At 71.7% G+C, this 194,483-nt stretch carries 173 protein-coding genes, 1 tRNA gene, 1 rRNA gene and 2 riboswitches (1 of these 177 running past the window's edge); of the genes, 34 read left to right on the plus strand and 141 right to left on the minus strand.

Annotated elements, in window-relative coordinates; genetic code table 11:
- The 4 genes from AB4Z14_RS01350 to AB4Z14_RS01365 all read left to right on the plus strand — a co-directional run.
- Positions 1-224, plus strand: partial view of a COX15/CtaA family protein gene (locus AB4Z14_RS01350; RefSeq protein ID WP_442273738.1) — the final stretch only. 706 nt of this gene lie to the left of the window's left edge; only the last 224 of its 930 coding nucleotides appear in the window; the start codon falls outside the window, past its left edge; it ends in the stop codon at positions 222-224.
- A 76-nt stretch (positions 225-300) separates the two neighbouring features.
- Complete coding sequence (locus AB4Z14_RS01355; protein ID WP_056826987.1) at positions 301-1,011, plus strand: response regulator transcription factor; 711 nt, start codon at positions 301-303, stop codon at positions 1,009-1,011.
- A complete protein-coding gene (locus AB4Z14_RS01360) occupies positions 1,008-2,048 on the plus strand; it encodes a sensor histidine kinase (RefSeq protein WP_442273582.1) in 1,041 nt (346 codons plus the stop codon). The genes AB4Z14_RS01355 and AB4Z14_RS01360 overlap by 4 nt, the downstream gene beginning before the upstream one ends.
- Positions 2,049-2,057: 9 nt before the next feature.
- Positions 2,058-3,071, plus strand: a complete 1,014-nt coding sequence (locus tag AB4Z14_RS01365) for an NUDIX hydrolase (RefSeq protein ID WP_442273583.1) — start codon at positions 2,058-2,060, stop codon at positions 3,069-3,071.
- A gap of 40 nt (positions 3,072-3,111) precedes the next feature.
- On the opposite strand, the gene AB4Z14_RS01370 is transcribed toward AB4Z14_RS01365, so the two are convergent.
- Positions 3,112-4,086: a heme o synthase gene (locus tag AB4Z14_RS01370; protein WP_442273584.1), complete on the minus strand. Its 975-nt coding sequence runs from the start codon at positions 4,084-4,086 to the stop codon at positions 3,112-3,114.
- Positions 4,087-4,275: 189 nt separating this feature from the next.
- Here AB4Z14_RS01370 and tkt point away from each other — a divergent pair, with 189 nt between their 5' ends.
- Genes tkt through pgl form a run of 6 tightly spaced genes read left to right on the plus strand, consistent with a single transcriptional unit; the run spans position 4,276 to position 13,087 of the window.
- The gene (gene tkt, locus AB4Z14_RS01375) at positions 4,276-6,639 is read left to right on the plus strand and encodes a transketolase (RefSeq protein WP_442273585.1); all 2,364 of its coding nucleotides are present in this window, start codon (positions 4,276-4,278) and stop codon (positions 6,637-6,639) included.
- Between the two features lie 5 nt (positions 6,640-6,644).
- Positions 6,645-7,757, plus strand: coding sequence for a transaldolase (tal, locus tag AB4Z14_RS01380; RefSeq protein ID WP_442273586.1), 1,113 nt, complete (start codon positions 6,645-6,647; stop codon positions 7,755-7,757).
- Positions 7,754-9,394 (plus strand): glucose-6-phosphate isomerase, encoded by a 1,641-nt coding sequence (locus AB4Z14_RS01385; protein ID WP_442273587.1) that lies wholly within the window; start codon positions 7,754-7,756, stop codon positions 9,392-9,394. Before tal ends, AB4Z14_RS01385 begins: the two co-directional genes overlap by 4 nt.
- Positions 9,391-10,932: a glucose-6-phosphate dehydrogenase gene (zwf, locus tag AB4Z14_RS01390; RefSeq protein WP_442273588.1), complete on the plus strand. Its 1,542-nt coding sequence runs from the start codon at positions 9,391-9,393 to the stop codon at positions 10,930-10,932. Before AB4Z14_RS01385 ends, zwf begins: the two co-directional genes overlap by 4 nt.
- Positions 10,929-12,356 carry a glucose-6-phosphate dehydrogenase assembly protein OpcA gene (gene opcA / locus AB4Z14_RS01395; RefSeq protein WP_442273589.1) on the plus strand — a complete coding sequence of 476 codons (1,428 nt, stop codon included), beginning with the start codon at positions 10,929-10,931 and terminating at the stop codon, positions 12,354-12,356. The genes zwf and opcA overlap by 4 nt, the downstream gene beginning before the upstream one ends.
- Positions 12,353-13,087 (plus strand): 6-phosphogluconolactonase, encoded by a 735-nt coding sequence (gene pgl / locus AB4Z14_RS01400; RefSeq protein WP_442273590.1) that lies wholly within the window; start codon positions 12,353-12,355, stop codon positions 13,085-13,087. The genes opcA and pgl overlap by 4 nt, the downstream gene beginning before the upstream one ends.
- A gap of 146 nt (positions 13,088-13,233) precedes the next feature.
- Here the strand turns inward: pgl and AB4Z14_RS01405 are convergent, their stop codons facing one another.
- The 11 genes from AB4Z14_RS01405 to uvrA form a co-directional block, all read right to left on the minus strand.
- The gene (locus AB4Z14_RS01405) at positions 13,234-13,584 is read right to left on the minus strand and encodes an RNA polymerase-binding protein RbpA (RefSeq protein WP_081633871.1); all 351 of its coding nucleotides are present in this window, start codon (positions 13,582-13,584) and stop codon (positions 13,234-13,236) included.
- Positions 13,585-13,596: 12 nt separating this feature from the next.
- Positions 13,597-13,842 (minus strand): preprotein translocase subunit SecG, encoded by a 246-nt coding sequence (gene secG / locus AB4Z14_RS01410; RefSeq protein ID WP_020144105.1) that lies wholly within the window; start codon positions 13,840-13,842, stop codon positions 13,597-13,599.
- A 146-nt stretch (positions 13,843-13,988) separates the two neighbouring features.
- Positions 13,989-14,801: a triose-phosphate isomerase gene (gene tpiA / locus AB4Z14_RS01415; protein ID WP_442273591.1), complete on the minus strand. Its 813-nt coding sequence runs from the start codon at positions 14,799-14,801 to the stop codon at positions 13,989-13,991.
- Positions 14,801-16,009, minus strand: coding sequence for a phosphoglycerate kinase (locus tag AB4Z14_RS01420; RefSeq protein WP_442273592.1), 1,209 nt, complete (start codon positions 16,007-16,009; stop codon positions 14,801-14,803). Before AB4Z14_RS01420 ends, tpiA begins: the two co-directional genes overlap by 1 nt.
- A 104-nt stretch (positions 16,010-16,113) precedes the next feature.
- Positions 16,114-17,118, minus strand: a complete 1,005-nt coding sequence (gene gap / locus AB4Z14_RS01425) for a type I glyceraldehyde-3-phosphate dehydrogenase (RefSeq protein WP_056776721.1) — start codon at positions 17,116-17,118, stop codon at positions 16,114-16,116.
- A 201-nt stretch (positions 17,119-17,319) separates the two neighbouring features.
- The gene (whiA, locus tag AB4Z14_RS01430) at positions 17,320-18,300 is read right to left on the minus strand and encodes a DNA-binding protein WhiA (RefSeq protein ID WP_028785583.1); all 981 of its coding nucleotides are present in this window, start codon (positions 18,298-18,300) and stop codon (positions 17,320-17,322) included.
- Positions 18,301-18,378: 78 nt separating this feature from the next.
- Positions 18,379-19,365 (minus strand): gluconeogenesis factor YvcK family protein, encoded by a 987-nt coding sequence (locus tag AB4Z14_RS01435; protein ID WP_442273593.1) that lies wholly within the window; start codon positions 19,363-19,365, stop codon positions 18,379-18,381.
- Entirely contained in the window at positions 19,362-20,279 is a 918-nt protein-coding gene (gene rapZ, locus AB4Z14_RS01440) for an RNase adapter RapZ (protein ID WP_056776719.1), read from the minus strand. The genes AB4Z14_RS01435 and rapZ overlap by 4 nt, the downstream gene beginning before the upstream one ends.
- Complete coding sequence (uvrC, locus tag AB4Z14_RS01445) at positions 20,276-22,327, minus strand: excinuclease ABC subunit UvrC (RefSeq protein WP_442273594.1); 2,052 nt, start codon at positions 22,325-22,327, stop codon at positions 20,276-20,278. The genes rapZ and uvrC overlap by 4 nt, the downstream gene beginning before the upstream one ends.
- 163 nt (positions 22,328-22,490) lie before the next feature.
- Positions 22,491-23,054, minus strand: coding sequence for a Rieske (2Fe-2S) protein (locus tag AB4Z14_RS01450; RefSeq protein ID WP_442273595.1), 564 nt, complete (start codon positions 23,052-23,054; stop codon positions 22,491-22,493).
- The gene (gene uvrA, locus AB4Z14_RS01455) at positions 23,051-26,218 is read right to left on the minus strand and encodes an excinuclease ABC subunit UvrA (RefSeq protein ID WP_442273596.1); all 3,168 of its coding nucleotides are present in this window, start codon (positions 26,216-26,218) and stop codon (positions 23,051-23,053) included. Before uvrA ends, AB4Z14_RS01450 begins: the two co-directional genes overlap by 4 nt.
- 127 nt (positions 26,219-26,345) lie before the next feature.
- Between uvrA and AB4Z14_RS01460 the strand changes: the two genes are divergently transcribed.
- From AB4Z14_RS01460 to AB4Z14_RS01470, 3 genes are read left to right on the plus strand one after another with little or no spacing between them, the layout of a single operon-like run.
- A complete protein-coding gene (locus AB4Z14_RS01460; protein WP_442273597.1) occupies positions 26,346-28,196 on the plus strand; it encodes a glycoside hydrolase family 15 protein in 1,851 nt (616 codons plus the stop codon).
- The gene (locus AB4Z14_RS01465) at positions 28,193-28,894 is read left to right on the plus strand and encodes a maleylpyruvate isomerase family mycothiol-dependent enzyme (RefSeq protein ID WP_442273598.1); all 702 of its coding nucleotides are present in this window, start codon (positions 28,193-28,195) and stop codon (positions 28,892-28,894) included. The genes AB4Z14_RS01460 and AB4Z14_RS01465 overlap by 4 nt, the downstream gene beginning before the upstream one ends.
- 2 nt (positions 28,895-28,896) lie before the next feature.
- The gene (locus tag AB4Z14_RS01470; RefSeq protein ID WP_442273599.1) at positions 28,897-29,583 is read left to right on the plus strand and encodes an MBL fold metallo-hydrolase; all 687 of its coding nucleotides are present in this window, start codon (positions 28,897-28,899) and stop codon (positions 29,581-29,583) included.
- 85 nt (positions 29,584-29,668) lie between these two features.
- Here the strand turns inward: AB4Z14_RS01470 and AB4Z14_RS01475 are convergent, their stop codons facing one another.
- From AB4Z14_RS01475 to AB4Z14_RS01485, 3 genes are all read right to left on the minus strand, one after another.
- A complete protein-coding gene (locus tag AB4Z14_RS01475; RefSeq protein WP_442273600.1) occupies positions 29,669-31,072 on the minus strand; it encodes an ATP-binding protein in 1,404 nt (467 codons plus the stop codon).
- Between the two features lie 19 nt (positions 31,073-31,091).
- Positions 31,092-32,750, minus strand: coding sequence for an FAD-dependent oxidoreductase (locus tag AB4Z14_RS01480; RefSeq protein WP_442273601.1), 1,659 nt, complete (start codon positions 32,748-32,750; stop codon positions 31,092-31,094).
- 177 nt (positions 32,751-32,927) lie between these two features.
- Positions 32,928-33,245: a hypothetical protein gene (locus AB4Z14_RS01485; RefSeq protein ID WP_442273602.1), complete on the minus strand. Its 318-nt coding sequence runs from the start codon at positions 33,243-33,245 to the stop codon at positions 32,928-32,930.
- A 138-nt stretch (positions 33,246-33,383) separates the two neighbouring features.
- On the opposite strand from AB4Z14_RS01485, the gene AB4Z14_RS01490 reads away from it, so the two are divergent.
- From AB4Z14_RS01490 to AB4Z14_RS01510, 5 genes are read left to right on the plus strand one after another with little or no spacing between them, the layout of a single operon-like run.
- Positions 33,384-34,562, plus strand: a complete 1,179-nt coding sequence (locus tag AB4Z14_RS01490) for a C39 family peptidase (RefSeq protein WP_442273603.1) — start codon at positions 33,384-33,386, stop codon at positions 34,560-34,562.
- The gene (locus tag AB4Z14_RS01495) at positions 34,562-35,125 is read left to right on the plus strand and encodes a hypothetical protein (protein ID WP_442273604.1); all 564 of its coding nucleotides are present in this window, start codon (positions 34,562-34,564) and stop codon (positions 35,123-35,125) included. Before AB4Z14_RS01490 ends, AB4Z14_RS01495 begins: the two co-directional genes overlap by 1 nt.
- Positions 35,126-35,158: 33 nt before the next feature.
- Positions 35,159-35,953 (plus strand): C40 family peptidase, encoded by a 795-nt coding sequence (locus tag AB4Z14_RS01500; protein ID WP_442273605.1) that lies wholly within the window; start codon positions 35,159-35,161, stop codon positions 35,951-35,953.
- Positions 35,950-36,825 carry an EamA family transporter gene (locus tag AB4Z14_RS01505; RefSeq protein ID WP_442273606.1) on the plus strand — a complete coding sequence of 292 codons (876 nt, stop codon included), beginning with the start codon at positions 35,950-35,952 and terminating at the stop codon, positions 36,823-36,825. Before AB4Z14_RS01500 ends, AB4Z14_RS01505 begins: the two co-directional genes overlap by 4 nt.
- A 57-nt stretch (positions 36,826-36,882) precedes the next feature.
- Positions 36,883-38,256, plus strand: coding sequence for an MFS transporter (locus AB4Z14_RS01510; RefSeq protein ID WP_442273607.1), 1,374 nt, complete (start codon positions 36,883-36,885; stop codon positions 38,254-38,256).
- A gap of 251 nt (positions 38,257-38,507) precedes the next feature.
- Here the strand turns inward: AB4Z14_RS01510 and AB4Z14_RS01515 are convergent, their stop codons facing one another.
- Entirely contained in the window at positions 38,508-39,437 is a 930-nt protein-coding gene (locus AB4Z14_RS01515) for a hypothetical protein (protein ID WP_442273608.1), read from the minus strand.
- A 257-nt stretch (positions 39,438-39,694) separates the two neighbouring features.
- Between AB4Z14_RS01515 and AB4Z14_RS01520 the strand changes: the two genes are divergently transcribed.
- Positions 39,695-40,132, plus strand: coding sequence for a VOC family protein (locus AB4Z14_RS01520; protein ID WP_442273609.1), 438 nt, complete (start codon positions 39,695-39,697; stop codon positions 40,130-40,132).
- Between the two features lie 120 nt (positions 40,133-40,252).
- Here AB4Z14_RS01520 and AB4Z14_RS01525 read toward each other — a convergent pair whose 3' ends face one another.
- The 24 genes from AB4Z14_RS01525 to rpsA form a co-directional block, all read right to left on the minus strand.
- The gene (locus AB4Z14_RS01525; protein WP_442273610.1) at positions 40,253-41,368 is read right to left on the minus strand and encodes a TerC family protein; all 1,116 of its coding nucleotides are present in this window, start codon (positions 41,366-41,368) and stop codon (positions 40,253-40,255) included.
- Between the two features lie 222 nt (positions 41,369-41,590).
- The gene (locus tag AB4Z14_RS01530; protein ID WP_442273611.1) at positions 41,591-41,935 is read right to left on the minus strand and encodes an MmcQ/YjbR family DNA-binding protein; all 345 of its coding nucleotides are present in this window, start codon (positions 41,933-41,935) and stop codon (positions 41,591-41,593) included.
- Between the two features lie 86 nt (positions 41,936-42,021).
- The gene (gene uvrB, locus AB4Z14_RS01535) at positions 42,022-44,136 is read right to left on the minus strand and encodes an excinuclease ABC subunit UvrB (RefSeq protein WP_442273612.1); all 2,115 of its coding nucleotides are present in this window, start codon (positions 44,134-44,136) and stop codon (positions 42,022-42,024) included.
- A gap of 40 nt (positions 44,137-44,176) precedes the next feature.
- Positions 44,177-44,560: a YciI family protein gene (locus tag AB4Z14_RS01540; protein WP_056776671.1), complete on the minus strand. Its 384-nt coding sequence runs from the start codon at positions 44,558-44,560 to the stop codon at positions 44,177-44,179.
- A gap of 77 nt (positions 44,561-44,637) precedes the next feature.
- Positions 44,638-45,687 carry a lipoate--protein ligase family protein gene (locus AB4Z14_RS01545; protein WP_442273613.1) on the minus strand — a complete coding sequence of 350 codons (1,050 nt, stop codon included), beginning with the start codon at positions 45,685-45,687 and terminating at the stop codon, positions 44,638-44,640.
- Between the two features lie 44 nt (positions 45,688-45,731).
- On the minus strand, positions 45,732-46,940 hold the full coding sequence (gene coaE, locus AB4Z14_RS01550; RefSeq protein ID WP_442273614.1) for a dephospho-CoA kinase: 1,209 nt from the start codon (positions 46,938-46,940) through the stop codon (positions 45,732-45,734).
- A gap of 8 nt (positions 46,941-46,948) precedes the next feature.
- Positions 46,949-47,410 carry a PPOX class F420-dependent oxidoreductase gene (locus tag AB4Z14_RS01555; protein WP_442273615.1) on the minus strand — a complete coding sequence of 154 codons (462 nt, stop codon included), beginning with the start codon at positions 47,408-47,410 and terminating at the stop codon, positions 46,949-46,951.
- A 2-nt stretch (positions 47,411-47,412) separates the two neighbouring features.
- On the minus strand, positions 47,413-48,075 hold the full coding sequence (locus AB4Z14_RS01560; RefSeq protein WP_442273616.1) for a TetR/AcrR family transcriptional regulator: 663 nt from the start codon (positions 48,073-48,075) through the stop codon (positions 47,413-47,415).
- Positions 48,076-48,335: 260 nt separating this feature from the next.
- Positions 48,336-49,217: a glycerophosphodiester phosphodiesterase family protein gene (locus tag AB4Z14_RS01565; protein ID WP_442273617.1), complete on the minus strand. Its 882-nt coding sequence runs from the start codon at positions 49,215-49,217 to the stop codon at positions 48,336-48,338.
- Positions 49,218-49,219: 2 nt separating this feature from the next.
- On the minus strand, positions 49,220-50,335 hold the full coding sequence (locus tag AB4Z14_RS01570) for an ABC transporter ATP-binding protein (protein WP_442273618.1): 1,116 nt from the start codon (positions 50,333-50,335) through the stop codon (positions 49,220-49,222).
- Between the two features lie 155 nt (positions 50,336-50,490).
- Positions 50,491-51,792 carry an ABC transporter substrate-binding protein gene (locus AB4Z14_RS01575; RefSeq protein WP_442273619.1) on the minus strand — a complete coding sequence of 434 codons (1,302 nt, stop codon included), beginning with the start codon at positions 51,790-51,792 and terminating at the stop codon, positions 50,491-50,493.
- 68 nt (positions 51,793-51,860) lie between these two features.
- Positions 51,861-52,793, minus strand: a complete 933-nt coding sequence (locus AB4Z14_RS01580; RefSeq protein ID WP_442273620.1) for a carbohydrate ABC transporter permease — start codon at positions 52,791-52,793, stop codon at positions 51,861-51,863.
- Positions 52,790-53,752 (minus strand): carbohydrate ABC transporter permease, encoded by a 963-nt coding sequence (locus tag AB4Z14_RS01585; RefSeq protein WP_442273621.1) that lies wholly within the window; start codon positions 53,750-53,752, stop codon positions 52,790-52,792. The genes AB4Z14_RS01580 and AB4Z14_RS01585 overlap by 4 nt, the downstream gene beginning before the upstream one ends.
- 46 nt (positions 53,753-53,798) lie before the next feature.
- Positions 53,799-54,857 carry an LLM class flavin-dependent oxidoreductase gene (locus AB4Z14_RS01590; RefSeq protein WP_442273622.1) on the minus strand — a complete coding sequence of 353 codons (1,059 nt, stop codon included), beginning with the start codon at positions 54,855-54,857 and terminating at the stop codon, positions 53,799-53,801.
- Positions 54,854-55,624, minus strand: coding sequence for a DUF1684 domain-containing protein (locus AB4Z14_RS01595; RefSeq protein ID WP_442273623.1), 771 nt, complete (start codon positions 55,622-55,624; stop codon positions 54,854-54,856). Before AB4Z14_RS01595 ends, AB4Z14_RS01590 begins: the two co-directional genes overlap by 4 nt.
- Positions 55,621-56,757, minus strand: coding sequence for an LLM class flavin-dependent oxidoreductase (locus AB4Z14_RS01600; protein ID WP_442273624.1), 1,137 nt, complete (start codon positions 56,755-56,757; stop codon positions 55,621-55,623). The genes AB4Z14_RS01595 and AB4Z14_RS01600 overlap by 4 nt, the downstream gene beginning before the upstream one ends.
- Complete coding sequence (locus tag AB4Z14_RS01605; RefSeq protein WP_442273625.1) at positions 56,747-58,663, minus strand: FAD/NAD(P)-binding protein; 1,917 nt, start codon at positions 58,661-58,663, stop codon at positions 56,747-56,749. Before AB4Z14_RS01605 ends, AB4Z14_RS01600 begins: the two co-directional genes overlap by 11 nt.
- 20 nt (positions 58,664-58,683) lie before the next feature.
- The gene (gene ssuE / locus AB4Z14_RS01610) at positions 58,684-59,856 is read right to left on the minus strand and encodes an NADPH-dependent FMN reductase (RefSeq protein ID WP_442273626.1); all 1,173 of its coding nucleotides are present in this window, start codon (positions 59,854-59,856) and stop codon (positions 58,684-58,686) included.
- Between the two features lie 9 nt (positions 59,857-59,865).
- Complete coding sequence (locus AB4Z14_RS01615) at positions 59,866-60,897, minus strand: ABC transporter substrate-binding protein (protein ID WP_442273627.1); 1,032 nt, start codon at positions 60,895-60,897, stop codon at positions 59,866-59,868.
- A 29-nt stretch (positions 60,898-60,926) separates the two neighbouring features.
- Positions 60,927-61,928 (minus strand): ABC transporter substrate-binding protein, encoded by a 1,002-nt coding sequence (locus AB4Z14_RS01620; RefSeq protein ID WP_442273628.1) that lies wholly within the window; start codon positions 61,926-61,928, stop codon positions 60,927-60,929.
- Positions 61,929-62,011: 83 nt separating this feature from the next.
- On the minus strand, positions 62,012-62,773 hold the full coding sequence (locus tag AB4Z14_RS01625) for an amino acid ABC transporter ATP-binding protein (RefSeq protein ID WP_442273629.1): 762 nt from the start codon (positions 62,771-62,773) through the stop codon (positions 62,012-62,014).
- Positions 62,770-63,849, minus strand: coding sequence for an amino acid ABC transporter permease (locus tag AB4Z14_RS01630; RefSeq protein ID WP_442273630.1), 1,080 nt, complete (start codon positions 63,847-63,849; stop codon positions 62,770-62,772). The genes AB4Z14_RS01625 and AB4Z14_RS01630 overlap by 4 nt, the downstream gene beginning before the upstream one ends.
- Positions 63,850-64,006: 157 nt before the next feature.
- On the minus strand, positions 64,007-64,090 hold the full coding sequence (locus AB4Z14_RS01635) for a putative leader peptide (RefSeq protein WP_369791901.1): 84 nt from the start codon (positions 64,088-64,090) through the stop codon (positions 64,007-64,009).
- A gap of 33 nt (positions 64,091-64,123) precedes the next feature.
- Positions 64,124-64,236: riboswitch (SAM riboswitch) on the minus strand.
- 284 nt (positions 64,237-64,520) lie between these two features.
- Positions 64,521-66,032 (minus strand): 30S ribosomal protein S1, encoded by a 1,512-nt coding sequence (gene rpsA, locus AB4Z14_RS01640; protein ID WP_442273631.1) that lies wholly within the window; start codon positions 66,030-66,032, stop codon positions 64,521-64,523.
- A gap of 172 nt (positions 66,033-66,204) precedes the next feature.
- On the opposite strand from rpsA, the gene AB4Z14_RS01645 reads away from it, so the two are divergent.
- Positions 66,205-67,026, plus strand: a complete 822-nt coding sequence (locus AB4Z14_RS01645; protein ID WP_442273632.1) for a class I SAM-dependent methyltransferase — start codon at positions 66,205-66,207, stop codon at positions 67,024-67,026.
- A gap of 88 nt (positions 67,027-67,114) precedes the next feature.
- Here AB4Z14_RS01645 and AB4Z14_RS01650 read toward each other — a convergent pair whose 3' ends face one another.
- From AB4Z14_RS01650 to polA, 3 genes are all read right to left on the minus strand, one after another.
- Complete coding sequence (locus AB4Z14_RS01650; protein ID WP_442273633.1) at positions 67,115-69,805, minus strand: hypothetical protein; 2,691 nt, start codon at positions 69,803-69,805, stop codon at positions 67,115-67,117.
- A complete protein-coding gene (locus AB4Z14_RS01655) occupies positions 69,802-70,416 on the minus strand; it encodes a hypothetical protein (RefSeq protein ID WP_442273634.1) in 615 nt (204 codons plus the stop codon). Before AB4Z14_RS01655 ends, AB4Z14_RS01650 begins: the two co-directional genes overlap by 4 nt.
- A 196-nt stretch (positions 70,417-70,612) precedes the next feature.
- Positions 70,613-73,288, minus strand: coding sequence for a DNA polymerase I (gene polA, locus AB4Z14_RS01660; protein WP_442273635.1), 2,676 nt, complete (start codon positions 73,286-73,288; stop codon positions 70,613-70,615).
- Positions 73,289-73,365: 77 nt separating this feature from the next.
- Between polA and AB4Z14_RS01665 the strand changes: the two genes are divergently transcribed.
- Positions 73,366-73,803: a PaaI family thioesterase gene (locus AB4Z14_RS01665; protein ID WP_442273636.1), complete on the plus strand. Its 438-nt coding sequence runs from the start codon at positions 73,366-73,368 to the stop codon at positions 73,801-73,803.
- A 29-nt stretch (positions 73,804-73,832) separates the two neighbouring features.
- On the opposite strand, the gene AB4Z14_RS01670 is transcribed toward AB4Z14_RS01665, so the two are convergent.
- From AB4Z14_RS01670 to AB4Z14_RS01775, 22 genes are all read right to left on the minus strand, one after another.
- Positions 73,833-74,414, minus strand: a complete 582-nt coding sequence (locus AB4Z14_RS01670; RefSeq protein ID WP_442273637.1) for a GNAT family N-acetyltransferase — start codon at positions 74,412-74,414, stop codon at positions 73,833-73,835.
- A 193-nt stretch (positions 74,415-74,607) separates the two neighbouring features.
- Positions 74,608-75,327 carry an ABC transporter ATP-binding protein gene (locus tag AB4Z14_RS01675; protein ID WP_256795171.1) on the minus strand — a complete coding sequence of 240 codons (720 nt, stop codon included), beginning with the start codon at positions 75,325-75,327 and terminating at the stop codon, positions 74,608-74,610.
- The gene (locus AB4Z14_RS01680; RefSeq protein WP_442273638.1) at positions 75,317-76,321 is read right to left on the minus strand and encodes an ABC transporter ATP-binding protein; all 1,005 of its coding nucleotides are present in this window, start codon (positions 76,319-76,321) and stop codon (positions 75,317-75,319) included. The genes AB4Z14_RS01675 and AB4Z14_RS01680 overlap by 11 nt, the downstream gene beginning before the upstream one ends.
- The gene (locus AB4Z14_RS01685; RefSeq protein WP_442273639.1) at positions 76,314-77,462 is read right to left on the minus strand and encodes a branched-chain amino acid ABC transporter permease; all 1,149 of its coding nucleotides are present in this window, start codon (positions 77,460-77,462) and stop codon (positions 76,314-76,316) included. Before AB4Z14_RS01685 ends, AB4Z14_RS01680 begins: the two co-directional genes overlap by 8 nt.
- Positions 77,459-78,448 (minus strand): branched-chain amino acid ABC transporter permease, encoded by a 990-nt coding sequence (locus tag AB4Z14_RS01690; RefSeq protein WP_442273640.1) that lies wholly within the window; start codon positions 78,446-78,448, stop codon positions 77,459-77,461. Before AB4Z14_RS01690 ends, AB4Z14_RS01685 begins: the two co-directional genes overlap by 4 nt.
- Positions 78,449-78,560: 112 nt before the next feature.
- Complete coding sequence (locus tag AB4Z14_RS01695; protein ID WP_442273641.1) at positions 78,561-79,703, minus strand: branched-chain amino acid ABC transporter substrate-binding protein; 1,143 nt, start codon at positions 79,701-79,703, stop codon at positions 78,561-78,563.
- A gap of 151 nt (positions 79,704-79,854) precedes the next feature.
- Positions 79,855-80,556, minus strand: coding sequence for an ANTAR domain-containing response regulator (locus AB4Z14_RS01700; protein ID WP_442273642.1), 702 nt, complete (start codon positions 80,554-80,556; stop codon positions 79,855-79,857).
- 103 nt (positions 80,557-80,659) lie between these two features.
- A tRNA-Leu gene (locus AB4Z14_RS01705) sits at positions 80,660-80,742 on the minus strand.
- 136 nt (positions 80,743-80,878) lie between these two features.
- Positions 80,879-82,336: a pyruvate kinase gene (gene pyk, locus AB4Z14_RS01710; RefSeq protein WP_442273643.1), complete on the minus strand. Its 1,458-nt coding sequence runs from the start codon at positions 82,334-82,336 to the stop codon at positions 80,879-80,881.
- A gap of 186 nt (positions 82,337-82,522) precedes the next feature.
- Entirely contained in the window at positions 82,523-83,980 is a 1,458-nt protein-coding gene (locus tag AB4Z14_RS01715; protein WP_442273644.1) for a glutamate synthase subunit beta, read from the minus strand.
- Positions 83,973-88,538 (minus strand): glutamate synthase large subunit, encoded by a 4,566-nt coding sequence (gene gltB / locus AB4Z14_RS01720; protein ID WP_442273645.1) that lies wholly within the window; start codon positions 88,536-88,538, stop codon positions 83,973-83,975. The genes AB4Z14_RS01715 and gltB overlap by 8 nt, the downstream gene beginning before the upstream one ends.
- A gap of 202 nt (positions 88,539-88,740) precedes the next feature.
- On the minus strand, positions 88,741-89,817 hold the full coding sequence (lgt, locus tag AB4Z14_RS01725) for a prolipoprotein diacylglyceryl transferase (RefSeq protein WP_442273646.1): 1,077 nt from the start codon (positions 89,815-89,817) through the stop codon (positions 88,741-88,743).
- A complete protein-coding gene (gene trpA / locus AB4Z14_RS01730) occupies positions 89,814-90,614 on the minus strand; it encodes a tryptophan synthase subunit alpha (RefSeq protein WP_442273647.1) in 801 nt (266 codons plus the stop codon). The genes lgt and trpA overlap by 4 nt, the downstream gene beginning before the upstream one ends.
- Positions 90,611-91,870 (minus strand): tryptophan synthase subunit beta, encoded by a 1,260-nt coding sequence (gene trpB / locus AB4Z14_RS01735; RefSeq protein WP_442273648.1) that lies wholly within the window; start codon positions 91,868-91,870, stop codon positions 90,611-90,613. The genes trpA and trpB overlap by 4 nt, the downstream gene beginning before the upstream one ends.
- Before the next feature lie 2 nt (positions 91,871-91,872).
- Positions 91,873-92,700, minus strand: a complete 828-nt coding sequence (gene trpC, locus AB4Z14_RS01740) for an indole-3-glycerol phosphate synthase TrpC (protein WP_442273649.1) — start codon at positions 92,698-92,700, stop codon at positions 91,873-91,875.
- Between the two features lie 5 nt (positions 92,701-92,705).
- On the minus strand, positions 92,706-92,975 hold the full coding sequence (locus AB4Z14_RS01745; RefSeq protein ID WP_442273650.1) for an HGxxPAAW family protein: 270 nt from the start codon (positions 92,973-92,975) through the stop codon (positions 92,706-92,708).
- Between the two features lie 58 nt (positions 92,976-93,033).
- Entirely contained in the window at positions 93,034-93,651 is a 618-nt protein-coding gene (locus tag AB4Z14_RS01750) for a Trp biosynthesis-associated membrane protein (protein WP_442273651.1), read from the minus strand.
- The gene (locus AB4Z14_RS01755; protein WP_442273652.1) at positions 93,639-95,231 is read right to left on the minus strand and encodes an anthranilate synthase component I; all 1,593 of its coding nucleotides are present in this window, start codon (positions 95,229-95,231) and stop codon (positions 93,639-93,641) included. The genes AB4Z14_RS01750 and AB4Z14_RS01755 overlap by 13 nt, the downstream gene beginning before the upstream one ends.
- A gap of 180 nt (positions 95,232-95,411) precedes the next feature.
- Complete coding sequence (hisI, locus tag AB4Z14_RS01760) at positions 95,412-95,822, minus strand: phosphoribosyl-AMP cyclohydrolase (RefSeq protein WP_442273653.1); 411 nt, start codon at positions 95,820-95,822, stop codon at positions 95,412-95,414.
- Between the two features lie 49 nt (positions 95,823-95,871).
- Positions 95,872-97,683 (minus strand): ABC transporter ATP-binding protein, encoded by a 1,812-nt coding sequence (locus tag AB4Z14_RS01765; protein ID WP_442273654.1) that lies wholly within the window; start codon positions 97,681-97,683, stop codon positions 95,872-95,874.
- Positions 97,680-99,545, minus strand: coding sequence for an ABC transporter ATP-binding protein (locus AB4Z14_RS01770; RefSeq protein WP_442273655.1), 1,866 nt, complete (start codon positions 99,543-99,545; stop codon positions 97,680-97,682). Before AB4Z14_RS01770 ends, AB4Z14_RS01765 begins: the two co-directional genes overlap by 4 nt.
- A 49-nt stretch (positions 99,546-99,594) precedes the next feature.
- Positions 99,595-100,626: a GNAT family N-acetyltransferase gene (locus AB4Z14_RS01775; RefSeq protein ID WP_442273656.1), complete on the minus strand. Its 1,032-nt coding sequence runs from the start codon at positions 100,624-100,626 to the stop codon at positions 99,595-99,597.
- 76 nt (positions 100,627-100,702) lie between these two features.
- Here AB4Z14_RS01775 and AB4Z14_RS01780 point away from each other — a divergent pair, with 76 nt between their 5' ends.
- On the plus strand, positions 100,703-101,344 hold the full coding sequence (locus AB4Z14_RS01780) for a TIGR03085 family metal-binding protein (RefSeq protein ID WP_442273657.1): 642 nt from the start codon (positions 100,703-100,705) through the stop codon (positions 101,342-101,344).
- Between the two features lie 25 nt (positions 101,345-101,369).
- Here AB4Z14_RS01780 and hisF read toward each other — a convergent pair whose 3' ends face one another.
- Positions 101,370-102,143, minus strand: a complete 774-nt coding sequence (hisF, locus tag AB4Z14_RS01785; RefSeq protein WP_442273658.1) for an imidazole glycerol phosphate synthase subunit HisF — start codon at positions 102,141-102,143, stop codon at positions 101,370-101,372.
- 54 nt (positions 102,144-102,197) lie between these two features.
- Between hisF and AB4Z14_RS01790 the strand changes: the two genes are divergently transcribed.
- The 4 genes from AB4Z14_RS01790 (at position 102,198) to AB4Z14_RS01805 (ending at position 108,595) form a co-directional block, all read left to right on the plus strand.
- The gene (locus tag AB4Z14_RS01790) at positions 102,198-102,785 is read left to right on the plus strand and encodes a uridine kinase family protein (RefSeq protein ID WP_442273659.1); all 588 of its coding nucleotides are present in this window, start codon (positions 102,198-102,200) and stop codon (positions 102,783-102,785) included.
- 2 nt (positions 102,786-102,787) lie between these two features.
- Entirely contained in the window at positions 102,788-103,984 is a 1,197-nt protein-coding gene (locus tag AB4Z14_RS01795) for an MFS transporter (RefSeq protein WP_442273660.1), read from the plus strand.
- A 176-nt stretch (positions 103,985-104,160) separates the two neighbouring features.
- Positions 104,161-108,033, plus strand: a complete 3,873-nt coding sequence (locus tag AB4Z14_RS01800; RefSeq protein ID WP_442273661.1) for an IPT/TIG domain-containing protein — start codon at positions 104,161-104,163, stop codon at positions 108,031-108,033.
- 70 nt (positions 108,034-108,103) lie between these two features.
- Positions 108,104-108,595, plus strand: a complete 492-nt coding sequence (locus AB4Z14_RS01805) for a group II truncated hemoglobin (RefSeq protein WP_442273662.1) — start codon at positions 108,104-108,106, stop codon at positions 108,593-108,595.
- Here AB4Z14_RS01805 and AB4Z14_RS01810 read toward each other — a convergent pair.
- From AB4Z14_RS01810 to pnuC, 9 genes are read right to left on the minus strand one after another with little or no spacing between them, the layout of a single operon-like run.
- Complete coding sequence (locus tag AB4Z14_RS01810; RefSeq protein ID WP_056776542.1) at positions 108,583-109,134, minus strand: flavin reductase family protein; 552 nt, start codon at positions 109,132-109,134, stop codon at positions 108,583-108,585. The genes AB4Z14_RS01805 and AB4Z14_RS01810 overlap by 13 nt on opposite strands.
- On the minus strand, positions 109,131-109,643 hold the full coding sequence (locus AB4Z14_RS01815) for a PH domain-containing protein (RefSeq protein WP_442273663.1): 513 nt from the start codon (positions 109,641-109,643) through the stop codon (positions 109,131-109,133). The genes AB4Z14_RS01810 and AB4Z14_RS01815 overlap by 4 nt, the downstream gene beginning before the upstream one ends.
- Positions 109,644-109,672: 29 nt before the next feature.
- Positions 109,673-110,518: an ATP phosphoribosyltransferase gene (gene hisG, locus AB4Z14_RS01820; RefSeq protein WP_056776539.1), complete on the minus strand. Its 846-nt coding sequence runs from the start codon at positions 110,516-110,518 to the stop codon at positions 109,673-109,675.
- Between the two features lie 14 nt (positions 110,519-110,532).
- Positions 110,533-110,796 (minus strand): phosphoribosyl-ATP diphosphatase, encoded by a 264-nt coding sequence (locus tag AB4Z14_RS01825; RefSeq protein WP_028785574.1) that lies wholly within the window; start codon positions 110,794-110,796, stop codon positions 110,533-110,535.
- Between the two features lie 44 nt (positions 110,797-110,840).
- The gene (gene ribH / locus AB4Z14_RS01830) at positions 110,841-111,311 is read right to left on the minus strand and encodes a 6,7-dimethyl-8-ribityllumazine synthase (protein ID WP_442273664.1); all 471 of its coding nucleotides are present in this window, start codon (positions 111,309-111,311) and stop codon (positions 110,841-110,843) included.
- On the minus strand, positions 111,308-112,549 hold the full coding sequence (ribB, locus tag AB4Z14_RS01835; protein WP_442273665.1) for a 3,4-dihydroxy-2-butanone-4-phosphate synthase: 1,242 nt from the start codon (positions 112,547-112,549) through the stop codon (positions 111,308-111,310). The genes ribH and ribB overlap by 4 nt, the downstream gene beginning before the upstream one ends.
- Entirely contained in the window at positions 112,546-113,163 is a 618-nt protein-coding gene (locus AB4Z14_RS01840; protein WP_442273666.1) for a riboflavin synthase, read from the minus strand. The genes ribB and AB4Z14_RS01840 overlap by 4 nt, the downstream gene beginning before the upstream one ends.
- Before the next feature lie 10 nt (positions 113,164-113,173).
- Positions 113,174-114,208, minus strand: a complete 1,035-nt coding sequence (gene ribD, locus AB4Z14_RS01845; protein WP_442273667.1) for a bifunctional diaminohydroxyphosphoribosylaminopyrimidine deaminase/5-amino-6-(5-phosphoribosylamino)uracil reductase RibD — start codon at positions 114,206-114,208, stop codon at positions 113,174-113,176.
- Between the two features lie 3 nt (positions 114,209-114,211).
- Complete coding sequence (pnuC, locus tag AB4Z14_RS01850) at positions 114,212-114,970, minus strand: nicotinamide riboside transporter PnuC (RefSeq protein WP_056776522.1); 759 nt, start codon at positions 114,968-114,970, stop codon at positions 114,212-114,214.
- 116 nt (positions 114,971-115,086) lie between these two features.
- Positions 115,087-115,215: riboswitch (FMN riboswitch) on the minus strand.
- A gap of 271 nt (positions 115,216-115,486) precedes the next feature.
- Between pnuC and AB4Z14_RS01855 the strand changes: the two genes are divergently transcribed.
- Complete coding sequence (locus tag AB4Z14_RS01855) at positions 115,487-115,846, plus strand: YciI family protein (protein ID WP_056776520.1); 360 nt, start codon at positions 115,487-115,489, stop codon at positions 115,844-115,846.
- Between the two features lie 22 nt (positions 115,847-115,868).
- Here AB4Z14_RS01855 and rpe read toward each other — a convergent pair whose 3' ends face one another.
- From rpe to pyrR, 24 genes are all read right to left on the minus strand, one after another.
- Positions 115,869-116,525 (minus strand): ribulose-phosphate 3-epimerase, encoded by a 657-nt coding sequence (gene rpe, locus AB4Z14_RS01860; protein WP_442273668.1) that lies wholly within the window; start codon positions 116,523-116,525, stop codon positions 115,869-115,871.
- Between the two features lie 121 nt (positions 116,526-116,646).
- Positions 116,647-117,054 carry a hypothetical protein gene (locus AB4Z14_RS01865; protein ID WP_442273669.1) on the minus strand — a complete coding sequence of 136 codons (408 nt, stop codon included), beginning with the start codon at positions 117,052-117,054 and terminating at the stop codon, positions 116,647-116,649.
- 47 nt (positions 117,055-117,101) lie between these two features.
- Positions 117,102-118,637, minus strand: a complete 1,536-nt coding sequence (locus tag AB4Z14_RS01870; protein WP_442273670.1) for an RsmB/NOP family class I SAM-dependent RNA methyltransferase — start codon at positions 118,635-118,637, stop codon at positions 117,102-117,104.
- The gene (fmt, locus tag AB4Z14_RS01875; RefSeq protein ID WP_442273671.1) at positions 118,630-119,577 is read right to left on the minus strand and encodes a methionyl-tRNA formyltransferase; all 948 of its coding nucleotides are present in this window, start codon (positions 119,575-119,577) and stop codon (positions 118,630-118,632) included. The genes AB4Z14_RS01870 and fmt overlap by 8 nt, the downstream gene beginning before the upstream one ends.
- A 1-nt stretch (position 119,578) precedes the next feature.
- Positions 119,579-120,124 (minus strand): peptide deformylase, encoded by a 546-nt coding sequence (gene def, locus AB4Z14_RS01880; protein ID WP_020144002.1) that lies wholly within the window; start codon positions 120,122-120,124, stop codon positions 119,579-119,581.
- Between the two features lie 39 nt (positions 120,125-120,163).
- Complete coding sequence (locus tag AB4Z14_RS01885; RefSeq protein ID WP_442273672.1) at positions 120,164-121,534, minus strand: MFS transporter; 1,371 nt, start codon at positions 121,532-121,534, stop codon at positions 120,164-120,166.
- Positions 121,531-122,067 (minus strand): ArsR/SmtB family transcription factor, encoded by a 537-nt coding sequence (locus AB4Z14_RS01890; RefSeq protein WP_442273673.1) that lies wholly within the window; start codon positions 122,065-122,067, stop codon positions 121,531-121,533. Before AB4Z14_RS01890 ends, AB4Z14_RS01885 begins: the two co-directional genes overlap by 4 nt.
- Before the next feature lie 79 nt (positions 122,068-122,146).
- A complete protein-coding gene (locus AB4Z14_RS01895) occupies positions 122,147-122,689 on the minus strand; it encodes a dihydrofolate reductase family protein (RefSeq protein ID WP_442273674.1) in 543 nt (180 codons plus the stop codon).
- Between the two features lie 51 nt (positions 122,690-122,740).
- On the minus strand, positions 122,741-124,009 hold the full coding sequence (locus AB4Z14_RS01900) for a saccharopine dehydrogenase family protein (RefSeq protein WP_442273675.1): 1,269 nt from the start codon (positions 124,007-124,009) through the stop codon (positions 122,741-122,743).
- Between the two features lie 55 nt (positions 124,010-124,064).
- A complete protein-coding gene (locus AB4Z14_RS01905; protein ID WP_442273676.1) occupies positions 124,065-126,101 on the minus strand; it encodes a primosomal protein N' in 2,037 nt (678 codons plus the stop codon).
- A gap of 16 nt (positions 126,102-126,117) precedes the next feature.
- On the minus strand, positions 126,118-127,341 hold the full coding sequence (metK, locus tag AB4Z14_RS01910; protein ID WP_056776501.1) for a methionine adenosyltransferase: 1,224 nt from the start codon (positions 127,339-127,341) through the stop codon (positions 126,118-126,120).
- A gap of 94 nt (positions 127,342-127,435) precedes the next feature.
- Positions 127,436-128,674 (minus strand): bifunctional phosphopantothenoylcysteine decarboxylase/phosphopantothenate--cysteine ligase CoaBC, encoded by a 1,239-nt coding sequence (gene coaBC, locus AB4Z14_RS01915; protein WP_442273677.1) that lies wholly within the window; start codon positions 128,672-128,674, stop codon positions 127,436-127,438.
- 26 nt (positions 128,675-128,700) lie between these two features.
- The gene (rpoZ, locus tag AB4Z14_RS01920; RefSeq protein ID WP_020143994.1) at positions 128,701-128,964 is read right to left on the minus strand and encodes a DNA-directed RNA polymerase subunit omega; all 264 of its coding nucleotides are present in this window, start codon (positions 128,962-128,964) and stop codon (positions 128,701-128,703) included.
- 101 nt (positions 128,965-129,065) lie between these two features.
- The gene (gmk, locus tag AB4Z14_RS01925) at positions 129,066-129,686 is read right to left on the minus strand and encodes a guanylate kinase (protein ID WP_442273678.1); all 621 of its coding nucleotides are present in this window, start codon (positions 129,684-129,686) and stop codon (positions 129,066-129,068) included.
- Entirely contained in the window at positions 129,686-130,003 is a 318-nt protein-coding gene (mihF, locus tag AB4Z14_RS01930) for an integration host factor, actinobacterial type (RefSeq protein WP_020143992.1), read from the minus strand. The genes gmk and mihF overlap by 1 nt, the downstream gene beginning before the upstream one ends.
- A gap of 189 nt (positions 130,004-130,192) precedes the next feature.
- Positions 130,193-130,579, minus strand: a complete 387-nt coding sequence (locus AB4Z14_RS01935) for a hypothetical protein (RefSeq protein WP_442273679.1) — start codon at positions 130,577-130,579, stop codon at positions 130,193-130,195.
- A 66-nt stretch (positions 130,580-130,645) separates the two neighbouring features.
- A complete protein-coding gene (gene pyrF, locus AB4Z14_RS01940; protein ID WP_442273680.1) occupies positions 130,646-131,488 on the minus strand; it encodes an orotidine-5'-phosphate decarboxylase in 843 nt (280 codons plus the stop codon).
- A 29-nt stretch (positions 131,489-131,517) separates the two neighbouring features.
- Positions 131,518-132,468, minus strand: coding sequence for a dihydroorotate dehydrogenase (locus tag AB4Z14_RS01945; protein ID WP_056826934.1), 951 nt, complete (start codon positions 132,466-132,468; stop codon positions 131,518-131,520).
- Entirely contained in the window at positions 132,468-133,358 is an 891-nt protein-coding gene (locus AB4Z14_RS01950) for a dihydroorotate dehydrogenase electron transfer subunit (RefSeq protein WP_442273681.1), read from the minus strand. The genes AB4Z14_RS01945 and AB4Z14_RS01950 overlap by 1 nt, the downstream gene beginning before the upstream one ends.
- Positions 133,355-136,723, minus strand: a complete 3,369-nt coding sequence (gene carB / locus AB4Z14_RS01955; protein ID WP_442273682.1) for a carbamoyl-phosphate synthase large subunit — start codon at positions 136,721-136,723, stop codon at positions 133,355-133,357. The genes AB4Z14_RS01950 and carB overlap by 4 nt, the downstream gene beginning before the upstream one ends.
- Entirely contained in the window at positions 136,723-137,934 is a 1,212-nt protein-coding gene (gene carA, locus AB4Z14_RS01960) for a glutamine-hydrolyzing carbamoyl-phosphate synthase small subunit (RefSeq protein WP_442273683.1), read from the minus strand. Before carA ends, carB begins: the two co-directional genes overlap by 1 nt.
- On the minus strand, positions 137,931-139,268 hold the full coding sequence (locus tag AB4Z14_RS01965) for a dihydroorotase (RefSeq protein WP_442273684.1): 1,338 nt from the start codon (positions 139,266-139,268) through the stop codon (positions 137,931-137,933). The genes carA and AB4Z14_RS01965 overlap by 4 nt, the downstream gene beginning before the upstream one ends.
- Positions 139,265-140,263 (minus strand): aspartate carbamoyltransferase catalytic subunit, encoded by a 999-nt coding sequence (locus tag AB4Z14_RS01970; protein ID WP_442273685.1) that lies wholly within the window; start codon positions 140,261-140,263, stop codon positions 139,265-139,267. Before AB4Z14_RS01970 ends, AB4Z14_RS01965 begins: the two co-directional genes overlap by 4 nt.
- On the minus strand, positions 140,260-140,862 hold the full coding sequence (gene pyrR / locus AB4Z14_RS01975; protein WP_056776468.1) for a bifunctional pyr operon transcriptional regulator/uracil phosphoribosyltransferase PyrR: 603 nt from the start codon (positions 140,860-140,862) through the stop codon (positions 140,260-140,262). The genes AB4Z14_RS01970 and pyrR overlap by 4 nt, the downstream gene beginning before the upstream one ends.
- Before the next feature lie 187 nt (positions 140,863-141,049).
- Here pyrR and AB4Z14_RS01980 point away from each other — a divergent pair, with 187 nt between their 5' ends.
- Positions 141,050-142,153: a DNA glycosylase AlkZ-like family protein gene (locus tag AB4Z14_RS01980; protein WP_442273686.1), complete on the plus strand. Its 1,104-nt coding sequence runs from the start codon at positions 141,050-141,052 to the stop codon at positions 142,151-142,153.
- A gap of 99 nt (positions 142,154-142,252) precedes the next feature.
- Here the strand turns inward: AB4Z14_RS01980 and nusB are convergent, their stop codons facing one another.
- Both nusB and efp read right to left on the minus strand, forming a co-directional pair.
- Entirely contained in the window at positions 142,253-142,666 is a 414-nt protein-coding gene (gene nusB / locus AB4Z14_RS01985; protein WP_442273687.1) for a transcription antitermination factor NusB, read from the minus strand.
- 16 nt (positions 142,667-142,682) lie between these two features.
- On the minus strand, positions 142,683-143,246 hold the full coding sequence (gene efp / locus AB4Z14_RS01990; RefSeq protein WP_020143980.1) for an elongation factor P: 564 nt from the start codon (positions 143,244-143,246) through the stop codon (positions 142,683-142,685).
- 274 nt (positions 143,247-143,520) lie between these two features.
- Between efp and AB4Z14_RS01995 the strand changes: the two genes are divergently transcribed.
- Positions 143,521-145,557, plus strand: coding sequence for a HelD family protein (locus AB4Z14_RS01995; protein WP_442273688.1), 2,037 nt, complete (start codon positions 143,521-143,523; stop codon positions 145,555-145,557).
- A gap of 7 nt (positions 145,558-145,564) precedes the next feature.
- Here the strand turns inward: AB4Z14_RS01995 and AB4Z14_RS02000 are convergent, their stop codons facing one another.
- From AB4Z14_RS02000 to AB4Z14_RS02085, 18 genes are all read right to left on the minus strand, one after another.
- Positions 145,565-145,858 (minus strand): hypothetical protein, encoded by a 294-nt coding sequence (locus AB4Z14_RS02000; RefSeq protein ID WP_442273689.1) that lies wholly within the window; start codon positions 145,856-145,858, stop codon positions 145,565-145,567.
- Between the two features lie 37 nt (positions 145,859-145,895).
- The gene (locus AB4Z14_RS02005; protein ID WP_442273690.1) at positions 145,896-146,828 is read right to left on the minus strand and encodes an intradiol ring-cleavage dioxygenase; all 933 of its coding nucleotides are present in this window, start codon (positions 146,826-146,828) and stop codon (positions 145,896-145,898) included.
- Positions 146,829-146,965: 137 nt separating this feature from the next.
- Positions 146,966-147,493 carry a hypothetical protein gene (locus AB4Z14_RS02010; protein WP_442273691.1) on the minus strand — a complete coding sequence of 176 codons (528 nt, stop codon included), beginning with the start codon at positions 147,491-147,493 and terminating at the stop codon, positions 146,966-146,968.
- Between the two features lie 87 nt (positions 147,494-147,580).
- The gene (gene aroQ / locus AB4Z14_RS02015) at positions 147,581-148,018 is read right to left on the minus strand and encodes a type II 3-dehydroquinate dehydratase (protein WP_442273692.1); all 438 of its coding nucleotides are present in this window, start codon (positions 148,016-148,018) and stop codon (positions 147,581-147,583) included.
- A 10-nt stretch (positions 148,019-148,028) separates the two neighbouring features.
- Positions 148,029-149,156 (minus strand): 3-dehydroquinate synthase, encoded by a 1,128-nt coding sequence (gene aroB, locus AB4Z14_RS02020; RefSeq protein ID WP_442273693.1) that lies wholly within the window; start codon positions 149,154-149,156, stop codon positions 148,029-148,031.
- Positions 149,153-149,683: a shikimate kinase gene (locus AB4Z14_RS02025; protein WP_442273694.1), complete on the minus strand. Its 531-nt coding sequence runs from the start codon at positions 149,681-149,683 to the stop codon at positions 149,153-149,155. Before AB4Z14_RS02025 ends, aroB begins: the two co-directional genes overlap by 4 nt.
- Positions 149,677-150,897: a chorismate synthase gene (gene aroC / locus AB4Z14_RS02030; RefSeq protein ID WP_442273695.1), complete on the minus strand. Its 1,221-nt coding sequence runs from the start codon at positions 150,895-150,897 to the stop codon at positions 149,677-149,679. The genes AB4Z14_RS02025 and aroC overlap by 7 nt, the downstream gene beginning before the upstream one ends.
- A 92-nt stretch (positions 150,898-150,989) precedes the next feature.
- The gene (locus AB4Z14_RS02035; protein ID WP_442273696.1) at positions 150,990-151,691 is read right to left on the minus strand and encodes a prepilin peptidase; all 702 of its coding nucleotides are present in this window, start codon (positions 151,689-151,691) and stop codon (positions 150,990-150,992) included.
- Positions 151,692-151,699: 8 nt separating this feature from the next.
- Positions 151,700-152,560: a shikimate dehydrogenase gene (locus tag AB4Z14_RS02040; protein ID WP_442273697.1), complete on the minus strand. Its 861-nt coding sequence runs from the start codon at positions 152,558-152,560 to the stop codon at positions 151,700-151,702.
- The gene (gene mltG, locus AB4Z14_RS02045) at positions 152,554-153,777 is read right to left on the minus strand and encodes an endolytic transglycosylase MltG (RefSeq protein ID WP_442273698.1); all 1,224 of its coding nucleotides are present in this window, start codon (positions 153,775-153,777) and stop codon (positions 152,554-152,556) included. The genes AB4Z14_RS02040 and mltG overlap by 7 nt, the downstream gene beginning before the upstream one ends.
- The gene (gene ruvX, locus AB4Z14_RS02050; protein ID WP_442273699.1) at positions 153,774-154,280 is read right to left on the minus strand and encodes a Holliday junction resolvase RuvX; all 507 of its coding nucleotides are present in this window, start codon (positions 154,278-154,280) and stop codon (positions 153,774-153,776) included. The genes mltG and ruvX overlap by 4 nt, the downstream gene beginning before the upstream one ends.
- Before the next feature lies 1 nt (position 154,281).
- Positions 154,282-156,954 carry an alanine--tRNA ligase gene (gene alaS, locus AB4Z14_RS02055; protein WP_442273700.1) on the minus strand — a complete coding sequence of 891 codons (2,673 nt, stop codon included), beginning with the start codon at positions 156,952-156,954 and terminating at the stop codon, positions 154,282-154,284.
- 355 nt (positions 156,955-157,309) lie between these two features.
- Positions 157,310-158,362 carry an ABC transporter ATP-binding protein gene (locus AB4Z14_RS02060; RefSeq protein ID WP_056776430.1) on the minus strand — a complete coding sequence of 351 codons (1,053 nt, stop codon included), beginning with the start codon at positions 158,360-158,362 and terminating at the stop codon, positions 157,310-157,312.
- Positions 158,359-159,429 carry an ABC transporter ATP-binding protein gene (locus tag AB4Z14_RS02065; RefSeq protein ID WP_442273701.1) on the minus strand — a complete coding sequence of 357 codons (1,071 nt, stop codon included), beginning with the start codon at positions 159,427-159,429 and terminating at the stop codon, positions 158,359-158,361. The genes AB4Z14_RS02060 and AB4Z14_RS02065 overlap by 4 nt, the downstream gene beginning before the upstream one ends.
- Positions 159,426-160,412, minus strand: a complete 987-nt coding sequence (locus AB4Z14_RS02070) for an ABC transporter permease (protein ID WP_442273702.1) — start codon at positions 160,410-160,412, stop codon at positions 159,426-159,428. Before AB4Z14_RS02070 ends, AB4Z14_RS02065 begins: the two co-directional genes overlap by 4 nt.
- Before the next feature lie 113 nt (positions 160,413-160,525).
- Positions 160,526-162,280: an ABC transporter substrate-binding protein gene (locus AB4Z14_RS02075; protein WP_442273703.1), complete on the minus strand. Its 1,755-nt coding sequence runs from the start codon at positions 162,278-162,280 to the stop codon at positions 160,526-160,528.
- Between the two features lie 94 nt (positions 162,281-162,374).
- Complete coding sequence (locus AB4Z14_RS02080) at positions 162,375-163,406, minus strand: ABC transporter permease (protein WP_442273704.1); 1,032 nt, start codon at positions 163,404-163,406, stop codon at positions 162,375-162,377.
- Between the two features lie 270 nt (positions 163,407-163,676).
- Complete coding sequence (locus AB4Z14_RS02085) at positions 163,677-165,077, minus strand: replication-associated recombination protein A (protein WP_442273705.1); 1,401 nt, start codon at positions 165,075-165,077, stop codon at positions 163,677-163,679.
- A gap of 20 nt (positions 165,078-165,097) precedes the next feature.
- Between AB4Z14_RS02085 and AB4Z14_RS02090 the strand changes: the two genes are divergently transcribed.
- Both AB4Z14_RS02090 and AB4Z14_RS02095 read left to right on the plus strand, forming a co-directional pair.
- Positions 165,098-167,293, plus strand: a complete 2,196-nt coding sequence (locus AB4Z14_RS02090; protein ID WP_442273706.1) for an MMPL family transporter — start codon at positions 165,098-165,100, stop codon at positions 167,291-167,293.
- Complete coding sequence (locus AB4Z14_RS02095) at positions 167,290-168,054, plus strand: GNAT family N-acetyltransferase (RefSeq protein ID WP_442273707.1); 765 nt, start codon at positions 167,290-167,292, stop codon at positions 168,052-168,054. The genes AB4Z14_RS02090 and AB4Z14_RS02095 overlap by 4 nt, the downstream gene beginning before the upstream one ends.
- Positions 168,055-168,079: 25 nt before the next feature.
- Here the strand turns inward: AB4Z14_RS02095 and AB4Z14_RS02100 are convergent, their stop codons facing one another.
- The 4 genes from AB4Z14_RS02100 to aspS form a co-directional block, all read right to left on the minus strand.
- The gene (locus tag AB4Z14_RS02100) at positions 168,080-168,514 is read right to left on the minus strand and encodes a VOC family protein (protein WP_442273708.1); all 435 of its coding nucleotides are present in this window, start codon (positions 168,512-168,514) and stop codon (positions 168,080-168,082) included.
- A 9-nt stretch (positions 168,515-168,523) separates the two neighbouring features.
- Positions 168,524-168,979 (minus strand): helix-turn-helix domain-containing protein, encoded by a 456-nt coding sequence (locus AB4Z14_RS02105; RefSeq protein WP_442273739.1) that lies wholly within the window; start codon positions 168,977-168,979, stop codon positions 168,524-168,526.
- A gap of 33 nt (positions 168,980-169,012) precedes the next feature.
- On the minus strand, positions 169,013-170,722 hold the full coding sequence (locus AB4Z14_RS02110; protein WP_442273709.1) for a peptide-N4-asparagine amidase: 1,710 nt from the start codon (positions 170,720-170,722) through the stop codon (positions 169,013-169,015).
- A 124-nt stretch (positions 170,723-170,846) separates the two neighbouring features.
- Entirely contained in the window at positions 170,847-172,676 is a 1,830-nt protein-coding gene (gene aspS, locus AB4Z14_RS02115; RefSeq protein ID WP_442273710.1) for an aspartate--tRNA ligase, read from the minus strand.
- A gap of 151 nt (positions 172,677-172,827) precedes the next feature.
- Between aspS and AB4Z14_RS02120 the strand changes: the two genes are divergently transcribed.
- Positions 172,828-173,916, plus strand: a complete 1,089-nt coding sequence (locus AB4Z14_RS02120; RefSeq protein ID WP_442273711.1) for an acyltransferase family protein — start codon at positions 172,828-172,830, stop codon at positions 173,914-173,916.
- A gap of 50 nt (positions 173,917-173,966) precedes the next feature.
- On the opposite strand, the gene AB4Z14_RS02125 is transcribed toward AB4Z14_RS02120, so the two are convergent.
- A complete protein-coding gene (locus tag AB4Z14_RS02125) occupies positions 173,967-175,463 on the minus strand; it encodes an MFS transporter (protein WP_442273712.1) in 1,497 nt (498 codons plus the stop codon).
- Positions 175,464-175,574: 111 nt separating this feature from the next.
- On the opposite strand from AB4Z14_RS02125, the gene AB4Z14_RS02130 reads away from it, so the two are divergent.
- The gene (locus AB4Z14_RS02130; protein ID WP_442273713.1) at positions 175,575-176,315 is read left to right on the plus strand and encodes a TetR/AcrR family transcriptional regulator; all 741 of its coding nucleotides are present in this window, start codon (positions 175,575-175,577) and stop codon (positions 176,313-176,315) included.
- A 22-nt stretch (positions 176,316-176,337) separates the two neighbouring features.
- Here the strand turns inward: AB4Z14_RS02130 and AB4Z14_RS02135 are convergent, their stop codons facing one another.
- The gene (locus AB4Z14_RS02135) at positions 176,338-177,261 is read right to left on the minus strand and encodes a LysR family transcriptional regulator (RefSeq protein WP_442273714.1); all 924 of its coding nucleotides are present in this window, start codon (positions 177,259-177,261) and stop codon (positions 176,338-176,340) included.
- A gap of 73 nt (positions 177,262-177,334) precedes the next feature.
- On the opposite strand from AB4Z14_RS02135, the gene AB4Z14_RS02140 reads away from it, so the two are divergent.
- Positions 177,335-178,336 carry an EamA family transporter gene (locus AB4Z14_RS02140; RefSeq protein ID WP_442273715.1) on the plus strand — a complete coding sequence of 334 codons (1,002 nt, stop codon included), beginning with the start codon at positions 177,335-177,337 and terminating at the stop codon, positions 178,334-178,336.
- Here the strand turns inward: AB4Z14_RS02140 and AB4Z14_RS02145 are convergent.
- From AB4Z14_RS02145 to rrf, 16 genes are all read right to left on the minus strand, one after another.
- Complete coding sequence (locus tag AB4Z14_RS02145) at positions 178,241-178,534, minus strand: YchJ family protein (RefSeq protein WP_442273716.1); 294 nt, start codon at positions 178,532-178,534, stop codon at positions 178,241-178,243. The genes AB4Z14_RS02140 and AB4Z14_RS02145 overlap by 96 nt on opposite strands.
- A 128-nt stretch (positions 178,535-178,662) precedes the next feature.
- On the minus strand, positions 178,663-179,340 hold the full coding sequence (locus tag AB4Z14_RS02150) for an NUDIX domain-containing protein (protein WP_442273717.1): 678 nt from the start codon (positions 179,338-179,340) through the stop codon (positions 178,663-178,665).
- Between the two features lie 7 nt (positions 179,341-179,347).
- Positions 179,348-181,120 carry a CTP synthase gene (locus tag AB4Z14_RS02155; protein ID WP_442273718.1) on the minus strand — a complete coding sequence of 591 codons (1,773 nt, stop codon included), beginning with the start codon at positions 181,118-181,120 and terminating at the stop codon, positions 179,348-179,350.
- Between the two features lie 11 nt (positions 181,121-181,131).
- Positions 181,132-182,262 carry a glycosyltransferase family 4 protein gene (locus tag AB4Z14_RS02160; protein ID WP_442273719.1) on the minus strand — a complete coding sequence of 377 codons (1,131 nt, stop codon included), beginning with the start codon at positions 182,260-182,262 and terminating at the stop codon, positions 181,132-181,134.
- An 8-nt stretch (positions 182,263-182,270) separates the two neighbouring features.
- A complete protein-coding gene (locus AB4Z14_RS02165) occupies positions 182,271-184,088 on the minus strand; it encodes a lipid II flippase MurJ (RefSeq protein ID WP_442273720.1) in 1,818 nt (605 codons plus the stop codon).
- The gene (locus AB4Z14_RS02170) at positions 184,085-184,960 is read right to left on the minus strand and encodes a hypothetical protein (RefSeq protein ID WP_442273721.1); all 876 of its coding nucleotides are present in this window, start codon (positions 184,958-184,960) and stop codon (positions 184,085-184,087) included. Before AB4Z14_RS02170 ends, AB4Z14_RS02165 begins: the two co-directional genes overlap by 4 nt.
- Positions 184,957-185,901: a copper transporter gene (locus tag AB4Z14_RS02175; protein ID WP_442273722.1), complete on the minus strand. Its 945-nt coding sequence runs from the start codon at positions 185,899-185,901 to the stop codon at positions 184,957-184,959. The genes AB4Z14_RS02170 and AB4Z14_RS02175 overlap by 4 nt, the downstream gene beginning before the upstream one ends.
- Positions 185,898-187,079, minus strand: coding sequence for a putative cytokinetic ring protein SteA (gene steA, locus AB4Z14_RS02180; RefSeq protein ID WP_442273723.1), 1,182 nt, complete (start codon positions 187,077-187,079; stop codon positions 185,898-185,900). The genes AB4Z14_RS02175 and steA overlap by 4 nt, the downstream gene beginning before the upstream one ends.
- A 144-nt stretch (positions 187,080-187,223) precedes the next feature.
- A complete protein-coding gene (gene recN / locus AB4Z14_RS02185) occupies positions 187,224-189,017 on the minus strand; it encodes a DNA repair protein RecN (RefSeq protein WP_442273724.1) in 1,794 nt (597 codons plus the stop codon).
- Between the two features lie 9 nt (positions 189,018-189,026).
- Entirely contained in the window at positions 189,027-189,974 is a 948-nt protein-coding gene (locus AB4Z14_RS02190; protein WP_442273725.1) for an NAD kinase, read from the minus strand.
- Positions 189,971-190,771 carry a TlyA family RNA methyltransferase gene (locus tag AB4Z14_RS02195; RefSeq protein ID WP_442273726.1) on the minus strand — a complete coding sequence of 267 codons (801 nt, stop codon included), beginning with the start codon at positions 190,769-190,771 and terminating at the stop codon, positions 189,971-189,973. Before AB4Z14_RS02195 ends, AB4Z14_RS02190 begins: the two co-directional genes overlap by 4 nt.
- A complete protein-coding gene (locus AB4Z14_RS02200) occupies positions 190,768-191,235 on the minus strand; it encodes a hypothetical protein (RefSeq protein ID WP_442273727.1) in 468 nt (155 codons plus the stop codon). Before AB4Z14_RS02200 ends, AB4Z14_RS02195 begins: the two co-directional genes overlap by 4 nt.
- A 41-nt stretch (positions 191,236-191,276) precedes the next feature.
- A complete protein-coding gene (locus AB4Z14_RS02205) occupies positions 191,277-192,338 on the minus strand; it encodes an HAD-IIA family hydrolase (protein ID WP_442273728.1) in 1,062 nt (353 codons plus the stop codon).
- A 108-nt stretch (positions 192,339-192,446) separates the two neighbouring features.
- Positions 192,447-193,241 carry a tetratricopeptide repeat protein gene (locus tag AB4Z14_RS02210; RefSeq protein ID WP_442273729.1) on the minus strand — a complete coding sequence of 265 codons (795 nt, stop codon included), beginning with the start codon at positions 193,239-193,241 and terminating at the stop codon, positions 192,447-192,449.
- Positions 193,242-193,300: 59 nt separating this feature from the next.
- Positions 193,301-194,212, minus strand: coding sequence for a hypothetical protein (locus AB4Z14_RS02215; protein ID WP_442273730.1), 912 nt, complete (start codon positions 194,210-194,212; stop codon positions 193,301-193,303).
- Between the two features lie 123 nt (positions 194,213-194,335).
- A 5S ribosomal RNA gene (gene rrf, locus AB4Z14_RS02220) occupies positions 194,336-194,452 on the minus strand.
- Positions 194,453-194,483 lie beyond the last annotated feature (31 nt).

Here is a 194,483-nt window from a genome sequence, read left to right on the forward strand (position 1 = left end):
TCATCGCGACCCTCGTCGCCGTGAGCATCACGGCGACCACCGACGAGGCCCGCCGCGCCTGGACCATGGTGCTCGTCGTCACCCTCGCGCAGGGGCTCATCGGCTACGTCCAGTACTTCACGAAGCTGCCCGAGCTGCTCGTGCTGCTCCACATGCTCGGGGCCAGCCTGCTCGTCGTCGCCCTGACCTTCGGGGTCCTCGCGACGAGGCGCCATCCGGTCTGACCGCCGTCCGTCGACGTCACCGGACCGCAAGGACTTTCGCCGTCGCCGACGACCCGTCGCTGCCTAGGCTGGGGACGTGCCAACCGTCCTCGTCGTCGACGACGACCCCACCCTGCGCGAGGTGGTCTCCGGCTACCTGACCCGCGCCGGGCTCGACGTCCTCGAGGCGCAGGACGGCCATGCGGCGCTGTCCGTGGCCCGCGACCGCTCCCCCGACCTCGTCGTGCTCGACCTCACGCTCCCCGGTCTCGACGGCCTCGAGGTCTTCCGCCGGCTGCGCGCCGAGCGCGGCGACCTGCCGGTCGTCATGCTGACCGCCCGGGGCGAGGAGTCCGACCGGGTCCTCGGCCTCGAGATCGGTGCGGACGACTACGTGACCAAGCCGTTCAGCAGCCGTGAGCTCGTGCTGCGCATCCAGTCGATCCTGCGCCGTGCCGCACCGCCCGCCGCACCGCCCGCCGCGACGACGCTCGTCGACGACGACCTGCGCGTCGACACCCGACGCCACCAGGCCTGGCTCGCGGACGGTCTGCTCGCCCTGACCAGCCGCGAGTTCGACCTGCTCGCCCACCTCATGGCCCACCCGGGAACCGCGTTCTCCAGGCGCGAGCTGATGGAGCAGGTGTGGGGGTGGGAGTACGGCGACGAGTCGACGGTCACCGTCCACGTCCGCCGGCTGCGCGAGAAGGTGGAGACCGACCCCGCGCGGCCCGTCCGGCTCCAGACCGTGTGGGGTGTCGGCTACCGGTGGGACGGCGCGGCCCCCGCGACGGCGGCAGGGACGTGATCGCCGAGGCCGCCCTGCTCGCCGCGCTCGCGGCCGTCGCCGTCGGCACGGTCGGGGCGCTGGTCGTCCGGGCGCTCGCCGCCCGCTCGCTCGTCGCCGCCGCGGTGCTGGCACCTGTCGTCGTCATCCTCAGCGTCGCCCTCGGCGTGGTCGTCACGGCGCACGCGATGTTCATCAACGAGCACGACCAGGCCGTCGTCCTCGTCGTGACGGCGACCTCCCTGCCCATCGCGGCGGTCTTCGGCTGGCTCATCGCCCGGCGCGTGCAGGGGCTGATGCGCGCCTCCGCCGAGGAGGCCGCCGAGCGCGACCGCGACCGACAGGTCGAGGAGAGCCGCCGCGAGCTCGTCGCCTGGGTGTCGCACGACCTGCGCACCCCGCTCGCCGGCATCCGCGCGATGGCCGAGGCCATCGAGGACGGCCACGCGCCCGCCGACGGCAGCTATCCCGCACGCATCCGGTCCGAGGCCGACCGCATGTCCGACATGGTCGGTGGGCTCCTCGCGCTGTCGCGGCTCCAGTCCGGCACGCTGCGACTCGATCGTGCCCCCGTCGACCTCGGCGACCTCGTCTCCGACGCCCTCGCATCAGCACGCGTCCTCGCGGATCGCCGGGGGGTGCACGTGGGCGGCTCCGCCCCGGCCGAGTCCGTCACGGCCTCGGCCGACGCGGGTGAGCTCTCACGCGCTCTCGCCAACCTCGTGACGAACGCGCTGACCCACACGGACCCGGGCGGCCGGGTCGACATCTCCCTCACCGCCGACCACGACGTGGCCCGCGTCAGTGTCTCGGACGGCTGCGGCGGCATACCACCCGACGAGCTCGGCCGGCTCTTCGACCCGGGCTGGCGCGGGACGAGTGCGCGGACGCCGTCCGCGGGCGTGGGCGCCGGTCTCGGCCTCGCCGTCGCGCGCGGGATCGCCCGGGCCCACGGGGGCGACGTGACCGTGGCCAACGCAGGCCCCGGCTGCCGGTTCGAGCTGGCCCTGCCCCTCGCCGGCGCCCTCGGCGAGCCCGTGCCCGGCGGTCATCCCTAGGCTGGGGAGGTGACCGACCAGCCGACGCTCCGTGAGGGCGAGCTCGTGCTGCGGCCGTGGACGATCGACGACAGCGACGAGACCCGGCCCCTCCACGACCGCGAGATCGCCCGGTGGTTCGACTTCCCCGCCGTCGAGCCACCGGCCGACGAGCACCGGATCTGGATCGAGCGCACCCACGCCGAGTGGTCCGACCGGTCCAAGGTCACCTACCTCGTGCAGTGGCGCGGGCGGGCCGCCGGGACGGTCGACGTCCGCGTGCAGGACCCCGGTGTCGGTGTCCTGTCCTGGGCGGTCTTCGCCCCCTACCGCGGACAGGGTCTCGCGTGGCGGGCCGTGCGCCTCCTCGTCGAGTGGGCCTTCGACGCACTCGACCTCGAGCGCGTCGAGGCGCACGTCAACCCCGACAACCGGGCATCCGTGCGCACCGCCCTGCGAGCCGGGCTGCGCCGGGAGGGACGGCTGCGCGGGAACGCGACCCTCGCGGGCGTGCGCCAGGACACCCTCGTGCTCGGGCGACGGCGCGACGACGCACACCCGGACACCCGTGAGGGATTCACGGCGATGCTCGACTCGACCCTCCCGACCAAGCGCGCCATCGCCCAGGGCGTCCTGCGCTCCCCTGCGGGCCACCTGCTGCTGTGCGAGCTCGTCTACAAGCGCGAGTGGGACCTCCCCGGCGGCGTCGTCGACCGGCACGAGTCCCCCGCCGCGTGCGTCGTCCGCGAGGTCCGCGAGGAGCTCGACCTCAGCGTCACCGCCGGTCCGCTGCTCGCGGTCAACTGGCTCCCTGCCCTGCACGGATGGGGCGACGCGACGGTCTTCGTCTTCGACCTCGGCACCGTCGACGCCGACGTCGTCGAGCGGGCGCACCTGCAGCAGCGCGAGATCCTCGGCGTCCACTGGGCCGGCCCCGGGGACTGGACGGGGCGGGTCGCCGCCTACAACGAGCGGCTGCTCGACGCGCTGCACGCGCACGACGGCGGGACGCTCTACCTTGAGGACGGCCTGCCGACCCTCTGACCGCGCCACACGGCATTCGCCCTGGGTGGAGCGTCCCCGGTCAGGAGAAGAACGGCAGCGGCAGGTGCCAGATGGGGTCGAGCGCGACTCCCACGAACAGGATCGTGAGGTACGTGATCGAGAAGTGGAACAGACGCATCGGCTTGAGGACGTCCTCGGCCGCACCGGCCTTCGCCCTGGCGAGGAGGCGGTGTGCCTCGGTGAGGAAGAGCGCCCCGGCGACCACGGCAGCGGTGGTGTAGACCCAGCCGACCTGCTGGACCGGCACGAGCGCCAGTGACGTCAGCACCATGGCCCACGAGTAGGCGACGATCTGGCGGGCGACGACGACGAAGCGCTCGACGACCGGCAGCATCGGCACGTGCGCCGTGGCGTAGTCGTCCTTGTAGCGCATCGACAGCGGCCAGTAGTGCGGCGGCGTCCAGAAGAAGATGACCATGAAGAGGATGAACGCCGACCAGCTGAGCGAGTCGGTGACGGCCGACCAGCCGATGAGCACCGGCATGCAGCCGGCAGCGCCGCCCCAGACGATGTTCTGGGTCGTGCGGCGCTTGAGCAGCAGGGTGTAGCCGAAGACGTAGAAGAGCAGTGCACCGAGGGCCAGCCAGGCGCTCAGCCAGTTGACGAGCAGGCCCAGCCAGACGGTCGATCCGACGGCCAGCGCCACCCCGAACACGAGGGCGCCCCGTGGGCTGACCGTGCCCGTGACGAGAGGCCGACGACTCGTCCGGTGCATGACGGCGTCGATGTCGCGGTCGATGTAGCAGTTGAGGGTGTTGGCCGCACCGGCGGACAGCGTGCCACCGACGACGGTGACGACGACGAGCCAGAGGTCCGGCACGCCCTGCTCCGCCAGGAACATCACGGGGATGGTGGTGATGAGGAGCAGCTCGATGATCCGCGGCTTCATCAGCGAGACGTACTGTCCGAGGAGGAACTTCAGCCCACTGCCGTCGGGACCGTGCAGCGCCGAGAGGTCGGCGCGGGGGTCCACCGTTGTCACTGAGATCCTCACCGCTGGTACGTCGCTCCGACCCGCTGGGTACGTGAGCATTGCGTCGCAAGTCTAGACCGTCGCCGCCGACGGCCGGCACCGCACCGGCAGATGGCCGTTCCGACCGCCGGGCGAGGTGTCGTCCCTCACAGCGCGGGCACTAGGCTCGTGGCCGTACGTGATCAACCCTTGTTGAAGGAGACCCGTTCCGTGCCCACTGCTGCGTCCAGCACCGCCACGAAGGCGAAGAAGCCCACCCGATCCGGCACCACGCGGACCGCGAAGACGAAGGGCCTGCTGGCACAGCGCGACCCGGGTCTGCCGCTTCCCGTGGCGAAGAAGGCCGGCTGGAGCGATCTCGACGTCCGCGCGGTCGACACCACGCGACTGCTCGCCGCCGACGCCGTGCAGAAGGTCGGCAACGGCCACCCCGGCACGGCCATGTCGCTCGCGCCGCTCGCGTACCTGCTCTACCAGAACGTCATGACGCACGACCCGTCCGACCCGGCCTGGCTCGGGCGCGACCGGTTCGTGCTCTCCTGCGGGCACTCGAGCCTCACGCAGTACATCCAGCTCTACCTCAGCGGCTACGGCCTCTCACTCGACGACCTCAAGTCGCTGCGCACGTGGGGCTCGCTCACGCCCGGCCACCCCGAGGTCCACCACACCCCCGGCGTCGAGATCACGACCGGCCCGCTCGGTTCGGGCCTGGCCTCGGCCGTCGGCATGGCCATGGCGCAGCGTCGTCAGCGCGGCCTCTTCGACCCCGACGCCAAGCCGGGCACGAGCCCCTTCGACCACCACGTCTACGTCATCGCCTCCGACGGCGACATGCAGGAGGGCGTCTCCCACGAGGCCTGCGCCCTGGCCGGCCACCAGGAGCTCGGCAACCTCACCGTCGTCTACGACGCCAACCAGATCTCCATCGAGGACGACACCGACATCGCGTTCAGCGAGGACGTCGCGGCGCGCTTCGAGGCCTACGGCTGGCACGTCGTGGAGGTCGACTGGCGCAAGGACGCCGACGGCGCCACCTACGTCGAGGACGTCGACGCACTCCTCGCCGCGATCCGCTCGGGCGACAAGGTGACGGACAAGCCGACCCTCGTCGTGCTGCACACGATCATCGCGTGGCCCGCGCCGACGAAGCAGAACACCGGCAAGTCCCACGGCTCGGCCCTCGGCGACGAGGAGATCAGCGGGACGAAGGAGCTGCTCGGCTTCGACCCGAAGAAGACCTTCGCCGTCGAGCCCGCCGTCCTCAAGCACGCCCGCGACGTCGTCAAGCGCGGCAAGGCCGCCCACCGCGAGTGGGACAAGGCGTACAGGGCGTGGCGCAAGGCCAACCCCGACCGTGCGGCCCTGCTCGACCGCATCCTCGCGGGCCAGGCTCCGGCCGGCTTCGCCAAGGCGATGCCGACCTTCCCGGCTGACGAGAAGGGCGTCGCGACCCGCGCCGCCTCCGGCAAGGTCCTCACGGCCATCGCCGACGTCATGCCCGAGCTCTGGGGCGGCTCTGCCGACCTCGCCGAGTCCAACAACACGACGATGGAGGGCCAGCCGTCCTTCATCCCGAGCTCGAAGCAGACGTCGACGTGGAAGGGCGGCCCGTTCGGTCGCACGCTGCACTTCGGCATCCGCGAGAACGGCATGGGCATGATCCTCAACGGGATCGCGCTCGAGGGCCTGACCCGCCCCTACGGCGGCACCTTCCTCGTCTTCTCCGACTACATGCGCCCCGCCGTGCGCCTCGCCGCGATCCAGCAGGCGCCCGTCACGTACGTCTGGACGCACGACTCCATCGGCCTCGGCGAGGACGGCCCGACGCACCAGCCGATCGAGCACCTCGCAGCCCTGCGCGCCATCCCCGGCCTCGACGTCGTCCGCCCCGCCGACGCCAACGAGACCGCCGCCGCCTGGGCCCAGATCCTGACGAAGACGGACGGCCCGGCCGCCCTCTGCCTCACGCGCCAGCCGGTCCCGACGTGGGACCGCTCGACGTACGGCAAGGTGAGCGGCGTCGCCAAGGGCGCCTACGTCCTCGTCGAGGAGTCGCGTGCCGGTGACCCCGACGTCGTCGTCGTCGCGACCGGCTCCGAGGTGCAGCTGGCGGTCCAGGCCGCCGAGCGCCTCGAGAAGTCGCGCATCGCGACGCGCGTCGTCTCGATGCCCTGCCGGGAATGGTTCGAGAAGCAGACCCGTTCCTACCAGGACAAGGTTCTGCCGCCGGCAGTCCGGGCCCGCGTCAGCGTGGAGGCGGGGATCTCGATGGGCTGGCACGACGTCGTCGGCGACGCCGGGCGCATCGTCAGCATCGAGCACTTCGGCGCCTCTGCCGACCAGGCCACCCTGTACCGCGAGTTCGGCATCACCGCCGACGCCGTCGTCAAGGCCGCGAAGGACTCCATCAAGGCAGCCAAGGGCTCCGCGACGAAGGCCCCGGGGGTCACCGAGACCAACCCGGCCCGCGCCGCCCAGAGCGCCTCCACCGACGTCATGGGTGGCGACGCGCAGACCGGCAGCGGCAAGGCCGCCCACGCGGCCGCCGCATCCGCTACGAGCAAGGGGAAGTGACCAGCATGACCAACCCGAACACCCAGGCACTCTCAGAAGCAGGCGTCTCCATCTGGCTCGACGACCTCTCCCGCGAGCTCATCGAGACCGGCAAGATCTCCGAGCTCATCACCGAGCGCAACGTCGTCGGTGTCACCTCGAATCCCTCGATCTTCCAGGCGGCGCTGTCGAAGGGCGACCGCTACAACGACGACCTGGCCGCCCTGACGAAGGCCGGCAAGGACGTCGAGGAGGTCGTCCACGAGCTGACGACGGAGGACGTCCGCGACGCGTGCGACCTCTTCCTGCCGCTCTACGAGTCGACCAAGGGTGTCGACGGCCGCGTCTCCATCGAGGTCGACCCACGCCTGGCGCACGACACCGACAAGACGGTCGAGCAGGCGAAGCAGATGCACGGTGACGTGGCCCGCCCCAACGTCCTCATCAAGATCCCCGCGACGAAGGCCGGCCTCCCGGCGATCACCGCCACCATCGCCGAGGGCATCAGCGTCAACGTGACGCTGATCTTCTCCCTCGAGCGCTACCGCGCCGTCATGAACGCCTACCTCGAGGGCCTCGAGAAGGCGCACGCCAACGGGCACGACCTGTCGACGATCCACTCGGTCGCCTCGTTCTTCGTCTCCCGCGTCGACACCGAGATCGACAAGCGGCTCGACGCCATCGGCACCGACGAGGCCCGCGCCCTCAAGGGCAAGGCCGGCCTCGCCAACGCCCGCCTCGCCTACCAGGCCTTCGAGGAGGTCTTCTCGACGCCGCGCTGGGGCTCGCTCGCCGAGGCCGGCGCCAACGTGCAGCGCCCGCTCTGGGCGTCGACCGGCGTCAAGGACCCGGCCTACCCCGACACGATGTACGTCACCGAGCTCGTCGCCGCCGACGTCGTCAACACGATGCCCGGCAAGACGCTCGAGGCGACCGCCGACCACGGCGACATCCACGGCGACACGGTGACCGGCGGCTACGAGCTGGCCGGCAACGTCCTCGACGACCTCGAGGGCGTTGGTGTCTCGTACAACGAGGTCGTCGACCTGCTCGAGACCGAGGGCGTCGACAAGTTCGAGAAGGCGTGGGGCGAGCTGTTGGACGGCGTCACCGCGGAGATGGAGAAGGTGACGGCATGAGCTCGCTGTCCGTCAGCGCAGCAGGAGCAGCGGCGGACGCGATCGCGAGGCACGTGCCGAGCCTCGTCGACGACTCCGTCGCGAGCCGCCTCTTCGCCCGGGACGCCACGCTGTGGGGTCCTGACGCCGAGTCCGAGTCGCGGGTCCGCCTGTCCTGGGTGGGCCTCCCGCGATCCTCGCGCCCCCTCGTCGGCGAGATCGCGGCGCTGCGCGACTCCTTCGCCGAGCAGGGCCTGACCCACGTCGTGCTCTGCGGCATGGGCGGCTCCTCGCTCGCGCCGGAGGTCATCTGCGCCACGGCCGGCAAGCCGCTCGTCGTGCTCGACTCGTCCGACCCCGACTACGTCCGGCGTGCCCTCGGCGACGACCTCGACCACACCGTGGTCGTCGTCTCGAGCAAGTCCGGCTCCACGGTCGAGACCGACTCCCAGCGCCGTGCCTACGAGCAGGCGTTCACCGACGCCGGCATCGACCCCGCGTCGCGCATCGTCATCGTCACCGACCCGGGCAGCCCGCTCGACAAGGAGTCCCGCGCCAAGGGCTACCGCGTCGTCAACGCCGACCCCGACGTCGGTGGCCGCTACTCGGCGCTGACCGCCTTCGGTCTCGTGCCGAGCGGCCTCGCCGGCGTCGACGTCGAGGCCCTCCTCGACGAGGCCGAGTCCGTCGCCGACCTGCTGGCCGCCGACGACGACGCCAACCCCGGTCTGCGCCTCGGCGCCGCCATGGGTGGCACCGACCCCCTGCGTGACAAGCTCGTCCTCGTCGACGACGGCTCCGGCATCGTCGGGTTCGCCGACTGGGCCGAGCAGCTCATCGCCGAGTCCACCGGCAAGAACGGCACCGGCGTCCTGCCGGTCGTCGCCGGTGGGGACGAGGACCCCGAGGTGGCCTGGCCCGCGGCCGACGTCACCGTGGCGCGTCTCGTGGACGCCGACAGCGAGGCGGCCCCGTCGGGCGACGTCGCGTCGGAGGTACGCGTGGGCGGCGCCCTGGGTGCCCAGCTGCTCCTGTGGGAGGTGGCCACGGCCGTCGCCGGGCGCCTGCTCGGCATCAACCCCTTCGACCAGCCCGACGTCGAGAGCGCCAAGAAGGTCGCCCGCGCCCTGCTCGACCAGGGAACCGGCTCGAGCACGGACCCCGCCGCGACGGACGGCGCCATCGAGATCCGCACGCTTGGTGGGTCGCGCGACTGGCTCGGCGACGCACGCACCGTGCCCGCGGCCCTCGACGCACTCTTCGCGCAGCTCGACCGCGAGCACGGCTACGTCGCCGTCATGGCCTACCTCGACCGGCTGGCCGACGCCGACCTCGCCGAGTGCCGCGTCCCGCTCGCCCGTCGCACGGAGCGTCCGACGACGTTCGGCTGGGGCCCGCGCTTCCTGCACTCGACCGGCCAGTTCCACAAGGGCGGCCCGGCGGTGGGCGTCTACCTCCAGATCACGACGGCACCCAAGGAGGACCTCGCGATCCCCGGACGCGAGTTCACCTTCGGTGACTTCATCGCCTCGCAGGCGGGCGGCGACGCCGCGGTCCTCGCCGAGCACGGACGCCCCGTCCTCCAGCTGCACCTCACCGACCACGACGCAGGTCTCGCGCAGCTGCGCGAGGCGCTGCTGGCAGGAGGCCGCGCATGAGTCCTGCGCGCATCTCGCACGGGCACAACCCGCTGCGCACCGCCGAGGACAAGCGCCTCCCCCGCATCGCCGGACCGTGCGGTCTCGTCCTCTTCGGCGTGACCGGTGACCTGGCCCGCAAGAAGCTCATGCCGGCGATCTACGACCTCGCCAACCGCGGGCTGCTGCCGCCGGGCTTCTCGCTCGTCGGTTTCGCCCGCCGTGACTGGGCGGCCCAGGACTTCGGCCAGGTCGTCCACGACGCCGTGAAGCAGCACGCCCGCACCCCCTTCAGCGAGGACGTGTGGCGCAACCTCTCCGAGGGCTTCCGTTTCGTGCCCGGCACGTTCGACGACCCGGCGGCGTTCGACCTGCTGGCCAAGACGGTCGACGAGCTCGACCAGGACCGCGGTACCGGTGGCAACCACGCCTTCTACCTCTCGATCCCCCCGGGCTTCTTCGCGACCGTGTGCGAGCAGCTCGAGCGGTGCGGCCTGACCAAGGCCGAGGGCGACAGCTGGCGACGCGTCATCATCGAGAAGCCCTTCGGGCACGACCTCAAGAGCGCCCAGGAGCTCAACGAGATCGTCGAGGGCGTCTTCCCACCTGACTCCGTCTTCCGCATCGACCACTACCTCGGCAAGGAGACGGTCCAGAACCTCCTGGCCCTCCGCTTCGCCAACCAGCTCTTCGAGCCGGTGTGGAACGCCAACTACGTCGACCACGTGCAGATCACGATGGCCGAGGACATCGGCATCGCGGGCCGCGCCGGCTACTACGACGGCATCGGCGCGGCGCGCGACGTCATCCAGAACCACCTGCTCCAGCTGCTCGCGCTCACCGCGATGGAGGAGCCGGTCTCCTTCGACGCCAAGGACCTTCGCGCCGAGAAGGAGAAGGTGCTCTCGGCGGTCCGCCTCCCTGCTGACCTCGACAAGGGCGCCGCTCGCGGGCAGTACGGCGGTGGCTGGCAGGGCGCCGAGGAGGTCGTCGGCTACCTCGAGGAGGACGGCGTCGACCCCACGTCGGTCACCGAGACCTTCGCCGCCGTGACTCTCGAGGTCGACACCCGCCGCTGGGCGGGCGTCCCGTTCTACCTGCGCACCGGCAAGCGTCTCGGCAAGCGCGTCACCGAGATCGCGGTCGTCTTCAAGCGTGCGCCGCACCTGCCCTTCGAGCACACCGCGACGGAGGAGCTCGGGCAGAACGCCATCGTCATCCGCGTGCAGCCCGACGAGGGCGTCACCATCCGCTTCGGCTCCAAGGTGCCCGGTGCGCAGATGGAGGTCCGCGACGTCACGATGGACTTCGGCTACGGCTCGTCGTTCACCGAGGCGTCGCCAGAGGCGTACGAACGCCTCATCCTCGACGTGCTGCTCGGTGACCCGCCGCTCTTCCCGCGGCACGAAGAGGTCGAGTCGTCCTGGCGGATCCTCGACCCGCTCATGAAGCACTGGGCCAAGTCCGGCAAGCCGGAGCAGTACACCGCGGGAACGTGGGGACCGCCCTCGGCCGACGAGATGCTCGAACGCGACGGACGTACGTGGAGGATGCCGTGATCCGCGACCTGACCGACACCACGACCACCGGCATCAGCAAGACGCTGGTGCGCCTGCGCAACGAGGTCGGCGCGATGGCGCTCGGCCGCGTGCTGACGCTCGTCGTGGTCGTCGAGGACACCGACGCCGGCAACGCCATCGACGTCGCCAACCAGGCGAGCCGCCAGCACCCCTGCCGCATCATCGTCGTCATCTCCGGCGACCGCCGCGGCAAGAACCGTCTCGACGCGCAGATCCGTCTCGGCGGTGACGCCGGCGCGAGCGAGATCGTCGTGCTCCGGCTCTACGGTACGCTGGCAAACCACGGCCCGAGCGTCGTCGTGCCGCTCCTGCTGCCCGACTCCCCCATCGTGGCCTGGTGGCCCGGTGAGGCACCGGCCGACGTCGCGAAGGACCCCATCGGCGCGATGGCCCAGCGCCGGATCACCGACGTCGCCGAGCACCGCAACCCGCGGCTCATGCTCAAGAAGCGGGCGGCGAACTACGCACCGGGCGACACCGACCTCGCGTGGACCCGCCTGACCCGCTGGCGTGGCCTGCTCGCCGCCGCGCTCGACCAGCCGCCCTACGAGCCGATCACCGGGGCCGTCGTCAGCGGCGCGCCCGACTCCCCGTCGAGCGACCTGCTCGCCGGCTGGCTCTCGCGGCGGCTCCGGGTGCCCGTGCACCGGGTCTCGACCCCGCGGGGGTCGGGCATCAGCTCGGTCCGCCTCGAGCGCAAGAGCGGCCCCATCGACCTGGTGCGTCCCGGCGACGTCGTCGCGACGCTCTCGCAGACCGGTCAGCCCGACCGCCGGATCAGCCTGCCCCGGCGCGAGCTGCCGGAGTGCCTGGCCGACGAGCTGCGTCGCCTCGACCCGGACGACGCCTACGAGGACGCGCTGCTGCACGGCCTCGGGGCGCTCCAGCCGGTGCGTCTCACCGCCGCCGCAGCCGCCAAGGCAGGCAAGGCTCCGGACCCCGCCGAGTCGCGTCGCCTTGCGGCCCGCCTCGGCCGTGACGAGTCGGCGCAGGAGGCCAGCGCGATGATCACGGCTCCCCCGGCGCCCGAGCACGCCGAGACCGCCGACGTGCACGCGGCCACCGTCCGCAAGCTCGCGGGCAAGCGGACGCCCCGCGAGAAGCAAGCCGCCAAGAACCGGAAGACGGCGGCCGGGACCGAGTCGACGACCCCAGCCAGGACAGCCTCCCCGACCAAGCGAGCCACCGCCAAGCCAGCCACCGCCAAGCGGGCGACGACGAAGGCGGCCGCGACGTCGGCCACCCGGAGCGCCGCGACGAAGGGTGCGTCGAAGACGGGCGCGGCCAAGAGCACGACGAAGGCCGCGTCGCGGACGACGGCGGGCACCCGCAAGGCGACGGCTCGCAAGGCCACCACGGCCACCACGGCCACGAAGGCGGCGAGCGGGACGGCGACCTCGTGACCGCCGAGCCGCGCGTCGTCGTCCACCCGGACAAGCAGTCCCTGGCCGACGCCGCCGCGGCCCGGTTCGTCACCGCGTTGGTCGACGCCCAGACCCGCAAACCCGAGGCCCAGGTGGCTCTCACCGGCGGGTCCATGGGATCGGCGATCATCGCCTCCGTCCTGACGACGCCGGGCCGCTCGGCCGTCGACTGGTCACGGGTACGCGTGTGGTGGGGCGACGAGCGCTACCTGCCGGCGGGTGACCCCGACCGCAACGACACCCAGAACGACGAGGCGGGTCTCAGCACGCTGGGACTCGACCCGGCGAAGGTGCACCGGGTGGCCGGTCCCGACGCCTCGGAGAGCGCCGAGGCCAGCGCCGAGGCCTACGCCCGCACGATCCGCGAGCACGGCCAGAAGGCGTGGGACGTCGTGCTCTTCGGCGTCGGCCCGGACGGTCACGTCGCCTCGCTCTTCCCGCACCACCCGGCCCAGCGAGTGACCGACGCGATCGCGATCGCCGTGCACGACTCGCCGAAGCCGCCGCCGGACCGGGTGAGCCTCACCTTCGAGTGCTTCGAGCGCTCCCACGAGGTGTGGTTCCTCGTGTCCGGAGCCGACAAGGCCGAGGCGGTCGAGGCCGCGCTCGTCCCGGGTGCGGACCGCTGGGACGTCCCCGCGGCCGGACCCGCGGGCACGGACGCGACCCTGTGGCTCGTCGACGCCGACGCGGCCTCGGCCCTCGACTGACCGACGCGGCCGACCGACGCGGCCGACCGACGCGACTGACCGACGCGGCCGGCCGCGCGGCACCGGACGGCATACGACACGACGAAGGGCCCGGGAGGATCTCCCGGGCCCTTCGTCGTCAGGTCACCCACCGGTGACCCGAGGGGTCACTGGATGAGGCCGCGCTCGCGCAGCGTGCTCAGGGCCTCGTCGAGGATGGCGGCGCCGTCGGCGTCGCTGCGACGCTCCTTCACGTAGGCCAGGTGCGTCTTGTAGGGCTCGACCTTCGGCGGGGCCGGGGGGTTGTCCTTGTCCTGGCCGGCCGGGAACCCGCAGCGCGGGCAGTCCCACGTCTCGGGCAGGACCATGCCGGGCTCCTCGGCGAAGCTCGGACGGGTCTCGTGCCCGTTGGAGCACCAGTAGGAGATGTGGACGCGAGGGGCGGCGTCGCCGCGCTCCGCCTCGCCCATCGGGCCGGCGCCGACCCGGCTTCCACGAATGGCGTTACCGCTGGCCATCTGTTCCTTCTCTCAGCTCGCGAAACGGGCCAGGAGGCCCAGACCGATGATCGCCGTCGCCCAGACGAGCGCCACGGCCACCGTGAAGCGGTCGAGGTTGCGCTCGGCGACGGATGAGCCACCGAGCGACGTGGACATGCCCCCGCCGAACATGTCGGACAGGCCGCCACCCTTGCCCTTGTGCAGCAGGATGAAGAGGGTCAGGACCATGCTGGACAGCACCAGCAGGACCTGAAGCACGATGCGAACCGCATCCACGTGGTCACTCCAAATCGTCGGGATCTCGGGGGTCGTCGGGCCGGACGGCCACTCCCCCGCGTGTTCCGGGGCTCGGGTAAGGATACCTGCCCGAGGGCCCTTCGGCCGAACGGCCCCGTGGGATCCGTCCGGCCGAAGGGAAGGTATCAGGCCGTGCCGACGTGGTCGCGGTAGCGACAGATCGACGCGAACTCCGTCGGGTCGATCGACGCACCACCGACGAGGGCGCCGTCGACGTCCTCCTGGGCCATGATCGCCGCGACGTTGCCCGACTTGACGCTGCCGCCGTAGAGGACGCGTACGCCGTCGGCGACGTCGCCGCTGTAGAGCTCGGCGAGCAGCGTGCGGATGGCCGCGCAGACCTCCTGCGCGTCGTCGGGCGTGGCGACCTCGCCCGTGCCGATGGCCCAGATGGGCTCGTAGGCGATGACGACCGATGCCGCCTGCTCCTTGGTCACCCCGTCGAGGTTCTCGCGCAGCTGGGCGACGACGTGCTCGACCTGACGGCCCTCGTTGCGCACGTCGAGCGCCTCGCCGCAGCAGAGGATCGGCGTCAGGCCGTGGGCGTAGGCCGCCTTGACCTTGGCGTTGACGACGGCGTCGGTCTCGCCGTGGCCCTCGCGCCGCTCGCTGTGCCCGACGGTGACGTACGTGCAGCCGAGCTTGGCGAGGAAGGCGCCCGAGATGTCACCGGTGTAGGCACCCGAGGTGTGCGGCGACAGGTCCTGCGCGCCGTACCTGAGGTCGAGCTTGTCGCCCTCGATGAGCGTCTGGACCGAGCGCAGGTCGGTGAAGGGCGGCAGGACGGCGACCTCGACGGCCGCGTGGTCGTGCTTCGCGTCGCGCAGCGTCCAGTCGAGCTTCTGCACGAGGTGCGTCGCCTGGAGGTGGTCGAGGTTCATCTTCCAGTTGCCGGCCATGAGCGGGACGCGCCCGACCGGCTTGGTGTCCTTGGCCATCAGGCGTCGCCCTCCTCGAGCACGGTGAGTCCGGGCAGCTCCTTGCCCTCGAGGTACTCGAGGCTGGCGCCGCCGCCGGTGGAGATGTGGCCGAAGTCGGAGTCGGCGAAGCCGAGCTGGCGCACGGCCGCGGCGGAGTCGCCGCCACCGACGACGGTGAGGGCGCCATGGGCGGTGATCTCGACGAGCGCCTGGGCCAGCGCCTTGGTGCCGGCGGCGTAGGGCTGCATCTCGAAGGCGCCCATCGGGCCGTTCCAGAAGACGGTGCGGCAGTCGGCGAGCTTCTCGGCGAAGAGCGCGCTCGACGCGGGCCCGATGTCGAGGCCCATCCGGTCGGCCGGGATGGCGTCGGCCGGGACGACCTCGTGGGCCGCGTCAGCGCTGAACGCGTCGGCGGCGACGACGTCGACCGGAAGCACGATCTCGACGCCCTCCTTCGCGGCCCGCTCGAGGTAGCCCTTGACCGTGTCGATCTGGTCAGCCTCGAGCAGGCTCTTGCCGACCTCGTGGCCCTGCGCGGCGAGGAAGGTGAAGACCATGCCGCCACCGATGAGGAGACGGTCCGCCGTGCCGAGGAGGTTGCCGATGACGCCGAGCTTGTCGGACACCTTCGCGCCACCGAGGACGACGGCATACGGGCGCTCGGGGTCCTTCGTCAGGCGGCGCAGGACGTCGACCTCGGTGGAGACGAGGTCGCCCGTGGCATGCGGCAGCAGGCGCGCGACGTCGTAGACGGAGGCCTGCTTGCGGTGCACGACCCCGAAGCCGTCGGAGACGAAGACGTCGGCGAGAGAAGCGAGCTCGCCCGCGAAGCCGGCACGCTCGTCGTCGGTCTTGCCGGTCTCGCCGGCGTTGAAGCGAAGGTTCTCGAGGAGCAGCACCTGGCCGTCCTCGAGCGCCGCTGCCTTGGCCTTGGCGTCGTCACCCACGGTGTCGTCGGCGAAGACGACGCCGGTGCCGAGCACCTCGCTGAGTCGCCGCGCGACCGGCGCGAGGGAGTACTTGGCCTCCGGGGCGCCCTTGGGGCGGCCGAGGTGGGCGCAGACGATGACGCGGGCGCCGGCGTCGGCCAGGCCCTTGATCGTCGGGGCCGAGGCGCGGATGCGGCCGTCGTCGGTGATCGTCGAGCCGTCGAGCGGCACGTTGAGGTCGGACCGGACGAGGACGCGCTTGCCGCGCAGGTCCCCGAGATCGCTGGTGGTCTTCACGCGGGATGCCTCTTCGTCAGTTGGGAATGGGCGGGCACGGGTGACAAGGGTGCGGCCACCGCCCGGGGTGCTCGGGAGAGCGCCGGGGGCGGTGGCCGAGTGGCTCAGAGCGACGAGCCGACGAGCGCGACGAGGTCGACGAGCCGGTTGGAGTAGCCCCACTCGTTGTCGTACCAGCCGACGACCTTGACCTGGTTGCCGATGACCTTGGTGAGACCGGCGTCGAAGATGCACGAGGCGGGGTCGGTCTCGATGTCCTTGGAGACGATCTCGTCCTCGGTGTAGACGAGGAAGCCCTTCATCGGGCCCTCGGCCGCCGCCTTGACGGCGGCGTTGACCTCTTCGACGGTCGTCTCGCGACCGGCCTCGAAGGTCAGGTCGGTGGCCGAGCCGGTCGGCACCGGCACGCGGAGCGCGTAGCCGTCGAGCTTGCCCTTGAGCTCGGGCAGCACGAGGGCGACGGCCTTGGCGGCGCCGGTCGTGGTCGGGACGATGTTGAGGGCGGCGGCGCGGGCCCGACGGAGGTCCTTGTGCGGGGCGTCCTGGAGGTTCTGGTCCTGCGTGTAGGCGTGGATGGTCGTCATGAGGCCCTTGACGATGCCGAACTCGTCGTTGAGGGCCTTGGCCATCGGCGCGAGGCAGTTCGTCGTGCACGAGGCGTTGGAGATCACCGTGTGCGCGGCGGGGTCGTACAGCTCGTGGTTGACGCCCATCACGATCGTGATGTCCTCGTTCTTGGCCGGGGCCGAGATGATGACCTTCTTGGCGCCACCGTCGATGTGGGCCTTGGCCTTCTGGGCGTCGGTGAAGAAGCCGGTGGACTCGACGATGATGTCGGCGCCGACGCCGGCCCAGTCGATGTTGGCGGGGTCGCGCTCCTCGAAGACGCGGATGGCCTTGCCGTCGACGATGATCGACGTGTCGTCGTAGGTGACCTCACCGGGGAAACGGCCCAGGATCGAGTCGTACTTGAGCAGGTGGGCGAGGGTCTTGTTGTCCATGAGGTCGTTGGTGGCCACGACCTCGATGTCGGCTCCGGACGCCACGATGGCGCGGAAGAAGTTGCGGCCGATGCGGCCAAAGCCGTTGATACCAACGCGAACGGTCACTGCTGTGCACCTCTTCGGTGAGACTGTGTGTCGGACGAAAATGCCAGACCTTGGGCCGCCCCGTTGCGACCTCGATCACACCACACCCTAGTGCGTCGCCTCCGACGCCGAAGCGGCAGTCTCAGGGCTTGGTGAGCACGCGCTCAGCACGCGCCGCCCCCGCCGCGCGGGCACCCGAGCGACGGCGTCGGACGCCCCGGTTCAGCTCTCGAGCATGTCGGCCGTGAGGTTGGCGTCGGTGCCGGCGACCCCGAGCTCCTCGGCCCGCTTGTCGGCCATGGCGAGCAGGCGCCGGATGCGACCGGCCACGGCGTCCTTGGTCATCGGCGGCTTGGCCAGCTGGCCGAGCTCCTCGAGGCTGGCCTGCTTGTGCTCGAGGCGGAGCACCCCGGCCTCACGCAGGTGGTCGGGGATCTCCTCGCCGAGCAGCTCCATGGCGCGCTCGACCCGGGCCCCGGCAGCGACGGCGGCCCGTGCGGAGCGGCGCAGGTTGGCGTCGTCGAAGTTGGCCAGGCGGTTGGCCGTCGCCCGCACCTCGCGGCGCATCCGCCGCTCCTCCCACGCCATGACGGCGTCGTGGGCCCCGAGACGCGTCAGCATCGCACCGATGGCGTCGCCGTCGCGGATGACGACCCGGTCGACGCCGCGGACCTCGCGGGCCTTGGCCTGGATGCCGAGGCGGCGTGCGGCGCCGACGAGGGCGAGGGCGGCCTCGGGACCGGGGCACGTCACCTCGAGCGCCGACGAGCGCCCCGGCTCGGTGAGCGAGCCGTGCGCGAGGAACGCGCCCCGCCAGGCGGCCTCGGAGTCGCACGTCGCGGCGCTGACCACCTTGGGCGGCAGGCCGCGGACGGGACGCCCACGCGTGTCGATGAGCCCGGTCTGCCGGGCGAGGGTGGCGCCCTCCTCGACGACCCGGACGACGTAGCGGGAGCCACGACGCAGACCGCCGGCGGCGAGGACGAGCACGTCGCTCTTGTGCCCGTAGACCTCGGCGATGTTGCGGCGCAGGCGACGTGCGGCGTTCGCGGTGTCGAGCTCGGCCTCGACGACGATCTGTCCCCCGATGATGTGCAGCCCGCCGGCGAAGCGGAGCATCGTCGAGACCTCGGCCTTGCGACAGCAGGGTTTGGTCACCTCGAGGCGTGAGAGCTCGTCCTTCACCTTTGCTGTCATGGCCATGGGCGACATCCTGCCACCCTGATCAAGCACCCTCGCGCCGGAGCCCCGGCCGGCTCTGCGAACGGCAGCGCCACGAGCTCAGGAGATGACGTCGCGCAGCGCCGCCGCGAGTCGCAGCGGGTCGTGCACCCCGGGCTCGCCCCGGGCCGCCACCGGCGCGACGACGAGCTCGGCCCCGAGCTCGGCGGCCGCCGCCCGCAGCGACGCGCCGTCGGGGACGACGCTCGGGTCGGCGAGCACGACGTCGAGCCGGAGGTCGGGAGCGTTGGCGGCGAACGAGGCGAGGTGGTCCTCGGCCCGGAAGTCGCGGGTCTCCCCCTTGTGCACCTCGAGGTTGAGGTTGAGCAGTCGCTTGGCCCGCGTCGAGACGAGCGCGTCGACGAGGTCGGGCACGAGCAGGTGCGGCATGACGGACGTGAACCACGACCCGGGTCCGAGCATGACCCAGTCGGCGTCGCGGACGGCGGAGAGCGCCTCGTGGCAGGGCTCCGGACACGTCGGCACGATGCCGATCGACGACACGATGCCCGGCGACGACGCGACGCGGTGCTGCCCGCGCACGTCGACCGTGGCATCGGGGCGGGCCGGGTCGTGGCCGCGGATCTCGGCCACGATCTCGAGCGGCTCGGCCGCCATCGGCAGCACCCGGCCCCGCGCGCCGAGCAGACGCCCCACGAGGTCGAGCCCCTGCACCGTGTCGCCGAGCAGCTCCCAGATCGAGACGATCATGAGGTTGCCGAGCGCGTGGCCCTTGAGGTCCCCCGTGCCGGCGAAACGGTGCTGGAGCACGTCGCGCCAGGTGTGGCCCCAGTCGCTGTCGTCGCACAGCGCCGAGAGCGCCATCCGCAGGTCGCCGGGGGGCAGCACGTCGAACTCCTCGCGGAGCCGCCCGCTCGACCCGCCGTCGTCGGCGACGGTGACGACGGCGGTGACGTTGTCGGTGAGCAGCCGCAGCGCGGTCAGCGCCGCGGCCAGGCCGTGACCACCACCGAGCGCGACGATGCGCCGGTGGTGCGAGGAACCGAGGGGCAGTCGCTGGGTCGTCACCGCAGTCGTCCCGGTCACTCCCGACCCAGGTCGCGGTGGACGACGAACGTGTCGACGCGGTCCCGGCCGCCGAGCCGCCCGCTCAGCGCCTCCGCGATCGCGACGGACCGGTGCTTGCCGCCGGTGCAGCCGACGGCCACGGTGACGTAGCGGCGCCCCTCGCGGACGTAGCCGTCGATCATCGTGTCGAGCAGGTCACCGGCGCGGTCGAGGAACTCGTCGGCGCCCTCCTGCTTCATGACGAACTCGCTGACGGGAGTGTCGCGCCCGGTCAGCGCCCGCAGCTCGGGCACCCAGTAGGGGTTGGGCAGGAAACGCATGTCGAAGACGACGTCGGCGTCGAGCGGCAGGCCGTACTTGAAGCCGAACGACATGACCGCGATGCGCAGCTGGACGCGCCGGTCGCCCGCGAAGAGCGAGGAGAGCTTGGCGCTCAGCTGGTGGACGTTGAGGCCCGAGCTGTCGATGACGACGTCAGCCGACGAGCGCAGGTCGAGGAGCAGCTCGCGCTCGCGCTGGATGCCGTCGAGGAGCCGACCCTCGCCCTGGAGCGGGTGCGGTCGGCGCACGCTCTCGAAGCGGCGGACGAGCGCCTCGTCGGTGGCGTCGAGGAAGACGAGGCTGGGACGCTCGCCGCGCTCGCGGGCCGCACCGATGGCGCCCTCGAGCTGGGCGAACCAGCCACGCGAGCGCACGTCGACGACGACGGCGACCTGCTGGAGGTGGGCCTCGGGGTGCTGGGCGCGGGCCTCGTCGCGCAGCTCGGCGAGGTGCGTGAGCAGCTGCGGTGGCAGGTTGTCGACGACGAGCCACCCGAGGTCCTCGAGGACGTTGGCGGTCGTGCTGCGTCCGGCCCCGCTCATCCCGGTGACGATGACGATCGGAGCATCGGCCAAGGGCGTCTGCGGTGTGCGCCTGGTGTCGGCGGTCATTCGAGCACTTCTCCCGTCGTGAGGTTCACGGCTGGCTCCTGGGGTGCTCCCTCAGCCAAGTGGTTGACGACGGCCGACGCAAGCGACCGGCCGAAGCCGGGTACGGCCATGATGTCCGTCGTGTCCGCCGCGCGAAGGCGTTTGACCGAACCGAAGTGGCGCAGCAGCGCCTTCTGACGGCTCGCGCCGAGCCCGGGTATGCCGTCGAGCTGGGAGGTCGTCATCGCCTTGGACCGTCGCTGCCGGTGGAAGGTGATCGCGAAGCGGTGGGCCTCGTCGCGCAGCCGCTGGAGCAGGTAGAGCCCTTCGCTCGTGCGGGGCAGGATGACCGGGTGGTCGTCGCGCGGGACCCACACCTCCTCGAGGCGCTTGGCGAGCCCGACGAGCGCGACCTCCTCGATGCCGAGCTCGTCGAGCACGGCCTGGGCGGCGTTGACCTGCGGCAGGCCGCCGTCGACGACGACGAGGCTGGGTGGGTAGGCGAACCGTCGAGGCCGTCCGGTCTCGGGGTCGATCGGACCGGAGGCGGACGGCCCGTCGTCGTCCGACGGACCCGTCGCGTCGGGGCCGGCCGCGCCGTCGGTCGCCCCGCCGACGACCCCCGTCGAGAGGTCGAGGTCGCCCGCTCCCTCGGCGTCCTCGAGGTAGCGCCGGAACCGGCGGGTCAGCACCTCGCGCATCGCGGCGGTGTCGTCGACGGTGACCGGCTCGCCGTCCTCGGTGGCCGCGCCCCGGACGATGAAGCGGCGGTACTCGCTCTTGCGGGCCAGTCCGTCCTCGAAGACGACCATCGACGCGACGACGTTGGTGCCCTGGACGTGGCTGACGTCGTAGCACTCGATGCGCAGCGGTGCGTCGTCGAGGCCGAGGTAGTCCTGCAGCTCCTGCAGCGCCTTGCTGCGCAGCGTCAGGTCGCCGGCGCGGGCCACCTTGTGCCGGGCCAGCGACTGCTCGGCGTTGCGCCGGACCGTCTCGCTCAGGGTGCGCTTGTCGCCGCGTTGCGGCACGCGGACGCTGACCGCGGAGCCGCGCACCGACGACAGCCACTCGGTGACGGCCTCGGGGTCGGCCGGCAGGCTCGGGACGAGCACCTCGCGCGGGATCGCGTCGCGCTCGGCGTCGCCGTAGACCTGCAGCAGCAGGTGCTCGACGAGGGTCGGGATGTCCTCGCTCTCCTTCTCGACGACCCAGCCCCGCTGGCCGCGGATGCGTCCACCCCGGACGTGGAAGACCTGGACCGCGGCCTCGAGGTCGTCATCGGCGAGGGCGAAGACGTCGGCGTCGGTGGCGTCACCGAGGACGACGGCCTGCTTCTCGAGCGCCTTGGTCAGGGCCCCGATGTCGTCGCGCAGCCGGGCGGCCTGCTCGAAGTCGAGCTCCGCGGCCGCTTCCTTCATGCGCGTCTCGAGGCGCTTCGCGAAGCGCGTCGTGTTGCCGCCCATGAAGTCGCAGAAGTCCTCGGCGATGGCCCGGTGCTCCTCGGGGGTGACGCGGCCGACGCACGGGGCCGAGCACTTGTCGATGTAGCCGAGCAGGCACGGTCGACCGCTCGCCGTCGCGCGCTTGAACACGCCGGACGAGCACGTGCGCAGTGGGAAGACCCGCAGCAGCAGGTCGAGGGTCTCGCGGATCGCCCAGGCATGGCCGTAGGGCCCGAAGTAGCGGGTGCCCTTGCGCTTGGCGCCGCGCATGACCTGGGCCCGCGGGAACTCCTCGCCCATCGTCACAGCGAGGAAGGGGTAGGACTTGTCGTCGCGGTACTTGACGTTGAAGCGCGGGTCGAACTCCTTGATCCAGGAGTACTCGAGCTGCAGGGCCTCGACCTCGGTGCGCACGACGGTCCACTCGACCGAGCTCGCCGTCGTGACCATCGTCGCGGTGCGCGGGTGCAGGGCCGTGATGTCCTGGAAGTAGGACGACAGCCGCGGGCGCAGCGACTTGGCCTTGCCGACGTAGATGACCCGGCCGTGCGCGTCGCGGAAACGGTAGACGCCCGGGTCGGTCGGGATCTCTCCCGGCTTGGGTCGGTAGGTCGTCGGGTCCGCCACGTTCCCACCCTATGTCGACCCGCCGACGCCGCTGCAGGGCGTCCTCGCGTATGCCCTGTCGGCGGATCCGTGACCCGCCCGGAAGGTGCCGGGCCCGGACGCACGACGCCCGGCCGGGCGCCGAGAAGGCACCGACCGGGCGGCATACGACAGCGGGTGACGCTCAGCTGACGGTGAACGTGTCACCGGTGACGGTGATGGTCTTGGCGGTCAGGCCGGTGGGCGCCGGGCCGGACACCCGGTCGCCGGTCGTGGCGTCGAAGTGGCTCTGGTGGCAGGGGCAGATGATCTGGCCGCCCTCGACGGAGGTGACGGTGCAGCCCTGGTGGGGGCACACCGCGTCGAACGCCTTGAACGTGCCAGCCGCCGGCTGGGTGACGACGGTCTTGGTGTCCGCGAAGATCTTGCCGCCGCCGACGGGGATCTCGGACGTCGGGGTGCCACCGGCGGCGGCCGAGCTCGCCCCGGAGGACGGAGCCGCCGCAGCGCTGCTCGACGCCGATTCGGCCGGAGCCGTCGGGACGGGCGGGCTGCTGCAGGCGGCGAGTGCCCCGGCCCCGACGACGACCCCGGCGACCCGGAGGACGCCGCGGCGGTCGGTGAGCACGGAGATGCGGTCGCCGAGGCTCGGCTCGGCGGTGCCGCTGGACGGGCCGGTGGGCGGAGTGTCGGAGGTGCTCGTGCTGCTGGTCGGCTCGGTGGTGCTGGAGTGCGTGCGCTCAGTCATGCGTTCCTCTTCCGGGTCGTGGTCGACCTCGTCTTGCTCACGGTGGTGCTCGACGTGGTCTTCTTCGCAGCGGCGGTGGTGGCACCTCCTCGTGCGCGTCCGCTCGCCTTCGGTGCCGTGGCTGCCTTCGTTGCCTTCGTCGTCGTCTGTGCCTTCACGGTGCGCGCCGTCGATGTGCCCGCGCCGTCAGCGCGCTGTGAGCCGGCCGAGCCCGCCGCGCCCGCAGAGGCCGGGGCCTTCTTCGCGCGGGTGCGTGCCGGGCCGCGGCTCGTCGTGCGGGCCGTCCGCTCGAGGATCGGCTTGAGGAACCGCCCGGTGTGGCTGGCGGCCACCTCGGCAACGTCCTCGGGCGTGCCCTCCGCGATGACCATGCCACCGCCGGAGCCGCCCTCGGGCCCCATGTCGATGATCCAGTCGGCGTTCTTGATGACGTCGAGGTTGTGCTCGATGACGATGACGGTGTTGCCCTTGTCGACGAGGCCCTGGAGCACGTCGAGGAGCTTGCGGATGTCCTCGAAGTGCAGGCCGGTGGTCGGCTCGTCGAGGACGTAGATGGTGCGTCCGGTGGAGCGCTTCTGCAGCTCGCTGGCGAGCTTGACGCGCTGGGCCTCACCACCGGAGAGGGTCGGCGCCGGCTGGCCGAGGCGCACGTAGCCCAGGCCGACGTCGTTGAGGGTCTTGAGGTGACGCGCGATCGCGGGGACCGCCTCGAAGAACGTGGCGGCCTCCTCGATCGGCATGTCGAGCACGTCCGCGATCGTCTTGCCCTTGAAGTGCACCTCCAGCGTCTCCCGGTTGTACCGGGCCCCGTGGCACACCTCGCACGGGACGTAGACGTCGGGCAGGAAGTTCATCTCGATCTTGATCGTGCCGTCGCCGGAGCACGCGTCACAGCGGCCGCCCTTGACGTTGAAGGAGAACCGGCCCGGCTGGTAGCCGCGCACCTTGGCCTCCGTCGTCTCGGCAAAGAGCTTGCGCATGTTGTCGAAGACGCCGGTGTAGGTCGCGGGGTTCGACCGGGGGGTGCGCCCGATCGGGCTCTGGTCGACGTGCACGACCTTGTCGAGATGGTCGAGGCCCGTGACGGACTTGTGCCGTCCGGGCACGTGGCGGGCACCGTTGAGCTTGTTGGCGAGGACGTTGTAGAGGATGTCGTTGACGAGCGTCGACTTGCCGGAGCCCGACACGCCGGTGACGGCCACGAGGTTGCCGAGCGGGAAGTTCACCGAGACGTTCTGGAGGTTGTTCTCGCGGGCGCCGTTGACGGTGATCTGGCGCCCGTCGTGGCCGCGGCGCACGTCCGGAGACGGGATCTCGCGACGGCCCGAGAGGTACATGCCGGTCAGCGAGTCGGGATGCTCGAGCAGTCCCTTGACGGTGCCGGAGTGCACGACGTGGCCGCCGTGCTCACCGGCACCCGGGCCGATGTCGACGACCCAGTCGGCCGTCGCGATGGTGTCCTCGTCGTGCTCGACGACGATGAGCGTGTTGCCGAGGTCACGCAGGCGCGTCAGCGTCTCGATGAGGCGGTGGTTGTCGCGCTGGTGCAGGCCGATCGAGGGCTCGTCGAGGACGTAGAGCACCCCGACGAGGCCGGAGCCGATCTGGGTCGCGAGCCGGATGCGCTGGGCCTCGCCACCGGACAGGGTGCCGGCGGGGCGGTCGAGCGAGAGGTAGTCGAGGCCGACGTCGAGCAGGAAGCCGAGCCGCGCGTCGATCTCCTTGATGACGCGCTCGGCGATCTGCTTCTCGCGCGCCGTGAAGTCGACGGTGTCGAGGAAGCCGGCCGCCTCGTTGATGGCGAGCCCGCAGACCTCGGAGATGTTCTTGCCACCGACGAGCACGGCCAAGGACTCGGGCTTGAGGCGCGCGCCCTTGCAGACCGGGCACGGGACCTCGCGCATGAAGCCCTCGTAGCGGTCGCGGCTCCACTCGGAGTCGGTCTCGGAGTGGCGGCGCTTGATGAAGGGCACGACGCCCTCGAAGCCGGTCGTGTAGGAGCGGTCGCGGCCGTAGCGGTTCTTGTACTTGACGTGGACCTTGTAGTTCTGGCCGTGCAGCAGCGCCTCCTTGGCGCGGGCCGGCAGCGCCCGGAACGGCGCGTCCATCGAGAACTTCATGTCCTCGCCGAGCGCGCCCATGACGCGCTGGAAGTACTCGGCCGAGCCCGACCCCTGCGCCCAGGGGGCGATGGCGCCCTCGGCGAGCGACAGGTCGTCGTCGGGCACGACGAGCTCGGGGTCGACCTCGAGCTCGGTGCCGATCCCGGTGCACTCGGTGCAGGCGCCGAACGGCGAGTTGAAGGAGAACGATCGCGGCTGGATCTCGTCCATGCCGAGCGGGTGGTTGTTGGGGCAGGCCATCTTCTCGGAGAAGCGGCGCTCGCGGTCCTTGTCCTTGGCGTCGCGGTCGACGAAGTCGATGATGACCACGCCGCCGGCGAGGCCGAGGGCCGTCTCGACGGAGTCGGTGAGGCGACGCTTCGAGCCGGCGTCGTCGCCCTTGGCGACGAGGCGGTCGACGACGACCTCGATCGTGTGCTTCTTCTGCTTCTCGAGGGCGGGGGGCTCGGCGAGGGACACGACCTCGCCGTCGACCCTGGCACGCGAGAAGCCCTTCGTCTGGAGCTCGGCGAAGAGGTCGACGAACTCGCCCTTGCGGCCCTGCACGACGGGCGCGAGCACCTGGAAGCGGGTGCGGTCCTCGAGGGTCAGGAGCTGGTCGACGATCTGCTGCGGCGACTGCCGGGTGACGGGCTCACCGCAGACGGGGCAGTGCGGCCGGCCCGCGCGGGCGAAGAGCAGGCGCAGGTAGTCGTAGACCTCGGTGATGGTGCCTACGGTCGAGCGAGGGTTGCGGTTGGTCGACTTCTGGTCGATGGAGACCGCGGGCGAGAGCCCCTCGATGAAGTCGACGTCGGGCTTGTCCATCTGCCCGAGGAACTGCCGGGCGTACGCCGACAGCGACTCGACGTAGCGACGCTGCCCCTCCGCGAAGATCGTGTCGAACGCGAGGCTCGACTTGCCCGACCCCGAGAGCCCGGTGAAGACGATGAGGCTGTCGCGTGGGAGGTCGACGGACACGTCGCGCAGGTTGTGCTCGCGCGCGCCGCGGACGACGAGGGAATGGGCGTTGCCGGTGGGCGTAGCAGTCACGCGCAACATGCTAGGTGGGGTGACCGACAGTCCCCCCATCGGCGGCTCAAGGCTGGACATGACTCGGACGTACCCACCCCGCCACACGCCCGGGCGCGTGGCGCGCCGGACCCGGCAGGACGGCATACTCGCAGTCATGAGTGAGCCCGTGCCCACCCCGATCGAGGACTACGCCGTGCTCGGCGACCTCGGCACCGCCGCCCTCGTGAGCCGCAAGGGCTCCGTCGACTGGCTGTGCCTCCCCCGCTTCGACTCGCGCGCCTGCTTCTCGGCGCTGCTCGGCACGCCGGACCACGGTCGCTGGCTCATCACGCCGGTCGACCCGGACGCGGTCACGACCCGCCGCTACGTCGGCAACTCGTTCGTCCTCGAGACGATCCACGAGACGCCCACCGGCCGGGTCCGCGTCACCGACGTCATGCCGCTCGGCGACGGTCGCTCCGACCTCCTGCGCCGCATCGAGGGCGTCGAGGGCACGGTACGGATGGTCCACGAGTGGACGGTGCGCTTCAACTACGGCCGCACCCGCCCGTGGGTGATGCGCCACACCGAGGACCGCGAGGACCACACCGACGAGATCATCACGGCCATCGCAGGCCCCGACATGCTCGTCCTGCGCGGCGCGCGGCTCCCCCACGCCCAGGACGGCCACCACGTCGACGAGTTCGACGTCGTCGCCGGGCAGACGTTCACCTTCTCGACGACGTGGTTCCGCAGCCACGAGGAGATTCCGCCGCCGCTGCGGGTCCGCGCCCGGATCGACGAGACGATCGCCCTGAGCGAGGAGTACGCCTCCCGCAGCGACTACGCCGGCCCCTACGAGGACGCGGTCACGCGCTCGCTGCTCGTGCTGCGCGGCCTGACCCACCAGTCGACCGGTGGGATCGTCGCCGCCGCCACGACGTCGCTGCCGGAGGAGTTCGGGGGCGAGCGCAACTGGGACTACCGCTTCTGCTGGCTGCGCGACGCCGCGCTGACGCTGGAGGCCCTCCTCGGCTGCGGCTACGTCGAGGAGACCGAGCTGTGGCGGGCGTGGCTGCTGCGCGCCGTCGCCGGTGACCCCGAGGACATGCAGATCATGTACCGCGTCGACGGCGGCCGTGACCTCCCCGAGCGGGTGCTCGAGCACCTGCCCGGGTATGCCGGGTCGCGCCCCGTGCGCGTCGGCAACGCGGCCGTCGAGCAGCGCCAGACCGACGTGCTCGGCGAGGTGATGATCTCGCTCGACCACGCGCGGTCGAAGGGACTCGAGGAGAACGACGACTCCTGGCACCTGCAGCGGGCGCTCGTCAACCACCTCGCCCAGCACTGGGAGGAGGCCGACAACGGCCTCTGGGAGATCCGGGGCCCGCTGCGGCACTTCACCCACTCGCGCGTCATGGTGTGGGCCGCCTTCGACCGGGCGATCCGCGCCGTCGAGCAGCACGGCGTCGAGGGGCCCGTCGAGCACTGGCGCGAGCTGCGCGACCAGGTGCGCGAGGAGGTCATGACGAAGGGCTTCGACACCGAGCGCAACACCTTCGTCCAGCACTACGACACCACCGAGGTTGACGCGTCCCTGCTCACGCTCTCGTCGATCGGCTTCGTCGACGGTGACGACCCGCGGATGCTCGGCACCATCGCCGCCGTCGAGTCCGACCTGCTGCGCGAGGGACTCGTCATGCGCTACCGCACCGACACGGGGGTCGACGGTCTCGCGGGCGACGAGCACCCCTTCCTGGCGTGCTCCTTCTGGCTCGTGACCGCCTACGCGAAGGCGGGTATGACGACGGAGGCCACCGAGCTGATGGACCGGCTCGTGGGCCTGACCAACGACGTCGGACTGCTCTCAGAGGAGTACGACCCGATCGCGAAGCGCATGGTGGGCAACTTCCCGCAGGCGTTCTCGCACCTGACGCTCGTCGGCGCCGCCCTCGCCCTCGCCAAGGCCTCGGGCGCGGCGTCCGACTCGGAGACGGAGAAGCAACCCGGGAGGGCCACGGCATGAGGCACGCCGACGTGACACCCGCGCTCGTCGCGGCCGAGACCGACAGGGTCGCCTCGACCGCGGCCTCCTTCCGCAACGACGCGGTGCTCGCGCCGTCGCTCTGCGCGGGCTGGTCGCGCGGTCACGTGCTCGCGCACCTCGCTCGCAACGCCGACGCCCTCGCGCGCGTGTGCGACGTCGCGCTGACCGGCACCGCCGACACGATGTACGACGACGTCGAGTCGCGTGACACCGACATCGAGCGCGGCGCCCGACGGTCGGCGCACGACCACGCGACCGACATCCGCGACACGGCGGCCCGCCTCGCCGAGCGGCTCGAGGCCCTCCGCCCCGAGCACGCCGAGGTCCGCGTCGAGCGCACCCCGGGCGGCTTCCCGATCCCGGTCGGGATGGTCCCGTTCATGCGGCTGCGCGAGGTCGTCTACCACCACGTCGACCTCGACGCCGGCTACACCTTCGCGAGCGCCCCGCCAGAGGTCGTGTCGCTCTTCCTCCGCGACGCCGCCAACCGCCTCGTGCACGACGACGCTCCCCCGTCGCTGCACGTCGTGACGGCCGAGGGCGACGAGCACGTCATCGGTGACGGTGCGACGCGGGTGACCGGGTCAGCCGCCGACGTGCTGCTGTGGCTCGCCCGCGGACACACCGACGGCGTGACCTTCGACGGCCCCGTCCCGACCCTGCCCTTCGGAGGCTGACGATGACGCACACGCCTCATGACGCCTACTCCGGTCACGTCACCGCGGGCGGGCCGGCCGGCGTCCGGGAGCTGCCCGACCTCACGATCCGCAAGCTCGAGGTCGGCGGCTTCGGCAACAACGCCTACCTGCTGACCTGTCGCGCCACCGGGGCACAGCTGCTCGTCGACGCGGCGGCGGAGCCCGAGCGACTGCTCGACCTCGTGTCCACCGGAGGCGGTGGCCTCGACACCGTCGTCACGACGCACCAGCACCACGACCACGTCGGTGCGCTCGCCGAGGTCGTCGCGGCGACGGGCGCCCGCACCGTCGCCGGCGCCGACGACGCTGACGCGCTGCCCGTGCCGGTCGACGAGCGCGTCGGCCAGTCCGACACCGTGTCCGTCGGCGACGTGACCCTCGACGTCGTCCACCTGCGGGGACACACGCCGGGGTCGATCGCGCTCGCCTACGCCGACCCCGCGCCGGGCGGGCACACCCACCTCTTCACCGGCGACAGCCTCTTCCCCGGCGGCATCGGCAACACGAAGAACCCCGGGCAGAGCTTCGACTCGCTCATCGAGGACGTCACGACCCGTGTCTTCGACGTCTACGACGACGACACGTGGTTCTACCCCGGCCACGGCGACGACTCCACCCTCGGCGCGGAGCGGCCGCACCTGGGCGAGTGGCGCGCCCGCGGCTGGTGACCGCCTGACCCGGCGGGACGGCACACGCCCTCGGTGACCACCCGCTGACGACGCGATGGCGTATGCCGTCCGGCCGGGCCGGTGGTCAGGGCGCGGGAGCGTGGGCGGCGTGGACCGGGAGGCGCACGCGCATGCGGGTGTCGCCCGGCCGGGACTCGATCTCGATCGCCCCGCCGTGGCGATCGACGACGATGCGGTGGGCGATGTCGAGGCCGAGGCCGGTCCCGCGGCCGACGTCCTTGGTGGTGTAGAACGCCTCGAACGCGCGCTGCTGCACCTCCGGGCTCATCCCCGCGCCGGTGTCCGCGACCTCGACGACGACGGACTCCGCGTCGAGGCGCGTCGTGACGGTGAGGGTGCCGGCGCCGTCCATGGCGTCCACGGCGTTGTCGACGAGGTTGGTCCAGACCTGGTTGAGCTCGCCCGGCATCCCGTCGACGAGCGGCACGTCAGCGCCCCAGTCGCGCACCACCGTGATGCCCGGACGGAGCCGAGGACCCATGACGAGCAGGGTGCTCTCGAGCCCCTCTCGGACGTCGACCCGCTGGTGCGAGGCGCGGTCCATCTGCGAGTAGGACTTGATGCCGGCGACGAGCTCGGACACGCGGCGGGTCGACTCGCGCACCTCGCCGAGGAGCGAGGAGACGTCGATGGTGCGAGCCACCCAGCCGAGACAGGCGCCGAGCCCGTGGGACGGTGCCGCGGCGGCGGCCCGCTCGACCCAGCCGACGTCGGCGCCGGCGGAGACGAGGGACGCGGCGAGCTCCCACGGCCGCTCGACCCCGGCCCGGTCGAGCCACTCCCCCAGGTCCTCCTCGCGGTCGGCCGTCTCGAGCGGGTCGGGCAACGTCGTCGGCGGCACGAGCTCGCGGCGCAGCGCGTCGAGCTCACCGAACTGGGTCGCGGTCAGACCGGCCGACGCCATCTGGCGCAGGGCGTCGAGCAGACCGTCGCAGGCGTGCTCCAGCTCGGCGGACGACCGGGCCGCGGCAGCCGCGGGGTTGTTGATCTCGTGGGCCAGCCCGGCCGCGAGCGTCCCGAGCGTGACGAGCCCGCTGCGCTGGCGGGCCGTCGCCTCGATCGACCGCGCCGTGCCGTAGAGGCCGGCGACGAGGTGCGCGGCGAAGGGGAACCACACGTTCGCGAGCTCGTGGAGGCGCTCGGCCGGGACCCGCAGCAGCCGCCCGGGCGCGACGCCACGGGCCGTCGCGAGGTAGACCCCGTGCTCGTCCCAGGCCCGGAACCCACCGGCCCAGCGACCCGGGACGTCCATGTGGCCGACGACGACGTCCTCTCGCCCGATGTGGCGCGAGAGGTCGAGCGTCCCGTCGACGACGACCCACCAGAAGTCGGCTCGGTCACCCTCCAGCCAGACCACCTCGCCGGGGACGATCGGCACCTCGGCGCCGCCGTCGAGCAGCTGCAGCAGCTGGTCGTCGTCCAGTCCGTCGAAGAGCGGCACCGTGCGGAGGTCGGAGAGCTCGAGCATCGCGGGTCCCGTCTGCCGGTCAGATCGTGGCGAGGTAGCGGTGGACGAAGTAGACCGACATCGAGCCCTCGCCGACGGCGGAGGCGACGCGCTTCATCGAGTCCGAGCGCACGTCGCCCGCCGCGAAGACCCCCGGCAGGCTCGTCTCCAGGGCGAACGGCGGGCGGGCCAGTGGCCAGCCGTGCGCCTGCTGCCCGGTGACGAGGTCGTGGCCGGTGACGACGAAGCCGTGCTCGTCACGTGCGACGTCGGCGCCGAGCCAGTCGGTGCGCGGCGACGCGCCGATGTAGATGAAGAGCCAGGCGGCCTCGACCTCCGTCGTGGCGCCGGTGTGCCGGTCCGAGAGGGTCAGCCGCTCCAGGTGGCCGTCGCCGTCCGCGCCGACGACCTCGGTGCGACACAGGACGCGGATGCGCTCGTCGGCGCGGATCCGCGTGACGAGGTACTGCGACATGCTCGCCTCGAGCGACTCGCCGCGGACGACGAGGGTGACGCGCCTGGCGTGGCGGGCGAGGTTGAGCACCGCCTGGCCGGCCGAGTTGGCGGCGCCGACGACGTAGACCTCGTCCCCCGCACACGCCGCCGCCTGGCCGGCGTTGGACCCGTAGTGCACGCCACGTCCCGAGAGGGCGTCGACGCCACGGGCCTCGAGGCGTCGGTAGGACACGCCGGTCGCGAGGACGACGCTACGCGCCTCGATGTCGTCGGCTCCGTCGAGGCGGACGGCACGGACCGGTCCGCGCTGCTCGAGCGCCATGACGTCCCGGGCGAGCACCATCTCGGCGCCGAAGCGGCGGGCCTGCGCGATCGCCCGCTGCGCGAGGTCGGCACCGGAGAGGCCACGCGGGAAGCCGAGGTAGTTCTCGATCGCCGCGCTCTGCCCGGCCTGCCCGCCGGGGGCGTCGTGCTCGACGACCACGGTGCTCAGGCCCTCGGACGCGGCGTAGACCGCGGCGGCGAGCCCTGCCGGTCCGCCGCCGACGATGCAGAGGTCGTAGAGGGCGCGCTCGGCCCGCGTGCGCAGCCCCAGGGCCGTCGCGACGGCGACCGGTGTCGGGGCGCGGAGGGTGTCGCCGTCGGGGACGAGGACGAGGGGGAGGTCCTCCGGCCCGGCGCCCGCGAGGTCGCGCAGGCGAGCCCCCTCCTCGTCGCGCTCCACGTCGAGCCAGACGTACGGCACGTGGTTGTTGGCGAGGAACGTCTTGACGAGGTGGCTCGCCTCGGACCACCGGTGGCCCACGACGCGGACGTCGAACGCGCGCTCCGGGTGGGCGTTGTGCCAGTCGGAGAGCAGGTCGTCGACGACGGGGTAGAGCCGGTCCTCCGGGGGGTCCCACGGCTTGAGGAGGTAGTGGTCGAGCCCGATGTCGTTGATGGCCGAGATCGCGACGTCCGTGTCGGCGTACGCCGTGAGCAGCAAAAGCTTGGCGTCCGGGACGTCGACCCGCACCCGGGCCAGCAGCTCGATGCCCGTCATGCCGGGCATCCGCTGGTCGGACGCGACGAGCGCGAGGGGCTGGCCGCGCAGGACGAGACGGGCCACGAGGTCGAGCGCCTCGGCCCCCGAGGAGGCGCGCAGGATGCGGTGCTCGGCGCCGTAGCGGGCCCGCAGGTCCCTGGCGATCGCGGCCGAGACCGGCGCGTCGTCGTCCACGGTGATGATCGCGGGTCTCGCCACGCGCTCAGCGTACGAGCGGGATCCGGCGTGCGGGGGCGAGTTGGGGCGGTTCACCCCGTCGAGGTGAGCGGGACGAGACGGGCGGACCGGGGCAGGGTGTCACGAACCGGGCACAGGCGAACCGGGACCGGCGGCCGCGTCGGGCGACGCCCGGTGTCGCGGCCACGGGGCGTCCGGCTACTGGGCGTCCTCGAGGTCCGACGTCGCGTCGGGGTCGAACTCCGCGATGAGCGACTCGAGCTCGGACCGGAGGAAGTCGAGGTCCGGCGGGACGTTGGTCAGCAGGATGTGGCGGCGCGGGTTGCCCGCGACGGAGAGGCCGACGCCGAGGCGCGAGCGGCCGTGGCGTTCGCGCCAGGCGCGCTCCAGGCGGGGGCCACCGATCCAGTCGACGGGGGCGTGGAGCCAGCCCTGGACGTCGACGAGGTCGCCGTCGGGGCCGTGACGGCGGTTCTTCGGGGGATCGAATCCCTCGAGGGTGATTCGCTCTTCCATACTCCTGACGGTACGGCTCCGGGAGCCCGCGGACCAGTACCTCACCGAGGTCCACACCGATTCGTGAGGGAAGAGACAGGGAGGTATCAGGCAGCGGACCGCCGGCCACTGACCGGCAACCGTGCGAAGGAGTCACCCATGTCCGTCACCACCCCTGTCGTCAGCCAGGAGTCCGAGCGCTACGTCGCGCTCGCCGCCACCCACGCCAGCCTGCTGCTCAGCGTCGACGCGCTCCCGCGCTCGATCTCGGGCGCGGAGGTCGAGTCGGCAGCGACCCCGGTGCACGACCTGTCGGGAGACGTCCTCTTCTGGCGGGCCCGTCTCGGGGGCAGGAAGGCTCGTGGCTACCTCGACGTCGCGGCGAGCCCCGCGATGGGCGCCGTCCTCGTCGCCGCCTCGCCCGATGCCGTCTGGGAGCCCGAGCGCCTCGTCGAACAGGCCCTCGAGGTGCTCGCCAAGCAGAACGACGGCACGCAGGTGGAGGTCGACGAGGTGCGCTTCGTGGACTACAGCCACCCGAAGCTCGCCCTCCAGCTCCTCCGCGAGGGGAGCGAGGTCGCGATGCTCGAGCTGCACACGTGGGAGGTCGTGCCGCCGGCGAGCAAGCGCGAGCGCGGCGCGCCGCCGGCCGACTTCGAGCGCTGGTCCTTCCTCGGCAGCCTCACCGCGAAGGCTCGCGAGTCCCGGGCCGCGCGCTACGACACCGCGGTCGGCGAGCTGTCGCGGCTCGTCGAGCGCCTCGACCGGGACCGCTTCACGGTCTCCGTCGTCGACACCGTCGACATCCTGCTGCGCACGCGGCGCCGGGACCTTCACTACGGCACGCGCAACAGCGACCACCAGGTCTGCTACGAGCTGCGGGGCCAGCAGACGAACGTGTGGTGCGTCGCGGCGAGCGTGCAGATGGTGCTCGACTTCTACCGCTATGAGTACGACCAGGTGCGGGTCGCCGCCGAGCTCGGTCTCGGCACGCCGTCGAGCCCGACGGGTCTGCCCTACGCGAACGATGCACTCGTCGTCACGGTCCTCGAGCGGCTCAGCGGCAACGCGCTCGACGCGACGATGTTCACGACGAACCCGTTCTCGCGTTTCGTCAACGAGATCAACGCCAACCGGCCGCTCGTCAGCTTCGTGCCGGGCCACTCGCGCACCGTCGTCGGCTACTCCGAGACGGGGTGGCTGATGCTGACGGCCACGGACCGCGGGCTCACCGTCTTCGACCCGTGGCCGCCGAGCTCCGGCGTCGTGACGCGGTGGGAGAACTTCGACGTGACGACCTACCGCCGCACCTTCACCGCGCAGGTCACACTGGTCTGATGGAGCGCGACGCCGACCGGCCGGGCGAGACACCCGACGACGGGTCGGGTCTCGCCGATCGCGCCCGGGGGGCGACCCAGCAGCTCGTCGCGGACGCGACCCGGGTCGGTCCACTCGTGCACCGCCGGGGCGTCGTCGGCCGCCCGGTGCCGGTCCGGGCACCGGCTCCGCCAGGCGCGTCGGCCGACCCCGTGGCCGAGGTCGGCCGGTGGTTCGTGCCCGTCACCACCGGCGAGCGCCTCGTCGGTTTCGCGCTCGTCGACGTCGCGACGACTCCGCCACGCACGGACGGCGCCTACGTCCGCGAGCCAGCTGCACGCGTACGCCGGTGGTCGACGTTCCAGCGTCACGAGGGCGACCTCGAGTCGTGCCCGCCGGCGCTCCTCTGGACCGACCCGACGACCATCACCGCCACGGCGATGGCCGCCACCGGTGCCGGCGAGGGCGCCCGCACGGCCGAGCCGGTCCTCACGTGGGAGCGGACACCGGAGCACCTCGTGTGGGAGGTGACCGTCGACGGTCGGCCCGTGCACGTCGCAGGGTCCAGCGCCTGGCCGGCCTGAGCAAGGCCCGGAGCCGGGTGCGAGGATGACGGCGTGAGCTCGTCCGTCGCCGTCCACGCCGTCACCGCCACCCACCTCGTCCGCGTCCCCGTGACGACGGTCTGGTCCAGCCCGGGGAGCCCGCGCCCCGTCGACGCGCCCGTCGTCGCCGACGAGCCCGATGCCGCGGCGTGGCTCGCCGCGCTCGACGCACGTTCCGCCGACGACGAGTCCGGCGACGGAAGGCTCGGCCTGCACGGCCGGGTCGAGTCGCAGCTGCTGGCCGGAGAGCCCGTCGTCGTGACCGAGACCAACGAGTCGGGCACGTGGTCCCACGTCGTTGCACCGTGGCAGCTCTCCCCCAAGGACGACCGCGGCTACCCGGGGTGGGTGCCCTCGGCGCACCTGACGCCGGCGGCCGAGACCCTCGTGGAGGGGCCGACGCCCGTCATCGACGCGTCCGCCGGGGCGGACGGTGACGACAACCACCCGTCCGTCGCCGAGGCCCGCCGCCACCTCGGGCTGCCCTACCTGTGGTCCGGCGTGTCCCCCCTCGGCTTCGACTGCTCTGGACTCGTGCTGCACACGTGGCGCCTCCTCGGCGTCGTCGTGGCCCGCGACGCGTACGCCCAGGCGGAGCTCGCGACGTCGGTCGCGGTCGACGCCGTGCAGGCGGGCGACCTCTACTTCTTCGCCCGGCCGGGCAGGCGGATCCACCACGTTGGCATCGTCGTGCGACCCGGGCGGATGGTCCACGCCTCGGAGACCGGAGGTGTGCTCGTCGAGGAGGACCTGCCCGCCGAGCGCCTCGCCACCCTCGTCGCCGCCGGGCGCCTGCCGATGCCGTGAGCGTCGACCACCGCAGCGCTCCCCTGCTCGTCCTCGGCGGTGTCGTCTCCGTCCAGTTCGGTGGCGCCTTCGCCGCCACGCTCGTCCCCCGCATCGGGGCGCCCGGCTCGGTGCTGCTGCGCCTCTTCTTCGCGATGGTCATCCTGTATGCCGTCGCGCGGCCTTCGTGGCGCGGTCGCAGCCGGTCCGACTGGGGCACCGTCGTGCTCTTCGGGCTGGCGCTCGCGGCGATGAACACCTCGTTCTACGCCTCCCTGGCCCACCTGCCCATCGGTGTGGCCGTGACGATCGAGTTCCTCGGCCCGCTGGGCCTCGCGGCCGCGCTGAGCCGTCGGCCGCGGGACGTCCTGGCGGTCGCCGCGGCAGCCCTCGGCGTCGTGCTCGTCTCCGGCGTGCTGCACACGTCGTGGGACCGGCTCGACCTCGTGGGCGTCGGTTTCGCGGCGCTCGCGGGCGTCTTCTGGGCGGCCTACATCGTCCTCAGCCAGCGCACCGGGAAGGCCTTCGGGGGGCTCGACGGGCTCGCCCTCGCCCTCATCGTGTCGACGGTCGCGGTCGCGCCGCTCGGGCTGACGTCCGTCGACCGCTGGACGCCGCAGGACGTCGCGCTCGGTCTCGGCATCGCCGTCCTGTCCTCCGTGCTGCCCTACTCCCTCGAGCTCGTCGCCCTGCGCCATCTCGCGCAACGGGTGTTCGGCATCCTGCTCAGCCTCGAGCCCGTCGTCGCGGCCCTCGCGGGTTTCGTCGTCCTCGACCAGGTGCTCGACCGAGGGCAGGTGGCCGGTATGGCGCTCGTCGTCCTCGCCAGCGTCATCGTCCTCGGCGCCCAGTCGCGTCCCGAGTCACCGGACGCCGCGATGGGCCCGGGCTGATGGGCCACGGCATCTTCCGCTTGACCTCAAGTCCACGTGAGGTCCTACCGTCGCCGGATGACCTCGAGCACGATGCGCCCTGACACCGACGCGGCCGTCCCCGACGCAGGCGGCGGCATCCTGGCCCCCGCGCTGCGGGCCACGACCATCGGCGTCATCGCCCTCGTCTCCCTGCACGCCTTCGAGGCACTCGCCCTGACGACCGTCATGCCGACGATCGCCCGCGATCTCGACGGCGCGGCCCTGTATGCCATGGCCTTCACGGCCACGCTCGCGTCGGGGATCGTCAGCATCGTGTGGTCCGGCAACCTCGCCGACCGTCGCGGACCCCGGCCGCCCCTGCTCATCGGGCTGGTGCTCTTCGCCGCCGGTCTCGTCGTCGCGGGTCTGGCTCCGTCGATGGGACTGCTCGTGGCGGCCCGTGTCGTGCAGGGCCTCGGGGCAGGCATGACGAGCACCGCGCTCTACGTCCTCGTGACCCGGGTCTACCCGCAGCGGCTGCACACGGCGATCCTCGCCGGCTTCTCGGCCGCCTGGGTCGTGCCGTCGATCGCCGGGCCCTTCGTGGCCGGTCTCATCACCCAGACGATCGGCTGGCGCTGGGTCTTCGGGCTGGCCCTCGTCGTCCTCGTCGTGGCGGCCGTGCTGCTCGGCCGCATCATCACGGGACTGCGGCAGGACGTCGTGGACGTGCCGTGGCGGTGGCGGTCGATCGCCGCGTCGGTCGTGCTCGCCGTCGCCGTGCTCGGTCTCAACGCGGTCGCCGACCGGCTCGACCCGTGGGGCATCACCCTTGCCGTGATCGCCCTCGTCGTCGTGGGCCTCACCCTGCTGCCGCTCACGCCGCGGGGGACGTTGCGGGCCGCACGGGGGCTGCCGACCGACGTCGCGCTGCGTGCCCTCGCCTTCGCCGCGTTCAGCGGCGCCGAGGTCTACCTGCCGCGCCTGCTGACCGAACGCGACGGCCTCAGCCCCAGCCTCGCCGGCGTCGCCCTCACCGTCACGGGTGTCACGTGGTTCGCCGGGTCGTGGGTCCAGGGCCGTTGGGACCGCCGTTTCGAGATCGGTCGCACCGCAGCCGTCTCCCTCGCCGCGATCGCCCTCGCCCTCCTCGCACTCGCCGGTGCCGTGGCACTCGACGCGCCGACGTGGGCCGTCATCGCGCTCTTCCCCGTCGTCGGCCTCGGGATCGGGACCCTCTACCCGCGCGTGACGGCCCAGGCTCTCTCGCGCGCCGGGTCCACCGAGCAGGGCTTCGTCAGCTCGGCCCTGCAGATCGGCGACTCGTCGGGGGCCGCGACGGCGATCGCCCTCTCGGCCATCGTCTTCGTCGGGGCCGGCTCGGCCGTCCCCGGGGCGTATGCCGCCGTCTTCGCCGTCATGGCCGTCCCAGCCCTGCTCGGATGGGGCGTCGCGCACCGCGTCCGCTGACGACTCCGGGCTGTCGGAGCTGTCGGAGCTGTCGGAGCTGTCGGAGCTGTCGGAGCTGTCGGAGCTGCCGGAGCTGCCGGAGCTGTCGGAGCTGTCAGAGCTGTCGGAGCTGTCAGAGCTGTCAGAGCTGTCAGAGCTGCCGGAGCTGTCGGAGCGGTCGGACGGTGGACGTCCTTCAGCCGCGGCCGATCCCGGATCCGGTGAGTCCCCCTGTCACACGTGCGGACGGCGACAGGGGGACGCGCCGCAGGTCAGAGGATGTAGCCGCTGGAGGCACTCCAGATGGCGTGGGTGCGGCAGTTGGAGTCGGCGTACTCCTTGGACGTCGACTCGAAGACGGAGTAGAGACGGTTGACCGAAGAGCCCGCCGACTGCGGCGCCCAGACGATCCCTTCCATCATCGGCAGCGTGTTGTGGCTCGTGCGCGCACCCGTGGACCGCACCTGCGTCGTGACCTTGCTCAGGTTGTCCCGGCCCCACGAGCGGCTGAAGACGAATCGGCTGCTCGTGACCTGCACGCCCTGGACGATGGTCGGGGTGGAGTAGGACGCGTTGGGGGTCAGCGTCACGACGCCCGCGGCGGACGTCGGGTAGCGACGCATGACGTTGGTGTAGAAGTCGCCGACGAAGAGGGAGCCACCGTCGTAGTCGACGTACGACGCCCGCGCCAGGCTGTTCACGGTGTAGCGCGCGGCGTAGCTGACGGCCTTGCGCGCGCCGGCGGGCACGGCACGGATGCGGTCGATCGGGATGCGGTAGATCCGCGCACCGCCGACGCTGTCGGCGACGTAGAGGTTGCCGCGCCCGATCGTGAGACCGCCTGCATGCCCCGTCTTGGGGACACCGCTCAGCTCGATGGTCTTGACCCACGCGGACGTCGAGCGCTTGTAGACGACGACGCGCGGCACCTCGGCGGCGTCACGGTGGTACATCGAGACGTACAGGTAGTCGCCGGCGGAGTCGTACGTCATCCCCTGCGGCACCCAGTTGGTGTCCTTGTAGGCGCCGAGCGTGTGGCCCGACCAGTTGTCGAATGCGTTGAGCTGCGGATCGGCGCAGCTGCTGACCTTGGCGAAGCCGACCGGGTCCGCAGCCGTGGCCGGCGATGCGGCGACGACGCCGAGCGTCGATGCGAGCGTCAGCGCGAGCCCAGCGGCGGCGGTGCGCAGTCGTGTCCTCATGAGGTTCCCCTGTCGTCGTCGGAGGACCTCTTCCCCCGATGCTCGGACCCTACCCGCGGCCCACGCCCACGGGCGGGAACGTCAGGAGGCAATCCCGGGAGCGGTGGTCACGGACGGTGGTCCACCTGCTGGACCTCCTCCGGCGGCAGGCTGCGTCCGGCCCGCTCGGCTGCCGACGAACGCAGGAGCCGCGTCGATCTCGACACCGTCGGGCTCGGCGCGACGATCGCGACAGCGCGCTTCGGTACCGTCGCATCATGCCCATCAAGCTCGAGAACGTCGGCATCGCCGTGGACGACCTGGAGGCGGCGATCGCCTTCTTCACCGACCTCGGACTGACGGTGCTCGGTCGGGACACGGTCAGCGGCGAGTGGACCGACACCGCCGTGGGACTCGACGGCAACCACGCCAGGATCGCCATGCTCCAGACACCGGACGGGCATGGTCGGCTCGAGCTCTTCGAGTACATCCACCCCAGCGCCATCGCGACGACGCCCACCCTGCCCAACGAGATCGGGATGCACCGGGTCGCCTTCTCGGTCGACGACATCGACGAGGCTCTCGCGATCGCTGCACGGCACGGGTGCCACCCACTGCGCGGCGTGGCGACCTACGAGGACGTCTACACGCTGACCTACGTCCGCGGACCCAGCGGCATCATCGTCATGCTGGCCCAAGAGCTCAAGGGCACGTGATGCCAGCGTCCTTCCCGTCGACGCAGGCGGCTGCCGCTGCACGACGGAGGAGGCGTCCGGCGCCCCCGACGTGACGCGCCCGCCGACCGGGTGGTCGACGGCGCGTCGTGCCGGCAGACGTCAGCGCTGGTCGTGCGTGGCGCGGGGAGTGGTCATGCCTTCCTCGGCCGGGAGCCCGGCGGAGGCGTCCCGGGCCACGTCGGGAGCCTCGGTGTCGCCCTCCGCGACGCCGTCCACTGCGGCAGTGCCGTTCGCGGCCTCGAGCTTCGCGTCCCGGCTGGACTTCCAGAGGCTCGCGACGGTGGTGACGCCGAGGATGAGGACGATCGCACCGAGCGAGACGATGATCGGGATGTCGGGGACGCTCTCGATCGGCTGGCCGCCGTTGATGAACGGCAGGTTGTTCTCGTGCATCGCGTGCATGACGAGCTTGACGCCGATGAAGGCGAGCAGGACCGCGAGGCCGATGCTGAGGTAGACGAGCTTCTTGAGCAGGCCGCCGATGAGGAAGTAGAGCTGACGCAGTCCCATCAGGGCGAAGATGTTGGCCGTCAGGACGAGGTACGGCTCGTTGGTCAGCCCGTAGATCGCCGGGATCGAGTCGAGTGCGAAGAGCAGGTCGGTCGTGCCCAGGGCCAGGATGACGATGAGCATCGGGGTGATGAGGCGCTTGCCGTTCTCGATCACCGTCAGGCTCGTGCCGTGCCACTCCTTGGTCGCCGGAAAGCGCTTCTCGACCCAGAGCAGGAAGCGGTTCTCGTGGTACTCGTCGTCGTCGCTCTCCCCGCCGGTCGCGAGCTTGATCGCCGTGTAGACGAGGAAGGCGCCGAAGATGTAGAAGACCCACGCGTACGCGTTGATGACGACTGCGCCGAGCCCGATGAAGATGCCGCGCAGGATGATCGCGATGACGATACCGACCATGAGCGCCGACTGCTGGAGCTTCTTCGGCACCTTGAAGCTGCCCATGATGAGCAGGAAGACGAAGAGGTTGTCGACGGACAACGAGTACTCGGTGAGCCAACCGGCGTAGAACTCCCCGGCGTACTGCCCGCCCCACTCGAACCAGATGAAGAGTCCGAAGAGCACGGCGAGGGCGACGAAGAAGGCCAGGTGCCTCCCGGCCTCGGCCATCGACGGGACGTGGGGTCGCCGCGCGATGACGAAGACGTCGACGGCGAGGAACACGGTCATCAGACCGATGGTGAGGAACCAACCCCACACGGGAACGTTCATGGGCACAACCTTCCGGTCACCAGAGCAGTAACCGGAGGTCTCTCCCGCCCGGCGTGGTGCCGGACCGACGGGACCGGGAGCGGCGGTGAGACCCACTCCGTGATGACGAGCCCGTCGTGTCGGGGATACTCCCCTCCGTGAACGCCTGAGTCTTTCACTCCGAGCGGCGCGCCTCAAATCGGTCCGCCCCGTGAGCACGACGGGTGGCGGGTCGCATGGCGCTCAGCCGACCGTCCCGGGGCGCTTGCCGCGCGGCAGGCCCGAGACGACGATCTCGTAGGAGGTCTCGATCGCCTCGAGGAGCTCGTCGGGGTCGATCGCCCCCGTCGTGCGCAGGGTGTTCCATCCGTGCCGGCCGATGTAGGCCATGACCGAGGCGTCGTCGGGGTAGCGGAGCAGCCACTCGTCGGCCTCGGTGCGGCTGCGAGCGCTCTTGACCCCGATCGAGTCGTCGCCGAGGAAGACGAAGATCTTGTCGCCGACCTTGGCGACGGTGTCGCCGTCCCACGGCGAGTCCTCCCACGCCCCGGGCAGCGCGAGGGCGGCGGCGCGGAGCCGTGCCGCCACGCTCCTGCCGGAACCCTGGGCCATCACGGGGCCGTCACCGAGCCATCACCGAGCCATCACCGCCATCACCGCGCCGTCATCGGACATCACCGCGTCGCGGCACTCATCTGCCGCAGCTCCTTCTTGAGGTCGCCGATCTCGTCGCGCAGGCGCGCGGCGAGCTCGAAGTGCAGCTCGGTCGCCGCCTGGTGCATCTGGGTCGTGAGCTCCTGGATGAGCCCGGCGAGGTCGGCCGCCGCCATGTCGGCGGGGCGGTTGGTCGTGCCACCGGCGGACACCCCGACGTCGGCGGCCATGGCGCCACGACCGGCGCCGCTCTTGCCGCGGGACTGCATGCGCCCGGAGCCGAGCAGCTCCTGCGTGTCGGCGTCCTCACGCTCGAGCAGGTCGGTGATGTCGGCGATCTTCTTGCGCAGCGGCGTCGGATCGATGCCGTGCTCGGTGTTGTAGGCGATCTGCTTCTCGCGGCGCCGGTTGGTCTCGTCGAGGGCCTGCTCCATCGACGGCGTGACCTTGTCGGCGTACATGTGCACCTGGCCGGACACGTTTCGGGCAGCGCGTCCGATCGTCTGGATGAGGGACCGGGCCGAGCGGAGGAAGCCCTCCTTGTCGGCGTCGAGGATCGAGACGAGCGAGACCTCGGGCAGGTCGAGGCCCTCGCGGAGCAGGTTGATGCCGACGAGGACGTCGAAGACGCCGCTGCGCAGCTCGCGGAGCAGCTCGACCCGCCGCAGCGTGTCGATGTCGCTGTGCAGGTAGCGGACCCGGATGCCCTTGTCGAGGAGGTAGTCGGTGAGGTCCTCGGCCATCTTCTTCGTCAGGGTCGTGACGAGGACGCGCTCGTTGCGCTTGGTGCGCTCCTGGATCTCGTGCATGAGGTCGTCGATCTGGCCCTTGGTCGGCTTGAGCACGACCTCGGGGTCGATGAGACCGGTGGGTCGGATGATCTGCTCGACCGGCGGTCCGGACTTGGCCAGCTCGTACTCCCCCGGTGTCGCCGAGAGGTAGACCGTCTGCCCGATGCGCTCGAGGAACTCCTCCCACTTCAGCGGCCGGTTGTCCATGGCGCTCGGGAGACGGAAGCCGTGCTCGACGAGCATCCGCTTGCGGGACATGTCGCCTTCGTACATCGCGCCGATCTGCGGCACCGTCTGGTGCGACTCGTCGAGGACGAGGAGGAAGTCCTCCGGGAAGTAGTCGATGAGGCAGTTCGGGGCCGAGCCGGACGTGCGGCCGTCGATGTGGCGGCTGTAGTTCTCGATGCCGTTGCAGAAGCCGACCTGCCGCATCATCTCGAGGTCGTAGGTCGTGCGCATGCGCAGGCGCTGGGCCTCGAGGAGCTTGCCCTGCTTCTCGAAGAGGGCCAGCTGGTCCTCGAGCTCGAGCTCGATGCCGCGGATCGCCCGCTCCATCCGCTCGGGGCCGGCGACGTAGTGCGACGCCGGGAAGACGTACATCTCCTGCTCCTCGTTGACGACCTCGCCGGTCACGGGGTGCAGGGTGTAGATGCGCTCGATCTCGTCGCCGAAGAACTCGATGCGGATCGCGAGCTCCTCGTAGACGGGGATGATCTCGACGGTGTCGCCCCTGACGCGGAAGGTGCCGCGGGTGAAGGCGAGGTCGTTGCGGGTGTACTGCATCTCGACGAAGCGGCGGAGCAGGTCGTCGCGCACGACCTCCTGGCCGACCTTGAGCCGGGCCATCCGGTCGACGTACTCCTGGGGAGTGCCGAGGCCGTAGATGCACGACACCGAGGCGACGACGATGACGTCACGCCGGGTCAGCAGCGAGTTGGTCGCCGAGTGCCGCAGCCGCTCGACCTCGTCGTTGACCGAGCTGTCCTTCTCGATGTAGGTGTCCGTCTGCGGGATGTACGCCTCGGGCTGGTAGTAGTCGTAGTAGCTGACGAAGTACTCGACGGCGTTGTTGGGCAGCAGCTCGCGGAACTCGTTGGCCAGCTGCGCGGCGAGCGTCTTGTTGGGGGCCATGACGAGGGTCGGTCGCTGGACCTGCTCGATGAGCCAGGCCGTCGTCGCCGACTTGCCGGTGCCGGTGGCGCCGAGCAGCACGGTGTCGGTGTCGCCCGCCCGGACGCGCTTCGCGAGCTCGGCGATCGCCGTGGGCTGGTCACCGCTCGGGGTGTACTCGGAGATCACCTCGAAGGGTGCCACCGTGCGCTGGAGGTCGGTCGTGGGACGCATGGCTCAACCGTACGTCGCACGACCGACAGCGCCCACTCGCCTACTCCTCCCAGACGTAGGCGGGGCGGAGCTCGACGGTGTCGCCCGGCCCCGCGAAGTTCACGGCGAGCTCCTCCGCGCGCTCCCGGGACGCCACGTCGAGCAGGAAGAAGCCCGCGAGGTGCTCCTTGCTCTCGGCGTACGGCCCGTCCGTCGAGACGGTCCCGCTCTCCGACCAGCGGTAGATCCGTGCCGAGGCGGGGGCGCCCAGCGCCTCGCCGCCCTTGAGCTCACCGCTCTTGGACAGCTCCTCGAGCATCGCGTCGAAGGCCGCACCTCCGGCGTCGCGCTCCTCCTGCGGGCGGGCGAGCGCCTCGGGCATGAAGGCACCCGTCGGGTGGCCCCAGGGCTGCGGGTTGGAGTGGATGAGGATGACGTACTTCATGGGGTGTCCCTTCGGTTCGCGGGCGGCCAGTCTGCCGCCTCGGGTGGGACGTCGGAGCGGACACGCCGGTCTCGACATCACGGGACGCGGTGGGTCCACCCCGGGGTCGCGAACTTCTCGTCGACGAGCCGCTGGGCCTCGGCGAGCTCGGCGTCGGTGTAGTCGGAGACCGTCGTCCGGTAGCGCCGGGCGAACGACGCCGCGAACGACTCGAGGATCGCGTCCCGCGTCATCCCGGTCTGCGAGCGCATCGGGTCGACGCGCTTGTTGGCCGACTTCGTGCCCTTGTCGCTCATCTTCTCGCGGCCGATCCGCAGCACTTCGAGCATCTTGTCCGCGTCGATGTCGTAGGCCATCGTCACGTGGTGCAGGACGGCCCCCGACGCGAAGCGCTTCTGCGCGGCCCCGCCGATCTTGCCGCGATCGCTCGCGATGTCGTTGAGCGGCACGAAGTGGGCCGTCACGCCGACGTCGGCAAGCGCCTCGATGACCCACTCGTCGAGGAAGGAGTAGGACCGCTCGAAGCTCAGTCCCTCGACGAGGGAGGTGGGCACGACGAGCGAGTACGTGATGGTGTTGCCGGGCTCCATGAACATGGCGCCACCCCCGGACACGCGACGCACGACGTCGATGCCGTGGCGTTCGGCCCCGTCGGGGTCGACCTCGTTGCGGACCGACTGGAACGAGCCGATGACGACGAGTGGGCTGTCCCAGTCCCAGAAGCGCAGCGTCGGCGGCCTCTCCCCGGCCGCGACCTCGCGGGCGATGACCTCGTCGAGCGCGACGTGCAGCGCCGGGTCGAGCACGCGCGCCGGGATGACGTCGAAGGCGTGGTCGTCCCACCCCGTCGCCTTGCCGAGGGCACGGCGGATCGCGATGCCGATCGACTCGGCCGTGAAGCCGATGAGCGACACATCGTCGGCGAGGGCGCCCGTGACGGCGCCGGCCAGCTGCTCGACACCGGCGTCCACGGGCATGCCCGTCAGCGCTGCGTTGATGTCGCCGAGCGCCTCGTCGGGCTCGAGGAAGAAGTCGCCGGACACGCTCACCCGCGCGAGTCTGCCGTCCACCTCCTCGAGGTCGACCGCCACGAGCTTGCCACCGGGGACCTTGTACTCACCACGCATGTCACGCTCAACACCGCACACCCCCTGCGTATGCCGGCTGCTCCCTACCGCGGCTGCCAGCCGGTGCGCTCGGCCCAGTCCGTCGCGCGCTGCCACGCGCCCTCGAACCACACCTCCTTGGCCACGACGTAGTCCGAGGTGGCCTCGTGCAGGCCGACCAGCCGGTGCTTCTCCGCGGCATACGCGTCCCGCTCTCCGGGCTCGTGGCGCAGCCAGTCGCGGAAGAGGAGCGCGAATCGCCAGCCCACGGAGCCGTGCTCGCGGACGTGGACGTGGACGTGGCTGCCCGGGTCGCAGCCGCCGAGGAAACGCTTGGTCCATCCGGCCGGGTCGGACCCGACCGGGTGGGGCGTGTCGTTGTGGATGCCGTGGGAGAAGACGTAGCCGGCGTCCCGGAGCGCCCGCAGCACATCGTCCCGGTCGGCGTCGGCGAGGTGGCGGACCCCGACCTGGACGTCGATGACGTCCTTGGCGAGGAGTCCCGGCACGGACGTGGAGCCGATGTGTGACACCTCGGTGGCGACGCCCGTGGGCGCGAGCGCCGCAGCGAGACGGGCGACGACCCGCTCGGCGCGTGGCTCCCAGTCCGCGCGAGGGTCGACGACGCACTCGCGCGAGAGGTCCGGCCGGCGTGACCGGGTGCCGGTCACGAGGTTGCCCTCGTAGGGCACGAGCCTCTCGTGCCAGAGGGCGTCCACGGCGCGGGCGAGGTCGTCGGGCGTGCCGGAGTTGTCGAGCACGACGTCGGCCACCGCACGGCGCTGGGCGTCGGTCGCCTGGGCGGCGATGCGGTGCCGGGCGTCGTCCTCGTCGAGCCTGCGCTGGTCGACGAGCCGGCGCACCCGCGTCTCGACGTCGGTCTCGACGACGACGGTGAGGTGCTCGTGCACCCAGAGCCCGCGCTCGACGAGGAGGGGCATGTCGTAGAGGGAGACGGTGTCGTCAGGAGCGGCGGCCCGACGTTCTGCGACGCGGGCCGCGATCGCGGGTCCGGTGATGGCGTCGAGCGCGTCGAGGGCCTCGCGGTCGGGGAAGACGATCGCGGCCAGGGCAGCCCGGTCGAGGCTCCCGTCGTCTCGGACGACCGCGTCCCCGAAGCGCGCCCGGATCCGTTGCAGGGTGGGCTCCCCCGGCTCGACGACCTCGCGGGCGACCGCATCCGCGTCGACGACGTGGGCGCCCAGCTCGGCCAGCCGTCGCGACACCGTGGACTTGCCCGACCCGATCCCTCCGGTGACTCCGACGCGCAGCACGGGCGACCTCAGGCGAAGCGGGCGGGGAAGCCGCCCTGGGCGACCGGACCCCATCGGGTGGGCGTGACACGAAGGAGGGACTTGCCCTGGTCGCGCATCGCCCGGCGGTACTCGTCCCAGTCGGGGTGCTCGCCCGAGATGGCGCGGAAGTAGTCGACGAGGGGCTCGACGGAGTCCGGCAGGTCGATGACCTCGCAGTCGCCGTCGACCTGCACCCACTCGCCGCCGAAGTCGTCGGACAGGACGAGGACGCTGACCTGCGGTCGGCGCCGGGCGTTCGTCGTCTTGGCGCGCTCGGGGTAGGTCGAGATGACGATACGTCCCTGCTCGTCGACGCCGCCCGTGACCGGCGAGGCCTGCGGCCGCCCGTCGGCGCGCTGCGTCATGAGCACCATCGAGTGGCGCGGACGGACGAAGTCGAGCATCGCGTCGCGGTCGACCTCGGTGTTGGTCGCGATCTGGCGGGGCATCGTCAGTCCTCCTGCTCGGCGCTGCTGGCGCGGTCGAAGATCGCGACGACCGCCTCGGCCAGCCAGGCGGCATACATCGCGTGGGTCCACCCGCAGCGTCGCACGAAACGGTCGTAGATCTCCGGCGAGGTCACGGTCCAGACGATGTCGATGAACCGCTCGCGGTCGAGCTGTGGCGGCAGCCCGTGAGCCGCCTCGAGGGCGTTGAGGGCGTTCGTGTTGCCGGCCCGACGCTCGCGGTCGATCGTCGCGACGAACTCCTGCAAGCCCGTGTCGCCGCCGGCGCCCTGGGCGAGGAGCACGCCGAGAAGCGGTCCGACCCGCTCGTAGATCGTCGCGCACAACGCGGCGTAGGCCCGGACGAAGGCCTCACGGTAGGGGGCCGTCGACATGGCGCGGAACTCAGGCCGGTCCTGCATCGCGACGGGCGCGTCGTCACCGACGAGGAGCACGTCGTAGACCGCTTTGACGACGGCCGCCTTGCCGCCGATGGCGTTGTAGACGGTCTGCGCGCTGACCCCGGCGTTCGCGGCGAGCGCGCTCACGGACATGGCGTGGTAGCCGTCGCGCAGGAGCATCTCGCCCGCGGCCTCGATGATGCGGCGCCGGGTGGCCAGGGCTGCTTCCGCACGCGAGCTGTTGTCGTACGCCCGGTCTGTTGACATCGGAGCCCTTCGAACGCATCATGAGTTCGCTGGAACGGCGTTCTAGCGAATGGGTGGGGTCCAGGGGTCCCCACCCAGCTGCTGCACCGGACGGTGACAGCGTCGACATCGGCGCCTGTCGACCGCACGAGTGTGCCACGGGCGCCACGGCTCCCGCCCCGGAGGGGCACCGGAGGGGGAGCGGAGGGGGAGCGAGGGGCCGGACCACGGGGTCCGGCCCCTCGCTACGGCACGCAGGCGGGCCGCAACGGCCCACCGGGTCAGGCAGGCGTCGGCGCCAGCACGGAGACGGCGCGGTCGGGGTAGTCCGACACGAGGCCGTCGACTCCCGCCTCGACGAGCTCGACCATCCGCGCCGGCTCGTTGACCGTCCACGGCAGCACGGCGAGTCCGGCGGCGTGCGCGCGCTGGACGAAGTCCGCGTCGACGAGCACGTGCTCGGGCGAGATGACGCCCGCCCCGACGGCGGCGGCACCGGCACACACGTCGTCGTGCGACTCCCCCACCCTCACTCTGCCCGTCCACGGGCTGCCCGGGACCCACGTCACCGAGGCCTCGACGAGAGCCGAGCGGATGACGTCGGGCGCGAGCTCTGCCGAGAGCTCGAGCACGGCCCAGTCGAACGAGTGCATGAAGCACTGCCGTTCGAGGCCGGCCTCGTGGACGCTTGCCAGGACCCCCTCGAGGAGTCGACGCCGTCCGGCGGACTCCCCCGGGTCGAGCGGGTTGACCTTGAGCTCGATGGTCCACCACACGTCCGGCGCGCGCTCGACCCCGTGGGCGAGCACCTCGTCCAACGTCGAGATGCGGGCGCCCGGCGACGGTCGCTGCTCCGGGAAGCCGGCGAGCGTCTGGCTGCCGACGTCCACCGTGCGCAGCTGCTCGAGGGTCAGGTCGGCGACCCGGGCGCCGACGAGGTCCGGACCGGTCGGTCGGCACTTGAGCGGCAGCAGCACCGGGTCGTGCCAGACGACGACGTCCCCGTCGGCAGTGAGCCGGACGTCGAGCTCGACGCCGGTCACCCCGGCGTCGTAGGCGGCGGCGAAGCTGGCCAGCGTGTTCTCGACGACGAGCCCCTTGGCACCGCGATGCCCCTCGACGTCGAAGCGGCCCGAGGCCCAGGGACCGGGGCGAGACGCCATGCTCAGGCCTCGATCCGCTCGCCGGAGGCAGCATCGAAGAGGTGGACCTCGCCACGGTTGGGCTCGACGTGCACGGTGTCACCGACCGTCAGGTGGGTGCGCTTGTCGAGGCGGACGGTGACGCGGTCGGCGCCCTCGTCGGCGCCGACCGGGCGGCCGTAGACGAACGACTCCGAGCCCAGCGACTCGACGAGCTCGACGGTGAGCCCGAGGGCGGACGGGTCGGCGCCGTCCCGGCTTCCTCCGACGGGCGTCTGCACGACGTGCCACGACTCCGGGCGCAGCCCGACGACGACCTTCTCCCCCGCGCGGCCGGCGACCGCACGGTCCAGGGGCACCGGGACGCCGTGGACCCGCGCCACGCCCTCGCGCACCTCGGACTCGACGAGCGTGATGGCCGGCGAGCCGATGAAGGCCGCGACGAAGGTGTTGACCGGGTGGTCGTAGAGCCGCTCCGGCGTGTCGACCTGCTGGAGCTTCCCGTCGCGCAGCACCGCGACCCGGTGGCCCATCGTCATCGCCTCGACCTGGTCGTGGGTGACGTAGACCGTCGTGATGCCGAGCCGTCGCTGCAGACCCGCGATCTGCGAGCGGGTGGAGACGCGCAGCTTGGCGTCGAGGTTGGACAGCGGCTCGTCCATGCAGAAGACCTTGGGGTTGCGCACGATCGCGCGTCCCATGGCGACGCGCTGGCGCTGACCGCCCGACATCTGGCCGGGCTTGCGGTCGAGGAGCGGCTCGAGCTCGAGGATCTTGGCGGCCTCGGCGACCCGCTGCTTCGTCTCGGCCTTGCTCACCTTCGCGTTGTCGAGGGCGAAGGCCATGTTCTGCGCGGCCGACATGTTCGGGTAGAGCGCGTAGCTCTGGAAGACCATGGCGATGTCCCGGTCACGCGGGCGCACCCCCTTCTGGTCGTGGCCGTCGACGAGGATGCGCCCGCCGTCGACCGGCTCGAGACCCGCGAGCATCCGCAGGGTCGTCGACTTGCCGCAGCCCGAGGGGCCGACGAGGACGAGGAACTCACCGTCGGCGATGTCGAGCGTGATGCCGTCGACCGCCGGGGCGGCGTCGTCCTTGGAGAACCGACGAGTCGCCTCGTCGAAGTACACGGTTGCCATCGGTGGCCTCTCGGGTCGTTCTGGTTCGGGGTCCGGGACCGGGGACGTGGGAGGGCGCGAGCGTGCTCGCCGCCTCCCACGTCACTCCGGAGCCGTCCGGCAGGTCCGTGCGGGGCCCGCCGGACGGCATACGACCGGGGTGGTGCGGCAGCGCGTCAGGCGCCGAGCTTGCTCTTGATCTGCGAGTCGAAGACCTGCTGGCTCTCGGCGTCGAGGCCCTTGAAGACGGTCGCGACGTCCTGGCCCTGGACGATCTGGTCGAGGCCCTTGCCGATCCGGGCGCCACCGCCGGGCAGCAGCACGCGGACGTTGTCCTGCGACCGGGTCTTGGGCAGCTGCTCGATCGCCGTCTTGGCGTTGGGGTTCTTCTCGAGGAACGCCTTCTCCTCCGGAAGGTCCACGGCCGACTTGCGCACGGGCATGTAGCCGGTGGCCTGCGTGAAGGTGACGGTGTTCTGGGCGTTGGTGAGGAACTCGATGAACTTCAGCGCGTTCTTCTTGCGGTCGTCCGAGATGTTGGCCGGGATGCCGACGCCCGCGCCACCCGTCGGGCAGTTGCCGTCGGTCGGCAGGAACGCCGTGCCCACCGGGAACTTCGCGTCCTTGGCCACGCCGCCGAGCGACCCGGTCGACATCATGCTGCAGCCGACGATGCCGGCCGTGAAGTCCGGCGCGGGGTCCTTGGACAGCTTGAGGTAGCCGTCCTTGGCGAGGTTCTGCAGGTAGGTGCCGGCCTTGACCGTGTTGGGGTCCGAGAACGTCGGCGTCCACTCCTTGGAGTAGGCACCGCCGTAGCCCCACACGATGTTCTGGAAGACCCAGTCGAGGTAGTTCGAGCCGTCGGGCAGCTCCATGACGATCTTGTCGGAGCCGGCGGCGGCCTTGAGCTTCGGTGCCCACGTGAGGAACTCGTCCCAGTCCTTCGGGCCACGGTCCTCGAGACCGGCGGCCTTCCAGAGGTCCTTGTTGTAGTAGAAGAGCGGTGTCGACCGGGAGAACGGCAGCGCGTAGTGCTTGTCGTCGAGGTTGTAGTCGTTGTAGAGCGCATCGACGTAGTCGGACGTGTCCATCTTGGCCGTCGACAGCAGCTCGTCGAGCGGGCTCAGCTGCTTGTTGAGCGCGAAGTTGAACCACGTGACGTCCGAGACGACGACGACGTCGGGCAGCGAGCCGCCGGCGAGCGAGGCGTTGAACTTCTGCGCGACCTCCTCGTAGTTCTTGCCGGCGTCGACGAGCTTGACCTTGAGGCCCGAGTTGGCCGCCTCGAAGGCCTTGATGATCTCCTGCTCGACCGGCTTGCTGTTCCCGGGGTGGTTGCTCCAGAACTCGATGGTGTTGCTCGAGCCGCCACCGCCGCCCGTCGTCGGGGACGTGCCGGTGCCCGCGCAGGCCGCGAGACCGGCGACGCCGGCCGCGCCGGCGAGGCCGAGGAAGCCTCGACGTGAGAACTCGTTCATGGATGGTGCCTTTCCCTGTGGTGGTGGGTGGGGTCGTGGGAATGGATCGGTATGCGACAGAGCCGGGTTCAGCTCTTCACGGCCCCCGCCGTGAGGCCCTTGATCATCTGTCGTTGGAGGAAGAGGAAGAGGACGAGGATCGGCAGCATGGCCAGGACGGTGCCCGCCATGACCGGCCCCCAGTTCGTGACGCCGTCATTGTTCTGGAGGAACGTCAGGCCGACCGGCAACGGCGCCGTCGTCTCGTCGTCGGACATGAGGAACGGCCAGAGGTACTCGTTCCACTCGTTGACCACGGTGATGAGCGCGAAGGCCACGAGGGTCGGCCACGACATCGGCATGACGACGCGCCACAGCAGCTTCATCGGTCCGGCCCCGTCGAGGCGCGCGGCCTCGATGATCTCGCCGGGCAGGCTGAGGAACTGGTTGCGCATGAGGAAGGTGCCGAAGGCGACGCCCGCGAGCGGGATGATGATGCCCTGGAAGGTGTTGCGCCAGCCGAGCTGCGCGACGAGCGCGTAGTTGCTGATGACGGTGATCTGGTTGGGCACCATGAGTGCTGCGATGACGACGAGGAAGACGACCGAGCGTCCCGGGAAGCGCAGCAGCGACAGGGCGTACGCGCTGATGACGCCGAGCACGATCTTGGCGACCGAGGTCGCCGACGTGATGATGACCGAGTTGCGGACGTAGTCGAAGAACGGGATGCGGGTCGTCAGCTCACTGTAGTTCTGGCCCGTCGCCGGGTCCGGCCACCACTGGGCCGGCCGGACGTAGATGTCACCGCGCTCCTTGAACGAGGTGAGCAGGATCCAGAAGAGCGGGACGGCGATGACGAGGACGACGAGGACCATGCCGGCGTAACCCGCTGCGGTCCACATCGGTCCGCGGTGGTGCGCCGAGGCCTCGACCTGGTGCGACGTCCGTCGCCGCCGTCGCTGCCCGCCGGTCGTCGGGACCTGCTCGTCGTCGCGGGTCCCGACGATGGTGGACGTGCTCATGCCTGCTTCCCCCTGTCCATGAAGCGCACCTGGACCACCGTGACGGCGAGCAGGATGACGAACATGACGGTGGCGACGGTGGCGCCGTAGCCGGCGCGCTGGTTGACGAACGTCTCCTGGTAGACCTGGTAGACGAGGGTGGTCGTGCCGTTGCCCTGCGGCCCGCCCCGGGTCATGACGTTGATGATGTCGAAGACCTGGACCGAGCTGAGCAGCACCGTGATCGACAGGAAGAACGTCGTCGGGCGCAGCTGGGGCATGAGGACGCGTCGGAAACGGGTCCACGCAGTGGCGCCGTCGATCTCGGCCGCCTCGTCGAGGTCGGCGCGCCGCCCCTGCAGGGCGGCGAGGTAGATGACGAAGGTGTAGCCGAGGTTCTTCCAGATGTAGGTGACGGTCACCATGAAGAGCGCCCAGCCGGGCTGCTGGTAGAAGTCCGGCGAGGCGACACCGATCCGCGCGAGCAGGTCGCGGACGAGGCCGAACTGCGGGTCGAAGACGAACTGGAAGGCGATGCCGATCGCGGCGCCCGAGATGACGAACGGCGCGAAGACGACCGAGCGGACGATGTTGCGCCCCTTGAGCTTCTGGTCGAGCAGCAGGGCGAGGCCGAGCCCGACCGCCATGGAGATGCCGACGGTGGCGACGGTGAAGACGAGGGTGTTGCGCAGGATGATCTTCGTGTCGTCACGCCCGAACCACTCGATGTAGTTCGACAGGCCCACGGGGTTGGCGATGGGCGAGGAGATGTTCCAGTCGGTGAACGACAGCCTGATGTTGTCGAGCAGCGGGCGGTACGTGAAGACGATGAGCAGCACGAGGTTGGGCAGCAGCAGGAGCGCCGCGAGCGACCACTCCCAAGCCCGCCCGCTCGACCGTCGCGGGGGTGGACCTACCTCGGGCGGGGGTCCCCCGGACCCGGGCGTGGCGCTCTGGGGTTGGGTCACCGATGACTGCACCCGGCAAACCTAGCCGCGCAGGTGCACCGATTGCGGCTTTGGTGCGTCAGGCATTCAACGCGTGTCTGAACTCCTGTCGCGACGGGTACTCGCGTCGCACGACCGGGGCCACGTCTGCGAAGAACCGCTCGACGCTGCGCCGGGTCACGCTCTCCGGCAGGCCCGGCACGTCGAGCGAGACACCGGAGAGCTCGTGGCCGAAGGCCTCTCGGTAGCGCCCGATGTTGTCGACGACCTCGGCCGGCGAGCCGATCAACGCGGAGCTGTCGCGGGCGTACTCCTCCAGCGTCGAGAAGGGCAGGCGGTTGTGCACGGCACCCGGCGAGCGCCGGAACGCCTCGAACGCCGGCTCGTACAGGCGCAGCGCCTCCTGTGTCGTGTCGGCGACGAGGAGCCCGAGGAATCCGGCACCGACGACCGCGTCGGCCGGGTCGTGGCCGTGCAGCTCCCACCGCTCGCGGTAGTGCCGCACGAGGGCGGCGTAGGTCTCCAAGGGGTGGAAGCCGTTGGCGGAGAAGAGCGGGTCGCCCCAGCGCGCGGCGAGCTCGGTCGACGCGGTCGAGCTCGCCGAGCCGTGCCAGACGGGGATGGGCTGCTGGAGCGGCCGCGGCTGGGTCGTCGCGTCGACGAGCGGGGGACGGAAGCGTCCCGACCACGTGACCCGCTCCTCGCGCCACAGCCGTCGCAAGAGCTCGTACTTCTCGGCGTTGCGCTCCCACTGGCCGTCGAGGTCGTAGCCGAAGAGGGCGTTCTGGTCGGGGTCGTTGCCCTTGCCGATGACGACGTCGAGCCGTCCACCGCTCAGGTGGTCGAGCGTCGCGTAGTCCTCGGCGACGCGGACGGGGTCGAGGAGCGAGAGCACCGTCACGGTCGTCATGAGGCGGATGCGGGACGTGCGCGCCGCGACGTGCGCGAGGACGACGGGCGGCGAGGACGAGACGAAGCGCTGGGCGTGCCGCTCCCCCACCCCGAACGCGTCCAAGCCGAGCTCCTCGGCCCACACGGCCTGGCGCGCGACGTGCTCGAAGGCCTCCGTCTGGGAGCGGGCGACCCCGGTGACGGGGTCGGGGCTCGTGTCGAGCAACGTGTACGTGCAGAACCTCATGTCGGCCGCTTCTCACCCGCTGTGACGGGCACGGCGATCCGGTTGCCCGTGACCGGCCCCGGGCAGGTGCCGTACGCCGTGAAGGCGAAGGGGAGGTTGATGGCCCGGTTGAAGTCGACGACGACGTTGCCGTCGGGGTCCGGGGACGACGTCGTGACGGTGCGCCAGGGCGCCGAGAGCGAGCCGTTCGTCGTGTCGTGGAAGAGGAGTCCGAGGCCCTCTCCGGCGCCGACCGCGCTGAGCCGGTGGCGCACGCCGTCGATGTCGACGTCGACGGTGCCGACGACCGTGGAGTGCTGGACGAGGTCGTCACGGGCGGTGCGCACCTCCACTCGCGCCGGGGGGTCGGCGGCCGTGAACCGTCCGGGGCGCACCCAGTCCGGATCGTGCTCCCACGTCGGCACACCGGCGAAGTCCCGGCGCGTCGTGGCCCGCGGGTCCCGGGTGCGCACCGCGAGCCGCCCGCCCCTCCGGAGCAGCTCGACGACGCGCTCGCCGTGCTGCACCCAGAGCCGCGACCCAGCCTCCTCGACGTCCGCCGTGGCCCGCCCGGCGACGGGCTCGCCGTCGACGCCCAGCCCCTCGCTCACGGTCGCCTCGACGTGGGCACCGGAGGCGTCCGTCCACCAGAGGCCGGGGAGACCGGGCAGGCTCGTCGGCCGGTCCGGCAGCCAGGCGAAGCCGGTCAGCGAGAGCCAGCCGTGCTCCTGGGCGAGATCGCCCTCGCGAGCGGCGCGCCACGCGAGCCACTCGTCCCGGGCGCTCACGCGACGGCCTCGTGGTCGGCAGGCGTCGTCGCGGCGGTCGCTGCCTCCCGACGCGCGACCTCCTCGCGCACGAGCGGGATGACGTGCCGCCCGACGTCCACGGCATCGTCGTAGAGGTGGTAGCCGCGGGCGGAGAAGATCCGCACGCCGAGGTCGTAGTAGTCGAGCAGCGCCGCCGCAACGGTCTCGGGCGTGCCGACGAGGGCCGTGGAGTTGCCGCCGCCACCGGTCGCGGCGGACGTCGCGGTCCAGAGGGCGCGGTCGTGGCGCTCCCCCGCCTCCGCGGCCGCGAGCAGCCGCTGCGAGCCGGCATTCTCGGGCTGGGAGCCGCTGCGGCGCAGTCGGCCCCGCGAGACGGAGGCGCCTTCGGCCTGGAGCGCGTGGATGTCGCCGAGCGTGCGCTCGGCCTTCTCCCAGGCCAGCTCGTCCGTGGCCCCGAGGATCGGTCGGAACGCGACCTGGATCGTCGGGAGCGCGCGCCCGGCGGCCGCGGCAGCGGCGCGGATCGTCTCGATCTGCTCCGCCGTCCCGGCGAGCGGCTCGCCCCAGAGCGCGAAGACGTCCGCCTCCTGCGCCCCGACGGCGTATGCCGCCGGGCTCGACCCGCCGAACGAGATCCGTGGGCGCGGGGTCTGGAGCGGCTTGATGTCCGCGAGGAAGTTCTCGAACCGGTAGTGCTCGCCGTCGAAGTCGAACGGCTCGTCGCTCGTCCACGCCTGCTTGAGGATCCGGATGAACTCCCGGGTGCGGGCGTAGCGGGCGTCCTTGTCGAGGTGGTCACCCTCGGCGGACTGGTCCGCCGCGCTGCCACCGGTGATGACGTGGACCTCGAACCGGCCGTTGCTGATGTGGTCGAGCGTGGCGAAGGTCTTCGCCGTCAGGGTCGGGTAGGCCGTGTTGGGTCGGTGCGCGACGACGAGGTTGAGCCGCTCGGTGTGGGCCGCGACGTGCGCGGCGACCTGGGCGGGGTCGGGCGATCCGGAGTGGTAGGCGAAGAGGACGCGGTCCCACCCGTTGTCCTCGTGGGCTCGGGCGAGCTTGACGGCATACGGCAGGTCGAGGGCGCCGGCGCTCCGGGCTCTCGTCTCGGTGCCGTCGTGGTTGGCGGCGATGCCGAGGAACTCAACTGGCATGGCGGTGGTCCTTGTCTCTCGTGGTGGGAACGGGATGCGGGGCGAGTCGGAGGCGGGCGGTGGCTCGGTCGCTCACGGCGACGGTGAGCAGGTCCCGGGCGACGGCGTCGTTCTGGCGGAAGCCGGGCCCGTTGAAGCGGGGCCGGGAGAAGCCTCCGGCGCCGGCGGAGCCCGACACGGCGGGCCCGAGGAGGTAACGGCGTGGGTGCACGGTGCCGTCGGCGCGGACGGCGCGGGCCCGGGCGTCGGCGACGAGCTGCCCCGCGCCGATGGCAGTTCCGTCGGCGGCCATGACGGGTCGCGAGCGCAGCTCGCCCGCGGCCAGCAGCCCGGCGACGAGGGGGTCGGTGACGAGGGCGCTGTCGGGGCGGGGCAGCCGGGCGTCCACGGCGGCCCGCGCCCGCACCACGCGGTCTCCGGACCTCCCGACGAACGCACCCTCCTCGATCGTGAGCTCGAGGTCGGGGCCGAGGAAGCGGACGACGCCCGCCCGGTGCAGCGCGAGCAGCTCGGCGAGGCGGCGAGGCGGCGGACCGCTCGCGAGGAACGAGAAGAGCCCGTGGAAGTGGCGCTCGACGTGACGCACCCGGTCCTCGTCGAGGAGGCGACCAGACACGACGAGCTCCGCCAGGGCCGCATACACCCCGAGCAGCGTGTCGAAGACGGCGCGGTCGCTCGATCGCGACGCGTCGGCGCGCCGGACGACGTCGAGGCGGATGTGCTCGGCGACGACGCGCTCGACGTCGGTGGGCCGCGTGGTGTGGTCGATGACAGCACGGAGGGGCCGGTCGATCCGCTCGATGTCGAAGACGTCCTCGGGGTCTGCGAGGTGCGTCAGGGCGACGGCCGTGAGCTCACCGCTGGTGACGTCGGCCGTGACCAGGGCGCGCTCGAGCGCCTCGAAGGTGCCGCGTGTGCGCTCGGGATGGGCCTCGAAGAGCCGGCGGTAGTGCGCCACCGCGAGCTCGAGCACGACGAGGGGCCAGACCTGGGTCCGGTAGTCGAGTGCCGCCGTGCCCGCACCGAGGGCCGTGAGGCGCTCACGGGTCAGGTGTCGCATGGGCGCCGGTCCGGAGGCGGCCGCTCGCACCTCGTAACCGAGCTTGGCGTGGTACGGCACGCCACGACGGGACCCGACGTGCAGGACCGGCTCGCGTCCGCTCGGGTGGTAGGTCAGCTGCGTGCCCTCGCCGGTGAAGGTGCCGCCGCGGCCCTCGCCGAGGAGGACGACGAGATCGATGAAGGCCAGACCCATGCCGCGGACGACGACGGGCTCGCCCGCGCGCAGGCCCTCGAGCTCGAGGTCGGCCGTGTGACCCGGCGGGACGTAGGTGAGCCCCCGTGACGCGGCGTCGTCGAGCAGCCGCTGCTCGTTCGGCGCGTGCGCCTGGTCGAGATAGCCCTGGGCGAGCACGACGAGGTCGCCCTCGAGCACCGCACCACGAGCGAGGGTGACCTGCTGGTGTCCACCCTCGGCGCCGGTCCCGTGCAGCTCGACGGCCCGGTCCGCATGGGCGTGGACGGTGACGTGCTCCGGCAGGGTCGAGACGACTCGTCGCCAGGCCCACTCGAGGTAGTCGGCCTGGACGACGCGCGGCGCGAAGTCATGCGCCGACAGGGCCGCGGCGGCTGCGCTCGCATCGGGGCCGGCCGCCCACTCGGCGAGGGACGGCCCGGGCACGACCGGGCCGTCGCACGTGACGGACGCGTCGGTGAAGACCGTGACGTCCTGCGCCTCGGAGTTCATCCAGAGCAGGGGCGACTGCGCCGACCGCCAGATGCGCCCGCCGCCCGGCGGGTGCGGGTCGACGACGTGCACCTCCACCCGCTCCCTCGGGCTGCCGACCACGCGGGCATTGGCGCCGATCCGCTCGACGAGGCCGAGCGCCCGCGGTCCGGCGCCCACGATAACGATCCGTCGGTCGGTCACGCCGCGCCCCAGTCCCGGTAGGAGCGCAGACCCGCGGCCGCCCCGGTCGCTCCGGTTGCTCCGTCGGGCGCGGTCGGCGCGGCGCCGTTGACGATCGCGGGGCCCGGTCCGCCTGCGGCTGAGGCAGATCGGACGGTGCCGGCCGGCAGTTCCTTGTCGAAGGCGTGCGGGCCGATCGACTCCGGGTCGGCGTGCAGGTCGAAGGCCGGCAGGTAGCCGGCTGCGAGGTAGAGGGCACGGGCCTCCGGCTGGCGCGGACCCGTGGTGAGGTGGATCCTCCGGTAGCCCAGGCCCGCGGCGGCCTTCTCGAGCTCGAGCAGGACGCGGCGGGCGAGCCCCTGCCGCCTGAACTGGGCGTTGGTCCAGACCCGCTTCACCTCGGCCGTGGTGTCGTCGTAGCGGCGGATCGCACCGCCGGCGATCGTCTGCCCGCCCCGCAGGATGACGACGAACGCCCCGTGGGGTCCCTCGAAGTCGCTGACCGGGACCTCCGTCAGCTGCGTGTGCGGCGTCGACAGGCCGTAGCGCGTGCCGTACTCGACGACGAGGTCCTCGAGCAGCGGGGCCGCGACGTCGTCGTGCGGGGACACCCGCAGCACGACGTCGTCGTCGAGGGCGGGCACCTCGTCGCGGCGGTGCCGTGCGACGTGTGACAGGAACGACTCCGTCACCTGGTGCAGGGCTCGGGAGGCGGCCTCCGAGAGCAGCACGCTCCCGTCGGCCGGAAAGACCTGCACGTCGGAGGCGAGCACGAACCAGCCCTGGGTGACGTGCTCGGCGCCGAGCGAGACGAGGACCGGCCGAAGCGCGTAGTCGACCGCGAGCACGTGGGCCGCGCTGCCGCCGGTGGCCACGGGGAGCACCGACTTGCCGCGCAACGCGTACTGCGGGAGCACGTCGAGCAACGTCTTGAGCAACCCGGTGTAGGCCGCCTTGTAGACGGGGGTCGTGACGACGACCGCATCGGCCGCCTCGATCTGCGCCACGACGGCGGCGATCTGCGGATCGGCCACGTCGGCGCGCAGCAGCGCCTCGGCGGGCAGGTCACGGATGACGACACGCTGGACGTCGTGGCCGCGGACCGTGAGACGGCGTTCGATGTGGCCGAGGACGGCATCCGTGCGGGACGCCGCGGACGGGCTCGAGGCGAGGGTGACGATGGTGGCCATGTCAGTCCCTCACTGGTCCGAGGTCTCGGTCGGCTTGGGCAGCCCCGCCGGGTTGACCTCGGAGGCCGGCACCGCCTCGGCGGTGAGGCCCCAGCGGGCGAGGACCTTGCCGTAGCTGCCGTCCGCGATGGCAGCGTTGATGGCGTCCGAGATGGGCTTGACCAGGCCGTTGTCCTTCTTCGTCAGGACCCCGACCTTCCCGGGGATCGGGAAGCTCGACGACACGGTGCCGACGATCTGCGTCTTGCCGGCCGTGACGACGTGGTAGGTCGCGGTGGGGTTCGGGCCGAGGTAGAGGTCGATGCGTCCGGAGTCGAGGGCGAGGTAGTACTCCGTCGTGCCCTGGTAGTAGACGAGCTCGGCGGGGGGCCGTCCGGCCTTCTCGTTCTCCTCGTTCCAGCGCAGCAGGATCGCCTCCTGCAGGGTGCCCGACCCGACGGCCACCTTCCTGCCCGAGACGTCGGCCGGCCCCCGCACCTGCAGCGTCGAGCCCTTCTTGGCCTCGAACGCGTGCAGCCCGAGACGGTACGTCGCGAAGTCGTACTTCTCCTTGCGCTCCTCCGAGACGCCGACGTTGGAGATCGCGACCTGGTACTTGCCCGAGTCGATGCCGATGAACAGGTTCTCCCAGCTCGTCGTCTGCACGTCGGGCTTGAGGCCGAGGATGTCCGCGACGAGGTGGGCCACGTCGACCTCCACCCCGATCGGGGTCTTGTTGTCGTCGGCCGTGAACGCCAGAGGAGGTATGCCGCCGCCCGCGCCGCCGCTGCCGATGACCAGGGTGCCCCTGGCCCTGACGTCGGCCGGCAGGGTCGCCGCGATCTCCTTGTGCAGGGTGCCCACCGGGCGCTTAGCGTCGGCCGACGTGTCGAAGGAGACCGGGAGGACCTTCGAGTCGCCGAGAGCCTTGGGATCCACCTGCGTGGTCCCGGTGCTGACCGGGTCGGCGCAGGCTCCGAGCACACCGACCGTCGACAGGACGGCGGCCGCGACGACGAGCGCACGGCGACGAGCAGGCGCGTGGGTCTTGCTGTGGTGCATGGTGATTCGTCTCCTGGATGGTTGCGGGCTCAGTCGGTCTTGGGCAGGCCGGGCGGGTTGATCTCGGACTTCTCGAGGCCCTCGGTGCTGAGGTTCCAGCGCTTGAGGACCCTCGCGTAGCTGCCGTCGGCGATCGCCGAGTTGATGGCGGCGGCGTAGGGCGCGGCGAGACCCGAGCCCTTCTTCGTGAGCACGGCGATGAGTCCCTGGAGGGAGTCACCGGCACCCGAGAAATGGCCGATGGCCTCGGTCTGGCCGGCCGTGGCGACGTGGTAGGCGACGCTCGGGTTCGGGCCGAAGTACGCGTCGATCCGGTGCGACGACAGGGCCAGGTAGTAGTCCGTCTGCGACTGGAAGTACTTCACCTCGGCAGGCGCGAGGCCCGCCTTGACGTTGGCCTCGTTCCAGTCGAGCAGGATCTTCTCCTGGTTGGTGCCGGACCCGACGGCGATGGTCTTGCCGGCGATGTCCCTGCCGCTCGTCACCTTCCACGTTCCGCCCTTCGGCGCCTCGAAGGCGAGGTCGTCCTTGCGGTACGTCGCGAAGTCGTACTTCTCCTTGCGCTCCTCCGTGACCGTGACGTTGGTCAGGGCGACGTCGTACCGCCCCGAGTCGATCCCGAGGAAGACGTTCTCCCAGCTCGTCGCCGGCGTCTCGACCTCGAGGCCGAGCTTGTCGGCGAAGAGGTGCGCGAGGTCGACCTCGACGCCGATGACGGTCTTGTCGTCGTCGGCGGTGAAGACGAGCGGCGGCGTGCCGCCACCCGCTCCGGCGTTGGCGGCCGTGATCGTGCCCCGCTCTCGGATGCCCGCGGGCAGCAGGGCCGCGGCCTTCTCGTCCGTGGTGGCGGTGATGCGCTTCTGGTCCGGCGAGGTGTTGACGGCCGGGCCCGCCGGCGCGGTCGAGCCGGCCGCCGCGCCCGACCTGGCCTCGGCGGCTCCGGAGCAGGCGGTGAGCGCGACGGCGGCGGCGGCGAGGACCGTGACGGCATACGTCGTCGGGCGGTGGACGGGGTGGGGACGTGCGGGCATGAGGACTCCTCTCGGCACCCGAGGGGTGCGAGTCATGGGTGGCCGGGACGGCCTGAGGGGCGTGGGGTGGTGGGGTGGTGGGGTCAGAGGACGCGGTCGAGGAAGGCTCGCGTGCGTTCGTGGGCAGGGTGGTCGATGACCTGCTCGGGCGGTCCCTGCTCGACGACCCTGCCGCCGTCGAGGAAGACGACGGTGTCGGCGACCTCGCGGGCGAAGCCGACCTCGTGCGTGACGACGACGAGGGTGGTCCCGTCGCGGGCGAGCTCCTTGATGACGGCGAGGACCTCGCCGACGAGCTCGGGGTCGAGAGCCGACGTCGGCTCGTCGAAGAGGATGACGTCGGGCTGCAGCGCGAGGGCTCGGGCGATGGCGACCCGCTGCTGCTGACCACCGGAGAGCTGGCGCGGGTAGGCAGCCGCCTTGTCCGCCAGCCCGACTCGCTCCAGCAGCGTCCTGGCCCCGACCTCGACCTCGGAGCGCTTGCGGCGCTGCGCCGACACCGGCGCCTCGACGACGTTCTCGAGGACGGTGAGGTGCGGGAAGAGGTTGAACTGCTGGAAGACGAAGCCGATGCGGCTGCGCTGGCGCAGGATGTCGCGCTCGGGCAGCTCGTGGAGACGGTCACCCACCTGCCGGTAGCCGATGAGCGTCCCGTTGACCCGCACCTGACCCCGGTCGATCTTCTCCAGGTGGTTGATGGTGCGCAGCAGCGTGGACTTGCCCGACCCCGACGGTCCGAGGACGACCGTGACGGTGCCCTCCGCCAGCTCGAGGTCGACGTCGTCGAGCACCCGGTGGGCCCCGAACGACTTCGTCACACCGCGGAGGTCGACGGCGGCGGTCATCGGGCGACCTCCTCGGGACGACGCGCTGCCTGGGTCGCGATGCCGGCCCACCGGGCCCGGAGCCGCTGGAGCGGTGTGGGCGGCAGCGACCGGGCACTGCCACGGGCGAAGTGCCGCTCGACGTAGTACTGCCCGATCGACAGGAGCGTCGTGAGGATGATGTACCAGACCGTCGCCACGAGGAGCAGCGGCACGACGCGGGAGTTGCGGCCGTAGATCACCTGCACCTGGTAGAAGAGCTCCGGGATCGCGAGCACGGAGACGATCGAGGTGCCCTTGAAGAGGCTGATCACCTCGTTGGCGGCGTTGGGCAGGATCGAGCGCATCGCCTGCGGCAGGACGATCCTCGCGAACTGGCGGCGCCGCGGGATGCCGAGCGCCGAGGCCGCCTCGCGTTGCCCCTCGTCGACGGAGAGGATGCCGCCGCGGATGATCTCGGCCGCGTAGGCCGCCTGGTGCAGGGCGAGCCCGAGCACCGCGGCGCCCAGGGCCCCGAAGAGGTCGTTGGTCTCGACGCTGCCGAAGGACGGCCCGAACGGCAGCCCGACGCTGATCGTCTGGTAGAGGTAGGCGATGTTGAACCAGAAGAGCAGCTGGACGATGAGCGGGATCGACCGGAACGCCCAGATGTAGGCCCACGCGACGGTCCGCAGGAACGCGTTGGACGACAGTCGCATGGCCGCGAGGACGAGCCCCAGGGCGAAGCCGGCCACGGTCCCGAGGACGGTGAGCTGGATCGTCGTGCCGAGAGCCCGGATGACGGTTTCGGTGGCGAAGTAGCGACCGAAGGTCGCCCAGTCCCAGCCGGGGTTGGTGACGAGGCCGTTGACGAACATCGCCACGAGCAGTCCGACGCCGGCGACGCCGACCCATGTCCACGGGTTGCGCCGCGGGACGACGGTGAGGACCGGCCCGCCTCCGGACGGCGGGACCGAGTGGGTTGCCGGCGCCGGGGCGGCCGAGAGGGCGGACGTCGACGCTCCCGCCGTGGGCTCGGCCGGCGAAGGCGGCGAGGACGACGATGACGACGTGGTGGTCGGCGGCGCTGAGCGCCGGACCGTGGAGAGGGATGGCACGTGAGGCTCCTGGAGGGATGGCTCGGGCACCCGTCACCGGACGGGTGGCAGGGCGCGGCGGCGGCCGCGGGGGTGCGTGCTGGCGTCCGAGCCCCACGGGGTCACCGCTGGGCCGGGCGCCGACCGGCCGGCCGAGGTCTCGGCGGCCAGGACGTCGTCAGGGACGACAGAGCGCGCTGGACACGCGGAGCAGGTCGACGTGGCGGCGGAGCACGAGGTGGGTGCTCGTCGTGCGCGCCATGTCGGCTCCTCGGTCCTGGACCCGACCACTTCGAGTCCGCGCTTGCCGTCGCCTGCTGGCGACGGCCTGGTCCTCACCCGGAGCACCCCGCCGCGGTGGAGGGTTGCTGTCCAGCGAGCCGGGGCTTGACGCTGGAACTCTTGACCTGTCGACGACACTACGAAGGCGCTGGGCAGCCCGTCAATCGTCGAAATGCGTGCTTTCTCCTCAGTGCGACAGGCTCTTCCACCACGCGCAGCAACGCCGGTTTGTCTGTGCCGCAAGGCAATTCGCGGGCAACGACGCTCCTACGCAACTCGGAATTCCTAGTGATTCAGTCGGAAATGAGTCCTGAGCCTTCTTGCATCCTGAGACGCAGGACGCGAAAGAGCCCCGGACCACAGGGGTCCGGGGCTCTTTCAGAGCGTGTCGCTCCGAGCAGTGACTGGCGTCAGTTGCCCGTCAGCTTCTCGCGAAGCGCAGCGAGCGCCTCGTCCGAAGCCAGCGTGCCCTCGACCGGGGCCGGGGCGTTGCGCGGGGCGCGCTCGCCGCGGTCGGCGTCGCCGGCCTCGGCGACGTCACCGGTCGCGGACGAGTACGACGTCGCGGAGCCGGCGTTGGCCGCAGCCTCGGCGTCGGCCTTCGTCGCGGCGTCGACCTGGGCCTTGTGGGACTCCCAGCGAGCGTGGGCGTCGGCGTACTGACGCTCCCACTTCTCGCGCTGGGCGTCGAAGCCCTCGAGCCACTCGTTCGTCTCCGGGTCGAAGCCCTCGGGGTACTTGTAGTTGCCCTGCTCGTCGTACTCGGCGGCCATGCCGTAGAGGGTCGGGTCGAACTCCGACGCCGCGACGGCCTGGTCGTTGGCCTGCTTGAGCGACAGCGAGATGCGGCGACGCTCGAGGTCGATGTCGATGACCTTGACGAAGATCTCGTCGCCGACGTTGACGACCTGCTCCGGCAGCTCCACGTGGCGCTCGGCCAGCTCGGAGATGTGGACGAGGCCCTCGATGCCGTCCTCGACGCGCACGAACGCACCGAAGGGGACGAGCTTGGTGACCTTGCCGGGGACGACCTGGCCGATGGCGTGCGTGCGAGCGAAGTGCTGCCACGGGTCCTCCTGCGTCGCCTTCAGCGACAGGGAGACACGCTCACGGTCCATGTCGACGTCGAGCACCTCGACGGTGACCTCGGTGCCGACCTCGACGACCTCGGACGGGTGGTCGATGTGCTTCCACGACAGCTCCGAGACGTGGACGAGACCGTCGACGCCGCCGAGGTCCACGAACGCACCGAAGTTGACGATGGAGGACACGACGCCCGAACGGACCTGGCCCTTCTGGAGCTCCTTGAGGAACGTCGTGCGCACCTCGGACTGCGTCTGCTCGAGCCAGGCACGGCGCGAAAGGACCACGTTGTTGCGGTTCTTGTCGAGCTCGATGATCTTGGCCTCGATCTCCTTGCCGACGTACGGCTGGAGGTCGCGAACACGACGCATCTCGACGAGCGAGGCGGGCAGGAAGCCGCGGAGGCCGATGTCGAGGATGAGACCACCCTTGACGACCTCGATGACGGTGCCGGTGACGACGCCGTCCTCCTCCTTGACCTTCTCGATCGTGCCCCAGGCGCGCTCGTACTGCGCACGCTTCTTGGACAGGATCAGACGGCCTTCCTTGTCCTCCTTCTGGAGGACGAGGGCCTCGACCTCGTCACCGACCTTGACGATCTCGCCCGGGTCGACGTCGTGCTTGATGGACAGCTCGCGCGAGGGGATGACGCCCTCGGTCTTGTAGCCGATGTCGAGCAGGACCTCGTCCCGGTCGACCTTGACGATGCGACCCTCGACGATGTCGCCGTCGTTGAAGTCCTTGATGGTGGCGTCGATCGCCGCAAGGATGTCTTCCTGAGAGCCGATGTCGTTGATGGCGATCTCAGGCGCGGTCTTCTCGACCGTGTTGGCAGTCATGTAGTAGGAACTCCGATTGTGGACAGTTAGATTGGGGACCTCGGGGCGGTGGGCCTGACGGCCTGCGCCTCGATGCCTTGTGGACAGGTGCAACATTGATCGTGCGCACACGGATGTGCTCGGCAATCCTATCCGCGCTGTCACCAGCCGGTCAAAAGAGAGCACGTATGCCGTGAGCACGCCCACCGAGGCCACCCGTCGTCCCGCTCCCCCGGACGAGACGGCCGCCGCGAACCGCACGTGGTGGGACGGCGAGGCGGCGTCGTACTACGTCGAGCACGGGTCGTTCCTCGGCGACACGGACTTCGTCTGGGGGCCGGAGCGGTTGCGCGAGGAGGAGGCGCGGCTGCTCGGCGACCCGGCCGGCCAGGTCGTGCTCGAGATCGGCGCCGGCTCGGGGCAGTGCTCCCGCTGGCTCGCGGCCCACGGCGCGACCGTCGTGGCCACCGACCTGTCGGCCGGCATGGTCGCGACCGGCGTGGCCGTCAACGCGGCGCTCGGCGACAGCCCCGACGCGGTCACCCGCGTGCCGTTCGCCCAGTGCGACGGACGCGCCCTCCCCTTCGCCGACGCGTCCTTCGACACCGTCTTCACGGCATACGGCGTCGTGCCCTTCGTCGCGGACTCCGACGTCGTCATGGCGGAGGCCGCCCGCGTGCTGCACCCCGGTGGGCGCTTCGTCTTCTCGACGACCCACCCGGTGCGGTGGGCCTTCCCCGACGACCCGGGGCCGGCCGGGCTGACGGCGCGCCACTCCTACTTCGACCGCACGCCCTACGTCGAGCAGGACGACGAGGGCCACGCGACCTACGTCGAGCACCACCGCACGGTGGGCGACCGGGTGCGGGAGGTCACGGCCGCCGGGCTCGTCCTCGTCGACCTCGTCGAGCCCGAGTGGCCGGAGGGCCACGAGGAGCCGTGGGGCGGATGGTCTCCCCTGCGCGGACGCGTCATCCCCGGCACGGCGATCTTCATCTGCCGCAAGCCTGCCTGACGGCTTCGGCCCGCGACGACGGCGCCGCGACGCACGACGACGGCCACGGACCCGAGGGATCCGTGGCCGCCGCTGTCACACTGTGCCGTCAGAGGAAGCGGCGGCGCAGCAGAACCGCGCCACCGGCGAGACCGAACACAGCGGCCGCGCCAGCGGCCCGACCCAGGTTCGCCGAGCCCTGCCCGTCGACACCGGCGAGCTCGTACGAGTACGCCGTGGCGCCCATGGCGCCTGTGGGCGCGCCGTAGGCCATCCCCTCGGCCTTGGCGCGCTGGGCACCGACCTCGATGAGGGCGTACTTCTCGCCGTAGTCGGCGGCCGTGGCCTTGCCGGCAGCGACGAGCTTCTTCGTGCCCTCGTCGGAGAGACGCTGCGCGCCGTCCTTGAGCTGGGGCGCACCGGCCGCCGCGTCGGTCAGACCGGCCGCGAGCTGGCTCGTTCCGTCCGCCGCGTCGGCGAGACCGTCGGAGAGCTGGCCGGCACCGTCGCTGAGCTTGCCCGCACCGTCGTCGAGCTGCCCCGCGCCGTCCGCGAGCTTGCCGACGCCGGCATCGAGCTGGCCCGCACCCGTGGCGACCTGGCTCGATCCGTCGGCGAGCTTCGAGGCGCCCGCGCCGAGGTCCTTCGCACCCTGGGCCACCTGGGACGTGCCCCCGTGCACCTGGTCGGCCCCGACCGTGAGCTGGTCGATGGCATCGAGCAGGTCGAGGCCACCGAGACCGAGGAGGTCCACGCCGTACTGGAGGTCGTTGACACCCCCACGCAGCGTCTTGTTCTTGGCCGTGTCGGTCGGGCTGCCGATGCCGCCCTGGACCTTGGTGACCACCCCGTCGACGAGCGTCGACACGCCGGCGTCGACGAGGTCGACGCCCTCGAGCAGGCCGGGCACCTTGGGGTCACAGATCCCCTTGAGCGTCGTGCTGCTCAGGCCGCACTCGACCTTCGCGAGACCGAGGGCCGCGTCGCTCAGCTTGCCCTTGAGCAGACCCAGACCACCCGACACCTGGCCGAGGCCCGTCGACACCTGACCGAGGCCACCGGAGACCTGACCCAGACCGTCCGATACCGAGCCGAGCCCGCCGGACGCGGCCGTCGTCTTCGTCCGAAGGTCTCCGATTCCTGCCTGCACCTGGCCGAGGATCTCCTTGCACACCGCGCCACAGTCGGTGGTCTTGGCAATCGCCACTCCACCGTCCAGCTGGTCGATGCCGCCGCCCGGCTTCAGGGCGTCCTGGAGGCCGGCTCGGACCTGGTCGACCCCGCCCTTGGACTGGTCGACCCCACCCTTGGACTGGTCGACCCCACCCTTGGACTGGTCGACCCCGCCCTTGAGCTGGTCGAGGCTCCCGCCGTCCTTGGTGGCCTCGGCCAAGCCACCGCGGATCTGGTCGACACCGTCGATGAGGGTTCCGGTCCGGCCCTTGTCACCCAGCCCGGCGCGCAGCTTCGCGATGCCCGCGTGCAGCGGCTTCGCCTGGTCCGGCAGCCCGCCGACGCCGTCGTAGAGCTGGGTGAGGCCGGCATCGACCTGGTCGAGACCGTCGGCCACCTGCGCGAGGCCATCCAGCAGGGCCGGCGCGTTCTCGCCGACGAGGTGCAGACCACCGGCAACCTGACCGGCTCCGTCGTCCACCTGGGAGGCGCCACCGCTCAGCTTCTGCGCGCCCGCGTCCAGCTGCTGGTTGCCGTCCGCGACCTGGGTCGCCCCGTCGGCCAGCTTGGCCGAGCCTGCCTTCGCGTCGCCCGCTCCCGAGCGCAGCTTGGACGTGCCGTCCTTGAGCTGGCCCGCGCCTGCGGCGAGCTCGCGCGAGCCGGGCAGCGCCTGTGCGCCCATCCCCGCGTCGAGCTTCTTGGCACCATCGCGCAGCTGGATCAGCCCCGCGAGGAGCGTGCCCGCGCCGTCGCGCAGCTTGAGGAGGTTCGCGTCGATCTCGGTGGCACCGGCGGTCAGGGTGGCACCCGTGGCCGCGCCGCCCTTGTAGCTCTCGGCGCCTCCCTTGAAGGACGGGCTGTCGAGAGGGCTGACCGGTAGGGCCGAGACGGAGGCCTTGGGCAGCGTCCCGTCGACGATGTCGGCGGCGTAGCCGAACGTCGCGGTCGGGGTCCCGATGGGTCCGAACAAGGTCATCGTGAACGTGAGCTTCGTGCCGCCACGGCCGTCACCGGCGAGGTTGGCCTCCTTCGAGCTGACGTTCGTGAAGGTGCCCGGCAGCGTCGTGGTGAGCGAGCCCACCATGGGGATGACGACGTCCTCCGTGGCCGACGCCTGCTTGCCCGTCCCGTCGTCGAAGGTGACGACCTGGGAGGAGCCCGTGACGTTCTTGACCGTGTAGCGCACCTCGAGACGGCCGCTGCGGCCGAGGAGGTCACCGGGCTGGACCGGCTGCCCGTCCAGGGTGTACATCGCCTGGACCTCTAGGGGCAGCTTCCTCGTGAAGTCGCTGACGGTCCGCAGCTGCTGCTCGCCGTCGACGTCGTAGCTGCCGACCATGACGCCGTCCTTGACGTCGAACCCGCTGAAGCCGTCGAGGTTGCGCAGGCCCTGGGTCTCGATGGGGTTCTGCAGGTCGACGGTGCCGCGGCCCTTCATGGCCACCTGCTCGTAGACGCGGGCGACGTCCACCTTGCCCGTCGCGTCGAGGTAGGCCTGCACCGTCTCGGTGTTGGAGACCTGGACCGAGCCGTCCCCGGCGGCAGCCGCCGGCGACGCTGCCAGCAGCAGCAGGGTGGGCATGGTCGCCAGGCCGGCGACGATGGTGGCGAGGGTCCGCTTGCTCACTGTGCTGCTCCCGTCACGAGGTCATCGAGGCCTGTGGTGCTGGAGGAGTCGTCGCGCTGGTCGCGCTGGGCCCGCTCCGTACGCCTCGCATCGACGGCCGGACGCGGCCGCGCAGACGCGTGCGGTTCCGACTGTGCTGCAAGCAGGTTCGTGGCGAGATAGCCCAGGCCCACGGCGAGGAGCACCGTCGTGGCAGCCGCGGGCGACTCGGTGAGGAACTGCGAGGGTGCGTTGGTGTAGACCGACTCGTAGGCGCCGACGATCGAGGCGGCCCCGAGCAGCCCGCTCCACAGCGGGAGACGGCCACCGCTCACAGCGGCGACGACGGCGATGAGCGCCACGACGACGAAGGCCGCGACGGCCCGCCCCGCGGACGAGTCCGGGAGGACGGCGGCACGCAGCGCGAAGCCGAGCCAGGCCAGGAGGAAGCCGGCGAGGAAACCCGCCACCTTGCCCCAGGCTGGACGGTGCGGGACGAGCCCGAGAACACCGCCGAGAGCTGCGCCGAGAAGGGCGACGTGCTCGAGGTCGAGACCGAGCAGGTTGCTCAGTCCGATGATGACCGCCGCAAAAACGGCGAGACACAGACCTGTGACCAGGCTTCTGACCATGTCCACCTCACAGTAAAAGCACCCGTCTCCGATGACGGGTGCAAGTTACCGAGCAGTATGCAGGTGCGGCGGAGTCCGTGGCGTGTCAAGTGGTGGACACCACGTCGCCGTTGCCAGAACGTGACCTAACGGACACCGCCCAGTGGGTACACGTCCCCGAGTCCCGGCGGACGACGCCTGCCCGGCCCGCGGGCGGTCAGTGGGCCGCGTCGTGCCAGGAGTGACCGACGCCGACGTTGACGTCGAGCGGCACGTCGAGCTCGGCGGCGTGACCCATCTCGTGACGCACGAGCTTCTCGACGTCGTCACGCTCGCCCGCGGCGACCTCGAGGACGAGCTCGTCGTGCACCTGGAGCAGCACCCGCGACGTCGCGCCCGCGTCGGTGAGCGCACGGTCGACCCCGATCATGGCGACCTTCATGATGTCGGCGGCCGAGCCCTGGATCGGGGCGTTGAGGGCCATCCGCTCGGCCATCTCGCGGCGCTGGCGGTTGTCGGACGTCAGGTCGGGCAGGTAGCGCCGGCGGCCGAACATCGTCGCGGTGTAGCCGGTCCCCCGCGCCTCGGCGACGACCTCCTTGAGGTAGTCGCTGACGCCGCCGAACCGCTCGAAGTAGCCGTCCATGAGGCCGCGGGCCTCCTCGGTGCTGATGGTCAGCTGCTTGGACAGCCCGAAGGCCGACAGGCCGTAGGCGAGGCCGTAGGACATGGCCTTGACCTTGGAGCGCATGGCCGACGTGACGTCGTCGGGCTCGACCCCGAACACCTTGGAGCCGACGAAGTTGTGGAGGTCCTCGCCGGTGCGGAAGGCCTCGATGAGGCCCTCGTCGCCGGAGAGGTGAGCCATGACGCGCATCTCGATCTGGGAGTAGTCGGCCGACATGAGCGCCTCGTAGCCCTCACCGACGACGAAGAGCTCGCGGATGCGCCGCCCCTCCTCGGTGCGGATCGGGACGTTCTGGAGGTTGGGCTCGGTCGAGCTGAGCCGCCCCGTGGCGGCGATGGTCTGCAGGTACGTCGTGTGGATGCGCCCGTCGTCGGCCACCGACTTCTGGAGGCCCTCGACCGTGACCCGCAGGCGAGCGGAGTCGCGGTGGCGCAGCAGCGCCTCGAGGAACGGGTGCTCGGTCTTGGCGTAGAGGTCGGACAGCGCATCGGCGTCGGTCGTCCACCCGGTCTTCGTCTTCTTCGTCTTGGGCAGGTTGAGCTGGCCGAAGAGGACCTCCTGCAGCTGCTTCGGCGACCCGAGGTTGACGTCACGGCGCTCGATGGCGTCCCACGCGTCCTCCTGCGCCTGGGTGACCTTGGCGGCGAAGTCGCCCTCGAGGGACTCGAGCCCGGCCACGTCGACGGCGATGCCGGTGCGCTCCATGCCGGCGAGCACCCCGACGAGCGGGATCTCCACCTCGGCGAGCAGCTGCTCGCCCCCGGTGGCGGCGACCTGCTCGTCGAGGACCTCGGCGAGGTCGCGCACGGCGGTCGCGCGCACCATCTCCTTCTGGGCGGCCACCTCGTCGGCGTCACCGCCGAAGTCGAGCATGCCCTGGCCGTCGGTCGGCGCGGCACCGCTCAGCTCACGGTGCAGGTTGCGCAGCACGAGGTCGTCGAGGTGGTAGGTGCGCTGGTCGGGCTTGACGAGGTATGCCGCGAGCTGGGTGTCGCTCGTCAGCCCCCCGAGCGTCCAACCGCGGGCGCCGAGCGCCTCGATCGGCCCCTTGGCGTCGTGCATGGCCTTGGGTCGGGCCGCGTCCTCGAGCCAGCCGCCGAGGGCGGCCTCTCCCTCGGGGGTCAGGGTCTGCAGGTCGATCCATGCGGCGCTGCCGTCGGGCGCGGCCACCGCGACGCCGCTCGCGTCTCCGGTCCCCCGGGCCCACGTGCCGGCCACGGAGAGCCCTGCGCGCTGGTCGGTCGCGAGGTGCGCGGCCACCCAGGCCGGCACGGCCTCGGGCGCGACGACCTCACCGTCGACGTCGAAACCCTCCTCGGCCTCGGGGGCCGCGGCCTCGACGGTGGCGAAGAGGCGGTCGCGCAGCACGCGGAACTCGAGGCCGTCGAAGACCGTGTGCACGTCCTCGCGGCTCCACTGGGAGCGCTGGAGGTCCTCGACGCCGACCCCGACGGGGCTGTCCTTGACGAGCTGGTTGAGCCGGCGGTTGCGCAGGACCTGGTCGAGGTGGTCGCGCAGCGACTGCCCCGCCTTGCCCGGGATCTTGTCGATGCTCGCGACGATGCCGTCGAGGTCGCCGTACTGGGTGATCCACTTCGCCGCGGTCTTGGGGCCGACACCGGGCACGCCCGGGAGGTTGTCGGAGGTCTCGCCGACCATGGCGGCGAGGTCGCTGTAGCGGGTCGGGGGGACGCCGTACTTCTCCTCGACCTGGGCCGGGCCCATCCGCGACACCTCGGACACGCCGCGGATCGGGTAGAGGATCGTCACCTTGTCGGAGACGAGCTGGAAGGTGTCGCGGTCGCCCGAGCAGATGAGGACGTCGATGTCCTGGGCCTCGGCCTGCGTCGCGAACGTCGCGATGATGTCGTCGGCCTCGTAGCCGTCGAGCTCGACGTAGCGGATGCGGAGCGCGTCGAGGATCTCCTTCACGAGCGGGATCTGGCCCTGGAACTCGTCGGGCGTGCGCGCACGGCCCGCCTTGTACTCGGCGTACTCGTCGGTGCGGAACGACTGGCGGGCCTTGTCGAAGGCCACGACGACGTGCGTCGGCTCCTCGTCGCGCAGCATGTTGATGAGCATCGAGGTGAAGCCGTAGACGGCGTTCGTGTGCTGCCCCGTGCTCGTCGAGAAGTTCTCCGCGGGGAGCGCGAAGAACGCGCGGTAGGCCAGCGAGTGTCCGTCGAGGAGGAGAAGTCGGCTCACACGGCAACCCTAGTGGCGGCCACCGACGGGGTGAGCCGGGGCACCGGGTGCGCGGGAGGGCGGCATACGATCCCGGCATGACTGACTCTTCGACGCAGGCGCCCGGCCAGACCCTCGACGACATGCGGTCGATGGCCGAGGGGACCCTCATCGAGCGGATGAACATCGAGATGACCGAGGTCTCCCCCGAGCGCCTCGTCGCGACGATGCCCGTCGCCGGCAACACCCAGCCGTACGGGCTGCTCCACGGCGGCGCCAGCGTCGTGCTGGCCGAGACACTCGGTTCCATCGGCGCACAGATCCACGCCGGCCCGGGCCGCGTGGCCGTCGGGCTCGACATCAACGCGACGCACCACCGGGCCGCGCGCTCGGGCATCGTGACGGGGACGGCGACGCTGCTGAGCGCCGGCCGCACCCTCGTCAGCTACGACGTCGTCGTCACCGACGAGGAGGGCAAGCGCATCTGCACGTCGCGCATCACCTGCCTGCTGCGCGACGCGGCGCCGGGGGCCTGAGGCCCGGCGCGTCCGCCCCGGGAAAGGGCTCAGCCGGCGATCTTCGGGTCGTGCCGCGGCGCCCGCGCGCGCAGGTCACGACGGCGCTGGAGCAGGTCGAGCGAGACCCGCTGGGGCCGCGGCTCCCCGGCCAGCCTGCGCTGCATCGTCGCGGAGGTCGCGACGCGTCGCACGGTCTCGGGCGCGAACCCGAGCCGGGCGAAGAAGCGGTTGGCCTCGCGGTCCCCCGCCGGCACCGAGCTGGCCAGGTGCTCGCAGCCCTGGCGGTCGGCGTAGCGGCCCGCGGCCGTGAGCAGCGACCGTCCGACGCCCTGACGGCGGAAGTCGGGGTGGACGAAGAGCATGTCGATCGAGACGCACGGAGAGTCGACGAGGAGGCTCCGCGTCGAGTCGGCGAGGACGACGTAGCCGGCGGGGCGTCCGTCGACGAACGCCACGAAGGCGCAGATGTCATTGCGCTGCAAGGCATTTCGCAGGGTTCCGTCGAGCGCCAGCCGCTGGGCCGCTTCCGGGGTGGTGCCACCCTCGATCCGGTGCGTGATCCACAGCTCGATGAACTGCGAGTGCAGGCCTTCGTCGACCCGCTGCACCGAGACCAGTGCTCGACCCATCATCCCTCCCGTTCCTGCCCCGAGGTCACCCGGCAGACACTACGACCAACGAGGTCGCGGCGGAAGAGCAACGCGAAGGTGCACAGCAAGCGGACGGGGCGCCACGACCGTGGTCGTGACGCCCCGCCTTCGGATTCCGTAGCCGGCGCTCCCTCCGCGGAACGCCGTGCCGACCGTCGCCGGGAGGCTCCCCCTAGACGTCGCCGCCGAGGTAGGCGGCCTTGACGGCCGGGTCGTCCGCGAGGTCCTTGCCCGTGCCCTCGCGGACGATCTCGCCCGTCTCGAGGATGTAGGCACGGTGCGACCGCTTGAGCGCCTGCGCGGCGTTCTGCTCGACGAGCAGCACCGTGGTGCCCTGGCTGTTGATCTCCGTCACGATGTCGAAGATCTGCTTGATCAGCTTGGGCGCGAGACCCATCGACGGCTCGTCGAGGAGCAGCAGCTTCGGCTTGGCCATGAGCGCCCGGCCCATGGCCAGCATCTGCTGCTCGCCACCCGACATCGAGCCGGCAGCCTGGTTGCTGCGCTCCTTGAGCCGCGGGAAGAGCTCGAAGACGCGCTCGAGGTCGTCCTTGACGGCCTTGCTCTTGCGGTCCGGACGGGCGTACGTGCCCATCTCGAGGTTCTCCATGACGGTCATGCCGACGAAGCACCCACGGCCCTCGGGCGACTGCGAGATGCCGAGGACCGGCCGCTCGTGCGACGGCATGTGCGTGATGTCCTTGCCGTCGAAGACGACCGAGCCGGCGCGCACCGGGCGCAGCCCGGAGACCGTCTTCATCGTCGTCGTCTTGCCGGCGCCGTTGGCCCCGATGAGGGTGACGATCTCACCCTCCTCGACCGTGAAGCTGATGTCGCGGATGGCCTCGATGCGCCCGTAGTTGACGCACAGGCCCTTCACCTCAAGAAGCATCTTCCTCATCAACTCCCAGGTAGGCGGCGATGACCGCGGGGTTGTCGCGGATCTCCGCGGGCGAGCCCTCGGCGATCTTGCGGCCGAACTCGAGCACGACGATCCGGTCGGTCACGCCCATGACGAGCTTCATGTCGTGCTCGATGAGCAGGACCGTGTAGCCCTGGTCGCGGATCGTGCGGATCAGCTCCATGAGCTTGGCCTTCTCGGCCGGGTTGAAGCCCGCCGCCGGCTCGTCGAGGCACAGCAGCTGCGGGCTCGTGGCCAGGGCACGCGCGATCTCGAGGCGACGCTGGTCACCGTACGGGAGGTTGCGGGCCAGCTCGTCGGCCTTGCCGTCGAGCCCCATGAAGGTCAGCAGCTCGATGGCGCGGGCATAGCCCTGCGCCTCCTCCCTGCGGTGCTTCGGCAGCCGGAACATCGCCGAGACGACACCGGTCGAGTGGTGCGCGTCGACCCCGACGAGGACGTTCTCGAGCGCCGTCATGTTGGCGAACAGACGGATGTTCTGGAACGTGCGCGCGATGCCCAGCTTCGTGATCTGGAACTTCTTGCGCTTGCCCAGCGGCTTGCCGAGGTAGCGGACGCCACCCGAGGTGGGCTGGTAGACGCCGGTCATGACGTTGAAGCACGTCGTCTTGCCGGCACCGTTGGGGCCGATGAGACCGAGGATCTCGCCCTTGTTGATGTGGAAGCTCACCTCGTTGAGGGCCACGACGCCGCCGAAGCGGAGGGTGACCTCGTCGACCTCGAGCAGTCGCTCGCCCTCGGACACGACGGGAACGCCGATGTCCTCGGGCGCGATGTCGACGTCGGGGTTGATCTCGGTGACCTCGTCTGCCGGGTCGGCGAGCGTGCGCTCGCCCGTCGGTTCGGCACGACCAGAGCTCGTGCCGGCACTCGTGCCGGCGGGGCCGGCCGGGCCGGCGGGGCTGGGCGTGCCCGCGGGTGCGGTCGGGTCGTCGCCGGTGGTGGGCTGAGTGGGATCAGACACTGGCTTCTCCTTCCTCGAGGACGGCCTGTCTGTCGTCCGCCCGCTTGGCACGGACCGTGCGCCGCGGGGGCAGCAGACCCTGCGGACGGAAGATCGCGAGCAGCATGAGCGCGAGACCGAAGACGAGCACGCGGAAGTCCGCGAACTCACGGAAGCGCTCCGGGAAGTAGCTGACCACGATCGCACCGACGATGACACCCCAGCGGTTGCCGGCGCCACCGACGACGACCGCCGCCAGGAACAGGATCGAGAGCAACAGCTGGAAACTGTCGGGCGAGATGAAGCCCGCCTTGGTCGCGAAGAGCGCACCCGAGAGGCCACCGATGGCCGCGCCGAGCGCGAAGGCGAGCAGCTTGAACCGGAAGGTCGGCACGCCCATCAGCTCGGCGGCGTCCTCGTCCTCACGCGTGGCCTCCCAGGCTCGACCCACCCGGCTGCTCTTGACGAGGATGTCGAAGAGCAGGACGAGCGAGATGACACCGAGGGCGAGCCAGTAGTAGGGCACGAAGTCGTTGATGCCGAACTTGAGGAAGGTCGAGGTCGTGTCGAGGTCGACGACCGGGGCTCCGCTGCTCCAGTCGATGCTCGGGACCTCGAACAGCTCGAAGCCGGGCGGCTTGGGGATGTCGGAGATGCCCTGCGCACCACCGAGCCACTCCGAGTTGACGAGTGTCAGACGCACGATCTCGCCGAAGCCGAGCGTCACGATGGCGAGGTAGTCGCCGCGCACGCGCAGGGTCGGGGCACCGAGGATGATGCCGGAGATCATGGCGACGACGATGGCGATCGGGACGACGACGACCCACGACATGTGGGCGTGCTCCGAGGTCAGGACGCCGATCGTGTAGGCGCCGATCGCATAGAACCCGACGTAGCCGAGGTCGAGCAGTCCGGCGTAGCCGACGACGATGTTGAGGCCGAGGGCGACGAGGACGTACGTCGCGACGGTGAAGAGGACACCACCGAAGTCGGAGCCCTCCGTCGTGATGAACGGGATGTTGAGCAGCGGGAGGAGGAACAGGAAGATCGCGAAGACCACCCAGAGGGCGATCTTGACGGCCTTCGGCAGGTTGTCGACCCGCTGCCTGAACCCCGGGGAGGACTTCTTGGGGGCCGCCGGGGCGGACGTCGTGGTGCTCATGCGCGCGCCTTTCCGAGGGACTCACCGAGCAGGCCGGTGGGTCGGAAGAGCAGGATGAGGATGAGGAGCACGAACGCCACCACGTCCTTCCACTGCGAGCCGACGACGGCGGAGCCGTAGTTCTCCGCCAGCCCGAGGATGAAACCACCGAGCAGCGCGCCGCGCAGGTTGCCGATGCCACCGAGGACGGCGGCGGTGAACGCCTTGACGCCGAGGATGAAGCCGGCGTCGTAGCGGGTGATGCCGATCTTCAGCATGTAGAAGACGGCAGCCGCACCGGCCATGAGGCCACCGACGAGGAACGTCACCTGGATGACGCGGTCGCGGTTGACACCCATGAGGGCGGCGGACTCGGGGTCCATCGCCACGGCGCGGATGCCACGACCGAGCCGCGAGCGCTTCACGAACTGGTCGAGGATGATCATGATGACGATGGCTCCGACGATGACGAAGACGTCGACGTTCGTGACGTGGTAGCCCCCGACCGTGAAGATCGGCTGGGGCGCGATGATCGTCGGCATACCGGCGTTGTTGCGCGAGTTGCGGACGTAGTCACGCAGGTTGTCGTCGAGACCCACCCAGCCGGTGATCCGGCTGCGCAGACCCATGATCTCGGCGAGGACGAACGAGGCGCCGATGGCCGAGATGAGCGCGATGAGCGGTGGTGCGTTGCGTTTGCGGAGCGGTCGGTAGGCCACTCGCTCGAGCAGCACGGCGATGAACCCTGACATCGCCATGGCCGCGACGAACATCATCGCCACCCAGAAGACGACCTGTCCGACGCCCGCCCCGGGACGGCCGCCGAGGAGCATGACCACCCACAGCGCTGCGAAGGTGCCGTACATGAACACCTCGGAGTGGGCGAAGTTGATGAGGCGCAGGACGCCGTAGACGAGCGTGTAGCCGAGCGCGACGAGCGCGTACACGGCGCCGATCGTCAGGCCCGTGATGGTGTACGCGAAGAAGTTGTCGATCAGGTTCTGCATCCAAGACCTCCTGGGCCGGGTGCGGTGGACGGGACCAGAGCTCGCGCGTCAACCGAACGGAGGGGCGGTCGGAGCGTACTGCCCCGACCGCCCCCCTTCGTTGACGATCGCGCTACTTGATCTCGCCGGTGCCGACGATCTTGCCGCCCTCGACCTTGTAGGCGAAGACCTTGATGTCGGCCGACTCGCCCTTGGCGTCGAACTTCAGCTGCTTCGTGACGCCCTTCTTGTCGTAGGACTTCACGAAGTCGACCATGCTCGAGCGGTCCTTGCCGGCGGCGATGCCGTCGAGCAGGATCGTGGCGGAGTCGTAGCCCTCACCGGAGTAGGTGTTGGGGTCCTCGTTGTACTTCGCCTTGTAGGCGGCCTGGAACTCCGGCGCCACGTCGGCGGGGACGCACGGGCAGGTGATGATGGTGCCCTCGGCGGCGTCCTTGGCGTTGTCGATGAAGGACTGGTCCTTGACACCGTCGGCCACGACGAACGTGCCCTTCCAGCCGGCGTCGCGCAGCTGCTTGATGAGCGGCGCGGCCTCCGGCGAGTAGCCACCGAAGAAGAGCGCGTCGGCGCCGGAGCTCGTCACCTTCGTGACGGAGGCGCTGAAGTCGGTCTGCTTCTGCTGGATGGTGTCGTTGCCGATGACCTGCGAGCCGAGGTCCTGACGGACGATGTCGGCCAGGCCCTTGCCGTACTCGGACGCGTCGTCGATGACGAAGGTCTTCGTCGACTTGACGGTGTCCTTGATGTACTTGGCGGCCGCGGGGCCCTGGGTGGCGTCGTTGCCGAGGGCGCGGAAGAAGGTCTTCCAGCCGTTCTCGGCGAGCTTCGGGTTGGTCGCGGACGGCGTGATCGTCACGAGGCCGGCCTCGTTGAACGCCGGGTCGGCGGCCTTGGACTCACCGGAGAAGGCGGGGCCGACGATGCCGACGACCTTCTTGTCGTCGATGGCCTTCTTGGCCAGCGCCGGAGCCTGCGTCGGGTCACCCTGCGAGTCGTAGTTCTCGAGCGTGACCTTGCAGTCACCGTGCTTCTTGTTGTAGTCGTCGAGGGCGAGGTTCACGCCGTTCTGGATGTAGATGCCCAGGTTGGCGTTCGGGCCGGTGAGGGCACCGAACATGCCGATCTTGTAGTTGCCGCAGGCTGCAGCACCACCGCTGGCGGCAGGTGTAGCAGTGTCGCCACCCTTGGTGCCACAGGCGCCGAGGGCAAGCGCTGCGACCGCGAGCGGCACAGCGAACTTGAGGGTAGAACGCACGGGTGTCCTCCTGATGTCACACATCCCTCGGTCGAGGGCTGTCTGGAGACTAAGCCCCACCCTGCGCCGGGGTCACGAGAAACTCGCGATGAGTGACCGTGTCGTGACCTGTTCGGACCGGGCTGCCGGACGATGTGCGGCCGAGCGTGCGTCAGGACGCCGGAAAGCCGTTGATGACGGCCTCGGCGACCTCCTTCATCCCGAGTCGGCGGTCCATCGCGGTCTTCTGGATCCAGCGGAACGCGTCGGACTCGCTCAGCTTGAGCTGGCTCATCAGCACGCCCTTGGCGCGGTCGACGAGCTTGCGCGTCTCGAGCCGCTCGCCGAGGTCGGCGATCTCGGCCTCGAGGGCCTTGAGCTCCTGCCAGCGCGACGTCGCGATGTCGACGGCGGGCCGCAGGTCGTCGGCCGTGAACGGCTTGACGATGTAGGCCATGACACCGGCGTCGCGGGCCCGCTCGACGAGCTCGGTCTGCGAGAAGGCGGTGAGCATGATGACGGGGCACAGCTTGGCCTCGTGGAGCTGCTCGGCGGCCGAGAGCCCGTCGAGGACGGGCATCTTGACGTCCATGATGACGAGGTCGGGCCGGACCTCCTTGGCGAGCTCGACGGCCTGCTCGCCGTTGCTCGCCTGGCCGACGACGTCGTAGCCCTGCTCCCCCAGCATCTCGACGAGGTCGAGACGGATGAGCGCCTCGTCCTCGGCGACGAGGATGCGGGTGGCGCCGCTGACCGGCGCGGCGTTGCCGGTGTCCTCGGCTGCCGGAGTCGCCTCGGGGGCAGCCGGGGCAGCCGAGGCCTCGGCTGCGGTGGCGGGGGTCGGCCTGGGGGTCGTGCTCTCGTCTGTGCTCACGGGCAAAGCGTAGCCGGGGCCACGTTTCCGGCGCGTTTCGGGACCGTCGGCCCCACGTCACGGTCGGCCCGGGCCGGACGTGGGGGCCGCGGGCGACCAACGGTGCCGAGGGCGGGACTCGAACCCGCACGGCCTTGCGGCCAGAGCATTTTGAGTGCCCCGTGTCTGCCATTCCACCACCCCGGCCGGAGTGCCGCGCCAGCATACCCGTGACGACGCGGGAGCCGTGGCCGGTGGCCGCCGACCCTCCCCGGGGACGCACGTGTGCCGCCGGGCCGGGCCGGCGGCACACGTGGTCTCTCGATCGCGGGGTCGGACGAGCTCAGCTCGTGACCTCCTCCGGCCGGTAGGCCGGGGCGGCCCGGTTGACCGCGTCGCCCACGCGGTGGACGCGCAGCGCGTTCGTCGAGCCGGGGATGCCGGGGGGCGAGCCGGCGACGATGACGACGCGGTCACCCTCGGCGATGCGGCCCTCCGGCATGAGCTTGAGGTCGACCTGCATGGCGAACTGGTCGGTGTGGAACATCCGCGGCACGAGGTAGGTCTCGATGCCCCAGACGAGCGCGAGGCGCGAGCGGACGCGGGGGTCGGAGGTGAACGCCAGCATGGGCAGCCGCGGGCGGATGCGGGCCATCCGCGTCGCCGAGCCGCCGGTCTCGGTGAAGGTGATGAGGAACTTCGCCCCGACGACCTCGCCGATCTCGGCCGCCGCCTTGGTGACGGCACCCCCGACCGTCTTGGGGTTGGTCTTCATCCGGGCGATCTTGTCGTAGCCGTGGACCTCGGTGGACTCGATGATGCGCGCCATGGTGCGCACCGAGTCGATCGGCCAGGCGCCGACGGACGTCTCGCCGGAGAGCATGAGCGCGTCGGCGCCGTCGAGCACCGCGTTGGCCGCGTCGGAGGCCTCGGCGCGGGTCGGGCGGGGGTTCTCGATCATCGACTCGAGCACCTGCGTGGCGACGATGACCGGCTTGGCCTCGCGGCGGGCCAGCTCGATGGCGCGCTTCTGCACGAGCGGCACGTCCTCGAGGGGCATCTCGACGCCGAGGTCGCCACGAGCGACCATGATGCCGTCGAACGCCGCGACGATGCCCTCGAGGTTGTCGACGGCCTGCGGCTTCTCGATCTTGGCGATGACCGGGATGCGCTCACCGAACTCGTCCATGATCGCGTGCACGTCGACGATGTCGTCGGCCGAGCGCACGAAGGACAGCGCGATCATGTCGACGCCGAGGCGCATCGCGAAGCGGAGGTCCTCGCGGTCCTTGTCGGACAGGGCAGGGACGCTGACGGCCACGCCGGGCAGGTTGATGCCCTTGTTGTTGCTGACCTGGCCGCCGATGACCGTCTCGGTGAGCACGTCGGTGTCGGTGACCTCGACCGCGCGCAGCATGACCTTGCCGTCGTCGATGAGCAGCACGTCGCCCGGGGTCACGTCACCGGGCAGCCCGTCGTAGGTGGTGCCGACGATGCTGTCGTCGCCGTCGACCTGGCGGGTGGTGATGGTGAAGCGCTGGCCGGGGCTCAGCGTCACCGGACCGCCGGAGAAGCGCCCGGTGCGGATCTTGGGTCCCTGGAGGTCGACGAGGATGCCGACGGCACGTCCCGACGCGTCGCTCGCGGCGCGGCAGTCGCGGTAGACCTGCTCGTGCACGGAGTGGTCACCGTGGGAGAGGTTGAGTCGGGCGACGTCCATGCCGGCGTCGACGAGGGCGCGGAGCTGGGTGGGCGATGAGGTCTTGGGTCCGATCGTGCAGACGATCTTGGCGCGACGCATGCTTCAACCTTATGGGTGCTGTGACGTGGGTCACCACATGGGTTCGTCCTGTGGGACGCCCCGCGGCGTCGTCGGCGCGGGCTCCGTTGTGGCTCAGGGTGATCATGAGCGTATGCCGTGTCGCCGAGGTGGCGACACGGCATACGTCCGGGTGTGGCGGGGTGGCCGGATGCGGGGCCGGTGCGGTCAGACCGTGACCGGGCGGTCGCTCGGGCCGATCGGACGCGGCAGCGAGCTCGAGCCGGTCAGCCACGCGTCGACGCCGGCGGCGGCGGCGCGCCCCTCGGCGATGGCCCAGACGATGAGCGACTGGCCGCGGCCGGCATCGCCGGCGACGAAGACGCCCGGGACCGAGCTCATGAAGTTCTTGTCCCGCTGCACGTTGCTGCGCTCGTCGAGCGTGACACCGAGCTGCTCGACGACGCCCGGACCCTGCGGGCCGAGGAAGCCCATCGCGAAGAGGACCAGCTGGGCCGGGATCTCGCGCTCGGTGCCGGGCTTGGACGTCGGGCGGCCGTCGACGAACTCGACCTCGGTCAGGCGCAGCGCTGCGACGTTGCCGTCGTCGTCGCCGACGAACTCCGTCGTGCTGACGGCGTAGAGGCGCTCGCCGCCCTCCTCGTGGGCGCTCGCGACGCGGTAGAGCATCGGGTAGGTCGGCCACGGCTGGGTGCCGGGGCGGTCCTCCCCCGGTTGCGGCATGATCTCGAGGCTCGTGACGGACGCCGCGCCCTGCCGGTGGGCGGTGCCGATGCAGTCGGCACCGGTGTCACCACCGCCGATGACGATGACGTGCTTGTCGGTGGCCAGGATCTGGCCCTCCACCTGCTCGCCGAGCGCAGCCCGGTTGCCCTGCGGGAGGTAGTCCATCGCCTGGTGGATGCCGCCGAGCCGGCGACCCGGGACGTCGAGGTCGCGCGGGACCGTGGCCCCGAGCGCGAGCACGACGGCGTCGTAGCGGTCGCGCAGCTGGCGACCCGTGATGTCGACCCCGACGTCCATCCCGTTGCGGAAGCGGGTGCCCTCGGCCGTCATCTGGTCCAGACGCCGGTCGAGGACCGACTTCTCCATCTTGAACTCGGGGATGCCGTAGCGCAGCAGACCCCCGGGCTTGTCGGCGCGCTCGAAGACGGCGACGGTGTGGCCCGCGCGCGTCAGCTGCTGGGCGGCCGCCAGGCCGGCCGGGCCCGACCCGACGACGGCGACCGTCTTGCCGGACAGGCGCTCGGGCGGGAGCGGCTTGACGAGGCCCTCGTCGAAGGCGCGCTCGATCGTCGTGACCTCGACCTGCTTGATCGTCACGGCCGGCTGGTTGATGCCGAGCACGCACGCCGTCTCGCACGGCGCCGGGCAGAGACGGCCGGTGAACTCCGGGAAGTTGTTCGTCGCGTGGAGCCGCTCGATGGCGTCGGACCAGTCCCCGCGCCAGGCGAAGTTGTTCCACTCGGGGATGAGGTTGCCGAGGGGGCAGCCGGAGTGGCAGAACGGGATGCCGCAGTCCATGCAGCGGCCGGCCTGGCGCTGGAGCTGGCCGAGCTCCTGCTCCTCGTAGACCTCCTTCCAGTCCCGGATGCGCACGGGGACGGGACGGCGGGCCGGGAGCTCGCGCTCGCGGGTGGTGAGAAAGCCTTGGGGGTCAGCCACGGGAAGCCTCCATGATCCGGTTCCACACTTCGGGTCCGTCGAGGTCGAGGCCCTGCGCCTCGGCCTCGGTCCGGACGTCGAGGACACGCTGGTAGTCGCGCGGGAGCACGAGCGTGAAGCGCTCGCGCGCCGCCGCCCAGTCGTCGAGCAGCGCCCGCGCGACCGGCGACTCGGTCCACCTGACGTGGCCCTCGAGCAGCTCGCGGAGCGGCCCCTCGTCGTCGGGCCGCAGCGGCAGGAGGTCGACCATCTCGCGGTTGACCAGGTCGGCGTCGAGGTCGAGGACGTAGGCGACGCCACCGGACATGCCGGCCGCGAAGTTGCGCCCGGTCCGGCCGAGCACGACGGCCGTGCCCCCGGTCATGTACTCGCAGCCGTGGTCGCCGACCCCCTCGACGACCGCGTGGGCGCCGGAGTTGCGCACGCAGAAGCGCTCGCCGACGATGCCGCGCAGGAAGAGCTGGCCGGTCGTCGCGCCGTACGCGATGACGTTGCCACCGATGACGTTCTCCTCGGCAACGAGGGTGGCCTCGCGGTGCGGCCGGACGGCCACGCGGCCACCCGACAGTCCCTTGCCGACGTAGTCGTTGGCGTCGCCGAAGAGCTGCATCGTGACGCCCGCCGGCAGGAAGGCGCCGAAGGACTGCCCACCGGACCCGGTCATCGTCAGCTCGATCGTGTTGTCGGCGAGACCGTGCGGGTGCGCCTTGGTCACGTGGTGACCGAGCATCGTGCCGACGGTGCGGTTGACGTTGCGCACCGCGATCTGGGTGCGCACCGGCTCGCCGGACTCGATGGCCGACAGGGCGCGGCTCAGCAGCTCGTTGTCGAGCGCCTTGTCGAGCCCGTGGTCCTGCGTGGCCGACTGGTGGAGCGTGCCACCGGTCGGGTTGTCGGCGACGGCGAGGATCGGGCTGAGGTCGAGGCCGGACGCCTTCCAGTGCGCGATGGCCTTGTCGAGGTCGAGGCTGCCGACCTGGCCGACGGCCTCCTCGATCGAGCGGAAGCCGAGCGAGGCCAGGTGCTCACGCACCTCCTCCGCGATGTACTCGAAGAAGGTCTCGACGAACTCCGGCTTGCCGGAGAAGCGCGAGCGCAGCTCGGGGTTCTGGGTCGCGATGCCGACCGGACAGGTGTCGAGGTGGCAGACGCGCATCATGATGCAGCCGGAGACGACGAGCGGCGCGGTGGCGAAGCCGAACTCCTCGGCACCGAGCAGCGCAGCCACGACGACGTCGCGACCGGTCTTGAGCTGCCCGTCGACCTGGACGACGATGCGGTCGCGCAGGCCGTTGAGCACGAGGGTCTGCTGGGCCTCGGCGAGGCCGAGCTCCCACGGCGCGCCCGCGTGCTTGAGCGAGGTGAGCGGCGAGGCGCCCGTGCCGCCGTCGTGGCCGGAGATGAGCACCACGTCGGCGTGCGCCTTGGACACGCCGGCCGCGACCGTGCCGACACCGATCTCGGAGACGAGCTTGACGTGGATGCGCGCCGCCGGGTTGGCGTTCTTGAGGTCGTGGATCAGCTGCGCCAGGTCCTCGATCGAGTAGATGTCGTGGTGCGGGGGCGGCGAGATGAGCCCGACGCCGGGCGTCGAATGCCGCGTCTTGGCCACCCACGGGTAGACCTTGTGCCCGGGCAGCTGCCCGCCCTCGCCGGGCTTGGCGCCCTGCGCCATCTTGATCTGGATGTCGTCGGAGTGGGTGAGGTAGAGGCTCGTGACGCCGAAGCGTCCGGACGCGACCTGCTTGACGGCCGAGCGGCGCTCGGGGTCGAGCAGGCGGTCGATGTCCTCGCCGCCCTCGCCGGTGTTCGAGCGTCCGCCGAGGTGGTTCATCGCGATCGCGAGGGTCTCGTGCGCCTCCCTGGAGATCGAGCCGTAGCTCATCGCCCCCGTGTTGAAGCGCTTGACGATCTCGCTGACCGGCTCGACCTCCTCGATCGGCACGGGCAGCCGGCCCGTGACCCCGGTCGGCCGGAAGCCCATGAGGCCGCGCAGCGTCATGAGCCGGGACGTCTGGTCGTCGATGCGCCCGGTGTACTGCTTGAAGATGTCGTAGCGGCGCTGGCGCGTCGAGTGCTGGAGGCGGAAGACCGTCTCGGGGTCGAAGAGGTGCGGCTCGCCCTCGCGGCGCCACTGGTACTCGCCGCCGACCTCGAGGGTGCGGTGCGGCTGGTGGACGCCGTCCGGCGGGTAGGCCCGGGCATGGCGCTCGGCCGCCTCGCGGGCGATGACGTCGAGGCCGACGCCGCCGAGCTGGCTGACGGTGCCCGTGAAGTAGCGGTCGACGAGCGGCTGGGCCAGGCCGATGGCCTCGAAGACCTGGGCGCCGCGGTAGGAGGCGACGGTCGAGATGCCCATCTTGGACATGACCTTGAGGACACCCTTGCCGAGCGCCTTGATGAGGTTGGCCACGGCCTTCTCGGCCGTGACGCCCTCGATCTCGCCCGCCCGGACGAGGTCCTCGACGGTCTCCATGGCCAGGTAGGGGTTGACGGCGGCGGCACCGAAGCCGATGAGCAGGGCCACGTGGTGGACCTCGCGCACGTCGCCGGCCTCGACGAGCAGACCCACCTGGGTGCGGGTCTTCTCGCGGATGAGGTGGTGGTGGACGGCAGCCGTGAGCAGCAGCGACGGGATGGGCGCGAGGTCACGGCCCGAGTCGCGGTCGGAGAGCACGACGAAGCGGGCTCCGCGGCGGATCGCCTGCGAGACCTCGGCGAAGATCTCCTCGAGGCGGTCGCGCATGGCGGCCGCTCCCCCGGTGACGTCGTAGAGGCCGCGGACGACGTGCGTGGCGTAGCCGGGCAGGTCGCCGTCGGCGTTGATGTGCACGATCTTGGCGAGCTCGTCGTTGTCGATGACGGGGAAGTCGAGGACGAGCTGCCGGGCGTGGCTCGGGGACGCCGACAGCGCGTTGCCCTCCGGGCCCATGTACGTGCCGAGCGAGGTGACGAGCTCCTCGCGGATCGCGTCGAGCGGGGGGTTGGTGACCTGCGCGAAGAGCTGGGTGAAGTAGTCGAAGAGCAGGCGTGGCCGCGACGACAGGACGGCGATGGGCGTGTCGGTGCCCATCGAGCCGAGCGCCTCGCCACCCGACCGGGCCATCGGCGTCAGCAGGATGCGCAGCTCCTCGGCGGTGTAGCCGAAGGTCTGCTGACGACGGGCGACCGAGGCGGCCGTGTGCACGATGTGCTCGCGCTCGGGAAGGTCCTCGAGGCGGATGAGACCGGCGTGCAGCCACTCGGCGTACGGCTTGGCGGCCGCGAGCTGGCTCTTGATCTCCTCGTCGCTGACGATGCGGCCGTGCTCGGTGTCGACGAGGAACATCTTCCCGGGCTGCAGCCGGCCCCGCTGGACGATGGTGCGCGGGTCGAGCTCGAGCACGCCGGACTCCGACGCGAGCACGACGAGCCCGTCGTCGGTGACGGTGTAGCGGCCCGGACGCAGGCCGTTGCGGTCGAGGACCGCCCCGACGAGCGTGCCGTCGCTGAAGCAGACGTTGGCCGGGCCGTCCCACGGCTCCATGAAGGTCGAGTGGAACTCGTAGAAGGCCTTGCGGGCGGGGTCCATCGTGGCGTGGTTCTCCCACGCCTCGGGGATCATCATGAGCACGGCGTGCGGAAGCGAACGGCCACCGAGGTGGAGCAGCTCGAGCACCTCGTCGAAGCTCGCGGAGTCGGAGGCCTCCGGCGTGCAGACCGGGAAGATCCGCTCGAGGTCGCCCGGGATGATGTCGGACGTCAGCAGGCTCTCGCGGGCGTGCATCCAGTTGCGGTTGCCCTTGACGGTGTTGATCTCGCCGTTGTGGGCGATGAACCGGTACGGGTGCGCGAGGGGCCACGACGGGAACGTGTTGGTCGAGAAACGCGAGTGCACGAGGGCGAGCTCGCTCGCGAAGCGCGGGTCCGACAGGTCGGGGAAGAACGGCTCGAGCTGGCCGGTCGTCAGCATGCCCTTGTAGACGATGGTGCGGGAGCTGAGCGAGGCGAAGTAGACGTCGACCTCGTGCTCGGCGCGCTTGCGCAGGCAGAACGCGAGGCGGTCGAGTCCCAGGGCCACCTGGCGGCCGATCGAGCTGCTGACGAAGAGCTGCTCGAAGAACGGCATGCAGTCGCGCGCGACGGTGCCGACGAGGTCGGCCTCGACGGGGACCTCGCGCCAGCCGAGCACCTTGAGGTTCTCGGCGACCGCGATCTCCTCGATGCGGGCCTTGGCGGCGGCCCGCTCGATGGGGTTGGGGGGCAGGAAGGCGATGCCGGCGGCATACGCCCCGCTGTTGGGGAGCGTGAAGGGGACGTTCGCCCGGAAGAGCTCGTCGGGGATCTGCGTCAGGATGCCCGCGCCGTCACCGACGAGCGGGTCGGCGCCCGTGGCACCGCGGTGGTCGAGGTTGCGCAGTGCCGTGAGGGCGTGGTCGACGATGTCGTGACCGGCCGTCCCCCGCATCGTCGCGATGAGGGCGACACCGCAGGCGTCGTGCTCGAACTCGCGTCGGTAGAGACCGGAGTTCTCCGGGTGTGCACTGAAGAGGGCACGGGTGCGGGTGTGCGGCGGCATCTTCACCGTCCTTCTGCTGGGTCCCAGGCGGGCGACCGCGACGGGGCCACGCGACATGACTGAGGGCATGTGGACGGCACTGGCCACAGGCGTTGCTGACGACGATATCGGAGGGACCGCTCGTCCTACCTGTTGATACGGCGGATTCCGAATCGTGAGACGCCGTGCTCACGGCCACGGTCGGGACGTGATGCAGACCGCATCAGGACTGCGCCGGACGGTCCACCTTCGCGTCGCTGCCCACGGTGTCGTTCGGCCGGTCCGAGCCGGTCTGCACCGAAGGATCTTCGGGGTCGTCGGCGCCCGCCTCGTCGCTCGGCACCTGCGCCGACTCGCGACCCGCCGCGCCGTCCTTCTCGTCGGGGTGGTCGCCCGCCCCCTCGAGGGTCGGGTCGTCCGGCGACACCGGGACCGGGGGCTGCTCCATCCGGGCGAAGCGCCGCCACAGGTAGACGCCGAGCAGGAACACGAGGATCGAGACCCACGTGTTGACGCGCTGACCGAGGATGAGGTTGGCCGAGTCGGTGCGCATGTTCTCGATGACGATGCGGCCGATCGGGTAGCCCATGACGTAGGCGGCGAAGACCTGGCCCGCCTTGAGCTGGCGATGACGGCCGAGCCAGATGAGGAAGGCCGCGAGCAGCAGGCACCAGAGGGCCTCGTAGAGGAACGTCGGGTGGAAGTAGCCCTTGACGACGGGGTTGCCCTGGCCGTCGACGACGGCCCGGCCGAGGGAGGTGTCCCACTCGTAGATGCGCAGCCGCCACGGCAGGTCGGTCGGCGCGCCGTAGATCTCGTTGTTGAACCAGTTGCCGAAGCGGCCCATGGCCTGGGCGATCGCGAGCCCGGGAGCGGCGGCGTCGACGAAGTCGCGGAAGGCGACGCCGTTCTTGCGGCAGCCGATCCACGCGCCGACGGCGCCGAGCGCCACGGCGCCCCAGATGCCGAGGCCGCCCTCGTAGATGGCGAACGCCTTCAACGGCTGGCCGTTCTCGCCGAAGTACGGCTGCGGCGTCGTGATGAGGTGGTAGATGCGTCCGCCGACGATGCCGAACGGCACCGCCCACGCAGAGATGTCGATGGCGACGCCCTTGCGGTGCCCGCGGGCCTCGAGCCGCTTCTGCGTCAGCCAGACGGCGACGACGATGCCCGCGAGGATGCACAAGGCATAGCCGCGGATCGGCAGCGGGCCCAGGTGCCAGACCCCGACGCTCGGCGACGGGATGTCGGTGGGCAGGACGGCGCCCAGCGCGGCCGGGACCCCGGCGAGCAGGCTCATGACCGGCCCCGACGGACGCCGTCGGCGAGCTCACGGGCGAGGCCGCCGAGCGCCTCGAGGCCCTGCTCGTCGGAGTCGGCCTCGGTGAGGCAGCGCACGAGCGCCGAGCCGACGATGACCCCGTCGGCGTAGCGGCCCACCTGGGCCGCCTGCTCGCCGGTCGAGACACCGAGCCCGACGCAGACGGGCAGGTCAGTGTGCTCGCGGGTGCGTGAGACGAGGGCGTCGGCGGCCTCGCCGACGCTGGCTCGCGCACCGGTGACGCCCATGACGGCGGTCGCGTAGACGAAGCCACGGCACTGGGAGGTCACGGCCTCGAGTCGCTCGGGGGTCGAGCTCGGCGCCACGAGGAAGACCTTGTCGAGGTCGTGGGCGTCGGCAGCGGCGATCCAGTCGCCGGCCTCGTCGGGGATGAGGTCAGGGGTGATGAGCCCGGCCGCCCCGGCGGCGGCGAGGTCGGTGGCGAAGCGCTCGACGCCGTAGCGCAGGACGGGGTTCCAGTACGTCATCACGAGCGCACCCGCGCCGGCGGCCGAGACCTCACGCGCCGCCGTGAAGATGTCGGTCAGGTGCACGCCGGCCGCGAGGGCCCGCACGGCCGCATCCTGGATGACGGGGCCGTCCATGACCGGGTCGCTGTAGGGCACCCCGATCTCGATGATGTCGACACCGGACTCGACGAGGACCTTCATCGCCGCGATCGACCCCTCGACCGAGGGGAAGCCGACGGGGAGGTAGCCGATGAGGGCCGCGCGGTTGTCGGCACGGCACTTCTCGATGATGGTGGCGACGCTCACTGCTGCTCCCCCATGCCCTTGGCGCCGTCGTCGTCCGGCAGACGCGGCGAGCCGTCGTCGCCGATGAGGCCGAACCACTCGGCCGCCGTGTGGACGTCCTTGTCGCCGCGCCCCGAGAGGTTGACGAGCAGGACGGCGTCGGGTCCGAGCTCGCGGCCGACCTTCATCGCACCGGCGAGCGCGTGCGCGCTCTCGATGGCGGGCAGGATGCCCTCGGTGCGCGAGAGCAGCGAGAAGGCCTCCATGGCCTCGACGTCGCTGATCGGGCGGTACTCCGCGCGCCCCGACTCGAGCAGGTGGGCGTGCTCGGGTCCGACGCTGGGGTAGTCGAGACCCGCCGACACGCTGTGCGACTCGACGGTCTGGCCGTCCTCGTCCTGCATGACGTAGGTGAAGGCGCCGTGGAGCACGCCGGGGATGCCGGCCGAGAAGCGCGCCGCGTGCTTGCCGGACTCGACGCCCTCGCCGCCCGCCTCGAACCCGATGAGCCGGACCGAGCGGTCGTCGATGAAGCGGTGGAAGATCCCCATCGCGTTGGAGCCGCCGCCGACGCAGGCGAGGACGGCGTCGGGCAGCCGACCGACGAGGTCGAGCACCTGCTGGCGCGCCTCGACACCGATGACGCGGTGGAAGTCGCGGACCATCTCCGGGAAGGGGTGCGGCCCGGTGACGGTGCCGAGCACGTAGTGCGTGGTCTCGACGTTGGCGACCCAGTCGCGGAACGCCTCGTTGACGGCGTCCTTGAGCGTCTTGCTGCCGTTGTCGACCGCGACGACCTCGGCGCCGAGCAGGCGCATCCGCGCGACGTTGAGCGCCTGGCGCTCGGTGTCCTTGCGGCCCATGTAGACGACGCAGTCGAGACCGAGCAGGGCGGCCGCCGTGGCCGTCGCGACGCCGTGCTGGCCCGCCCCGGTCTCGGCGATGACGCGCGTCTTGCCCATGCGCTTGGTCAGCAGGGCCTGGCCGAGGACGTTGTTGATCTTGTGCGAGCCGGTGTGGTTGAGGTCCTCGCGCTTGAGGATGACGCGGGCGCCGCCGCAGTGCTCGGCGAAACGCGGCACCTCGGTGATGATGCTCGGCCGCCCCGTGTAGGTGCGCTGGAGACGCTCGAGCTCGCCGACGAACTCCGGGTCGACGACGGCCTTGCGCCAGACCTCCTCGAGCTGCTCGAGGGCGGGGATGAGCGCCTCGGGGACGTAGCGTCCGCCGAAACCCCCGAAGCGGCCGTATGCCGGCACGTTGGATGTCGTGGTCATGCTCACTCTCCTGCCGCGCCGGGTCGGGCCGAGGCCCGGACCGCGGTCGCGGCGTCGATGAAGCCGCGGATCGCGGCCTCGGGGGCGCCGTCCTTGACGAGGGCCTCGCCGACGAGCACGGCACCGGCTCCCGCCCGCACGTACGCGGCGACGTCGGCCGGCCCGCTGACCCCGGACTCCGCCACGCCGACGACGCCCTCGGGGACGCGCGGCAGCAGGTCGGTCACGGTGCGGGGGTCGACCTCGAGGGTCTTGAGGTTGCGGGCGTTGACGCCGACGAGGACGGGGTCGAGCGCGAGGGCCCGGTCGAGCTCGGCGGCGTCGTGGACCTCGACGAGCGCGGTCATGCCGAGCTCGCGGGCCTGGTCGTTCAGGTCGCGCATGAGGGCGTCGTCGAGAGCCGCGACGATGAGCAGGATGAGGTCCGCGCCGTGGGCCCGGGCCTCGGTCACCTGGTAGGCGTCGACCATGAAGTCCTTGCGCAGCAAGGGAGTCCGGACCGCTGCGCGCACCTCGTCGAGGTCGGCGAGGCTGCCGGAGAACCGGCGCTCCTCGGTGAGCACGCTGATGGCGCTCGCTCCCCCGGCGGCATACGACCGCGCCAGCAGGCCGGGCTCGGGGATGTCCGCGAGCGCGCCCTTGCTCGGGCTCGACCGCTTGACCTCGGCGATGACGGCGACGCCTTCTGCGGAGCGGATGCCCGGCATCGGGTCGAGCGGCGGGGGCACCGACGCGAGTCGCGCCTCCAGGTCAGCCGGCGACAGCGCGGCGCGACGGCGTCCGAGATCCTCGCGGACGCCGCTGATGATCCCGTCGAGAACCGTCGGCACTGCTCTCAGCTCTTGCCGAGGGTCTCGGCACCCGTCTCGTCGGGGGCGTCGACGATCGAGCCCGCCTGCGCGTGGTGCCCCTTGTTGCCGTAGCCGGCCATGGACATCGTCTTGCCCGCGGCGACACCGGCCACGATGACGACGGCACCGATGATGCCGAGGACGAGGCTGGGGATGATGACCGCGACCGACGCGATGGCCGTGCCGAGCAGGATGACTCCGACCCCGGTCCAGGCTGCGGTGCTGTGACCGTGGTCCTCGTGCTGCTCTTCCATGGCGTCCTCTCTGGTCCGATCGGCGCCACTCGCGTGCGGGCCGACGACGTTCATTCTGTCAGGTCTCGTCGGGGGCGTCGCGCAGGGTCGGGTCCCGGCCCTCGGACAGCTCGTCCCACGTCGTGCGGACCTCTCCACGCGGCCCGCTCGCGGGCTTGTCGCCCCGCTCGTAGCGACCCGAGAGGCCGGCCCACCTGCGGCTCGACACGGCTGCCGAGGCGCACCCGAGGGCCAGCAGGACCGCCGAGGCGACGGCCAGCCAGACCCACACGGTGCTCGCTCCGGTGGCGGCCGGAGCCGTCGTCCGGGCGAGCTCGCGGGCGACCGCGTCGGCGACGGTGTCGACCGGGCGGAGCGCGACGAGGACCGTCATGGCCAGGGCACCGAGCGAGGCCAGCACGAGGACGATCGCGGCGACGGCCCGGATGATGCGGCCACCCGTCATGAGGCCGAGCAGGGCCACGACACAGACGGTCGTGAGACCGACGACCCCGGGTGCCGCGGTGCCGCCGGTCACGTCGGTGACCACCTGGCTGAGGACGTCCTTGGACTCACCGCTCGCCCACGTGCGCGTCGTGAGGCCGAGCAGCAGGGCCGCGGGAACGAGGACGACGAGGGCCGCGCGCTTCTTGTCGAGGGCGCCGGGCCGGGTGCCGGACGGGGCTACGGACGACATGGGCGGTGGTCTCCCAGCGGTCGCAGGCCCGCGGCGGCTGCCACGGCGCGCAGGGCGGCAGCGGCCTTGTTGACCGTCTCCTCGTACTCGAGGTGCGGCACGGAGTCGGCGACGATCCCCGCGCCGGCCTGGACGTGCGCGCGGCCGTCCTTGATGAGCGCCGTGCGGATGGCGATGGCCATGTCGAGGTCTCCGGCGAAGTCGAGGTAGCCGACGACGCCGCCGTAGAGACCGCGCCGCAGTCCCTCGTAGGCGTCGATGAGGGCCATGGCCCGCGGCTTGGGTGCCCCGCTCAGCGTGCCGGCGGGGAACGTGGCGACGAGCGCGTCGTAGGCGCTCTGGTCGTCGCGGAGGTCACCGACGACGGTCGACTCGATGTGCATGATGTGGCTGTAGCGCCGGATCGACATGAAGTCGACGGTGTCGACGGTGCCGGCGCGGCAGATGCGCTGGAGGTCGTTGCGGGCGAGATCGACGAGCATGAGGTGCTCGGCCCGCTCCTTCGCGTCGCCGAGCAGCTCCTCGGCGAGGTGCGCGTCGTGGTCGGGACTCTTGCCCCGCGGGCGCGACCCGGCGATGGGGTGGGTGATCGCCTGACGTCCCGTCACCTTGATGAGCGCCTCGGGGCTCGAGCCGACGATGTCGTAGGCCGTGCCGTCGGGATGAGGGAGCCGCAGGAGGTACATGTAGGGGCTCGGGTTGCTGACCCGCAGCGCGCGGTAGACGTCGAGGGCGTCGGCCCGGCAGGGCACCGTGAAGCGCTGGGAGACGACGATCTGGAAGGCCTCGCCGGCACGGATCGCCTCCTTGGCCTCCTCGACCATCTCCTCGTACTCGGCCTGCGTGTGGCTGCTCGTCGGGTTGCTCGGGGTGGGCTCGATCGTGGCGACGGTGCTCGGCGCGGGGGCCGCGAGCTCGTCGGTCATCCGGTCGAGACGGCTCACGGCATCGGCCCACGCATCCTCGATGCGCTCGTCGGTCGCGTCGTGGTTGACGGCGTTGGCGATGAGCAGCAGTGAGCCGTCGCTGTGGTCGAAGACCGCGAGGTCGGTGGCGAGCATCATCGCGACCTCGGGCAGGTCGAGCTCGTCGCGGCCGCCGTCGGGGACCTTCTCCCAGCGGCGGACGGCGTCGTAGGTGATGGCCCCGACGAGTCCACCGGTCAGGGGCGGCAGACCCGGCGTACGAGGCGTCGCGAGGGCGGCCACGGTGTCGCGGACGGCCGCGGTCGGGTCCCCGTCGGTGGGCAGCCCGACCGGCGGCTCGCCGATCCAGTGGACCCGGCCGTCCTTCTCGGTCAACGTCGCCGCGCTGCGCGCCCCGACGATCGAGTAGCGCGACCAGACGCCGCCGTGCTCCGCGGACTCGAGCAGGAACGTGCCCGGGGCGTTCTTGGCGAGCTTGCGGTAGACGCCGACCGGCGTCTCCGCGTCGGCGAGCACCCGGCGTACGACCGGGATGACGCGACGGTGCTCGAGCGCCAGCTCGGTGAAGACCTCGAGGCTCGGCCACGTGCGTCCCCACGCGAGGTCGGCGTGTGGCGCGGGCGCGGCGGCGAGCGAGGTGTTCGAGTCGGGCACCGAGCCATTCTGGCCCACGCGGTCGTATGCCGTGTCCCCGCCTCACCCGTCGAACACGCCCGGCCGCTCCCCACCACCCTCGAGTGAGCGCCCGACCCCACTCGAGTGAGCGCCGGGTCACAGGACGACCTGAGACCGCCCTCACTCGAGTGGGACGGAGCGCTCACTCGACGTGGGGGCTCAGGCGCTGGGAGTGGGCTCGCCGACGGTGGCGGGGAGGACGCGAGCGTCGAAGCAGGTGCGGTCCCCCGTGTGGCAGGCCGCACCGACCTGGTCGACGCTCACGAGAAGGGCGTCGCCGTCGCAGTCGAGACGCACGCCCTTGACCCACTGCACGTGGCCGCTCGTGTCGCCCTTGCGCCAGTACTCCTGACGGCTGCGCGACCAGAACGTCACCCGGCCCTCTCCGAGCGTGCGGCGCAGGGCCTCGTCGTCCATCCAGCCGACCATGAGGACGTCGCCCGTGTCGTGCTGCTGCACCACGGCGGCCACGAGGCCGTGCTCGTCGCGCTTGAGCAGCTCGGCGATCTGCGGGTCGAGCGTCGAGGGGTCGGGCGTGGCAGCTGGCGTCGGGTCGAGGGCGTCGGTCACCCGCCCATTCTGCCGCCGCCCGGACCGAACCCGGCACTCGGTCTCGCGGTCAGAGCGCCTGCTGCTGGGCGACCCAGGACTCGTGGAGCCGTGAGTAGACGCCTCCGAGCCGGACGAGCTCGGTGTGGTGGCCGCGCTCGACGATGCGACCCGCATCGACGACGATCACCTCGTCGGCGGCCTGGGCCGTCGAGAGCCGGTGCGCGATCGCGATGGAGGTGCGCCCGCGGGTCAGCGAGTCGAGGGCGCGCTGGATCCGCACCTCCGTGCTCGGGTCGACGGCCGACGTCGCCTCATCGAGGACGAGCAGGTCGGGGTCGGCGAGGTAGGCGCGGGCCAGCGCGACGAGCTGGCGCTCGCCGGCCGACAGCGACTCGCCACGCTGGCCGACGTCGGTCGCCAGACCGAGCGGGAGGGTCGAGACCCACGGGTCGAGACCGAGCTCGGTGAGGGTGAGGCGCACGACCTGCTCGCTCGCCTGCGGACGGCCGAAGCGGATGTTGTCGAGCAGCGTGCCGTCGAAGAGGAAACCCTCCTGGGGGACGAGCACGACGCGGGAGCGCAGCGACGAGAAGCGGATCGTGCGCAGGTCGACGCCGTCGAGGAGCACCTGCCCGCTGCTGGAGTCCATGAGCCGGGTGAGCAGCTTGGCGAGGGTCGACTTGCCCGACCCGGTCTCACCGACGATCGCGACGCGGCTGCGCGGCGCGATCGTCAGGTCGATGTCGTGGAGCACGGGCGCGCCACCGGGGTAGGCGAATCCGACCTCGTTGAACTGCACCGTGATCGGTCCGCGCGGCAGGGTGACGCCGGAGTCGCCCGGGTCGGAGACGTCGGCGGGGGTGTCGATGATGCCGATGACCCGGCGCCAGCCGGCGACGGCGTTCTGCATCTCGTTGAGGATCTCGGTGGCCTGCTGGACCGGCTGGGTGAAGAGGTTGACGAGGAAGAGGAAGGCGAGCAGCTCGCCCAGCGTCAGGCTGCCGCGGGCCGCGAGCACGGTGCCGACGACGAGGACGACTGCCGTGGTGAGTCCGGAGACGAGCTGCCCCGACGTGAACGCCACGACCGAGCGGGCCTGGGCGCCGATGGCCGCCTTGCGGTGCGCCTCGACCGCGGCGTCGATGCGCTCGGCGGTGCGGTCCTCGACGCCGTAGGCGCGGATGGCCTGCGCCCCGACGACGGCCTCCGAGATGGCTCCGAGCATGTCGCCGACGCGTTCGCGCACCTTCGTGTAGGCCCGGCCGACGATGCCCTGGAACTTGCGGATGATGACGAAGAGCGGCACGAAGCACAGCCACACGACGAGGCCGAGGAGCGGGCTGTAGACGACCATGAGCACCGTCGCGAGGGAGATCTGCGCGATGTTGATCATGAGCATGAGCCCGCCGAACTGCACGAACATCGAGATCGTGTCGACGTCGGACGTGACGCGGGAGACGAGCGACCCGCGCCGCTCGGTGTTCTGGGTGAGCATCGCGAGGTCGTGGATGTGCCGGAAGGCCCTGAGCCGCAACGTCGCCAGGCCGTTCTCGGACGACCGGAAGAGGCGGATGTTGACGAAGTAGGCGGAGACCGCCGTCACGGCGACGCCGACGAGCGCGATGCCGATGTAGACGGCCACGACCTGGGTGTCGGGACCGCCCTCGGCGAGGAGGCCCTCGTCGGTGATGCGCTGGACGACGAACGGCACGAGCACCCGGCCGAGGGTCGAGAGCACGGCGAGCAGCACGGTGACCCAGATGCCCTTGCGCAGCTCCGGTGAGAGCTCGACACCACGACGCAGGGTCTGCCACGTCGTCATCTCCTTGCCGGTGGCGACGCCGTGGTGCTCGACGAGGACCTGGGACCGCATGCTCATCGGGAGACCTCCTCGGCGGCGTCGACACCACGCCCGTGGTCGTCGTGCTCCTCGGCGGCCGCGATGGCCTGGCGCTCGGCGGCCTCGCGGGCGTATGCCGTGACGAGCCGCTCGTAGCCGACGCACCGGCCGAGGAGCTGGTCGTGGGAGCCGTGGTCGACGACCCGACCGCCCTCGAGGTAGACGACCTCGTCGGCGAGCAGGATCGTGGCCATGCGGTAGGCGACGACGAGGACCGTGGTGCCCGAGCTCGCCTCGCGCAGCCGGGCCAGGATGGCCTGCTCGACGCTGGGGTCGACGGCCGACGTGGCGTCGTCGAGGATGAGCAGCTGCGGCTCCCGGATCACGGCGCGCGCCAGGGCGATGCGCTGGCGCTGCCCACCGGAGAGGCTCGCCCCGCGCTCGCCGACGTGGGTCTCGAGGCCGTCGGGCAGCTTCTCGACGAAGCCGGCGCCCTGCGCGACGTGCAGCGCGCGCCACACGCTCTCGTCGTCGTGCTCGGCCCCGAGGGTGATGTTGCCCCTGACGGAGTCGTCGAACATGAAGGTCTGCTGCGCGACGAGCGCGGCGACGTCGCTGATGCCGCCGCGGCGCACCTCGCGCAGGTCGACGTCGTCGACCAGCACGGCTCCCGAGTCGGGGTCGACGAGCCGCATGACGAGGTTGGTCAGCGTCGACTTGCCGCTGCCCGTGGGTCCGACGATCGCGACCGTGGCCCCGGGTGCCACGTCGAGGGTGACGTCGACGACCGCGGGGTTGCGGTCGGCCTCGCCCGTCTCGGTCTCGATCTCGTAGGCGTACGCGAGTCGCTCGGCCTGCAGGTGGCTCGCGGCGCCCCGGGGCAGCGCCCGGTCACCGAAGGTCATGCTGCCCGTCGCGTCGAGGACCGCCGAGACGCGCTTCCATCCGACGACGGCGCGCGGCAGCTCGGCGAGGACCCAGCCGAGGGCGCGGACGGGGAAGGCGAGGATGGAGAAGAGGTAGGCGACCTGGATGACCTGACCGGCCGTGAGCACGCCACTGCTCACGCGGAGCGTGCCGACGAAGAGCACGGCGAGGGTGCCGATGGTGGGGATCGCCTCGATGGCAGGGTCGAAGCGGCCACGCGTGCGGCCGACCTCGATGTTGGCGTCGCGCAGCTCGCGGGTGACGCCGCGGAAGCGCTCGGCCTCGTGGTCCTCTCGGCCGAGCGACTTGACGATGAGCGCCGCCTCGAAGCTCTCGTGGGCGACCTCGGAGACGTCGGCGCGCAGCTGCTGCGCTCGAGTGACCCGCGGCGACATGGCTCGCTGGAAGGCCACGTTGGCCAGGAAGAGCATCGGGAAGACGGTGAGCCCCACGAGCGCGAGCCAGGGGTCGACGATGACCATCTGGACGATGCCGAACACGAGCATCACCACGACTCCGAGGGCCATCGGCAGCGGCGCGAAGATGTTCCACGTCGCCTCGACGTCGGCGTTCGCGTTGGAGAGCAGCTGACCCGACGGGTGCTTGTGGTGCCAGCTGAGCGGGAGCCGGAGGTACTGGCGGGTGACCTGGCCGCGGTACATCGCGCCGAGGTTGTACATGGCGACGCCGCCGGCGATGCGACGGCCGATGACACCGATGATCGTCGTGAGCACGACCGCCGCCATGACGCCGCCGATGAACCACAGCTGGGACGCCGTGACGTACCCGGCCTCGATGGCGGGCGACACGGCGTGCTGGACGACGAAGCCGATGGCCGCCGCGGTCAGGCTCGTCATGACGCCGTAGACGACGCTGCCGACCACGGCGAGGGAGAACCAGCGCGGCTGGCCCTTGATGCCCCGGCCGATGACGGCGAGACCCTCCCGAAGGGTCGAGGTGGGCGGGACGTTCACGGTGTGCTGCTCCCCTGGTGACGTGCTCTGTGGTCGACCCCTCAGCCTCTCACGTGCCGGCGACACCCTCGGCACCAGTCCCTCTGACCCAGAGCCACTCGGCGCCGTCCGCGGCGTCCTGCGCTTCGCGCCGCAGGAAGCCGAGGCGCGCCAGGACCCGGTGGCTCGCGACGTTGTCGGGCTCGGTGTGCGCGACCACGGAGAGTCCGGCCGCCTCGAGCGAGCGCACGAAGCCGGACAGGACGTCGGTCATCAGGCCCCCTCGTCGGGCGTCCGGGACGAGGCCGTAGCCGACCTCGACGACGCCCTGCTCCGGTGGCCCGAAGCAGCCGATCGAGCCGACGACGAGCCCGTCGCTCCTGCGCACGATGTGGCGCGGGGACCACGCGTCGGGGCCGGAGGGCATCATCCCGATGGCGTCGAGGTCGTCCTCACGCGGGTAGCCCTTCGCCCACTCGGCCCGTCGCTCCCCCGCGCGCATCGCCGCGGCCTCCTCGGCCGTCACCGGCACGAGCCTGGCGTCCCGTGTCTCGATCGGTCCGGGGCCGATCGGCTGCGCCGGGGCGTCGGTCCGGACCCAGTGCCGCAGGACGCCCTCCCGCTCGTCCTCCAGGACGCCGCCGCACGACGTGATGGTCCGCGCGGAGGCCGTGTTGGTCGCGTCGCACGTCACGAGGACGGGGTCGATCCCGCGGGACGCGGCGAGGCGGAGCGCGAGACCCAGCGCGGCGCGGGCGATCCCCTGGCGTCGGACAGCCGGCGACACGGCATACCCGATGTGCCCACCCTCGGCGACGAGGGACGGGGTGAGCGCGTGGCGCACAGCGATCGTGCCGACGACGCGACCGTCACGGACGACCCACCGGTTCGACGACGGCACGCGGCCCTCCGGGAGCGCCGCGTCGGACCGCTCCATCCGGCCGAGCCAGTCGACCCACTCCTCGAAGGCCTCGCGGTCGCGCAGCAGGTCGCGGTCGCCCGAGCGGTAGCTCGAGCCGTGGATGGTCTCGCCGGCGAAGTCGTCGACCATCTCCCACCACGAGTCGGACAGGTCGACGGTGGGGCGCACGAGCTCGATCACCGTCCGACCCTAGGCACAGACCCTCGCCCCGGCCACCGAGATTCGGTCGTGGCCGACGCCCTGAGAGGATGGCGTCATGACGCGCCACGCCCAGTCCGAACGCCTCCTGCTCTGCGACGAGCTCGACCGGCTCGGACCCGACCAGCCGACACTGTGCGAGGGGTGGGAGACGCGTGACCTGGCAGCCCACCTGCTGGTCCGCGAGCACCGGCCCGACCTGACGGCCGGGCGCTTCGTCCCGTTCCTCGCGGGTCACCTCGAGAAGGAGCAGGGCAAGATCGCGCACGGCGACTACTCGGCGCTGGTCGACCGCGTCCGCCGGGGCGCCCCGGTGTGGAACCCCATGGCGCACCCCAAGGTCGACGAGGTGACCAACCTCATCGAGTTCTTCGTCCACCACGAGGACGCCCGCCGCGCCCAGCCCGGCTGGGAGCCGCGCGAGCTGTCGCCCCAGCTGTCGGGCAAGCTCTGGTCGGCGCTCAAGCGCTCGTCACGCCTGATGTTCCGGAAGGCGCCGACGGGGATCGTGCTCATCGCCGAGGGCCAGGGCCGCTACGCCGCCAGGCTGCCCGACGAGCACGGCACCGTCGTGCTCCGCGGGACGCCTGCGGAGCTCGTGCTCTACGCCTACGGCCGCAAGAGCGTGGCGCGCGTCGAGTTCGAGGGCGACGCGGACGACATCGCCGCGCTCCAGAAGACCGCCCTCGGCATCAGCTGACCCACCGGCAACCGGCCGGACGGCATCAGCGGACCGTCACACCGGCTGCGTGCAGGGCGTCCTTGACGTCGCCGACGGTGAGCTCGCGGAAGTGGAACACGCTCGCGGCGAGCACGGCGTCCGCCCCAGCGGCGACCGCGGGTGCGAAGTGCTCGACGCGTCCGGCGCCCCCGCTCGCGATGACGGGCACCGACACGGCTGCGCGCACGCGCCGGATCAGCTCGAGGTCGAAGCCGTCCTTCGTGCCGTCGGCGTCCATCGAGTTGAGCAGGATCTCGCCCGCCCCGAGCTCCGCGGCCCGCGCGCACCACTCGACGGCGTCGAGGTCGACCGGCGTGCGGCCCCCGTGCGTCGTCATGACGAAGTCGTCGGTGGGCCGGCCGTCGTCGCCGAGTCGCCGGCGGACATCGGCCGACAGGACGAGCACCTGTGCGCCGAACCGTGCCGCGATCTCGGAGATCAGCTCGGGTCGGGCCAGGGCGGCGGTGTTGACCCCGACCTTGTCGGCGCCGGCGCGCAGCAGGCGGTCGACGTCGTCGACGGTGCGCACGCCACCTCCGACGGTGAGTGGGATGAAGACCTGCTCGGCCGTCCGGCGCACGACGTCGTAGGTGGTCTCTCGGTCACCGCTGCTCGCCGTGACGTCGAGGAAGGTCAGCTCGTCGACGCCCTGGTCGTCGTAGAGCTTCGCGAGCTCGACGGGGTCGCCGGCGTCTCGGAGGTTCTCGAAGTTGACGCCCTTGACGACGCGCCCCGCGTCGACGTCCAGACAGGCGATGACTCTCGTGGCGACCGGCATGCGACAAATCTAGGCCAGCCCGGGTGACCATCACTGGTCGGTAGGGTCACGCCCATGTGGGACGAGGTGACGCGGCCGCCGCGCGAGGATCACGTCGCCGCCGTCGTGTCCCTCGCGCTCGTGGCGGAGCCCCGCTGCGGTGACGTCGTCGTCATCGCCCTCGACGGGCCCAGCGGCGCCGGCAAGACGACGCTGGCCCGCGGGATCGAGCTCGCGCTGGCGCCGAGGGGTCCCGTCGCCGTCGTCCACATGGACCACCTCTACCCGGGCTGGGACGGGCTGGCCCAGGCACCCGGGCTGCTCACGGTGCAGGTGCTCGAGCCGATGGCGCGCGGCGAGCGGGCGACCTACCGGCTGTGGAGCTGGGTCCGCGAGCAGTGGTCGGGCACGCGCGACGTGCCTCCGTGCACCTTCCTCGTCGTCGAGGGGTGCGGCTCCAGCGTGGAGCCTGCGGGGTCGTATGCCGCCGTGTCCGTCTTCGTGGACGCCGACACCGCGTTGCGGATGCGCCGCGGGATCGACCGCGACGGTGAGGCCTACCGACCCCAGTGGCAGCGCTGGGCCGACCAGGAGTCGGCGCTCTTCAGCGCCGACGCGACGAGGGAGCGCGCGGACCTCGTCCTCGACACATCTAGTCTCTGATGGTGCTTCGACGAGACCGACCGCTCCGCCCCCTGCCGCCCGTCTGGGTCATGGCCCTCGCGCTCGTCGCCGTCGCCGCGAACCTCCGGATCGCGATCACGAGCGTCCCTCCGCTGCTCGACGCGATCTCCGCCGACCTCGGCCTCAGCCACGCCGCGGCCGGGGCACTCACGACCCTGCCGGTCCTCTGCATGGGGCTCTTCGCGCCGGTCGCGAGCCGGATCGCCCACCACACCGGGGCGGCCGCTGCGGTGCTCGGAGCGGTCATCAGCATCCTCGTCGGCACGGCCAGCCGCTTCGCCGGCGACCACGTCGTCGTGCTCTACGCGGGGACCTTCCTCTGCGGCGTCGGGATCGCCGTCGCCGGCACACTGCTGCCGAGACTCGTCAAGACCTTCTTCCCACCCGAGCGCACCGGTCTCGTCACGGGCCTCTACATGCTCGCGATGATGGGTGGGGCGGCCCTCAGCTCGGCGCTCGCCGTGCCGCTCGCCGACCGACTCGGCAGCTGGCAGGCCTCGCTGGGTTCGTGGTCGGTCATCGCCCTCGTCGGTGCCCTCGCGTGGGCGCCGTTCACCATGCGCGCCAACCCGCACCACACGCCGGACGAGGAAGGCCCGGGCCGGCTGCCGTGGCGGCACCACACGGCCTGGCTCGTCGCGGGCTACCTCACCCTGCAGTCGTGGTGCTTCTACTCGGCCGTCACGTGGCTCGCCCCGACCTACGTCGAGCACGGCTGGTCGCGCGGCTCGGCGGGCTATCTCGCGGCGGTCTTCAGCGGGGCCCAGATCGTCTCGGGCCTGCTCGGTCCGGTCGTCAGCGACCGCACCCGTGACATGAGGCGGCTCCTGTGGCCGGCCGCGGTGCTCGGGATCGCCGGCTCCGTCGGGATCTGGGTCGCACCACTCTCGGCGCCGTGGGTGTGGGCGGTCGTCACCGGGCTCGGTCAGGGCGCCGCCTTCTCCCTCGCGCTCGTGCTCCTCGTGCGCTACGCCCGCACCCCCGAGGCGAGCGGGCGCCTGACCGGCATGGCGTTCCTCATCTCCTACGGCCTCGCCTCGATCGGACCCCTGGCGATGGGGCTCGTGCGCGACGTCACCGGGAGCCTGTCGCTCGTCTGGGGCATCCTCGCCGCCATCGGGGTCGTCCAGCTCTTCGTCGTCCAGCGTCTGCGGCCCGACCTGAGCCGCGTGGAGTGAGCGCCGCGTGAGGGTCGGGGTGACGCCGGGACCGAACCGGTCGTTCGCCTCCAGACCCCCACATGTGGGGCTCGTGGTGCGCTTGGGGCGAGCCAATTAGGGCGAAACGGCGTACAAAGGACGATTTGCCTGTGCAGAATGCTCGCCGGACGTGCTGACTGCAAGGAGACGGACGAATGCTGCCCCGCCCCACCCCGCTGCCCGAGCGAGACCGCGACGTCGACCGCAGGACGACCGGGCGCCTGCTCTCCGGCCTCGTCGTGACGGCCCTCCTCGCCGCAGTGCCGGGACTCGCGACCGCGCCGACGGCATCCGCGGCCTCCGTCACCGCCGTCGCGGCGGCACCGTCCCTCGCCGCCGTCACCGGCACCGCCCCCACGGCGATCAGCCTGTCCGTCGTGGCGGGCCCGACCCGGGGCGGCACGACCGTCGAGCTGTCGGGCACCGGCGTGGGCGCGACGACGACGGCCTGGTTCGGCTCGACCGCCGTCACCCGCATCACGAAGGTCTCAAGCACCCGCGTCCGGGTCGTCACCCCCGCCCACCCCTTCGGCGTCGTCAACGTCCGCGTCGCCACCCCGGCCGGCACGTCGCCCGTCTCGTCACGCGCGACCTTCGCCTTCGACGCCGCCCCGTCCGTGTCCTCCCTGTCGTCCCGCTCCGCCACGACGCGCGGCGGCACCACCGTGACGCTGACCGGCACCGGGCTCTACCGCACGAGCGCCGTGCTCTTCGGCGCCACCCCCGCGGGGGGCCTCACCCGCCTGTCGGCGACGCAGGTCCGCGTCACGGTCCCGGCACACGCGGCGGGCGCCGTCGACGTCCGGGCCACGACGCCGGGCGGCACCTCCCCGGTGGCCTCCGGCGCCCGCTTCACCTACACCGCTCCCCCCGTCGTCACCCCGCCGGCGGTGACGGGCCTCTCCGTCTCCGCCGGTCCGCTGCGCGGGGGCACGGTCGTGACCCTGACGGGCACCCGGTTCACGGGCGCGACCGCGGTGACCTTCGGCGCGACGACGGCCCGCTTCACGGTGCTGTCCGCGACCCAGGTCCGCGTCACCTCACCGGGCCGCCCCGCCGGCCTCGTCAACGTGCACGTCCGGACCGCCGCCGGCATCTCGTACGGCTACTCCGCGAACAGCTTTGCCTACGAAGCGGTCCCGACCCTGACGGGGATCTCCTCCGCCTCGGGCCCCACAGCTGGTGGGGTCACCGTGACCCTGACGGGCACCGGTCTCAGCCGGGCCACGAGCGTCGCGTTCGGCTCCACGGCCACGACGAAGGTCGTGCCGGTCTCGGCGACCGCGCTCCGGGTCACGACGCCGGCCCGTCCCGTGGGGACCGTCGACGTACGCGTGACCACCCCGGGCGGCACCTCGGCCGTGACCTCACGAGCCCGTTACGGCTACCAGGCACCGCCGGCCGTCGCGTCGCTGTCGACCACCGCCGGACCGGTCCGTGGTGGCACCGTTGTCACGCTCACCGGGACCCGGTTCACGGGCGCGACCCGTGTCGACTTCGGCGGCACGCCCGCACGCTTCACCTTCGTGTCGGCCACGAGCATCCGGGCTACGACACCCGCCCACGCTGCCGGGGTGGTCGCCGTCACCGTGACGACCCCGTACGGCACGTCGCCCGAGCACACGTCGAGCACCTTCGCGTTCGATCCGGTCCCGGCCATCACCTCCCTGTCCCCTCAGACGGGTCCTCCGTCCGGGGGCACCGTCGTGACGCTGACCGGCACGGGTCTGAGCCGGGCGACCGCCGTCCGCTTCGGCTCGGTCGCGGCGACCAACCTCGTCCGCGTCTCAGCGACGACGCTGCGCGCCACGACGCCGCGCCACGCCTCCGGACCCGTCGACGTCCAGGTCACCACCCCGGGGGGCACCTCTGCCACCGGGGTCGGCGCCCGCTTCGCCTACGGCTCGCCTCCGGTCGTCGGCGCGCTGTCCACCACGGCGGGCCCGCTCCGCGGCGGCACGGTCGTGACGATCACCGGCGCCCACCTGTCCGACGCCACCGCGGTCCGCTTCGGCAACGTCGCCGCCACCGGTCTCGTGCGGGTCTCGGACACCAGCCTCCGGGTCACCGCCCCGGCGCAGGCCGAGGGGACGGTGTCCGTACGCGTCACCAATCCCAACGGCACGAGCCCCGAGTCCGCGGGCGGGCGGTTCACCTACGTCGGCGTGCCCGCCGTGTCCGCCCTGTCCGTCCCGGCGGGCCCGCTGCGCGGCGGCACCGTCGTCACCGTCACGGGCACCCGCCTCGGCCTCGCGACGGGCGTGGACTTCGGCGGTGTGGCCGGCACCGGGCTCGTCCGGGTTTCCGATACGACGCTGCGGGTCACGGCACCCGCCCAGGCCGTCGGCACGGTCGACGTCCGCGTCACGACTCCCGGCGGCGTGTCACCGGCTGCCGCTGCCGTCCGGTTCACCTACCAGGCCGTGCCGACCGTCACCTCGGTCTCCCCCACCCTGGCACCCACGAAGGGCGGCGGCACCGTCGTCCTCAGCGGGACGGCCTACGACCGCGTCTCGTCCGTGACGTTCGGAGGCGTCGCTGCCACCGCGGTGACGCGCCTCTCGGCGACCCAGCTGCGGGTCACCCTGCCGGTCCACGCCGAGGCTGACGTGGACGTGCGCGTCACGACTCCCGGTGGCACCTCGCCCGTCGTTCCCGGGGGCCGCTTCAGCTTCCAGGACCCGCCGGTCGTCGCCTCGGTCTCGCCGGCCTCAGGTCCGCTGGCCGGTGGCACGCTCGTCACCCTGCGCGGCACGTCGTTCACCGACGTGCGCGACGTCCTCTTCAACGGGGTCGCGGCGACCTCGTTCACCCGGGTCTCGGCCACCCAGCTGACCGCGGTGGTCCCGGCCCGCATCGCCACCGGCCCGATCCCGATCCGCGTCACGACACGCGCCGGCACCGTCGTGCGCACCGACGGCTTCACCTACGTCGCCGGCGCGACGCTGCAGTCCGGACAGTGGCTCTCCTCCGGCACGGCGCTGCGGTCATCCACCGGCGCGTACCTCGCAACGATGCAGGCGGATGGCAATCTCGTCATCACGACCTCGGCGGGTGTCCGACGCTGGACGAGCGCCACGCCCGGCGCCGGCAACCGCCTCGCGGTCCGGGCCGACGGCAACGTCGTCATGCTCCGCACCAACGGCACGGTCGCGTGGTCGAGCGGGACCACCGGCTGGACGGGCGGCCTGCTCACGCTGACCAACGACGGCCTGCTCCAGGTGCGCCAGGGCACGACGACCGTGTGGGACCACCGTGGCTACCGCTACGACCGGATGCTGCCCGGCCAGGTGCTGCGCTCGGGCGAGTCGATCCTGTCGACGAGCAAGGCGTGGCTGCTGACGATGCGCACCGACGGCAACCTCGTGCTGACCTCCGCCGCCGGAGTGCGCCAGTGGGCGGCCTTCACGACGGGCGCCGGGAGCACGGCCACGATGCAGACCGACGGCAACTTCGTCGTGCGCAACTCGCGCGGGGTGACGCTGTGGTCGACCCGGACGAGCGGGAGCGGGTCGGTGGTGCGCGTGCTCGGCAACGCCAACGTCGCCATCTACCGCTCCACCACCGTCACCTGGGCCATCACCGGCGGGCCGGCACCCACCGGCTGGAAGTGCTACTCCCGTGCGACCCAGGACTGCATCGAGCGGTTCGGCTACTACGGCCAGCGCGCGTGGAACTACCCCGTCGACCCGTGGGGCAACAACTGCACGAACTTCTCCGCGTACCGCCTCTCGCGTGACGGGGTCAAGAACCCCGGCAACCTCGGCAACGCGACGAACTGGGACACGAACGCCCGGGCCAAGGGCTTCGCCGTCGACCAGAAGCCCCGCGTCGGCGACATCGCCCAGTGGAACTCCAACCACGTCGCGTACGTGGACTGGGTCAGTGCCGACGGCGACACCGTCGCGATCTCCGAGAGCGGCTACGGCGGAACGGTCCTCGGCGCGACGTACACGTCGATGAGCGGTCGGCGCATCCTCGAGCGAGGCGGCTACTCCTGGCCCTCGAACTTCATCCACTTCCGCTGACAGAGAGCCCTGGGGACCCCTGCGGTCCCGAGGCCTTGTCGCGTTGCCCGCGGGATGGGAGCCTGCGACGGTGACACGGACCATCTACGACGCCGTCGGCGGGATGCCCGCGCTCGTCGCCCTCGCTCACGCCTGGCACGAGCGCGTCCTCGTCGACCCCGTCGTGTCGCACGCCTTCTCGCACGGCTTCCACCCCGACCACACCATGCGGCTCGCGGCGTACTGGGCCGAGGCTCTCGGCGGCCCGCCCACCTACTCGGGCTCCGTGGCGAGCGAGTCGACGGTCGTGCGGCTGCACTCCGGCAACGGTCCGCACCAGGAGATGGACGAGCGGGCGCTCGAGTGCTTCGAGCGAGCCGTCGAGGACGCCGGACTCTCCGACGACCCGGACGTGCGCGACGCGCTCGTGGCGTACTTCAGCTGGGCGGTGGGCTACATGAGCACCTACCACGGATCGGCCGACGACGTGCCCGACGGCCTGACCGTGCCGCAGTGGTCGTGGGACGGCCTGGTGTACGGCACCGACTCCCGGGCGACGGCCTCGTCGGCTCAGCCCCAGTAGTCGTCGATCGCCGCGGGTCCCTCGTCGCCGCCGGCAGACGTACGCCGCTCGGTGACCGTGAGACGTCCCCGGTAGAAGAGCATCGGCCGGCCCGACTCACCGTCCTCGAGGTCGAGGACCCGGCCGACGACGACGTCGTGGTCCCCGGCGACGTGCACCTGCTCGACCGAGCAGTGCACGCGCATGAGCACGCCCGGGAGGCTCGGGCCACCATGGTGCGACGGCTCCCAGTCCAGTGAGTCGAACCGGGCGCCGCCGGCCGAGCCGAAGCGCGCGATGAGGTCGCGCTGCTCGTGCCCGAGCACGTTGACGGTGAAGCGCCCGTCGTCGCGCATGCGCGGCCACGACCGGCCGCGGTGGTCGGCGCAGAAGAGCACGAGCGGCGGGTGCAGGGAGACCGACGCGAACGACTGGCAGGCGAAGCCGACGGGCTCACCGCCCTCGGCGAACCCGGTCACGATCGTCACGCCCGTGGCGAAATGGCCGAGTGCGTGGCGCATCCGCTCCGGCGTCGGCTCACCCGTCTGCCCAGCCGTCATGCCGGATCCTGCCGCGGCCCGGGCTCACGCGCCTCGCCGAACGCCTGGACGAGCGCCGCGAGACGAGAGGCCTCCCGGCCGGCGAGCGGACCGTCGGCCTTCTGGATCGCCATGACCGCGACGGTGTCGCCGTCCTCGAGGTCGAGGGTGACCCAGGGCTCTCCCCCGCCGAACTGGATGCCGACGACCTCGGGCCACTCGAGCGTGCGGGTGAGCACGAGGTTGCGCACGAGGAGCCCGGCGCGGCTCGGCACCGCGCGGATCGACGCGTACCGCCAGGCGAGGAAGGCGATCGCGACACCGAGTCCGAAGAACATGAGGCGGTCGCCGAGCCCCCACCGGCCGTCGACCTGCGCCGGCATGACGACGGCGATGATGCCGAAGACGGCGAGCGAGGACCAGACCACGCCGAGAGCGACGCCCCGTCCCCGCTTGGGCCGGAAGGGCGCCCACGCGGCGGAGTCGGCGGCCGGGTCGTGCTCCGGCCGGGAGGAGGGCTGCTGCGTCATCGGTTCACGTCCGTCGTCCCCGTCGTGCGTCACAGCCGGCAGGCGGCGATGTCGGTCACGAGGATCGCCCGCGCGCCCAGGTCGTAGAGCTCGTCCATGAGTCGGTTGCGCCCGATGCGAGGCACCATGGCACGCACGGCGACCCACGCCTCGTCCTGCATCGGCGAGACCGTGGGCGACTCGAGGCCCGGGGTCAGCCGGCAGGCCCGGTCGACGAGGTCCTTCGGGCAGTCGTAGTCGAGCATGACGTACGTGCGGGCCGTGATGACGCCGGCGATGCGCCGCTGGAGCACCTCGATGGCCTGGTCCTCGCCGGGGCGGTCGCCGCGGATGAGGACGGCCTCGGACTGCAGGATCGGCTCGCCGAACACCTCGAGGCCCTGCTGGCGCAGGGTCGTCCCGGTCTCGACGACGTCGGCGATGCAGTCGGCGACCCCGAGGGTGATGGCCGTCTCGACCGCACCGTCGAGGCGCACGACCTCCGCGGCGAGCCCACGAGCGGCGAGGTCGGAACGCACCAGACCGGCATACGACGTGGCGACGCGCTTGCCCGCGATGTCGTCGACGGTGGCCACGTGGCCGGGCTTGCCAGCATACCGGAAGGTCGAGGCGCCGAAGCCGAGAGACATGACCTCGACGGCGCTCGAGCCCGAGTCGAGCAGCAGGTCACGACCGGTGACGCCCGCGTCGACCGTGCCGGACCCGACGTAGACCGCGATGTCGCGGGGGCGCAGGTAGAAGAACTCGACGTCGTTCTCGGCGTCGGCGACGACGAGCTCCTTGGTGTCACGGCGTACGCGGTAGCCCGCCTCGCGCAGCAGCTCGACGGTCGCGTCGGAGAGAGAGCCCTTGTTGGGCACGGCGATTCGCAGCATGGAGTGAACAGTCCTCAGAGGTGGGAGTAGACGTCGTCGAGCGAGATGCCCTTGGCGAGCATGAGGACCTGCAGGTGGTAGAGGAGCTGGCTGATCTCCTCGGCGGCCTCGTCGTTCGACTGGTACTCGGCGGCCATCCACACCTCGGCCGCCTCCTCGACGATCTTCTTGCCGATCGCGTGGACGCCGGCGTCGAGCTGCGCGACGGTGCCCGAACCCTCGGGTCGCGTCTGCGCCTTCTCGGCCAGCTCGGCATACAGCTGCTCAAAGCTCTTCACGGTGCCCCAGCCTACGGGCCGTGCAGCCGTGTCCCGGACGGTGCTCACGTCGTGGCGACGCCGCGGAGGGCGACGACGGTCGCGACGGCCGCCGACGCGGCCTCGTGGCCCTTGTCCTCGGCGGAACCGGGGAGCCCGGCGCGGTCGAGCGCCTGGGCCTCGTCGTCGCACGTGAGCACGCCGAAGCCGATCGGCGTGCCCGTGCGCACCGAGACGTCGGTGATGCCGACGGTCGCGGCCTGGCAGACGTAGTCGAAGTGTGGCGTGCCGCCGCGGATGACGACCCCCAGGGCGACGAGCGCGTCGTAGCGGTCGGCGAGGGTCGCGCACGCGACCGGCAGCTCGAACGTCCCGGGGACGCGGACGACGTCGACGTGCGTGACCGCGGCATCCGCGAGGCCACGACGCGCGCCGTCGAGGAGGCCGTCCATGACCACGTCGTGCCAGCTCGCCGCGACGACGGCGACCCGCAGCCCGGTGCCGTCGGTGCTGATGGTGGGGGCGCCGTCCTTCATGCCGTCTCCTTGCCGTGCCGGTCGGTGGGGACCGGGATGTCATGGCCCATGCGCTCGCGCTTGGTCGTGAGGTACTGCTCGTTGTCCGCGCCCATCGGTCCGTGGAGCCGCTCGACCGCGACGACGTCGAGCCCGAGGTGGCGCAGCGCCGAGACCTTGTTGGGGTTGTTCGTCAGGAGGACGACCTGCGTCGCACCGAGGTCGTGCAGGATCGCCGCACCGGCGGCGTACTCCCGCGCGTCGACCGGAAGGCCGAGAGCCGTCTGGGCATCGACGGTGTCGGCGCCGGCGTCCTGCTGGGAGTACGCGCGGAGCTTGTCGACGAGCCCGACACCCCGGCCCTCGTGACCGCCGAGGTACACGACGACGCCGCCGTCGCGCCCGACGCGCGCCAGCGATGCCTGCAGCTGGGGTCCGCAGTCGCAGCGCAGCGACCCGAACGCGTCGCCGGTCAGGCACTCGGAGTGCAGGCGCGTGACGACGGGGCCGCCGCGGCCGCGGCCCTGCAGCCCGCGCGGGCTGACGAGGGCGACGTGCTCGTCGCCCGTCAGGGTGTCGCGGTATCCGTGGGCGGTGAACGTGCCGTGCACCGTCGGGATGCGGGTGGTCGCGAGGCGCTCGACGCGGTCGAGGCGCTGCCGGTGGTCGATGAGCTGCTCGATGGTGATGACGGGCAGGCCGAACTCGCGGCCGAGCCCGACGACGGCGTCGAAGCGCATCATCGTCCCGTCGTCGTGGACGAGCTCACCGATGACCCCGACCGGCGAGAGGCCCGCGAGCCGGGTCAGGTCGACCGCCGCCTCGGTGTGGCCGGGACGGGTCAGCACGCCTCCGTGGCGGGCGCGCAGCGGCAGGATGTGCCCGGGTCGGATGAGGTCGGCGGGCACCGAGTCGACGTCGGCGAGCACCCGGACGGTGTGCAGGCGGTCGGCCGCGCTGATGCCCGTGGTGACGCCTGACGCCGCATCGACGGACACGGTGTAGGCGGTCCGCAGCGGGTCGCGGTTCTCGGCGACCATGAGCGGCAGCTCGAGCCGGTCGGCGATCTCGTCGGGCATCGGCGCGCAGAGGTAGCCGGACGAGTGGCGGATGGTCCATGCCATCCAGTCCTCGGTGGCGGTCTCCGCCGCGAGGACCAGGTCGCCCTCGTTCTCGCGGTCCTCGTCGTCGAGGACGAGGACGGGCCGGCCGGCCTGGAGGGCCTCGAGGGCCTCCTCGACGGTGGAGAGGGTGGTCATGACTCGACCTCCTGTCGGTCGGTCTGTCGGTGGCTGAGCAGTCGCTCGACGTACTTCGCGATGACGTCGACCTCGAGGTTGACGACGTCGCCGACCCCCTTGTGCCCGAGCGTGGTCAGGTCGAGCGTCGTGGGGATGAGCGAGACGCCGAACGCGTCGTCACCGACGTGGGCGACGGTGAGCGAGACCCCGTCCACCGTGATCGAGCCCTTCTCGACCACGTATGCCGCGAGGCCCGGTGGGAGCGTGAAGTCGACCGTCTCCCAACGGTCCCCGGGCGTTCGCGCCGTGATGGTGGCAGTCCCGTCGACATGGCCCTGCACGACATGACCACCGAAGCGACCGTCGGCCGGCATCGCGCGCTCGAGGTTGACGCGGTCACCGGGGGCCAGGACCCCGAGACTGCTGCGGTCGAGGGTCTCGGCCATGACGTCGACCGTGAAGCCCGCGGCGTCGTGCTCGGTCACGGTGAGGCAGACGCCGTTGACGGAGATGGAGGCGCCGTGGGTGGCGTCGCTGACGACGAGGGGGCCGTCGATGCGCAGCACGGCCGAGTCGGCGCCGTGCTCGATGGCGGCCACGGTGCCGAGCTCCTCGACGATTCCGGTGAACATGACTGTCTCCTCAGGGTTCTGCGTGCACTCGCGGGTGGGCGCCGGCGTGGATGCGGACGTCTCCCCCGACGACCGTCACGTCGACGAGATCGAGGCGTCGGACGTCCGCGATGGAGATGATGCCGAGGTCGGCCACGGCAGCGCGGCCCGACCCGAGCAGCGCCGGGGCGACGTAGGCGTAGACGTCGTCGACGAGACCGGCGCGGAGGAACGCCGCGGCGAGCGTGGGGCCGCCCTCGAGCCAGACATCACGGATTCCGCTGTGCCACAACCGGTTCAGTGCCTCGCTAGGGTCGCGAGTTTTCAGGTGCAGCACCTCCCCAGGAGCGTCGTGGAGGCGCGCTCCGGCCGGAAGTGGACGCTCTCCCATGACGACGCGAAGGGGCTGCTGCGGCGCCAGCCCGCCACCCGGCATACGCACGGTGAGACGGGGGTCGTCGGCGAGCACGGTGCCCGTGCCGACGAGGACGGCGTCTCGGGTCGCACGCAGCGCGTGGACGTCGGCGCGAGCCGCCTCTCCCGTGATCCACTGGCTGCTCCCGTCGGCGGCCGCGCTCCTGCCGTCGAGGGTCGTGGCGAGCTTCCACGTGACGAGCGGTCGGCCGAGGGCCACGCTTCGTGCCCACCGGTCGTTGAGCGTGGCCGCCTCGTCGGCGAGCACACCTCCGGTCACGTGGATGCCGGCGGCGTGCAGCACCTCGGCGCCTCCCGCGGCGTCCGGGTTCGGGTCCGACTGAGCGAAGACGACCCGCGCAACACCCGCCTCGACGAGGGCCTCCGCGCAGGGACCGGTGCGGCCCGTGTGCGAGCACGGCTCGAGCGTCACGTAGGCGGTCGCCCCCCGGGCCGCGGAGCCTGCGGAACTCAGGGCCTCGATCTCGGCGTGCGGCGTCCCGGCCCCGTGGTGGTGGCCCTCGCCGACGACCAGGGCGCCGTCGGCCGCGACGATGACGCAGCCGACCCGCGGGTTGGGGTCGGGCCACGGCCCGGACGCGGCGAGCTGGAGGGCTCGTCGCATCCATGCCGGGGCGGCCGTGTCACCCATGGGTCAGCTCGACGTCCCGGTCAGCTGCGGCTCGACGTCGCGTTCGGCGACCCGTGACACCTTGACCCACTGGGTGAAGCCGTAGATGACGAAGAGGCCGTAGAAGGTGTAGAGCACACCGGTCGGCACGTAGTCGGTCGCGAAGGCGAACGGCACGCCGACGAGGTCGACGGCGATCCAGGCCAGCCAGAACTCGTTCCAGCCGCGCGCCATGGCGTACGTCGCGACGATCGAGCCGACGAAGATCCAGGCGTCGCACCAGTAGAACCACCACTCGGGCGTGAAGAACGGGTTCGGCGAGAGGTTCCACAGCCAGACGAAGGCCTGGTGCACGACGACCGTGCCGACGAGCCAGAAGACGACGACGGCGACGCGCTCGCGGCTCGTGGCCCAGCGAGGCGTGATCGCCACGCCGCTCGAGTCGTCGGCGTGGTTGAGCCTGCGGACCTGCGACCAGCGCCACCAGCCGTAGATGCTCGTGATGATGAAGAAGACCTGCCGGCCGGCCTGACCGAACAGCGGGATGCGCTCGTCGGCCCCGAAGACGGCACCGAGGTAGACGAAGAACAGCATGATGTTCGCGAGGATCCCCACCGGCCAGGCCAAGACCCACCGGCGCATGCCGAGGTAGGCGGACGCGAGCCCGATGAGGACACCGATCAGCTCGAGCCAGTGCAGCTGGTACTGGCCGATCGGGATGGTGGCGTCGATGGCCTGTTGGAAGACGTTCTTCGTCTCGTCGGCCAGAGCAAGAGCCTGCATGTGGTGTTCGTCCTTGGTCGTTCGTCGTGGCACGGACGAACTCCGGGGTGACTCCACACGCCACGCGGTCCGGACCCGGCCGGACGATGCCGACGGCCCAGGCCACGACGGCCTGTTTCGTGCTGCCTCCCATCCGGACTTTCACCGTCGGTCCCGGAATTTCACCAGGTCAACCGGCCGCTGGATGCGATCGGGTCGCGGACTGTAACCGCCGGCTCGGAATTACACCGACCCCGGAGCACGTAGAGCCAGTATGCACCCGCGTCCGTCGGCCGCGCACGCCGCGACCGCGTGATGGCCGCCACGGCAGCGGCGCCAGCCGTCCGTGACGGCGGCGCCCACGCGGTCAACGGCGTGGTCGTCGGCCACCGGGCGACAGGCCCCTCTGAGGCCACGACGAAAAGCTACGGCCGCGACGGAGAATCGCTCCCGGACCCCGTGTCGAAATCGCCCGTCGCCGTTCGTGTAGTAGGCATGACGCGGACAACAGGGTCCGCCGGACAGAAGGAGCCAGTCGTGGCCGAGTACCTCCTCTACTTCAACCAGCAGTGGGTGGGCGACCACTCCGAGGACTGGTTCCGCGGTCGCGGACCTCTCGCGATGGCGACCGTCGACGAGATGAAGGCTGCCGGCGTGTACGTCTTCGCCGGGGGTCTCGAGGAGGAGGACGGTCCCGTCTACCACGCCGATCCCTCCAGCGGCAGCGTGATGATCACCGACGGTCCCTACGTCGAGACGAAGGAGTTCCTCGGTGGCTTCGCCATCGTGGACGTGCCCGACGACGAGACCGCCAAGATGTGGGCCGGGAAGATCGCCGAGGCCTGCGGCTGGCCGCACGAGGTCCGCCGCTTCAAGCCGCAGCCGAAGGTCGACTGACCCTTCCGGGGTCACCGCCGCGTCAGTGCCGGTGCGTGAGAGCCAGCGCGCGCAGCTCGTCGACAGCGGCCGAGGCGTCCTCGGCGCCGTAGACGGCTGAGCCGGCGACGAACACGTCGGCTCCCGCCTCGGCGCACTGCTCGATCGTTTCGGCGCTGACGCCACCGTCGACCTGGATCCAGATCTCGCCGCCGTGGCGGCGCACCGCCTCGCGCACCTGGCGCACCTTGGGCATCTGGTCGGCCATGAAGGACTGCCCGCCGAAGCCGGGCTCGACCGTCATGACGAGCACCATGTCGAGGTCGGGCAGCAGGTCCTCGTAGGGCGCGAATGCCGTCCCGGGCTTGAGCGCCATCGACGCTCGAGCACCCGCGGCGCGCAGCGTCCGCGCCAGCGCGCGAGGGTCGCGTGCCGCCTCGACGTGGAAGGTCACCGACTGGCACCCCGCCTCGGCGTAGGCCGGCGCCCACCGGTCGGGGTCCTCGATCATGAGGTGCGCATCGATCGGGATCGGGCTCACCCCGAGCAGCGCCTCGACGACGGGCAGCCCGAGAGTGAGGTTCGGCACGAAGTGGGCGTCCATGACGTCGACGTGCGCCCAGTCGGCGTTCGAGATGCGCCCGAGCTCCGCCTCGAGGTTGGCGAAGTCGGCGGACAGGATGCTCGGTGAGATCTGCACGCGCACAGCCTAGGGGCGGGTGGCGGGCGTCAGGCACCGCCCTTGGTCGACACCGAGACGTGCGACTCCGACTCCGCCGTGAAAGGAGTGCGGTCCCAGTCCGCCCAGCGGTGCGTCAGGGTCAGGCTCGCGATGCACGCCATGAGGTCGAGCTCTGACGGCTACACGTAGCGGTGCGCCGAGGCGGCATACCTCGCCAGCTCCGACCCTGAGCGTCCTGCTGCCCCTTCCGGACGTCGTGGTGCGAGACCGACAGCTGCGACACGACGTCGACGGTGTCGAAGCCGACGCGGCGACTCCCGACGTGGAAGGGTACGGCGGTCTGGCCCGGCGGCATCCGACGCAGCTGCGGCACGAAGACCTCGACGACGAAGAGCGCCGGACCCTCCCCGGCGAGCTCGTGGAGCACGTCGACCGTGGGACCGAGGACGGCCGGCGCGAACATGTGGGCCGACCCCGCGTCGTACGTCGGTGCCACCCTCTCGTCGATGGGGCTGGGCTCGAGGTCGTCGGTCGCGTATGCCGTCACGGCCCCACCCTGCCCATCGCCAGGTCCGCGCGCGAGCGTTTTCGGGCCTACCGCTTGCGCAGCAGGGTGAAGAACATGGCGTCGGTGCCATGGACGTGCGGCCAGAGCTGGACGTAGGGCCCCTCGCCGAGACCCGGCAGCTCGCGTCCGGAGGCGTCGACGAAGAGCGGCCGCGCGTCGACGAGCTCGACGTCGTCGCGGCGCTTGAGGATGTCGGTGACGACGAAGCGCGTCTCGTTGAGGTGCGGGCTGCACGTCGCGTAGCCGACGAGGCCTCCGGTCGCGGTGGCCTCGATGCCGGACTCGAGCAGCTCGCGCTGCAGCCCGGCCAGGGCCGCCACGTCGCCGGGGCCACGCCGCCAGCGCGCCTCGGGTCGTCGGCGCAGGGCTCCGAGACCCGTGCACGGAGCGTCGATGAGGACGCGACTGAAGCCGCCCGGTTCGAGCTCGCCGAGCTCCCGGCCGTCCCCGTGTCGCACCTTGAGGCTCGTGTCGAGCTCGCGTGCCTCGGCACGGGCCGCGGCCAGGGTCTGCCAGACGAGGTCGGCACGGTGCTCGCTGATCTCGTTGGCCACGAAGGGGATCCGTCGCTCGATGGCGAGCGCTGCGAGCAGTCCCGCCTTGCCGCCAGGGCCCGCGCAGAGGTCGAGCCACCGCTCGTGCTCGGCGGCCTCACCCTCGGTGTCGGCGGCCGCGAGGGCGAGGACGAGCAGCTGCGAGCCCTCGTCCTGGACCGCGGCCCGCCCGTCGCGTACGGCAGAGATGGCTCCCGGGTCGCCCTCCGGCAGCGTCGCACCGACGGGGCTGAGCCCCGAGCGCTCCGCGCCGGCGTCCTCGAGCTCGTCGAGCGAGGCGAGGCCGGGTCGCGCGACGAGCGACACCTTGGCGGCGGCGTTGTCGCTCTCGAGCAACGCCGTCAGCGACTCCTCGACGTCGTCCGGACCTGCGGCGCCGTGCCCGATGAGGGCGGCTCGGAGGGCCTTGGCGATCCACACGGGGTGCGACGTGCGCAGCGCGAGACGCTCGACCGGGTCGACGACGCCGCGGGTGACCACGTCGATCCACTCGTCCGGCTCGCGTTCGCTGATGCGCCGCATGACGGCGTTGACGAAGCCGGCCGCGCCGGCCCCGTTGACCTGCCGGGCCAGGGCCACGGTCTCGTCGACGGCCGCGTGGCTGGGCACACGCATGCCGAGCAGCTGGTGCGCACCGAGCCGCAGGGTGTCGAGCACGTTGGCATCGATCTTGTCGACGGACCGACCCGCGGCGGACGCGATGATCGCGTCGTAGAGGCCGGAGAGTCGCGTCGCCCCGTAGACGAGCTCGGTGGCGAAGCCGGCGTCCCGCCCGCTGATCCGCTTGTCGCGCAACAGCTTCGGCAGCGTGAGGTTGGCGTAGGCGCCGTCGGCGACCTCACGCATCGCGGTGTAGGCGGCGAGCCGGGGCGCATCGGTGCGTCGGGCCCGCTCGGACGGTCGTTGCTCGGAACGGTGTCCGGCCGACCGCTCGCGAGCCTGCGGCCGCTGGCGCTCTCCGCGGCGCCCGTCGCCCGGTCGACCGTCGCCCCGTCGCTCGTCACTCATCGCCGACCCCCTCCCCTGCCCCGATGCGCGTGCCTCGGGCCCAGTCTGCGGCCGCCATCGGCTTCTTGCCGTGCGCCTGGACCGTGCCCAGACGGATCGGGTCGCTGCCCGTGCCGACGAAGACGGCCCTCTTCGTCACGAGGAGTGTGCCGGCTCCGAGCCGGGCGGAGTCGGGGACCTCTCCGGCGTCGACGACGCTCACCGGCGAGACCTTGAGCCGCTCGCCGCGGAAGGTGGTCCACGCGCCCGGCGCGGGCGTGCAGCCGCGCACGAGCCGGTCGACAGCGGTCGCCGGACGCGTCCACACGATGCGGGCGTCCTCGACCTCGATCTTCGGTGCGAGCGAGACGCCCTCGGACGGCTGGGGGACGGCTACGAGGTCGCCCGACTCGAGGCCGTCCAGGGTCGCGACGAGCAGGCCGGCCCCGGCTCCCGACAGCCGACCCAGCAGGTCGCCGGCGGTGTCGGTGGGCCTGATCGTCTCGGTCATGACGCCGAGCACCGGGCCGGTGTCGAGACCGCGCTCGATGACGAACGTCGACGCACCGGTCACCTCGTCGCCGGCCATGATCGCGTGCTGGACGGGTGCCGCGCCACGCCAGGCGGGCAGGAGCGAGAAGTGCAGGTTGATCCAGCCGAGACGTGGGATCGCGAGAGCGTCGGATGGGATGAGGTTGCCGTAGGCCACGACCGGGCACGCGTCGGGCGCGAGAGCCGTGAGGGCGTCGAGGAAGTCGGGGTCCTTGACGCGCGTCGGGGTGAGCACCCGGATCCCGAGCTCCTCGGCCCGGCGACGGACGGGCGAGGCCTCGAGCCGTCGACCGCGGCCCGAGGGTGCGTCGGGGCGGGTGACGACGCCGACGAGCTCGTGGCTCGAGGACGCGATGGCATCGAGGCTCGGCACCGCCGCGTCGGGGGTGCCTGCGAAGACGACTCTCATCTCACATCGCCCGGCCGAAGGTCGAGTGCGGGCTGATCCGCACCTCGGGTGGGTCCTCGGCGAACCACTCCGCCGCACGGATGGCCCGCATCGCCTCACGGCGCGCCTCGGGGTCGAGCCGGTCGAGGAAGAGGATGCCGTCGAGGTGGTCGGTCTCGTGCTGGACGCAGCGGGCGAGCAGCTGCGTGCCCTCGAGCACGACGGGTTCGCCCCACATGTTCTGCCCCTTGGCCACGACCGACAGGGCCCGCTTGGTGTCGAACGCCAGACCGGGGATCGAGAGGCACCCCTCGGGACCGTCCTGCTCGTCGTCGGAGAGATCGAGGACGGGGTTGACGAGGTGGCCGAGCACGCCGTCGACCCAGTAGGTGAAGACGCGGAGGCCGACACCGATCTGGGGGGCCGCGAGGCCGGCGCCGGGGGCGTCGAGCATCGTGTCCTCGAGGTCCTTGACGAGCACGCGCAGCTGCTTGTCGAAGTCGGTGACCTCGGCGGCGGCGGTCCGCAGGACCGGGTCACCGAAGAGTCGGATGTCCTTGATCGACACAGGTCTCCAGGGGTCGGGAAGGCGTGGGGCGCCGCCAGTCTAGGACCGCGAGGGCTCGTCGGCCGCCGCACCGGTGGCGTCACGGGTCGCGTCACGCGTCGCGTCACCTGTCGCGTCACGCGTCGCGTCACGGGTCGCGTCAACGGTCGCCACGCCCCCCGCGGGTCCGACCGCGGCTGGGTCCTCACTGCTGCGCCCCAGCTCACGCACGGACCGGGACAGCAGGGCGGAGAGGGAGACGACGACGTAGACGCCGGCGCTGACGAGCATCAGCACCTCGGTGTCGACGGTCGTCGCCAGCCAGCCGTAGAGGAACGTCCCGATGGGGATGGCGACGAACGACCCGAGGGCGTCGTAGCTCGAGACCCGCGAGAGCACCTGGACGGGGACGTGCTCGTGCAGGGCCGTGCTCCACCCGACGCCGAAGACCTCCACCGCGGCCCCGGCGAGGAAGAACCCGATGGCGACGGGCACGATCGCCGGCGCGACGCCCAGGAGCACCATGGGGACGGCGAGCACGCAGATGGCGAGCATCCCGGCGCGCAGGGGGCGCCGCAGCTGCAGCCGCAGCATGACGAGGGTCATCAGGACGGTGCCGACGGCTTCGGCGCTGAGCACGATGCCCCACCCCGCCTCGCCGATCGAGGCCGTCGACTTGGCGATGAGCGGACCGAGCACCCCGATGACGCCGGCGTGGATGGCGTTCGTCAGCCCGAAGGCGAGGACGATGACCCACAGCCACTCGCGGCGGGTGAACTCGCTCCACCCTTCGCGCAGCTCGCGGACCATCGAGTGGCGCGGCGCGCCGGCCTCCTGCGACCGGCGGGGCAGACCGACGCGCGTCAGGCAGACGATGGCGACGGCATACGTCAGGGCGTCGACGGCGAGGGCCCAGCCGGGCCCGACGCCGACGACGAGCAGGCCGGCGACCGCCGGTCCGATGATGGACAGGCCGCTGCGGCTGAAGGACAGCAGGGCGTTGGCCTGCTGGAGCCGGGAGCGGTCGACGACGAGGGGGACGATGCCCATCATCGCGGGCATGGTGAACGCCGACACGGCGCCGTTGACGCCCTCGATGACGGTCAGCTGGGTCAGGGTCGCGTCGCCGCTGATGATGAGGTACGCCGCGAGCGCCTGGGTCAGGCAGGTCAGGACGTGCGAGACCTGGAGCACGACGATGCGCGAGAAGCGGTCGGCGACGACGCCACCGACGAGGAGGAAGACGACCATGGTCAGGGTGCGCACGCCGAGCACCTGCGCGAGCGCCGCCGCCGACTGGTCGATGTGGAGCACGGCGAAGGCCAGGGCGACGGGCACCATGACGGAACCCGCCGTCGACACCGTGCGCGCCGTGAAGTACCACGCGAACCTGCTGTCGGACAGGGCTCCCAGCGACTCCCGGACCTTCATGAGCTCTCCCTCCCGTCCCGGAGCCGGAACGCGGCCACGGACAGGGCGGCTCGGACGGTGCCCTCGGTGCGCGGCGGGCGGGCCGAGGCGTGCAGCAGGGCGCTCGCCTCGTCGACGAGCGCGGTGACCTTCTCCCAGACCTCCGGCTCGACCCAGAGGTCGGCGTCGGTGAAACGGCTCGGCGCGCCGGGAGCGAGCTCGAGGTAGCGCCGCGGGATCATCTCGGCGAACACGCGCACGTAGGCGAGCCGGTCCTCGTCACGAGTGCCCGGCGGACGCACGACCGGCGCGTCCCACGGGTGGCGGTACTTCTTGGCCTTGCCGCCGCGCACGGTCTCCTCCCCTGCCACCTCGAGCAGGCCCGCCGCGTGCAGCAGGCGCAGATGGTAGCTGGCGTTGGCCTGGGTGACGTCGAGCTCGCGCGCGACCTCGGCGGCGCTCAGCTCGGCGCCGGTCAGCAGCGAGAGCATCTGCAGCCGCAGCGGGTGGGCCGTGGCGCGCAGGTCGCTGATCCGCTCTTCCTCCAAAGACATGTTTGGGAGTATGCCGTCCGGCCGGGTCAACCGTCAAGCATTCCTTTGGAGGTCGTTCCCTGACGTGGGTCGGAAGACGTCAGCCCTGACCGTAGGCCAGATGCACGACGCCGCTGTCGTAGGCCTCGGTCTCGAGCAGGCGCAGTCCCGAGACGGCCTCGTCGGTGAAGAGCCGCTCCCCCGCGCCGAGGACGACGGGGAAGACGAAGAGGTGCAGGCCGTCGACGAGCCCGTCCCGCAGCATGGCCCGGACGAGCGTGCCGCTGCCGCTGACGTAGAGCGAGCCCTCGACCTCGTCGCGGAGCGAGCGGAGGGCGTCCGCGTCGTACGGGCCGATGACGCGGGAGTTGTTCCAGTCGGGGTCGCGCAGCGTCGAGGAGACGACGTTCTTGCGGGCATTGTTGAAGAAGGCCGCTCCGGGGTCGTCGTCGTCGCTGCGCGCCGACCAGGCCGGGGCGAACATCTCGTACGTGCGCCGCCCGAGGAGCAGCTCGGATCCCGGGCCGCTGAGCCGCGCGATGGCCTCGCCCATCCTCGGGTCGAAGGGGAACTCGGCCGTCCAGCTCGGGCTCTCGTACACCCCGTCGAGAGAGATGAACTCGTGGACCTCGATGCGTCCCATGTGGTGCCCTCCTGTCAGTCGGTGCCGGTCGGTCGTGCTCTTCGGTGGTGCTCAGCCGTTCGGCTGGTCGTCGCGCTCGACGTCGAAGGTGAAGCCCTGGGCCCGCAGCCGCTCGACGAGGACCTCGCCGAGGGCCGTGGCGGGCGTGCAGACACCGGCACGGCGCGGCAGGCCCTCGTCGAGCGCCAGGGCGAGCGCGGTCTGTCCGAACATGACCGCCGTGCCGCCGTAGCCCGGGTCGTAGTCGGCGCCGACCCGCGTGCGGTAGCGCGTACCCGTCGTCGTCGTGGAGCGGATCTCGAGGCGGAAGCGTCCGGCGGCCTGCGCCTCGGGGCTCGGGCCCTCGCCCGGCTTGGGCAGGAAGCGGTCGATGACGGCCCGCGCCGGACGGAACGCCATACCGGCCACGACGCCGCCGAGTCCGACCGCCATCCCGCCGGCCAGGACCGGCGACATCGGGCCCGAGCCGAAGTCGGTCGCCTCGCGGTAGCGCAGGTCCCGACCGTAGGACCAGTCGGTCAGGGTGTTCGACAGTCGCACGATCCGGGTGTTGAACGACGCCATGACGAACGGCCCGGTCCATCGTCCCGTCGACGGGTCGCGGTCGACGGGCACGAGCCGGCGCAGCCGGCCGAGGACACCGCTGGGAGCCCGGCGACCCGAGGACGGCTCCTCCGAGCGTCGGGGGCTCAACGCGTACGAGTCGCCGAGCACGCGACGGGCGTCGGCGTCGGCACGAGCCGTGATCGCCTGCTGGCGGACGGAGTCGATGGTGCCGCCCGAAAAGCCACCCCTGAGGGACCGGACGAGCAGCGTCGTCTCGGCGAGCGTGCCCTCGCCGTCCGCGGCCACGCGCTGGGCCGTCGTCAGGACGCCGAGGTCGGAGGGGATGGAGTCGAAGCCGCACGCGTGCACGACGGAGGCGCCGGTCTCGCGGGCCCGGACGTCCAGCTCGTCGAGGGACCACCGCACGAAGAGCACCTCACCGGTGAGGTCGGCGTAGTGCGTCCCCGACTCGGCGCAGGCCCGCGCCACCTCCTTGCCGTACGTCGCGTACGGGCCGACCGTCGTGGCGAGCACGCGCGTGCGCCCGGCGAGGGAGCGGAGGGCGGGAGCGTCCGTCGCGTCCACGGCCACGAGCTCCCAGGAGGCCGCGGCCCGCCCGAGCTCGACGCGCAGCGCCTCGAGCTTGGGACGCGACCGGCCCGCCAGAGCGATCCGCACGTCAGGCCCCGCATGGGCGGCGAGGTGGGCGGCGGTCAGTGCCCCGACGAAGCCGGTGGCGCCGTAGAGGACGATGTCGAGCTCGCGATCGGGCATGCCGTCACTCTGTCACGGCGGCGTGCCCGTGACGCCTCGGAGACGCGACGGCTGGTCAGAACGTGTCGAGCGGGTCGACCCGCACGGCCACGACGTCCGTCTCCTTGCGAGCCGAACGGAAGGCCTTGAGCGCCAGCAGGGCCCGGGTCAGCGACTCGGTCTGGGAGGCCGGCACGCGGACGAGCACGTGGTGGTCGGCGGCGGCACGTTCGGGCTCCCCGTCAGCCGGGGCACGGCGGGGAGGTGCACCCGCGTGCGAGAGCCGGACCGGGCCGAGCACCTGGGCGACGTCGGGCAGGTCGGCCTGTCCGAGCGCCTCCTCGAGCGGCCGCCGGCCACCGGTCAGCTGGGCCACGCGCACGGCCGGCGGAAGACCCAGCTCACGCCGCTCCGCCAGCTCGCGGGCCGCGAGCCAGGCAGGGTCCCACCGCACGAGCGCCTCGACGGCCGGCAGCGCCACGGCCTCCGGGGCGCCGCTCAGCACCACGGCACGCCCCTCGCGGGCCAGTGCCGCCGCAGCCATCCACCGGCGCACTGCCTCGAGCGGCGCGTCGAGCACCGGCAGGTCGAGGCTCGCCCACGCATCGAGGAGCAGCACGGCGGTGTAGCCGCCGTCGGCGACCGGCTCGGCCCCCGGCGTCGCGATGACGAGGGACGGCTCGCGCCCGACGACGGCGAGCACCTCCCCGGAGCCCGACGTGTGGACCGGGAAACCCGGGAAGGCGCGCCCGATCTCCTCCGCCGTGCGCCGCGCGCCCGTGATCGAGGAACGCAGCCGACGCGAGCCGCAGTGGCCGCACTCGAAGCCGTGGCCGCTCAGCGCCAGGCCGCACCACCGGCAGGCCGGGGCCGTCCCGGAGGCTCCGAGCGCCACCGGCCCTTGGCAGCGCACGCACCGCACCGGCGTGCGGCACTCGGCGCAGCTGAGCGACGGCAGGTAGCCGCGGCGCGGCACCTGGACGAGGACCGGTCCGTCGACGAGGGCGTCCTTCGCGACGCGCCACGCGCGTGAGGGGATGTGGGCCCGGGCCGCCGGGCCGTCGCGCTCCTCGTCGACCCCCTCACCGGCGATGGTGACGCGTGGTGCAGCCGCCCGCACGGTCGCGGCATCGGCCTCGACCGGCACGAGCGCGCCCGCCTCGACGGCCACCTGGACGCGCAGGCTCCGCCCGAACCCTCCGGTGAGCAGGGCGGCGCCGGTCGCGGACGCCCTCAGCCCGAGCACGACGCCCACGTGGTGGTAGGGCGCCCGCGGCTCGGCCAGCAGGTCGTCGCCGTCGTCCCACCACGCGACGAGGCCGAGGTCGTGGACGGGGGCGAAGGCGGCCGCGCGCGTGCCGATGACGACGCGGACGTGGCCGCGGAGCACCTTGAGCCACGCGGTGTAGCGCGCCTGCGGGCCCTGGTCGGAGGTGAGCCGAACGTGGCGCCCCTTGCCGAGCACGGCGGTCAGCGCGGCGTCGAGCCGGTCGACGTCCCGGTGGTCGGGCACGACGACGAGCGCGCCCCGGCCCGCGGCCAGCGCCGTGGCCACGGCGACGGCGAGCGCGGCCGGCCAGTCCGCGTCTCCTGCGCGTCCCGGCAGGGCGGTCCACGCCGCGGCGGGCCCCTCCCCGGAGGCCACCCGACGCAGCCACGCCGGCCCGGCCGGGTAGGCCGCCCACGCGCCCGGGTCGGGTGCTGCGACCTCGTCCTGGGGCGGGCACTCCATCGTGAGGTTGCGCTCGGCCGTGGCGTGGCGCTTGGGCACCGCGAGGCGCAGGACGTCGCTCAGGGTGCCGGCATACCGGTCGGCGACGGCGCGGCAGAGGGCGAGGACCTCGGGGGTCAGCACCGGCTCGGGGCTGACGACCCGGCGCAGCGGCGTCAGCCGGCCGTCGTGCTGCGGCTGGTCCCGGCGCTCGACGACGAAGCCGTCGAGCTCGCGACCCGAGAAGCGCACCCGCACGCGTGCGCCGGGCACGGCGTCGGCATCGAGCTCCTCGGGCACGGCGTACTCGAAGACGCGGTCGAGGTGCGCGAGCGGGGTCTCCACGACGACGGCAGCGACCGGCCGTCCGGCCGGTCGCTGCCTCGTCTCGTCGTCGCCCACGGGGGCGAATCTAGCCTCAGCCGGAGACGGCCGTGCGCAGGGCCTCGATGCGGTCGGTGCGCTCCCACGTGAACGGGTTCTCGACCCCGTCGGCCTTGGTGCGGCCGAAGTGGCCGTAGGCCGCGGTCGGGCGGTAGATCGGGCGCAGCAGGTCGAGCGCGTCGACGATGGCGGCCGGGCGCAGGTCGAAGACGTCGCCGATGGCCTGCTGGATCTTGTCGACCGGGACGGTCTCGGTGCCGAAGGTCTCGATGTAGAGGCCGACCGGCTGCGCCTTGCCGATGGCGTAGGCGACCTGGACCTCGCAGCGACGGGCGAGGCCCGCGGCGACGACGTTCTTGGCGACCCAGCGCATGGCGTAGGCGGCCGAGCGGTCGACCTTGCTCGGGTCCTTGCCCGAGAAGGCACCGCCGCCGTGGCGGGCCATGCCACCGTAGGTGTCGACGATGATCTTGCGACCGGTCAGGCCGGCGTCGCCCATCGGGCCGCCGATCTCGAAGCGACCGGTCGGGTTGATCAGGGCCCGGTAGCTCGACACGTCGAGGTCGGTGCCGCTCTCGCGCAGCTCCGCGAGGACGGGCTCGATGACGTGGGCGCGAATGTCGGGCTCGAGCATGCCCTCGAGCGAGACGTCGGGGGCGTGCTGGGTCGAGAGCACGACGGTGTCGAGGGAGACGGCGCGGTCGCCCTCGTAGGCGATCGTGACCTGCGTCTTGCCATCGGGGCGCAGGTAGGCGAGCTCGTCGCTCTTGCGCACCTGCGTCAGGCGCTCCGAGAGGCGGTGGGCCAGGTGGATCGGCAGCGGCATGAGCTCGGCCGTGTCGTCGCACGCGTAGCCGAACATCAGGCCCTGGTCGCCGGCGCCCTGCTTGTCGAGCAGGTCGTCGACGTCACCCGTGCGGTGCTCGTGCGCCGTGTCGACGCCCTGGGCGATGTCGGGCGACTGTGCACCGATGGAGATCGAGACGCCGCAGGTCCGCCCGTCGAAGCCCTTCTGCGAGCCGTCGTAGCCGACCTCGAGGATGGTCTCGCGCACGATCTTCGGGATCTCGACGTAGGCCGTGGTGGACACCTCGCCGGCGACGTGGACGAGCCCGGTCGTGACCATCGTCTCGACCGCGACGCGCGCCTGCGGGTCGTCGGTGAGCAGCGCGTCGAGGATCGAGTCGCTGATCTGGTCGCAGATCTTGTCCGGGTGTCCCTCGGTGACGGACTCGGACGTGAACAGACGTGCGGACACTTGCTCTCCCTCGGTCGGGTGCGGAGTTGGTGCGGGTGGTTCGGCGGCCCCGGTCCTGCGGATGGCAGGCCATGCTGGGGCGAGAGTCTAGTGCTCAGTCGAGCAGGGGCGAGATGGTGTCCCACAGCGCGGTGGCGACGGTGTCCTTGGAGGTCGGTCCGACCGTCGTCGCCTCCTCGCTGCCGCGGCGGAGCAGGTGCACCGTCGTGTCGTCCTTGCCGAAGGTCAGGCCGGCGCCGACCTCGTTGACGACCTGCAGGTCGCTGCCCTTCCGGGCGAACTTCGCCCGCGCGTGGTCCATGACGCTGCCGTGGGCATCGCCCGTCTCGGCGGCGAAGCTGACGATGAACGGCGTGCCCGTCCCACGGGCGTCGCGCTCCGCGACGAGCCCACGGACGATGTCGGGGTTCTCGACGAGCTCGACCCTCAGGCCGGCGTCGGGGTCGGAGGACTTCTTGATCTTGCTCTCGCTCACGAGCGCCGGGCGGAAGTCGGCCGGAGCCGCGGCCATGACGACGACGTCGGCATCCGACGCCGCCTCCTCGACCGCCCGCTGCAGCTCGAGCGTCGTCTCGACCCGCACGACGTCGATGCCCTCGGGCACCGGGACCGCGACGTTGGCGGCTACGAGGATGACCTTCGCCCCGCGGTCGGCGGCGGCTCGAGCGATGGCCACGCCCTGCTTGCCGGACGAACGGTTCCCGAGGTAGCGCACCGGGTCGAGCGGCTCGCGCGTGCCACCGGCGGACACGACGACGCGGCGGCCCTCGAGGTCGCGCAGCGGCGGCCCGGCCACCGCAGTCCCGTCACCCCAGACGATCGCGAGGCATGCGGCATACAACGCCTCGGGCTCGGGGAGGCGGCCGACGCCGGAGTCCTTGCCCGTGAGGCGACCCACCGCGGGCTCGATGACGTGCGCTCCGCGCGAGCGCAACGTGGCGACGTTGGCCTGCGTGGCCGGGTGCTCCCACATCTCCGTGTGCATGGCCGGCGCGAAGGCCACCGGGCACCGGGCGGTGAGCAGGGTGTTGGTCAGGAGGTCGTCGGCCAGGCCGTGTGCGGCCTTGGCGAGCAGGTCGGCCGTGGCCGGTGCGACGACGACGAGGTCGGCCGACTGGCCGATGCGCACGTGCGGGACCTCGTGCACGGACGTCCACACCTCGGTGCTGACGGGCTTGCCCGAGAGGGCGGACCACGTCGGCGCCCCGACGAACTGGAGCGCCGCCGCGGTGGGCACGACCGTGACGTCGTGCCCGTGCTCGGTGAAGAGCCGGAGCAGCGAGCACGCCTTGTAGGCGGCGATGCCGCCACTCACCCCGAGGACGACGCGCATCGGCTGCTCCGGACCCGTCGGGGTGCTCAGGCCTCGGTGGGCGTCGAGGTCAGCAGGCCCTCGTTGATCTCGCGCAGTGCGATCGACAGCGGCTTCTCGTGGACCTCGGTCTCGACGAGCGGGCCGACGTAGTCGAGCAGGCCCTCCTGCAGCTGGGAGTAGTAGGCGTTGATCTGACGGGCGCGCTTGGCGGAGTAGATGACGAGCGCGTACTTCGAGTCGGCGGCGGTCAGGAGGTCGTCGATCGGCGGGTTGGTGATGCCGATGGGAGCAGCCTGGGTACCGGACACAGTGATCTCGTTTCGTTGGTTTCAGCGGGCTTGAGGTGCGTGCCGCGACGTCGACGGCGGTGCGGTCGTATGCCGTCGGCTGGCACACATCACGTCGGGACTCACCGGTCGGTGCGTCCCGATCTCATCAATGATACGAGTTCTTCGCTGGCCCGACGAACATCGTCGTTGACGATGACCTCGTCGAACTCGCTCTGGGCCGCCATCTCGCCCCGTGCGGTGGACAGGCGACGCTCGCGCTCGGCCTCGTCCTCGGTGCCGCGGCCGACGAGCCGGCGCACCAGCTCGTCCCAGCTCGGCGGTGCGAGGAAGACGAAGAGTGCCTCGGGCCACGTGTCGCGCACCTGGCGCGCGCCCTGCAGGTCGATCTCGAGCAGGGCGTCGCGGCCCTCGCGGATGACACGCTCGACCGGACCCCGCGGCGTGCCGTACTTGGCGGCGCCGTGGACGACGGCGTACTCGAGGAACTGCCCCGCCTCGACCAGACGGTCGAACTCGTGGTCGTCGACGAAGTGGTAGTGCACGCCGTCGACCTCGCCCGGTCGCGGCCGGCGGGTCGTCATCGAGACGGAGAACCAGACGCCCGGGAAGTGCGTGCGCACGTAGGCCGCGATGGTGCCCTTGCCGACCGCGGTGGGGCCGGCGAGCACCGTGAGCCGACCACGCCGGGGGGCAGCTGCGTCGTGCTGGGGCTCCGCGGGCGACGTCGGGTCAGCCGACATCACGGCTTCTCGAAGCGGTGGAGCAGGGCTGCGACCTGGTTGGCCCCGAGCCCACGCACGCGTCGCGACTCGGCGATGCCGACCTCGGCCATGATCGCCTTGGCGCGGACGCGGCCGACGCCGGGCATCGACTCGAGCAGCTCGGTGACCTTCATCTTGCCGATGACCGGGTCGGCCTTGCCGTCCTCGAGGACCTCGGAGAGGGAGCCGCTGGAGTACTTGAGCCGGTTCTTGACCGCTGCTCGCTCCCGACGTGCGGCTGCAGCCTTCTCGAGTGCTGCGGCCCGTTGCTCAGGGGTGAGCGGTGGAAGCGCCACGGTCTTCGGTCTCCTCGCTGCCTGCGGGGAGCGCCCTGCGCCCCCTGCCGTTCTTCACGTCTCGCGTGTTGTCTCCGCCGAACCTAGCGATCCGGCCGTGCGCGCCGCAACGCGGGGGCCGTGCCGGGACGCCGCCCGCTGCCCTCGTGCCGCCCTCCCGCTGCCGTTCAGCCGACGTTCGGACGCTGCTCAGCTGCCGAGGTCGATCCCGCACGTCTCCTTGGCGTGGGTCTCGATCCGCTTGGCCGAGCTCTCGAAACCCTCCATGTGCTTCGTCAGCTCCGTGAGGTCGGGCTTGGCCACCGTGAACTTCGCGACGAGGACCCGCAGCGAGGCCCAGTCGGTCCTGACCTCCTCGGGGGCACTCGCCTCGACCGAGGTGATGGTGGCGACGAAGCGCGCCGCCGCAGCGGGGTCCTTGAGGGTCGCGCCCGCATCCTTCCAGTCTGCCTCGGCGGCCGTCAGGGCGTCGCAGTAGGAACCGGTCGACCCCGACGAGCAGGCCGCGACCGAGGTCGCCGTGAGGAGCAGCGAGAGGGCCACCGAAGGGCCCTTGCGCAAGGCGGTCGTTCGCATCACCACACCGTATGCCGTGTCGTCGGCGACGTCCCGCGACTGCACGATGCGACGTGGTGAGCGGGGTCAGCCCCGCAGCATGTCCTGGACCTGGTTCGTCCGGACCACGAGACGGCTCGGGTCCGGACCGGCGGCGAGGATCTCGCGGCTCGATGACGCGAGCACCTGGCCGCGGGCCGCGCCGAAGGTCGAGGTCAGCGAGTCGACGGTGCCGCCCTGGGCACCGAAGCCCGGGGCGAGCACCGGCGTCGCGGCACTCACGAGGTCGAGCCGGAGGTCGTGCACGGCACTGCCGACCGTGGCACCGATGACGAGTCCGATGCTGCCCAGCTCGCCGCGGCCTCGCGCCGAGGCGTTGTCACCCGCAGCGCCCGCGACGACGGACGCAGCGACGGACCGGCCGTCGCGCACCGCGTGCTGGACGGTCGCGCCTTCGGGGTTCGACGTCAGCGCGAGGACGAAGAGCCCGCGCCCCGTCTGCTCGGCGAGGTCGATCGCGGGGCGGAGGGACTCGTACCCGAGGTACGGGCTGACGGTGAGCGCGTCCGGAGGGGCGACGGCGTCCGGGCCGAGGTAGGCCTCGGCGTAGGCACCCATGGTCGAGCCGATGTCGCCGCGCTTCGCGTCGAGGATCGTCAGCGTTCCGGCCTCGCGCAGGTCGGTCAGCACGCGCTCGAGCACGGCCAGGCCCCGACTGCCGAAGACCTCGAAGAAGGCGGACTGCGGCTTGACGGCGGCGACCCGGCCGGCGAACGCCTCGACGCAGGTCAGGGCGAAGCGCTCCAGGCCGGCGACGTCGTAGGACAGGCCCCACGACTCGACGAGCGCCCGATGGGGGTCGATGCCCACACAGAGCGGGCCGTGGGTCGCCATGGCGTCGTGGAGGCGGGCTCCGAAGGGCTGGGTCATCGTTCGGTCTCCGTTCACTGTCGGGTGGCTCAGCGGCCGTGAGCCACGGCGACGGCGTCGGTGAAGCGCTCGAAGCCCTTGGCGTCGAGCAGCTCGCAGAGCTCGCGCAGGACACGGACCGGCGCCGACGGGTCGTTGAAGACCGCGGTGCCGACCTGGATCGCGCTCGCGCCGGCGGCGACGAGCTCGAGGGCGTCACGACCCGTGCGCACGCCCCCGACGCCGATGATCGGCACGGTGGGGATGCGGCCCTCGAACATCGCCTGACGCACCTGCCAGATGGCCCGCACCGCGACCGGTCGGATGCCGGGTCCCGACAGGCCGCCGGTGACCCCGCCGAGCTGCGGACGCATCCGGTCGGTGTCGATGACCATGCCGAGCAGGGTGTTGATCATCGTCAGGCCGTCGGCGCCGGCCTTGACGCAGGCGGCCGCGATGGCGGTGATGTCGGTGACGTCCGGGCTCAGCTTGGCGAACACCGGGATGTCGCGCGGGAGCTGCTCGCGCACGAGGGCGATGACCTTGGCCGACGCGAGCGGGTCGCAGGCGAAGACGAGGCCGCGGTTGGCGACGTTGGGACACGAGATGTTCACCTCGACGCCGATGACGGCGTCGAAGGCCCGGCTCGCGCGCAGCGTGGCTGCGACGTGGGCGTACTCGGTGCTCGAGCTGCCGGCGATCGAGGGCAGCACGCGCGCGCCGACGGACTGGAGCCACGGCAGGTCCTCGTCGACGAACGCCTCGATGCCCGGACCCTGCAGGCCGATCGAGTTGAGCATCCCCGATGGCGTCTCGGCCATGCGGGGGGTGCCGCGGCCGGACCGCGGGTCGGCCATGACGGACTTGGTGACGAACGCGCCGAGGTCGGCGACGTCGAAGAAGCGGTGCAGCTCCCTGCCGTTGGCCGCGCAGCCCGAGGCGGTCATGAGCGGGTTGGGCAGCCGGTGTCCGCCCCCGAGGTCGACGGAGAGGTCCACCATCAGTGACCACCCACCTTCGGGGCGCCGACGGCATCGTCGGGGACGCGGGCATGGCCTCCGTCGAAGGCGTCCCACCGGACGCGGTCGCCGCGGAAGACGGGCCCCTCGACGCACGAGCGCACCATCCGGGTGCGGCCGTCGGAGCCGACGACCGGCATGACGCACGTCATGCAGACGCCGACACCACAGGCCATGGACTCCTCGACGGCAACCTGTGCGACCGCGTCGTGCGCCTGGGCGACCCGGGTGATCGACTCCAGCATCCCCATCGGGCCGCAGCCGTAGACGACACCCGCCTTCGTGCGCTCGATGATCTCGGGCAGCGGGTCGCTGACCCAGCCCCGCTGACCGGCCGAGCCGTCGTCGGTCGTCACCGTGACGCCGTCGCAGCTGCGGCGGGCCTCGACGACGCCGAAGAGACGGTCCTCGCTCGCGGCACCCAGGACCATCTCGACGTGGCAGCCGCGCTCGCGCAGCTCGGCCGCGAGCCAGAAGAGCGGTGCGCTGCCGTAGCCGCCGCCGACGAGGACGCAGGCCACGGGGTCGGTCGGCAGCGGGAACGCCTTGCCGAGCGGACCGACGACGTCGATCGTGTCGTGCGGCGCGCGGTCGACGATCCACCGGGTGCCGGTGCCGACGGCCGAGACGACGATCTCGACGGTGCCGCCATAGGTGCCGCTCGGGCTGACCTTGTGGATCGAGAAGGACCGGCGCAACAGGGTGCCGGACGTCTCGCCCCCGACGGCGAGCGCGACGAACTGACCCGGGCGGGCCAGCTCGGCGACGCCGGGGGCGACGAGGGTGAGGTGCTGGTACGCGCCGACCCGCCGGGTCGCGATGACCTCCGCGACCTCCTGCGTCACCCGGGCGCGCAGCTGGCGCTCGCTCATGCGGTCGCTCCAGCCGTCGCCGTAGCCGTGGCCGTAGCCGTCGTGGTGGATGGCGCCGCTGCCGTGCCGCGACCGTAGAGGTCGAGGTCGCGCGCGTGGTCCTGCAGCGACTTGACGCGGATCTCCTCCGTGAGTCCCGCCTCGATGCCGAGCACGGCGGCGGCGAGCGTCGCGATCGTCGTGATGATCGGCTTGTCGGCGCTCGTCGTGGCCGCGCGGATCGCGTAGCCGTCGGCACGGGCGTCCTGGCCCGACGGCGTGTTGACGACCATCTGCACCGTGCCCTCGCGGATGAGGTCGACGATCGACTTCTCCCCCGGGGCGTCACCGTCGCGCTCGGTGATCTTGCGGACCAACGTCGCGGGGATGCCGTTGCGCTTGAGCACCGCGGCCGTGCCGCTCGTCGCGAGGATGGTAAAGCCGAGGTCGACGAGGCGCTTGACCGGGAAGAGCATGGCGCGCTTGTCCCGGTTGGCCACCGACACGAAGATCGCCCCGGAGCGTGGCAGCGCCGACCCACCGCCCTGCTGGGCCTTGGAGAAGGCCGAGCCGAAGTCGACGTCGATGCCCATGACCTCGCCCGTCGAGCGCATCTCCGGGCCGAGGAGCGAGTCCACCGCGACGCCCTCCTTGGTGCGGAAGCGCTTGAAGGGCAGAACGGCCTCCTTGCACGAGACGGGAGCGTGATCGGGCATCCGTCCGCCGTCGCCGGTCGGGGGCAGCATGCCCTCCTCGCGCAGCTCCTTGATCGTGGCGCCGAGCATGACCCGGGCCGCGGCGCTCGCGATGGGCACGCCCGTCGCCTTGGCGACGAACGGCACCGTGCGCGACGCTCGGGGGTTGGCCTCGATGACGTAGAGGATGTCCTGGGCCAGCGCGAACTGGACGTTCATGAGGCCGCGGACGCCGATGCCCTCGGCGAGCTTGCGCGTCGCGACGCGCACGCGCTCGAGCTCACCGTCGCCGAGCGTCGCGGGCGGCAGCGTGCACGAGCTGTCGCCCGAGTGGATCCCGGCCTCCTCGACGTGCTCCATGATCCCGCCGAGGTACATGTCCTCGCCGTCGAAGAGCGCGTCCACGTCGATCTCGATCGCGTCGTCGAGGAAGCGGTCGATGAGGATCGGGTGGTCGGGCGAGGCCTCGGTCGCCTTCTCGACGTAGGTCACGAGCGAGTCGTCGTCGTAGACGATGACCATGCCGCGACCGCCGAGCACGTAGGACGGGCGCACGAGCACCGGGTAGCCGATCTCGCGCGCGACGACGAGGGCCTCGTCCGAGCTGTAGGCCGTGCCGTGCTTCGGGGCGATGAGGCCCGCCCGGGCGAGCACCTGGCCGAAGGCACCACGGTCCTCGGCGAGGTGGATCGCGCTCGGCGACGTGCCGACGATGGGCACCCCCTCGTCCTCGAGCGCCTGCGCGAGACCGAGCGGCGTCTGACCGCCGAGCTGCACGATGACGCCGGCGATCGGGCCGGCCTGGCTCTCGGCGTGGATGACCTCGAGGACGTCCTCGAGCGTCAGAGGCTCGAAGTACAGGCGGCTGCTCGTGTCGTAGTCGGTCGAGACCGTCTCGGGGTTGCAGTTGACCATGACGGTGTCGAATCCCTTGTCGCGCAAGGAGAACGACGCGTGCACGCAGGAGTAGTCGAACTCGACACCCTGCCCGATGCGGTTGGGTCCCGAGCCGAGGATGATGACGGCCGGACGCTCGCGCTGCGCGACTTCGGTCTCCTCGTCGTACGAGCTGTAGTGGTAGGGCGTCGTCGCGGCGAACTCGGCCGCGCACGTGTCGACGGTCTTGTAGACCGGGCGCACCCCGAGGGCGTGGCGCACGCCGCGGACCACGGCCTCCGGCATACGCCGGACCGAGGCCACCTGGGCGTCGCTGAAGCCGTGGCGCTTGACGAGGCGGAGCAGCTCCGGCGTCAGCTGGGGGGCGTCGGCGAGCATCGTCGCGACGTCGTTGACGAGCGCGATCTGGTCGAGGAACCACGGGTCGATGCCGGTGGCGTCGTGGACATCCTCGACGCTGCACCCGCCGCGCAGCGCCTGCTGCACGAGCACGATGCGGCCGTCCGTCGGGATCCTGGCCTCCTCGAGCGCGCGCTCGGCGGCGGCCTTGGTGATCTCGCCGTCCCAGTGGAAGCTCGCGCCCTTCTTCTCGAGCGAGCGCAGGGCCTTCTGCAGCGCCTCGGTGAAGTTGCGCCCGATCGCCATGGCCTCGCCGACCGACTTCATCGTCGTCGTCAGCGTCGGGTCGGCCGCCGGGAACTTCTCGAAGGCGAAGCGCGGCACCTTGACGACGACGTAGTCGAGCGACGGCTCGAAGCTCGCCGGGGTCTCGCGGGTGATGTCGTTGGGCACCTCGTCGAGCGTGTAACCGATGGCCATCTTCGCCGCGATCTTGGCGATCGGGAACCCGGTCGCCTTGGAGGCCAGGGCGCTCGACCGCGAGACGCGCGGGTTCATCTCGATGACGATGATGCGTCCGTCGTCGGGGTTGACGGCGAACTGGATGTTGCAGCCGCCGGTGTCGACGCCGACCTCGCGGATGACGGCGATGCCGATGTCGCGCAGCCGCTGGTACTCGCGGTCGGTGAGCGTCAGCGCCGGCGCGACGGTGATCGAGTCGCCCGTGTGCACGCCCATCGGGTCGAGGTTCTCGATGGAGCAGACGACGACGACGTTGTCGGCGTGGTCGCGCATGACCTCGAGCTCGTACTCCTTCCAGCCGAGGATCGACTCCTCGAGCAGCACCTCGGTCGTGGGGCTGTACTGGAGCCCGGCACCGCCGAGGAGGCGCAGGTCGGCCTCGTCGTAGGCGAACCCTGACCCGAGGCCGCCCATCGTGAACGACGGGCGCACGACAACCGGGTAGCCGAGCTCGTCCGCGGCCGCGAGCAGCTCGTCCATCGAGTGGCAGATGAGGGACTTCGCCGACTCCGCACCACACCGCTCGACGACGCCCTTGAACTTCTCGCGGTCCTCGCCGAGCTGGATCGCCTCGACGTTGGCCCCGATGAGCGGGCAGCCGTACTTCTCGAGGACTCCGTTCTCGTGCAAGGAGATCGCGCAGTTGAGCGCCGTCTGCCCGCCGAGCGTGGCGAGGACGGCGTCGGGGCGCTCCTTGGCGATGATCGCCTCGACGACCTCGGGCGTGATCGGCTCGACGTAGGTGGCGTCGGCGAACTCGGGGTCGGTCATGATCGTCGCTGGGTTGCTGTTGACGAGGATGACGCGGATGCCCTCCTCGCGCAGCACGCGGCAGGCCTGGGTGCCGGAGTAGTCGAACTCGCAGGCCTGGCCGATGACGATCGGCCCCGACCCGATGACGAGCACGCTCTTGATGTCGTCGCGCTTGGGCATCAGGCGTTGACCTCCGTGGTCTGGTGGGCGGTCTGTCTGGTGGTCATGAGCTCCACGAAGCGGTCGAAGAGGTAGGCGGCGTCGTGCGGGCCGGCCGCGGCCTCGGGGTGGTACTGCACGGAGTACGCGGGACGGTCGAGGCACTCGAGCCCCTCGACGACGTCGTCGTTGAGGCACACGTGCGAGACACGGACGCGGCCGTATGCCGTGTCGCTGTCCTCGTCGAGGGGCGCGTCCACGGCGAAGCCGTGGTTGTGGGCCGTCACCTCGACCTTGCCGGTCGTGCGGTCCATGACCGGCTGGTTGATGCCGCGGTGGCCGTACTTCAGCTTGTACGTGCCGAAGCCGAGGGCGCGACCGAGCAGCTGGTTGCCGAAGCAGATGCCGAAGAACGGGATGCCGCGGTCGAGCACCTGACGCAGCAGCGCGACCTCGCGCTCGGCGGTGGCCGGGTCTCCGGGACCGTTGGAGAAGAAGACGCCGTCAGGGCCGGACTCCCCCACCGCCAGGACGTCGTCGATCGTCGCGGTGGCCGGCAGCACGTGCACCTCGATGCCGCGCTGGGCCATGAGCGCCGGGGTCATCGCCTTGATGCCGAGGTCGACGGCCGCGACGGTGAACCTCGTGTCGCCGAGGGCCGGGACGGCATACGGCTCGGAGGTGGTGACCTCGGCGGCGAGCGCGGCCCCGGCCATCTGCGGGCTCGTGCGAACCGCCTCGACCAGCTCGGCCTCGGGGCGCTCGGCGGCGTCACCGCTGAAGATGCCGACCCGCATCGCCCCGCGCTCGCGCAGGTGGCGGGTCAGGGCGCGCGTGTCGATGTCGCAGATGCCGACGACGCCCTGGTCGACGAGCTCGTCCTCGAGGTCGCGCGTGGCGCGCCAGTTCGACGCCCGGATGGCGGGGTCGCGCACGACGTAGCCGGCGACCCAGATGCGGCTGCTCTCGTCGTCCTCGGTGTTGACGCCCGTGTTGCCGACGTGCGGCGAGGTCATGACGATGACCTGCCGGTGGTAGCTCGGGTCGGTCAGCGTCTCCTGGTAGCCCGTCATGCCGGTGGAGAAGACGGCCTCGCCGACGGTCTGCCCCAGTGCACCGTAGGACGACCCGTGGAAGGTGCGGCCGTCCTCGAGCACGAGGGTCGCCGCCACGCGGGTGCGTGTGGGCCACCCGTCACGGGTGGGCACGGTCAGGGGGGTCTGGGTGGTCACAGGTCTGCTCCCGAGGTCGTCGCGTTCGTCAGTTCTCGTCGGGTGCCCGCGCCGTTGCGGACGTCGTGGGTGACGCGCCCCGCGTGAACCGTCGCGAGGACGGCTCCGTGCAGGGTGCGCCCGTGCCACGGGTTGTTGCGCGAGCGGCTGCGGCTCGCGGCGGCGTCGACCGTGACCTCGCGGTCGGGGTCGACGAGGGTGATGTGGGCGGGGCTGCCGACGGCGAGCTCCCTTCCCTGGTGGGCGAGCCCGCCGATCCGTGCCGGCGCGGTAGACATGACCCGTGCCACGTCGGCCCAGTCGAGCAGGCCGGTTCGCACCATGACGTCGCTGACGACCGAGAGGGCCGTCTCGAGGCCGAGCATCCCGAAGGCCGCGTCGACGAAGGCGTGCTCCTTGTCGTGGCGAGCGTGGGGGGCGTGGTCGGTGGCGACCGCGTCGATGGTGCCGTCGGCCAGGGCCGCGCGCAGGGCCTCGACGTCCTCGGTCGGGCGCAGCGGCGGATTGACCTTGTAGACGGGGTCGTAGCCGAGCAGGAGGTCGGTCGTCAGGACGAGGTGGTGGGGCGTGACCTCGGCCGTGACGTCGATGCCCTGCGCCTTCGCCCAGCGGATGACCTCGACGGTCCCGGCGGTCGAGACGTGCGCGACGTGGATGCGGGACCCGGTGTGTCGGGCCAGCATGACGTCACGCGCGACGATCGACTCCTCGGCGATGCCGGGCCAACCGGGCAGGCCGAGCCGACCAGAGACCTCGCCCTCGTGGCAGCAGGCCTCGCGGCCCGCGAGGCGCGGGTCCTGCGCGTGCTGGCTGACGACGCCGCCGAAGGGCTTGATGTACTCGAGTGCCCGGCGCATGATCCGCGCGTCGTGCACGCAGTGGCCGTCGTCGCTGAAGACACGCACCTTCGCCCGCGAGCGGGCCATGAGACCGAGCTCAGCGAGCTCGGCGCCCTCGAGGCCCTTGGTCACGGCGCCGACGGGGACCACCTCGGTGAGCCCGCACGCGCGCCCGAGGTCGAGCACGCGTTCGGCGGCCTCGGCGGTGTCGGTGACGGGGCTCGTGTTGGCCATGGCGAAGACGGCGGTGAAGCCGCCGGCGGCAGCGGCAGCCGAGCCGGTGGCGATCGTCTCGGCATCCTCGCGGCCCGGCTCGCGCAGGTGCACGTGCAGGTCGACGAGGCCGGGAAGTGCGACGAGGCCGTCGGCGTCGAGCACCTCGGCGTCCGAGGGCGCCGAGACCGAGCCGACTTCGGTGATGACGCCGTCCTCGACGAGCAGGTCGGCCGGGTCGGCACCGAGCAGCCGGGCGCCGCGGATCACGAGGCGGGTCATCGGACGGCTCCTTCGGTGGCACTGGCGGGCATCGGCGCGGGCGTGTCCTCGCCGGCGAGCAGGTGGTAGAGCACGGCCATCCGGACCGCCACGCCGGCCGAGACCTGGTCGAGCACGACCGACTGCGGGGAGTCGGCCGCCTCGGGTGCGATCTCGAGGCCGCGGTTCATCGGGCCGGGGTGGAGCACGAGGACGTCGTCGTTGCGGGCGACGAGCCGCTCGAGCCGGTCGCGCGTCAGGCCGTAGCCGACGGTGTACTCGCGCGCCGTCGGGAAGTAGCCGCCGCTCATCCGCTCGCGCTGGACGCGGAGGATCATGACGGCGTCGACGGGCCCGTGCTCACCCTCGCCGTCGAGGACGGGGTCGAGGTCCCAGCTCGTCGCGAAGCCGTCGGCCGCGCTCCACGCCCCGATGCCGCTCGGCATGAGCGTCGGCGGCGCGACGACCGTGACGCGGGCGCCGAGCGTCTTGAGCGTGATGACGTTGCTGCGGAAGACGCGGGAGTGGGTCAGGTCGCCGACGATGACGACGTGCTTGCCGTCGAGGTCACCGAGCCGGGTGCGCAGGGTGTACGCGTCGAGCAGGGCCTGCGTCGGGTGCTCGTGGGTGCCGTCGCCCGCGTTGATGACGCTGCAGCGCACCCACTGCGCGACCTGGTGGCAGGCACCGGACGCGTGGTGCCGGATGACGAGCGCGTCGACCGCCATGGCGTCGACGGTCATCGCCGTGTCCCGGAGGCTCTCGCCCTTGCTCGTCGAGGAGCCCTTGGCCGAGAGGTTGATGGTGTCGGCCGACATCCACTTGCCCGCGATCTCGAACGAGCTGCGGGTGCGGGTCGAGTCCTCGAAGAAGAAGTTGATGACCGTGCGCCCGCGCAGGGTCGGCACCTTCTTGACCTCGCGTCGCTGGAGGTCGTGCATCGAGGCCGCGGTCTCGAGGATGTCCTCGACCTCGGCACGGCTGAGGTCGGCGGAGGAGATGAGGTGCTTGGTCATCGCGCGTCACCGCCGCTGATCCGCACGATGTCGAGGCCGTCGACCTCGGCGACCCGGACGTGCACCCGCTCGGCGCTCGAGGTCGGCAGGTTCTTGCCGACGTGGTCGGCGCGGATCGGCAGCTCGCGGTGGCCCCGGTCCACGAGCACGGCGAGGCGCACGGCGCGGGGTCGGCCGAGCTCGGAGAGCGCGTCGAGGGCGGCGCGGATGGTGCGCCCGGAGTAGAGGACGTCGTCGACGAGGACGACGACCTGGTCGTCGATGCCTCCGGCCGGGATGCGCGAACGATGAGCCGTGCGCACCGGGTTGCGGCGCAGGTCGTCGCGGTGGAGCGTGATGTCGAGCTCGCCGACGGGGACCGCGGTCCCCTCGACCTCCTCGATGCAGGCCGCCAGGCGGCGGGCGAGCGGGACCCCGCGCGAGGGGATGCCGAGGAGGACGAGCCCCTCGCTGCCCTTGTTGCGCTCGAGGATCTCGTGACCGATGCGCCGAAGCGCCCGGGAGATGTCTCCCTCGCTCATGACGTCGCGAGCGTCCTCAGGGATGCTCGAGCGGTCCGTCGATGACTGGTCAGGTGCGCTCAGGTCAGGGCAGGGCATCGCCGCTGGACCTCCTTCCCCGCCTCACAGGACGGTGGTTAAAGGATGTCTACGGCGCCGAGTGTAACGTCCGGCTCACGACGCCCCGACACCGCGCCACACCGTGAGAACGTCCCGAGCGGTCGCAACGACGGGTCGGTCCGTGACCCGGACCCCGATCGTCCGCCACCGCGGCTAGCCTCCGAGGGTGTCGATCACCTGGGCCGGGGCCCTCTCCTGGCGGCTGCAGCAACAGCTCCTCGATCCCGTGGGTGGAGTGTCGGTCGCCGAGGTCGTGCGGCGGCTCGGGGCCGTCCCGGCCAAGGAGGAGCGTCTCGCCGAGCTCACCGTGCGCCTGAGGCGCGCTCAGTCACGCCCCGACGAGGTGGCCCGGGCGCTCGTCGACGGTCGTCTCGTCAAGGTGTACGCGTTCCGCGGGGGCACCCACTACCTCACCCCGGAGGACGGCGTCGCCTACCTCGCGCTGCGCGCGGCCGGCCGCCAGTGGGAGCGCAAGAGCTGGCAGGAGTACTACCGGCTCGGCCCGAAGGACTGGCCGGGGTTCCGCGCTGCCGTGCGCGAGGCCCTCGCCGACGGACCGCTCACCGTCGCCGAGCTCGGCTCGGTCGTGACGCGGGGCTCCGCCTACCGCCACCTACGCCCCGTCTTCGACGAGGGAGCCGTCACCCTCAGCAAGGCACTGACGTGGCAGGGCGACATGGGGTTCGGGCCGCCACGCGACGGACGTGCGACGTTCCAGCGGCTCGAGGCCAACCCCCGGTGGGCGGGCGTGTGGGACCTCGCTGAGGCGGGCCCGCACGCCGTCCGCGCCTACCTGCACGCGTACGGCCCTGCGACGCCCGAACACGTCCACTACTGGCTCGGCGACGGCCTCAGCGCCGGACGCCGACGGATCGACGGCTGGCTGGCGGACCTGCGCGGGCACCTCGAGCCCGTCGAGATCGCGGGCGGGACAGCGTACGTGCTCGCGGAGGACGCCGACGGCCTGCGCGCGGCCCAGCCGACGGACGCCGTGCGGCTGCTCCCCGGCCACGACCCGTGGGTCATGGGCGCGGGCACGAAGGACGCGCGTGTCGTGCCCCCGGCGTTGCGCACCGCGGTGACGCGGGGAGCCGATGTCGTCCTGCGCGGCGGGGTCGTGTGCGGCACGTGGTCGGTCGTCCGCGGAGAGCTCCGGGTCACGTGGGCCGCCGGTCACGGATCGCCCCCGAGGACCTCGCTCGACGAGGAGGCCGCGCGGTTGGGCGAGGTCCTCGGGCGCTCGCTCGAGCCGGTCGTGACGACCGCCTGACCGACCCTGACCGACCCTTACCGACGGAGCACCGACGGCGAAGGGCACCCACCGGCCGCGGTGGGTGCCCTTCGCTCGCAGGTGCGTGCACGGTCTGCGTCAGACGATGGTGGCCTTGACCTCGGCGATGCGCGCGAGCAGTCCGTTGACGAAGGCCGGCGACTCGTCCGTCGAGAGGTCGGTGGCGAGCGCCACGGCCTCGGAGATCGCCACGCCGTCGGGGATCTCGTCGTTCCAGAGGACCTCCCACGCGCCGAGGCGCAGGATCGCGCGGTCGACGGCAGGCATCCGGTCGAGGGTCCAGCCCTGGCTGTAGTCGGTCAGCGCGGCGTTGATGTCGTTCCAGCGCCCGACGACGCCGCGCACGAGGTCCGCGGTGTACGGGTTGTTCGCCGCCCGCGACTCGCGGTCGCCGAGGCGCTCGTCGAGGAGCGTCTCGGCGTTGAGGCCGCGCTGGTCCGCCTCGAAGAGGATGTCGAGCGCCCGGGTACGGGCCTTGCTGCGTGCTGCCAAGGGAATTCGCGTCCGCTCAGTCGTTGACTCGGCCGAGGTACGAGCCGTCGCGGGTGTCGACCTTGACGCGGGTGCCGGACTCGAGGAAGAGGGGCACGTTGATCTGGGCGCCGGTCTCCAGGGTGGCCGGCTTGGTGCCGCCGGTCGAGCGGTCGCCCTGCAGGCCCGGCTCGGTGTGCGTGATCTCGAGGACGACCGACGCGGGCAGCTCGACGTAGAGCGGCAGGCCCTCGTTGGTGGCGACGAGCGCGTTCTGGTTCTCGAGGAGGTAGTTGGCGGCGTCGCCGACGACGGTCTCCGACACGTTGAGCTGGTCGTAGGTGTCGGTGTCCATGAAGACGAAGTCGGTGCCGTCCTTGTAGAGGTACTGCATCGTCCGCTTGTCGACGTTGCTCGTCTCGACCTTGGTACCGGCGTTGAACGTCTTGTCGACGACCTTGCCCGAGAGGACGGCCTTGAGCTTGGTGCGCACGAACGCGGGGCCCTTGCCGGGCTTCACGTGCTGGAACTCGACGACGGACCAGAGCTGTCCCTCGATGTTGAGCACCATGCCGTTCTTCAGGTCGTTGGTCGAAGCCATCGTCACAAACCACTTTCGTATGCCGGCCGGTCGGGGCGCGCGCCTCTGGGCACGCCGGATCGCCGGGCGTTCACTGTCTTGGGGAGTTGCCGCACGAGTCTAGCCGGGACGCCACCGGATCGCGGAATCGCGCACACCCGTCGCCGTCCTCGCCGGTGTACGCTGACCCGTTCCCCCGCCCGCAACGCACCGAGCAGGTCGCCAGCCACCGCCTCGAAGTTCCGGTGGGTCCGCACCTTCTCGGCGTGCTGCCCTGCACGGAAGGCTGCTGCGCGTGACCTCGCTCGACTCCGAACTCGCCCGGGAGCAGGCCTACCTCGACGACGCGCGGGAGCAGCTGGCCCGGATGCGCCGGCTCGCGGAGTCGCTCGACGCGTCGAAGGCGAGCGATGCGATCTCGGGCGAGGTCCTCGGCTGGGTGCTGGCCCGACGCATCGCGTCGCTGCAGGACGACCCGCGCACGACGCTCTTCTTCGGCCGGATCGACCTCGACCCCACCGACGGGCCGGCGGAGCAGTTCCACATCGGCCGACGGCACGTCTCCGACGAGGCGGGCGACCCCGTCGTCGTCGACTGGCGCGCCCCGATCTCGACCGCGTTCTACCGGGCGTCGCCGCTCGAGCCGATGGACGTCGTGCTGCGGCGTCGGTTCGGCGTCGACAGGGGTCGCCTCACCGCCCTCGAGGACGAGCACCTGCGCGAGCCCGAGCAGTCCGGCTCGCCGGCAGGCTCGCTCCTCGCGGCCGAGATCGAGCGCCCCCGCACCGGTCCGATGCGCGACATCGTCTCGACGATCCAGCCGGAGCAGGACGAGATCGTCCGCAGCGACGTGGCCGTCAGCGTCTGCGTGCAGGGTGCGCCGGGCACGGGCAAGACGGCCGTCGGGCTGCACCGTGCTGCGTGGCTGCTCTACTCCTTCCGCGACCGCCTGGACCGCGCCGGTGTGCTCGTCGTCGGCCCCAACCGCGCCTTCCTCGACCACATCGGCGCCGTCCTGCCGTCGCTCGGCGAGGTGCGAGTCGGCCACGCGACGATCGAGAGCCTGCTCGACCACGGTCGGGTGCGCGCCGAGGAGCCGGCCGACGTCGCCGCCCTCAAGGGAGACCCCCGTCTGGCGTCGGTGCTGCGCCGGGCCGTCTGGTCGAGCATCGTGTGGCCGACGGAGGCCGTCGTCGTGCCGCGCGGTGTGCGCAAGTGGCGCGTGCCGGCCTACGAGGTGGCCGACATCCTCGACGAGCTGGCCGCCCGCGGCGTGCGCTACTCCGCCGCACGCGACCTCCTCCCCCAGCGGCTCGCCCACCACGTCCTGCTCGAGATGGAGCGTGCCGGCGAGGCGCCCGACGACCGGGTGCAGGACGCCGTGGCCCGGTCGGCCGCTGTCAAGACGTACGTCTCGTCGGTCTGGCCCGCGCTCGACCCGCAGGGGGTGCTGCACCGGTTGTGGTCCGACGCGGACGCGCTGCGGGCCGCTGCCGCCGACGACCTGACCGACGCGGAGCAGTCGATGCTGCTGTGGGACAAGCCGGCCCGCACCAAGGGCGCCGCCCGCTGGTCGCGGGCCGACATGGCGCTGCTCGACGAGCTCGCCGACCTGCTGCGTCGCGTGCCGAGCCTCGGCCACGTCGTGCTCGACGAGGCGCAGGACCTCTCCCCCATGCAGCTGCGCGCCGTCGGACGGCGGTGCTCGACCGGCTCGGTCACCGTCCTCGGCGACATCGCCCAGGGCACGACGCCGTGGGCGACCGCGTCCTGGGACGAGGCCATGCGTCACCTCGGCAAGGAGGACCACGACCTCGTCGTGCTCGACCGCGGCTTCCGGGTCCCGGCCGTCGTCATCGAGTATGCCGCGCGCTTGCTGCCCGTCATGGCGCCCGGCCTCGGCGCACCGGTGTCGGTGCGCGACAACCCCGGACGGCTCGAGATCCGACCCGCCGCGGCAGGCGAGCTCGACGTCGAGGTCGTGCGGGCGGTCGAACGCGCTGCGGGCGCGGCCGGCTCGGTCGGCGTCATCGCGCCGGACACCGACGTCGACCGGGTCTCGGCCGCCCTCGCGGCTGCCGGTGTCTCCCACGGCCGGCTCGACCGCGACCACGGCGACGACGAGGACCACCAGGTCGAGGTCGTGCCGGCCAGCGTCGCCAAGGGTCTGGAGTTCGACCGCACCGTCGTCGTCGAGCCGGCCGCGATCGCCGCGGCCGAGCCCGATGAGCGCACCGGACTGCGGCGCCTCTACGTCGTGCTGACCCGCGCGGTCTCGGAGCTGACGATCGTGCACGCCGAGCCGCTCCCCGAGGCGCTCGGCGCCGCCTGACGCCGGCTCAGCCGAGCCCCTGGTGGGCCGCCCACCTCTCAGCGGCCCGGTCCGCGGCGGCCGCGACGAGTGCAGCGAGCTCTGGGCGGTCCGGCACGGTGAACGACACGTAGGCCCCGCGCCCGCCCTCGAGGGGTCGGCCGTACGCCTTGGCCGCGAGGTGGCCGTCGGGGAGCATCCGGACGTTGAGGGTGTCCAGCCGGAACTCCTGACCCCGGCGGGAGTCGTTCCAGCGCAGCGGCTCCGGGATCGTCACGTTGACCGCCATCGCGCTGATGACGAGCTCCTCGTTGTCACTCATCGGATCAGGCTCCCACTCGTCCCGGGCTCATCGCGGCTCAGACGCCGATCGTCAGCGCCGCGGTGTAGCCGGACGACGCGCTGCCCGACATCGTCGCGAGCTGGTGGATGCCACCGTCGTCACCGAAGACGTTGTCGCGCTGGAGACTGACCTGGGAGAGGTTGCCGACGCTCTGCTCGTAGCCCGTCGTGGCATAGACCGCCTCGCAGGTGGCCTGGGGCAGGGCGATCTGTGAGGTCTTGACGATGGGGCCGCTCGACGTCGCGTCGCTCACCTTCGAGTAGACCTCGAAGTGGATGTGCGGCCAGCGACCCGGGTAGCAGGCCGGGAAGATCGACGTGAAGGTCGCCGTGCCCGACTCGTCGGTGGCCTGCACGCCGCGCAGGTAGTTCTCGTCGGCCGCGGGCCGGCTGTACAGCGAGTAGTTGCCGTCGCGGTCGCAGTGCCAGACGTAGACGGCGGCGCCGACGAGCGCCGAGCTCGTCGCGAGATCCTTCACCGTCAGCTTGACCGTGAGGGGCACTCCCTCGGCCGTCGTCGCCGACGAGCCGAAGCTGCTGCGGATGTCGCGGCGCACGATGCCCGAGTCGTCGAGGACGTTCTGGCCGTTGGAGCCGTCGCCCGGGTAGGGACCCGCCGTCTCGTCCGGCGCCTCGACGAGGTCGGCGTCGGCCGTGTCGCCGGAGGTGGCCGCGGACGTCCCGGCTGCGGCGCTCGTCGTGGACGCCGAGGACGTGCTCGCACTCGTCGAGCTGCTCGTCGCCGATCCGGTCGAGGCCGCGGACGGCGTCCCGGTGCTGCACGCCGCGAGCGCGCCGGCGACCCCGAGACCGCCCAAGAGGGTCAGGGCACGACGCCGGTCGACGAGCGTCTGGAGGTCGTAGACGAGACCCCGGTCGTGGTCCTCGATCTCGTTGCCGTGCTCGTCGAGCCACTCGTGCGGAGGAGCCGAGGGAGTACGCGGTGCCATGGGCCGACCCTTTCGTCGCGGGACCCGGCGGTCCCTCCTGAGAAGACTCTGGAAGCCGCCTCCGTGCTGAGCCGTTGCGCCGTCTGTGCGGCCGCTGTGAGAGCGGCTGTCATCGTGGGGCACACCGGTCCCGGGCATCACGAACGCGCGTCCTGCGTCCACCGGCCGGAGACGAGCGCACACTCCTTGACCCGCGAGGCGTCGGGCGTGTCGACCGTGGCGAGGTAGACGTACCACCTGCCGTCGTGCTGGGCGGCGAGGCGACAGGCCGCCGACCATCCCTTGAGCTCGAACACCGGTGACCGGGCCGGGATGAAGCCGGCCGAGTGCTCCGTGGCCTCCGGCAGCTCGGACTGGGTGAGCTCGTTGAGACTCGAGTAGGTGCATGAGACCCGGAACACCTCCGGTCCGAGCTGGGCGCGTGCGAGTGCCTGCGGCCGATCAGGGCGCGAGCTGTAGGTGACCCCGTCGTGCACGACGAAGTCGGTGAAGTCGATGAGTGCGCGCCGCACCGGCGTGACCACCACCGGCGGGCAGCCGGACACCACCACGGTGGTCGCTGCCGGGGACGCTGCCGGATGCCGGACCGGCTGCACGCATCCCGACAGCGCAGCCGCGGCGACGAGCGCCGCGCCGCTGGCTGCACGCCGCCCTGCGTGGGTCACGACAGCAACGTACGACGTCCGGAGTCGAGCCGGACCGCCAGCGTCGGGCTCCGTCACCACATCGTGACGGGGCGTCCGTCCGTGGCGTCAGACGAGGGCGCGCAGCGCCAGCAGGTAGGACTGCAGGCCGAAGCCGGCGACGGTACCGGTCGCGACGCCTGCGACGACGGACGTGTGCCGGAACTCCTCGCGCGCAGCCGGGTTGCTGAGGTGCACCTCGACGAGGCTGCGACCGCTCGTCGTCACGACGGCACACGCGTCGCGGACGGCATACGAGTAGTGGGTGAAGGCGCCCGGGTTGAGCACGACGTCGGCGCCGACGTCGACGGCCTCGTGCAGCCAGTCGATGAGCTCGCCCTCGTGGTTGGTCTGGCGGCAGTCGGCGACGAGCCCGAGCTCGCGCGCCTCGCGCTGCACCGCGGCGTGGACGTCGTCGAGCGTGTCGGAGCCGTAGACCTCCGGCTCGCGGCTGCCGAGACGGTTCAGGTTGGGGCCCGACAGGACGAAGACCGTGGGTGCCGTCATGGCCGTGAGTCTAGTGAGCCCTCGCGTCGGGGCGCCGCGACACGAGGCCGTAGGCCGCCTGGAGCAGCGCGCCGTCAGGCCCGGCCAGGCGGCTCGGCCGGCCCAACCCGTCGAGCACGACGAAACGCAGCGTCGAGCCGCGGGACTTCTTGTCGCGTCGCATCGCGGTGAGCAGCTCGTCCCAGCGACCCGCGGCATACGCCGTCGGGAGGCCGAGCGACTCGAGGACCGAGCGGTGTCGCGCGACGAGCGCGTCGCCCTCGGGACCGGTCAGGTGACCGGTGAGGCGGGCGAGCTCGGCGACGTAGACCATGCCGACCCCGACTGCCTCGCCGTGCCGCCACGAGTAGTGCTCCACCTGCTCGATGGCGTGGCCGAAGGTGTGGCCGTAGTTGAGGACCTCGCGCAGCGAGCTCTCGCGCAGGTCCGCGGCGACGACCTCGGCCTTGACCCGGACGGCGCGCTCGATGAGCTCACGCAGGTGCGGGTTGGCGGCGCTGCGCGCCTGCTCCGCGTCGTCGGCGACGGCCGCCTCCACGAGGTCGAGGATGACCGGATCGGCGATGAAGCCGCACTTGACGACCTCGGCCAGTCCCGCGACGAGGTCGGCCTCGGGCAGGGTCGAGAGGACGTCGACGTCGCAGAGCACCCCGGCCGGGGGGTGGAAGGCACCGACGAGGTTCTTGCCCTCGGCGGTGTTGATACCGGTCTTGCCGCCCACGGCCGCGTCGACCATGCCGAGGAGGGTCGTCGGCACCTGGACGACGCGCACGCCGCGCAGCCAGGACGCCGCGACGAAGCCGGCGAGGTCGGTCACCGTGCCGCCTCCCACTCCCACGACGGCGTCGGTGCGGGTGAAGCCCGCCCGGCCCAGCTGGGCCCAGAGGGCTGCCGCGACCTCGGCCGTCTTGGCGGCCTCGGCGTCGGGCACCTCGGCGACGTGGACGGCATACCCCTGGCTCTCGAGGGTCGCGGTGAGACACGAGGTCAGCTCTAGCAGCGTCGGGGGGTGGACGACGAGGACGCGCTCGACGTCGTCGCCGAGCAGGTCACCGACCCGGTCGAGGACGCCGGACCCGATGACGACGTCGTAGTCGTCGCCGACGGGGATCGTCGTCGGCTCGGCCGCACCGCTCACGCGCGGGCCGCCTCGAGCTCGGCGACGACGACGTCGACGACCTCCTCGGGCGTGCGTCCCGCGGTGTCGACGCGCACGGTCGCGACGCGCTCGTAGGTGGGGCGACGGTCGTTCATCATCCGCACCCACGACGCGCGGGGGTTGACCGACAGCAGCGGGCGCGAGCGGTCGAAGCCGATCCGCTTGCTCGCGTCGGCGATGGCGACGTCGAGGAAGACGACGGCGTGACCGGCGAGGGCCACCTCGGTGAGCGGGTCCATGACGGCTCCGCCACCGAGCGAGAGGACGCCCGGCTCCTCCGCGAGGGCACGCGCCACCTCGGCGCGCTCGAGGTCGCGGAAGACCGACTCGCCGTCGTCGACGAAGATGTCGGAGATCGAGCGTCCCTGCGCGGCCTCGATGGCCGCGTCGACGTCGTGGAACGCCACGCCGAGCCGCGCCGCGAGGGCCTGGCCGACCGTGGTCTTGCCGGCGCCGGGCGGCCCGACGACGACGGCGACCGGTCGGGTCACGTGGTCGTTCACCATGTGCGCAGCCCCTCCCGGATGCCGTCGAGGTATGCCGTGTGGTTGCGTGACGTCTCGGCCACCGAGTCGCCCCCGAACTTCTCCAGGCAGGACTGCGCGAGCACGAGCGCGACCATCGCCTCGGCGACGACGCCCGCTGCGGGCACGGCGCACACGTCGGAACGCTGGTGGATGGCGGTGGCGGCCTCGCCCGTCGCGACGTCGACCGTCGACAGGGCGCGGGGCACCGTGCTGATCGGCTTCATCGCGGCGCGGACGCGGAGCACCTGACCGGTCGACATGCCACCCTCGGTGCCACCCGCGCGACCGGTGCGACGGGTGATGACGCCGTCGACCATCTCCATCTCGTCGTGCGCCTCGGAGCCACGACGGCGGGCCGTCTCGAAGCCGTCGCCGACCTCGACGCCCTTGATCGCCTGGATGCTCATGAGGGCCTGGGCGAGCTGCCCGTCGAGCTTTCGGTCCCAGTGGACGTGCGAGCCGAGGCCCGGCGGCACGCCGTAGGCGAGCACCTCGACGACGCCGCCGAGGGTGTCACCGTCCTTCCTCGCCGCGTCGACCTCCGCGACCATGGCCGCGGACCCCGACGGGTCGAAGGCGCGCACCGGGTCGGCGTCGAGACGCTCGACGTCGTCGGGCGTCGGCAGGGCCGCGCCTGCGGGCACACGCGCCGTCCCGATCGAGACGGTGTGCGAGACGAGGCGGATGCCGTAGGACTGCTCGAGGAACCGGGCGGCGATCTCACCGAGGGCGACCCGGGCCGCCGTCTCACGGGCCGACGCGCGCTCGAGCACGGGGCGGGCGTCCTCGTGGCCGTACTTCTGCATGCCGACGAGATCGGCATGACCCGGCCGCGGGCGGGTCAGCGGCTTGTTGCGCGCGACCTCCTTCTCGGCATTGACGTCGTCGGAGGCGGCGAACGCCTCGTCGCTGACGGCCTCGGGGCTCATCACGGTCGTCCACTTGGGCCACTCGCTGTTGCCGATGCGCACCGCGATCGGCGAACCGAGCGTCAGGCCGTGGCGCAGCCCGCCGAGGAACTCGACCTCGTCCTGCTCGAACTTCATCCGCGCGCCGCGGCCGTAGCCGAGTCGGCGGCGGGAGAGGGCGTCCTGCAGGTCCTTCGCGCCGACCTCGACGCCGGCGGGGAGCCCCTCGATCATGGCGACGAGTGCGGGACCGTGCGACTCACCGGCCGTCAACCAACGCAACATGACCCGATCCTCCCACGGGGTCCGTCGTCGCCCCCGACCCGCCCGCTCCGCGGGACCGCGGGCCGGGGCCGGCTCCCTCGGGTTCGGGTCGGTCAGACGAGCGGGCGCATCTGGACGAAGAGCGATATGAGCAGGCCGAGCAGCATCCACGGGCCGAAGGCGATGTCGTCCTTGCGGGTGCCGCGCCGGAGGACGAGCCGCACGAGCCCGTAGACCCCCGCGAGGATGAACGCGGCGTACGACGCGACCAGCGTCGTCGACACGCTCACGTAACCCGTCGCGAGACCGACGAGTCCGGCGAGCGTCACGTCGCCATAGCCGAAGCCGCTGCCGAGCAGCGCGGCCACGAGGGCGAGGACGAAGTAGATCGTCCAGAGGACGGCGCCGGCGATCGCCGCCCGCCGCAGCGCCTCCCAGTCTCCCGAGGCGAGGGACGCCAGCGCGAGCTGGGCGACGAGCAGGGGGTATGCCGGCCGCGTCAGTCCGCGCGGGAGGCGGTGCACGTCGGCGTCGATCCAGGCGAGGGCGACCGCGACGAAGGCGAACGCGAGGTAGGCCGGCGTCAGCGCCCAGTCCGACAGCGGACCGAAACGCCAGCCGAGCAGCCCCCAGAGCAGGGCGAGCGCGACGGGGACGGCCACCGAGGGCACCTGCGGCAGCGGCCCCGTCTCGTCGTCGAGCCGGTAGCCACCCGTCGCGACGCGGCGTCGGAGCACCTCTCCGACGAATGCACCGGCGACGGCGAGCGCCAGGACGAACCACCACGGCGCACCGGGGGCCTCGGCCCACGTCATCGGCGGGATCACGGCTCGTCACGCCGATCGCGCAGCGCCACCCGGAGGGCGTCCGACATGGCGCCGAGCGGTGCGTCGTGACCCGTCATGAGGCGTACCTGCTCGGTGGCCTGGTGCAGGAGCATGTCGGTGCCCTCGGCGACGCTCCAGCCACGCTCACGGGCTGTGCGCTGGAGGCGCGTCTCGCCCGAGCCGTAGACGACGTCGAGGACGACGGGGCGGTGGTATCGGTGGGTCGCGACGGGGAAGCCGTCGAGGTCGGGCACCGACGCCGGTGGGACGGTGCTGACGACGGCGTCGACCTCGGCCCCTGCGGCCCACTCCCCCAGTCCGACGGTCTCGACGGTCAGTCCGGCGGCCTCGGCCTGTGCCAGCGTCTCGGGGCGGACCCGGTCGCGGACCATGAGGACGACGCGCCCGCCAAGTGCCAGCGTCGCGATCGCCGAGCGGGCGGTGGCGCCCGAACCGACGATGAGCAGGCTCGTGGGGTCGGTGCACCCGGCGAGGCGCAGCGCCGTCGTGAGGCCGTGGACGTCGGTGTTGTGGGCCGTCCAACCGGACGTGTCGTCGGCGTCGCGCACGAGGGTGTTGGCGGCCCCCGTCGCCGCCGCGACCGGCGTCACCGTGGTCGCAGCGCGCAGCGCGACCTCCTTGAGCGGCATCGTCAGCGACAGGCCGACCCAGGTCTCGTCGAGCCCTGCGAAGGCGTCGGCGAACCCGGCCTCGTCGACCTCGCGCCGCTCGTAGGACCAGTCGTGCAGGGCCAGGGCCGCATACGCCGCCCGGTGCAGCACGGGCGAGAGCGAGTGCCCGATCGGGCTGCCCCACACCGCACAGTGTCGGGCGACGCCGCGCCCCTCGCTCAGCACTTGCCCTTGTTGTCGGTGCACCACTTCTGGAACTGCGCCACGTTGCGCTGGTGCTCCTGGTACGTCGCGGCGAACTTCGTCTCGCCGGTGTCGAGGTTGACCGTCACGAAGTACAGCCACGGTCCGGCCACCGGGCTGGCTGCTGCCTCGAGGGCGCTCTCGCCGGGGTTGGAGATCGGGCCGGGAGGCAGGCCGGTGAACCGGCGCGTGTTGTAGGGGTTGTTGCTGTCGAGCATCTCCTGGGTCGGCACGCCGCGCTTCTTGAAGATGTAGTTGACCGTCGAGTCGAAACCGAGCGACATCTTGGCCGCGAGACGGTTCTCGACGACTCGGGCGACCTTGGGGCGGTCGGAGTCGAGCTGGGCCTCACCCTCGACGAGGCTCGCGACCGTGACGACACGCTCCATCCGGTCGGGTGTGATGCCGAGTGCGTCCAGACGCTTCGTCGACTCGGCGACCATCTGCTTGAGCTGGTCGAGCGCCGTGGCCGTCGGGCCGAACTCGTAGCTCGCCGGGAAGAGGTAACCCTCGAGGTTGCCCTTGGCCGACGGCGGCAGGCCGAGCTCGTCGACCTTCTTGGCCGCGGCGGTGTACTGCGCCACCGGGATGCCCGACGACGTGGAGAGCTTGGTGTAGATCTCGGTTGCCCAGAGCCCCTCGGGGATGGTGACGCGGGTGACGAGGCGGTTCTTCGGGTCGACGAGGATCGAGAGGGCGTCGGACGCCTTCATCTGCTTCTTCATCTCGTAGACGCCCGGCTGGATGCCCGCGCTCTTCGGGTCGTTGTTGGCGGCCTCGATGAAGGCCTTGCTCGACTTGACGACGTCCTGCTCGGCGAGGGTCTTGGCGATCGCGCTGCCGCCCGCACCCTGGTCGACGGTCACGCGGATCTCGCCCGTGCCCGGTCCCGGGTAGTCGTTGGACTCGAGGAAGCCCTCGACGACGGGCTTGAGCGCCTTGTAGGCGACGGCCACGCCGCCACCGATGACGGCGAGGGCGAGCACGATGACGACGAGCCGCCGGAAGACGGACGGCCTTCCCTTCGGCGCACCGGAGGAGCCGCCCTTGCCGCCGCGACGGCTGCTGCGCTTGCGAGCGGCGAGCTCCTGATCGCGCATCTCGCGTCGGCTCATCGGGGGCGCGGCGTGCGTCTCCTCGACGTGCTCGACGGTCTCCTCGTGGTCGCCGAAGATCGATGCCTCGAGATGGTCCTTCATCGGCGACGTTCCTTCTTCCGTTTGCCCCCCGGCGTGACGGTCTCTCCGGGCGGCCTGCCCGACAACGCTTCGGTGTCGAGGGCCGACTGCAGGATGAGCACCGCAGCGGCCTGGTCGACGACGGCCCGTTGCCCCCGACCCGGGACGCCGCTGTCGCGTAGTCTGCGGTGTGCGTCCACGGTGGTCAAGCGTTCATCGACCATCCGCACCCCCACCGTACCCAGACGGGCCGCGAGCCGACCGGCGTAGTCGCGCGCGATGCGGGCGGCCTCGCCCTCGTCGCCCGACAGCAGCCGCGGCAGGCCGACGACGACCTCGATCGCCTCCAGCTCCAGCGTCAGGGCGACGATGGCCTCGACGTCGCTGTCGGAGGCGACGTCGCGGGGCAGGGTGCGCACCGGGTGGGCGAGCACTCCCGAGGCGTCCGACGCCGCGACGCCGACGCGGGCACTGCCCACGTCGACGCCGACGCGTGCACCGGGACGGGTGCGGAGGTCGGTCAAGTCACGCGCTCCGGTTTCGGAGCTGGTCCTCGACGGTGCCGAGCGCCACCGAGACACGGGTCGCATCGGTGCCTCCGCCCTGGGCCAGGTCGTCCTTGCCGCCGCCACCGCCGCCGAGCGCCTGGGCGGCCGACTTGACGAAGGCCCCGGCCTTGAGCCCGGCCTCCCGGGCGCGCTCGTTCGTCGCGACGATCACGACCGGACGGCCGTTCGCCACGGAGGCCATCGACACGAGCACCGGCCGGTCGTTGCCGAGACGGCCCCGCACGTCGGTGACGAGCTTGCGCAGGTCGTCGCCGGTGACCCCGTCGCCCGCGTCGTGGCTGACGAACGTCACGCCGGCGATGTCGCGAGCCGACTGGACGAGACCGGACGCAGCCCCGAGCACCTGGCTCTGGCGCACGGCTGCGATCTCCTTCTCGGCGTCGCGCAGCCGTCCGAGGATGGTCGCGATGCGGTCGGGGAGCTCGTCCCGGCGGACCCCGAGCGTGTCGGTCAACTGGCTGACGATCGTGGCCTCGCGGGCCAGGTGGGAGTACGCGTCGGCACCCACGAGCGCTTCGACGCGTCGCACGCCGGAGCCGATCGAGCTCTCACCGAGCAGCTTGACGACACCGATCTGGCCGACGCGAGGGGTGTGCGTGCCGACACACAGCTCACGCGACCACTCGCCGATCGAGACGACCCGGACCCGTTCGCCGTACTTCTCACCGAAGAGCGCCATGGCGCCGAGCTTCTTCGCAGCGTCGATGTTCATGACGTCCGCCGTGACGGGCAGGTCGTCGAGCAGCACGGCGTTGATCCGCGCCTCGATCTCACCCATCGCCGCGGCCGGGGGGGCCTGGAGCGACTTGAAGTCGAAGCGCAGGCGGCCCGGGGAGTTCTCGGACCCGGCCTGAGTCGCCGTGTCACCGAGTTCGTCGCGCAGGGCCTGGTGCACCATGTGGGTCGCCGTGTGGGCGCGCGAGATCGACCGGCGGCGCACGACGTCCACCTCGGCCTCGGCGTCCTCGCCCAGGCCGGCCTCGCCCTCGAGCACCGTCGCGCGGTGCACGACGAGGCCGGTGATGGGTCGCTGGACGTCGGTGACCTCGATGAGGGCACCGTTCGCGAGGCGGATGTGCCCGTGGTCGGCCTGCTGACCACCGGACTCCGCGTAGAGCGGCGTGCGGTCGAGCACGACCTCGATCTCGTCGCCGGGACCGACCCGGTCGACGACGGCGCCGTCGCGGATCAGCCCCCGGATGCGGGTGTCGGTCAGTGTCTGGTCGTAGCCGGTGAACTCGACGTCACGCCCGAGGGTGTCGGACAGCTGCCGGTAGACGCTCGTGTCACCGTGCGCCGACTTCTTCGCCCGCGCATCGGCCTTGGCCCGGTCGCGCTGCTCGCCCATGAGCCGGCGGAAGCCGGGCTCGTCGACCTGCAGCCCCTGCTCCGCGGCCATCTCGAGCGTCAGGTCGATCGGGAAGCCGTAGGTGTCGTGCAGCGCGAACGCCTCGGCCCCACCGAGGGTCGTCGCACCGGACGACTTGGCCCGCGCCACCGCCGTGTCGAGGATCGTCGTGCCCGAGCTCAGGGTGCGCCGGAAGGCGTCCTCCTCGGCGTACGCGACCTGGCTGATCCGGTGGAAGTCGGTCTCGAGCTCCGGGTAGGAGGCCTTCATCCGATCCATGCTGACCGGCAGCAGCTGCTCGAGGGTCGGCGCGTCGACGCCGAGCAGGCGCATCGAGCGGACCGCACGGCGCAACAGTCGGCGCAGGACGTAGCCGCGGCCCTCGTTGCCGGGCGTGACGCCGTCACCGATGAGCATGAGCGAGCTGCGCACGTGATCGGCGACGACGCGGAAGCGCACGTCGTCCTCGTGGTCGGCGCCGTAGCGACGGCCCGTGAGGTCCTCCGCGGCGGCGATGACCGGAAAGACCTCGTCGGTCTCGTAGATGTTGTCGACGCCCTGCAGCAGGAACGCGACGCGCTCGAGCCCCATGCCGGTGTCGATGTTGCGCTTGGGCAGCTCGCCCGCGATGTCGAAGTCCTCCTTCGACCGGACGTTCTCGAGCTCGTACTGCATGAACACGAGGTTCCAGAACTCGAGGTAGCGGTCGCCCGCCTCCCAGTCGCCGTCGGCGCCGAACTCGCGGCCGCGGTCGAGCAGGATCTCGGAGCACGGGCCGCCGGGACCGGCGACGCCCATGTTCCAGTAGTTGTCCTTGCGCCCGAGGCGCACGATGCGGTCGTCGGAAAGGCCCGCGATCTTCTTCCAGAGCGCGATCGCCTCGTCGTCCTCGTGGTAGACGGACGCGTAGAGGTCCTTCTCGTCGAACCCGAGGCCACCCTCGGCCTGGCTGCGGGTGATGAGCTCCCACGCCAGCTCGATGGCGCCTTCCTTGAAGTAGTCGCCGAAGCTGAAGTTGCCGTTCATCTGGAAGAACGTGCCGTGCCGGGTGGTCTTGCCGACCTCCTCGATGTCGAGGGTCCGCACGCACTTCTGCACGCTCGTGGCGCGCGAGAACTGCGGGGTCTCCTGACCGAGGAAGTACGGCTTGAAGGGGACCATGCCGGCGTTGACGAACAGCAGGTTCGGGTCCTCGTGCACGAGCGGGGCGCTCGGCACGACGGTGTGGCCGCGGCTGCCGAAGTACGAGAGCCAACGACGCCTGATCTCAGCGGTTTCCATGATGAGTCCTTGGGGTCGACGGGTGTGGTCTGCGGGAGCCCGTCGCGCGTGCGGACGGGCGGGCGGGCGGGGCGGGGTCAGCGAGGCGCCTCACTCGGGCGCGGCTGACCCCCGGGGAGCTCGCCTCGCCGGCTGCAGGCCACCGCTCCGGGTCGGCCTGGGTCCCTTGTGGGCCACGGTCATCGTCCTTCGGTCGTCGGCGCACGCTCGCGCCGAGGTGCTTCAACCCTAACGGACCGCGTGAGACTCGTCCCACCACCTTTGCCGGGGTATGCCGCTGGGCCGGCCCCCCGTGCGGGAGCCGGCCCAGCGGCACACGTCGTGCTGCGTCGCGCCCTCGGCGCTCACTCCGTGCTCAGGCGGAGTGCTCGACCTCCGCGACGAGGTCGGTCTTGACCTCCGGGAAGTGGCACGCCTGGAGGTGGACGCCGCCCTCGCGGAAGGTCCGGGTCGACTCCTCGGCTGTCGCCGAGACGAGCGGCGGCTCCTGCTGGGCGCAGATGTCCTGCGCCTTCCAGCACCGGGTGCGGAAACGGCAGCCGCTCGGCGGGTCGATCGGGCTCGGCACGTCGCCGACGAGGCGGATGCGCTCCTTGGGGGCGATGCCGCGCGCGACGTTGATGTCGGGCGCCGCCGAGAGCAGGGCCTGGGTGTAGGGGTGCTCCGGGGCCTCGTAGATCTTCTTCTTGTCGCCGTACTCGACGATCTTGCCGAGGTACATGACCGCGACCTGGTCGCAGAAGTGGCGCACGACGCCGAGGTCGTGGGCGACGAAGATGAACGCGAGGTCGAGCTCGTTGCGCAGCTTGGCCAGCAGGTTCATCACCTGCGCCTGGATCGACACGTCGAGGGCCGACACCGGCTCGTCGGCGATGATCAGCTTCGGCTCGACCGCGAGGGCCCGCGCGATGCCGATGCGCTGGCGCTGGCCGCCCGAGAACTCCGACGGGTAGCGGTTGATGTGCTCCGGGTTGAGGCCGACGAGCTCGAGCAGCTCCTGCACGCGAGCCTTCTCCTTGCCCTTGTGCAGGCCGTGCACGCGCAGCGGCGTGCTGAGGATCGCCCCGACCGTCTGCCTCGGGTTGAGCGAGGAGTAGGGGTCCTGGAAGATCATCTGCACGTTGCGACGGATGTCGCGCAGCTCGTGCTCCTTGAGGTGCGTGATGTCGCGCCCCTCGAACTCGACGGTGCCGCCGGTGGGCTCGTCGAGCCGCGTCACGAGCCGGGAGGTCGTCGACTTGCCGCAGCCGGACTCTCCCACGAGTCCGAGGGTCTGGCCCTCGTTGACCGTGAAGCTGATCCCGTCGACGGCCTTGACCGTCGCCTTGACCATGCGCAGGCCCTGGACCTCGCGGAACGGGAAGTGGCGCTGGAGGTCGGTGACCTTGAGCAGCGTCTTGTCGCTCATCGGACTCCCTCGTCGTGCTGCAGCGTGGCCACGGGGTCGGCCAGGTGGCAGCGGATCTCACGGTTGGACAGGCCCGGCGTGGGGCGCCACTCGGGCAGCTGGGTCCAGCAGGCGTCGCCCTCCACCTGCGTCTTGAACTCGCAGCGCGGGTGGAACGAGCAGCCCGACGGCAGGTTGAGCAGGCTGGGCGGCGTGCCCTTGATCGCCTTGAGCTCCTCGAGGTCCTCGGAGTGCGAGGGCAGCGACTGGAGCAGTCCGTAGGTGTAGGGGTGCGACGGCTGGGCCAGCACCTCCTTGGCACTGCCCTTCTCGACGCCGCGACCGGCATACATCACGAGGATGTCGTCGGCCGTCTCGGCGACGACCGCGAGGTCGTGCGTGATGAGGATGACCGCCGAGCCGAACTCCTTCTGGAGGTCGTTGACGAGGTCGAGGATCTGCGCCTGCACCGTGACGTCGAGAGCCGTCGTCGGCTCGTCGGCGATGAGCAGCTTCGGGTTGTTGACGAGTCCGAGCGCGATCATCGCGCGTTGGCGCATGCCGCCCGAGAACTCGTGCGGGTAGGAGTTGGCGCGCCGCTGCGGGTTCGGGATGCCGACGAGGTCGAGCATCTCGACGGCACGCTTGAGGGCCACCTGCTTGCTCACCTTGTTGTGGGCCTGGTAGGCCTCGGCGATCTGTCGGCCCACCTTGTGGAACGGGTGGAGCGAGCTCTGCGGGTCCTGGAAGACCATTGCGGCCTTGGTGCTGCGGATCTTCTGGAAGGTCGAGTCCGGTGCACCGACGAGCTCGAGGCCGTCGAGCTTGATGCTGCCGGTGATCTGGGTGCGCTTGGGGTTGTGCAGGCCGAGCACCGCCATGCTGCTGACCGACTTGCCGGAGCCGGACTCGCCGACGATGGCGAGCGTGCGGCCCAGGCGGGCCTGGTAGGTCAGGTTGGAGACGGCCTTGACCACGCCCTCCTCGGTGGGGAAGGCCACCGAGAGGTCGTTGACGTCGAGGACGACGTCGCCGGCGTTGCGGGCTTCTGTGGTCTGGGTCGAGATGGTGTTGACGGTCGCGGTCACGAAAGCCTCACTCGCGGGTCGATGAAGGAGTACGCGATGTCGACGACGAGGTTCATGACCACGACGACGACGGCTCCGATGAGCACGGTGCCCATGATGACGGGCAGGTCGAAGGACCTGAGGGCCGCGAGGCCGCGACGGCCGATGCCGTCGACACCGAAGATCTGCTCGGTGATGAGCGTGCCGGTCAGCAGCGCGGCGATGTCGAGGCCCAGGATCGTGGCGATCGGGCTCATCGCGGCGCGGAAGCCGTGCTTGAACAGGACCGTGCGCTCGTGGATGCCCTTGGACCGTGCCGTACGGATGTAGTCCATCGACAGCGTCTCGATCATCGAGTTGCGGGTGTAGCGGACGTACGACGACGCCGTGACGAGCCCGAGGATCAACGCCGGAGCCAGCATGCCCGCGAAGTAGGGGCCGACTCCTGCGGATATCGCGGAGTACTGCGGAAGGACGTTCCACAGGATGACCGGGTAGAGCGCGACGAGGAGCGCGAGGACGTAGTACGGGATCGAGCCGAGCACCTGGGAGGCGCCGACGAGCCCGCGGTCGGTCGCGGAACCGCGGCGGACCGCCGCGATGATGCCGAGCGTCACGCCCACGGTCACGAACACGACGGCGGCCATCAGGGCCAGCACGACGGTGTTCGGGAAGCGGGTGAAGAGCTCCTCGTTGACGGATCGACGCGTCACGAACGAGAAGCCCAGGCACGGGGCGCCGCAGTGCACGGTGTCGCCTGCGTAGACGAAGTCGCGGCCGACGAAGAGTCCCTTGAAGTAGGTGAGGAACTRCTCGATGAGGGGCTTGTCCAGCCCGATGCTCTTGGTGATGGCCTCGAGCCGCGCGGGGTTGCACTTGGTCTCGGGGCACATGGCCTGTGCCGGGTCGGACGGGCCCGCGAAGAACAGCAGGAACGCCGAGACCAGGGTGGCCATGATGACGCTCAGGGCGAGAGCCGACCGCCTGAGGATGTACGTGAGCACGTTTTGCCTTCCAAACGAGGTGGGCGCCGGTGGTGGGGGCCCGGGAAACCCGGACCCCCACCACGGCTTCAGTTCAGATCTTGCTCCCCTTGCGGGGCGCTGTCACTGACGACTTACTGGTCGAGCCACACGTCAGTGAGGTCCGGCATGCCCTTGTTCGGGTTGTTGTGGACGTTCTTGACCTTCGTGCCGAAGACCGAGTTGCCCTTGTCGTTGTTGTCCGGGATGGCCAGTAGGTAGTTCTCCGTCAGCCACTTGTCCATCTTGCCCCACTCCGGGCCCTGCTCCGTGATCGACAGCTGCTGGATGCGCTTGATCTCGGCGTCGATCTTGGCGTCGGAGAAGTTGCCGAAGGTCGTACCACCCTGCGAGAGGGCGATCGTGCCGAAGGTGGGCGGGATGATCGAGTCGGCGGACGGCCAGTCGAAGCACCAGCCACGCGGCGACTGGAGCATGTTGTACTTGCCCTTGGGGTCGCTGACGATCTTGCGACGCTCAGCCCCCGGAACGCCGATGTCCTGCACCTTGAAGCCGGCGGCCTCGAGCTTCTGCTTGCGGACCTGGTTGACCTTCTGCGCGATGTCGTCGTCGTTCGTGTAGTAGTAGATGAGCTCGAACGGCTTGTCGGGGCCGTAGCCGGCCTTGGCGAGCATGTCCTTGGCCATCGTCGGGTTGCCGTCGCCCTGGCCGTTCATCTTGACGCCCGGGGCCGCCTCGGCCGTGTAGTCGAGGTGACCGGCGATCTGCGGCGGGATGATCGTGCTGGCGGGCGAGAACGAGTGCGTCGTCTCACCGCCGGCCTTGTGGATCGAGTCGAAGGGCCACGCGACGGCGATGGCCCGGCGGATCTCGAGCGGGATCTTGCGGGCGTCCATGTTGACCATGAGCACGCAGGAGGAGGGGCCCTCCTCGAACTGGGCCTTCTTGTCGCCCTCGATCTGGGGGATCAGCGAGGAGTCGATCGGGTCCCAGTTGAGGGTCGTGGCGTCGTCGCCGTTGGAGGCGAGGATGGCCGTCTGCGTCTTGATGGTGTCGACGCCCCACTTGAAGTGGAAGCCGTCGGGGTAGTTGTGGCGCGCGGGGTCGGTGGCGGGGTCCCAGTTGGGGTTGCGCTTGAGGACCAGCTCGGTGCCCGGGGTGTACTTGTCGAACATGTACGGGCCGGTGGCGAGCGGGTGCAGCTGGTAGTCGGCCTTCTTGTCCTTCGCCTCGGGGATCGGCGTGAACTGGTTGAAGGAGACGAAGTAGGGCAGCGTCTCGAAGCGCTTCTCGAGGTGGAAGATGACCGTCTTGTCGTCGGGTGCCTCGACACCCTTCCAGTTCTTGTCGCCCTTGTAGGGGCCCTGGTAGTCGGCGCCACCCTTGAAGAACTCGCGCTGGTACGTCGGGCCGTTGGCCGCGAGGTCGGGGTCGAACGAGCGCTTCGCGGCGAAGACGATGTCCGCGGCCTTGACCGGGCTGCCGTCCTCGAACTTGATGCCGTCCTTGAGCGTGAAGGTCCACGTCAGGCCGTCCTCGGACTGCTTGCCGAGGTCGGTCGCGAGGTCCGGGACGAGCACCTGCTTGCCGTCACGCGAGACGTAGGTCGTCAGGGCGCGGTGCGTCAGCGAGAAGATGACGGCCGTGTCCTGGAAGAACTGGTCGCTCGGGTCCATGTTCGCGGGCGTCGAGGCGTAGGGCACCGTGAGGATGCCACCCTTCTTCGCGCCGGGGACCTCAGGCGCGGGGCCCTTGGCGTTCGGGTCGAGGGCGGCACCCGCCTGGTCGACCGGGGCGTTTCCGCCGTTGGTGCCGTTGCCGGCACCGCCGTTGTTGGCGGCAGGGGCGCCGCAGGCCGCGACGAAGCCGAGGGAAGCCGCGGCTCCCACGGTCAGGACTTTGGTCCAGCGCATTGTTGTTTGCTCCCTTTGTGCTTGTCCCGGCGCTTTGCCGAGAACATCTGGTGACCGTGACCCGGTGGGGTCAGCGGCGGCTGGTGGGGTCGAACGCGTCGCGGATCGAGTCGCCGAGCAGGCTCAGGGCGAGGACGAGGAGCGACAGGCCGATGACCGACGGCCAGAGCCACAGGGGGTACGTGGCGAAGAGGTTCTGCGCGTCGGCGATGGTGCGACCCCACGACGCGGTGGGCTCGACGAGACCGGCACCGAGGTAGCTCAGCGTCGCCTCGTAGGTGATGTAGGCCGGGACGGCGATCGAGGCGGAGACGATGATCGGACCGACGAGGTTGGGCAGGATCTCGCGGAAGAGGATCGAGCGGGTCGGCACACCGATGGCGCGGGCCGCCTGGACGAACTCACGCTCGCGCAGGCTCTTGACCTCACCACGCACGAGGCGTGCCAGACCCATCCATCCGAAGACGACGAGGATGACGATGAGCACCCAGAAGCGGATCGCTGAGGTCTCCTCGGGAGTCAGGTCGCTGCCGGCGGCGATGCGCTTCTGCATGATCGGGATGATCGCCAGGACGAGCAGCAGGATCGGCAGCGAAAGGAAGAAGTCGATGACCCAGGAGATGACCTTGTCGGAGGCGCCACCGAGGTAGCCGCCGACGAGGCCGAGGGCCACGCCGACGACGGTGGACGCGAAAGCCGCGACGAAGCCGATGATGAGCGAGGGGCGAGCGCCGTAGGCCCAGCGGGCGAAGAGGTCGCGGCCGAGGCGCGGCTCGACCCCGAGCCAGTGGGCCGAGCTGGCCCCGACGGTCGGCAGACCGTTGAAGTCGACGAGCTCGGTGTGCACGGTGCTCGGGTCGGCTTTCGCGCCGGTGATGGGGTCGACCGCCTCGAGCGAGACGAGGAACGGGGCGAAGATCGCGACGAGCAGGAAGAACAGGATGATGGCGAAGCAGATGATCGCGACCTTGTCCCGCTTGAGCCGGGCCCAGGCCACCTGGCCGGGAGAACGTCCGGTACGGACCTCCTGGTGCTCACGGGCGGTCGTCGAAGACGTCTCCTCGGATTCCTCGGTCAGCGTTGCTGCTGAGGGCTCCGGCATTGCGTTCAACGCGTTGTCTCCATCCTTGTGGGATCACATCCGACCCGGGGATTCGTCACCCGAGCCGCCCTCGGGAGCGCACCAGTTGATCCGGATGCCACCCCCGCCGGGACGACGTGAGCCTGCCACACAGTTTCGCGCTGTCCAAGCATCGAGACGTGCATGGATGACAAATCGTTACCGAGTACCGCGTCCCGCGACACAATGTGCGTCCACGCGCGGCAGGCCCGAAACAATCCCCGACACGCGCCCGCTGACACGTCGCTCCGGTCACTCTCCGCGCGTGCGCCCCAGACGTCCCGAGAGCCATTCCCAGCGCGCCCGGAGGCGCTCCTCGAACCCGCGGTCCGTGGGGCGGTAGTAGCTGACGGCGTCGTGGAGGTCGTCCGGGAGGTACTGCTGCGCGGCGACCCCGTCGGGCTCGTCGTGGGCGTAGACGTAGCCCTTCCCGTGGCCGAGGCGCTCGGCCCCGGCGTACCCGCTCCCCCGCAGGTGCGCGGGGACGACGCCGCCGCGCCCCGCGCGTACGTCGGCGATCGCCTCGTTGATGCCGAGGTATGCCGCGTTGGACTTGGGTGCCATGGCGTTGTGCACGACCGCCTGGGCGAGGATGATCCGCGCCTCCGGCATGCCGATCTGCGCCACCGCGTGCATCGCTGCCACGGCCGTCTGGAGGGCGGTCGGGTCGCCCATGCCGACGTCCTCGCTGGCGGAGATGACGATGCGGCGGGCGATGAAGCGGGGGTCCTCCCCCGCCTCGAGCATCCGCGCGAGGTAGTGCAGGGCGGCGTCGACGTCGCTGCCTCGCATCGACTTGATGAGCGCGCTCGCCACGTCGTAGTGCTGGTCGCCGGCACGGTCGTAGCGGACGGCCGCCTGGGCGACAGCCTGCTCGACGTGCGCGAGGGTGATCTCGACGGGGTCGTCGGAGATCCGGCCCGCCGGCTGCGCGTCGAGCGCGACGCCGGCGGCGGCCTCGAGCGAGGTCAGCGCCCGGCGCGCGTCGCCGCCGGCGATCCGGACGAGGTGATCGGTCGCGTCGACGACCATCGTGTGTGCGCCACCGAACCCGCGCTCGTCCGCGAGCGCGGCGGCGAGCAGCTCGGCGATCTCCTCGTCGGACAGGGACTCGAGCGTGACGAGCACCGAGCGCGACAGCAGCGGCGCGATGATGCTGAACGACGGGTTCTCCGTCGTGGCGGCCACGAGGATGACCGTTCGGTTCTCCACGCCCGGGAGCAGGGCGTCCTGCTGGGCCTTGGTGAAGCGGTGGATCTCGTCGAGGAAGAGCACGGTCTGGCGGCCGTACAGGTCGCGCTCGCGCACGGCCGACTCCATGACCGATCGGACGTCCTTGACGCCGGCCGTGACGGCCGAGAGCTCGACGAAACGGCGCTCCGCCGCGGTGGCGACGAGGTGGGCGAGCGTCGTCTTGCCGGTCCCGGGCGGCCCCCAGAGGATCGCGGACAGCGGTCCGGCGGCCCCGCCTGAGCCCTCGATGAGCCGGCGGAGTGGGCTGCCGGGGCGCAGCACCTTGGCCTGGCCCCGGACCTCGTCGAGGGTGCGGGGCCGCATCCGGACGGCGAGCGGGGCGACGCCTGCCGACGCCGGCTGCTCGCCGCGCTCGGCGGCGGAGGCCGCACCGAAGAGGTCCTCCGTGCTGTTCGACATCACTGTGGAAGGCTATCCGCGTGCAGAACCCCTCAGCGGTGGGCCCGGCGCCGCGCACCCGTCTGGCTCGCCTCGGCGCACTCATCGCCCGCCACCCGCGCACGTGGATCGTCGCCTGGGCCGTCGTCGCGATCGCGTGCTTCGCCGTCGCGGTCGGTGGGGTCACCGGCGAGTCGCTCTTCGAGCGCCTCCACTCGGGTGCGCCGACCGTCGAGTCCGAGTCGTCGCGCGCCCAGGAGGTCATCGCCGAGAGCCAGCCGGCGCTCGAGACGCTGACGATGCAGGTGACGGGTGCCGACCTCGCCGACGCAGCGACGGTCGAGGCCGGGACGGCGGCGACGCGCGAGGTCGCGCAGGTCCCCGGGGTCAAGAGCGTGCGGTCGCCGCTGCTGACGCCGGGCGGCGTCACCGACCCGTCGGTGGCTCCCCTGCTCAAGGGCGGCACGCCGACCGCGGGCGGCTTCGTCACCGTCGTCGACTTCGCGCCGGGTCTCGACAAGGCGGCACAGGACGCGGCCGAGACCCAGGCGGAGGCCCGACTGCTCGGTGTCGCCACGGCCATGCACGCCCAGGGCTCAGTCGGCAGCACGAGCAAGGTCATCGAGGCCATCACGACGACCGTCGAGCGGGACCTGCTGCGGGGCGAGGGCATCGCCCTGCCGCTCACCTTCATCGTCATGTTCTTCGTCTTCGGCGGCTTCGTCGCCGCAGGCATGCCCATCGTCGGGGCCGTCGTCTCGATCGGTGGTGCGCTGCTGTCGCTCTTCGGCTTCTCGCACGTCGTCGAGCTCGACGCGACCGTCGTCAACATCGTCACCCTGCTCGGGCTCGGGCTGTCCATCGACTACGGCCTGCTCACCGTCAGCCGCTTCCGCGAGGAGCTCGCCCACCGGGAGCACGACGTGCCGACGCGCGCGGAGATCGCGCACGCGGCCGAGCGCACGGTGGCGACCGCGGGCCGCACCGTCCTCTTCTCCGGACTGACCGTCGCCATCGCCCTTGCCGGCCTGCTCATCTTCGAGGCGTCGATCATGCGCGCCATCGGCGTGGCCGGGGTCAGCGTCGTGCTCGTCGCGATGGTCGTCGCCATCACGCTCGTGCCGGCGCTGTGCGTGGTGGGCGCAAAACGGCTGTCCCGCAAGGCTGTTGAGAAGCCGTCCGACGTCGGCCTCTTCTCTCGCCTGGCTGTCGGCGTGCAGCGGCGCCCCGTTGCCGTCATCCTCGGTGTCGTCGTGGTGCTCGTGACGCTGGCCCTGCCCACCCTGTCGATGAAGCTGACGTCGTCCGGGACCGAGCTGCTCCCCAAGGACGCTCCCGAGCGGGTCTTCTTCGAGCAGCTCGACCGCGACTACCCGGCCCTCTCCGCCCCGGAGGTCACCGTCGTGGCCCGCACGGCCGACACTGCCGCCGTCACGGCGTGGTCCCAGCAGTTCCGCTCGCGTCCGGGCGTCGAGGGTCTCGTCGTCCGTCCGCTCGGCAGCGGCGACCAGCGCGTCGACATCCGCGTCGCCGGGCGGCCCACCTCCGACGAGGCGCAGGACCTCGTGACGACGATCCGCGCGACGAGCGCCCCCTTCGAGACGCTGACGACGGGCCAGGCCGCCGGACAGATCGACTTCCTCGACTCGATGTCGGCCCGCGCCCCGTATGCCGTCGCGCTCGTCGTGCTCGGCACGTTCGTCCTGCTCTTCCTGATGACCGGGTCCGTCGTGCTGCCGGTCAAGGCGCTGCTGCTCAACGTCATCTCGCTCGGTGCCGCCCTCGGCGTCGTCGTGTGGATCTTCCAGGAGGGCCACCTCGAGGGGCTGCTCGGCTTCACCTCCGTGGGAGCCCTCGAGTCGATGGTCCCCTTCCTCGTCCTCGCGTTCGGGTTCGGCCTGTCCATGGACTACGAGGTGTTCCTGCTCTCGCGGATCGTCGAGTTCCACCGGCACGGCGCCGGCAACGATCGGGCCGTGTCGCTGGGCCTCCAGCGCACCGGCCGCATCATCACGTCGGCCGCCCTGCTCATCGTCATCGTCTTCGGCGGTTTCGTCGCCGGCGACATCCTCATCATCAAGGAGATGGGGGTGGCTCTCGTCGCGGCCGTCGTCATCGACGCGACCCTCGTGCGGATGCTGCTCGTGCCCGCGACGATGACGGTGCTCGGCCGGTGGAACTGGTGGGCGCCTGCACCGATGCGTCGCCTCCACGACCGCTTCGGGATCACGGAGTGACCACCGTCGTCGCGGCGCACGGACTCGACGGCCTGCTGGACGCGACCGGCGGCCATCCCTTCGTGCGGTGGGAGGTGACGGACGAGCTCGCCGCGACGTGGTGGGCCGCGACCGACGCCGTCGCCTTCCAGCGCACCCGCAAGGCCGTGCGGCGCACCGTCAACGTCCTCGGCGGAGACGACGGCGTGACGGCGCTCCTCGACCACCTGCCGGAGATCGCGGCGACCATCTCGCCCGACCGTCGCGCCTTCTCGGTCAGCGTGCCGCAGCACCTCGAGCCGCACCTCCGGGAGCGCTACCGGGTCATGGACGGCGGCGACTGGGAGTGGTTCCACACGACCACCCCTCCCGACGAGCACCCCTCGCACGAAAGGGTGGTCGTCATCGACGACGTCGCGCGCGCCGACGAGGTCCGGGCCTTCCTCGAGGCACAGTCCCCCACCGCCGACACCGAGCCCGGCTCCGGGGAGCGGTGGTTCGCCGTGGAGGACCTCGACGGCTCCCTCTGCGCGGTGGCCGCCTGGGGCACCACCCGGGCCGGCGCGCCGCACCTGTCGTCCGTCGCCGTCGACACGCGCCTGCGGGGACAGGGGCTCGGCCGCACGATCGTCGGCGCCGTGACCCGCCTGGCCGTCGCCGAGACCGGCGTCTGCACCCTCGGGATGTACTCCCACAACACCGTCGCCCGAGAGCTCTACCTGTCGCTCGGCTACGACCGGTTGTGCGCCTGGTCGAGCCGCCCGGTCGTCATCGACCGCTGACCGGGCGGCGCACCGCGCTGCGGCGTCAGGCGAAGTCGGACGCGGTGACGGTCCGGTCGGCGGGCTCCACGAGCACGACCCAGTTGCCCGAGTTGTCGCGGCAGACCGCCTCGGTCCCGTAGGGACGGGCCGACGGGGGCTGGAGGAACTCGACGCCCTTGGCCGACAGGTCGGCATACGTCTGCTCGCAGTCGTCGACCGTGAGGCCGAGACCGTTGAGCCCGCCGGCGTCCTGCGCTCGCTTCATCGCGGTGACGAGCTCGTCCGGGAAGGGCGGGCCGGGGATGGCGAGGCTGACCTGCAGCTCCGGCTGGCTCGGGTGCACGACCGTGCACCAGCGGTAGCCGTCGCCGAGGGTGATGTCGTCCTTCTCCTCGAACCCGAGGACGTCGACGTAGAAGCGCTTGGACTCGTCGATGTCCTTCACGAAGACACTGACGATGGAGATGTTGGTGATCATGTGACCACGCTAGGACGGGTCCGCCGCCTCGTGCTTCTCCTGGGTTGCGGAGCCTGCGGGCGCGCTCTCCGCCAGGCCCCACATGAACAGGACGCAGCCCGGGATGTGCGGCGCACCGGTCGCGGCGTACCTCGCCTGGTACTCGCTGGGGCTCTGCCCCACGACCGTGCGGAACCGGCTGCTGAACGAGCCGAGGCTCGAGAAGCCGACGGCGTGGCACACCTCGGTGACGGTGAGGTTCGTCGCACGCAGCAGGTCCTGGGCGCGTTCGATGCGGCGGCGCGAGACGTACCCGGCCGGCGTCACGCCGTACGTCGCGCGGAAGAGCCGGAGGAAGTGGTACTTCGACAGCCTCGCTTCGGCCGCGAGCGCGTCGAGGTCGAGGGGCTCCGCGTAGTGCCGGTCGGCGTGGTCGCGAGCGCGGCGCAGGTGGACCAGCACGTCGTCGGGGGCGCGTCGCTCCATCGTGGTCACCCGCTCATTGTCGCCCTCCGCGCCTCAGCCGACGGCATCCGTCACGAACGTGCCGTTGACGGCGCGCAGCCGGTGCTCCCAGGAGGTCGCCGGCCGGCCGAGGACCTTCTCGCTCAGGGTGGCCCGGGCACGGGTGTCGGCGGTCGCGTGCCGCTGGTCACGCGGCACCCCGTAGATCCAGCTCGCCTGCCCCTCGTAGGACGAGGTCTCCGACCGGCTCGACAGGTGCGCTCCGCCGCGAGTCAGCGACTCGTCACGCGACCACGTGATGGCGAGATCGCCCGTGACGTCGTACGCGCCGGCGACGTCGCTGCGCGGGTGGAAGCCGAGGACACCGTCCTTGTCCCAGCGCTGCTCGGTGCGCTCGAGGGTCGGAGCTCCCCGTCCGTGCCCGGTCGCGACGACCTGGGTGTCGGTCCACGACGCCGTCAGGGTGTCGTCGGCCTCGTCGTCGGTCCACGAGTGCCTCGACGTGTTGGAAAGAGTGCGCGTGACCGTCGTCGTGACCGGTCCGCGTGAGGTGGACAGCGTTCCCGTGACGCGGAGCTCACGTCGCGCGTCGAGATCGACGTGGCCCGCCCGGTCCCCCGCCCCCGACACGCTGCTGTCGACGACGGGATCGCTTGCGTATGCCGTCCCGGTCGTTCCCGACACCACGCTGCGGGCCGCGTCGCGCCAGATGCGGAAGCGGGGCGCGAGGGTCCAGCCGCCCTGGCCTGCCGGAAGACCCACGACGGAGATGCGGACGTCGTGGGGCCGCCCGTCGTTGAGCCTCGCGAGGTAGGGCGTGAGGTCGTAGCCGAGCGGCGGGATGTCGAACGCCTTGGGCGAGGGGATGGTGTACCAGAGGAACGGGTTGCTCCAGCCGCCCGTGTAGACGACGGGGTACGGCGCGGCGATGCCTGCGAGCTGCCCGTCGATGTGCACGTCGACCTCGCGGTAGGGCAGACCGTCCGGACACGAGTAGCCGGTGCTCGCAGGGGCGCTCGTGTCCCAGAACTCCTCACAGCCACCGCCGGACCCGGTCGCGAAGACGTCGGCGAGCAGCCGGGTCGAGTTGCGCGGCACCGTGAGGGACCCGACGAGGTCGCTGCCGTCGCGGGCGGTGTCGGTGAGGGGCACGACGGCATCGGACGTCCTGGCCGCAGGCGCTCCGCGCCCGGTCGTGGAGAAGTCGAGGTCGACCGTCACGTGGATGACCCCGGTGTAGGTGCCGTCGACGACGTTGCCGATGAAGGCCTGCACCTGCTGCGGGTCCGCAAGCAGCGGAGCGAGGTCCGTGACGTCCTTCTCGACGTGCCAATGGATCCCGTCGACGCTCGGCTCGGGCGTCGAGAGGGTCAGCATCCGCACTCCCCCGACGTCGACGTAGCCGATGCGGTCGAACTGTCGCCCGGCCACCGACCCCTCGAGCCGCATGACGACCTTCGACCACGGACCTGCGCAGCCGACCGGCGGCCTGTAGGCCTTGGCGTGGACGTCGAAGTCGTCGAACGCGTCGTCGACGACGCGAACGGTGCAGTGGTGCGTGGCGGGTACCGGGACGCTCGGCTCCGGTGTGCGCGGGTCGTCCCAGTCGGTGCCGAACTCCTGCGGCGGGGTGGCCGCGGGCACCGCCGAGGGACTCGGCGCGGGCACGGCGGCGGGCAGGCTCGACGCGGAACTGGCTCCGGTCATGGCGAGGACCGCACCCAGGAGGACCGCGGTGACCGGACGTCGACGTGGTGATCGCATGCCTTCGACCGTAGGACGGCCCGAGTCAAGGCTGGGCAAAGCGCACGGCAGGTGACGGCATACGCGTGGAGGGCCGTCCTCGCTCTCGCGACGACGACCCTCCACGGTCGGCTCCTGCCGGAGGTCAGCCCTGCTTCGGCTCGACCTCGGGGGCACCCTGTGCGGCCGGTGCCGAGTCCGCGGGCTTCGCGTCCACGCCGGCCTCCTTGCGCTGGGCGGGCGTGATCGGGGCCGGCGCCGCGGTCAGCGGGTCGTAGCCGCCACCGGACTTCGGGAACGCGATGACGTCGCGGATCGAGTCGGTGTGCGCGAGCAGCGAGACGATGCGGTCCCAGCCGAAGGCGATGCCGCCGTGCGGCGGGGCACCGAAGGCGAAGGCCTCGAGGAGGAAGCCGAACTTCTCCTGGGCGTCCTCCTCCGACAGGCCCATGACCGAGAAGACGCGCTCCTGCACGTCGCGGCTGTGGATACGGATCGAGCCGCCGCCGATCTCGTTGCCGTTGCAGACGATGTCGTAGGCGTAGGCGAGCGCCGGACCCGGGTCGGTGTCGAAGGTGTCGAGGAACTCGGGCTTGGGCGAGGTGAAGGCGTGGTGGACGGCCGTCCACGCACCGGCACCGACGGCGACGTCGCCCGAGGCGACGGCGTCGGCGGCCGGCTCGAAGAGCGGGGCGTCGACGACCCAGAGGAAGCTCCACGCCTCCTCGTCGATGAGCTCGCAGCGACGGCCGATCTCGAGACGGGCCGCCCCGAGCAGCGCCCGCGACGGCTTCGCCGCACCCGCGGCGAAGAAGATGCAGTCGCCGGGCGTGGCGCCGACGTGCTCGGCCAGGCCGGCGCGCTCGGCGTCCGTGAGGTTCTTCGCGACCGGGCCGCCGAGCTCGCCGTCCTCCTGGACGAGGACGTAGGCGAGGCCACGGGCGCCGCGCTGCTTGGCCCACTCCTGCCAGGCGTCGAGCTGCTTGCGCGGCTGGCTCGCACCACCGGGCATGACGACGGCACCGACGTAGTCGGCCTGGAAGACGCGGAAGGTCGTGTCGGCGAAGTAGCCGGTGCACTCGACGAGCTCGTTGCCGAAACGCAGGTCGGGCTTGTCGGAGCCGTAGCGGGCCATGGCGTCGGCGTAGGTCATCCGCTGGAACGGGGCGTCGAGCTCGACGCCGATGAGGCGCCAGAGCGCCTGCACGATCGACTCGCCCAGCTCGATGATGTCGTCCTGCTCGACGAAGCTCATCTCGATGTCGAGCTGGGTGAACTCCGGCTGGCGGTCGGCGCGGAAGTCCTCGTCCCGGTAGCAACGGGCGATCTGGTAGTAGCGCTCCATGCCGGCCACCATGAGCAGCTGCTTGAACAGCTGGGGGCTCTGCGGCAGGGCGTACCACGACCCGGGCGCGAGACGCGCCGGCACGAGGAAGTCACGGGCACCCTCGGGCGTGGAGCGGGTCAGCGTCGGCGTCTCGATCTCGACGAAGTCGCGGGCCCCGAGCACGGCGCGGGCGGCAGCGTTGACCTTGGAGCGCAGGCGGATCGCAGCGCCGGCAGAGCTCGCGCCGGGGCGGCGCAGGTCGAGGTAACGGTGCTTGAGGCGTGCCTCCTCGCCGACGGTGACGCGCTCGTCGATCTGGAACGGCAGCGGGGCGGCCGGGTTGAGCACCTCGAGCTCGCTGACGATGACCTCGATGTCGCCGGTGGGCAGGTCGGGGTTGGCGTTGCCCTCCGGACGCTCGCGCACCTCACCGGTGACCTTGACGCAGAACTCGTTGCGGACGTCGTGGGCACCGCCCTGGGCGAGCACCTCGTCACGCGCGACGACCTGGGCCACGCCCGAGGCGTCGCGCAGGTCGAGGAAGGCGACCCCGCCGTGGTCTCGACGCCGCGCCACCCAACCGGTGAGGGTGACGGTCTGGCCTGCGTGGTCGGCGCGGAGAGTGCCGGCCTCGTGAGTGCGGAGCACGGAGGGTCCTTCCGGGACGTGGTTCCCGCGGCACGAGGGCCGCCGGGGCTGAGCGAGGTGGTGAGCGAGTGTCGTGCGCAGGTGCCCGGCCGCTGGTCGGCCGTGGGCACCGAGGACCAATCCTAGACCGCCTGCGCCTAGGCTCTTCGCCGTGCAGCACTCCCGCAACCGCGACCTCGACGGCGTCCGAGGTCTCGCGATCCTCCTCGTCGTCGCCGCCCACTCCGGGCTGCCGGCGCGCTGGGGTGGGCTGTCCGGGGTGACGCTCTTCTTCGTCCTGTCGGGCTACCTCATCACGAGCCTGCTCATCCGGGAGTGGGACCGCTGGGGGTCGGTCAGCCTGTGGCGCTTCTGGGGACGGCGCGCCCTACGCCTCCTGCCCGCCCTCGTGCTCCTGCTCCTGCTCGCTCCCCTGCTGCTCTGGGCGACCGGCGACGACCGGCTCTCGACCTACCCGACGGCGGCGCTCGCATCGATCTTCTACGTCGGCAACTGGGTGCGCATCGCCGGCACGGACCTCGGGGTGCTCAACCACCTCTGGTCGCTCTCGGTCGAGGAGCAGTTCTACGTCGTCTGGCCGGCGATCTTCATCGTCCTCATGACGTGGCTTCGCAGCCGAGCGCTCGCGGTCGTCCTCAGCCTCGCGGCGCTCGCGACCTTCTACTCCGTCTGGACGGTAGGGAGCGCGATCCGCCTCGACATCTCGACCGAGACGAACGCGTTCGCCCTGCTGCTCGGCGTGGCGCTCGCCTTCTCACTGGCCGCCGTACGGTCCCGTGGCTGGGAGCTGCCGGCCACGAGCCCGCTCGTCCCCTTCGTCGTCATGGTCGCCGTCTCGGCCTTCCCCGGGCACGGGCTCGAGGTGGACCACCCGCTCTTCCGACCTCTCGGCGCCGTCTACGCCGTCGTCGGGGTGTGGCTCGTGTATGCCGCCGTGTCGGGTCACTCGCGCATCGTGGGCTCCCGCGTCATGGTCTTCTTCGGCACCATCAGCTACGCGCTCTACCTCTGGCACCAGACGTTCATCAACAGCCAGCTCCTCGGTGAGCACACGACACCCCGCAACCTGCTGCTCATCGCGGCCGCCGTGCTCGTCTCGTGGCTGTCGTGGGTGCTCGTCGAGCGGCCCGTGGGTCGCCTGCGCGGACGCCTCCGCCTCGACCAGCCGTCACGCCGCCAGCAGGAGTTCGTCGACGCCCGCGACCCGCAGGCCGCTCCGCGCGCCACGCCCACGACGTAGGGCGGTCCGGCCGGTCGTGGCCGCCACGTCCGCGGCGCGGCCTCCTCGGTCTACGCGGTCTGTCGCGCTCCCGCACCCACCGCGTCAGCCGGGGCGTCCGGCACGTCGTGCTCCTCGACGCTGCGTGAGTCGGTGAGGGTGAGGGCACCCCACGTGGTCACGACCCCGACGATGACGGCCAGCACGGCATACGTCACCCGCTCACCGTGGAAGAAGGACGACGCGAGCTCAGGACTCCACGTGCCGGCGGGCAGCGTGGTCGTCACGAGCACGGCGACGAGGGTGCCCACGACGGCGGTGCCGACGCTCGTGCCGACCTCCTGGGCCGTGTCGTTGAGCGCCGTGCCGATCGACGTGCGGTTGGCGGGCATCGCCTCGACGAGGGCCACCGCGCAGATCGTCATGACCGTGCGGAGGCCGAGGGTCATGACGACCGTCGCGACGGCGACGGCCGGGTAGCCGCGGTCGACACCCCAGGCCATCCCGACGAGCGCGACGACGAGCAGGCCCGCTCCGACGAGGCACGCGACCCGGTGGCCGAAGCGGCGGGCGAGCCACTCCGAGAGCGGGGTCGCGAGGACCATCGTCATGATGAGCGGGAGGTTGGCGAGCCCCGCACGCACGGGGCTCCACCCCCACGCGTACTGGAAGTGCAGGATGAGGCCGAACATGACGCCGGCCATGGCGACCGAGGTGCCGGCCTGCGCCAGCGTGGCCCCGCGCACGGTCCCCGACGAGAAGAGCGTCAGGTCGAGCATCGGGGACGCGGCTCGCCGTTCGTGGCGGACGAACCCGACGAGCGCGAGCGCGGAGCCGACGACGGTCGAGAGCGTGGTCGCCGACGTCCATCCGTGCTCGACGCCACTGGTCAGGGCGTAGCAGCCGAGCCCGATGGCCGCGATGCTCAACAGGGCACCGGGCAGGTCCAGCCGGTCGGTGGTGAGGTCCTCGGGCCGGTCTGCCGGCACCCCCAACCGGACGCCGACCCAGGCCACGAGGGCGATGGGGGCGTTGACGAGCAGGAGCCACTCCCAGCCGACGTGGGCGAGGGCCGTGCCCCCGAGCAGCGGACCGAGGACGAAGCCCGACATCCCGACGACGATCATGACGGTCATGGCCCGCATCCGCAGGGCCTGGTCGTCGAAGAGACGGAAGACGAGCGAGTTGGTGATCGGCGCCATCGCTGCCGCCGCCACCCCGAGGGCGGCGCGCAGGGCGATGAGCTCGCCCGTCGTCGTCACGGCGGCCACGGCGAGGCTGATGATCCCGAAGCCGGCGAGCCCCCAGAGGAGCACCCGGCGGCGGCCGAGCCGATCCGCCGCCGAGCCGGCGGTGAGCAGCAGTCCCCCGAACGTCAGCGAGTAGGCCCCGGTGACCCACTGGAGAGCGGTGGTGCCGCTCCCGAGGTCGCGGCCGATCGTCGGCAGCGCGATCGTCAGGAGGGTGTTGTCGACCATCTCGACGAAGAAGGCGAGACAGAGCGCGAGCATCGGGATCCACGCCGCGCGGAGCGACGGATAGGTGCGGGTCGGCGTCGTGGTCGTCATGTGCCGTCTCCTCTCATCGAACACCGTTCGACTATCGAACGTGGTTCGATGTTATAGAACGTTGTTCGATGAACGCAAGTCCGCCCGGGGATCGTGTGATGGGATGGGCACATGAGCCCCCAGCGACAGCACGCCGCTCGGCCCTCCCGCGAGGCTCGGGCAGTGCGTGAGCGCCCCGCACGGGGCCGCCGACGGGCCTCGCACTCGCTCGAGGCCGTCCTCACGGAGGCGGTCGCCCTCCTCGACACGAGTGGCGAGCAGGGCCTGACGTTCCGTGCCCTCGCGGCCCGTCTCGGCGGTGGGGCCGCGAGCATCTACTGGTACGTCTCGAGCAAGGACGAGCTGCTCGACCGAGCGGCGGACCACGTCCTGGCCGACGTGCTCGCCACCGTCGAGGACGTCGGGGCGGGCGACCCCGTCGACGACCTCCGAACCATCGCCTTGGCCCTCTTCGACGCGATCGTCGAGCGGCCCTGGCTCGGTGCCTACTTCATGCGCGACACGGGCGTCCAGCCCAACGGCCTGCGCCTCTACGAGCGACTGGGGCAGCAGGTGCTGCGGCTGGAGCTCACTCCGCGCGAGAGCTTCCACGCGGTCTCGGCGGTCGTCGGCTTCGTCGTCGGCACGGCGGCCGACATGGGTCAGCAGCCACCCGAGGCGGTGCTCTCCGGTGAGGTCGACCGTGACGCGTACCTCGCCCGTTACGCCGCCCAGTGGCGCGCCCTCGACGCGGACGACTTTCCCTTCATCCACCACGTCGTCGACGAGTTCGCCGGCCACGACGACGCCGAGCAGTTCCGGGCCGGTCTCGACCTCATCCTGGCGGGGCTGCGCCTCCAGGCCGCCGGCTGACGCGTCGCGCAGGCACGCCCGATCAGTCTCCCGAAAGGGGCCGGAGGTCCCGGGAGGCTTCTGCCGCAAGGCAGTCCACGGCCACGGCGAGCGCGGGGCTTGCCGTCATGGTGCTCCGCCAGACGAGGCTCACGGTGCGCTCGGAGATCGGGTCGACGATGGGGACCGCGACGACTCCCGCGGGCAGCGGTCCCCGGCCGAGGCGTGGCACGAGGGCGATGGCCTCCCCCGCCGCGACGAGGGTTACGTGCGTGGCGAACTCGAGCGCCACGTGCGCGATCCGAGGGGACCGACCGACGTCGGCATACATCTTCTGGAGCCACTGGTGGCAGATGGAGCCGGGCGCGACGCTGGCCCAGTGCTCGTCGAGCACGTCCCGCACGCCGATGCTGCGCCGGGCGGCGAGCGGGTGGCTCTCGTGGACGAGGACGTCGGCGCGGTCCCGGCCGAGGTCGCGCACCTCGAGGTGGTCGGGGATGGCGAGCGGCAGCGGCTCCCAGTTGTGCACGAGGGCGAGGTCGTGGGTGCCGGCCGCGACCGCGTCGACGGCGTCCCAGGGGTCGATCTCGTCGGGCCGCAGGACGACGTCCGGCGCGGTCGATCGCAGGCGGCCGATGGCGCCCACGACGACCCCCCGGTACGCCGTGGCGAACGTCGCGAGTCGCACCGTCCCGACCGTCTCTCCGCTGTCCCCGTGGAGCCGGGACTCGAGTCGCTCCATGTCCGCGAGCAGGGACCGCGCAGCCTCGGAGAGCGTGCGACCGGCCTCCGTGAGCAGGACACCGCGCCCCTGCCGCTCGAGCAGCTGCACCCCCGTCTGGGTCTCGAGGCGCTTGATCTGCTGGGACACCGCGCTCGGGGTGTAGTCGAGCGCGGCCGCGGCGGCGCCGACGGAGCCGTGCGCCTCGACGGCGACGAGCGAACGCAGCGCGACGGGATCGATCATGCAGCGATGCTACACAGTCATGGCCACAACAGTTTGATGGACGTGAACGGTGTACGGCGCCCACGATGAGCACATGCGCCGCCGTGACACCGCCCTCGCCGTCCTCGTCGCCCTGATCTGGGGCACGAACTTCGTCGCCATTCGCACCGGCATCGACTCGGTGCCGCCGTTCCTCTTCCTCGCGGTGCGCTTCGTCGTCGTCTGCGTCCCCGCGGTCTTCCTCGTCCGGCGCCCGGGGCTCCCCTGGCGCGACCTCGCCCTCATCGGGCTCTTCACGAGCCTCGCCCAGTTCGCCCTCATGTACCTCGCGCTGCACCTCGGCATGCCACCCGGGCTCGCCTCGCTCGTGCTCCAGGCGCAGGTGCTGCTCACCGTCGTCATCGCGGCGGCCTGGCTGCGCGAGCGCCCGTCCACGGCACAGCGCCTCGGCGTCGCCCTGGGCGGAGCGGGGCTGCTGACGATCGCGGTCGGACGCGGGCTGTCGGCGCCGCTGCTCCCACTCGTCGTGCTCGTCCTGGCCGCCGTGTCGTGGGCGGTCGGCAACGTGCTGACCCGCCGGGCGGGGGCCCTCACGGGTCCGGGCGCCGGGCTCGGGGTCACGGTCTGGTCGGGGCTCGTCGTGCCGCTGCCGGCCCTCGCCCTCTCGTTCGTCTTCGAGGGGCCGACGGCCATCGGGGCGGCCCTGCGCCACCTCCAGTGGCAGGCCGTGGCCTCGACCGCCTACACGGCCTACCTCTCGTCGCTCGTCGGCTACGGGATCTGGAACACCCTGCTCAGCCGCCACCCGGTGGCGAAGGTGACGCCGTTCGCGATGCTCGTCCCGGTCTTCGGGATGGTCGCGGCCGCGGTCGCGTTCCACGAGCGACCCAACGCCTTCGAGCTGGTCGGGGGGCTCGCACTGCTGGCCGGTGTCGGCGTAGCGGTGATCCGCCCACGTGGCGGTGTGACGGCGCCCGCTCCGGCCGTCCCTGCCGACGCGTCACCCGTGCTCGCCGTCGACGTAGAGCCAGCGGCCGCCCCGGCGGGCGAAGCGGCTCATCTCGTGCAGCTCGCCCCGACGCGTGGCGCCCGCTGACGGCTCCGTCCAGCGCGCCACGAACTCGACGACGCCGTCGTCGTCACCGAGCCCGCCGCGCTCCGTGCGCAGCACCGTCAGGCCCGTCCACCGCGTGTCCGGATCGAGTCCCACCCGCTCGGGGCGCGTCCGTGGGTGCCAGGTGCGCAGGAGGTACGCCTCGTCCCCCACGGCGAACGCCGCGTAGCGCGAGCGCATCAGCTCGCCTGCGGTCCCGGCCGGGCGGTCGCCCGCGTGGAGCGGGCCGCAGCACGCGGCATACGCCAGGTCTTCCGGGCCTCCCCCACAGGGGCACGACCCCGAGAGGCCTGTACCGAACGCCCCGCTCACGACCGCTGGGCGCGCTGGGCCTCGCGGGCGGGCCACGGCGCGTCGTGCGGCCGCAGCGTGGACCACCCACGTCCGCGCGACAGTCCCGCGGAGAGCAGGCCGACGAGCGTCGCCGAGTTGCTGATGCGTCCGTCGAGCGCTGCGTCGACGGCGTCGTCGAGGGACACCCAGAGGGGCCGGATCCCGAGCTCCTCCGCAGTGCGTTGGTGGGCGTCGGCGGCGGCGACCTCGTGGAGGTCGCGCGCGAGGAAGATCCGCACCGTCTCCGGGAAGGCCCCGGGAGACGTGACGTCGTCGGCGAGGACGTGCCACTCGTCGGCCGTCAGGTCGACCTCCTCGGCGAGCTCACGCGCGGCGGCCTCCCACGGCGGCTCGCCGTCGACGTCGAGCAGGCCGGCGGGCAGCTCCCACACGTGGCCACCGCTCGCGTGGCGGTACTGCCGGATGAGCAGCACGTGCGAGGCACCCTCGAGCTCGCGCAGGGCGAGCACGGCGACAGCGCCGGGGTGCGTGACGAAGTCACGTGTCACGACACCCCCGGCGCCGAGGTCGACGCGCTCGCGCACGACGTCGAAGATGATCCCCTCGAACGGGGTCGTCGTCTCGACCACCGGCTCGGCGGTCCACTCCTCGACGAGGTCGGCAGCGGTGCCCCGCGGCGCGTCCAGGCTCACCCGCGGCTCAGTCGGCGTCCGGGGCGGCGCCGGACGCGGACACCGAGGCGAGCTCGTCGTGCCCGGTCCGTGCCTCGGCGTCCCGCTCGGTCTGGCCGGCGTCGACCGCGGCGCGGTGGCGCTCGACCTCGACGAGGCGCTCGCTGCGCTGGCGCTCCAGGGCGGCCCCGACGAGACCCGCGAAGAGCGGGTGTGCGCGGTTGGGGCGCGACAGGAACTCCGGGTGCGCCTGGGTCGACACGTAGTACGGGTGGACCTCGCGCGGCAGCTCGACGAACTCCACGAGGTTGCCGTCGGGCGAGGTGCCGGAGAAGACGAGACCCGCCTGCTCGAGGTCGGCCCGGTAGGAGTTGTTGACCTCGTAGCGGTGGCGGTGGCGCTCCTTGACCTCGGCCTCGCCGTAGGCCCCACGGATGACGCTGCCCTCCTTGAGGGCGGCCGGGTAGAGGCCGAGGCGCATCGTGCCGCCGAGGTCGCCGGCGCCCTCCACGAAGGCCTTCTGCTCCTCCATCGTGGCGATGACGGGGTGCTCGGTCTCGGGGTCGAACTCCGTCGAGCTCGCGTCCTGGTTGCCGAGGACGCTGCGGGCGTACTCGATGACCATGCACTGCAGGCCGAGGCAGATGCCGAGGGTCGGCACCTGCTTCTCGCGGGCCCAGGTCAGCGCGCCGAGCTTGCCCTCGATGCCGCGCACCCCGAACCCACCGGGGACGAGGACGGCGTCGACACCGCCGAGCGCCTTCTGGGCGCCTGCCGGGGTCTGGCACTCGTCGCTGGCCACCCAGCGGATGTTGACCTTGGCGTCGTGGTGGAAGCCACCGGCGCGCAGCGCCTCGGTGACCGAGAGGTACGCGTCCGGCAGGTCGATGTACTTGCCGACGAGGGCGATCTCGATGTCGTGCTCCGGGTCGTGGACCCGCTCGAGCAGCTCGTCCCACTCGGTCCAGTCGACGTCGCGGAAGTTGAGCCCGAGCCGGCGGATGACGTAGGCGTCGAGGCCCTCACGGTGGAGCACCTTGGGGATGTCGTAGATGCTCGGGGCGTCGACCGCCGCGGCGACCGCGGTGACGTCGACGTCGCACATGAGCGAGATCTTGCGCTTGATCGGGTCGGGGATCTCGCGGTCGGCGCGGAGCACGAGCCCGTCGGGCTGGATGCCGACCTGGCGCAGGGCGGCGACCGAGTGCTGGGTCGGCTTCGTCTTCAGCTCGCCGCTCGGCGCGAGGTAGGGCACGAGCGAGACGTGCAGGAAGAAGCTGTTGTCGCGGCCGATGAGGTGGCGCACCTGGCGCGCGGCCTCGAGGAAGGGCAGCGACTCGATGTCGCCGACCGTGCCGCCGATCTCGGTGATGATGACGTCCGGGGCGTCCGGACCTCCGGTGGCGAGGGCGCGCATCCGGGCGACGATCTCGTTGGTGATGTGCGGGATGACCTGGACGGTGTCGCCGAGGTACTCACCGCGCCGTTCCTTGGCGATGACGTTGTTGTAGACCTGCCCGGTCGTCACGTTCGCGCTGCCGACGAGGTTGACGTCGAGGAAGCGCTCGTAGTGACCGATGTCGAGGTCGGTCTCGGCTCCGTCGTCGGTCACGAAGACCTCGCCGTGCTGGAACGGGTTCATCGTCCCGGGATCGACGTTGATGTAGGGGTCGAGCTTCTGCATCGTGACCCGCAGGCCCCGCGATCTGAGAAGTCGTCCGAGGCTCGAGGCGGTGAGCCCCTTGCCGAGAGAGGAGGCGACGCCCCCGGTCACAAAGATGTGCTTCGTCGTATCCACCACGGGCTTTGAGTCTACGTCACTCCGCGGGTCTCCGTGACGTAGCGTTCCACCCACCGGCGCGTCTCGTCGTCGGGAGTGGGCCATCCGGCGGCCCGGGCTCGTCCCGCGTCACCCTCTCGGAGCCTGGCGTCGGCGTCGGTGAGCAGGCGGTCCACCTCGGCTGCTAAGGCGGCCGGGTCCCCCACGGGGAGAAGAGAACCCGCGTCCCCGACGAGGTCGGGCAGACCGCCCGTACGGGTCACGACGACCGGGAGCCCAGCCGCCATCGCCTCCTGCACGACGAGCGCCCGGGCCTCCCAGCGGCTCGTGAGGACGAAGACGTCCGCCGCCCGCAGCCACTCCGACACATCGGTGCGCGCCCCCACGAACCGGACCTTTGCCCTCGCGTCCTCCCCCTGCCGTATGCCGTCCGCCTCCTCCTCGAGACGGGCACGGAGCCGCTCGTCGCCGTCGCCGACGACGACCCACGTGGCGGCGGCGTCGGAGCGCCGCGCGGCCGCGAGGAGGGTCGGGAGGTCCTTCTGGGGCGCGATGCGCGAGACCGTGAGCACGACGGGGCGGTCGGTCGGCAGGCCGGCTCCGGCCAACAGGGCGGCGCGTTCGGTCGGTTCGAGCGCAGGACGCTCCAGCAGGTCGGCGACCGCGGCGGAGGGCACGAGGGCGAGCTCGGTGCGCCGGGCACCGAGGGCGTCCGCGAGCTCGACGAGGTCGGCGCTCGCGCCCGTCACGAGGTCGGCTCGGTGCAGGGACCACGCGACCAGCCGCCGGGCGGCGGACGCCGCGGCGCGGGCGACGGCGGAGCCCGGGACCGGCGGGAGGTCGTTGTGGAGAGAGACCACGAGCCGCGGGCGTGGCCGCGCGCGGGCGACGGCCACGGCAGCGACGACGGCGGCCTGGTGGCCGTGCGCGTGGACGACGTCGACCGTGCCCGCCAGGCGCATGATGCGGTGCCAGTCCACGAGACCCCGAGGTGCGCGTACCCCGCCGTGGACCGGCCAGAGCCGGTGGGCGTCGGCCCAGTCGAAGGCCCGCGCCGTCGACTCCGCCGTCACGACCTGGACGTCGTGCCCCTGCCCACGAAGTCCCGTGAGGAGGGCGTCGACGTGCGCACCCACGCCACCGGCCGCGTGTCCGAGCACCATGAGCACCCTCATCGCGTCTCCGGAGGCGCGGCCGGGTGCGGGTCCTGCTCGCCGGCAGGGGCGGACATCGGCGCGGACGAAGGGGCGGTCATGGACGTCGGCGAGGTCGCGGCGGTCGGTGACGGCCGCCGCAGCCGGGCCACGACCGAGCGGTCGACGAGGAGCACGACGACGACGAGGGTCACGGTGGCCGCGAGCGCCACGGCGACGCCCTGCGCGGCGGCGGCGAGGAGTCCGTCCGCGGTCCAGAGGCCGCCGAGCCACCAGCCGAGGATCGCGGCTGACGCGGCGCCGAGCAATCCGGCTGCGACGGGGCGCGCCGGTACGGTCAGGGCCGCGCGGCCCCAGCTCCGCGCGACGAGGACCGCGAGCGCGACGGCCCCGGCCACGAGCCCGACGCTGGTGCCGAGGGTGAGAGCGCGCACGGTCGTCGCGGGTCCGGCCGCGCCTCCGAGGGCCACGAGCGGGACGACGGTCGTCGCGAGCCACGCGACGGCGACCACGGCGCCCGCGACCCGGGCACGGCCTCGCACGTAGGAGGCCCGGGTCAGCAGCCCGATCGCGCAGAGGCCGACGATGCCCGGGGCCACGAGCACGAGGGCGTCGGGGATGGCGGACAGGGCCACGGCCCCGTTGCCGTCCGCTCGCCCGGCGTCGAGCAGGGCGAAGAACGCGCCGACCGGTCGGGCGACGGCCACGAGCAGACCCCCGGCCAGCAGACCGGCCAGGAGGGTGGCGAGCCACGTCCGCCGCAGCACGTCCACGGCCGCGGACCCCGGCGCGGAGGTCGGCGCGGAGGTCGGCGCGGAGGTCGGCGCGGAGGCCGGCGCTGCTGCTCCTGCGTCCGGCTCGGGCCCGCCGGCTTGCGCGCTGCCCGCCAGCGTCGGGAAGGCCGCAGTGGCGAGCGGGACGGCGAGGACGGCATACGGGAGCAGGGAGACGGCCTGGACGTAGGTGTACACGTTGAGCGTCCCGGGGCCGCCGCGGTCGTTGGCGAGGCGGATGAAGACGAGCGTCGCCAGCTGCTGTCCGGCGACGGCGAGGAGCCCGGCGACCGCGAGCCGCCGGACGCGGGCGGCGACGCCGTGCGGGAAGTGTGTCGTCACCGTGAGGTGGACCCCGGCGCGACGCACCGGAACGAGGAGCGGCAGCGACAGCGCGACGACCCCGAGGGTCGTGCCCACGGCCAGGATCGTGGTCGCGCCCGCCGGGACCTGCGCGATCGGGGCGGCCGGGTCGCTGGCGACGGCGGCGTAGGCCACGTAGGTCGCGATGACGACGAGGCTCGACATGAGCGGGGCGATCGCGGCCGCGACGAACCGGTGGTGAGACTGGAGCACACCGCCGAGCACGATGCCGACGCCGTAGAGCGGGATCTGGATCGCGAAGACCCGCAGCAGGTCGGCGCCGAGGCCCACTGCGCCGGGACAGGTGTCGCCGGCTCCGACCAGGCCCCGCGCGATCGGCTCCGCGGCAAGGGCCACGACCAGGCCCAGCGGCACGAGCACGACGACCACCCACGTCAGCAGGGCGGAGGCCGTGTGGTCGGCCTCGATCCGGTGGCCGCGGGCCAGGGCGCCTGCCACGAGAGGCACGGCGACCGCCGCGAGCACTCCCCCGGCCGCGATCTCGAAGAGCACGTTGGGCACCGCGTTGACCGACTGGTAGACGCTCCCGACGCAGGTCGCACCGACGGAGTGGGAGAAGACGAACCATCGTCCGAAGCCGACGACCCGGGCGACGAGCGTGATCACCGCGATGGTGCCTGCGGCGGCGAACAGCCCGCGCCGTGAGACGGGCCCGCCCCCTGCGCTCCGGTCGGTCATCGGGGGGCCCGGCCCCACTCGTCGAGCCGGCGCAGGGCGGGGTGGGCCTCGATGACCCGGGTGAAGCTGACGCGCTCCGAGGCGAGCGTCAAAGCCGCGAGGCCGGCCACGGCGACGACCCGGCCCACGAGCCCGGTGCGCTCGACGAGCGCGAGACCGACGAGCGCCCCGGCGGCGTTGGCACCCGTGTCGCCGAGCATGGCGGTGGCGCGGAGGTCGTCCCGGACGACACCGAGCGAGGACCCGACGGCGGCGGCCGCGGGCACCCCTCCCACCAGCGGGAGACCTGCGGCCACCGTGACCTTGAGCGCCCGTCCAGGGCGCAGGTCGAAGAGGTTGACGGCGTTGGCGGCACCGGCGACGACGGCCCCGCCGACGAGGGTGGCCAGCAGTCCGGGACGGGAGGGACGGCTCGCGTCGGAGAGCGCCGCACCGACCAGCCCGGTGACGCCGAGACCCACGATCTTGACCGCGCCCGTCGTGACCTCGCCGCGTGCCAGCGCACCGAGGTGGCCCTTGAGACCCTTGTCGGACGTGCCTCCGGCGAGGTCGTCGAGCGCCCCGAGGGCACCTGCGGCGAGGGCGACGAAGCCGGAGCTCATCGACCCGCGGCTCGGTCCCTCGGTCGGGCGCGAGGCGACTGCCGCTGCAGCGGCACCGGCAACAGCGCCTGCCACGGCGCCGCCGACCCAGGCCGGCCCCTCGAGCAGGGTGACCGGGTCGCCGGCATGGTTGGTGCGCTCCCAGGCCTGGCGGAGGGCGGGGGGCGCCGTTCGGCCGAGACGCAGCACCGCCCAGGAGGCCGCGGCCGAACCGAGCAGGGCAGCCAGTGACGCGGCGGAGATCGAGTCCGCGCGGCGGCTCGACCTCACGGAAGCACCCGCGGGACGGTGGCGGTGGCGCCGGCCGCGACGCCGTAGTGTCCGACCCGCTCGTCGAGGGCGTCCTCGACGGCGAGGACCACCGTGGCAGGTCCGTCACCGGCCCGGGCGTGGTCGACGGTGGAGACGATCCCGGCCGTCTCGGACTTCTCACGCACGGCCTGGACGGCGTTGGAGGTCACGGGCTGGCCCGCCGCTGCAACTGTCTCGCCGCTGGCGACGACGGTCGACCGGGTCGAGCCGGCGAAGGAGGTGACCAGCGCGCGGATGGCGTCGGAGCGGGACTCGACGACGGACTCGGTGCCGGCGTAGTCCGCGGACACGACGACCGCGATGTCGGCCGGCGCGAGGTCGGCCACCGAGCTGTCGACGAGGTTGGCGTCGACGAGCACCTTGAGCGCGGCGGTGCGCTGGGCCGAGGTGCCGGCGTCGCTCGTCGAGACGAGGAGGTCGGTGAGCACCTGCACGAGCAGCTCGTCGCCCGTCGCGGTCGACCCGACCCCGAGGGCCGACGCGGCTTCCTTGGCCGCCTGTGCTCGGTCGGAGGCCTGGCTGGGGTCGAACCAGTCGGGGCTCAGGGTCACCGTGCCCGTGAGGCCGGCGCCGCTCTGGGTCACGACACCCTCGAGGTTCGTGGTCATCGTGCCGTCGGCGGAGGGCAGCACGACGACGACCGCGCGGTGACCGGACAGTCGGCTCTTGACGACCCGTTGCTGCACGGCGGTCGCGTACTCGTCGGACGCGTCGGCGAGCTTCTCGCTCGTCGTCAGCTTGTCGTTGAGGGCCTGCTTCTCGGTGCGCAGCGCGGAGACCTGGTCGCTCAGCTGGTTGCCGAGGTTGGCCTGCAGGGGGCCGGCCCCGAGCACGATGCCCACCGCGAGGGCGAGGAACACCGAGATGATCGAGACGAGGTGGTAGCGGAAGTCGATCACGTGAAGATCCCAACGATGGCGGTCCAGAGGTCGTCCCAGCGGGCGGCGAGGACCTGCAGCCACGCCTGCCCGGCCGGTGTCGACGCGAGGGCTGCGAAGAAGGCGAGCACGCCGGCGAGCAGCATCGTCACGAGCAGCCGGCCCGGGATGCGGGCGCGGTAGAGCTGGCTCACGCCCTTGGCGTCGACGAGCTTGCTGCCGACGCGCAGGCGCGTGAGGAACGTCGACGCCTGCCCGTCGCGACCCTTGTCGAGGAACTCGACGAGGGTGACGTGGGTCCCGACGGCGACGATGAGCTCGGCACCGGAGTCGTCGGCGAGGAGCATCGCGACGTCCTCGCTCGTGCCCGCGGCGGGGAAGACGACCGGGGTGATCCCGAGAGCCTCGACCCGGGCGAGGCCGGGGGCACGCCCGTCGCGGTAGGCGTGCACGACGATCTCGGCGCCGCAGCGCAGGGCCTTGTCCGAGACGGAGTCCATGTCGCCGACGATGAGGTCAGGCTGGTGGCCGGACTCGAGGATGGCGTCGGCGCCGCCGTCGACCCCGATGAGGATCGGGCGGTACTCACGGATGTAGGGCCGCAGTGTCTCGAGGTCCTCGCGGTAGTGGTAGCCGCGCACGACGATGAGGCAGTGCCGGCCGTCGAGCTGGGTGGTGATGGGGGGCACGCCGATGCCGTCGAGGAGGAGGTCGCGCTCCTTGCGGATGTACTCCATCGTGTTCGTCGCGAAAGCCTCGATCTGCACGGCGAGCCCGGCCCGCGCCTCGTGCATCTGGGCCTGGACCGCCTCGACGTCGAGCAATGTGCCCGTCGCGACACGGGTCTCCCCGGACCACAGGTCGGCACCGTCGAGGCGTAGCGTCTGCCCGTCCGTGAGCGCCATGACGTCCGGGCCGGCGGCGTCGAGCACGGGGATGCCGGCCTCGACGAGGATCTGGGGTCCGAGGTTCGGGTAACGACCGCTGATCGAGGCGCTCGCGTTGACCACGGCGGCGGGGCGCACGGTGACGAGGGCGTCCGCGCTCACCTTGTCGAGGTCCGCGTGGTCGATGACGGCGATGTCGCCCGGCTGCAGCCGCTTCGTCAGCGCCTTGGTGCGCCGGTCGACGCGCGCGGTGCCGACCACGCCGGGACCGGTGTCCCGGGCGCGCGAGCGACGTCGGATGGAGAGGGCCATGATGGCCTCAATCGTGCCACGTCGGTGGGTCGGCGACCCCATCGGTCCGGGCCGTGACGCACGGCTCGGGACGACACTCGGGACGGCCTTCGGGAGCGAGGTCCAACGGCTGGGCGGACCGCAGGACGGTGCCGCGGACGGGACTCAGACGCGTGAGCCGCTGCGGGCGGCCGGCCGCGTGCCGACGCGGGCACCGCTCGTCTGCTCGAGCAGGTCGCCGGCGTGGGCCAGCCCGGCCTCGGAGTCGGGGTCGCCGCCCATCATCCGCGACAGCTCCCGCAGCCGGGCGTCACCGTCGACGACGCTGACGCTGCTCGAGGTGATGCGGCCGTCGTCGGCCTTGTGCACGACGAGGTGGCGGTCGGCGAACGCTGCGACCTGGGCGAGGTGGGTGACGACGATGACCTGGGCGTGCTCGGCGAGGGCAGCCAGCCGGGCACCCACGTCGAGGGCCGCCCGCCCGCCGACACCGGCGTCGACCTCGTCGAAGACGAACGTGGGTGGTCCGCTCGCCGCCTCGCCCGAGGCGTTGCGTGAGCCGACGACCTCGAGCGCGAGCATGACGCGAGAGAGCTCACCGCCCGAGGCGGCCCGCGCGACGCTGCGCGGCGTGGCTCCGGGATTGGCCGCGAGCAGGATCTCGACGTCGTCGATGCCGTGTCGGGCCAGCCGCACGCGGTCGCCGTCGGGCAGGGCCACACCCTCGGGGTCGGTGCGTCGGCGCAGCTCGACGTGGACGACGGCCTTGCCCATGGCCAGGTGCGAGAGCTCCTCCGAGACGCGGGTGCCGAAGTCGTCACCGGCGGCCCGGCGAGCCTCGGACAGCGAGAGGGCGGCCGCGACGACGGACGACTCGAGCTCGGCCACCTCGACGCCGAGTCGCTCGACGCGGTCGTCGGCGGTCACGAGCTCGTCGAGGCGAGCGGCCCCGCGGCCCGACCACTCGAGCACCTCGTCGACGGTCTCGCCGTACTTGCGCGTGAGGACCCCGAGGGCGGCCCGCCGCTCCTGCACGTAGCCGAGCCGCTCGGGGTCGAGATCGACGTCCTGGAGGTATGCCGTGAGGTCGGCCGACAGGTCGGTCACGAGCGTGCCCACCTCGTGCAGGCGCTCGTCGAGCCCGGCGAGGGCCTGGTCGTGCGCCGTGGCCGGACCGAGCGCACCCCGCGCCGACCCGATGAGGTCACGGACGTTCGGAGCCGGCTCGGCGGCATACTCGTCACCGCTGAGATCTGCGAGCGCCTGGGCTGCGGCCAGGCGGAGCGTGTCGGCGTGCGCGAGGCGCTCGTCCTCGACACGCAGCGCCGCGTCCTCGCCCGGCTGGGGGTCGACGGCCTCGATCTCCTCGAGCGAGGCGGTCAGCGAGTCGATCTCGCGGGCGCGCTCGCGCGCCTCCGAGACGAGGCGCTCGTGCTCGCGGGCCGACGCACGCCAGCGGTCGTAGAGCTCGCCGACGCGGTCGCGGAGCGCCGTGAGGTCGGGACCCCCGAAGTCGTCGAGCACGACGCGGTGGGCATCGCCCTGCTTGAGACGCCACTGGTCGGCCTGCCCGTGCACCGCCACGAGCATCTGGCCGAGCTCGGCGAGCACGGAGACCGGTGCCGTGCGACCTCCGACGTGGGCGCGCGACCGGCCGGCCGCGGCGATGGTGCGGGCGATGACGAGCTCGCCGTCCTCGTGGTCGGCGCCCGCCTCGTCGGCCCGGACGAGGGCCGGGTGGTCGGGGGGCAGCTGCACGACGCCCTCGACGAGCGCCGAGGCCGAGCCGGTGCGCACGAGGCCGGAGTCGGCGCGCTCGCCCAGCAGCAGGCCGAGCCCCGACACGACCATGGTCTTGCCGGCGCCGGTCTCACCGGTGAGCACGTTGAGCCCGGGGCTCAGGTCGAGGACGGCGTCGTCGATCACACCGACGCCCCGGATCCTCATCTGGCTGAACACGGGTCCACCTTAGGGCCCGGCACCCTCACCGCCGTCGACGTCGTCCACGGGCGAGGCGGTGTCGCCGTTGCCGCGCCACCCGGCGACCGAGAGGTCGAACTTCGCGACGAGACGGTCGGTGAACGGTGCGCTCGTCAGCCGGGCGAGGCGGAGCGGGCGCAGCCCACGGCGCACCTCGATGCGGGCTCCCGGAGGGAGGTCGACGTGGCGCCGGCCGTCGCACCACATGACTCCTGCGCCCTCGGTGGCCGCCTTGATCTCGACGGCCAGGTGGGTGTCGGGGCCCAGCACCAGCGGCCGGGCGAAGAGCGCGTGGGCCGCACTCGGGACGAGGAGCATGGCCTCGACCTGCGGCCAGACGACCGGCCCGCCGGCCGAGAAGGCGTATGCCGTCGACCCCGTCGGCGTGGAGACGATGACGCCGTCGCAGCCCCAGCTCGACAGCGGTCGACCGTCGACCTCGACGGTGACCTCGAGCATCCGCTCGCGGGCGGCCTTCTCGACGCTGACCTCGTTGAGGGCCCAGCTGCTCGCGATGAGGTCGCCGTGCAGCTTCGCGTCGACGTGGAGCGTCATGCGCTCCTCGACGGCGTAGTCGTTGCTCGCGATGTGCTCGACCGTGGCGTCGAGGTCGTCGCGCTCGGCCTCCGCGAGAAAGCCCACGTGGCCGAGGTTGACCCCGAGGAGCGGCACGTCGACGCTGCGGGCGAACTCGGCGCCGCGCAGGATGGTCCCGTCGCCGCCGAGCACCACGACGAGGTCGCACCCCTCCGCGACCTGCTCCTCGGCAGACGCGATGTGCACGCGCGAGCTGTCCTTGAGGTCGAGGGCCTCGGCCTCGTCGGCCTGGAGGGACACGTCGATACCGAGATGGGTGAGGCGTTGCACGACGCCCTTGGCGACCGTCAGCGCCTCGGGGCGCCTCGGGTGGGCCACGAGCAGGATGCGGCGCGTCACGGGACTCCTTCCAGGTCGACGGCCTCCAGCATGTCATCCACCGCCGTCACCGAGGCGCCCGGGACGGGTCTCGGGGCGAGCCAGAAGAGGAACTCCCGGTTGCCGTCGCCCCCCGCGATGGGGCTGGCCGTCGCACCGTGCAGGTGCAGGTGGAGGTCGGTCGCGACCTGGGCCACGTCACGCAGCACGCGGCGGCGCTCGTGCGGCGAGGTGACGACTCCTGTGCGGCTGAGCCGCTCGCGCCCCACCTCGAACTGCGGCTTGACGAGGACGACGACGTCGCCGTCGTCGGTGACGAGAGGTCGCATGGCGGGCAGGGCGATGGCGAGCGAGATGAAGCTGAGGTCGGACACGACGAGGTCGAAGCGGCCGCCGAGCGCCTCGGCGTCGACGTCACGGATGTTGGTGCCCGGCAGGTCCCGGACCCGCGGGTCGGAGCCGATCGACGCGACGAGCTGGTCGTGCCCGACGTCGAGGGCCGTCACGTGGGTGGCACCGCGCTCGAGGAGCACCTGGGTGAACCCACCCGTGCTCGCCCCGACGTCGAGGCACCGTCTGCCGTCGACAGGGACCGACCACGTGTCGAGGGCGTGGAGCAGCTTGACGGCCGCGCGCCCCACCCAGCGGTCGGGCTCACGCGTCAGCTCGATGGCCGACGAGCCGTCGACGGGCAGGGCGGGCTTGCCGGCCGGGCGACCGTCGACGAGCACCACGCCGGCGGTGACGAGCTCACGGGCCTGGGTGCGCGATCGGGCCAGGCCGCGGGCGACGAGCTCGACGTCGAGACGTCGCGTCACGCGCCACCCAGACCGCCGAGGCGGCTCTGCAGGCTCCGGTGGGCGTGCTCGCCCGACTCGATGCGCTCGGCGAACGACCCGGCCTGCGACTCGGCCAGACGCATCATCGCCTCGTCGACCGCCTGGTCACCCGTCAGGGGCGGGGTGGGCACGTCTGGCGTCGCGTCCAGCGGGGCGTAGGGCACCTCGGCCGTCGCGGTGTCGTCGTCGGTCCGGCGCTCGTCGTCCACGCTGTCGTACACGCCTTCATCGTCCGCGCCGTCCTCATCGGTGAGGTCCTCGAGGTCGTCTCCCGACACGTCCGCATCGCTGACGTCGTCGGACTGGTCGTCTGAGTCGTCCCACTCGTCGACGGCGTCGTCGCTCGCGTCGGCGTCCGAGTCCATCGGGTCGAGCTCCTCGGCGACCTCGAGCGGTTCGCCGGACCCGAGATCGTCGCGTCGAGGGTCGCTGTCGCCGAACATGTGCTGCCTCCGTGCCGAGTGGTTGGTTCGCTGCGGTCACGCTACCGGGTCGAGGTCGGTGAGTCGTCGAGGAGGCGGTCGAGCGTCGCCGCCGCTCGACCGAGGTGCGCGGAAGACGCTCCCTCGTCGCGCGACGTCAGCAGGGCCGCCAGGCCCGCTCGCACCACCTCGATGGGGTCCGCGCTCCCCCGCTCGATGACGAGGTCCTCGCCGTCGAGGGCTACCCGGGCGGCGCCGCAGCGCCAGCCGCCGACGTCGGCCACCGGGGCGGCATACGGCATCAGGAGCTCGGCGAGGGAGGCGATGACGTAGGTGGGCGACGACTCGCTCGCCACGACGTCGGAGGGTCGGTCCACTCCCGTGAGGACCCACGCCGAGTCGAGGCCGGTGGCCTCGGCGCCGACGATGTCGGTGCCGATCCGGTCGCCGACCGCGAGCGTCCTGGCAGCGACGGTGCCGAGGCGCTCGAGGGCGAGCTCGTAGAGCGGGGGGTGCGGCTTCCCGACGACGTCTGGGCGTCGCCCGAGCGCGGCGACGAGCAGCTCGATGTAGGCGCCGTTCCCCGGGGACTGCCCCCACGGCAGCGGCAGCGTCGCGTCGTCGTTCGTCGCGACCCACGGCAGGCCGGAGGAGAGGAGACGGGCCGCCGTCTCGAAGTCGCGCACGCGCAGCTCCTTGCCGAAGCCCTGGAGGACGGCCGCGACCTCGTCGGGTCCGGAGCGGGCGTGGTCACGGGCGCCGGCCACGGGGACGAGGCCTGCGTCTCGGAGCGCCTCGACCACGCCCTCCCCACCCAGCGCGAGGACGGCCGCTCCGGGTGGGAGGTCGGTGGCGAGCCGGGCGGCCCCTGCCTGAGCGCTCGACACGACGTCGGATGCCGTCGCGGGGGCACCGAGGCCGGCGATCTGGGTGGCCACCTCGGTCGGGACACGGGATGCGTTGTTCGTCGCGTAGACGACTCGGATCCCCCGAGCCACGATGTCCTGCAGCGCTTTCGGCGCACCCGGGACGGCATCCGCTCCGCGGTAGACGACACCGTCGAGGTCGCACACCACCCCGTCGTAGCCAGCGATCAGGGGTTGCGTCCATGTTTCCGTGTCCATGCGTCCTCCTGGGCCAGACCCTACGTCGGGAGCCGTCAGCGAGACCCGTCGGTCCGGAACGCAGAACGGGCCCGACCGTGCAGGTCGGGCCCGTTCCGGGTGGGGTACTCAGCGCTCGTCGACGTCGTCCTCGTCGTCCGCGTCCTCGTCGTCCGCGTCCGCGTCGTCGGCGTCGTCGGCAGCGTCGTCGTCGTCCAGGTCGTCGGCGTCGTCGTCCGCGTCGACGTCGTAGAACTCGGGGCTGTCCTCGTCCTCGTCGCCGAGCAGATCGGTGACGTCGACACCGTCGAGCTCCTCGAGCCGCTCCGCCGCATCGGTGGTCAGCTCGTGGTCGGCATCCGCCGCCCGGGCGAACCAGTCACGTGCGACCTCGAGGTCGCCGGCGGCCAGCTTCGCGTCCGCGTAGGCATAGAAGAGCCGCGCTGCCGACGGGCGGTTCGGGTTGATCCGCTTGACCAGGTCGCTGAGACCGGCGACGGCGGCATCGAGCTGACCGAGGTCACGGCGGATCCCGGACACCACGATCGCCAGCTCGACACGGTCGTCGATCGCCAGGTTGGCAGCCTCGTCGGACTGGGCGAGCTCGAGCGCCTTGTCGTGGCGTCCAAGGGCACGCTCGCAGTCCACCATGAGCGGCAGCAGGTGACTCGAACCCGAGAGCCGGCGGACCGTGCGGAACTCCCCCAGAGCCCGCGCCCAGTCGCCGAGGCGGTAGGCAACGAGGCCGAGGGACTCACGGGCCGCCGGGACGCGTCCGGCGCGGCGCACGGCGGTCTCGGCGTGGGCCAGGGCTGCCTCGGGTTCGACGTCCAGCAGCTCGGCCACCATGACGAGGTGCTGGGCGACGCCCTCTGCGTTCTCCTTGGAGAGCGTGCGCAGCTGGTTCTTGACGCCCCGGTCCACCTCGTGGCCCGTGACACCCTCGCGGATGGCGGGCTCGGGCTTCCTCGGGGACTTCGGGGTCAGCCGAGCGCCACCGCGACGGTCGTCGTCCTGGGGACGACCCGATCCCCCTCGAGGGCGGTCGTCGAAACGTCGGGGACCACGGTCACTACCGCCGCCGGAGCGACGGTCGTCCGAGCGGTAACCGCCGCGGTCACTGCTGCCGCCGGAGCGACGGTCGTCGGAGCGGGAGCCACCGCGGTCACTGCCGCCGCCGCTCGAGGGGCGGTAACCGCCACGGTCGCTGCTGCCGCCGGAGCGACGGTCGTCGGAGCGGGAGCCACCGCGGTCACTGCCGCCGCCGCTCGAGGGGCGGTAACCGCCACGGTCGCTGCTGCCGCCGCTGGAGCGACGGTCGTCCGAGCGGTAGCCACCACGGTCACTGCTGCCGCCGCCGGAACGACGGTCATCGGAGCGGTAGCCACCACGGTCACTGCCGGTGCTCGAACGACGGTCGTCCGAGCGGTAACCCCCACGGTCACTGCCGCCTCCGCTCGAGGGACGGTAACCCCCGCGATCGCTGCCGCCGCCGGAACGACGGTCATCGGAACGGTAGCCACCACGGTCACTGCTGCCGCCGCTCGAGGGGCGGTAACCGCCGCGATCGCTGCCGCCGCCGGAACGACGGTCATCGGAACGGTAGCCACCACGGTCACTGCCGCCTCCGCTCGAGGGGCGGTAACCGCCGCGATCGCTGCCGCCGCCGGAACGGCGATCGTCGGAGCGGTAGCCACCACGGTCACTGCCGCCGCTGGAGCGACGATCATCCGAGCGGTAGCCACCACGGTCATCTCGACGCGGACCCGACGATCGGGGTGCGCCCGACCCGGGAGCCCCTGAGCTCCGGCCGGCGCCACTGCCTCGTGCGGGACCTCGCTGGCCGCCGTCGCGGTGGCGTCGGTCGCCTCGGCTGTCGTTGCCGTCCTGGTCACTCATGTTCATCATCCTTCCGCGCCGACCGCGGTCGGCGCCACCTCTGGTGTCGTCGAGCACAAAAAGACAGAGCGCCCCAGTCGGATCAATGAAGTTCCGTCTGGGGCGCTCTGACAAAGTGTGTCCGGCTGCGTCCTACTCTCCCACACCGTCACCAGTGCAGTACCATCGGCGCTGAAGGGCTTAGCTTCCGGGTTCGGAATGGAGCCGGGCGTTTCCCCTTCGCTATGACAGCCGAAACTCTATGGAGATATCAATTCAGTGGGTGGT

Source organism: Terrabacter sp. 2TAF16 (genome assembly GCF_052115065.1).
GTDB lineage: Bacteria > Actinomycetota > Actinomycetes > Actinomycetales > Dermatophilaceae > Terrabacter.

Coding starts and splice junctions, on each gene's coding strand:
- AB4Z14_RS01540 (WP_056776671.1), bottom strand. CDS start 44,560: ATGAAGTACGTCATCCTCATCCACTCCAACCCGCAGCCCTGGGGCCAC.
- AB4Z14_RS01545 (WP_442273613.1), bottom strand. CDS start 45,687: ATGCGTGGTGAGTACAAGGTCCCCGGTGGCAAGCTCGTGGCGGTCGAC.
- AB4Z14_RS02080 (WP_442273704.1), bottom strand. CDS start 163,406: ATGCCGGAGCCCTCAGCAGCAACGCTGACCGAGGAATCCGAGGAGACG.
- AB4Z14_RS01780 (WP_442273657.1), top strand. CDS start 100,703: ATGACGCGCCACGCCCAGTCCGAACGCCTCCTGCTCTGCGACGAGCTC.
- ribB (WP_442273665.1), bottom strand. CDS start 112,549: ATGACCACCCTCTCCACCGTCGAGGAGGCCCTCGAGGCCCTCCAGGCC.
- coaBC (WP_442273677.1), bottom strand. CDS start 128,674: ATGCGCGTCGTCCTCGGGGTGAGTGGCGGCATCGCCGCCTACAAGGCG.
- AB4Z14_RS01815 (WP_442273663.1), bottom strand. CDS start 109,643: ATGACGCAGCAGCCCTCCTCCCGGCCGGAGCACGACCCGGCCGCCGAC.
- pyk (WP_442273643.1), bottom strand. CDS start 82,336: ATGCGTCGCGCCAAGATCGTCTGCACGATCGGACCCAAGACCTCATCG.
- AB4Z14_RS02105 (WP_442273739.1), bottom strand. CDS start 168,979: ATGGAGCGACGCGCCCCCGACGACGTGCTGGTCCACCTGCGCCGCGCT.
- ribH (WP_442273664.1), bottom strand. CDS start 111,311: ATGAAGGACGGCGCCCCCACCATCAGCACCGACGGCACCGGGCTGCGG.
- steA (WP_442273723.1), bottom strand. CDS start 187,079: ATGGCCCTCTCCATCCGACGTCGCTCGCGCGCCCGGGACACCGGTCCC.
- AB4Z14_RS02125 (WP_442273712.1), bottom strand. CDS start 175,463: ATGACGACCACGACGCCGACCCGCACCTATCCGTCGCTCCGCGCGGCG.
- AB4Z14_RS01670 (WP_442273637.1), bottom strand. CDS start 74,414: ATGGGTCGAGCACTGGTCTCGGTGCAGCGGGTCGACGAAGGCCTGCAC.
- AB4Z14_RS01965 (WP_442273684.1), bottom strand. CDS start 139,268: ATGACCCGCCTCGTGATCCGCGGCGCCCGGCTGCTCGGTGCCGACCCG.
- AB4Z14_RS01945 (WP_056826934.1), bottom strand. CDS start 132,468: ATGGTGGACCTCTCCGTCGACCTCGGGGGCGGACACCGGCTGCCCAAC.
- AB4Z14_RS02130 (WP_442273713.1), top strand. CDS start 175,575: ATGAGCCCCCAGCGACAGCACGCCGCTCGGCCCTCCCGCGAGGCTCGG.
- AB4Z14_RS01475 (WP_442273600.1), bottom strand. CDS start 31,072: ATGCTCGAGCTCTCCGACCTCCGCACGGTGCCGCTCTTCGACGGACTG.
- AB4Z14_RS01900 (WP_442273675.1), bottom strand. CDS start 124,009: ATGCCCGATCGCGAGCTCGACATCGTCCTCTACGGCGCCACCGGCTTC.
- AB4Z14_RS01490 (WP_442273603.1), top strand. CDS start 33,384: ATGTCCGTCACCACCCCTGTCGTCAGCCAGGAGTCCGAGCGCTACGTC.
- AB4Z14_RS01690 (WP_442273640.1), bottom strand. CDS start 78,448: ATGCAGAACCTGATCGACAACTTCTTCGCGTACACCATCACGGGCCTG.
- alaS (WP_442273700.1), bottom strand. CDS start 156,954: ATGGAAACCGCTGAGATCAGGCGTCGTTGGCTCTCGTACTTCGGCAGC.
- AB4Z14_RS02025 (WP_442273694.1), bottom strand. CDS start 149,683: ATGGTGAACGACCACGTGACCCGACCGGTCGCCGTCGTCGTCGGGCCG.
- AB4Z14_RS01655 (WP_442273634.1), bottom strand. CDS start 70,416: ATGGTCAGAAGCCTGGTCACAGGTCTGTGTCTCGCCGTTTTTGCGGCG.
- AB4Z14_RS01600 (WP_442273624.1), bottom strand. CDS start 56,757: ATGCCAGTTGAGTTCCTCGGCATCGCCGCCAACCACGACGGCACCGAG.
- AB4Z14_RS02145 (WP_442273716.1), bottom strand. CDS start 178,534: ATGCGCTCGCGCTACGCGGCGTTCGCCGTGGGGGACGAGGCGTACCTC.
- AB4Z14_RS01405 (WP_081633871.1), bottom strand. CDS start 13,584: ATGGCCAGCGGTAACGCCATTCGTGGAAGCCGGGTCGGCGCCGGCCCG.
- trpB (WP_442273648.1), bottom strand. CDS start 91,870: ATGACCACGACATCCAACGTGCCGGCATACGGCCGCTTCGGGGGTTTC.
- AB4Z14_RS01520 (WP_442273609.1), top strand. CDS start 39,695: ATGCCCATCAAGCTCGAGAACGTCGGCATCGCCGTGGACGACCTGGAG.
- AB4Z14_RS01870 (WP_442273670.1), bottom strand. CDS start 118,637: ATGAGTGACGAGCGACGGGGCGACGGTCGACCGGGCGACGGGCGCCGC.
- AB4Z14_RS01625 (WP_442273629.1), bottom strand. CDS start 62,773: ATGACCGCCGCCGTCGACCTCCGCGGTGTGACGAAGTCGTTCGGGGCC.
- AB4Z14_RS01575 (WP_442273619.1), bottom strand. CDS start 51,792: ATGAACGAGTTCTCACGTCGAGGCTTCCTCGGCCTCGCCGGCGCGGCC.
- tpiA (WP_442273591.1), bottom strand. CDS start 14,801: ATGGCCAAGGACACCAAGCCGGTCGGGCGCGTCCCGCTCATGGCCGGC.
- AB4Z14_RS01885 (WP_442273672.1), bottom strand. CDS start 121,534: ATGAAGGTCCGGGAGTCGCTGGGAGCCCTGTCCGACAGCAGGTTCGCG.
- gmk (WP_442273678.1), bottom strand. CDS start 129,686: ATGTCGGCTGACCCGACGTCGCCCGCGGAGCCCCAGCACGACGCAGCT.
- AB4Z14_RS02205 (WP_442273728.1), bottom strand. CDS start 192,338: ATGGACACGGAAACATGGACGCAACCCCTGATCGCTGGCTACGACGGG.
- AB4Z14_RS02110 (WP_442273709.1), bottom strand. CDS start 170,722: ATGCGATCACCACGTCGACGTCCGGTCACCGCGGTCCTCCTGGGTGCG.
- AB4Z14_RS01765 (WP_442273654.1), bottom strand. CDS start 97,683: ATGAGCATGCGGTCCCAGGTCCTCGTCGAGCACCACGGCGTCGCCACC.
- AB4Z14_RS02005 (WP_442273690.1), bottom strand. CDS start 146,828: ATGGCACCGCGTACTCCCTCGGCTCCTCCGCACGAGTGGCTCGACGAG.
- AB4Z14_RS01800 (WP_442273661.1), top strand. CDS start 104,161: ATGCTGCCCCGCCCCACCCCGCTGCCCGAGCGAGACCGCGACGTCGAC.
- gltB (WP_442273645.1), bottom strand. CDS start 88,538: ATGCCGCCGCACACCCGCACCCGTGCCCTCTTCAGTGCACACCCGGAG.
- ribD (WP_442273667.1), bottom strand. CDS start 114,208: ATGGGTGACACGGCCGCCCCGGCATGGATGCGACGAGCCCTCCAGCTC.
- AB4Z14_RS01615 (WP_442273627.1), bottom strand. CDS start 60,897: ATGCACCACAGCAAGACCCACGCGCCTGCTCGTCGCCGTGCGCTCGTC.
- AB4Z14_RS01665 (WP_442273636.1), top strand. CDS start 73,366: ATGACTGACTCTTCGACGCAGGCGCCCGGCCAGACCCTCGACGACATG.
- AB4Z14_RS01510 (WP_442273607.1), top strand. CDS start 36,883: ATGACCTCGAGCACGATGCGCCCTGACACCGACGCGGCCGTCCCCGAC.
- AB4Z14_RS01620 (WP_442273628.1), bottom strand. CDS start 61,928: ATGCCCGCACGTCCCCACCCCGTCCACCGCCCGACGACGTATGCCGTC.
- efp (WP_020143980.1), bottom strand. CDS start 143,246: ATGGCTTCGACCAACGACCTGAAGAACGGCATGGTGCTCAACATCGAG.
- AB4Z14_RS02200 (WP_442273727.1), bottom strand. CDS start 191,235: ATGTTCGGCGACAGCGACCCTCGACGCGACGATCTCGGGTCCGGCGAA.
- AB4Z14_RS01460 (WP_442273597.1), top strand. CDS start 26,346: ATGAGTGAGCCCGTGCCCACCCCGATCGAGGACTACGCCGTGCTCGGC.
- AB4Z14_RS01750 (WP_442273651.1), bottom strand. CDS start 93,651: ATGTCGTCCGTAGCCCCGTCCGGCACCCGGCCCGGCGCCCTCGACAAG.
- AB4Z14_RS01525 (WP_442273610.1), bottom strand. CDS start 41,368: ATGAACGTTCCCGTGTGGGGTTGGTTCCTCACCATCGGTCTGATGACC.
- AB4Z14_RS01385 (WP_442273587.1), top strand. CDS start 7,754: ATGAGCTCGCTGTCCGTCAGCGCAGCAGGAGCAGCGGCGGACGCGATC.
- AB4Z14_RS01570 (WP_442273618.1), bottom strand. CDS start 50,335: ATGGCAACCGTGTACTTCGACGAGGCGACTCGTCGGTTCTCCAAGGAC.
- rpsA (WP_442273631.1), bottom strand. CDS start 66,032: ATGACTGCCAACACGGTCGAGAAGACCGCGCCTGAGATCGCCATCAAC.
- AB4Z14_RS01970 (WP_442273685.1), bottom strand. CDS start 140,263: ATGACCAAGCACCTCATCTCCTCCGCCGACCTCAGCCGTGCCGAGGTC.
- zwf (WP_442273588.1), top strand. CDS start 9,391: ATGAGTCCTGCGCGCATCTCGCACGGGCACAACCCGCTGCGCACCGCC.
- AB4Z14_RS02160 (WP_442273719.1), bottom strand. CDS start 182,262: ATGGTGCTCGGACACGCGGCCGGTGGCGTGGGTGCGCACGTCGACGCC.
- lgt (WP_442273646.1), bottom strand. CDS start 89,817: ATGAGCCTGCTCGCCGGGGTCCCGGCCGCGCTGGGCGCCGTCCTGCCC.
- AB4Z14_RS02035 (WP_442273696.1), bottom strand. CDS start 151,691: ATGACGTGGGCCGAGGCCCCCGGTGCGCCGTGGTGGTTCGTCCTGGCG.
- AB4Z14_RS01935 (WP_442273679.1), bottom strand. CDS start 130,579: ATGCGAACGACCGCCTTGCGCAAGGGCCCTTCGGTGGCCCTCTCGCTG.
- carB (WP_442273682.1), bottom strand. CDS start 136,723: ATGCCCAAGCGCGACGACATCAAGAGCGTGCTCGTCATCGGGTCGGGG.
- AB4Z14_RS01485 (WP_442273602.1), bottom strand. CDS start 33,245: ATGGAAGAGCGAATCACCCTCGAGGGATTCGATCCCCCGAAGAACCGC.
- AB4Z14_RS01790 (WP_442273659.1), top strand. CDS start 102,198: ATGTGGGACGAGGTGACGCGGCCGCCGCGCGAGGATCACGTCGCCGCC.
- AB4Z14_RS01810 (WP_056776542.1), bottom strand. CDS start 109,134: ATGACGGCTGGGCAGACGGGTGAGCCGACGCCGGAGCGGATGCGCCAC.
- whiA (WP_028785583.1), bottom strand. CDS start 18,300: ATGGCCATGACAGCAAAGGTGAAGGACGAGCTCTCACGCCTCGAGGTG.
- AB4Z14_RS01745 (WP_442273650.1), bottom strand. CDS start 92,975: ATGGAAGAGCAGCACGAGGACCACGGTCACAGCACCGCAGCCTGGACC.
- AB4Z14_RS01450 (WP_442273595.1), bottom strand. CDS start 23,054: ATGACTGAGCGCACGCACTCCAGCACCACCGAGCCGACCAGCAGCACG.
- uvrB (WP_442273612.1), bottom strand. CDS start 44,136: ATGCGTCCCACGACCGACCTCCAGCGCACGGTGGCACCCTTCGAGGTG.
- AB4Z14_RS01895 (WP_442273674.1), bottom strand. CDS start 122,689: ATGGGACGCATCGAGGTCCACGAGTTCATCTCTCTCGACGGGGTGTAC.
- AB4Z14_RS01555 (WP_442273615.1), bottom strand. CDS start 47,410: ATGCCCCGCCAGATCGCGACCAACACCGAGGTCGACCGCGACGCGATG.
- AB4Z14_RS01840 (WP_442273666.1), bottom strand. CDS start 113,163: ATGTTCACCGGAATCGTCGAGGAGCTCGGCACCGTGGCCGCCATCGAG.
- AB4Z14_RS02100 (WP_442273708.1), bottom strand. CDS start 168,514: ATGATCACCAACATCTCCATCGTCAGTGTCTTCGTGAAGGACATCGAC.
- aroQ (WP_442273692.1), bottom strand. CDS start 148,018: ATGACGGCACCCACGGTCTTCGTCCTGTCGGGCCCCAACCTGAACCGT.
- aroC (WP_442273695.1), bottom strand. CDS start 150,897: ATGTTGCGTTGGTTGACGGCCGGTGAGTCGCACGGTCCCGCACTCGTC.
- AB4Z14_RS01890 (WP_442273673.1), bottom strand. CDS start 122,067: ATGTCTTTGGAGGAAGAGCGGATCAGCGACCTGCGCGCCACGGCCCAC.
- uvrA (WP_442273596.1), bottom strand. CDS start 26,218: ATGTTGCGCGTGACTGCTACGCCCACCGGCAACGCCCATTCCCTCGTC.
- AB4Z14_RS01465 (WP_442273598.1), top strand. CDS start 28,193: ATGAGGCACGCCGACGTGACACCCGCGCTCGTCGCGGCCGAGACCGAC.
- hisF (WP_442273658.1), bottom strand. CDS start 102,143: ATGCCGGTCGCCACGAGAGTCATCGCCTGTCTGGACGTCGACGCGGGG.
- fmt (WP_442273671.1), bottom strand. CDS start 119,577: ATGAGAGTCGTCTTCGCAGGCACCCCCGACGCGGCGGTGCCGAGCCTC.
- AB4Z14_RS01685 (WP_442273639.1), bottom strand. CDS start 77,462: ATGAGCACCACGACGTCCGCCCCGGCGGCCCCCAAGAAGTCCTCCCCG.
- AB4Z14_RS01495 (WP_442273604.1), top strand. CDS start 34,562: ATGGAGCGCGACGCCGACCGGCCGGGCGAGACACCCGACGACGGGTCG.
- AB4Z14_RS02140 (WP_442273715.1), top strand. CDS start 177,335: ATGCGCCGCCGTGACACCGCCCTCGCCGTCCTCGTCGCCCTGATCTGG.
- AB4Z14_RS01675 (WP_256795171.1), bottom strand. CDS start 75,327: ATGCTTCTTGAGGTGAAGGGCCTGTGCGTCAACTACGGGCGCATCGAG.
- pyrR (WP_056776468.1), bottom strand. CDS start 140,862: ATGCCCTGCCCTGACCTGAGCGCACCTGACCAGTCATCGACGGACCGC.
- AB4Z14_RS01560 (WP_442273616.1), bottom strand. CDS start 48,075: ATGTCAACAGACCGGGCGTACGACAACAGCTCGCGTGCGGAAGCAGCC.
- pnuC (WP_056776522.1), bottom strand. CDS start 114,970: ATGCAGGCTCTTGCTCTGGCCGACGAGACGAAGAACGTCTTCCAACAG.
- AB4Z14_RS01635 (WP_369791901.1), bottom strand. CDS start 64,090: ATGGCGCGCACGACGAGCACCCACCTCGTGCTCCGCCGCCACGTCGAC.
- pyrF (WP_442273680.1), bottom strand. CDS start 131,488: ATGACCCAGCCCTTCGGAGCCCGCCTCCACGACGCCATGGCGACCCAC.
- rapZ (WP_056776719.1), bottom strand. CDS start 20,279: ATGACCGCCGACACCAGGCGCACACCGCAGACGCCCTTGGCCGATGCT.
- mltG (WP_442273698.1), bottom strand. CDS start 153,777: ATGAAGGACCATCTCGAGGCATCGATCTTCGGCGACCACGAGGAGACC.
- AB4Z14_RS01515 (WP_442273608.1), bottom strand. CDS start 39,437: ATGAGGACACGACTGCGCACCGCCGCCGCTGGGCTCGCGCTGACGCTC.
- AB4Z14_RS01565 (WP_442273617.1), bottom strand. CDS start 49,217: ATGGCGTCTCGCCCCGGTCCCTGGGCCTCGGGCCGCTTCGACGTCGAG.
- AB4Z14_RS01470 (WP_442273599.1), top strand. CDS start 28,897: ATGACGCACACGCCTCATGACGCCTACTCCGGTCACGTCACCGCGGGC.
- AB4Z14_RS02165 (WP_442273720.1), bottom strand. CDS start 184,088: ATGACCGACCGGAGCGCAGGGGGCGGGCCCGTCTCACGGCGCGGGCTG.
- AB4Z14_RS01590 (WP_442273622.1), bottom strand. CDS start 54,857: ATGAGGTTCTGCACGTACACGTTGCTCGACACGAGCCCCGACCCCGTC.
- AB4Z14_RS01580 (WP_442273620.1), bottom strand. CDS start 52,793: ATGAGCACGTCCACCATCGTCGGGACCCGCGACGACGAGCAGGTCCCG.
- AB4Z14_RS02060 (WP_056776430.1), bottom strand. CDS start 158,362: ATGAGCGACAAGACGCTGCTCAAGGTCACCGACCTCCAGCGCCACTTC.
- ssuE (WP_442273626.1), bottom strand. CDS start 59,856: ATGGCCACCATCGTCACCCTCGCCTCGAGCCCGTCCGCGGCGTCCCGC.
- AB4Z14_RS02135 (WP_442273714.1), bottom strand. CDS start 177,261: ATGATCGATCCCGTCGCGCTGCGTTCGCTCGTCGCCGTCGAGGCGCAC.
- hisG (WP_056776539.1), bottom strand. CDS start 110,518: ATGCTGCGAATCGCCGTGCCCAACAAGGGCTCTCTCTCCGACGCGACC.
- AB4Z14_RS02085 (WP_442273705.1), bottom strand. CDS start 165,077: ATGTCGAACAGCACGGAGGACCTCTTCGGTGCGGCCTCCGCCGCCGAG.
- tal (WP_442273586.1), top strand. CDS start 6,645: ATGACCAACCCGAACACCCAGGCACTCTCAGAAGCAGGCGTCTCCATC.
- AB4Z14_RS01950 (WP_442273681.1), bottom strand. CDS start 133,358: ATGAGCGAGCGCCAGCTGCGCGCCCGGGTGACGCAGGAGGTCGCGGAG.
- AB4Z14_RS02000 (WP_442273689.1), bottom strand. CDS start 145,858: ATGAGTGACAACGAGGAGCTCGTCATCAGCGCGATGGCGGTCAACGTG.